Origin of the sequence: Arcicella rosea, from assembly GCF_014204325.1 — a bacterium.
Taxonomy (GTDB): Bacteria; Bacteroidota; Bacteroidia; order Cytophagales; family Spirosomataceae; genus Arcicella; species Arcicella rosea_A.
This window is the reverse complement of record NZ_JACHKT010000006.1, coordinates 1-204483: the sequence shown is the minus strand read 5'-3', so window position 1 is coordinate 204483 and position 204483 is coordinate 1. Positions and strand designations below refer to the sequence as shown.

Below are 204483 nucleotides of genomic sequence, written 5' to 3'. Positions count from 1 at the left end.
AGCTACTATGGCGAAAATTACCTTACAAATATTTGAAATGTAATAGTTTTAGCGATTTTGGGAAATCATATAACTGTATTCCTAGTGAAACGCATACCAAAGTCGGAAAGGAAACTGGCAAAACCGCTCATATTGAGAAATTAAATAACACCATTAGACAACGCTTCAGCAGTTTCGTAAGAAAAACACTATCGTTTTCTAAAAAAGAGTATATGCTCAACCTTCATTTTAAACTTTGAGCATATCATACAATCAAAATATTGTCAGTTAAAATATTACAATACCAAAACATCATTGCAGGAATTATTGCCCACTGCTTTTTCCCCAAAAAACAAGTATTAAATATGAAGTTCTAAAATCTAATTAGTTAGTGATTTTTAGATAACTCTTTAATCGAACTCAGGTTGAATAAATGCTTGTGGTATCTATAAAATTAACCCCTGCTTCGGTTACAGTTTTTATTTGTTCATCAACTGTATTTTGGTCAAGATTTCCCATGTAACCCCAAAAACCTTTTCCACCATAATTCATTGTTCCTAAACACAAAGTTGAAACCTTCAAGCCTGTATTTCCTAAAATTTTGTAATCATCATTTTTATTCAATTGTGAAGTGCAAAGGTCGGAAGCTTAAAAAGTTCAACTGTATCTAAAATGCAGTTTGGCTGACTTCTTACTTCAAAACTTTTCAAACCAATTAAATTTATCCTGAATGATTTTTGTTTTTTCTTCTTGAAGATAATTCAGAAAAGCTTTTGCCACTGGTGAGAAATTTTTCCCTTTCAACCAAATCAAATGCCAAGTCGTAATGATGGGTAATCCGTTCACGGGGATGATTTGCAAGTCTCCGTTAAGTAGCTCATTTTTTATACCAATAAGTGGCATTATTGAATAACCCAAACCAGCAATTACTGCTTGCTTTACCGCTTCGTTAGAAGTCAGTTCCATCTTTTTTCTGACTGAAACTTTATTTTCCTCTACATATTTTTCCATCGCATGTCTAGTCCCTGAACCTTTTTCTCGATAAATAAGAGGAAGCGTTTCAAAAATATCTTTCTCGTAATTTCTATGGGTAAAGGATACTTGTGTATTACCAACCAAAAATAATTTGTTTTGCATCAAAGTAATTTTTTCAACCTGTAAATTGTCGGGTAAGACAGACACTAATGAAAAATCTACTTCATTATTCTCTAAACTTTCCAATACTTTGGCTTTGTTGGTTACATCCAAAATCAATTCTATGCCTTCGTGTTGCTTCAAAAAATCAGTTAAAAAGTAAGGAATCACATATTTTCCTGTAGAAACTACCGAAAGCTTTAGCCGCCCCGTGAGCTGTCCTTTGTAAGCTAACGTTTTGAAATTTATTGCGTTTACTTCATTCAAAATTCGCTCGGCAGCAATAGCGATTTCTTTTCCAAAATCTGTGACAAATAGCTTTCTTCCAACTACTTCTGTCAATGGAATATCGAATTGTTCTTGGAAATTTCGGAGTTGAATCGACACCGCAGGTTGAGTCAGGTGTAATTCTTCAGAGGCCTTTGTAATACTCTGAGTTTGGGTTACTTTCAAGAATACTTGTAGTTGATGTAAAGTATAATTCATAAATATATTTAATGATTAGTATAACAAATATAAATAAAATATATAACCAATCCAGCATTACGATTCTTTGTGCTGGGCATCATTGTCGTATCTCAGCCATGAAAATATCTGGCAGTTGTTGAGTACTTATAAAAACCTTTATTGTTAAAGACGCTTGCCTTCAAGTGCAAATACAGAAAATCTCAGGAAAATGGAAAAGTTCGAAATTTAAACTTGTTGATGACACAGCTTGGGAATTTTATGGCAGGAAAATTACTTCTTAACATATTATGAGAATGTGCATCGTATCTCAAACAAGATATTGATAATAATGAATGCTAAACAATTCAAACAGAGGAGTGTTTGTATTTGTGAGTTAAAGAAAACACATGAAAAAAAGCGAACTTCCTCAAAAAATCTGTCTTGTCTGTAAATTACCATTCTCTTGGCGTAAAAAATGGGAAAAGCATTGGGACGATGTAAAGTATTGTAGTGAAAAATGTAGAAGGAATAAAAACATAGCACATGCAAACCATTAAACTTATTTTCCCTCATCAATTATTTCAATTGAGTCCATTGTTTGCTGTAGAAGGTACTTTCTATTTGGTTGAAGAATTCCTGTTTTTCAGGCAATATAACTTTCACAAACAAAAAATAGCTTTTCATAGAGCTACCATGAAGTATTATGAAAACTTCTTGCTTGAGAAAGGCTTTTCGGTAAATTATGTTCAAGCCACGGAAAAAGAATCTGACATACGAGTATTAATTCCTTATTTACACAGTTTAGGCGTAGCATCTGTCGTTTTGATTGACCCTGTTGATGATTGGCTACTTAAAAGAGTAAAAGCGAGTTGTCATGAATTAAATATCAAAATTAATGTGCTAGAATCGCCTATGTTTTTGAATACAGGGCAAGAATTGGAACATTTTTTTAAACCATCAAAAAAGAAATTTTTTCAAACTGAATTTTATAAACAAGAAAGAATCAGTAGGAAAATTTTGTTAGAAGAATCGGGTGAGCCAATAGGAGGGCAATGGACTTTTGACGTAGATAATCGAAAGAAATATCCGAAAGGAAAGGCTATTGTAAAGTGTGAATATCCTTTAATAGATACTTATGCCCAAGAAGCCAGAGCCTACACAAATACCTATTTTGCTGACAATATTGGTATTTTTTCAGACAGTATAAATTATCCAATTGGTTACAAAGCAAGTGAACAATGGCTACATCAATTTCTTGAAAATCGCATGGTAGATTTTGGTGACTATGAGGATGCGATAGTACATAAAGAACTATTACTGAACCATAGTTTGCTCACGCCTATGCTGAATGTTGGGATGCTCAGTCCTGCACAGGTATTAAAGCATACTTTGCATTATAGTCATGCCAATGACGTACCAATTAATTCGCTGGAAGGTTTTATTAGGCAAATTATCGGCTGGCGTGAGTTTATCAGAGGAGTATATGTATCAAAAGGAAGTGAGGAACGAACAAAGAATTATTGGGGCTTCACTAAAAAGATTCCAAAGAGTTTCTATGATGGAAACACGGGGATTTTCCCTGTTGATGAAACCATCAAAAAGGTTTTGAAAACAGGTTATTGCCATCATATTGAGCGGTTGATGGTTCTTGGTAATTTTATGTTGCTTTGTGAATTTGACCCAGACGAAGTATATCGGTGGTTCATGGAATTCTTCATAGATGCTTATGATTGGGTAATGGTACCAAATGTGTACGGAATGAGCCAGTTTGCTGATGGTGGGATGATGTCCACAAAGCCTTATATAAGTGCCAGTAATTATCTTATGAAAATGAGTGATTATCCCAAAGGTGACTGGCAGGAGACTTGGGACGCATTATTTTGGCGATTTCTAGACAAACAACGAGTTTTTTTCCTAAAAAACCCAAGACTTAGTATGCTCGTTAAAACCTTTGATAAATGGGATGAAGACAAAAAGCAATCCATTCATCACCGTGCAAATGAATTCCTTGCTAGGTTAGAAGAGAATAGATGATTAATAATTACCCAAGACATCGGGTTTATCCAAAAGGTCAATATCCAATCAGAAAACATGATTTGATATTGACCTTCTTAGTATTTATTTGAATAAGATTTGTGAAAATAAGAAAATGTCGTGTCGCCAAACTGGCCAAGAATGACCGCCAGCGTATTCGCTATATTTGTATTTAATACCCATATCATCAAATTTTTTCAACATGATTTGGCAATTGGCATGAGCTATATCTTCTTTCCCTCCCATCGAAACCCATAATTCTTTAAGATTGGTATTGATGGTCGTGGTATTGTTTTTCATAAAATCATATTGTGGGTCAGATAATTTAGGATTGTTTGCCCACCATCCCGAACTGAACGCACCCTTGCAATACCCGTTCGCACTTGGTCGAAGCCTTTGGGTGCTTCTTTTTCTATTTTCTGTGCATAAACCATTAGGTTCATGAGAAAAAATATAGAAAAACTTACTATTGTTTTTTTCATAGTCGAATCGTTAAAAGATAAATTAGAGATAAATTTACTGTGGTTGTATGATTTGATACTTTCCGCTGAGGTGCATTAAGCTGAACAAATACATCAATCCGTCATAATATGGGTCGAAATAGCCATCTTCGTAAGGTTCTAATTTGGCATTCCAAACGGCTTTTACAAAATCTACTTTGTTTTTATCTTTGTTCACAAGCGAAGCTGTGGCTGCCGTAGCAACCAAGCCAATAGAATGTCTGAGTTTTGGGACAGTTCCTGCCTGCAAAATAAAATCAGGTTTTGTGCCGTCTAAATTAAACTGGTCGTCATAAGTATCCATTCCTTTTGAGCGAAGAAAATTTTGAAATCTTTTGGCATAATCTTCTTGCCAAGCTTTGTCTTTCCCAAACCAAGTATAATCCATGGCAATATTCATGGGTACACGCCATGAATCATAACGAAAGCCTGGCGGCATCCAGCGAGTTGGGTGGGGAGTTCCACTAAATTCTGTATAGTCTGAATTGAGTCCTGTTACTGGATGGCAAGCTCTGTGTAAAAAAACTCGAGAAGTATCGGCACATTCTTTATAAAAATCTTCGTGACCATCTTTGGCATATAATGCCCATACTTCATAAAATGCTGGTAAATGATATGAAGGGTCTGTCCAGTTATAACTATTGCCTTCAGGCACAAAGGTAATTTGCTTATGTTCTGTGTTTAACAGATTATAAATATTACCTGTACCATCTTTTTTCCACATGGCATCTAATATTCTTCGTGCTTCATTGTAATAGTTGATACCAGTATTGTTTCCCCATTTATTGGCTGCAAATAGTAAACTGGTGACATAATACAATTCGCCATCAGAAGCCGAACCTTCTGAATTTTTTTTCATCGTTTCAGTATTGATACTCCATGCAAAATAACCTTCACGTGGGCCGCTTTGGTGTTGAAGATATTTTTTTGACCATCTCCAAATTTTATCAAAAACCTCTTTTTTGTTGAGTTGAACGGCAATCATCATCCCATAAGAAAGTCCTTCGGTTCGGGCATCATGATTTTTTATATCAGAAACATAAGCCATAGAATCTCCAACGGCAAAATATACCCGATTAGATCCCTCAAAAATATCATAGTATGCTTTGGCAATTTTAGCATCTATCTCGTTTTGACTATATCCTATTTCCAAAAACAGATTATGGTATTTCCCTGTAACAATGGAAGCTTGACTATTTCCTCTTTCTAAATTGCTTTTACCTTGTCCTATTACTACAAATGGCTTAAATAATACTATTGAAAATATTAATATAACTGCTATTTGTATTTTATTAGTTATTAAGTTAATTATCTGGTTTTTCATTTGTCCTTTATCAAAATGGATCATTATATAATCTCATCTTTTGCATATTTATTTAAACAATAATGGAGCTAATTCGTATAAACTTCTACGCCAAGTTTGGAACTCGTGACCAGTTTTGTCGGAAATATAAGAAACAGCATTGAAATTTGCCTCTTTTAATGCTTCAACAGCTTTTATGACGCCTTCGGGTCTTTCTCTGCTACCGCAACTCAAGAAAATAAGTTTTACTTTAGATTTATCCTTGATGTCGGTTGGTGCATAAGTACCACCACTCAAAAGTGCATAATATGAAAACACTTCTGGCTTATTCAAGGTAATGGTTTTTGTTTCCATGCCACCCATACTTAGTCCAGCCATTGCACGGTGCGTTTGTTTGGCAATGGTTCTGAAATGAGCATCAATGTATGGTATCAATTCATCTATCAAAACCGTTTGAAATGCTTCAATTTTGAAATCTCTTATTCTTCCGTATTTCACTTCGTTGGTCATGCCATAAGTATTTACGATAATGAAAGGTTTGATTTTTCCTTCGGTAATGAGGTTGTCCATGATTAAATTGGCATGACCTTGGTTCATCCAAGCAGTTTCGTCTTCGCCCCAGCCATGTTGTAAATACAAAACAGGGTATTTCTCTTTGCCCATTTCGTAGCCAGGAGGCGTATAAACAAAGGCTCTGCGTGAAGTATTGGTGCTTGGCGAAGGAAATAAAACTTGCTGTACATGACCGTGCGGTACGTTTTTGAGGGTATAAAAATCTTGGTCATGAGCAGGAATTTCAATGCCACTTTCCCAACGAATTGAGCCGTAGTAATTCATAGCTCCGGGGTCATTAAATTTTCCTCCGTCGATTTTTACATTATAATAATGAAAACCTTCGTCCATTGGGCCTTCTGTAGTGCCCATCCAGCTTCCGTCACTAGCTTTTTCTAATTTTGTGCCACCTCTACCACCAAGACCCAAACTTACACGAACACTATCAGCAGCAGGGGCTATAATTTTAAAACGGGCATATCCTTGAGAATTTACCATCGGATACTCTTGTTGCGGTTGGTTGAGCGAAGAGGGTTTAAAGTCCTCAATAATAGTCGTTTGCTGTGCCTGAGCAAAGGAAAATCCAAAGGAAATGATTGTGGTCAATAAGAGTAATAAAATTTTGATTTTCATTGTTTTTAGGTTAACGTTAAATTGAATAATTGAATAAATGAGTGATATGACTGATAATCAAATTTATATAAATAAAAACGTTGCTTAAATTGTGTCCATTACTTTAAATACTATTGATAAATATTGAGATTTATAACCAATTGTTCCGTTTCATCCAATCAAAAAGAGGTTCCATCCAACCTTTATGGCGAAAAATAAATCCATGGTCGCCTTTGGGATAAATGTGCATTTCTACCTCTACTTTATTTTTTCGTAAATTTTCAAAATATGAAATACTGTTGTCAACATCGACGAGTTTATCGTCGGCAGCGTGGGTCAAATAAGCGGGTGGCGTATTGGCTTTAATTTGTAGTTCGTTTGAAAAATTTTCTATGTCGGCAACGGTAGGGTTTTTACCGATAAGATTATCACGTGAACCACCGTGCGTCAGTCCGTCTTTCATGGTAATAACGGGATAAACCAATATCTGAAAATCAGGTCGTAAGCTTGTGTTATTAGAATTTTCGATATACGATTTTTCAAAATGCGTAGCGGCAGTACTTGCCAAATGTCCTCCTGCCGAAAAGCCCATAATGCCTATTTTGTTTTTATCAATCCCAAATTTATCGGCATTTTCACGCAACAATTTGATAGCTTGTTGAGCATCTTGCAATGAGCCTATTTTTTTATCCACCATTATTTCATCGCTGGGCAACCTGTATTTTAGCACAAATGCCGAAATCCCCTTTTCTGCCAATGCTTTGGCGGTACTCAAGCCCTCACCATTGTAAACTATTACTCCATAGCCACCCCCAGCAATCACGATAACAGAAGTACCGTTTGGCTTTTCGGGTTTTATATATTCCAACGTTGGTACGGTGACATCTTTATATAGACCTTTGTCAGCACCCGTTTCGCTGATATTTCTTGCTTTGGCATTGGGAACAGCACCTTCATACAAAGGAATAATCTGCTGTGCATTCCCTGCATAGCTACTGATAAAAAGGGCAAGTACAAAGAGCTTATTTTTCATTTTGTATAAAAATGGATTTATATTTTACTGGTTTACAATTATTTATAATAAATATCGACAACCAAAAGGATTGCCAACAGGTTTGTAAAAAAACTTAGACCAGTAGGAAATCAATGATAAATTTTATTGAATATAATCCTCTTGTCGATTTTATCTATGTTTTCTTTATAAATGTAGTTTAGGGTATAATTCTTAGTCCGAAAAGTTTCGGAATCATGTATGAAATCTTTCATTACTAAATCGATATAAATGTTATAAATCTTCAATGTATCTGTCAGGTTTTTTACGTCTTTGGCAATGGTATAGACATTCTTACTCTGATATAAATAATTTTGCGTATAAACCTTCACATACAAACTATCTCCCAATTGGCTAACATCTAAGGAATCTACATATCTTAAAGAATCTATCGGAATATTTTTGATTTGCTCAGAAATCAGATTCCACTGTTCTTTTTTAGGAAAATAGCCGATGAGTCTAAAGTCCATATCCATAAACTCATTTAAGCCAATTCGACTTATGTTTTTATAGCTGTTACTGGTGCTTTTGTAGTTCTTTACTTTGTTTGCTTGTGCTGAGGTTTTGAACATAGCGACAAATAGGCAAAACCCTAAAAGTGCTATCCTTGTTGATTTTTTCATTTTTATCGGTTTAGCTATTTCATTTATTTTAATAGATGACAGTATGGAACTGTACCATGTACCTCTATTAATATACGTACAAAATAGTATTTCCTTGTTTATTAACATTAACCATCTTCAAGAAAAATTTATGTAGCAAAGTAAGTGAATAGATAAAAAATTGAGTAGCACAAATAAGTAAATAAAAGCACCTAATGTTCAATGAACATGAAATTGTTAAATAAATATAAATAATATTACAAAAACGAGTTCAAAATATGGAAAGCATGACTAATATCTATAAAACTTTGAAGTAGTTTAGAAATGAACCTATTAAGTAAAAAGCTGCCCCAAATATAAAATTTGGAGCAGCCTCTTTTATCTATTCAATATTAATAACCTGGATTTTGTGTAAATGGTGGCCCTGCAACTGTACGGTCTATTTCAGACTGTGGAATTGGTCTTAAAAGATGGAAATCTTTCACGTAAGGAGCTGCTTCGGTATTCCAAAGCTTAATGCGTCTCACCAAAGATTTTGTACGTACTAAGTCTTGGTATCTCATCCACTCGCCAAATAATTCACGGCTTCTTTCATCCAAAATAAAGTCAACAGTTACATCTGCTTCTTTTATTAACATCGCTTCTGCGGCTGCAGCATTTTGAGCTGCCGAATTAGTTTTGCGATAAGCTGCTCTTTGACGAAGCACGTTCAACAATTCAGCTGCTTTTGCTTTATTGCCTGCTTGTAGGTAAGCTTCTGCTCCTACCAAATATACTTCAGCAAAACGTGTAATCACAACTGGACGAGTTGATGGGTCATTGAAATTACTTCCACGACTTGGATCCATGTGTTTTTTAATTGCAGGATAAACATCAGATTTCCAAAGACTTGGTGGAACTACAATACCTTTAAATGGTCTTGTTCCAACGAATTGAGGCGCACCCGGCACTTCAAAATCAGGCAACCAAACAGCAGTATCAACACCTATTTGTGTGGTGTAACCAATTCCTCTTTTGTTATTGGCTGCTGTTGCAGTATTCGTAATTGATTGATTGGCGATATACACTGTATAAAATGTATTGGCAAATCTTGAATCAATATCTCTTCTTACAAAAGCTTGGTCAAGAAAATAGTTTTTCCCAGCAGTTTCACCAGCGGTTTGTTTAACGCTATTTGGGCGAATACGTTGGTATGGACGACCATAATATGAGTCACGCACCATCAATGAAGTACCAGAATTTACCAATATGCCGCTTGCATTTACATTTGAATTAACTCCACTGTTGTTTGGATAATTCCAGTTAGTAAACCAAGGCGTAAGGTTTTGTCCACCACCAGCACTGGCACCACCACCTACAGAATAATAACCAAATTTGGCATCATTTGAGTGGTCACTAACAAACATGGTTTCTTTACCATAATCATTTGCAGGCACGAAAGCATCACCGAAATCTTGCCATAAATCCAATCCGTAAGTTGCCTTATTCGCAATAATTTCATTTGAAATTTTTGCTGCCTCTGCAAAATCCGCTTGTGAATTAGTCAACCAACCACGTGTAAGATACGCCTTTGCCAAGAAGAACATTGCAACAGGCTTAGTAGCAGCTTTACCTAAGAATGGAGCCGTTGACTTGTCTGGTAAATCAGCGGAAGCTTCTGTTAAGTCCTTAATAATCAGCTTATAAACTTCGGCTGCTGGGTCTCTTTTTGCAGCTTAAGAAGGAACAGTTATAAACTCCGTATGACTATCATCTAAATAAATATCTTTTACTGAACGCCCAACGAAGCTTCCAACACCACTGTATTTTTTTGATGTTAACTTATCAACCCGAAAAGTTTTACCAGTATTTGGGTTTAGAATGTTCAGTCCATCTTCTGTTCCTACCCATAGTTTTCCCTCTTTATCGAAAGCAATTTTATAAATACTATTATTGCTAAGTGTTTGAAAATCAGAATCAATACCTTTAAAATATTTAAAAGTCTTATTTGCTAAATCAATTTTATTGAGTCCTTCACCAGTACCAATCCAAATATTTCCAAATTTGTCTTCTACCAAAGAACGTACAATATCATTTGAAATAGTCAATGGATTTTCTTTACTATGTACAAAACGGATGAAATTTCCATTTTTAGGATTAAGTAAATGTAAACCAGCATTTGTACCAACCCAAACCCTATTTTTACTATCTTCAAATACAGATAAAATTACATTGGAGTTTAATTGATCTTTTCTCAGCGGATTGGCTTTATAAGTAACGATTTTTTCCGTTTTAGGATTAAAATAATACAAGCCAGCGTATGTTCCAACCCAAATATTTCCGAGGTGGTCAGCTTGTAAGCTTCTAATCCAGCCTAATTTACTAAAATCATAATTGATAAAATTATTTAAACTTCGATTGTATAACGACAGCGTAATGTTCGTTCCAATCCATAGATTACCCTCTTTGTCTTCTTGCATAGCCATAACGACTCCTCTGCCGATAGTAGAGGAATCTGTTTCACTATGGCGATACACTACAAAATTTTGTCCATCAAATTTATTTAAGCCATCATCGGTTCCAAACCACATAAACCCATACTTATCTTTTAAGATAGTGTTGACAGTATTGGAAGAAAGTCCACTTTTACTATTGATATTGATAAAATTATAGTTTTTTACTTGTCCAAAAGATTGTTGGAATACCAGCAGTAAAAATATAAAGAGGTTTTTATTTGTCATGGTCAATTACGTTATTCACCCAACAATAGAAACAATACCTATTTGAAAAGTAATTATTTAAAAGAGGTTACATAAAAATAATTAAACACTCAGATAAGTCTTGTTAAAATAAACGCAATATTCACGAGGTTGATGAAGAAGGGCTTTTACTTTACGTTCAATTATTTCGGGAACAAGCTAATTCCCGTTATTCTATTTTAGGGAACGGTTTAAATAATTCACATGAAAATATTGAGGTTTTAAGAAGGAGCCTTTGCAGTATTCAGTTTTTGTAAGTAGAAAATACTAGAACGAAATTGTTTAAACAGCTTCAACAATAATATAGTAATACAATGGACTTTGAGCTGTCAAAGAAGGCAATTGTCCAAAATCATTTATTTAGCTTCCGAGTACCACTTTTTCTTAAACCAGAAGGCTACTCTAACCAATAAAATTAATGCAGGAACTTCTACCAAAGGACCAATCACACCTGCAAAGGCTTGTCCACTGTTAATGCCAAATATTCCGATGGCAACTGCAATAGCCAATTCAAAATTATTTCCTGTTGCCGTGAATGAAATGGCAGTATTTTTAGCATAATCTGCTCCCATTTTTTTACCAATAACAAAACTTACCAAAAACATGATAATGAAGTAAAGTACCAAAGGAACTGCAATTGTTAGTACATCAAATGGAATTTGAACAATTAATTTTCCCTTCAAACTGAACATCAATACAATGGTAAAAAGTAAAGCAATCAAAGTAATAGGAGAAATAAAAGGAATATATTTTTGATTAAACCATTCAATCCCTTTCCATTTTATTAATACATATCGACTGATAATTCCTGCAAAAAATGGAATACCTAAATAAATCAAAACACTTTCAGCAATCTGTTCAATCGTGATGTTTACTTCCATACTTTTTACGCCAAAATATGGTGGTAAAACCGTGATAAAAAGATAAGCGTAAATGCTGTAAAATAGAATTTGAAAAACGCTATTTAAGGCTACCAATCCAGCAGCATATTCACGATTTCCTTCTGCTAATTCATTCCAAACAATAACCATGGCAATGCACCTAGCAATACCAATTAAAATTAAACCAACCATGTATTCAGGTTGATTATGAAAGAAAAGAATTGCCAATAAAAACATCAAAATTGGTCCGATTATCCAATTTAATAAAAGCGAGACACTTAATATTTTTGTATTTTTGAATACTTCACCCATGTTCTCAAAACGTACTTTTGCTAAAGGTGGATACATCATCAATATTAATCCAATCGCTAATGGAATATTAGTTGTTCCGCTAGAAAACGAATTAATAAATTGAGATGAATCTGGAACAAAATAGCCAATCCCGACACCGATAAACATGGCAAGGAAAATCCATAAAGTTAGGTATTGATCTAAAAAACTTAGCTTTTTGCGTTGGGTTGGATTGCAGTTGATAGCACTCATAAAGATTGATGAATTACTTATTTATTTAAAATGAGAAGTTAAAATGCCTTTTTGAGCATTTCTGCAAATTCATTTGGAAGCGGACTAGCTTCAATGGCTTTAACAGATAAATCAATATCATAGTGAAAGCGAATAAATTGTACTTGAAGGCTTTCTTTATATAAATTCCCGCTATTCTTGTGAATATGTAAGACTACAAAACCTCCTTGTGCATTGCCATCTTTGGGTTTCCCCACAGACCCAGTATTGATTGCGTGATAATATTTGGTCGTATTACCAACGGTTTCAGATAAAATACGATAGTAAGGTTTATGAGAATGACCAAAGCATAAAATATCAACATCAGCATCTTTAAAAACATTGATAAAATCGTTTTCATCTTTATCTTCTAAAAGATATTCCTCGTTACTTTTTGGGCTACCGTGTACCAAAAGCATTTTTAGAGAGTCTTCATTGAACTGAAAATCAATTTGGATATGAGCGGGTAGCGTAGCCAAATACTCTTTTTCACTTGCTCCAATAATACTGTAAGCATAGTTTTTACCTGTTTCGGCTAATTGCTTTTCAGTTAAATTTTTGACTTTCGCATCGTGATTCCCCGCTATCGTTGGAATATGTCGTTTCCTAATTTCATTGATTACTTCATTGGGGAAAACGTTGTAACCGACTAAATCACCTAAGCAATAAATCGCATCAGGCTTTTGTTTTTCTATCTCTTCTAAAGCTCTTTCAAACGCTGGTAAATTTGCGTGAACATCAGAAAAAAGTACAATTTTCATGTTGAAGTAAATATTAAAAACTTGCAGTATTTATAATTAATGTTAACGCTTTCTGATTTTCTAAACGATTGTCAGAAAGCGTTTTCCAGCCATTTTTATTAGCAACAACCACCGCCAGGTGTGCAAGCGTTAGGGTTTGCCACTGCTAAATCCGCCAAAGAAATCTTCTTTTTTACAGGAGGAATCCCGCATTTATCTTGTGCTAAACAATTTGTTTGCTGAGAAACCAGAATAAATTTTTGACCATTGAAAGATAAACCATACTTCCCAATAGTTTCTCCCTGATATTCAACTTCAATAGGTAAATCTTCCATTCCTAAAACCTTTTCAGATAAGGCTATAATACCTAAAAGTTTTTGTGGTGCTAAACGATGGTCAAAATCATTGGCATTCCACAACTGGAAATTTGCCACTTTTTCATTACGAACGGTTCCGCCACAATCAATAAAGTTTTTGGTGATAACCCCTACTTCGGTTACATGAAAATGTGCAGGTACTCTTTGTCCATTTTCTAATTCAAAACTTACTTCTTGAGCAGTTGCCAATATTGCTTTGATTTCTGATAGTATCATGTTTTTGTTTTGTTTTTAACAACAGTTAAATTTTTTATTTTCAAGTTTCTTCAAAATACCATTAAAGTAATTTTTCAAACCTTCAATGGCAGTTTCATTGATACAGTAACAAATGGCATTTCCTTCAATGGTACCTTTAATAATTCCAGCATTTTTAAGCTCTTTCAAATGCTGTGAAATAGTGGGCTGTGCTAAATGCAATTCGTTTACAATATCGCCACAAATACAACTATCAACAGTTAATAAATAATCAACTATCGCTATTCTTGCTGGATGTCCAAGGGCTTTAATGATACCAGCCAATTCGTTTTGCTCAGCACTGTAATGCGCTGCTTTTGTAATACCCATTTTTATATAATATTATTATATTGCAATATTACGATAAACATTTGATATAAAAATATGAGTCATCCGATTTTTTTCTTTGGAATAATGAGTTTTAGAGAATTTCAATGTATTATCGTCTAGTCCTTACTTTTCTTTCTCTGATGAAAGAAAAGTAACCAAAGCGTCGGTTGCAAAAGAAAATCAAGAATTCATAATCGAAGTGCGAACCACCTCGCTCCGCTCAAACAGTAGGAATTCGTTACTCATCAATCATAAAAAAGCGGTCGAAATTAGTTTTTCGACCGCTTTTTATAATAAAATTCGGGATGACTTATGTTGATTAGCCTGAAATTTCTCTATATTTCTAAAGCCTATGCTTGTTTACGAGCTATCGCTTTCAATGCTTTTTCTACGATTGATGCTGCATTCAAACCATACTTTTCCATTAATTGAGCAGGAGTTCCCGATTCACCGAATGAATCTTCTACACCAACATATTCTAATGGAGCAAGATGCTTTTTGATTAATACTTGTGCAATAGAATCCCCTAAACCACCAGCAATTTGGTGTTCTTCGGCAGAAACTGCACAACCAGTTTTGCGAACTGATGCTAAGACAGCTTCTTCGTCCAAAGGTTTAATCGTATGGATATTGATAATTTCTGCATCAATACCTTTTTCTGCTAAAATTTCTCCCGCTAAAATAGCTTCCCATACTAAATGTCCTGTTGCGAATATACTTACGTCTGCACCTTCGTTGACCATCCAAGCTTTACCGATGATAAATTCTTGGTCTGGAGCAGTAAAAATTGGAACAACTGGACGACCGAAACGTAAATAAACTGGACCTTCGTGTTCAGCCACAGCGATAGTAGCAGCTTTCGTTTGGTTATAGTCACAAGGGTTGATTACAGTCATACCTGGAAGCATTTTCATCATTCCTAAATCTTCTAAGATTTGGTGAGTAGCACCATCTTCACCCAACGTTAAACCAGCATGTGAACAAGCGATTTTAACATTTTTGTTTGAATAAGCTACTGACTGACGGATTTGGTCATAAACACGACCAGTACCGAAGTTAGCAAAAGTAGTAGCAAAAGGTATTTTTCCACCGATTGTCAAACCTGCAGCGATACAAATCATGTTTGCTTCAGCAATACCCGTTTGGAAAAAACGTTCAGGATTTTCTTTGATAAAAGCATCCAATTTCAATGAACCAATTAAGTCAGCACAAAGTGCTACAACATTTGGGTTGGTTTGTCCCAACACCTGCATTCCAGCACCGAAGCCAGAACGAGTATCTTTTTTTTCTGTGAAAGTATATTTTTTCATGTTGAATTTCTAAGTAAATCAAAATCAGTTGAATAGATTTTGAAGGAGTAATATTATGTAATGATTTTTACTTTGCATTGATTAATAATCTCCCAAAGTTTCAGGCAATTGAGCTAAAGCTGCGGCTAATTGCTCGTCGTTTGGAGCAACGCCATGCCATTTGTGTGAACCCATCATAAAGTCAACACCAGCACCCATTTCGGTGGTCATCAAAATCATTGTTGGCTGTCCGTTTCCAGAAAAAGCACGAGCTTCTGCTAATACTTTTACTACGTCTGCCATATCGTTACCATTCATTTTCATTACATTCCAACCGAAAGCTGCATATTTAGCTCCTAAATCTCGGTTGTTCATTACTTTGTCCGTTGGCCCGTCGATTTGCTGACCATTGTAGTCGATAACAGCGACCAAATTATCAACTTTGTGGTGTGGAGCATACATTGCCGCTTCCCAAACTTGACCTTCGTTTTGCTCGCCATCACCCATTAAAACAAATACCAAAGAATTGTCTTTGTTCAATTTTTTCGCTTGAGCTGCACCAATGGCTACTGACATTCCTTGTCCTAAAGAACCAGAAGCGATACGAATTCCTTCAAGGTGTTCATGCGTAGTTGGGTGACCTTGAAGACGAGAATTTAATTTACGGAAAGTTGCTAATTCAGCCGCTGGGAAGTATCCAGCACGAGCTAATACTGAATAGAAAACTGGAGAAATATGTCCATTTGATAAGAAGAAAAGGTCTTCGCCGATACCGTCCATATCAAAAACTTTGTTTCCAGCATCATCTGCTTTTAAAGTCATTTGGTCGAAGTAAAGACCAACCAATAAATCAGCACAGCCTAATGAACCGCCTGGGTGACCAGACTGACAAGCGTGTACTTGACGTACGATGTCACGACGTACTTGCGAAGCAACTTTTTGTAATTCAGTAATTACCATTTGTTCTTGATTAATTTTTTGTATGCTTTTGTTATTTTTATAGTTTACTAGCCTAAATTATTTGAGAGAATTACTATAACACTATAGAACACCTTGTCCAAAAAAATGAGCTAAACGTTTTGTTTTTTATCGCAATTTAATATACTTTTTTTTAGATTAAACCATAACACAATAGAACACTTGATGCAAAAATAAAATGTGTCGATAATACACATTTTCAATTTAATAAAAAAATGACTTGTAAAAGTCAAAGCGTTCAATTATTCATTGATGAAACAAAAGTAGATATTAAATATAACATGAACAATTTTTGTTTTGATAAATTAAAGAGCTTTTAAATATTTTATTTCAAAAAAGTAGTTTTCTTAGAAGATTTAGAAAACCACTTTTTTTAAAATACTTTATGCTTCACGTACAATTCCTAAAGAAATAGCTTCTGAAAGTGATATTTTATCCGTAAAATTTTCATCAATAAGTATTTCCTCTGAAATTTTTCTTAATTGCTTCCACGTTGATTCTAAGGCATTTTTAATGATAAATGAACCTTTAATTTCTATGGTTATTTCTGTCTCAGTAGCATTTTTAATGCTATTGTTTACTTTGTTTAATAAGGCTTTTCTTTCTGCTTTTTCATCAAAAAAAACAGGTTTGTGCTGATTTTTTTCTAAAATGCTATCGAGTTCTTCTACTGAAGTAATAGGTTTTTCAATATCACTTTTAGCTAATTGTTGGATGGTTTTTTTATCAACTTTTGTTTTTCCATTCAATACTTCGCCTTTCAACGCTATATTCATTTTATCTAAACCCTGAGCAAAAACGGCATCTCTTTTAATTGTTGCGGGACTTACATTAAACTCTTGGGCTAGTTTTGACGCTGTATCAATCAATACTAAATCTTCTACTCCTTTACCTGTTCTAACCCCTCCTTGTTTTGTTCTAAGTCGTTGATATTTAAGTCCTCTCAAGTATGAAATCTGTTCAGAAGTCATGTTTCTACGACCTACTTGAAAATCAATCATAAAATCTTTGACATCCTCGATGGTTGGAAACGACATCAAGTCTATCTGAAAATCTATGCCATTTCTTTTGCAAATTTCATAGCGGTGATGACCATCAAATAACACAAAAGCGGCATCATTCGGGTTTTCACTGGTTGGATTAATCACACTTTGGGTAGTATCCCAAATCAGTAATGGCGTTCTACAACCATTTGCAATGATACTTTCTTCTAATGAACTAAACTCATCGGCATTCAAAGGAGGAATAAAATCCTTTAATTCAGGTAAAATAATGAGGTTATTCTTAATATTTTCAGAGCTTATTAGCTTATTATTCTTTAAAGTATTAGCAGTACTTAACGCTAATTGTTTTTTAAAATCAATCCCTTTCATAGCTTCTATTAGTTAATCACTTGTAAATACTCAACATACTCATCACAAAAATCTTTATAGCATTTATAGGCTTCAGACGAACTGTTGATTGTTCCCAAGGTTGCCTGAAGTGCTTGTGATTTTTGAAAGTCTATCAAGTGTCTAATTTCTGTTTTAAAGACTCTACAACTGTCTTTCATACTATTTCTTACAGCTTCTTTAAAACCATCGTGAACGGTATTTTTTTTCACCATCGTGAAAACAATACCATCCAATGTTAAATCACGATTGGTATGCGTTTTTACTTCACTGATACGATTTAAAAGAGAATTTAATCCTTTCAGAGAAGAAGATTCTGGCAACATCGTAATTAACGTTGCATTGGAAGCATTCAAAGCAGAAACTGTGAGTTTACTTAAACTTGGCGGACAATCAATCAAAACATAATCGAAGGATTCTAACAATGGCTCTATCTTGTGTTTTAACCTAACGTCCCCTCCTACTTTCGATAATAAATCTACTTCCGATTCAGCCAATGAAATATCTGAAGGTGCAAGCCAAAGATTATCTAAAATTTCAACGATTGGCAAAGGCAAATTTGTAAATAAACAATCTGCTACTTGTACTTCTGGGTTTTCTACGCCTAAAATTTGAGATAAATTTCCTTGTGGGTCAAAATCAACTAATAAAACTTTAAAACCTTTGCTAACTAAAGATTCTCCCAAACACGCAGTTGTGGTAGTTTTACCAACGCCACCTTTATGATTAACTACAGAAATTACTCTTGCGTGCTGATACAAATATTCGCTGTAGCCGTATTTCTTTAAGATAGGTTCTAATTTAATAAAATCATCTTCGCTCAATTTTCGTGAACCATTTGAATTAAAGACCAAATCTAATTTTCGTTTTGGCAATCCAGCCTCATCATTAAGTCCGTTGACGTTTAGAGAAGGATTATGTCTAAAAAAATTACTTATTTTTTCTAAGGTTAAATTAGTTTTCATATTTTGTCTCACTATGGATTTATAAATTTTAATATTAATGGTTCAATATTTTAATAGTATGATAAGCCTAATTTGGTCGCTTGAGCCTTATACTTTTTCTGAATTTCTTTAAATACGTCAATGTCTTTAAATGATTCTAGCGTGGTAATAACAATGGTTTCAAAACCAGTATTTTCTCGAAAGAAAGCTAAAAAGGTTTCTTTGCTAATTTCTGTTCCTACTTTGGTTAAGTAATTATCATAATAAATTGAAGAATACAACGAACCAGCCAAAACATCTAAAACCTTTTTATAAATCGTTAAATGGCCATTTAAAATTTTATCAACCTCTCTCCTTTTCTCTTGATAAACCTCTTCTAAAAACTCTTTTTGTAATTGCTTTTGCTGTTCGAAATGAAGTTTTTCTTCGTTGTTTTTCTTCAACATTGCTTTCACTACTTTTTTTTCTTCTTCCACTTGCTGATGTCTATCCATTAACTGGCTCGAAGAAATGATTTTACTTAAATACGCTGGTATATTTTTAATCTTACTCTTGTCTTTTTTAATTTCCGTCAAAACATACTCCACTCCTAACTCCACTTGCAAAACGGGATATTTTTCTAGCCATTCGCTGATAGTTTCTTGAGAGATTGAGAAAGCATTTAATTTTTCTAATAATTTTTCCTCAATTGTCTCCAAAGCCGAAGGATTGGTGATTGTTTCTATTACTTCAAAAGGGGCATCATCTAAAATAGAAACAATGTTTCTGTCATCAATCTCTAGTTGTTGCGAGGATTTTGCAATATTCTTCTCAATCTTAAACTGCAATGAAACTACTTTTTTCCCTTCCTTTACTTCTTTGAATGTAAAAATTAAATCAGAGTTTTTGATTAGTTCCTCTTGTGCTTTGATAATTACTTTTTGTTTGAAAAGTCCATACATCTCGTATTTTTTTTCAAGATTGAACATTTTTCTCATTTCATTTACTGTGAATTGAAATTTCCCAAAGCGTTCAAATTCTTTACAAAAGCCATAAAAACGAATAGCGTAAATGCTATCCATAGAAACTAAATTTCTAACATCAATGTAAGTAAAGTTCTTTTTTAGTTGCAATAAATAATTGCTCAACATCGGTGGAAATAAAAAACTAAATGCTCCCTCCTTTTTATGGTATTCAATCTGTGAAAGAATATTGGCAACTTTCCAACTATTTTCATCTTCTAAGTAAATCTCTTTTTTCATCAGCTTTCGAGATTCCTTTTCAAGAAGATTGTATAAATAATCGCTTGTTTTCGCTTTTAGAAACTGAGACACTTCCGAAACCTTCACTTTTGTCACAGAAAAACCCTCAGCAGTTTGCTTAGTGTTCAATACTAGAAAATAAAATATTTTCATTTGAAAAGCAGTCAAATCAAATTTTGCATTAAGCAGGGGATTTCCTAAAACAATCATGTAGGAACTACTTGATATTTTTTCAAGAGCATCAATGCCCTTTTTATCAACAAGATTTTCTTTTTTGTTATCTTTTTTCATCTCTGCAATAAGATTATCAACAATTGCATTCCAACACTTTCTGAATGATTCAAATATGTATCAAATATACAAATACTTTTGAGCATTACAAGCAAGGGGGATTCAATTTTGTATCAATATATATTTTTTTGTATAATGATTATTTTATGAGTAAACACAACACTCTAAAAGTTATACGTAACACTTCAAAAGTTATTTTAACGCACTCTAAAAGTTATAATTAAGCACTTCAAAAGTTATCGATGACACTTCAAAAGTTATAACAAGCACTCTTAAAGTTATAATAACACGTATCAAATAATTGATTTTCAAACAGTTACAAAAGAGGAAATATTAGGAAATAATAAAGGAAATAATAAAGAAATATCTTCAAATGTAATTTTGTTGATTTTTATGTATTTAGAATAAGAAAAAAGACATGATTTTCATAAAAATAAAATGCCCTGTGAAAACAGAACACTTCAAAAGTAATGCTTATTATAAAGATTTTAGGTTAAAATACTTTTGTTGAAATATTTTAGTAAAATTAGAACACTCAAAAAGATATATAAAAATGTAGCTTGAATCTTAGATACTTTCATTAAAATTTTAATCATGCAAGCACACTCTAAAAGTTATATTTAACGATAAAGAGCAAAGTATCATCGTGAGCTTTTGCTCATAAAAGATTAGATTGCAACACTCTAAAAGTTATAGTTGTGTTTAATGTTAATAGCTCATGCTATCGTTTAACATTAATATAATTTTAAGCACGCCAAAAGCTATATTATGAGGTTTAATATCAAAGTATCATAATGAGCTTTTGATTATTTGAATAAAATTGATGAAAACTAATTTTTCAACACTCCAAAAGTTATATTTCAGATAGCAAAGTATCACAATGAGCTTTTGCTTTGGTGGATGATTTTAGCCGATTTGCTAACTTTTCATAAAAGACAATGACACTCCAAAAGTTATATTATAAACTATTTGTGCTAGTTAAAAGATAAATTTTTTGATTTCCAATAAAGGTAAACCAATGCAATAGTTGATGTACACAGCTAACGTCAACGCTGTTATTTTAGCAATAATTCTATTGGTTAATCCCCAAGCACTTTTAGCTCTACAAAATTGTATGTTAAATTGTCCTGCTAAAAGAGCATTTGTTGTTTCTATTGTTTTCCTAAAAGTTCCTAAAAATATTTTTTCAATAGGCGTATTTGGTGTTTGATTTGCTCTCTTTTGAATAATTAATTGATAATCATTAGGTCTGATTAATTTTTTCAAGACCTACATACCCTTTATCAAATAAGGTTAGCGTATTGTTTCGATACGATTCTAATACTTCTGAACCAAGTACTACATCATGATGAGCACTTGGAGCTAAAACGTAATGAGTCGATATGCCATGTGTAGTGACTAATAAATGTAACTTAATCCATAATAGTCTTCCTTCTTTGAAGCACAATGACCATACAAAGTATCATTATCTACTTGAAAGTCAGTGGCAAAACGTAAGTTTCGAGACGCTCTGGTGTAAACACATACAGGCATACTATCCATGATAAACCAATCTTGTAGATGTGTAGCCATATAATACAAGAGGTTACTCCGCATTAACTCAGTAATTTGTCGCTTCGGCGATTCGATGTAAATCCTTGCATTTACGATGATAACGACTCCTTTTCAAAAGTCTTGGAAATAGGTGTTTATAATTTTTCTTGACGTACCCATGCCATGCTTTTTCGGAATCAAAAACCATTTGTCCAACTAAATTTAAGCAAATGACCTCACTATCTGAAAAAAATGGGGTCGGTCCCGAACGGGTAACCAAATATTGTAAAGTTTGATAAAGCTCATCAACTAAATAGAAGGTTAACGTTAAGAAGTTTCCTAAATCTAAATCTTCTGGCGTATCTTTGAATACTAAGAATTTTGATTCTTGGTGCATGGGTTTTCTCTTTTGGTCGCAACCTCAGAGATAAACTTTTTTTCTAGATAACAAATTATTGCAACTAGCAAAAATGGTATAATTTATATAGAAAAGGTATTACTTTCGAAGAGATTATTCCCGACTCAATTAACTTTAAATAGTGTTAATTCGTTAGCATAGAAGTTCCATGAATAGCTTCTTCCTCTAATACAATCATTATAATGTTGTGGACAATTCCAGTCGTAGGCTTCAATATGGAATACCATTAGGCGTTCTGGACAAAACTTATAATCTTCTAAATCAAGCAAATGATGTAATTCTGGGTTATCTTTTAATGCTACAATTTCGGCTTTGGCATATATTTTTAATCGTTTTTTATTTGGATAATCTACTAAAAATAGTGCTATTTTATTATTAGTTGCCATATTCCCCACAGAGATTTACTGCATATTGCCTTTGAAGTCAATAAATCCCAACCTATTTTTATCCAATCCTTTAGAAAACTGTTTGGCCCACCACGTTATTGGATATACGGAAAGCCATTTTCGCCTACAGTTGCCATATAAAAGTATCTCTTTGGGCAATAAAATGTTGTTCATATTTGCTCAATCCTTCGTATATCGTTTGGCTTTCCATGCGGGAATAATTGGCCCTGCTGCCAAATTGCTCTTGTAATTTTTTGGCAGCGGAGCTGAATCCGATTTCTGCGAAATTCTTAGCCATAGTTTTAGTTATTTATGGGTGTCTGTCTTTTCATATTGTGCCAAAACTTTATCCCATAAAGTATCACCACATTCATCAGGAATAACTACTTCTTATTCATTATCAAGAAGTTGAACTTGTTTTGAATTAAAAATTATAATAATTTTTCTACAATTCTACGGGTAGCTTCAATAGTCCAGTTTTCTTTAAAAATTTTACTACTTGCCAAGGCTCCTTCAAATAATATGTACAATTCATTGGCAAGAGTTTCTTGATGAATAGCAGCTAGGATTTCGACAAACAATTCACGGATTTTATTCTTTTGACCTTGGAAGTTACTCTGGAAGAGAAACAAGAAAAGAACGGGTTTATTTACAAGCTTGGTTTCAATCCTTATTCTAATGGAAGTTACTTTGGAAGTTTACGTAACGAGAAGTAGCATCCGACATATAACCGTGTTTCAATCCTTATTCTATTGGAAGTTACTTTGGAAGCTTTTTAGAATTATATAGAAAAGTATTTTATATATGTTTCAATCCTTATTCTATTGGAAGTTACTTTGGAAGACCTTCCGAATCACGACCCCGTAAAATGGCAAGCGTGTTTCAATCCTTATTCTAATGGAAGTTACTTTGGAAGTCAAAAAGCTGGATTCACCTTTCAAAGTTTTCAAAACGTTTCAATCCTTATTCTAATGGAAGTTACTTTGGAAGGATGGTCGTTTAATTCTTTCAAGTGACAGAAGTTCTTGTTTCAATCCTTATTCTAATGGAAGTTACTTTGGAAGTTAAAGTTTCTGCTTCTGCTTCTTCTTTACGAGCCTTGTTTCAATCCTTATTCTAATGGAAGTTACTTTGGAAGTTTATACGAATTAACAAAGCTGGAAATAGAGCTTTAAGTTTCAATCCTTATTCTAATGGAAGTTACTTTGGAAGAATAGCAGAGAATCAATATTTTCTGCTATTTTTGTATGTTTCAATCCTTATTCTAATGGAAGTTACTTTGGAAGTAGTAAGTGCTGAATATAATTGTAGAGTAAAGGGTATGTTTCAATCCTTATTCTAATGGAAGTTACTTTGGAAGATTTCGGGGTGTTCCCCCTTCAAGACACCCTGCCAGTTTCAATCCTTATTCTAATGGAAGTTACTTTGGAAGATTTTAGGAATGTGTACGAATTCTTATCCCAGATATGGTTTCAATCCTTATTCTAATGGAAGTTACTTTGGAAGCGGGTAGAGGTTGGCACAAAGGACAGAAAGTTAATGGTTTCAATCCTTATTCTAATGGAAGTTACTTTGGAAGCAGAATTCATTTGGATTTCTAGGCATATCGGTAACAGTTTCAATCCTTATTCTAATGGAAGTTACTTTGGAAGGGGGTCTGAAAAATTATTTTTTCATCAATATTCCGAGTTTCAATCCTTATTCTAATGGAAGTTACTTTGGAAGGACAGCTACACCGCATATTAATACAAAATTAGTCCAGTTTCAATCCTTATTCTAATGGAAGTTACTTTGGAAGCACCGCATCAATGAGGTATTCTTCATTAATGCTGACGTTTCAATCCTTATTCTAATGGAAGTTACTTTGGAAGCCCGGTCTTTTTCTCTTTTGGGTCAATTTCAACGGGTTTCAATCCTTATTCTAATGGAAGTTACTTTGGAAGCCTCTGGATTACGGGGCGGCAAATGTGCAAGGGTTGTAGTTTCAATCCTTATTCTAATGGAAGTTACTTTGGAAGATGCAGAAATCGCCAAACTGAAAGCTAAAATTGACCTCACGTTTCAATCCTTATTCTAATGGAAGTTACTTTGGAAGATAACAAAAGGCTAAAGAAAGAAGCTGAGGCACGCTAGTTTCAATCCTTATTCTAATGGAAGTTACTTTGGAAGTTGTATAGCATTTTTAATGCTTATGGCATTGAAGTTATTGTTTCAATCCTTATTCTAATGGAAGTTACTTTGGAAGTATGAGACCCAATTTAGAAGTAGTAGGTAGTATTTATTGTTTCAATCCTTATTCTAATGGAAGTTACTTTGGAAGCAGCGAGGTTGGCACAGGCGTAATATTACTGAGCCAAGTTTCAATCCTTATTCTAATGGAAGTTACTTTGGAAGCCCACGGAACAAACTGGATGAACGAATTCAGAAAGAAGTGTTTCAATCCTTATTCTAATGGAAGTTACTTTGGAAGTATTACTAATAATGCTAATGAAGCCAATCCAAAGGCGTTTCAATCCTTATTCTAATGGAAGTTACTTTGGAAGTGAAGGCAGATTATCAAGAGGCTTTACAGTCGGTTTAGTTTCAATCCTTATTCTAATGGAAGTTACTTTGGAAGTGAAGGCAGATTATCAAGAGGCTTTACAGTCGGTTTAGTTTCAATCCTTATTCTAATGGAAGTTACTTTGGAAGTTCACATAGGTGTGAATCGTATTTGAAAAGCTGAAAGTTTCAATCCTTATTCTAATGGAAGTTACTTTGGAAGTTGTTTTGCATTGAGCCACCCTATTTCGGTGAAAAAGTTTCAATCCTTATTCTAATGGAAGTTACTTTGGAAGTGGCACAGAAATAATTCTCCAGCCTAAAATAGTACCGTTTCAATCCTTATTCTAATGGAAGTTACTTTGGAAGACCGTTTTAGTTGATTCAAGGGTTTTATGTGTAGAATAGGTTTCAATCCTTATTCTAATGGAAGTTACTTTGGAAGTTTCTAAAAAAGACAAAAAAGAGATTCTTGAACGTCTTTGTTTCAATCCTTATTCTAATGGAAGTTACTTTGGAAGACAAATCGCATTTTATGAAGCTCTCTTCCAAAAAGCGTTTCAATCCTTATTCTAATGGAAGTTACTTTGGAAGCAACACGTTGGGGTGTTGGCTGGTGGTATATTCTCAGTGTTTCAATCCTTATTCTAATGGAAGTTACTTTGGAAGATTACCCTTAGAAAAGGGCATTTTTTGCCCTTTTTCTTTGTTTCAATCCTTATTCTAATGGAAGTTACTTTGGAAGAAAGAAAAGCCAGCCACAAGGTTGGCTTTTTAATTTGTTTCAATCCTTATTCTAATGGAAGTTACTTTGGAAGTTGTATAGCATTTTTAATGCTTATGGCATTGAAGTTATTGTTTCAATCCTTATTCTAATGGAAGTTACTTTGGAAGTCCTACAAGATACCGACCAGCTCCCTGAAGGTATGAGTTTCAATCCTTATTCTAATGGAAGTTACTTTGGAAGAAAGAAAATACGGTGTCGAGACTGAATACAAAGGTTTGTTTCAATCCTTATTCTAATGGAAGTTACTTTGGAAGCTTGTTTGGTATTTACAGATACACTTTCAACTGGCTTGTTTCAATCCTTATTCTAATGGAAGTTACTTTGGAAGAACAATGGGAAAAATCAAAACTCCTTCACTTGTGAGGTTTCAATCCTTATTCTAATGGAAGTTACTTTGGAAGAAGACATAGACCCGAAGACTTACCTTGAAGAATGGAGTTTCAATCCTTATTCTAATGGAAGTTACTTTGGAAGCCTTTAACAAAATAGCCCAATTGATTGGGCTATTTTTGGTTTCAATCCTTATTCTAATGGAAGTTACTTTGGAAGCGCCAGAAAAGCCTAAAACTCCCGGATTAATGATGTCGGTTTCAATCCTTATTCTAATGGAAGTTACTTTGGAAGATGAACCCAAGGCACAAATTCCTCAAGAGCTTTCAAGTTTCAATCCTTATTCTAATGGAAGTTACTTTGGAAGTCGCAAACTGAAAGCATAATTGATTTGCGATATGATGTTTCAATCCTTATTCTAATGGAAGTTACTTTGGAAGATAAGCATTATCCCATTTCAGTACCCGTAGAAGATTTGCGTTTCAATCCTTATTCTAATGGAAGTTACTTTGGAAGAATATCAAAAAAAAGATAGGGCTTATCTTGTATTTCGTTTCAATCCTTATTCTAATGGAAGTTACTTTGGAAGAGTAAGAAAAAACTTTGAACAAAACCAAATTCTTACGTTTCAATCCTTATTCTAATGGAAGTTACTTTGGAAGTTTGTGATTTTCATTTTGTTTATGATTCAAGTTTCAGTTTCAATCCTTATTCTAATGGAAGTTACTTTGGAAGAAACTAAAAGAAAACTCGCCGCCTTTGTATTATTTAGTTTCAATCCTTATTCTAATGGAAGTTACTTTGGAAGCACGGCTTTCTATCCCAAAGAAATCCGTCCAGCTTGGTTTCAATCCTTATTCTAATGGAAGTTACTTTGGAAGCTGTCCGCATCTCTCGCCTGTCCGCCTTTGGCTTTGCGTTTCAATCCTTATTCTAATGGAAGTTACTTTGGAAGTATTGAGATTAAGAAGGTTTGGGATTTTGAAATAACGTTTCAATCCTTATTCTAATGGAAGTTACTTTGGAAGATATTCATACATTAGTTTATTTTTAAGCATATCAAAGTTTCAATCCTTATTCTAATGGAAGTTACTTTGGAAGATAGTTAATCTTGTCAGCTTTCAATTCAATAATCTGGTTTCAATCCTTATTCTAATGGAAGTTACTTTGGAAGTAAAATATTTCATCCAACCGACTTTGGTCCATTTTAGTTTCAATCCTTATTCTAATGGAAGTTACTTTGGAAGGAAGCTGATGAACTTTCAAGAAAATTGTTTGGTGAAGTTTCAATCCTTATTCTAATGGAAGTTACTTTGGAAGAAATCCTTCTTATCCCAACTTGGCAAACCATACAGAGTTTCAATCCTTATTCTAATGGAAGTTACTTTGGAAGAAAACTAAAAGAAAACTCGCCGCCTTTGTATTATTTAGTTTCAATCCTTATTCTAATGGAAGTTACTTTGGAAGAAAGCGGAAATCCTTGAAGAAGAATTAAACAGGCTTGTTTCAATCCTTATTCTAATGGAAGTTACTTTGGAAGTGTTTCATCCATGGTCTTGTTATATTCGTTTCACTTAGTTTCAATCCTTATTCTAATGGAAGTTACTTTGGAAGTATGAGTATTGATAAGCCAGCCAGTACGATAACAACGTTTCAATCCTTATTCTAATGGAAGTTACTTTGGAAGGTTGTGGTACCTCCCGCACCACAAAACAAATCAACCACGTTTCAATCCTTATTCTAATGGAAGTTACTTTGGAAGGAAATAACTAAAGGTGGTTACTTATTAGTTATTGGGTTTCAATCCTTATTCTAATGGAAGTTACTTTGGAAGTTTGTCCAAAAACGGAGACGTTCAACAGAGTCACGAGGTTTCAATCCTTATTCTAATGGAAGTTACTTTGGAAGACTGAAAAGCTTGAAAATAGGGACTCAGGAGTCTATGTTTCAATCCTTATTCTAATGGAAGTTACTTTGGAAGAATTTTAATTGAGTTCGATGCTATTTATACTTTTTCGTTTCAATCCTTATTCTAATGGAAGTTACTTTGGAAGTGAGAAATATGAAATGAAGAAAATAGTTTCTTTTCAGTTTCAATCCTTATTCTAATGGAAGTTACTTTGGAAGAACGAAGTCTTCTTAATCCCTCCGAGCTGAGAGGTGGTTTCAATCCTTATTCTAATGGAAGTTACTTTGGAAGAAGTACATCATTACGGCAATCCAAAGAAAAAGCTTAGGTTTCAATCCTTATTCTAATGGAAGTTACTTTGGAAGAGAATATACATTTTGATGATCCATCTCCCACAATCTGTTTCAATCCTTATTCTAATGGAAGTTACTTTGGAAGATTGTGCCAGCAACAATGGTAGAGCCGGTGTACGTTCGAGTTTCAATCCTTATTCTAATGGAAGTTACTTTGGAAGGATATTAGTACTTCACGAAGCTATTTGAAGTTAAAAGGTTTCAATCCTTATTCTAATGGAAGTTACTTTGGAAGAGAAACTGTTCGTTTGAACGTATATTTTTGCCACAAAGTTTCAATCCTTATTCTAATGGAAGTTACTTTGGAAGCTATATAAGGCTTTGCCTCTAATGAATAAGATGATAGTTTCAATCCTTATTCTAATGGAAGTTACTTTGGAAGACGAAAACCAACAAACTCAAAAATCTGCTTTGCAGGTTTCAATCCTTATTCTAATGGAAGTTACTTTGGAAGTTTCTTATATCTAAGCCATTAGCGGCTCTAATACCAGGTTTCAATCCTTATTCTAATGGAAGTTACTTTGGAAGAAAGCGATTACTCCAGAGGTGTGATGCTTAGGGAGCGTTTCAATCCTTATTCTAATGGAAGTTACTTTGGAAGAGAATATACATTTTGATGATCCATCTCCCACAATCTGTTTCAATCCTTATTCTAATGGAAGTTACTTTGGAAGATACTTTGGCTTATCCATTATCTTTTCAGAAAACCGTGTTTCAATCCTTATTCTAATGGAAGTTACTTTGGAAGGTAAAGGTTTACTTCCTTTTCTTCTTTTTACGGCTTGTTTCAATCCTTATTCTAATGGAAGTTACTTTGGAAGCCAAATGGCTTTCCGTTGGGTCGGTTACTTCTGGTATCAAGTTTCAATCCTTATTCTAATGGAAGTTACTTTGGAAGAGAATATACATTTTGATGATCCATCTCCCACAATCTGTTTCAATCCTTATTCTAATGGAAGTTACTTTGGAAGACAAATCGATGTTTGGGGATTTGAAAAGATGGAAAGCAGGTTTCAATCCTTATTCTAATGGAAGTTACTTTGGAAGTAGCCCCAATGAATTTTTTACGGAAAGCCTCAGGATGTTTCAATCCTTATTCTAATGGAAGTTACTTTGGAAGACTAACAAATGCTCACCATGAGGCTTGTCGATTACGTTTCAATCCTTATTCTAATGGAAGTTACTTTGGAAGAGGGAGGATGAAAACAGATGAGTTTTCTGAACTTTTGTTTCAATCCTTATTCTAATGGAAGTTACTTTGGAAGTACTTGTTGCAAATACTTATCCATTGCTCTCTTTTTGTTTCAATCCTTATTCTAATGGAAGTTACTTTGGAAGACAAGAACAGAAGAACAGGAGCGGCCAGCTCCAAAACGTTTCAATCCTTATTCTAATGGAAGTTACTTTGGAAGATAAGTACTTCATCTTCAAAAGCCCAAAACATCTTCGTTTCAATCCTTATTCTAATGGAAGTTACTTTGGAAGACAACAGCAACAATAGTGAGTATGTCTTTAAGTTTTGTTTCAATCCTTATTCTAATGGAAGTTACTTTGGAAGACCAGCCCGAAACTAACCATTTCGGGCAAAGGAATAGGTTTCAATCCTTATTCTAATGGAAGTTACTTTGGAAGTACCGCCCAAACTAATCGTTTCATATAGCTATTGTTGTTTCAATCCTTATTCTAATGGAAGTTACTTTGGAAGATGCGACAAGTAGATTAATTTCATAATGATATTGTTGTTTCAATCCTTATTCTAATGGAAGTTACTTTGGAAGAAACCAATTTGTTACCAATAGGTATTGATTCTTACAGTTTCAATCCTTATTCTAATGGAAGTTACTTTGGAAGTTGCCATTCAAGTTGCCAAATCATTTAATGAAAAGTGTTTCAATCCTTATTCTAATGGAAGTTACTTTGGAAGTGTCAAGAGTAATTGTATTTTCAACGATGTTTCCTGCGTTTCAATCCTTATTCTAATGGAAGTTACTTTGGAAGAGGTTTTGTGATAGTTATGTTGAAAACTTTAGAAATGTTTCAATCCTTATTCTAATGGAAGTTACTTTGGAAGATAAACATGCACTGATGGAAGCCAAAGTGTTTTTGTGTTTCAATCCTTATTCTAATGGAAGTTACTTTGGAAGTATGAGTATTGATAAGCCAGCCAGTACGATAACAACGTTTCAATCCTTATTCTAATGGAAGTTACTTTGGAAGTGTTTCATCCATGGTCTTGTTATATTCGTTTCACTTAGTTTCAATCCTTATTCTAATGGAAGTTACTTTGGAAGAGCTTTAGCATCAACAACCGAACAGGTAATTTTATTGAGGTTTCAATCCTTATTCTAATGGAAGTTACTTTGGAAGTCGCTGGCAACCTGATACTAAATTCAGACAGACCCAGGTTTCAATCCTTATTCTAATGGAAGTTACTTTGGAAGGATAAAATTCAACCTCAAACGTTTGGCGATTTCTACCCTGTTTCAATCCTTATTCTAATGGAAGTTACTTTGGAAGACCAGCCCGAAACTAACCATTTCGGGCAAAGGAATAGGTTTCAATCCTTATTCTAATGGAAGTTACTTTGGAAGGCTTAATATTCGCTTTCAAGGTTTTAATCTGGCTCGGTTTCAATCCTTATTCTAATGGAAGTTACTTTGGAAGCATTTTGGTATCGATAGATAGTTTGAGAGTGAAAGGTTTCAATCCTTATTCTAATGGAAGTTACTTTGGAAGGAGTTCAATTGTAGCGAATAATTATCCACATCCAGAGTTTCAATCCTTATTCTAATGGAAGTTACTTTGGAAGCTCATACTTCCTTTTTCGCTACCATGATATTTCATCAGTTTCAATCCTTATTCTAATGGAAGTTACTTTGGAAGAGTTTATGAAAATGATAGTCCGATGATGGTAAAGATGTTTCAATCCTTATTCTAATGGAAGTTACTTTGGAAGAACTATTTCTGATTCTATATCGGTAGCATATTTTTGGTTTCAATCCTTATTCTAATGGAAGTTACTTTGGAAGTTTGGTTTTGTGTTGTGGCATTCCTGAATAATTTCTTACGTTTCAATCCTTATTCTAATGGAAGTTACTTTGGAAGCAATGGTGATTTGGTTAATAGTAGAAAGTTCAATCAGTTTCAATCCTTATTCTAATGGAAGTTACTTTGGAAGCTAGCACGTTTGCATACCAAACTAGCATTCTACCATGTTTCAATCCTTATTCTAATGGAAGTTACTTTGGAAGAAATTTTATAGCTTTAATAAGAAGACTAACACCAGTGTTTCAATCCTTATTCTAATGGAAGTTACTTTGGAAGTATTTTCAAAATTGCAAGTCACAGCCGATAAGGAATGTTTCAATCCTTATTCTAATGGAAGTTACTTTGGAAGTCATACTTCCTTTTTCGCTACCATGATATTTCATCAGTTTCAATCCTTATTCTAATGGAAGTTACTTTGGAAGAGAATATACATTTTGATGATCCATCTCCCACAATCTGTTTCAATCCTTATTCTAATGGAAGTTACTTTGGAAGTCATCAAAGCAATAATCCTATACTGTTCGTTTGCATGTTTCAATCCTTATTCTAATGGAAGTTACTTTGGAAGAAACTCTGACCATGATAACGCATCATTATTTGCAATGTTTCAATCCTTATTCTAATGGAAGTTACTTTGGAAGAAAACTAAAAGAAAACTCGCCGCCTTTGTATTATTTAGTTTCAATCCTTATTCTAATGGAAGTTACTTTGGAAGTAATACAATAAGGAGGGAAATGATAAGATATTTTTCGTTTCAATCCTTATTCTAATGGAAGTTACTTTGGAAGAGATACTACACCAAAGGTGTACGCCAACCGCATGAATTGTTTCAATCCTTATTCTAATGGAAGTTACTTTGGAAGAACAAAGCACCAGTGAAAGAATTATAAAACCACGGTCGTTTCAATCCTTATTCTAATGGAAGTTACTTTGGAAGTGTCCGCATCTCTCGCCTGTCCGCCTTTGGCTTTGCGTTTCAATCCTTATTCTAATGGAAGTTACTTTGGAAGCTTTGGTTGCTGGTAAATAAAACTTCCAGTCACGGGCAGTTTCAATCCTTATTCTAATGGAAGTTACTTTGGAAGAGAATCACAACCCACAAGCGTAATACCACCCGGCATGTTTCAATCCTTATTCTAATGGAAGTTACTTTGGAAGCTCTATGATTCCGAAGCGTTTGGTTTTTATCAAAAATGGTTTCAATCCTTATTCTAATGGAAGTTACTTTGGAAGAATCATCAATTACTTGTCGGCGAACGGATATTTCGAGTTTCAATCCTTATTCTAATGGAAGTTACTTTGGAAGTCGTCTGATTGGCTAATTCCTTGTAACATAATTAATTGTATGTTATATCCTATCTGCTTTTTCTTCTCTAAACAGTAGGTCAAAGTACGTTTTTTAGTTTGTTTTTTGAGTTTTTCCGTAAACATAACTAATTGAATTTGAATAATTTAATATCTTATTTTTCCCCTTTTAAAATAAATTGCTACTCGGAAATTGATTACTTTGTGCAAATATTTCTATAAGTGCAAGTTACACATCTCATTTTAGATTTGGTAGCTTTGGGATAATAATTGTTCTCTATAATCTGATAAATTTCTCGACTTGCTTCTTTTACTAAATGTTTGTCGCTATCTTGTATTGCTACTTCCACTAATTTATTATTGCTCCGTGTATATACCAAATAGCCTTTGTTGACTTTACAATGAAAGTTCTCTTCTATTAACCAAGCATAACAGTACAATTGGGTTTTATAAGTCTCAAAAACTTTGTCGTCATAGGCCGCAAATTTATAGTCTAAGGGTGTCATCGTACCGTCTTTTAATTTGAGTACTTCGTCGATACGTCCTCTTAAAAACTCGTTGGTTAAGTACTGGTCGTTGTATCGTTCTACTGCTCCTATACGTCTGCGTAGGTATTCTTTGTTTTGTTCTAATTTCTGGTTGTGGATTTCTCTGCCTTTCTGGACTTTGAAATGTCTGTCTTCATATTGTGGAATAGCGATAACATATTCAAAATACGTAAACCTCGGACAATATAAATATTCTATGATATGTGAAGGAGTAAGAGTCATTGTGTGAGTGATGAATTATGAGTTTATCGCTTTCGGAATACTAAAAAATTGATACACATGTAGGCAATTAAATGAAAATCGAATAAGGATTCTTAAAGAAAAAGTGCCATTACTTCATCTGAAACTAATTTCTTGTCGAAGGCTTGTCCCAATAAAATGGTTTCTTGTAATTCGTTTTTTGACATCGGAAAAATATAAACAGAATCGGTTTCTTCATTTATCAAATCTTCGATTTGCAGTTGCAAGCTGTCTTTCATATTGCGGTCTATCGTACCCAAAAACACAGAAAACTGTACTCTGTATAAGCCCGATTGCTTACAGATTTTAGCAACTTTGGTACGAGCTTTATCGTTTTTTATATCATATAATACCCATGCAATCATATTTCTATCATTTTAAGTAGTGATTAGTATTCAAGTTTCTAATTATCCGATATTTAGGAAAAGCAAAAAACATCAATTGAACTGTATTCACTATTTATCGCTGAATGTTTTCTTATAAATACAGCGTTTCAGATGTATCTTTTGTTTTCTCTATCAATTGATTAGCATAAGAATGAGCCTCCTGCTGAATGATATTTGCTCTTGTTTGATTGCGGTTTTTGTAGCGAATAGCATCTTCTTCCAAGTATTCGTTCAATGCCTTAATCAATAACTCTTTACCTTCTTTATTCAGCGTAACGCCATTGGTGATTTCGTCGATATGAGCTTTGTTTACTTTTTTTGCCGTAAACAATCTAAAAACTGGTACTTCTACAAATATTCTGAAAGGCTCTATAAAATCAAAAACCATGGATTTCTGGTTATAATCGTCTCTGTGCAAATAGCCAACGTAAGGGTCTAAACCTGCTAAAATCAAGGCTTTTTCTGTTCTCGTATAAAGAACACCGTAAGCATAATTCAGAAAGGCATTAAATGAATCTTTGGCTGGTCGGCTACTTCTGCCATTAAATTGATAGGACTGTGGCAATACATAATTGATGGTTTCAAAATATAAACGCCCAGCTGTACCTTCTAATCCTCGGATAGTTTCGGCAAAATCTTGTACAGTTTTACCTTCCAATTTACCAACTGAAATAACCAGATTTTGGATTCGCTCTATTTTATCGTCCAGATACTCTGCCATTTGTGGACGATGTTTTTTTAAGTCTTTGATAAACTCTAACTGATTCGTCATTTTTTCCGAAATCCAATTTTTGGTAGCCTTTACACCTTCTTCGTTGATACTAGCTTGTAATTGTTGTTTACGGATTTTGGTAGTACTTCCCAATTTTGAATGCCAAACTCTTCCCAAAGGATAACCGTCTGAACGAGCAAAAATAATATCAATATTATTGTACAAAGCCAATCGCACCGCATCAGTACTCAAAGAAGCCGAAGTAGCCAATACAAAGGAACTAACCTTGTGGGCAGCCAAAGTTTTCTTGATAGGTTCTCCATCTTTTACAGGAATTTTCACCTCAAACATATCATCTTTGATATGTAGATATGTTCCAAAAGTATTTAGATATACTTGCATCGTTTATGATTGAATAGACAGAAATATTTAAGGTTTTCATTCATTTCAATAGGGTATTAATTTATTCTCACCCTAACAAAAAATAAAAATTTGTTAATCAACTGGACAATCTTGTAAAAGACACAGAGGAACAAAGAGAATACAAAGAGTTTCACGGAGAAACATTGTAACAAAATACTCTGCGAAACTCTGTGTGTAAAAGTTGTCCAGTAATCAGCAGAAAATACTATTTATTTTTGTAAAATATTGACTATGAATATTTTACAAAAATAATTCATAATTCAAAACTCATATCTACTACATCGCTTCCAAAGTTCCAAACCCTCTTGCCACCGATTTGCCAATCCCAATAAATGAAGGTAAAACGGCATTACTCACAAAATCTGCTTGGAAGGCAATCATTGATTTATCTTTAAACTTGGTTTCTTTTTCATAAACATTTTGCAACATTCCCAATACCTGACCATTTACCCAATAATTCATCGCTTTGAAATAGCTTAGAATATTATTTTGGAGTAAAATATTCAACTGTTTTTGCTGTTCGGAGGCAGCATTATGAATATACTTTTGATGGTTTTCTTGGTTCAAAGCCATCCAAAGTGTTTGGAAACGATAGGAGTGGAGTTCGTTCGACAAACCAATCTCAAGCGTTTTTGATTCAATATTTTTCTGATTGATTTGGTACGTTTTATCCTCAATTTGGAGGGTTTTAATTTTCAAAAAGAGGTTAATCAACAAATCAGCCCCTTCGTTTAGCCCAACCAAGGTAGGAACTCTATTAATTACTTTATACTGCACCAAAGGATAACGGTATGCCGACTCGCCCGACTCCAAATGATTATGCAACAAAGGCGAATACTCTTGAAAAATATTCCCAAAATAGCCCCGTAATTTATGAGCATCACGAGTAGCCAATTGTATTTCAGGAAAACGGATGATGGTTTGATGGATTGTTTGCATGGTAATGGGTTAGAAAAATCTTGAATGTACTTTGTCTTCGTTAGTTCTAATAAAACCTGTGGTTAAATCATAAAAGTCTTCCAACTCATCATTGGGAATAATATAAATACCTTCACAAAGTAAATAATGGTCTGATTGTTTTAACTCTTCTTTCACCTTTGGCAGATGACTTGGTACAGAAATAATATGTTGATGAAAGCCTTTCTTAAAAGGTGAAAAATCCTCTTGAGTGAGTTCCTTATGAATCATTTTGACAAACTTATCTTTATATTCTGTTGCCTTTTCATCTATTTCAATAAAAACGGATATTGGTGGATATTGCTCTTCAATCACTTGAAATGATGAAACAGCAATATCATTTTTAGGGTCTTCGGAATCATACTTCAATGTTTTCATTGCTTCATATATTTTGCGAGAATCTACAAAAGATTTATTGCCAGCAACATTTGAGAAATAAGATTCTATTACTTCTAAATAGTTGTCTTCAAGAATTTGTGGATTATTTTCTAATAAAAGTCTTGCTTGTTGCTGAGTAACCTTATCATAAATCTTTTCACAATCGCCAAAATCTATGATATACAAAGGCGAATATTGTTTAGCCAAATTATTGTTTCGATTGATTCTGCCTGCTACTTGAATGATTGAATCCATTGGACCCAAATCACGGAAACCCATATCAAAATCTAAATCCACACCAGCTTCAACGCACTGAGTAGAGACTAAAATTGGTTTTAATTTAGCTTCTAAATCCGCTTTGATAGCATCTATAATACTTTGTCGTCTGGCTGGAATAATATTAGTTGAAAGGTAATAAACGGGGTTTGTATCTTCATTGCATTCCTGAGCAATAAGCTTAAAAACATCCAATGAACGTTTTACCGTATTACAAACTATGATACATGATTTTTCCTCAGACCATTTTTCTAAAAAAATAGTATTAATAAACTGCTGTTCATCTTCTAATTTTTCATCAATTAATGATACGATTTTAGTCCTTTTAAAACACTGAAACACTTTTTCATAATCAGGCAACAGTTCTATACTTTTAGCTTCTTCGCCTTCATTATTCAATATTTCCTGATTGGCTAATTCATAAATTTTGGGTTTAGTTGCCGTCATTAGTACAATGCGTGCATTCAGAAATTTAGCCAGATAAAACAAGGTAGCACCAATAAGTGGTAATTGTCCCAAACGAATTGTTTGTACTTCGTCAAGAATAATAATTGAGCCTGCAAAATGGTTGAATTTCTTTAATAACTTGTTTCTGTTACCAATTAAGGTTTGGAGAAACTGAACAAAAGTTGTAATCACCACATCGCATTGCCATGTGTCAAGCATCATCATTTTTTGATTGTAATTACTTGATTCATCCTTAGAAGTTTGTTCTAAAGCATCTGCATATTGGTAATGAGCCAATAGATTTACTTTTTCACCCAAAACCTCACTATAAACCTTTAATGACTGCTCAATAATATTGATAAAAGGTAAAGCATAAATTATTTGAGCTTCTCTTTGTTCGGTTTCTCTAATCTTTTCTCTTAGTCGAATGGCAAAATCTAAAGCCATGAGCGTTTTGCCTAAACCTGTTGGGGCAGTAAGTGTAAAAAGTTTATGTTCTTGCCAATCGTTTCTTTCCAAAAACTGATTTACTCGCAATCGTCCATAACTACGAAGTTCGTTTTGAGAGAACAAACTAATATCTTGATTTTCAACTAATTTATCAATACTCAATGGGCGATACTTATCTACCAAGTGTTTAGCAATAGATTTTTTAGGGTATAAAGAAGTATCCGAAGCATCCAATTTATCCGCTTCTATCAAAAGAGAAAATAGGTAGTTGATTAGGAAGTAGTTTTGGATATTGGATTCTTTTTCTGTAATCTCTTTGGTTGTTCTGTAAGCAGTTTTTCCTTCGGGAGGATTTACATATTGTTCAAGCTTTTCATCTCCAATTTCACTTTTGATTATATCCCAAAATTCATTGAAGGTTACTTTCTGTTTGTTAAAATAGCCTTCGTTATTTTTAGCCTCTGTTTTTTGTAAAAATTCATTTTTTGCTAAATTGTCTAAATTAAGATGGTGATTAACAACGATATAGTACAGGAGTAAAGCGAGAGTAGAGTTTTGGTCTTTGTACTTTTGGAATATTGTATAAGCTCCAAATCGTGCATGAGCTTTTAAATTATTATCAACACGTTCGTTGGTTAACAAGTACGCTTGAAAATACTTTGAATATTTGCCTAAGTCATGGTATCGACAAACATCACTTATCAAAAGTTTTATTTGTTGAGTATTGAGTTCTGGAAAAGAAACACTTGACTCAAAAGAAGTCAAGGCGTTTTGAGAAACGCCTTGATTATGTTTCTGAATAGATTTTATGCCTTTGCGTGTACCATCAGGCAAGGTTTCACTGTGAGAATAGAACATATTAATCTAAAAATTGAATGGTTTGATTGCCTTTAAGAACATAATATTTACCCGAGAATCTTATCTTCAATGGAATTCCTGCCGTTGTGTAAAGCACTCTATTCATTTTAGATAATTCTCTGTTATAATTTGCTACAAAATCCGCTGGTAAAAGTTCTTCTTCGATAAAATTCATTAATTCACTATCTTTTTCAAAAATAATTTCATTAACCATATCAGAATTTACAGCAGAATCAACCTCAATCAAATCGTCCGAATTTGAAGTATTTTCAATGATTTGTGAATTTTCAAATACTCTTACATTCCCTAAGCTGGCGTTAAAATTTGCTGTTCCTAAAGAAATATTATAAGTAAGCTGTTGTGAAATTATAGCATCTTTTAATGTTTGAAATAATTCCTTTCCTTCATCGAAGTGACTTATGAAAATACGATATTGAACATCATTTTCTTGTAGATTTAGCCCCGTTACTACTTCAAAAGGGGTTTGAATAGGATTTCCAGCCATTCCTCTAAAGTCTGAGTCAAAAGATTTTCTGAAATCTCCTAAGCTTTTTACAGACAGAAAATTTAAACGATGAAAACTCTTTTTAATTGGCGTTTTGATAGATATACCTATTCTGATTTTATCTGATGAAAAATCTTCATAATAGCAATCTCTTGGCTTTCCTAAAATTGCTGCCAATATTCCAATAATCGTTGTTCGAGGTGGTAAACTATATGTCATCGCTGTATTATTGGCATAATACTTTCTAAAATGGGCAAACTTACCACTAATATCAAATTGAATGATTTCCATAGTTTACCCTAAATTTTATCATCTGTGAGTTGATTTTTAAAGATTACTTCTTTGATAGCTTTTCCTTCTCCCTGATTTTCAAGGATAATTGTTAAGAGTTTGCTTAAATCAACATGAACATCTTCAACTTTACGAATTATTTCATCAGGTTTAGTCGAAACTAAATTGCGTAAATCTCCAAAATGACCATTAGAGAATCCTTCATTATAAACTATTTCTACATACAATTTTGCATACTGATTCAATTTAGAACGAGTAGGCATTGCCGAAATACTTTCCCAAATCATTTGACGGAAAAGTGTTCTATCTGCAACCGTTAATCCTGTGGACTTTGCTACATATTTATTGATAGTACCATTAAACGCCAGCATTGAATAATGTACACGGTAATCTTTTCCAAATGTACTACTGTCATCATTCATCGTAGTTACAATGGTGTTTGATTCAACTAGATCTACTTTGTGTAAAGAGTAACCCCAATTTAGCTGAATTGGACCTGTATAAGCTTTGGAAAAACCACCAATAGCAAAGGCACTACCAAACATTCGGATGTCAATAAATTGTTGTTTGACCAACTGTTCTAAGATAAAACTGTTTAGTTCAAGATTCTTTTTATCTTGAAGGGCTTTAAAAATTGGGTCAGTAGCTTTTTTTTCACTGATGATTTTTACAAAGACTTCTTTGTAGGGGCTTTCTCCAAAAAAGCTATCGACTAAAGTTTCATCTGCTAATATTCTGTTGATTACAGCTTTAAGCTTAGAATCTGGACTTACTTTTGTATCTCCTTCCATATCTACAAAAATCTCATTGCCAGAAGCTTTAAGATAGTCTCGAATACTACGCTTTACTCTTGTGTCTGTGACTAAATTTGTATTGGTATCATAGTCCATTCTGGGCTTATTTTCTTGGTCTGGGTCTCCATTGGGATTGCTAAGTGTAGCATCATAGATAAAAAGGAAGTCAGAATTTTCTTGAATGATTGTATTATTTTCCATTTTTTGAGTGTATTGAATTATTTGTTTTCTGATGATTTTACGATTCCGAATGAATATCCTGATAGAATGAAGAAGATAGCCCGTTCTCTTGACATTCTTTTTTCCCAATCTTTTTCTTTAAAAAATGTTACAAAATTTACATCATCAAACTTTACCCTTTGTATTTTATTCATATGTTCAGGTTTTTTGTATTGCTCTGTTTTCTCAATTAAAGCAACACGGAGACGCATAATATCTCTTACACTCATTCCATTGAAGTTTACTTTACTAAAAACAGTTTTAACCTTATCATCCTGAATTTTAACAACATTTTTCAACATTCTACCCAAATAAAACATAGCCATTTGGTCTACATTATATCCCATTTGAGTAAAAAAAGTAGTTATTTTCTGTTGATATTCATTGGGTTTGTCTTCCGACGTTTCTGGGGTAACAATTTCGTTTTCTTCCATGTTTTGTAAAAGGTTTAATTGTTTAAGAGCTTGAATGAGTGCAAAGTATTTGAATACTGAATCTCGAACGGCGAAATCAAAGTATTGGTCATCGTATTCTTTTACGTTTTTGAATGATTTATATCTTTCGTACCTGTGGCATAAAATAAGGTCGCAGAAATGTTTAAAGAGCTTGTTGGAATCTATCTTTCTATTTTCAAATATTAACTTGAAGAGAGAAAGTACTTCATTTTTCTTTTCCTTATCTTTCCTAATTGGAATTATTGAATAAATAGATGCCAAGTTAAAACGGTGTTGTTTTCCGTAGTCTGTCATTACAGAAAGCCAATCTACTGAATCTTGTAAATCATTTTTAAAGAAATCATTGACTTCATTAAAAGACTCTATGATTTTATAAAAGTGAAATTTACTTACATCCTTTATTTCATTGATGGTTTTAAAGAAATTTCCATCAGATTCAAACGCTAAAAAAGTTATCCAAAACGGTGCATCTGTTTCGTATTCTGCTCCAGTTACCAAACTATCAAAAGAGTTACTATCAAATAATAGCTCTGATTTCTGGAAAATACCTTTGGTTATGTATTGAATATCAACTTCTTCTTTATTCAGAAATTGAGGGATAATACAGTGGTCAATACCTGCAATTCTGATTTTCTGGTTTTCTAAAAGGTATTTGGAGGCTCTACTTAATAATAATTGATTATTATTTGAAACTTGATAGTTTAAGATAAAACTGTTTTTATCGAAAAATGAAGCGTAGTTTTTCGTTTCTTTTACGAACATTTTATTTAAGCTATATCTATCAGAAAAATTGACTTCTGCAACATCAGAGTTCAATGTACCTGTTGCATAACATAGCTTTTTACTTACTTCAATTGATGTTTGTTTTTTACCTTTTTCAAGAAACTTGGCTTTCATAAATTCTTCAAATCCCTCAATTTTTGAGACAGGAGTAGCCATGTTTATACCGTCTTCAGAAGATAAAACACTTGTATAAAAGAGTATAATTCTTGAGAATGGCGATTGTAGCACTAATGAAGTAAGCAACTTTTCATCTATTAATCGCTCTACTTGTCCTTTAGCTTCTTTCTCAATTGTAAATTTTTCAATAAAAATATTACTTAAAGAGAATATTTTAGGAAGAAGTTTCCCAAGCCTCGTGTCATTAAATTGAGGAAAATCTTTTGATATAGCTTCTTGAAACTGCCCAGTTGAAGGAATATTTCCTTTTGAATCAATAGCACCAAAAAACGTTTTTCTAATTTGCTCTAACTTTCCAGATTCAACACAAGCATAAATAGCCTTATTATTTCCACCCTGAATTTTAATATTCTTAAATACTAAACAAGATTTCTCCTCATCATATTCTTTTAAAGATGGACTTAGATAAACATCACATTTATCTAAATCAAAAACCAATTCAGCGACATATAATTTGATATTTTTATCTTTTTCTTTCAGAATGTTCGGATAATCAATAATATCATCCCATTCGCCACGGTTGTGGCTGAGTTGTGAGCCTAATTTGATAAGGGTAGTAAGCATAGTATCAATAGGGTTTAATAATTTGTACAGCAATTTTGAGAAATTTATTCTGCATTTTTTAGCGTATAAATACCTGTTTTACCTACACCCTAAAAGAATTAGGGTGTAGCATTTAAGCAATAAGACTTCTATGTTGGTGAAACACAAGTCCAACAAAAATTATTTTTATCTAAATCAGGAGGGAATCCGTTACATCTATCATTACACGGCAATATAGGTTTATAAAAGAGTACATCCTGATTATCAGTAACATTGTTGGGAACAATGACTTTTTTTTCGTTATTTTGCATAAAATCTTTTGGGTTTAAGTATTTAAATAATTGTTTTAAGTATTTAATAAAATTGATTTTAACTCAAGCCCATTCGTGCGTCCGACCAAGAAGTTACGAATGGGCTTTTCTATTCAAGCCTTGTTTTAATGGAAATAGACAATACATATTTGTCCTACAATTACTCTACATTTCGATTCTTGTTGTTTTGAAAGTTAATTTGTTTCATAGTTCTTATAGTTAAATTCTATATAATTATTCTACTAAAAATATTTTAACAAATGTACGTAAATGATTATATAAAAAGCAAGTGTTTTTTATACATTTTGCAAATACATGATGAGAAACATCTTATAAATCCTTATCCTACCAAATATTGGTTTACTGTATTATTCTTTTTAAAAAGACCTGAATGGTTCGGATTATTATGTGAAAAGCACTTAAAAAAGATTGATATGATTATTTAATGGATAAGAATTCCTGATGAGACAAAAGAGAACGCTTATGAAGAATTGTTGGTGTCCATTTATCTTTCCAAAATGTTGTTCAGCTTTATTTATTAGCTCAAAATATTGAGATTTGTTGGTAGCTTGGCGGTAACCAAAGCTTAGCCTCATACAACTCATTCCTAGGGCTGATACTTCCAAACTGCTATTTCCTGATGTTGCTAACATCATTACTGATTGAAGGATTTGGGAAACATTGTTAAAATCTTAATACTATATTTTCAATAGATTTAAAAATTGAGGTCATGAAATAGCTTCTTATAAAGCTTGAAAAAATTTCGTATTACAATACAGTTTGCAGTTAAGGGCTAGCAACGCAACTGCTCCTAATGTGTGTTTGATAGTAGTATTACTCAGCCAAAGCCGTGAATATTATAATTCTTAATCGATATTATGTAACACTTTCAATGGTTAGAATCGTCACCTTTGTTATAATCTAATATTATAAATGATACCATGAAATACATCGCTTTTGTATCCTATATTTTTATGCTAATTATACTCTCTTCGTGTAGTTCAACCCGAATGATAAGTACTTGGCGAGAACCTAACAAAGAAATTAGTCTGAATAAATTAAATAAAGTCTTAGTGGTAGCCTTGTTTCAAAATGAAACTACTCGCCGAAAAGTAGAAGACCAATTGGTGGGCTATCTGAATGGAAAAGGGGTGACTTCTTATGATTACTTAGATAGAAGTATTAGCGAGACCAATGAGGAAGCTATCAGAGACAAAATCAAAAAAGATGGGTTCGATGGTGCTATAACGATGCGTCTTTTGGATGTCGATAAAGAGAAGACCTATACTCGAAGCAATATTGCTTTGTATCCTTCTTACTACAATAATTTCAGCGGATATTATTATAGAAACTGGCCTTTCTATTTTGATTCAGGTTATTACTTAACGACAAGAATATTCACGGTTGAAACAAGTGTTTTTTCTATCAAAGAAGATAAAATTATCTGGACGGGCATTACTAAAACAACCGACCCAAGTGGCGTGGTAAAAATGACAGAAGAAATTGGGCAGGCTGTATTTAATCAAATGCTAAAGGAAGGATTTGTAAGTGATAAATAATCATTTGTTGTGCATGATAAAGTATTCAAATCAGTAGCAATTATTGTGGCTCATCCTGATGACGAAATGCTTTGGGCTGGTGGAGAAATACTTGACAAACCTTTACGTTTGTCTTTGCAGGAAAAACGACGAAGAAAGAGTAACCCTTTTTTTAAGTTCTAAATTAGATTAACATAGTTTAATGAACAGTCTCTTAGAAACATGGGGTATTCAAATGGCTAATTACAAAAAGATAAATAACATTGTAGTTCCAACTAGTTTTGAGGTTTTATGGCGTCTTAAAACAGGAAATTTTAGTTACGCTAAGTTTGATATGCAAAAAATAGAATATGATAAGCCAATAATTTTTCAGCAAGTATGGTGTATGATTGACAAGCATGATATGAGAGGAAAGCTAAACGTATATTGATTAGCGATAGGGTTTTATATACATTAAAAGAGTCAGCTATAATTTTATAAAAACCAAAAATATGAGGGCATTCAATTTTAGACTTCATAAATTATATACGTATTCTCGACAAACAGATTTCAAATCTGTACATCAAGTACAAAACCCTAATATTGTAGCGTATCTACTTTACATAATTTCAGGAGTCATAACTGCGATTTGGGCAATTGAATTTTTCACTTTGCATTGCGGTCAAGGAATTCATTTACTATTAATTATTGTGGCTAATTTAATTTTACTGAGTATCACACAATGTCATCAAAAAGCTAAATCGAAGATACCTCTTAAAAAATTATTACCTTAAAAAATCACTTAAAATTTAGCACTAGCATTGGCAAAACTGTGAATGTTATAACTCTTTACAAAAATTCTGTAATACTTTATCCTCAATACTTCCTCATCTTTGTTCAGTTGCGAAAACATATTCGCAGGCTGTAAGTAAATACGATGGAAATCATAAAGCCAACACAATATTTAGGCATTTGGATGGATTATTCAGTAGCTTATTTGATGGAATATACAAGAGATTCGATGGAAACTGAAATCATGGAATCTAACATTAATCACGAGAATCGAGATGAAACTCTGAATAGAAGCGAAAGCTTGCTGTACAATAAAGAGCAACTGAAACAAAGGCGTTTTTATGATGAATTAGGAGACATTATTAAAAAATATGATGAAGTAATTCTTTTTGGTCCGACAGACGCTAAGGTTGAATTATTGAATATTTTGGAAAAAAATCACCATTTCGATAAGATTAATATTAGTATCGAAGAGGCGGATAAAATGTCTGAAAATCAGCGACATGCCTTTGTTAAATCCTTTTTTCTTAAAATATATTCAGATGAAAAAGCTTCATAAGCATACCCAAAAACCTATTTCAGAAAAGAGCGAAATAGATTTTTCATATCCTGCCAGCGAGGATATTTATCAAAATTATAAGGAGGAAGAAGATATTGATCCTGAAAATATTTCGAGTACAAAAGTACTCAATGAGACTGATGAGGAATGGAACGAAAAGAGCTTTGAAGATGATAAATCTGGTGATGATTTAGATGTGCCAGGGTCAGAATTGGATGACGAACAAGAGCGTGTTGGTAGCGAAGATGAAGAAAATAACTACTATAGCATTGGTGGGGACAATCATATCGACTTAGAGGAAGAAAGAGAATAATTGATAAAGAAATTATGAAAATAGCCGTTTTTAGTACTCAATCGTATGAACAAGCCTATCTGGATAGGCTTAATATTGACTTTAAGCATGATTTGACCTATTTTGAGGCATCCTTAAATGCCAATACTACCAATTTAGCCGAAGGCTTTGAAGGTGTATGTGTTTTTGTGAGTGATAAATTGAATGAAAAAGTAATAGAAAAATTAGCGAAGCTTGGTGTAAAATTGATTGATTTGCGAAGTGCGGGTTTTAATAATATAGATATTCAGGCTGCTAAAAAGTATAATATAAAGGTATTGCGAGTACCCGCTTATTCTCCTCAAGCCGTTGCAGAACACGCTATTGCCTTGATTTTGACCTTGAACAGGAAAACACACAAAGTTTATAATAGAGTACGTGAGGGAGATTTTTCGCTAGATAATCTGCTAGGATTTAATCTATATCAGAAAACTGTTGGGGTAATTGGAACGGGTAAAATAGGTGCTGTCTTTTGTAAAATCATGCTAGGCTTTGGTTGCAAAATTATTGCATACGACCTTGTCGAATCGGAAAACTTAAAAGCGATAGGGGTGGAATACCAATCTTTTGATGAGGTATTAAAAAATGCCGATATTATTTCGTTGCATTGTCCACTTACAGAAAAATCTCACCATCTTTTGGATGCTACGGCATTCGATAAAATGAAAGAAGGAGTAATGCTGATTAATACCAGTAGGGGAGGTTTAATTAAAACAGAAGATGTTATTATTGCCCTGAAAAGTAAGAAGTTGGGATATTTAGGAATAGATGTTTATGAACAAGAAGACGGCTTGTTTTTTAAAGACTTTTCCGAAACAATTATTCAAGACGACATCATTGAACGATTAATGGCTTTTCATAACGTCCTTATTACACCACATCAGGGTTTCTTTACGAAGGAAGCTGTAGAGCAAATCATGAAAATTACCTTAAAAAACTTCACCGATTTTGAACAAGGATTGGTACTAGAGAATGAAGTAGTTATGTCATAACCAAATTGATTGAGATACATGTAAATCAAGAATAATCTAAATAAAATTATGTCTATACAAACGATAAATCCTGCAACGAATAAAGTCATAAAATCATTTGATGAAATGACCGATTCGACTGTTGATAGTGCCGTTGGAAAAGCTACAAAAGCTTTTGACGATTGGAAACATACTAGCTATGAGGTACGAGCCAAATTACTGCATAAAGTAGCAAGCCTGATGCGGGCAAAAAAGGAGTCGCTTGCCCAAATGATTACGCTAGAAATGGGAAAACTCATTGCTCAAGCAGAGGGGGAGATTCTACTCAGTGCCGATATTTTCGATTATTATGCAACCCATGGAGCGACATTTCTTGCCGATAAAGTTCTTGCTCCCGAACACGGAACGGCACTTATCCGATACAGTCCTATTGGAGTATTGTTTGGTGTAGAGCCTTGGAACTTCCCCTTTTATCAAGTTGCCCGATTTGCTGCCCCAAATATCATGATTGGCAATACTATATTAGTGAAACATGCCTCATTAGTACCCCAGTGTGGCATTGCCATAGAAGAACTATTCCTTGAGGCAGGTTCTCCTAAAGGGCTTTATACTAATCTTTTAATATCGGGAAAACGTGCTTCGGCATTGGTTTCAGACAAAAGAATCAAAGGTGTATCGCTCACAGGTAGTGAAGCCGCAGGAGCAAGCCTAGCCTCGGAAGCAGGGAAATATCTAAAAAAATCTGTTTTAGAATTAGGAGGGAGCGATGCCTTCATTATACTTGAAGACGCTGATATTGATAAAACCGTTGATTGGGCGATTATAGGCAGAATCAATAACAATGGAGAATGTTGTATCGCTTCTAAAAGATTTATCGCTGTAGAAGCTATTGCAGATGAATTTTTGAAAAAATTTACTGATAAAATGGCACTGTTAAAAGTTGGTGATCCTATGCACAAAGATACTGACCTCGGTCCTTTAAGTAGTGAAGATGCTGCCGTGCAAATTGTTCAACAGATTGATAGGGCAGTAAAAGGAGGTGCAAAAATCATTTTAGGTGGTAAGCGAGTTGATAGTGAAGGAGCATTTGTACAACCAACAATTTTGACAAATATCCAAAGCGATAATCCTGTTTATTATGAAGAATTATTTGGACCTGTAGCTACTTTTTACCGTGTAAAAGATGAACAAGCAGCCATTGAATTAGCCAATGACTCTCCATTTGGTTTAGGAGGATCTATTTTTACACAGGATATTGCAAGGGGTGAACGATTGGCGAATCAGATTGATACTGGAATGGTATTTATCAATCACCCAACTTGGACTCAGGCTGATTTACCTTTTGGCGGAACCAAAGGCTCTGGCTATGGTCGTGAACTTTCTGAACTTGGAATAGATGAATTTGTGAACAAAAAGCTGATTCGGGTAAGTAATCTGGATGACCCTTTTTGATTGTTCCTAAAGAAAATTGCTAGTGCTTATCTTTAAATCTATTACTATGAAAACGCATGAACTGTCCTTTTGCTTCTCGGATAAAAATCAGATGGAACTAACTGATTTTGAAGAGGCTATTCATCACGCTATGCGACAATATTCACTAGAACACTTAACTGTTACAGAAGAAACTTCTCAAGAAAATATTTTGGAGGCTATCCAAAAATCTTTGGCAGTTTGTCGTTTGGCAGGCATCAATAGTGAACAACACTTCAAAAAGATATATGTGTACAATGCAGATATTAGTACTTTAAATATCGACTGGAGAATGACTAAAAAAGGACTTAATTTGATGATTATTCTAACCTCTTCAATGAATGAAAAGATGGCTCAATGGCTGTGGGAATTGGCGAATTTGTAAAATACCTCAATGATGTGCTTGCCTAAAATAGGTTGACAGATTTATACTCCTGTTCAATGTACTTAAAATTGTAATATAGTTTGATTTGGGTCTGTTTTTTTTGTTCCATCGGATGTCCAAATGTTTAATTTAGGTCTTTTATCGACCTCTAGTTCTTTGATGTATTGTTCAAACGAGTCTGGCGTTCTTTTTCCTAAAGAACTATGTGGTCGTTTATTGTTGTAAGTATCAATAGCCTTTTTGACGTTAGTTTTTAACTCCTCAAGGCTTGTACTTTCCCAATATCTTAGATATTGATTTTTAATAGTTCCATTCACTCTTTCAATATGGCTATTTTCATGTACCTCATTACACATACTTATCGCTATGTGAGCATTTTTGAGTAAAGTGACATAGTCATCACTAATGTATTGTCCACCTCTGTCAGAATGGTGGATGAGGTTTGTAAACTTCTTCTTTTTACGAGTTGAAAAAGCCATTTCAAGAGCATGACAATTGTTTTCTGCTCTCATATTATCAGCTGTGGAATAGCCTATTATTTTTCGAGAATAAACATCTATAATCATGACGATATAGTAAAATTTATCAGCGATGTTATAATATGTAATATCACTTGTCCACAACTGGTCAATATTATTGAGCTGTTTATCAACTAACAGGTTTTTGTAACGACTAAATGGACTTGAAAAAGTGGTTCTAATTTGATTTTTGTAAGTAATCAATCTAAATCCATAGCTAAGTCCGATACTAATAAAGGCATCACGACCTAATCCATTGGGTTTAAGAATGTCGTAAATCACTCTTAAACCCATGCCAGGATGTATTTCCCTTATTTGCATAATTAAACCGACAACCAAGTACTCTAATAAAGCCCAGTGCTTTTCTCTGATAAGTCGCTGATGATGAGCCTGTCTTGAAATATCACAAAGCTTGAATAAATCACTCATTGAATAATGACGAGTATGCAACCGAAAATATTCTAAAGTTTGACTTTGAAGTTTTTTTTTATATCTATGTCATATTCTTTCGATGCCAACTCTACTAGCTTTTCAAGATAGTCTAATTGCATTTGTTTTTGCCCTAAGCGACGTTCAAGTTCGGCTACTTGAGCTAACAATTCAGCAGTCTTTTGTGCTTCACTTTCTTGTTGTACAACCATGACTGTTCCTTTTTTGTGTTGTGGAGAATATTTGTAAATCCAACGATAAACCGTATAAGGAGCTACTTCCCACAATTTACTAAAAGAATGCACGGTATAAAGCCCAGCTGTTAACTCTTGAACTTTTTCTCGTTTGAACGATTCACTAAAAATCCGTCGTTGACGAATTTTTAAATTTGTACTTTTTTTAGAATCTGATTTCGATTTGCTCATAGATAAGTTGATTTTTATGTCAACCTATTTTAGGCAAGCACATGAAACAACTTATCATTTTTGACCTAGATGGAACACTTGCCGAAAGCAAATCGTCTATTGATAGCGAAACCGCCCATTTACTCAATATACTTTTGACTAATGTTAAATTGGGAATTATGTTATTCGGAAGACCTGTCTTTGTCAGAGAAAACCGCTATCATTCATGCAATCAATGAAACCAAACTTGTTATAAAAACGATTATTGCGTGCTTATTTTAAGATTTTTTCAACATTTGTTTTTCCTCTTATGAGGCGAACTAATTCACCTCATAAAAGGAAAAAACGGGTTTGAATATCACGAAATTAAATTAACAACTGATTAAGTATAACTTGATTAATCAGTTTAAATAGTAGCATTTTTATAATAGACAACATTTTGATAATCAGTGAATAACGCAACTATTTCCTGTAATGTTGTAACACTTCTTAATGTCTAACCTCCCAACTTTATACTGTGAAAACACTTTCACGCTAAAAACAAATACCATGAAAACTAACGAGGAATTACAGAAGGATGTACAAAATGCTATCAAATGGGAACCTTTATTGCACGCTGCAGAAATCGGTGTTACGGTAAAGGATGGAGTCGTTACTTTGTCGGGTAGTGTGGATAGTTACTCTAAAAAATTTGAGGCAGAAAAAGCGGCTAAGAATATCATAGGCGTAAAGGTTGTAGTAGAAAAAATAGAAGTGAAATTTAAGTCAGATACATCTAAAAAAGATGATAACGAAATTGCTGACGAAATTTTAAGTGCTTTTAAATGGAATTTGGAAGTTCCTGATAGTAAAATTAAAGTAAAAGTAGAAAAAGGCTGGGTTACCTTAGAAGGTGAAGTTCATTGGAATTATCAAAGAAATGCTGCAAAACATGCTGTTGATAAACTTATGGGCGTTACGGGTGTTTCTAACGATATTTTGATAAAATCAGAAATCCAGAATGACATTAAAAAAAGTGACATCGAAGACGCCTTAAAACGTAATTGGGCAATCGACGACGAGCATATTAACATCAATGTTGATGGTCATATAGTTACCTTAACTGGAAGTGTAGATTCTTGGTATCAAAAAGATGAAGCGGCTCGAATAGCTTGGAATGCACCAGGCGTTTGGATGGTAGATAACGAATTGGAAGTTGAATACGAATATGCTTTAATGGATTAAAAATTCTAAAGAAAAAGGAGTGGATTTTTTTTCACTCCTTTTTTTATAAAATACTATGGATAATTCTAATACTCATACTTACGAAGTGAATCTTCGGTGGAATGCTGAACGAAAAGGAATTTTAACGTCTCCTGTTTTACCTAGTCAAATTGAGGTAGCTACTCCTCCAGAATTTCCGAAAGGAATGAAAAACATTTGGACTCCCGAACACTTATTTGTGGCAGCAATCAATAGTTGTTTGATGGCTACTTTTTTGGACATTGCCGAAAACTCAAAATTTGAATTTATCAGTTTTGAAAGTAATGCCGTTGGTACGGTTGAAAAATTGGATGGGAAATTGGCAGTAACGGAAATCTTACTAAAACCAACCATTGTAGTACCGACTTTAAAACATGAAGAACAATTACGAAAAATACTTGAAAAGAGCGAAAAAGCTTGTGCCATTTCTAATTCTATCAAAACAAAAGTCATTTTAGAACCTATCATCAAAGTATAATTATGCTCTAAGCTTTATGCTAATTATTTACAAGTATTTGATAATTAAAGGTTTGTGGTTTTAATCACCAATCGCTATTTACTAATTACCGCTTAAATGATTGATTTTGAAAATTTACTAATATGACAAAGAAAAGTATCATCATTAGTGTTCTTGTTGTGGTGGTGATTTCCGCTTTAGGGTTTTACTACTATCAAAGCCAAAACAAGGCTAAAGTATATTATTGGCGAAGTGTAAGCATTGAAAGGGGCGACGTAAAGGTATTGATAACGGCTACTGGAACAATGGCTGCGGATACTTCGGTAGATGTGGGCGTACAGGTTTCGGGAACGATTGCCAGTATCAAAGCTGATTTTAATACGGTCGTAAAAAAGAATCAAATCTTAGCTGTATTGGATACTACGCTCTATTACGCTACAAAATTAGATGCTTTGGCAGCTTTACAAAGAGCACAAGTAGCCTTTGAACAAGCCCAAAGAGAGTTTAAGAGAGCATCATTTTTGTTTGAAAATAAAGTAATTGCACAAGTTGATTATGACTTGGCACTAACGACCTATCAAACCGCCAAAAGTAATGTAGTTTCTGCAAAATCTATAGTGAATAAAGCTGCAATTAATTTGCGGTATTGTACCATAAAAGCACCCATCAGTGGTTTAATTATCGCCCGTAATGTTCAGATTGGGAATATGGTAATCGCCAGTTTTACCAGTCCCGTACTTTTTACCATCGCAAATAATCTTAAAAAAATGCAAGTACAAGCCAATGTTGATGAAGCTGATATTGGTCAATTGAAAGTTGGACAAAAAGCTATTTTCACGGTTGATGCTTATCCGAATGATGTCTTTTCGGGTGAAGTTACTCAGATTAGACATTCGCCTGTGGTGGTGTCGAGCGTGGTGAATTATGTGGTGATTATTGAAGTACCCAATCCAGCCTTGAAATTAATTCCGGGACTGACGGTCAATGCCAATATTTCTATTCAAGAACAAAAAAATGTGCTTAAAGTAGCTACAAGTGCTTTTGCCTTTACGCCAACAGCCGAATATATTCAGAATGCGGTTTCTCTTTCAGAAAACACTAAAAAATTCTGGTTACAAAAAATATCAGATAATAGTGAATTGAAGAAACAAGAAATCGTTGAAACGAATGGTACAAAGGGTTTTTTGTGGGTCATAAAAGATAAAGACGTAATTCCTATACAAGTAATCAAAGGGTTGAATGATGGTGCTTTTACCCAAGTAAGTGGAAGTATGAAAGAAGGCTATTTAGTCGCCACGGGTATCAATCAATCTGCTCCAACAGAAACCAACGCTTCAAATCCGTTTATGCCTAAAATGCCAAGTACAAAAAAGACAAAATGAAAGCCTCAGAAAACTTAATTTCCGTACAAAACTTAATAAAAACCTATATCACAGGTACTACTGAGGTACATGCTTTAAATGATGTTTCGCTGACGATTGACAAAGGTGAGTTTTTGGCAATCATGGGAGCAAGTGGTTCGGGGAAATCTACTTTTATGAATATTCTTGGATGTTTAGATAATCCTACAACTGGTACTTATTTGATGGAGGGAATAGATGTATTAGGCAGAAATAGAGATGAATTGGCTGAATTGCGAAATCAAAAATTAGGTTTTGTTTTTCAGTCATTTAATATTTTGCCCAGAACTTCCGCCCTTGAAAATGTAGAGCTTCCGCTTTTGTACAATAGTAAAATCGCTGTGAAAGATTATGGCGACAGAGCCATGAATGCCCTAAAATCCGTTGGACTTGGCGACCGAGTAAATGCTATGCCAAATGAACTTTCGGGCGGACAACAACAGCGAGTAGCCATTGCACGAGCGTTGGTAAACGACCCTGTAATTATCATGGCGGATGAACCTACTGGAAATCTTGATTCCAGAACCAGTTATGAAATTATGCAAATTTTTCAAGCCTTGAACGACAAAGGAATTACCGTGGTAATGGTAACGCACGAACCCGATATTGCTCAATTTGCCAAGACAAATGTTGTTTTCAAAGACGGAAAAATTATTTTTAATGATACTGTAAAAGATAGGAAAATAGCCACGGAAGAACTGAAAAAGATAGCCTTGCTCACCGATGAAAAATCAACGACATGAGAATCCTCAATTTATTTAAAGTAGCTTTTCGTTCTTTATTAAGAAATAAATTGCGTAGTTTTTTAACGATGTTGGGCATAATCATTGGTGTCGCTTCTGTGATTGCGATGTTGGCGATTGGCGAAGGTTCTAACCAAAATATCAAAGCATCGGTTGCCAGTTTGGGTACAAATTCCATCATGGTTTATCCTGGCAATAATGCGATGGGTGGCGTAAGTCAGGGAGCAGCTTCTAATAAAACCATTCGGGTTGAAGACGTAGAAGCCATCAGAGACAACTGCGATTTAGTGAATTTTATTTCTCCTGTTGACCAAAAAAGAGCGCAAGTAATTTATGGTTCTCAAAACTGGAATACTTCCATTTTAGGTGTTACCAACGACTACCTTGCCATTCGCTCGCTTACTCTTGCCAAAGGAAGCACTTTCACAACTGCCGACGACCGTGCGGTTGCCAAAGTTTGTTTGGTAGGAGTCACCGTTGTATTGAATTTATTTGGTGACGAAAATTTTAATCCCATCGGTGAAATCATTCGTATTAACAGTATTCCTGTGAAAATCATTGGAGTATTGTCAAAAATGGGTCAGAATACTTTTGGACAAGACCAAGACGATATTATTCTTGCCCCATTTTCAACGGTTCAAAAAAGAATGATGTCGTCTTCGATGTACGTCAATAGCATTTTAGCTTCTGGAAAATCGGAAGGACAAGTAGTAGATGCCGTAGATGAAATCACGAATTTATTAAGAGATAAACACAAAATCGCTCCTTCAGACGATAACGATTTTACCGTTCGTACTCAGTCGGAAATCAGTAATATTTTTGGTACAATTTCTAAAGTAATGACCATTCTGCTGGCAAGTATCGCCAGTATTTCGCTATTGGTCGGCGGTATCGGCATAATGAATATCATGTTAGTTTCCGTCACCGAACGTACCCGAGAAATCGGTATCAGAATGGCAATCGGAGCAAAAGGAAAAGATATTTTAACCCAGTTTATGATTGAATCCATCGTCATTAGTTTTATGGGCGGACTCATTGGCATTGCACTGGGAATTTTAGTGGCAGAATTAGTGGCAACCTTTGGAGGTTGGCCCGTGGTCATTACTGTTTTTTCTGTGGTAGTATCATTTTTATTTTCTACCATTATCGGACTTTTCTTTGGCTGGTATCCTGCTCAAAAAGCCGCCTCACTTAATCCAATTGACGCTTTGAGGTACGAATAGTACAATCACAAAAAAGCCTAAGTAACGTTATAAAAAAGTGCAGGACATCTTTTATTTAACATAAGGTTTATTATAGGTCGTTTAGGATTCTATGAAAAAACGACTCAAAAAGCTAAAATAATCATTCCAACTGTTTACGATTTAGTAAATCAATGAGTTTAAAAAGCGTTTTTTGTAGTGAAACAATTTCTTCTAAACTTACAGAATCATCTTTAAAACTATCGACTATTTTATGAGGAATCTGAGCAACTGATTGCTTTAAAGCTACTCCTTTTTCAGTAAGTAATATTTTTACTACCCGTTCATCGTCGTCTGAACGTTTTCTGACTAAGAGTTGCTTTTCTTCCAGTCTTTTGAGTAGCGGAGTTACCGTATTCGACGCTAAGAGTAATTTTTGACAAACCTCGTTTACCGATAGGCTCCCATGTTGCCAAAGCACCAATAGCACCAAGTACTGTGGGTAAGTAAGTTCTACTTCTTTAAGTAACTCATTATAAATTTGCGTAGTGAGCCTCGATGCTGCATACAAAGGAAAACAAAGCTGATTTTCAAGGAAAAGTTCTGTGCCGTCGGTATTCATTTTTACAATAATTTTTCAATAAACGCCTCCATACTTTCGGGTTTAGCAATTGGCGAAAATCGCTTTACAGGTTTACCGTTTTTATCAAGAACAAATTTGGTAAAATTCCATTTAACATCACTAAAGAGGATGAAACCCAGTTTTGCCTTTAGAAACGTAAAAATTGGATGAGCGTTGGTTCCGTTTACTTCTATTTTATCAAACATCTGAAAACTTACACCATAATTCATCTGACAAAATTCGAGAATTTCTTCAGAACTTCCTTTTTCTTGATTAGCAAACTGATTGCAAGGAAATCCTAAAATTACCAATCCTCTATCTTTATACTTTTGATACAAGTACTCAAGTCCTTCAAATTGAGGCGTTAAGCCACATTTACTTGCCGTGTTGACCACAATGACAACCTTTCCCTTAAATTCACTCATCAAACGGCTCTTTCCTTTAATATCATTCGCTGATAAATCATAAAAGTTAACACTTTTCATCATTTTTCGTTCTTTGAATTGTTGAATCAAATACTTTAAAGCTCCTGTTGACCACAAAGCCCATAAAGTTAGCACTGGCTGAAAAAATAATCTTACCAGACGCTTCGTGTCTGTATCCAAGCCAAAGGCTGAAATGCCATTGATATATTGCGAGATATTTCCCGGAAAAATTAACACGTAAAAAAGTGCCAATACCAAACCAACGATAATTTTTTGTTTGGATAAAAATATCATTGATAAGCCTAATAGTATTTCAATGATGCCAGAAGACAGCACAACAAAATCCATGAATCCAGCACTTTGAGGGAGCCAACTGGGTACTTGTGCCAAAAACTCTTGGCGTTGAAATGTTAAGTGACCCGTACCAGCCAATGTCATAAAAAGACCAAGTACAATTCTAAATAAGTTTTGGATTAAAGAAGTTTTCATATTTATATTTTTTACAATTATATCGCACACGATACAAATATACATATTTTATCTTTACTAAAACATTTTAATCATCCATACTCTATTGCTGAAAATATTAAGTGCATTAAAATCTTTACGTTTTCATCAACTTCCCTTAGCTTAGATTACTTGCTATTATTCAAGACAATAAAAAAGAATCGTTCTATCTTACTGCCTCATTTTATCCTTCATGGCTGATTACAAGTATGATAATAGGAATAATACTCAGATTAGCGATAACAAGGTATATTTGAAGTAGAAGGAATTAACCTATCTGGCAATTCAGAACATGAATAAGATTTGGAATACAAAAACTAAAAATTGGAGAGAGAGTCTTGCAGAACTAATGATTACATTTGAAAATAGAATTTCACAAGTTGATTTATTGAACACTCCCAATAAATTAGGCGATTTCATTAGTTGTTAAACCTCGCCCGAAACTCCAACGGACTCATCTCAACTTTGGTCTTAAATAATTTACTAAACGACTGTGAATGTTCGAAACCTAATTGAAAAGCTATTTCACTCACAGAAAGACTGTTAGTAGCAAGCTTTTCTTTGGCTTTTTCAATGAGTTTTTCGTGGATATGTTGTTGAGTACTTTGCCCTGTAAGACTTCTTAATAAATCACTTAGATAATGTGCGGAAACATTGAGTTCTTGTGAAATGTAATGAACACTTGGAAGCCCTAAGTCGGTAATTTTATCGGTGAAATACTCATTAAGTAAGGTATCAAACTTCACGAGTAAATCGTTACTGGCATTCTTTCGAGTCAAGAACTGGCGATTGTAAAAGCGATTGGTGTAATTGAGTAATAAATCTAAGTAAGAAACCATAACATCTTGACTAAATTGGTCAATTGAATTTTGGGATTCTAATTCAATATTTTGTAAAATCATTTCAAGCATTTTTTCCTCCTTATCAGAAAGGTGTAAAGCTTCTTTTACTTCATAAGAGAAAAAACCGTACTCTTTGATGAGCCTTCCCAATGGATAAGGACGTATAAAATCGGGATGAAAAACTAACCACCAGCCAGAAACTTCATAATTATCTTGTCCTCTGGTTGATAATAATTGCCCAGGCGACATGGTCGCTAAAACACCTTCATCAAAATCGTAATAATGTTGCCCATACTTCAACTTTCCTTTCACATTTTTCTTTAAAGACACACTGTAAAAGTTTAAAATCAAATGATGAGTTGTACTACTATCTGTATTCGGCACAGTATCTAAATTGATAAGACTAACCAGAGGATGATGTGGCTTGGGTAGTCCAATAAGTTTATGTAATTCAGAAACAGAGTTGATAATTGTTGGCTTTGCACTATTTTTCATGGTAAAATCTATAATGATTAGAAGTGTCGTTACAAGATGCAACGACACTTCTTAAAGATGTCAAATTAATGATTTGTGACTTTTTGGGTAAATATCCAAGCCCAAGCAATCAACACAAACTGAAAAGGCAGTCGGATGATACTTGCCACAAAACCTTCATTTTTAGTTTGATAAAAATCAATAGACTGCGGAATATGGATGGCAAAAAAATAAACTACCAGCATAGCTATGATAAGTTTTGCTGATAATATTCTGGTTTTCAAAGGCAAAAGCAATAGCCCCAGCACGATTTCTACGATACCACTCAAATAAATCAAAAAGATATGGGCAGGCATCCATGTAGGCATCATAGCCAAATATTGCTTGGGATAAAGCAAGTGCATTGCCCCCATTGCTACATAAAACAATACCAAAAGGTACAGCGATACAACTTTAATCGTCTTCATCATCATTATTATCTTTTTTATTGAGCTTTCTCTGCTACTGGTTGCCATGCCTTCCAATCTGCCAAACGTTTAGCATAAACAGGCTCTATCACGTGCAAAGGTACTGCACCCAAAAACAATCGCAAAGGTGGATTTTCAGCATCAGCAAGTGTTAAAATTGCACTGGCTGTATTATCAGGATTTCCTTGTGGAACACCGCTAAATGCTTGATATAAAGCAGCTTTTACACCGTTATATGCCTCAATAGCTTTACTTTGTTTGGCAGATGCCGTTCCCCATTCAGTAGCATAACCAGCAGGTTCAATCAAGGTAACTTTAATGCCAAAGCCTGCAACCTCCTGAGCGAGTGAATCACAAAGACCTTCAACAGCCCATTTTGAAGCATGATAAATCCCCAATGTTGGGAAAGTTGTTACGCCACCAATACTTGATACTTGCATGATATGCCCGTTTTGTTGTGTTCTCATCATTGGCAATACTGCTTGAATCATCCATAAAGAACCAAAGACATTCGTTTCAAATTGAGCTCTTGCCTCGGTTTCAGAAATCTCTTCAATACATCCAAAATGCCCAAAACCTGCATTGCTAATCAATACGTCAATTTTCCCGAAATGTTCCTGTGCTTGTTGAACTGCCGCAAAGCAAGCCTCACGATTATCAACATCTAAAGAAATTGGCAAAACAGCATCGCCGTATTTCGTTACCAAATCAGCTAAAGAATCAATGTTTCTGGCGGTTGCTACCACTTTGTCGCCACGTTGAAGGGCGGCTTCTGCCCAAATTTTACCAAAGCCTTTTGATGTTCCTGTAATTAACCAAACTTTATTTTCCATTTTGTTTTTTAATTTTATTTGATGACACAAAGTTCTATTAAATCAAACGCCAGAAAGTAGTCAGAATGTATGATGTTGTAGCCAAAACGGAGTAAAGTACAACTATCTCATCCACATCGGACTTTGTGCTACTACGTTTTGATGAATAGGACAATATTAGGCAAGACCACTACCTTATATTCAAGAGGCAAAGGAATTGTCGGGTTCTATATACTTTTCATCCTTACTTTACTGTTACCAGCTATGCTTTTGGTAGAGAATAAACAATGGGGGAAAGCCGATAATTATCAAGCCATTTTGCTGAATTTATTCAGAATCGTTACGGCTTTTACCATTGGGCATTCGCTTACTTTATTTTTCCAAAACAGTTTATTCTGTTGGTTTGTAGTATAATAGCTCTTAGCAAAATTTCGATAATGGCTCAAGATACAACCAACACAAAAATGCTCAGTGGCGGAAAGTTTGTCTTGTTTAATACCATGAATGAGATTGAATTCTATGCGAATCATCCTGTGCTACTTCATCAAGTCCCTTTCACAAATTTTGGCTTTGCTCAATTATCTTACAACAATACAAGGGGCCTTTTTAAGAAAACTCAAGAGCCAGAAAGTACTACCCAATTAGCTTTTTCATCTTTTGGCATTCGTGATGTAAAAAGACTAAGGGTTTCTGGAGGTTTTACTTATGAAAAAGAATGGCAATTTGGAGCTAGGTTAGCACATCGATACAATATTAACGACCCAAGCCCTTATTATCTGTTTGCTCAAAAACCAGGGAATTGGGATAAAGTAAATTATATTTTATCGGGTGATATTACTACAGATCTAAAAAATAACAAAGTAATAATTGGAGCTGGAGCAGATTACATTGCTCGTCAGAATTATCGTTCCACTGATCCTAGGCCACAAATCAATGTTTTTAGTTTTAAACCAAGAGTTTTTTTGGATATAAACTAACAGATTTATCGTATTTGGGGCTTACTTATAAATATGGTTATGGAAAGAATACCGTCGGAGCTCTAGTTGTCATGCTCCAGATTTATCATGGACGGACGGCAGAGAACGGTCAGTCGGTCATAACCATTTGAAAACTAAGCGAAATGCTCCATCACTCCAAAATATCTGGTATTTTAAGAAATACTTTTGGGATGGCAGAGCCGCTAGTTTAGAAGAACAAGCAATAGGGCCACTATTAGCTGAAGGCGAAATGAATGAAAACTTGGAACAACTACCCAATGAGCTTAACAAAATAAAAGGTTATCAAGCATACTTTAAAAAGGCTTTTGGAAAAGAAAGTATTAATAAAGAACAAATTTTGAAAGCTTTGGCTATTTATCAGCAAACCATAGTAAGTAGAAAAAGTCGATTTGATGATTTTGTAAAAGGCAACAGTCAGGCACTGAACGATAAAGAAGTAATGGGTTTACATCTTTTCCGTACCAAAGCACGTTGTATAAATTGTCATAATGGCCCTTTGTTTTCTGATAATCAATTCCATAACGTAGGACTCACCTATTACGGGCGTGAATATGAGGATTTAGGCCTTTACAATGTCAGTCATAAGGCAGAAGATATTGGCAAATTTAAAACTCCAATTTTGCGGGATGTCATCAGAACCCGTCCTTGGATGCACAATGGCTTATTTGATGATATTGAAGGAGTAATTACTATGTATAATAATGGAATGCCACAACCAAAACCCAAAGACGAAAAACAGCAAAAAGACCCATTGTTCCCCAAAACATCACCAATTATTAGAAAACTAAATTTAACAAAACAAGAACAGGAAGCTTTGGTCGCATTTTTGGGAGCTATTACTTCAGCTCCTTTCAGAGTACAAGCCCCTGAACTACCTCAGTAAAAGGTTAAATTATAGGTGTTAGGAAACAATCACCGAATAGAATGAGTTGTATAAGAGCAACTTACATTATATACTGTTTTTATTTCATATTTCTTATTTTGTCTTTTTGAATTGGCGAGTAATCAGTTTTTATTTGTCCATTTACTTGTATTTTGTCAAAGTAACATTTTACGCCAGTTGCAATATTCATATCTTCTAGGTTTTGAATGTGAAAATGTAAATGCGGTTCAGAAGAGTTTCCTGAATTTCCGCAAAGTCCCAGCATCTGCCCTTGTTTAACTTTTTGTCCTTGCTTCACAACTATTGAATGTTGCTTAAAATGAGCGAAAAACAAGTATTCGTTATTAATAGTCTTTATAATTACAGTATTCCCCGGAACATAAATTGGGTTTAACGTTCCGGGAAGATTATCTTTAATACCATCAACAACCAAGACAACTTCGCCATCGCAAGGTACAATTAGCTCTTTGCCAAAAGCGTAATAATCTTCATTAGTTTTTCCCTCAGTTTTGAATGTACTTCCTCTCTTGTCAGTAATAACTATGTCAAAGGCATTTTTTTGTGCTTTATTTTCTACGTGATAATTTAGTTCTTTTGTGTCACCACCCCAAATAACTGTCCATTCTTCATTAAAGGGTAGTATAAATTTGGAGGTATTCCTTTCAAGTTTTGGAAAGTAGTCTGCTCTGAATGGCTTAACAAGCAAACCGTTGATTTTAGCATTATTGTCAATAGAAATGTTTAATCCAAATAACGCTCTGTCAAAAGTTGTCTTGTAAGAAGCATAGCTTTGTTCATATTTTATAAACTCTCGTTTTGTTATATTTCCTGCCTGTTGCTTTAATCCAGTTAAAAAATCTTTTGTTTTGTCAAACGGTAATGCAGTTTGTAGTTCTGGTGAAAAATTTGCAAAAATTGCTTCAAAGTTGTCAGAATTATAGTTTACTTCAAAAGCATCTGCAACAGTTTTATAGGTTACTTTCTCTGTTTGTCCAAATGTGAAATTTGTCAAGAGTGTCAACATAAAAATCGTTAATATTCTTCTCATAAACTTTTTGTATTTGGGATTAGCTTGTAAAATGGCTCAGTACTAGCAGAGCTTTTGTGTTCTGAAGGGGCACTTGTTGAACTAAATCTAGACGAACGGCTAGACAAGCCGTCCACCGTGCCTTCATTAATGTTTGGCTTTCAGTTACCACAAAGGCTTAGTTATTGGTGACAGTTATTTTTTCATTAAGCTACTATTCATTATTATTTCTCTAATTTTAATTTCAAATTCATAGAATAAATCTATGTTCTCATTAGATTGATTTTCTAATACAACTACGTCCACGTCTGTTTTTGGAAAGTACACTTTAAATGATACAAAACCTGAACCGCCACCTGTGTGTCCTACATATTTGATTGGAGTTTTGTCACTTATTCTTATGCCATAACCGTAACCTATTTTTTCTTTTCCAAAAGCGTTATGTTGTGCAGTAATGCTATAAGTTGTCATTCGTTTATAGGTTTCTGGTTTTAGGATTTTTCCTTTGTGTAATAATTTGTCCCAAGTATTTAAGTCAATTACATTTGAGATTATTCCAGCCGCAGAAACCATGTCATTATTTTCAATTGGCTTTTCTACTATTGCAAAATTATTGTTTGTGTTACGATAACCTTGAACTCGATTTTGTTCTTTCCCTTGCTCGAAACAAAATGTGTTTTTCATTTTCAATGCTTTAAACAAGTCATTTGCTACATCAATATATCTTCTGCCAGTAACTTTTTCTATTATCTTTCCAAGCATTATATAAGTCGTGTTGCCATATTTAAAGTCAGAACTTGGTTTGAAAATCAAGGGTTTGTCAACATCAGTTATTCCAGCAGAGAAGTTCAATAAATGATGAATTGTAACAGTGTCTGCCCAAGTTTGGGGTAAGTCGGGTAAATATTTTCTAACTGGACTTTGTAAATCAATTTTCCCTTTTTCAACTTCTTTTAAAGTCAAAACAGCTGTAATTTGTTTACTGTTTGACATAATAATAAAATTGTCTTCGGTTTTTAAAGGAGTTTTGTTTTCCAAATTTGAATATCCAAACGCTTTCTTATATTTTGTTTTACCTTTTTGAGTAATCAAAATTACTCCGTTGAAACTTCTCGGATTTGTCATTTTGATTAAACTATCTATTTTGGAAGAATAATCGTCTTTTTCTTGTCCATAACTACTATTACTTATTAGAAGGATTGCTAAAAAAATGGTTAAAAGTCTGCATTTTTGTGTCATTAAAAATGTCTTTATTTTTTGTTGTATTGTTTTAATCAAGCGGTTTGTCATAATTGACACCAACTCGTAAATATACGCATGTTTGCTGTTTTTTCCCTAAAACGAAGTAATGGAATAGCTATAAACAAAGTAATTATCCCTTAATCTTGGCTATAACCTAGCACTATTCCCGTTCTAAAACCATACCTTTTTTAATCCTGACGTATCAACCCCAAACTAGTATTAAGATTTCCTAAGACCTAAAAGAGTGATTTAGAATTAGCTTTTGCTGATTTAGAACTTGTTCAAGCAGTAGGAGGAGTCAATCAACTTAAAAACAAATTGAATCCCCTCAGAGATAAATACGATTATATCTTAATTGACTGCCCACCAGCCTTAAATATCTTTACAAACTCTGCTTTGGTTGCTTCAAACGGTTGTCTGGTTACTTTACAGCCAGAGGTTTCTGCGATGAAAGGAATTAACAATTTGTTTGAACGAATATCACAAGTACGTGAACGAATTAATCCAGAGCTTGTAGTGGAAGGGATTGTATTAACAATGGTAGATAAGCGTTTAAAAGTACACAGAGACATGATTGAGTATGTGTATAAAACGCTAAGTAACTTCAGAATATACAAAACGGAGATTAGAAATAATGTTTCGGTAAAGGAATCTCAGATTTCACAAGTCAACATCTTTGATTATGATCAAAACTCAAATGGGGCAGTAGATTATATGAATTTGGCAAAAGAATTTTGTTCAAACGCATAAAACTTCTTAGAATACTATCATGGCAAAAAAATATATGGGCAGTCTTGGAACGGCCACAATCATTAAAGATCAAAGTCTTTTAAATCATGAAGCAATCAAACAACAGATTTATATCGTTGACGAACTTCGTGACCTTATTCCACCGCTCCAAGAAGAAGAATATTCACAACTAGAAAAAAATATTTTAGCTGAAGGCTGTAGAGAAGCTTTAATGGTTTGGGAAACTACCAAAAATATTATTGATAATACTACTTCAGATAACGCAACTGTCTATGTTTTGGTAGATGGACACAACCGTTACGGAATTTGCCAAAAGCATCAAATCAATTTTAAAATCCACCTTATTTCTTTTGACTCATTAAAAGACGCAAAGGAATATATGATTGATAATCAATTAGGTAGAAGAAATTTAATTCCTGAACAGGCTTCTTATTTAAGAGGTATTCGATATAATACAGAGAAGCTCGAAAAGGGTAAATATTCTCGTGAAGAGCATAAAGGTCAAAATGTCCCTTATGCTCCAGAAGTCAAAAAAGAAGCTACTTCCCTTAAACTTGCTAAGCAATATAACGTTAGTGAAAAGACGATAAAAAGAGATGCTGAATTTGCAGAAGGTATCGACCTACTGGCTCCTAGTCTCAAAAAAGATATTTTATCAGGAAAAGTAAAAGCTAAGAAATCTTCAATTCAACAACTTGCCAAACTTGACAATGTAAATCAAAAATCTATTGCATCATTAGAAGAAGTATCTAATCTTTTAGGAGAACAAGGTCAAGTGGATTCACCAAGCAACTCAGATGATATTGATGAACTGACAATAATTAAGAAAAAGATTCAAGGAATCGTTGATAAATTATCAATAAACCCTAATCCTACTCTTTGCGATGAATTAATCAAAGCCTCGGAGGCACTTAAAAAGTTATTATAACAAATTTAGGGATGGTTTATTCTTATGTTATTCCAATACTTTTAGTTATCAATTAGTCAAAAAAATGGCTTATTATAACAAATTTAGGGTAAATATTACGCTTAGAAACACCCTTTGAAAGCTATCCTATAACAAATTTAGGGTTGGCGAGCTATTTATCTATAACAAAAATAGGGAAGAAACTAATTGATTGATTTTTATTGACAATTATACCAAATTTAGGGCTATTAAGTTTTGAGAGCTCTAAAAGATGATAAGCAAATATTATAAAATAGGATATTTCACTAAATGAATACTAAAAGTTATACAAAAAAATAAAAAAATCAGCAAGCTGCTGTTTTGAGTATTTTACTTTTTCTTTTATGTTTTTTATGTATTTTCAGGCTTTGTAACTACTTTAAAATCAATGGATTACAGCTTTTATTATAACAGATTTAGGGTTTATTATAACAAGTTTAGGGTTTTCTATAACTTTTTTAGGGAATAACTATAACAGATTTAGGGTTTTCTATAACCTTTTTAGGGTTAACTATAACAGATTTAGGTATATTTACAGGATATAATTTAATATTGCGCATGAAAAAAAAGGATAACAGCAAAGATGGATCACAATCAGTTAAATTGGTAAGAAAATCTAACAACCTTGTAGAAGGCAAATATCGATTTGATATTTGGGAAATGCGTGTTTTCACTAAAATGCTAACCCTTATCTTACCTAATGATGAAGATTTTAAAGAATATAGGATTTATTTAAAAGATGTAATAGAAGACTTTAACTTAACGACCGATAAACAAGCCTACAATTTATTGAAAGGCGGCGCAGTTAAGTTAATGAAAAAGGAAATTAAAATCGTAAGGGATACAGATGAAGGAGAAAAAGAGTTTTTGACGCATATTGCTGTGGGTTTAGATAGCTTCACCAGTAAAAGTCAGGGGAGTTATATAGATATTTCTTTTCATCCCAAAATGAAACCTTTTCTTTTGCAGTTGCAAACGCAATTCTTGATGTACGATGTTCGTAATATTTTACAGTTACAAAGCTCTTTCTCTGTACGTATTTACGAATTATTAAAGCAATATGAACGTATTGGGAAACGAACATTTACTCTTACAGAACTGAAGGATACATTGGCTGTGGCAGACAAGTATCCGTTGTATGCCAATTTCAAACAAAGGGTTATTCTAAAAGCACAAGAAGATTTAGAGAATTACACCGATATTAAATTCACTTTTGAAGAAGATAAACGAGGAAAAGCTGTCCATTCCATTGTTTTTTATATACTATCCAATAAAACAGTTGTTGATGAAAGGAAGCTTCCTGAAACAGTAGAGGAAATAGTGCCTGTTACTAATCAACAAGAACAAGAAGAGATAACATCAAAAGAAATACATAGTTTGATAGAACATTTTCAAGGGGTTAATATTAAAACGGTGAATGAGTGGTTAGAAAAATATCCACCTAAATATGTTATAGAAAGAATAGAAACTCTCAAGAAGTATCAAAAGGAGGGAAGAGTTATTAAAAATCCAATGGGTTATTTACAAAAATTGATGCTTCAAGACGTTCTTTTTATTCCTCAAAAGCAAGAAACGAAAATTCCAAAAACTGATACGAAGCAACAAGAAAACATAAAAGTAATAATTAAGAGAAAAGAGAAAGAACTAGAAAGTTTGAGAATTGATTACTATGAAAATCAAAATAGATTAGTGAAAGATTTTTTTATCAAAAACCCAGATATTCAGGAAAAAATCATAGAAGGATTAACTTTTGGAGCAGAATATAATAAGCAACTTAGTCTTGAAGCTAATTTAGCTAGGGCTTCATTTATTGCGGTATTAAACACAAAAGTAAGAGAACTGTATCCAACCATATTTAAGGAGCTTGATGAACCATTTGTGAGACAAGAGAATAGCCTCAAACAAGAACTTAGAACATTAGGGTGGATAGGGTAGAGGTTTTTTATGCTCATTATTCAACATCCTAGAAAAATGAACACTTTAATCAATTTATATCTGATTAATATGGCGTTAGAATCATATCAAACGCTTTTAAATTAAATAAAGGTAACTATTCATCAAGCTCTACCAAACTTTGGCGGTAAATTCAGAGATTATCTGCAAACCTAAAAAAAAGAATTTCAGAACCAGAAAGCTCCTCTAAGCGAAACTGGGGAATATACTGAAGTTTGTTAATGAGTACCCAGACTTAAATAATATATTGCAAGTACAGAATAAAAGATGCTTATACTAGTCAAAATAGATTGGAGATACAGGAGTTTTCTTTCATAATATCTCTATAAAATAAAAGTGAAAAGTTAAACTAAATATTAATTAAGAGTAGATAAGTATTCAGAAGTTTTTAATTAAACCTATAAGGATTTATATAATTAACTAATAATAAGAGATTTAACTTCAAATCCTTATAGGTTTATATTCTCAATTAATTTATCCTTAGTACTTAGGCATAGGTAAATGACAACATATTGCTAGCTTGAAAATATTGACAAATATTCATTAATACTAAACAAAAGTTTAATATATTTGCACAATGAATGTCATCATGTTAAAAATAATTAATGTGATAGTCATTTTTTAGGTTCATAAAAGTTTAGGTATTATGTTAAAACAATTGACAAAAAAAATCTTTCAAATATTCTTATTTATTGTTTTATCTCAAACTACTTTTTCTCAAAGTAAAATTGAACACGTTATATTGATTGGAGTAGATGGCTTGGGAGCTTACGCATTCAAGAATACTCGTGTACCCAATTTAAGGAAGTTGATGAGTAAAGGTACTTGGACTATGCAAGCACGTTCGGTTTTGCCTTCGTCGAGTGCTCCCAATTGGGCTTCAATGGTAATGGGTGTTGGCCCAGAATTGCATGGTTATACTACTTGGGGTAGCCAAAAACCAGATTTGCCAGCACGGGTATTAGATGAATACGGGATGTTTCCAAATGTGTATAGTTTATTGCGAAAAGGCAAACCATCAAGCGAAATCGGTGTAATATATGAATGGGACGGAATAGGATTTTTGTTTCCAAAACAAGCAGTTGATAAAGATCAAAATTGTGATGGAGATAGTGCTACTGCATCGGCAGCTGTAAGTTATATCAAAGAGAAAAAACCTAATTTCTTGTTTGTTCACTTTAATGAAGTTGACCACGTAGGGCATTCTATCGGTCATAATACGCCAGCATATTATCAATCGGTAGAAACAATAGATACCTATTTAGGAACAATTATCCAGAGTATCAAAGATGCTGGTATTGCCGAGAAAACGGTGATAATCTTTACTGCCGACCATGGTGGTATCAACAAAAATCATGGGTCTATTTCGATGCAGGAAATGCAAATACCATGGATTATTGCTGGTCCAGGTATCAAAACTAATCATGAAGTGACTGAAAGTGTAATGACATTCGACACTGCAGCAACCATTGCAAAACTTTTTAAATTAAAGCAACCGCAAGTATGGATTGGTAAACCCGTCGTAGATGCTTTTAAATAAAACATCCCAAAGCAGTTAATATATTAAAACAAGTTCATGTCTATCAAAATCATGATAGATTATTAAAAACTAAATCAATTCCATAATTATGAGTGCAATAAAACTAGTAGTGTTTGATATGGCTGGTACAACCGTCCAAGACCAACATGAAGTAGAAATTTGTTTTATAAAAGCAGCCTCTCAAACAGGGCTAACAGTAAGTCCTGAAAGAGTATTAGCTTTACAAGGCTATTCCAAAAGATACGTATTTGAGCTTCTTTGGTCGGAACAATTAACCGACCCTGTTGAGATACAGTGCAAAGTAGATGAATCGTATCAGACATTCTGCGAAATCCTTGAAAATCATTACCTCGAAAACCCTGTTTATCCAACAGAGGGGTGTTTAGAAATTTTTTCTATTCTTCGAGAAAAAAAAATCAATATTGCCCTAACAACAGGCTTTTATCGAAAAGTAGCCGATATAATATTGGGAAAATTAGGTTGGTTGGAAGGACTTAATGACCAATATATTACTAATGGGAATAGCTTAATTGATGCTTCTATTACCCCTGATGTAGTAAAAAATGGTCGTCCAGAACCTGATATGATTCAGTATGCGATGCAAATATTTGGCATTACTGACCCCAAACAAGTTATTAATATTGGCGATACTCCTTCTGATTTATTATCTGGTATAAAAGCAGATGTAAAGTATTCGTTTGGCGTAACCAACGGTACGCACTCAGAAGCTCAGTTGAGTCCTTATCAGAATCATGGCTTATTGCCTAATATTGCGGCTATTAAAAAATATTTGAACTAAACCTCAGAACTTATTTAACTATTTATACGTCATGACAAAATATGATTTAATTGTTGTTGGAGCGGGTAATCTCGGAACATTCCATGCTTTTCATGCTTTGAAAGCAGGCAAAAAAGTCTTGATGCTTGAAAAAGACGCAGCACCTATAGAGGCTACCGTTCGTAATTTTGGACAAGTAGTTCCTTCTGGGCAAGCCCTTGATACTTGGTTTGAATATGGCCGTACTTCTTTAGATATTTATGGACATATTCAACAACGTACAGATATTTCGGCTCGTCCAAATGGTTCGTATTACCTAGCCTCTGATGATGACGAATTACAATTGTTGGAAGAAGCTAAACAACTTTTTCAGGAAAGAGATTACCAAGCCCATTTACTAACATCAACAGTTTGTATTGAGAAAATACCATCCTTAAAAAATTCTTATTGCAAAGGCGGTTTATTTTTTCCTCAAGAATTTTCGGTAGAGCCTCGTTTAATGGTAAACCGAGTTCGTAACTTACTGATACAAGAATATGGAATGGAGTATCTCAACAACACAACTGTAATAGATTGTGCTGTAAATCAAGGGATTTGTGAGGTTGTTAGTGCTAAGGGAGAAAAGTTTTTTGCCGAAAAAGTAGCCATTTGTAACGGGCGAGATTTTAAAGCATTATATCCCGAACTGTTTGAAAATAGCGATTTAAGTATTTGTAAGCTCAATATGATGTCCACTGTTCCAATGCCAGAAGTAGAGCTTCGTGGCAATATACTTTCGGGATTAAGTATTCGTCGATACGACAGTTTCAAATCTTGTGCTTCTTATCCAACCATTAAGCTACCCGAATCTTTGGAGGAATACCAAAAATGGGGTATTCATATTCTTTTCAAACAGGCTATTGATGGGAGCATCATTATCGGTGATTCGCACGAATACGCTTCTGTACAACAAGCCGCCGATTTAGATTTTAGTATTAACATGACTATCAATGACTTGATTCTCAAAGAAGCACAACGAATGATAGATTTACCAACGTGGGAAATACAACAATACTGGGCAGGTTATTATTCCCAAACAAAAGATGGGGGAATATACGAACATGATATAGATAAAAAAATCTTCATTGCTACAGGTATTGGAGGAAAAGGCATGACGACTTCTCCAGGATTTGCACAAAAAAGAGTTAAAGAAATATTTGGGTAATTTTAAAAAACGAAGTAAATAATAGGCGAATTAATGGGTTTTACTCTTTGGTTTTTTATAAAAAGACAACACATATTCGCCTTCAATTTACATTTTCAGTTCTACGCTTATTATATCATTTTCTTCTTAATTAGTAGCTCTATCGTAATTAGCTTCCTAAAAGCTATGAGTTTACACATCACATTCTTTTTTATTCAAACGATACATTAAATTATTATTAATTTAATGTAAAAATAAACAATAGTTTAGTATTTATAAACTATTGGGTTACTATATTTGTATTATATTCAATTTTTTATTTACTAATTAGAAATGCGTTCAGGTAAAATTTTAGTATTTAATGGAGCTAATGAGAAAATGAAGCTTATCGAAAGAGAGCTTCCTCCAATAGGATCTGAGGAAATTCTGGTGAAGAATTTATATACAACTATTTGTGGGAGCGATCTTCACACCTTTTGTGGACTAAGGCATGAAAAGACACCAAGTGTACTTGGGCATGAAATTGTAGGTGAAGTCATAGAAATAGGGACGGAACATTCTAATCATGATTATATTGGTAATTTATTACAAAAAGGAGATAGAGTTACTTGGAGTATTTTTTCGTCAGATCCCCTTTCAATGGAGGCACAGAGAGGAATGCCCCAAAAATCGTCTGGATTGTTTAAGTATGGTCATGCCCAAGTTACTGATAATGATGCCTTTCATGGAGGATTAGCGGATTATTGTATCTTAAAGAGAAACACAGCTATTATAAAAGTTCCTTCAAATATACCTTTGAGCGTTGCGGCAACGATTAATTGTTCTGTAGCAACTGTTGCTGGGGCTTTGCGACTTGCTGGTGATTTAAAATCAAAGCGAGTGCTAATTACAGGATTAGGTTTGCTCGGTATTGTGTGTGTAGCCATGTGTAAGGATGCAGGAGCAGCAAAAATATTTACTGCAGATATAAATGCAGAAAGATTAAATCAATCCTTAGATTTTGGTGCTGATGAAACATACATGTTTCAACAAGGAAATCTTGAAGGAGATTCAGCATTACTTAACAAATATTCAAATAATATAGATGTTGTGTTTGATATGAGTGGGGCCGCTGAAGCTATGGAGGCTGGTCTAGTAGCACTAGGAGTAGGAGGGATAGCAATTTGGATTGGTGCCGTTTTCCATTCACGTAATTTGAAGATTAATGCAGAGCAAATCGTAAGAAAACTAATTACTATTAAGGGGTTGCATAACTATAATTATGAAGATCTTGTTTATGCTGTTGATTTTATGGAACGTAATTACTTACATTTTCCCTTTGAAAAAATAATTGGTAAAGAGTTTTCCTTAGCTCAGGGACAAAAAGCATTTGAATATGCTGTCGATCACAAACCCTTGAGAGTAGGTATTCGTTTAAACAACTAAAAGAACAAAAATATGCCCAATTTATTTCGCAAACAGCAATGGAAAATGTTGATATTAACAATGGTTTGCTATTTGTTTTTTTATACTGGTCGACACAACTTTGGTTGGGCTGCGCATGGAATGGCAGAACATTTTAAAGTTCCTTTTACAACCATTGGCTGGATTAGTTTTTCGATGTTGTTGGGTTACGCTATTGGACAGCTTGTAAGTGGTAATCTTGCAGATCGTTATAGTGCAAGAATTATGATGCCTTTGGGAGCTTATTTGTCAATCGCTGCCAATGTGGCTATTAGTTTTGCTAATTCGATAGAATGGGTTTTTGTCTTATGGGCTTTAAATGGTTTTTTTCAGTCAATGGCTTGGGCTCCAGGTGGTAAACTGATTTCAAATTGGTGGAGTAACGATGAAAAAGGCAAAGCATTTAGCTTTTATACAATGGCGGCAGGAGTTTCGTCGGTGGTTACTTATCTTATTTCTATTTTTATTTTACAAGAAGATCTTGAATGGAGAATACTTTTCCGCTTGCCAGTATTACTTTTATTTGTAACAGCTACCTTATTTTTAATTTTTGCTAGAGACAAACCTTCAGAGCTAGGGTTCCTTGATTTAGAAGATAACTTTGTAAAACATTCACAGGAAGATAAATGGCTTGACCGTTATAAAGACATTTTTAGAAATAAGGGTTTTTTAATTGTTATGCTTTCATTTGCATTTGAAAGTATGGCAAGATATGGGTTTATTTTTTGGGTGCCAGTACACTATTTAGGAAATAATTGGAAACAGAATCAGCAATCGTTATGGATGACTTTTTTGTTACCTGTCGGAATGTCTATTGGAGCATTTTCATTTGGTGTACTTTCAGACACAATATTCAGAGGAAACAGAATCGCATCTATTCGCTTTGGAATGCTGATGAGTATGCTTGTAGCATTAGTTATTTATGTGGCTCCAATAAATAACTTAATGCTACAAGGATTAATGATGTTGTTTGCTGGTTTTTTTGTCTATGGACCTCAGAGTAACTTTTGGACTTTATGCCCAGAGATGCTTGGAAGTGAACGAACAGGTACTGGAATTGGATTGATGAATATGACTGGCTATTTATTTGCTGCCCTTGGGGAGCCCATTCTTGGAAAACTGATAGATATTACCGGTAATACAGCTCATATTTTTTTACTAATAGCTTTGATGTGTTTACTTTCCTCTTTAATTATTTCTTTAAGATCACAAAAAAGTATATGATTAGCTACTTTGAGCAAAGAAATAAATTACAAAAAGCTGGCATGTAGTGTCTGAAATATTCCTCGGTAGATGAGGTAATCTACCATCGAAAAACATTGAATCTCCTTCTTTAAGTAAAAGAGATTGATCATTTATTCTATATTCTGTTTGACCTTTTATGACATAAACAAACTCATAAGCATCAGTAGTGACTTCTTCACGGTAAGAGTCGCTACTAAGCTCTAAAAGAACAAAATCTATTGTACTTGAAGGAAGATTACGCATCATAATACGCTTGTAACTAAAACCTATAGCATCTTCTTTCTCAAAAGTAGTATAGTCAGATTTGCGGTTAACTAAAATTGTTGGTTCAAGAAGACCAAGCCCTTGAAAAAACTCGCTTACTTCAATTTCGAGTGATTGAATAATACCAAACATTACAGAGAGAGAGGGAATTGTTCGCCCATTTTCTATTTGGGAAACTAAGCCTTTACTGACTCCTGATTTGTCTGCTAACTCCTGTAATGTCATTCTTTTATCAAGCCTTTGTTGTTTTATGCGGCGGCCAACCTCTAAAATAAATAATGCTTCCATAAGTACAATATTACCGATTTTTGCTCATTTATCTCAAAAAATTAAGCTAAAAATCTTTTATAAGGATGCTTCCAGTTTTATAGATACCCCTTTCTTTGCTTCAATTATATTTTTTATATATATAACATAAATTATTTTATAAAAAGTTTACATATATTAAACAAAAGTTTATTAAGTTTGTACTGATAATTTTAGCGGTGATGTTTAATTTTCATAAACTAGCTTGTTAAGTTTATTCGCCCTGCAGGTGCAAATTCTTTCATATTCAATTTATCTCTTTTTAACTTTTAAAATATCGGTCTGAGTTATGAACACTTTTACCCGGATTAATAATCTTCGCCCAACAAAATGGCGATTGATTACGTTGTCCAGCTTATTAGCTGTAACGTTTTTCCTATGCTATTGCCCGATTGTGGCTATTGGCTCTCCTTTGGGAAACAAAATGTCATCTGCTATTTTCAAAGATAAAAGCCTTCGAGGTAGAGTCTTGGATGAAAATGATAAACCATTAGCAGGTGCAAATATCAAAGTAGATGGAAGTATGGTAGGAACAGTTTCGGATGCTGGTGGATACTTTACTTTATCAGTTCCGGAAAATTCAAAGCTGATAGTATCTTACATCGGCTACCAATCACAAATTATTGAGATTGGAAGACAGTCGAATATTACAGTGAGATTGTTGTCGGAAGATAAAAATATTGATGAAGTTATCGTAGTCGGTTTCGGTGCTCAAAAGAAAATAAATCTAACGGGTTCAGTTGATGCCATCAGTTCAAGACAACTTGAAAATCGTCCCATCAATAACGTAGCCTCTGGTTTACAGGGACTTATTCCCAACTTGAACATCGCTAACCCAAGTGGTCGCCCAAGTTCAGCTCCAAGTTTTAATATCAGAGGTATTACAAGTATCAATGGTGGAGACCCACTTGTTCTGGTAGATAACGTACCATTTACGGTAGCTGAGGTTTCAAGAATTAACTTCAATGATATTGAGAGCGTTACGGTTTTGAAAGATGCCTCTTCGGCAGCTATTTATGGTGCAAGAGCTGCATTTGGTGTAGTGCTAATTACAACCAAGACCCCACAAGGCAATAAAATGAATGTTACCGTAAATTCAAATGTAGGATTTAGAACAATCGGAAAAATGCCTGAATTGGTTACTGACCCTTATCAGGTAATGATCAATAAGCATCAATCGGCAGTACCTCTTTATAACTTATATCCAGATGCTTTAAGAGTATATGCGAAAAAGCGTTCAGAAGATTTATCACTACCTTCGGTAATTATCGACCCAACTACTCCAGCCAACTGGGCTTATTATGGCAATACTAACTGGATTCAAGAAGCCTACCAACAATCAGCTCCAACTTATAACTCAAATATTGCTATTTCAAAAAGAGCAGAGAGTTTAAGCTACTACTTTTCAGCCGATTATTATCAACAAGACGGTCTTTTGAAGTATGGAAATGATGTTTACAAAAGGTATAATATCCGTGGTAAAGTAGATTTGAACGTAACAAAATGGCTATCATTTACCAATAATACTCAGCTTTCGTTTACGAATTATGATTCTCCTGTGTTTATTGATGGCAATTTCTTCTGGAATGTAAATAGAACAAACTCTTTGGATGTTCCACGAAATCCTGATGGTTCTTGGACGAGTGCAGGAGCAGGATTATTAGGGAGATTACAAGATGGAGGACGTTCAAGGTCATCAATCACTGAATTACAAAGTAGTTTTGGCGCTAAAGCAACGGTAATAAAAGGGATTTTCGACATCAAAGGAGAGGCTACTTTCAGACGTGGAGCCAGCTTAGTCCGATCGTTTGATATACCTATTCCTTACAGAACAGGCCCTAATAACCCTATTTTGAATACAGGTTCAACCACAAGCTGGGCTCAGAATACTAATGGAAATACTGATTATACAGTATTCAATATCTATGGTGATTTGCATAAATCATTCGGAAAGCATTCTATTCAAGCATTGGCTGGTTTCAACCAAGAGTATAGAAAAAGTATTACATCTAATATTAGTAGAAATAACATTATATCTACTACGTTACCTTCAATTGGTTTAAGTACAGGAACAATGAGTTCTTCAGAGTCTATAAATGATTGGGCTGTAAGAGGCTTATTCTACCGTTTGGGCTATGATTACAAGGATAAGTATTTGTTAGAATTGAATGGTCGATATGACGGAACATCTCGTTTCCCAGAAGGTAAAAGATGGGGTTTCTTCCCGTCTGTATCTGCTGGATGGGTTGTATCAGACGAAGAATTTATTCGTAGTATCAATTCAAATAACTTTATTAATTTGTTGAAACTAAGAGGTTCTTATGGAATATTGGGTAACCAAGCTTCAGTGGGTGAATATGATTATATTCCAAGTATGGCATCGTCTCAAGTTTCACAAATTTTAGGCACAACTCGCCCTCAGACTGTAAATGCTCCTGGTGCTGTTTCTGGTAATTTTTCTTGGGAAAATATTGCGACTGTCAACCTTGGTGTGGATTTAGCTTTTATGAGTAATCGTCTGCAAGTGAATTTTGATAAGTTTACTCGTTATACTAATGATATGCTTATTCCGGGAAAGACGTTGCCAGCCGTTTTTGGAACAAATGTACCTAGAGAGAATGCAGGAGACTTAAAAACGACAGGTTGGGAGTTCCGTCTTGGTTGGAGAGATCAATTCAACTTAGGGAAATCGCCGTTCCAGTATAATTTAGCGTTTAACTTAGCCGATAGCCGCAGTTATATCACACGTTTTGATAACCCAAGTAAATTATTGAATCAATATTACGAAGGACAAGAAATAGGCGAGATTTGGGGAGCTGATATTATTGGGTATTTCCAAAACCAAGAACAACTCAAAAATAGCCCTGACCAGAAAGCGATGGGAGCAGCCGAGCAATCGTACCAATTCTTTGTGGGTGATCCAATTTTTGCCGATAGAAATGGTGATGGCATTGTAAACAAGGGGCTAAGAACTGTAAATGACCCAGGCGATTTGTATAAAATTGGTAATAGTCGCCCAAGATATACTTTTGGGATGGATATGGGTGCTTCTTGGAAAGGTTTTGACCTACGTGTATTTATGCAAGGAGTAGGTAAGCGTGACTGGTATCCAGATGCTTCTAACGTGTATTTCTGGGGAGTATTTGCCCAACCTTGGACAAACGTTACGGTACAAAACTTAGATCATTGGACACCTGAAAATCCAAACGCATATTTCCCTGCCATTCGTGCTTATACAGCAGAGAACTCTGGAGAACAATTGTCATTGCCTAACAAAAAGTATATGCAAAATGCTGCTTATATGAGAGTCAAAAATATTACACTTGGTTACACGCTACCAGCTTCAATATTGAAAAAGGCTAAGATTGATAAAGTAAGGTTGTTTGTAAGCACAGAAAATATTTTCGAAATATCTTATACCAAAGTGAAATTTGACCCTGAAGCATTAGGTAGTGGTAGTGCCGGTAACGCAGTGTATCCTTTTCAGCGTACTTATGCTTTTGGATTAAATCTAAACTTCTAATTTTAGCACTTTCGATAATGAAAAATCTTAAAATTTCTTTACTCTTTTTATTGTCTTTATGCGTAGCTTGTAAAGACGATTTCCTCGACCGTAAGCCACAAACGGCTATTACAGAGGATACTTTTTTTGCAAATGTTGCCGATTTAGAAACCTATACCAATGGTTTTTATGGCTCGATTGGCCCACGTTGGGACGATATTTATTCAGATAATCTTTCAGTTCATACGGGAGGGAGTGATACTGAAAACTTAGTTCGTGGCTCACTAAACCCTGCTACGGTAGGAGGTTGGAACTCTTGGGGTACTGTACGTCGTATCAATTTTTTCCTTACTCGTGCAGGAAGGGCTTCTGGCGATCCGTCACTCATCAAACACTATATTGGCGTTGGGAGATTCTTTAGAGCAATGGTTTACTACGACATGGTAAAAAGATATGGCGATGTGCCTTGGTACTCAGCAATGCTTGCTTCAAATGATGAGGAACAGCTCTATAAGGCTAAAGACCCTCGTACTGTAGTGGTAGATTCAATCATGAACGATTTAGAATATGCTTCTGCCAATATTTTACCATCAAGAACCAACAATACCATGGTTACAAAATGGGCTGCCTTGACATTATTGGCTCGTACTTCTTTACACGAAGGTACTTATCGTTTGTATCATGATGAATTAAATTTGAAAAGTACTTCAACAAGATTCCTTACTCGTGCTGCAAGTGCAGCCCAAGAGGTGATGGAAAAAGGTGGCTTTTCATTGACTAACACAGGAAATAGTGCAGTAGATTTTAGAACCCTTTTTTCAAGTAACAACCTATCGGCTAATAAAGAGGTTATTATGCTCAGAAAGAATAGCAAAGAAGAGGGAATTACTAATAATACGCACGTTGTATTAGACTGGCAATGGGCTTTGAGCCAAGATTTAGCAAACGATTTCTTAAACAATGATGGAACAACATTTACTTCAAAAAGCAATTACGATAAATTGGGTTTTGTAGAATCTTTTGCCAATCGTGACCCTAGATTATCTGAAACTATTATGCCTCCAGGGTTTACAACTGTTCCCGGAACAAATCCTTACTTACCTAAGCCAAGTTTCGGTGGATATTTGCAAGTAAAATTCTATCCACGTGACCCAGCTTTGCGTGGTGGATTTGGACTAAATTATACAGACCTTCCTATTTTCCGTTTAGCTGAACCATTATTAGTTTATGCAGAGGCAAAAGCAGAATTAGGACAGCTAACTCAAGGAGATTTGGATAGAACAGTAAACCTTCTTCGTAAAAGAGTTGGAATGCCAGACTTGAATCTGAGCAATGCCAACGCTAATCCCGACTCATATTTGGCCAATAAATATCCTAATGTAAGTGGCAGTAACAAAGGGGTTATTTTAGAAATCAGACGTGAAAGAAGAGTTGAATTGGCTTGCGAAGGATTCCGTTTTGATGATATATATCGTTGGAAAGTAGGAAAGTTATTGGCTAAGGCTTCTAATGGAATGTATGTAAAACAATTAGGAGGAATAGATGTAACTGGTGATGGAAAAGAAGATATTGCTATTTTGGAAGCTCCAGGTAAAGAAGAACCTTTGGCAACTTTACCAGCAGATATTAAAAGTAAAATTGTAAAATATTACCTTTCTGATGGAAGTTTTTATTTGAGTAATGGTACTTATGGAAATATCGTTTTCACGAAAGACAAAAATCAACCTCGTGATTTTAACGAAAGTAAATACTACTATTTCCCGATTCCACAACAACAGATTATTTTAAACAAAAACTTAACTCAACCAGCAGGTTGGTAAAATAATGAAAAGAAGAGATTTTCTTGTTAGTAGCTCTTTGGCAGCAACAACTATTGGGGCTACTACTAAAGAGGCACAGGCAAATCAAAGTTTGCGTTCCAAAGCTAAACCAATATTGACGATTGGTCATATTACAGACGTTCATATTCGTCGTAGAGATAATGCTCCTGAGCGTTTTCAGAAATGCTTGAAGGAAGTAATGACACATAAAGTAGATTTTTTCCTCAATAGTGGTGACTCTATTTTTGCGGCAGATTATAGCGACGTTACTCGTGAAAAAATGCTCGATCAATGGAGTGCATGGGACGAAAGTATCAAAGTAATTGATAAATACGAGTTGCATAGCTGTGTTGGCAATCATGACCCTTGGTGGCATGCTCCATCCAAAGAAGATGAAATGTATGGAGTAAATTATGCTGCCAAACGCTTGGGAATGCCACATCGCTATTACAGCTTTTCAAAGAAAAACTGGCATTTCTTTATTTTAGACGGTAATAACAAAGGTGTTTCGTTAGATCCAGAGCAAATGGCATGGCTCGAAAAAGGCTTAGAAGCAGTACCTACTGGTCATTTTGCTTTACTAATGTCGCATTTTCCTATTCTTTCGGTAACAGGAGCATGGGCAGGTGGCACGCACAGCGACAATGTAATTTTGAGAAAGCTTTTCTATAAACATAAAGAAAAAGTAAAGGTCTGTTTATCAGGACACCAGCATTTACTTGACAGCAATGTTTTTAATGGCGTTCAATATTTCTGTAATGGAGCGATGAGTGGATTTTGGTGGGAAAAAGGCGATGAACATTCTGCCAAACCTTATTATTACCAAGAAACAGCCCCAGGCTATGCAATTCTGAAGCTATATGAAGATGGTACTTTAGAGAACCATTATCACGAGCATCATTATTAAAATTGGGTATTGGACTAATTTTTCCAATGCCTCAACAATTGGGCGAATTAGTGTTTATCTAATTTGCCCATTAAATCAATCGTTATGTTGAATTTATTCAATAAAAAACTTTTTCAAGTATTGTTACTATTGTTTTTGTACCAATTGAGCTTTGCTCAGAAAAAGGTAGAACACGTAATTCTGATAGGCGTTGATGGTTTGGGAGCTTATGCTTTCAAAAGTGTCAATGCACCTAATTTACGAAAACTCATGCAAGAAGGCTCTTGGACGATGCAAACCCGCTCAGTATTGCCATCGTCAAGTGCTCCCAATTGGGCTTCAATGGTCATGGGTGCAGGGCCAGAGTTACATGGCTATACCACTTGGGGAAGTAAAAAACCCGATTTACCTGCCAGATTATTAGACGAATACGGAATGTTTCCTACGGTGTATAGTTTGTTACGAAAAGCAAAACCAACTAGCGAAATTGGTGTAGTTTACGAATGGAACGGAATAGGGTATTTGTTTCCGAAACAAGCAGTAAACAAAGACCAGAATTGTGATGGTGATGTGGCTACAACCAATGCGGCAGTAAGTTACATCAAAGAAAAGAAACCCAATTTTCTGTTTATTCATTTGCACGATGTTGATAGCGTTGGACATACCGTTGGACACGCTACGCCAGAGTATTACCAGTCTGTAGAGAGAACAGATACCCATATAGGTACTATTCTGAAAAGTATTCAAGATGCGGGTATTGCTGACAAAACTGTCATAATTTTTACAGCAGATCACGGTGGAATCAATAAAGGACACGGTTCTATTTCGATGCAAGAAATGCAAATTCCTTGGATTATTGCAGGTGCTGGTATTCGTGCAAACCATGAAATTACTGAAAGTGTAATGACTTTTGATACAGCCGCAACCATTGCTATGCTTTTTAAACTAAAAACGCCACAAGTTTGGATTGGGCGACCAGTCAAAACAGCGTTTAAATAGGTTATGAGTAAGGTAATTATGTTATAAGTCTAAAATGGCTACTCTGTTTTAAGTTTGTTGAGATTCAATAAGTGCGAATCTTGCTAAAACTTAAAACAGAGTAGTCGTTTTTTAAATTTTATAGAACAACATTAGTTATAATCATTTGCCGACAGACATGAAAATGTAGATAAGGGGAATGATTTTTTATCATGTCTAATAATTTATTAGAATCATTCAAAATAAAAGGAAAGTGTTTAATCCTTTCTAAGATTAGCTTATTTTATTACTAACAATCACCATATTTTATAAGGATGATTGTCGAAACAAAACATTTATGAATCATTTAAAAGTATCCACTCCGGGTAGGATTTGCCTGTTTGGAGAACATCAGGACTATTTAGGTTTGCCAGTAATTGCGGCAGGAATTTCAAAGCGAGTAAGTATTACAGGCACACGAAGAAAGGATAACGTTGTTTATATATCAATGCCTGATATAGACAAAGAAGAGTTTTTTGAAATAAAACCTGAATTGCCATATATACTTGAGCGTGATTATTTTAGAAGTGTAATGAATGTATTACAACGCTTGGGCTATCAATTTTCGACAGGATTTGACATCGTTGTTCGTGGCGATATTCCAATTAATTCTGGAACATCAAGTTCATCAGCCTTAATGGTTACTTGGGTGAATTTTTTGATCAGAATGGCCGAAAATCCTATTACTCCAACAGCCACATTAATGGCGCAATTAGCTTATCAAGCAGAAGTATTGGAGTTTTCAGAACCAGGAGGCATGATGGATCAATATTCCACAGCATTAGGGGATATTATTTATCTTGAAAGTAAACCCAAGATTCGGATAAAAACGTATGCCCCACAATTGGGAACATTCGTATTAGGAGATTCTCAAGAACCAAAAGATACCATTAATATACTTAAACACGTAAAATATGGTATGTTAGGCATCATCAATAAAATCAAAAGTATTGAACCCAATTTTGATTTATCAAAATCGACACAATTCAGTGCTAATAAGTTTAAGGATTTACTTTCTTCAGAGGAAATGTTATTGTTGAAAGGAAATCTTTCGGATAGAGATATTTTATCAGAAGCCAAAGAAATGCTGGAGAAAAATCAAGTAAATGCCATTCGTTTTGGGGAATTATTGAACCTGCACCAAGCGAATTTACGTGATGCAAAAAAGATTTCGACACCAAAAATCAATCGAATGATTGATGCTTCTTTGAAAGCAGGAGCTTTAGGAGCTAAAATCAATGGATCAGGAGGTGGTGGCTGTATGTTTGCATACGCTCCGAACAATCCAGAAGCCGTAGCAGAAGCCATCGAAAAAGAAGGAGGAAAAGCCTATATCATCGAAATAGGAGAGGGTACACGGATTGAAAAATAGCGTGTTTTATATTGTAAGTTTCTGTTAAACAGTGTTTTAAGTTTGTAAATTATTATCCAATTATGAAAAAGAGAATATTAATACTGGCAGGTGGCGTGGCTTCTCGCATGAAAAAAGTTGCTGAAAATGTTGAAGTAGCACAAGAATTAATAGAGCAAGCTGATACTTTAACCAAAGGAATGATAGGACTAGGAAAAGCTGGAAAATCATTGATTGATTATCAGCTTTTTAATGCTCATTTAGCAGGATTTGAGGAGATTTTATTACTGCTACATCCGAATGATGATTTTACCCAAGCATATTATGAAACCCAAATGCTTAATAATGATACTTGGGGATTGAAGATTTCTTTTGCAAGACAATATATAGACTCTGACAGAGAAAAACCAGCAGGAACAGCCGATGCGGTATATCAAGCATTAAGCCAACATTCAGACTGGCAAAAAGGACAAATATTGATATTGAATAGTGATAATTTGTATTCTCAAAAAGCAATGGAAGCACTCTGGAGTTGTCCTGCCAATAACGCTCTCATTAGCTATAATAGAGATTTCCTTGAATTTCCTCCTGAAAGAATTAAAGCATTTGCAGTTATCCGAACAAGTGAAGGAAACTATTTAGAGTCAATTATCGAGAAACCGAGCGAAGGAATCATTGAACATCTTTTAAAAGAGACAGGAAGAGTAGGAGTGAGTATGAACGCATTTATGGTAAACACAGAACAGTTATTACCATTCCTGAAAGTAACACCATTTCATCCAGTACGTAATGAAAAAGAGTTGCCGACTTCTATCAGTATGATGGTTTTTCAAGATACTAAAGCGGTTAAATGTATTCCATTAGATGAAAATGTACCAGATTTAACCAGTAAACATGATTTAGCTACTGTTCAGGAATATTTAAGAAAAAATTATCAATTTTAATGACACTTATAAAATCTATATCAGGAATTAGAGGAACAATTGGAGGAAAAGTAGGAGAGGGGCTTACTCCTAATGATATTGTTCAATTTGTAGCTTCTTTTGGTTTTTGGTTGAAGCAAAAAAATAATCAAAGTCGCAAAATTATAATTGGTCGAGATGCTCGTGTTTCTGGAGAAATTATTAGCCAAATAGTAAGCGGAACGCTTCGGTCGATGGGTTTAGATGTGGTAGATGTTGGACTTTCGACGACACCAACCGTTGAAATGGCTGTAGTGGCAGAAAATGCAATTGGTGGAATTATCCTTACGGCTAGTCATAATCCAATGGAATGGAATGCACTAAAGCTATTGAACGAAAAGGGGGAATTTATTTCATCAAAAGCAATTAGTGAAGTATTATCAATAGCCGATTCAAATGCTTTTGAATATACAGAAATTAATAGTTTGGGTTCTTATGTGAGCAATAATAATGCTTTAAACGAGCATATTGATGCTATTCTTTCTTTGCCCTTAGTTGACGTTGAAGCGATTCGCAGTCAAAACTTTAAAGTGCTGGTAGATGCTGTGAATTCATCAGGAGGAATTGCAGTAAGTCTTTTATTAGCACAACTTGGCGTAGAAAGTATTGAACTAATAAATGGTGAACCAACAGGAATTTTTGCACATAACCCTGAACCACTCACTGAAAACTTAGGAGAGTTACAAGCAAAAATGCAGGCAGGAGGTTTTGATATTGGAATCGCTGTTGACCCTGATGTTGATAGACTGGTGTTGATGTGCGAAAATGGAGAACCTTTTAACGAAGAATATACTCTTGTTGCCGTAGCTGATTATGTATTAAGTAAAGAAAAAGGTAATACGGTTTCAAATTTGTCATCTACCAAAGCACTTAAAGATATTACTGAAAAGTACGGAGCAACCTATACGTCATCTGCAGTAGGCGAAGTAAATGTTGTAGAACAAATGAAAGCAACAAATGCCATTATCGGTGGAGAAGGTAATGGAGGAATCATTTACCCAGCTTTACATTATGGACGTGATGCTTTGGTGGGAATAGCCTTGCTGCTAAGTCATTTATCAACAAGTAATATTACTTTGTCGGCTTTAAAGAAAAGCTATCCTGTTTATGAAATGTTTAAGCACAAAATAAACTTATCAGAAGAAATCAGTTTAGAAACTATTTTAGAAAGGATTAAAGATAAGTATCAGGATTTTACTTTAATTACGATTGATGGAATTAAAATAGAAATGCCAGAAGCTTGGGTGCATTTAAGGAAATCGAACACAGAAGCCATCATTCGTATTTATGCTGAAGCTCGAACGTATGAAGAAGCCAAAAGAATAGCACTTGAAGTGTGTGATTTATTGGCATAAATAAAAATTATGAAAATATTAGTAACAGGAGGAGCTGGATTTATAGGCTCTCATACCATTATAGAATTAGCAAATGCTGGTTTTGAATCAATTATTATTGATAATTTTAGTAATTCTGACATTTCGGTAATCAAAGGATTAGAACAAATCTTAGGATTCCCAGTGAAATATTATCAAGAAGACTGTAACAATTCAGAGATACTTGAACAGATAATTATTAATGAAAAAATTGAAGGTGTGATACACTTTGCCGCTTTTAAGGCTGTCGGGGAATCAGTAGAAAAACCTTTAGACTATTATAGAAATAATGTTACTTCAACGCTTACTTTATTAGATGTAATGCTCAAGACAGGCGTAACAAATTTTGTTTTTTCGTCTTCATGTACTGTTTATGGTCAGCCAGAAACTATTCCAGTAACAGAACTTACACCACGCCAACAAGCGACGTCTCCTTATGGTAATACAAAAGTAATCTGTGAAGATATTATTAGAGATACAGTTGCTTCAAAAGTAGCTTTGAAAGCCATTGCATTACGTTATTTTAATCCTGTTGGTGCTCATCCTTCTGGTCTTATTGGTGAATTGCCACGTGGAGTACCGAGTAATCTAGTACCATTTGTTACACAAACTGCTGTTGGTATTCGTAAAAAGTTGACTATTTATGGTAATGATTACGATACGCCAGATGGGACTTGTATCAGAGATTTTATTCATGTTGTAGATTTAGCCAAAGCCCACGTAGCAGCGTTAACATTCTTGAAAGAACAGGATAGTACTTCATCTTACGATGTATATAATATTGGTACTGGTAAAGGAAATACTGTTTTAGAACTTATTAATTTGTTCGAAAAGGTGAGTGGGCAACAGCTAAATTATGTAATCGGGGAAAGACGTGCTGGTGATATTGAAAAGATTTTTGGGAATGTAGATAAAGCATCAACAATCTTAAAATGGAAAAGCCAAAAAACGCTAGAAGAAAGTATAATCGATGCGTGGAGATGGCAGTTAAAATTATGTAGCGATGATATCGTTTAATAAAATTTAGTTTGCTGGAGAAGATTCTTATTTACTCGAATTTTTCCAAAATTTTTAAGTAGAAAAGCTGTAAGTAAGGAGTGATTGTGCTGAGTATATCTTAGTCTCTTACTCCTTATTTTTTGTCTATTAGTAAGACCTCTTCGGACAGAAATCTATCAATGCTACTGACTATGGTGTACTTGGCAGTGGCTATGCTGTATTTTTCAAATAGTACTGAGAATGATACTTTGTCAAAAGTAAAATCTATTGCCTTTTGAATAGTTAAAATAATCACTCGAAATCATCTAAACCCTATAGTACATCATTGATTATTTATTTTTATTTTGTACGTTTGTGCGAACATATAAAATATGAACTTTCAGATAGACCATAATAGTAGATTACCCTTGCATGTACAGGTAGAGGATTTGATTAGAAATTTACTGACGCTACCCGAATATGCCAATGGTGCATTGTTGCCCAAAGAAGTAGAATTGGCCAATCAGTTGGGTGTATCCCGTAGTACCATCAGACAAGCTGCTAATAAGTTGGAGCATGAAGGTTTGTTAAAACGTAAAAAAGGTGTTGGTACTACAGCGGCACCACAAAAAGTACTGGAAACGTCGCTCGACCACTGGTATAGCTTTACCCAAGAAATGAAAGAGCGGGGAATTATAGTAAACAATCTGTTTGTCAAAGCTGAATTTGTGCCTGCCAATCCTAAAATTGCCCTATTTTTTAATATTAATGAAGGTCGTGAAGTACTTAAATTATCAAAATTGAAAGGAACAGATAATGACCCTATTGTCTATTTTGAAAGCTACTTTCACCCACGCATTGGCTTAACTAAAGAAGAAGATTTTGAAATACCTTTATACAGTATGCTCGAAGCTAAGTATGGTGTAAAAGTGGTTCGCTCAAGTGAAAACATCAAAGCGATTTTGGCTTCTGAAATAGCCCCAATGTTACAGATTTCAAAAAATGAGCCTGTTTTATACCGTGAAAGATACGTTTATGATCCAGGAAACCGCCCTATTGAGTTCAACGTGGGCTATTATCGCTCAGATAAATTCACGTATTCAATTGATATTAAAAAGTCCTCTTAATTTTTTTATATTTTAATATGTACGAACATTTGAACAAACAATATATTTTGTCAGCAGATATTGGAGGCTCGCATATTTCGGCAGCATTGATTGATGCTTCGTCAAGAGTTTTGCTTGATAACAGTTTGCAAAGGGTTTCAATACAGCAAAATGCTGATGCTGAGACAATTATAACTACTTGGACAAATACACTCAAAAGAACAATAGCTGATATTCCCAAAGAAAACCTGATAGGAATAACGCTGGCAATACCGGGCCCATTTGATTACGAAACGGGTGTTTGTTGGATGCAGGGCGTAAATAAATATGAAGCCTTGTACGGACTTAATATTGCGAACATCCTTCGTGAACAATTAGCCTTGTCACCTAATTGTCCTATTCTTTTTGAAAATGACGCTACTTGTTTTGGTATTGGCGAAAGTCTATCAACTGAAATGAAAGTTTATGAAAAAGTTTTGGCTATAACTTTAGGAACTGGTCTGGGAAGCACTTTTATCGAAAACCAAGCCGTAGTAAAGTATGGCGAAAATATCCCTCAAAATGGCTATTTGTATAATGTGCCTTTTGCCGATGGCATTGCAGAAGATTACCTGTCAGCTCAATGGTTAATAAAGCGTTATACTCAACTTACTGGGAATGAATTGTCGGCGGTTTTGCCCATCGCAGTGCTTGCCCTAAACGAAGATATTGCCGCCAAACAGGTTTTTGAAGAATATGGCGAAAACCTAAAAGAAGCCCTGATGCCTTGGATAGTCAAGTTTGGGGCAAAATGTGTAGTCGTCGGCGGTAATATCTGTAAATCTGCTTCGCTCTTTATTACTCCGTTGCAACAAGTATTAGCAACACATAAAATACCTCTTAAAATATCTGAATTCATGGAATTATCAGCAATTATGGGTGCGACCTCTTTGGTGGACTCTCCGCCAAAACCTTGGAGAAAAAGTTCGCAAGCCCTTTTACCTCAAACGATGGGGCAACTCCAAATACCCGAAGATACCTACAATATGTATCCATTTCATACGCTGGGCGATGGTAAAATTTTTCAAGGATACCAAACGCTTGCTCAATGGATGATGACCCAAGAAAGTATCTGTATAGATGGCTACGTTGGTAATGACTGGCTTTATATTCAGCAGATTTTAACTTCTTATTTTCAAGAAGCAGGGATTCATGTTGAGTGGATTAAAATGGCTGATTTCATGAAAAATGAGGAAGTCATCACACAAATAGTAAATCCATTTGTGGGCGAAAAAGACGCAGTTTGGGGCAAAAAAACAAACTTGTCTATGTCTGACTTTTTTGAGGTGGAACGATACAAATCTCAGGTTTTTGAAGAAAAGGATGTAGATTTAACCATTGTAATTGGTACAGGCTCTGCGCTGTTTGGCAAAGGTAAAATAGTATATTTCGACCTTCCTAAAAATGAAATACAGTATCGAATGCGAGCGGGACATATTACCAATTTGGGTAATACAAAACCCGAAAACGCTGTGCAGATGTACAAACGCTTTTATTTTGTAGATTGGGTAGTTTGTAATTCACACAGACAATCTATCGTAGAAAGAATTGAAATTGTGGCAGATGGACAGTGGCGATTTGATACCAATTGGATGTTTTTTCAAGAATTACAAAAGGGTTTGAAACAACTAACTCAACAACCCATTAGAGTACGACCTTGGTTTGAAGCTGGTGCTTGGGGCGGTCAGTGGATGAAAGACAATTTTGAACAAATCTATACACAGGAAGTCAATTACGCATGGTCTTTTGAATTGATTGTACCCGAAAATGGTCTTGTATTTGAAAGCGACCAAAAGCTATTGGAAGTATCATTTGATTGGCTTATGGAACAGCAACCTGAAGGTATTTTAGGAAAAGATGCGGCTCGCTTTGGAACAGAATTCCCAATCCGTTTTGATTTTCTGGATACCTTCCAAGGAGGAAATTTATCTATCCAATGTCACCCATCTCTGGCATATATCCAAGAACACTTTGGTGAAACGATAACGCAAGATGAAACCTATTATATTTTGGATGCTCAACCCAATGCAACAGTATTTTTAGGATTTCAAGAAGATATTCAAGCAAATGAATTTAAAGATGTCCTTGAAAATAGCGTCAAAAATAATATTCCTGTAGATATTGAAAAGTATGTAAGGGCTTTTGAAGCTAAAAAACATGATTTGTTTTTGATACCTAATGGAACAGTTCATAGTGCTGGTGCTAACAATATGGTGCTGGAAATCAGTGCGACACCCTACATTTTTACTTTCAAAATGTACGATTGGTTACGTCTTGATTTAGCGGGTCAGCCTCGCCCTATCAATATTGAGCATGCTTTTAATAACTTAGATTTTTCCAGAAAAGGCGAGCGTGTTGAACAAGAATTAATTGCTAAAGAAACCATTCTTTCTCAATTTGACGATGGACAAATCGTGCGTTTATCTACACACGAACAACATTTTTATGCCATCAATAGGTTAGAATTTATCAGTCAAATTAGTCTTCCAACCAATCAACAATGTCATATTATGATGTTGGTAGAAGGCGAAGCAATTCTGTTAGAAACCGATACAGGATATTCGGCGAAATATCATTATGCCGAAACCATTGTTGTTCCTGCTGGTGTAAAGCATTTTAAAATTATCAATTTGGGAAGTACCGAAGTAAAAGTAATTCAGGCTTTTATCAAATAATAACTTCAAAAATCCTCAAAAACTATGGAAATCTCTTCGACTCATCATCATCGTTACTATGTTTTTTTGATATGCTTTATTGCAGCCATTGGTGGTTTTTTATTTGGTTTCGACACGGCGGTTATTTCAGGAGCACTTCCTTTTGTCGTCAAACGCTTTGATTTCGATGCGATTATGGAAGGCTGGTTTGTAAGTTCAGCTATTTTTGGCTGTATCATTGGTGTGATTATTTCGGGAAAATTAAGCGATAAAATTGGGCGTAAAAAGGTAATGGTCATCTCGGCAGGACTATTTTTTCTTTCTGCTGTTGGGTCTATGTTTGCCATGAATATTTCCGAACTCATTAGCTTTCGTTTGGTTGGTGGCATCGGTATTGGCGTAGCCTCTATGATTTGTCCTTTGTATATTTCTGAAACAGCTCCCGCTCGCTTTCGAGGAACAATGGTGGCATTATACCAACTGGCAATTACCATAGGTATCTTAGCGGCATATTTTTCTAATGCTTATTTACTGAAAATTGCCCAAACGAGCCATTTTGCAGGTTGGCTACAATTTGTATTTGTGGACGATTGTTGGCGAGCGATGATTGGCATTGGTTTATTGCCAAGTTTATTATTTTGGGCAGGTTTGGTATTTGTACCTGAGTCACCACGCTGGTTGATTCAAAAAAACAAAATAGAATCGGCAAGACATATTTTACAAAAAATAGATTCTGACAATGCCCAAAAGGAAGTAAATCAAATACAACAATCGGTCACAAAGCACGAAGGTGTTTTAAAGGAACTCTTTTCGCCAAGCTATCAACGACCCTTATTAATTGGTTTGGTATTACCATTTTTGAGTCAAGTTTCGGGCATCAACGCCGTGATATACTATGGACCTTCTATTCTTGACAAAGCGGGTTTTACCCTTGGCGACGCATTCGGCGGACAAGTAAGTATTGGTATCGTCAACGTACTTTTTACTTTCGTTGCCATATTCAAGGTTGATAAATGGGGCAGAAAGCCCTTGCTGATTTGGGGTGTTTTGTTGGCATTTTTAGCCTTATTGTTCATCGGCATTCTATTTTCTTTGGATTATACACAAGGCTATTGGATTTTGGGAGCTATTCTGGTCTTTATTGGCAGTTTTGCTTTTTCGTTTGGTCCTGTGTGTTTTATCATTATCAGCGAAATTTTCCCCAATAACATTCGTGCAGAGGCGGTTTCATTAGCCACATTATCCTTATGGATTGGAAATTTTTTTGTGGGACAGCTCACGCCAATAATGTTAAAAAGTGAAACATTAGGACCATCAGTTACTTTTTGGATTTTTGCAGGAATGTGTTTGCCAGCCTTATGGCTCAGTATCAAGCGTATTCCAGAAACCAAAGGCAAGACTTTAGAAGAAATAGAAAAATACTGGCAAACGACTAAATTTTAGTAATAATCATGAAAAAAATAGGCATTTTACTACTAGGTCTTTTATATTTTAATTCGTCATTGGCACAAACTTCTCCTATCGACGAAGTAGAACCTCGTATTGGTACGGCACATTGTCGCTGGTTTCACTTTGCACCCGGGGCTTTACCTTTTGGAATGGCCAAACCAGGCCCTTCAACCAATGGGCATTTGGGTAACAAAGACGGCTGGGAAGCTACAGGCTACGATTATCGTGATAATTCTATCGAAGGATTTCCCAATTTTCATGAGTTTCAGTTAGGTGGCATTGTTTTTATGCCCACTACAGGCAAACTGATTACTACGCCTGCCACAGCTTCAAATGGTTTAGCAGGTTATCGGTCAACTTTTGAGCGTAGCACCGAAATCGCAAAACCGGGCTATTATAGTGTTTTATTAAAAGATTACAAGGTAAAAGCTGAGGTAACCGCTACCAAGCGAGTTGCTTATCATCGTTATACATTTCCTGCGACTGATGCCGCCAATATTTTATTTGATATAGGCAACAGACAAGGCGAAAGTGGGCGTGTGAAAGAAGCCAAAGTGTATATGACAGAGGATGGGCGTATTGAAGGATACGTAGTTACTTTGCCCGAATATATCCAAAAATATCAACGTGGTGCCGATGCCAGAATGTACTTTTCGGCAGTATTGAACAAAAAGCCTACAACTGTCGGGGTATTTAGAGGAAATGAGATTTTTCCGAATAAAACTTCAATGGAAGGGATTGGTTCTGGATTATACTTGCGGTTTTCGACCAATGACCAAGAAGCTATCACGATTAAAGCTGGTTTATCCTATACTTCAATCGAAAATGCTCGCTTGAATCTCCGTGAAGAAGCCCAAAACCTTGACTTTGACCAAGCTCATCAGCAAGCTACCTTAGTTTGGAATGACTATTTAGGTAGAATTAACATTGAAGGAGGTTTGGCAAAAGACCGACAAAAATTCTATACAGGTCTTTATCATGCTCTTTTGGGAAGGGGTTTAGCGAGCGATTTCAATGGAGCTTATCCTAAAAATGATGGTAGTATCGGACAAATTGCCTTGGATGCTCAAGGTAAGCCCCAACATCAGCATTATAATACCGATGCCATTTGGGGAGCTTTCTGGAACTTGACTCAATTGTGGGCATTAGCGTACCCTGAATATTATTCCGATTATATCAAAAGTCAACTTTTGGTTTATTCAGATGCAGGTTGGCTTGGCGATGGTATTGCTTCCAGTAAATACGTATCAGGAGTAGGTACAAATTTCGTTGGGCTAATCATTGCAGGAGCTTATATGTATGGTATCCGAGACTTTGACATAGAAAAAGGATATGCCGCAAGCCTCAAAAATGAGCTGGCGTATCAAAATAGACCTTTGGGGGCAGGGAAAGACGATGTAGAACGATTTGTAAAATATGGCTATGTTGACCATATCGACGTAGATTCGCTCAATCGTGAACCTAGTTTTTCGGGTTCTCATACGCTTGAGTATTCTTTTAGTGCCTATGCCGTGGCACAATGGGCAAAGGCATTGGGTAAAAAGCAAGATTACCAACAGCTCATTGGTTTGTCGAAAGGATGGGAAAAGATATTTGACCCAAAAACTAAATTGGTACGTCCTAAGCTGAAGAATGGAAAGTTTATTGATAATTTCAATCCCAGTCAGCCTTGGCGTGGGTTTCAGGAAGGAAACGCTTGGCAATATACTTTTTATGTGCCTCATCAACCATATGCTTTAGTGTCTAAAATAGGGAAAAACTTATTTGCCAGTAGATTAGATAGTATTTTTAGTATTTCTCAAAAATCAATTTTCGGGGGTGGACAAACCATTGATGCCTTTGCAGGTTTGCAAGGACTTTATAATCATGGTAATCAGCCTTGTTTGCATATTCCTTGGTTATTTAATTATACTCATAAACCTGAACTTACTCAAAAATGGGTACGAGCCATTTGTAACGAGTTTTATGGTAACGAGGGAATTCATGGCTACGGATATGGTCAAGACGAAGACCAAGGACAGTTGGGTGCGTGGTATGTATTGGGGGCAATGGGCCTATTTGATGTACAAGGTGGTGCGTCCGAAAAACCTACAATGCAGCTTTCTACGCCACTTTTTGACAAAATCACGATTCGACTCAACCAACAGTATTATCAAGGCAAAACCTTCAGTATTGTAACAAAAAACAATCAACCTGATAAAATTTATATCAAACAGGTAAAGTATAATGGTAAACTTTTAAAACATCCTTCTTTACTATTCGAAGAAATTACCAAAGGTGGGGTGCTTGAATATTCTGTTTTTTAACTCATCCAATTTTCAAATTTTATAATTTATTATATGAAAAAGCTCTTTTTTATAGTACTCTTACAGCTTTGTATGCTGTCTGTTATTGCTCAACAAAGTAAAGTATCTTCTACCTTACTAACTCAAATCAAGCAGAATGAATATTTTCCAGAAGTAAAAGCCAAGGCTTTGGCCGTTATGAAAACAGGATTTAATGCTGGCGACGGTTATCGTGAGGTTTGGATTCGAGATTACAATACTTTTATCGAACTCGCAGCAGTGGTTTATGATAAAGAAGTATTGAAAGAAAACCTTTTAGTTTTCTTTAGAATGCAAGGCGACGATGGTAATATTATCGACGGTTTTACGCCTGCCGAAAAAATTGCCAAAGGCGAAACAGATTTTTCGTATTCAAAATTAGAGCCTCGCTATGCAGGTCATAAAAATTCTGTTGAAACCGACCAAGAAACCTCGCTGGTACAAGCCGTTTATAAGTACATTCAATTAACAGGCGATAAGTCTATTTTACAAGAAAAAATTGGCAACAAAACCGTTTTACAGCGATTGGAATGGTCGATGGACTTCCTTTTGAAAAAAAGATTTAATAAAAAATACGGTCTAATTATCGGAGCAACTACCGCCGATTGGGGTGATGTACAGCCCGAAGCTGGATGGGGTGTAGATTTGGACAACAATACACATTATGCCATTGATATTTATGACAACGCCATGTTTGTAATCGCACTTAACAACATCATTAAGTTGAATCCTACCAAGGCTGCTCAGTGGAAAAAAATAAAAGACAGTATTGCTCAAAATTGCAGAAAGCACCTTTGGGATAGTAAAACACAAAAATTCATTCCGCATATTTATTTGAATGGCTCGCCCTTCCCTGCTGATTTTAACGAAAATAACATTTACTATTTCGGAGGAACAACCATTGCAATAGAAGCAGGTTTATTAAGTAAGGTCGAAATCAAAACATCATTGAATGAAATGATTAGTCGAGTAAAACAGGCTGGAGCTCCTTCTATTGGACTTACATTGTATCCACCATATCCTGCGGGGTTTTTCATCAACAAAATTATGAATCCTGAATATAGTTATCAAAATGGCGGCGATTGGACATGGTTTGGTGGACGAATGATTCAGCAGTTAATCAAATATGGTTTTGTCCAAGAAGCTTATGAACAAGTACAACCCATGTTGAAACGAGTAATTGATAACAAAGGATTTTATGAATGGTATTCGGTTGATAATAAACCTCGTGGTTCGGGTACGTTCCGAGGTGAAGCAGGTGTATTGTATGTAGCTATCGAACAGTTTGAGAAGATAAAATAAGTTATAGCAATATCCATAAAATTAGGCAAATCCCAAAAGATAAGTAATTATAAACTTGTTCAATTTGGATTTGCCTTCTTTTGGGTTATTTGATTTCTACTGTCTCATCGTTTTTATTCTATCACCAACCAAGTATAGCCCTCGGCTGGGATTTTCACTTTTACTTGTATGCTATAATCACGATTGAGCGTATAGGTTTTGGCAACACCTTCTTTTTCTCGAACACGAGCTTGCTTGCTTAGTCCTGTGTAATATAAAGGTAAAGTAATGGTTCTTTCGATAGTTTCGGTAGTGGGGTTATAGAGCATAGCCAAGCCCTTTTGAGCTAAATTTGGCGCTACGTGTATAAGTCCATCCCAATCTCGTCCATCAGCACGACGCAACTGGATCATATCGGCATTCAAAACATCCCGATATTTTTTGTACCAATTAATACTTTTTTGAACTACCGCTTTTGTAATATCAGTATCATACAATTGCGGCCCACGATAGCAAGCTTGAACACCTGCACCATAATAAATCATCATTAATTGCTCATAATCAGGCAAATGCTGGCTAAGTGGTTCTAGAATTGCATCAGCTCCACCACCTTGATATTGGGTAAGTGGTACAAAGCCCCAGCTCATCGAAGCCGTTTTTTCTTGTGTTCCATCATGGATATTCTGACGATTTAGGATTCTTTGCTGTGAACGACTCAACGAGAAATTTACTTCACGATAACCCAATGCAATTTTGTGTGTGCCATCCAAAAAGTACCAATCAGGAGCATTGATATAAACACCACGTTCGTTGAGCCAATGATACAATTCCTTTTGGATATTCATTTGTTTCCATTGCGAATCTGCCAAACCTTCATGCCCAGGATGTGTTGTAGAAGCACAAACATCGCCAGGATATGGCCCATCATTTTCCCAAATATTAAAATGAGTTTCTTCAAAAAAACGCTTGATTTTGTCTCGATATGCCAAACCCCATTTACTCCCAAAACAAGGTGCATTTCCGAAAAAAGCGTGTCCCGTTTTGCCCGTTACTGAGTCAACTACGTCGTTTTCATCATCAATTCTTCTGCTACTAAATAACGAGTATCCTCCTATTTGTATGCCCTTGCTATGAGCCTTTTCTGCAATTTTTTTCCATCTGTTCAAGTTTTCTTCGCTCATATCTTCCATGTTGAGGTGACTACCAAAACTCAAAATCAAAGCTTCATAACCCGTTGCGGCACATTGGTCAATACATTTTAATACTTGTTCGTCATTTTTACTGACCAAGTGCATAAATATAGGATTCTGGGTAGTCCAAGGAGCAATTGTTCGATACATTTTCCGAATCATTAAACCCCTTCTTTGCCTGTCATAAGAATCCATCAGGAGTTCATGCGTGCGTACAGATTTCAAAGAACTACCTTGCATTATTTTGATATTGGCGACTTTTTCGGGGTATATTTCTACCAGACAAGGCGTATCGTAATTATAATTTACCTGAGAAGTATAAGTGCTATCTGCCAACCAATGAGTGGTTTGGTCGCTAATATCATAACGCATGGCATTATTGAAGGCGTAGTTTGTTTCCAAATAAATACCATGTTGTACTTTCATTTCTGACACCTTTCCCACAACAGCACTTTCTTCTTCCACAAGCCCTAATATTTCATTTACGAAACCATCTACGGTAATTATTGATGCACTATTATTGATTACTTCTATCCATTTTATTAGCAACGGAATACCGTCGTAGAGTTCATAATTCACTTGGATTTTGATACCCGTCAAATTTTTATCTTGAGCAATAAAATTCAAAATAAGTCGCTTGCCTGTTGGTTTCTGGCGGTTGGCTGTCCAAGTCGAAGCCTTCCAATTGATAAAAGGTTCGATAGGCTTTATTTCGGCGGATTGATAGACGAAGTCGGTACTTCCTTTTTTGAAGTTTTTAAGCCATTCGGGTTTAAGATACGCATTTTCGGTTTGTCCATTCAATCCGCCAATATGATAGCTTTTGTGGTTTATTTTAACCCTACCTTCTGGCTTGACAGAACGAATAAGTTGTTGCTGACTAGAATGATTGAAATAGTCGTAACAGCCTATATTTTCACCAATAAAAAAACTCCTTCTTAAAAGACCATTGTCTAAAACTACCTGACTGTCAGTTATTTTAATAGAAGATTTTTCTAAAATTGGGTTGACCAACCAATCTTTTTGTGGACTAATATTTTGGGAAATACCCCAATGGCTTAGCGCAATAGCAATGACTAAATGGACGACTATACGAACCTTTTTCATATTTTGAAAATTGAGATTTATGCTATAATTTCTGATACAAGACTACTGTATAACTAGCCTTTTTTATTATAGTAATTATAGCATTTTTAATACTCATCTCAATATTTTCAATAACTTTTTTGCAATCAATCGATACCCTTCATCTGATGGATGTTGGCCGTCGTAGGTCATTGCCATCGCTTCAACAGGAGGTCATTTAAATAAGTAATGGAGTCTTCTATAGCAACCCATTGCTTTTTTTCTGTAGTAAAAGCAAAAAGCATTACTACAGTCAACATCAACAATGTGACTCTTGAATTCATGGTTTATTTTTCGGAAAATTAGCAGTAGTTTAATCAGCTACTGATTTTAACATAAAATATGGTTTAATAAGATTAAGTAGATGTCATGAACATAATCTATTATTTAGTTACTTAAAGAAAGGATTATCTTCTTTTCAGGGATATTTTTCTATCAGATATTTGAGCCGTAATTGGGTAGTCAAATTTAGTAGTCACACCTAATTCGGATGGTGATGGACCTACAAACTCACTTTTTTTTCCATATATTTTTAAGGCATTAACTGATGAAATTTCTACAAAAGCCCAAATAGGTTCTTTGTATGGTACAGTATATTTTATCATCGGGTGGCTTTTGTCCACTTCTGAACCATAGCGTGAATATTTGTATTGATCACCTAGCCATTGATATGACATACTATTTATTTGTATATAATGGATGTCATTAATATTATTATAATAGTCTAAGTGATGATGTCCAGAAAATACAGCTTGTACTTTCTGAAATCCCGCTTTAGTATTAGCTCTTTCTAGTACTATTCGGCATTGAGTACCGTTATGAATTCCTCCGTTATCATTATCGAGTCCTTGATGACAAAAGAGTATAGTTGGTAAATTGGTATTATCTAAATCGTTTTCTAACCATTTTAGCTGTTTTTCACTAATGTATCTGGCATAGCCAGCAGGACGATTAGAAGAATAATCCTTTTCATTACCATCTAAAACAACAAAATGGAATCCTTTACAATCGTAAGAATAATAGCGTGCTTTCGCATTCCAGTATTTTACTACTTGATCTTGGGTAAATCCACCATCTGTATCATGATTACCTAATACGTGATATTTATCGCCTTGGTAATTGTTCCAGATTGCCATAAAATCTTGATTATAATCGTAAGGACGACAGAAATCACCCAATTGAATGATAAAATCAAGATTTTTACCTGAAGCTTCGTCGATAAAAGCTTTCAGCCGAGCATCGGCATCATGCATTATATCTTTGTGGACATCGGTACAAATTCCAAATTTTATAAATTTCTTTTTCAGCGAAGCTGAATCTCTTGCCAAGAGTTGATTGGGGGCGGCAATAGAAGCGCTTCCTAAACTTAGTATTTTGATAAAACTTCTTCTACTCTCCATTGTCTAAAAACTAAACATTACTTCTAAAACAAGTGACATATATTTTACTCCATTCTTTTGATTACAAGGTATTAATTACAAAGTAATGGTTTTGCGATATAATCTTATTAATAGATTGAATACGACTCCCTAATTTAGGGAGTCATTATTCAATACAATTCAACCATTTCATTTGATTTTACCCAAATACATCTAATTTTTCACCAAACCCATTACTATGAGTAAATCTGAATAGATTATGAAGCAAATATAAATAATAGTTTATTAATAATAAACTATTATTTAGTATTAATAAACAATAGTGTCAAATTTTACTAATTGTCGAACTAAATTGATAGTATGACATCGGCAAAAAGTATCAGTGAGCTTATTCAATGCTAGTTTTTGTAACAAACAATATCATGTTCTATCTTAGCGTTTAGCGAATGAATATTCTTGTACCTACATGTTGCTCTGATTATTTATAGTCTCAAATGAGAGACTGTAATTTTTAGTGCATAGGCTAAATCAGAAGGTTTGGTCTGTGGTAATGTTATTTGTAATCCATCCTTAGTTTGTTTCCATGTTATTTTTTTATCATAACCTAGTAACTTTATATCACTGATAGCAACATTCTCATTCACGAGGGTTTTAATCGTTATATTAGGGTCTTGAGGCCATATCAAGCCGATAACAAAAAGATTTTTTCTATCTTTAGTTCTTGTGAACCTAAAATCTTTTTCAGTGTATTGAAATTTGTTGATATTAAAAAGTTCATTCTTTATATCATCTTTGATATTGGTAGAAGGGCCTTCACCATAAGTAAACCAAGGTCTAGTAGCAAAAATGGCTTCTCCATTAATTTTCATCCATTTTCCGAGTTGTTCAAGAATCGTTATTGCTTCAGGTTCTATAGAACCATCAGGTAGTTGTGTAACATTCAGTAGTAAATTACCATTTTTACTCACAATATCTGAGAGTAATCTCACGATACGCCCTGCTGAATAATACATTTGCCCATTTTCTTTATTTTTAAAATTAGCATCATAAAACCAATTACTAAGAGAAGTATCTGTTTGCCAAGGATCTTTTTTAATTTCAGGTAATATGCTTTGTTCTTCGTCATGCACTCCAGCTCCTTCAATATATTCTCCCCAATCAGCCCCAACATTCTTAAAGGTATAAACCGCTTCAAGCTTACCTTTATGCCATTGAATATTTTGATTATAGAAATCAGATAGTAGTAATCGCCCTGTATTTCCCATCGGAATTGCGCCATCTGAATACAAAAAGTCAGGTTGATAGTTGATAATTGCATCTTCCATTCTATCAAACCATTTTTTTTGCCACCAAGTTGGTGGTTTTACAGGATAGCGATCACCATTATCATCGAGCTTGGGAGGAAAATATAGGTCTGCATATTTAGGATCATTTCCATCATAGGGTACTCCAGCATAGTTCCCTTCTTTATCACTACCATGACTTAACCCCATCCAGTTATAAGCTCTTGCAAAGTGCTCACTAATTCCGAAGCGTAAACCTCTTTTCCTAGCTGCTGTAGCCCATTCCCCAACAATATCTCTTTTTGGCCCCATAGTATAGGCATTCCAAGGATTATGCTTTGAATTCCACAAATCAAAACCATCATGATGAGCACCCATACTTACAAAATACTTTGCCCCAACTTTTACATAAAGATCCATCAGTTTATCTGGATTCCATTTTTCAGCTTTCCATAAGGCGATGATATCCTTATAACCAAATTTTGAGGGGTGACCATAGGTTTTAAGATGGTAATTATAAACTTTTGAACCTTCAATATACATTCTTCGAGCGTACCAATCACCAAACATTGGAACACTCTGTGGCCCCCAATGTGACCAAATACCAAACTTTGCATCTTGAAACCACTCTGGGCATTTGTATTGTTTCAAAGAATTTGAATCAGGCTTAAACATACCATTGATTATCTGAGGTTTCAACTCTTGTGCAACGGCTATGAAAGGAAATGAAGCAATGATAACTTGCAAGATTCCTACTATTATTCTTTTTCTAAAAATCATTTTTATGAATAAAGTTATTTGTCTTTGGATTTGTTAACTAACACTTTCGTATAGAAACAATCATACTTGCATAAGAAGCTGTTTATATATTTTATAAGATTAAAAAAGAATATAGTTGTAGATAGTAAAGCCAATTTTTAAGGATAGCAATAGACTTAATTTTATCAGAAATAAGCCTATTGCTTTTGTGAAAATTGTAGTAATACACTTTAAGGTTTATTTGTTATGATAAACCATCAGTTCGGAAATACTTAACCCTGGCTGATATGAATTAATCTTTAATCTAACCTTAGTGGTAGAAACTGTACGGAAATTAATAACTCGAACACGGCTTGTTTCATTTTGACTTTTTAAATCTTGCCAGTTCTTACCAGTCCAATATTGAAGCTTATATGTTTGTAGTTTAGAAACAAATGGCTTGCCATTATTGTAAGCATACTCAGCAATACCAATTGAATTAATTAATGTAGGTTTACTAAAAATAATATCTAAGTGTGGTTCTTTTATAAAACTAGAAGGAACCCAAGTGGTTGAAAAATCATCATCGACAGCTCTATCCGAAATTTCCATATCTTCAGACCAACTCGAATTAGTTCTTTGATGTTTGGCTAGATTAGAAGCAACAATAGGAACCTGATAAAAAGGTAATTTTTCGGCAGGTCCAGTATGTTTCCATAATTGCCCGATTTTTTTTAATTCGACGATTGCATTATCATCAATCAAACCATCAGTATTAGGAGCAACATTGAGAATAAAATTACAATGTGCTTTATTAAGTGGAATTAAATTTTCTTCGACAATAAATTTTGCACTTTTCACTACCTCAGATGGCGAAGTCTTCTTCCAAAACCAATTAATATTTATTGGAAGCCCAGCTTCTGCAGGAATTAAATTCGTTTCTCTAGAAATTATTTGTCCTGCGTTTTGCTCATAAAGTTTTATATCTGAATAAAATAGAAATTCAGCAGGGTACTTTGCAGCGTTGTGGTCCATCACCAAACAATTAGGCTGTAATGATTTAATATGACTATAAATTTCTTGAAAAGAAATCGTTTCATAACTTATTCTTGACCAAGGAGCATCCCATCCATCAATTATCAAACCACTAATTTCACCATAATTTGTAAGTAGTTCAGTAAGCTGATTTTTGATAAATTGTTGTTGATTCTTGTTGAACCAACCCGGTCTGATATTGTGGTGGGTATCAAGTATTGAATAATATAAAAATACTTTTAAACCTTTTTTACGGAATGCATTTACATACTCTTTAACAACGTCTCTATTAAAATCACTACTACTCACACTATAGGGAGTTGTCTTGGTTGGCCAAATACAAAAGCCGCTATGATGTTTTGTTGTTAGGCATCCATAAGTCATTCCAGCAGACTTAGCTGCATCTGCCCATTGCTCACAATTAAGTTTCTTGGGATTGAACACTTTTGGAGAAAGATTTGGATCAGGCCAATCGTGTCCTCCGTAAGTTGGTATGTTGAAATGAATAAACATACCAAAGCGTAAATCCAAGAAAGATTGTTGTAATACTGATAAAGGTTTTGCTGCTGTCTGAGCTTTAGTAGTATAATTAAAATGTAGCAGATTGATAGCAAGGAGCAATAGACCTGTGAAAACATTTTTTTTACAAAAAAGTACTTTATTCGTCATCTTATTTTACCAATTATTGTTTTGAAAAATTAAAATTTATTAAGTGTTAAAAAATAATACAATTTCTAGTGATTTTCTCTGTCCAAATACGCTTATGTCTAATCGCATGTTTTGAGGAAATCACATAACTATCCATACCCTAAAAAGACTAAGGGCTATAAATCATTTGGTGAATGATTCTTTCAAAAAGTTATTAAGTAGTCAAGTAGTTTGGTTTATGTCAAGGTCAGTTTTTGCCAAATATTCTGTAGGCATACATCCATGATACTGTTTGAAAGCCGTTGAGAAATAAGATGGTGAATTAAATCCAGACATATATGCAATTTGAGCAATTGTATATTGTTTTTCTTCTAGTAATTCAATGGCTTTTTTGAAGCGAATCCTTTTAATAAAATCAGTAACAGACTCGCCAGTAATAGCTCTAACTTTTAGATAAAGGTTAGAACGACTCATCCCAATTTCACGACTAAGCTTTTCTACTGAAAAGTCAGACTCTGAAAGATTTTCTTCAATAATTCTCATGGCCTGTTTCAAGAATTTTTCATCTAAAATATTAAAGGCAACATTTTCAGGAATAATATCCTTGGAAGCGGAGTAATATTCTTTTAATCGTTTTCGAGAATGCAAGATATTTTGAACCTTTATAGACAGCAACTTAATGGAGAAAGGTTTAGTAATATAGTCGTCTGCACCGACTTCAATACCTTTGATTTGTTGTTCTGTCTCGGCTCTGGCAGTTAATAGAATTATTGGAATATGCGAGGTCTGAATATTCTTCTTAATCTTTATACATAAGTTAATTCCATCTAATTCAGCCATCATAATATCGCTTATGATTAAATCAATTTGTTTTTCATTCAGCTCAGTTAATGCTTGATTACCATTACTTGCAGTTATTACATGATAAAATTGCTGGAAATATCTAGCAAGGTAATTGAGAATCTCGGAGTTATCATCTACAATGAGTATTGTTTCTTTTTGTGGTAATTGAACATTTTCTCCCCAATTCTCATCCAATAACAAACCTGATTTTGGTATCCAAGTATCTTCAAAAGAGGCATCAATAATTCCATTTGATCGAAGCATATCATTTTGATAAACCGTGCTATCAAGTGGGAATTCAAATGAAAATGTACTACCAAGCCCACAGACACTATCAACGGTAATTCTACCGTGATGTAACTCTGTCAGATATTTAGTAAAAGCAAGACCAATCCCTGAACCTAAGTTTGTTTCCTTAGCATCTATCTGGTAAAATCGCTCAAAGATTTTTTCAAGATATTCTTGCTGAATACCAATTCCATTATCATAGACTTTAATGACAACATTTTTTGAAGATACGATCAATTCTATTTTAATTTTACCATTAAAATCCGTGTATTTGAAGGCATTAGATAATAGATTAAACAAGATTTTGCCAATTACATCTTTATCAAAAAAAGTAATGATACTCATCTCTGATGAGATGAAATCATAGCTAATATCTTTGCGTTCAGCAATAGGTTTGAAAGAATTATAAATCTCTTTTACGAAAGTTACCAAATCTGATTTTTCTACACACAATTTTAAGGTACCCGCCTCTGCCTTTCGAAATTCAAATAATTGATTGACTAAATGATACAGTTTTCGGGTATTGGATAGCATCAATCTATATTGATTTTTCAGATAATTATCATTCACTGGCTTACTCATTATCTCTTCTAAAGGAGCCAGGATTAATGTTAAGGGAGTTCGTAATTCATGAGATATGTTAGTGAAAAAATCTGTTTTTACCTGATTGATATAATTGATTTTATCTCTTTCGATACGCTCCTGTTTCAGTTGTTCTAGCGTGATAATTCGCTCAGATATATTTCGGTAAACAACATATCCAAAGCTTAAAATGAGTAAAAATAAACTACATAAAAATAGAGAACTGGCATACCAAGCGGGTAATATTTCAATATTTATTGTTCTGAGTGTACTCATTTCACCACTTGGTCCAATTGCTTTTACTTCAAAAACATATTCACCTGTACCTAAATTACTATAAGTTACTTTGGGGGAATTAGTGAAATACCATTTAGTATCAAAGCCTTTTAATCTAAACGTATATTTTGTGCGACTTGCCGAGATATAATTAAAAGTATTGAATATTATCGAAAACTGTTTTTGATCGTGTTTCAAAATTAAGTTTGTTGAACGATCAATATGCGCACTAAGAATATCATTTTCATCATTTGGAATTACTATTTTATCAAATAATTCCAAACCAGTAAAACTTAATTTAAGCTTCAAAGGGCTTTGTGAGATAGTTTTTGGGTAAAAGTAAGACAAGCCATTGATGCCCCCAAAAAGCATCATGCCGTCTTTAGCTTTACAAAAGGCATAGATGTTAAATTGCTTGCTTTGAAGACCATCGTTGGTATCAAACCACTTGGTTTCTTTGGTTTCTGGATTAAAACACCCCAAACCGTTATTAGACGAAAACCATAAGTTCCCCACTTCATCCGTTAATAATCCATAGATAGTTCCTTGTGGAAATTCAGGCCTTTCTTTGAACGAAATAAAAGTTTGATGTGCTTCATCAAACAAATTAAGCCCGTATCGTGTAGCAATCCAAATTCTCTTTTTCGGGTCTTCGGTAATACAATTAACGACCTCGTTACTAAGCATAGAGCCTTGGAATACATTAAACAAATCACTTTCAGGATAAAATTGATTTACACCGTTGGTTGTACCTATCCAAATACGGTTCTTTGAATCTTCCATTAAAAAAGAGATTTCGTCAGAACTAAGGCGTTTACCCGCAGCATCAAGTAAAATATGTTTAAAAGTATTATTTTTTGAGTCAAAAAAATCAAACCCTGTTCGTGTACCAACCCAGATACGAGATTTATGATCTTTTAGTAAAGCATAAACCATATCACCAGCAATGCTTCGGTCATTTTTCGGGTCTTTTTTAAGGACTGTAAACTTACCTGATTTTACATCCAAAATATTCAATCCAGAATTATGCGTTCCTAACAGTAATCTATCCTTTTCATCAAAAACGAGACTTTTAATATTGTTCGAACTCAAGCTATTTTTATTAGCTTCGTTATGAGTATAATAGCTTATGCTATTGGTTTTTGGGTTCCAGTGGTTTAGGCCTTTGTCGTTTGTTCCAATCCAAAAGCTTCCGCCTTTATCTTGCTTTATTGTATTTACTACTTGGTCATTCAACGACACCTTACCCATATTTTGGTTGAGGTTATTAAACTTTAAATCACTTGAATGATAATAATTTACCCCTCCATAATATGTTCCAAGCCACATACCGCCTTGTCTGTCCTTGAAAATGGAACGAATAGAGTTTTGGCTGATTGTATAGGGTGAATTTAGCTGATGGTAATAATTTTGAAATTGTTTAGAGTCTTTATGCAAAACAGATAATCCTTTGAAAGTGCCAATCCAGATATTTCCAGTAGCATCTTTACTGATACCTCTAACATCGTTATTGGCAAGGCTTTGAGCATTACCTACCTCGTGAAGGTAATTATTTACAGTTTTTGTTCTCAAATTATAATTAAATAACCCATTACCTTCTGTCGCAATCCATAATGTGCTATTATCTATCATAATATCATTTACAGATGATGGCGAAACCTCTGAATCGAATTTAACTTTATATAAGCGATTTGTATTCGGCGTTTTGGTATATAGCCCCACGTTTGTAGCAATATAAAGTCTGTCATTGTAGAATTTAAGACAATTAATACTTTTGATACCATATTTGATACTATCAAAAAAAAACTGTTTTATAGTGCCTTTGGTAGCATCAATTACAAAAATTTCGCCTGAATTGGTACCAATCCAGATACTCTTATCCTTTCCTTCAGTAATGGCTGAAACAAACCATTCACCAACAAATTTGCGGACAGGTTTGTAATTGATAAACTGATTTGTCAAATGATTGTACTTACTTACTCCTCTGTCCCCACCAATCCATACATGACCATCACTATCAAGAAACGTACTCTTTAAGTAATTAGATTGTAAGCTATTTGCATCACCATTAATAGGATGATAAACAGTAAAAGCATAGCCATCATAACGATTAAGACCATCTTGAGTAGCCATCCAAATAAACCCCAAGGTATCTTGTGTAATTGAGTAAACAGTGCTCTGCGATAACCCATTGTCAATCGAAATACTTCTAAAGTTATATGGATAAATTTGACCCCAGAGGTTGAACTCTGCTACAAAAAGCATTACAAAAAATATGTAGGCTTTAAAGTTTATCATGGAAACAACTAGTTTATGCAATCTATAAAAAATCAATCAAGCACAATTCTATGGTTATGCTTAATGAAAGGCAATTTAGGGTATCAAAGGGTTATTATTAGTTTAAATATTGATTTATTTATTTCAATATTGATGAATATTATTGAAACTGTTTAAACTTTCCGCTTGTGCATGTAAATGCTTGTATTTTTATAAAATTGTAATTTTGAATTTATTAAGCTAAGTATATTAATACAATAAAAAATCGTAATACCCATTTCTATAAGACTTTACTACGGTCATAAGAGAAAGTTTAAACAGTTTCATTTTCTTAATCAATTATTACCAAGATTTTCATAGGTCTTTTTGTTATCAATATTTTTTGGAATGTTTGGCAAATCATCATGATATTCAAGAAATAGATTTTTATATTTTTTATAGAACTTTTTCACGAGAGCGACATCGTTTCCGGCAGTAATCGGAGAACGCTGTTTATTATAAGTAATAATGTAACTTTCTTCAAAATCCCCCAATTTATTATAGAAGTCATTTGCTCTAAAAGCTTCTTTGCCATATTGTTGAGGTAATTTTTGCTCTGAATATATAACCCCAGTATCTAAAGAATTTTGTAACATATCATAAAACATTTTCCAACGAACTTTATAAAAACCATCAATCAAACCACTCCATTCACGCCAGGCATAATCAAAAATTGTTGGGACTTTTCCTTCATACCCCCAAATAGTAAGTAACGAAGTGGCGTCTTTTTCAAACAAATCTTTTTCTTCAGGTGTGTTACCCCAACTTCTTGCATCATGAAGCCATTTATCAAAATTATACACTGAAGTACAACGGAGCATGCGGTCGGTATCTTCTAATAAGGCGATAAAGCGTTGAGAATGTAATTTAAATGCCTTTTTATCATTGCTCCTATATGCTTGAATAGCTTTTTTATGGATAGTTTGTCCTAAATTAGTCATTATCTGCCTTTGGATATCTATCAAATCAAAGCGATAAGGGCTAGATTTTTTTAGTTTATCAACGTCCTCTAAAAGGAGTTTTTGAGCGTCATAAAGTAGTGCTTCAGAATAAGGAATTTTGAAGCCTGCATTGGGGCCTGATTTTTTGACATCTAAGGCAGGGCGAGCAGCTATAATTGAGCTGTATTCAAGTTGATTTGTACCAATATTATATGGTCCTTTTAATAATAGTTCCCAAGCATTTTGAGCATTGACAGATGTTGAACCATACCTCCTTGTAGCATAATTTTTTAACCATTCATGTACATTGATTGACCCAGAACGATAATTCATCTCAAAAGCAAGGTCAAAAAATACAGTATTATGGTTAATCCCCTCCATAAAAAAACCTGTTCCACAGAGGTTTGGAGCTTTAGCATAAAGTAATTCGTACTGATTTTTAGCCATTAAATTTAAATCTCCGTGTAGATTAATTCTTCCACCAAAGTTGTGAAGTGTTCCATAGATAAAAGGGTATCCCCAAAAATTCTCCGTTTTGCTGTTTTTACCTCCTAAATCTAAAATTAATAAGTCATTTTTAGGTACAGCCATGACAATTTCTTTGCGTAAACTCCAAGACTGCATTACCCAAATTGCATTATTATTAACAGACTTGTATAAATTATAAATGGTAACACCAACTGCATTTAGGTATTCTGGGGTATTGATTGGAGGGGCACTTTCATGGAATGGATCAGCGGCATAATAATTATTTTTGCCAAATAGTTTTTCTTCTTCTTTCAAAAACTCTTTGCCAAATCGTTCAAATAGCTCGTCGGTTGGGTCAATTTGTGCTGCTCCCTTGTTAAACCCACCCCAACCAGATTGAAAGGCAATTTTTGATTGTGGGAATTTTTCTTTCATTTCACGAGGTACGTAGCCTGAAAATCCTTGCATAATTGGAGTCATTCCCAACTCACGTTCACGTTGAAGTATTTTTTGACCTAGTTTCAAGTGACTGTCAATCCATGATTTAGGCAAAGGACCACCATAGCTTTGAATATTTTGCATCCATTGCCAAGCTAAGTGAGCTGGACCAGCCAAGAATTTGCGAGCTTCAGTATCAGTAAAATTGAATTTTAAAAGGGTATTATACCAAACCGCCTCTAAGCCTGTCACAGCTAGGGGCATATTAATACCATTCATAGCCATATAATCAATTTCTTGTTGCCAACGCTCCCAATCCCACCATGGAGCAGAGTAACTTAATGTACAATAGTTCATGTACACACGGTGTTTACCATTGATAACTCCCTTTATTGAGTTAATTGGAAGGGGAAGTTTTGACGGTAAATTTATTTGCTTACCCGTCCATGAAATATGGACATTACAAGTGTATTTTAAATAGTAATTTAAAGCGGTTGCAATTGCTACACCTGTATTACCTCGTAACAGAACTTTGTTGTCTTTTACATTAATTTCATAGGTATCCTGCAATGTATTATTGGGAATTTCCTCTATTATAAATTGACTACTATAACCTGGGATTACCCGTTCAATGAGTTCATAACTGAACTTTACAGGGTTTGAATACCCAGTTCCAACAGATAGCAGAGTAGCGAAAAAGGTAATGTATTTGATATAAGGAGTTATTTTCATAAAGATTATTTTTATTGATTGTGATAGTTGAAAAAGAGAGTATATTAGTAAAAGACTTAAATAAGCCTTTTACTAAAAATTTCTTGAGCTATTCCTTACAAACTAATAACTCTGCAATACCAAATTGAGGTTCGCAAGATTGTATTTGAATTCTAACTTTACTAGCTTTTAATAGAGGAAAATGATGAAAACGGATACGATTAAAATCCTCCTTAATGTTGATATTTCCCCATTTTTCACCATCCCAATATTGCAGCTTGTATGCTTTAAGTTTAGTTTTAGCTTCAAATGGTTTGCCATAATCAGACTCAACGATACCAATTGTGTTAAAAGACTTTGGCTTGTCAAAAATGACCTCTAAGTAGGATTTTTTTTCATATATTGAAGGAATCCAACATGTTTTAAAATCATCATCTGTAGCCATATCAGAAATAGCTATATCTTCTGCCCAACTTGAGTTAGTCCTCTGTTTTTTGGCAAAATTAGTGGTAGTGAAAGGCTTTTGTACTACAATCGAATTAGATGGTAATTTACTATGATCCCAAATTTTGCCAATTTTATTTAATTCTACTATTACATTATTGTCAAGTAGCCCATCTCGATTTGGGGTTACACTTAAAAGGAAATTACAATGTACTTGATTAAGTGGAATTAAATTATCGTTGACTAAGAATTCTGCCTTTTTTACAATTTCGTTTGGACTACTTTTTTTCCAAAACCAATTAAGATTGATAGGAATGCCTGCTTGTGCGGGTAGATTATTGTGTTTTCGAGAAATTAATTGACCTGCATTCTGCTCGTATTGTTTTATGTCAGAATAGAATAGGTAATCAGAAGGGTATTTTGCAGCATTATGATCAATAACTAAGCAATTGGGTTGTAAAGACTTTACTAGTTTATATATTTCACTGAAAGAAATTTCATCGTAACTTATCCGAGACCATGGCGAATCCCATCCGTCTATGAGTAAGGTATTAATCTCTCCATATTTTGTTAAAAGCTCAGTTAGTTGCTTTTTAATAAATTTATTTTTATGCTGATTTACCCATCCTGGTCTTATGTTGTGGTGGATGTCAAGAATCGAATAATATAATGAAACCTTAAGACCCTTTTTCCTGAATGCTTCTGCAAATTCTTTTACAATGTCTCTTTTAAAGGGGCTATTCATGATATTATAATCAGTGGTTTTAGTATCCCAAATACAAAAACCACTGTGATGTTTCGTTGTAAGACATCCATAAGTCATTCCTGCTGAAGCAGCAGCGTCTGCCCATTGCTTACAGTTTAGACTCTTTGGATTTATAAGTTTTGGTGATATATTGGGATTAGCCCAGTCATGGTCAGAAAAGTTAGAACTGCCAAAGCAAATAAGCATTCCAAAACGAAGATTCAAAAATTCTTTTTGTAGCTCTGGAAGAGTTTTTTTTAGCCCACTATTTATAATGGGACTATAGTTTAAAGCCTTCAGACAAGGTATGATAATTACTAATATGATGGCGATTACTAAAAGTCTTTTTTTCACTGTAAAGTTTTATTTTTGCGTTTTGATACAATATTTTTAAGGTTCATCATAAAAAATAGCTAACAGACCTCTTCAAAAAGCTTGGAAGCTAATGAAACATTTTGAATTTACTTTTGGGATGTACTTTTTAAGCGATTTTAACCATAATTCAGCATGTTTTTCGAGTCCAAGTACAGAGAAATGAATACCATCATGCCTATAATATGACTTGTCTAATTTGTCTGTATTCGCTCCAAGAAATATATCTTTATGGATTTTGGTAAGTGCTAATTGTGCTTCCTGTATAGTTGGGTCAATTCCTAATTTCTTTTTAGTTAACGAGTTTTCACTAGGATGATAACTTGCTATTGCAATAAAGATGGGTGCATTCTGGTTATTATTTCTAAAGGTTTCACGAACACTTTCAAATCTTTGGATATAGAGTTCTTTGCTTGTATTCCTTAAATTATCTGATTCTCCCTGATGCCATAGGATATAGTCAACTATTATACCCTGTGTATTTAAAGCCTTGATTGTTTGTAAAACAAGTTCATTATGCTTGCCACCTTTCGCCCATTGAGCAACCTCTGTTGAACCGATACCGATGGGTACAATTAATATTTTTTTTGCAAAATTTTCTTGAATCAATTTATCGGCGAGTCTAGTCCAGACAGATCCTCTATTGTTATCAGCACCAAGCAATGGGTCTTTTGCCTTAAACATTTTCCCTTTATACCAGTTGTACACATCTTGTTTGCATGTGTACATACCTTGACCATAATTGGCTGAATTTGATTGTCCAAAAGTAAAGATTACAGTAAAATCTTCGTTGTTAAATTGTTTAATATCAAGCGTATCGCCTGCTGAAAGTTTATTAAATGAATAAACATTAGGACTACTAATAAATCCTAAAGCAAAAACGATAAAAAACAGAATTACTATTTTTGATATATCTACTTTTTTCATAAAAGATTTTGATAAAATAAAGTACATTTTGCTAGAATAGCCTTAACAAAGCCCATTCATTTTTATCATAGGCTTTGAGAGGATACTTTATTATATTCTTTCAAAGCCTATGTTCTATTGTGCTTATTACTTTAAAAACCCAGCATTAATCCAATTGATACTCACGTCTTTTACAGCTGTTCCTGTAGGCCTTGAAACCAGTTTTATTTGTTTGTATCGGCTTGTTAGTGCTATATCAAAGTTCCATTTTTGCCCAGCTTTGAGAGCAGGACTTCTTGATAATTCCACAGGAGGTTCACCCATCTCTAACACATCACCAATAACTACAAAAGAACAACTATAATTTTTATTTAATGGGATACTACTATCAACTGTTACCGTTGAAACGAACTTTTTTGAATTATCAGGAATATTATACTTTACATCAAGTGCAGGGACTACACTGATACCATTTAAGTTTGACTTTCCATCCAAAGAGATTGGAGCGGCATAAGTAGTTTGATTAACCTTAACTGCACCTGCAATAGGTTTTAAGTCTGAACAAAGGATATTTGGAAGGGGGGGAGTCGCAGGCGTTGGATAATTTAAAGGCATATCCACCTTTACCGTAGAAGTTTTACTCCAATTTCCATTCCAATCTTGAGCCTCAACACTGTAAGTATATGTTTTTCCTAGCTCAACTTGTCTGTCAATAAACTTTTCAGCAGATAATTCTCCTAGTAGCTCCCCATTCTTAGTGATTCTGTACTGGAATTCAGTAGCATGATTCCATTTAAGTGCTACTTGATCAAGGTCTAAATTAGCTTTTAGTTCAATCTCTCTAGCTTCTTTCATATTAAGGTTTCCTTTTTTAAAGTTAATAGTCCATTTAACTTTTTGAGAAGTCGGAGATAGTAAAGTCACTCTTATTACGCCACCTTCTTGAAGAACAGATGTTTTAAGAGATGGGGCATCAGTTGATACTTTATCTACCACTAAACCACTATTATTTTTTGAAACAGGAACCACTACCCTTAGTTCATATACGTCATTAGCTAATACCTCACTAATCCCGCTTAGTGTATTTTTTGAGCTGTTCCATTTCTCGTCGGTCATATCAATAATACCTTGAGTTAAATGTCTTGAAGTACTTATAACTTGGGGGTAATCCCGTTCAGGTTTAATCGCAATAATTCGGCAAGCACCAGGAGTTAACAAACCAGATATTTGACCATCGAAAGGTGGGATAAATCTATTTTCCCAAAAATCAAAACCAACATACTTTTTAGCCTTAGGTAAATTTACTCGACTTAAAGAGCAAGTAACATCTGAATAATTATCTTTATTAAAATTGAACAAGCCAATAACATCTTTTCGACTAGCACTAATGGAGTCAGACAAATGCCAAACTTTAGGTGGATCATTCTCTAGATAATCAACAGGTCTAACTGTTTTTAAATTATGTGAAGGCATTGTTTTTCTTAATAAATCAAGGCGGTCAGCAGGTAGTTCAGCATATTGTTCACTACTACCGTGTAATGATCCTGTGATAGATATCCACGATAGAGAAGTACGTGCTATCTCAATCGGAAGGCTAATACGTGGGTATCCTGGATCTGGATCATTATACCAAACTCGTTTATTCAGGAAATATAAGCGAGATGAAAATTGAGGGCCAATTACAACACCTCGCAGAGTAGCAGCATTGTCTGGTCCAACTCTCATCGCATCGACTCTACCCATAGACGGGCCAAAAACTCTCATGTTCTGAGTTTGAGTACAGCCTAATAGGAAAACATCTTTTCCAGCAGCCTCTCTAATCGTCTCTAAACCTTTAGCAAAAGCTTCGATGGGTGTGATGTTTGGATTATATCGAATCTGCATACCTAAGTCATCATCTTTATATTCAGTATTTACATACTGGAGTCTTGTACCTGTTCCAGTCCATAAACCATCCATCTTAAAATACTTATAACCCCATTCTTTTGATAAACGATTTGCTATAAACCCAACATAATCTAGTGCCTTAGGATTTGTTAAATCTAAACAAGTTCCTCCCCAACTAGCATCAAAAGGTGTTTGACCTTTTGCGAAAGTTGGTTTATTCTCAATTTCTATCTTAGGAAAGTGATTATCATTTGATTTACCTTCTTTTAGAAACAAATCCATTTTATCTTTCCAATATTCATCATACCATGAACCTGCAAAAGGGATATACCAAATTCCTGCGGTCATTCCTTTTGAGTTGATATAGTCAGCTGTTTTCTTCATACCCGAAGGATAAGCACCTGTTGGGTTTGCTTTAGAAAAATCCCGATGAGGGCCATTGTTGCGAATACCAGATTGCCAATAGTCATCAATTTGCATCACATCCAGACTATACGGTTTTAAATGTTGTGAAGCAAAATCCGTATTCGCAGCTATTTTCTTTTCATCAGATGCTCCACCATGATACCAAGTACAATAAATAGTAGGTTGAGGTAATAGTTTGATTTTCATGTTTTTGGCAATTGCATCTGCATACGTTTCTAATCCAGTTCTAATATCAGTATCATATCCAACAACTAAGATTTCAGAATCTACAGATTGTCCTGAAGAAATTCTCAAATCACCATAGTCGATACTTGCCTTTAACTGCAACTGATCTTTCAATTTGTTAGAGAATACAATACCACTTCCACGATTAGCGGTTAACCAAGCAAAAACGACACCTTCATTATTTTTTTGATTACCAACAGCCAAATACATATAGCTTCCAATATTGGTAGTTGCTGGTTTTAATCCAGCAGAGCTTATTGTTTTATAATCTGAAAGATTACCAGGTAAAGATAGTTTCCCCTCTAACAAAGCTACTTTATCAATTTTCATCTCTTGAGAAGATTGATTTCTGATAGTCTTCTGAATTAATACAAATGGTAATGTATTAAAAACAGATACCTTAATACTATTATCAAACCGATCCCAAATCGTCAATTCTGTTCCTTTACCCCATGGCTGTTGATTGATTTGATTTACCTGTGTTTTTGCTTCCTCATCAAGATTTAGAACAATATCATCCATAAATAACTTGTTAGATGGCTTGTTAAAAAAGGAGAGCTTTTTATGCTGATAAACAACGCTAATTTTTGAGTTTGAAATGTTAATGGGGTTAGCAAATAATATCGTAGGAAATAGTAATAGTATGGCAATAATATGCTTCATAACTTTTTTTATTAATTTAAGTGAATGAAAATATTCAAACTTCTGGCAATATAAGATGCTAAGTATTCGGAAGTTTTTTAGTTAAACCTATAAGAATTTGTATCATTAACTACTAATAAGAGCTTTAAAATCAAATCCTTACAGGTTTATATTCTCAATTAATTTAACCTTAATACTTATAAACTAATTTTAAAAGTAACAGCACTTTTAGAAGGCCAAGCCTCAAGAGGTTCTATCACTAAACCATCTGATTCTTGTTTCCACTTTAAAGGTTTCTTGCTACCCAATAAAGTAACAGAACGAATCTTTTCACCTGCTAAGGTTTGTATTTTTATACTTGAGACAGGTAAACCAAGACAAATAGCATATAAAATATCTTTTTTAGTAGTAAAACGAATATCTTTTTCAGTATAATCTTTTGCTCTACGAATCCCTTTAAATGGAGCTAATGAAGGTCCTTCTCCAAATACTTTCCATGGACGTGTTCCATAAATTGCTTCACTATTTATAGACATCCATGCCCCCATGTCTTTCAGTAATTGCTCTGCCCAATCATCAATCGTACCATCTGATTTTTGAGGAACATTCAATAATAAATTTCCATTTTTCGATACAATATCAGCCAACATCACGATAACGTCGCTAGCGTTTTTTTGTTTCCATGGTTCTTTCGTCCAAAACCATTGTGCGAGCGTTTCACAAGTTTGCCATGGTAAAGGATTAATTCCTTTCAGTGAACCCTGCTCTACATCTTGTACACCAGCACCCTCAATATAATTTCCAAGGTTGTTTTTTAAATCTTTATAATTATATACGGCATCTAATTTACCTTTATGCCACTTCATATTTTTGTTGTAATAGTCAGCCATAAAATCAAGACCAACCTTTTCAAACGGAATACCACCATCAGTATAAACCAAATCAGGCTTATAATTATCTATTAAATCTTGTACTCGATTAAACCATTCTTTTTTCCACCAAGCTGGTGGATTTATCGGATAAGCAGTACTCTGGTCTTCATGCTTCTCAAAGTATAAGCCTTTATATTTTGGATCATTTCCATCATAAGGGATGCCTGCCTTTGGCCCTGTTTTATCACTGTTATGACTAGCATTCATCCAGTTATATGCACGAACCATGTGTTCACTTACACCAAAGCGTAAGCCTCTTTTTAGAGCTGCTTTTTGCCATAAACCAACAATATCTTTTTTAGGACCATAATTGACAGCATTCCACTCATGATACTTAGAGTTCCATAGGTCAAAGTTATCGTGGTGACTTCCCATAGAGACAAAGTATTTAGCCCCGGCTTTCTTAAATAAATCCATTAATTGATCAGGATTAAATTTCTCTGCCTTCCACATCGCAATAATATCCTTGTAGCCAACTTCAGAAGGATGTCCATAGTTTTTTAAATGATATTCATATTCTCTTGTTCCAGGGATATACATCTGACGAGCATACCAATTTCCAACGTATCCTGGCACTGAAACTGCTCCCCAATGCGACCATATCCCAAATTTTGCATCTCGAAACCATTCTGGACACTGATACTGCTTTAAGGATTCTTCTGTTGAAATAAATTTACCTTTAGCAACATTTAAGTCTAAATCCTGAGCATGAGACACTCCACTTATTAGCGAAGTAGTTACCAAGACTAGTGCTTTTAGAATATCGCTTTTAATACTTTTGTGAAAGTTGAAATGATTTGACATTTTGTGTTGTATTGTAATAATGAATTTATTGTTATGAATAGAATGTATTTGATGTGGGTACTGTAAACATCAAATACATTCTAATGGAGTCCTACTTCTTTATAAACTTTAGTCGTGATACATTTACACCACTCACAATATTTACAAAATATATTCCTGATTTTAATTCGCTTACATCTAAACTAAATTGTTTGATATCTCCGCTAATAAATTTATTCAAGATTATCCTACCATCAATAGCATATATCGATACATCAATATCTTTAAGTATTCGTTTTAGGTCAACTGTAATATTATCTGTTGCTGGATTTGGAAAAATGATGTCGCTTTTAACTTGGTCGCTATTAATTGAGATAGTCTTAGAATCCAAGATTTTACCATCTTTTGAAATCGCATTTAGTCGATAAAAGGTTTCAGATTCAATATTTTCGTCTATTATACTATAAACAGCGTTTACAGAGCCTTGGGTAGCATATATTTTTGCTTTTGGTGAGAAAGCATTCAAATCATTACTTTTTTCGATGACAAAGCTTTCAATTGCATGCCCATCAATTGTTTCCCAATTTAAGAATACAGTACCTTGTTTATTTTCTCCGCTAAAATCAAGCACTTTTGCTAATGAGTTTTGTGATTGACCAGTTGTTAAATTTATCTTATAAGCTTTACCATCCACTACTGTAAGTGCCAATTTAGTAGTATTACCAACCTGAGTTAAGGTAACGCCTGGATTATTGCCATCAAGTTGAAATAAACCATTCAGTGTAATCTCATAGCCAAATGAGCCACTTTCTTCATGATCTATGTTTACGACTGCATCTGAGTCTTTTCCACTTTGCCTGTGCATATCAGGGTCACTTATTACTAATTTACATTTACCATCTGATTGTTTTTTTAACATTACTAAGGAAGGGATGTTGACTTTATTGATTAGAGTATCATTCAAATTGGCTGTTGAATTAAAAATAGCATAACCAACTGTTTGGTCTCCAACGTGTTTAACAATATGAGCAATACTATCTTGTCTGAGAATTGAAATTGGACAAGAACTCGGATTACTGTAAACCGTTTCCTGACTAAGATTTCCTTGCAATAACATGAAATAAGCGTAACTGCTGTCTTTAGGAGCAAATCCATGGTTGATAACGGCAGCATACATTGTATCTCTTTTGATAATATCGACCTTCCCCCTTTTAACAATATAACGAATACCTAAATTATCTCTGATGATTGGTTGATTGATGTTATTTTGAGAAACTGTCACATCGGTGCCATTAACCTTGAAGCTTTCACCAGTCTTCACTACTTGCTGTAATAATGTTGTCTCTGTACGATCAGTTTGGGATTTATTCTTTATTCCGCTTCCTAAACAAACAACAGTATTTCCGAATGCGAAATATGATTTTGTGGCATAAAATGTAGTATCAAACATTTTATCGTGTAGCTTCATAGAAATCACTGATGTAGTATCATTTAGAGATACTCCCCCTAAAAATGATTGATCTGAAAAGTTTCTATCAGTGCCTGAAACAGACGCTAATGGTGCAAGAGGTAAATATTTGTAAGTTGTGCCAGGAAATCGGCTCCAATCCCAAACTCCAATAGTAGTGCTGTAATTATTATTTCTTCTTTTTGTAATTAAATCAGTGTAATCAAATTGTCCATACCCTATATAGCGGTTATAAAGTCCCTCACCTATTGTAGTCCCTGCTTCATAATCCCAAACATATTTACTAAATCCTTTCACTGAAAAATGAAATGTAGGTGAACGGTGTACTAATGTACCTGCATAAGGAAAATATGTGGCTTCTTGTGGGTTTAATTCCTCAGGAATTGTAGTAGCTGCTGCTTTTAAACATACTTCAATTTCTCCCAAAGTATTCAGATTCCCTACACTATTTCCAGTTGACACGAATTTCTTAACAGGGTTCACTGTTGGTTTCCATAGTCTTTTGAATGCCCCTATAAGTGCCGTGTCAGGTTGATTTTTTGACAGACCCAGCATTGCAAAAGCTGGGAGTAGCTTTTGTACTACTTCTGTTTGTAACGGAAATCTTCCAGTTAAAGATTTTGGGACGTCATAGTAGGATGATAGAGATCTATAAGCCAGCAAGGCTTGCTTTAAATTATTATATGTTGTTTGAGAAAGTTCAAAAGGTGTACCTCTTAAAAGATAATAATACCACACCGAAGCATATAGCATATCATTATAATAGGCAGAAAAATAGGCACCGCCATGATGATATCCTGTATAATCTGGTTTTAATGTCTCTCCGAATCCATGCTGAAGCGATAAAGCCATGTTCAAATAGTTGACAACTGGCTTAAGTGCTGCAACTTGCTTAACAGAATCAGCTTGCAATAGTGCGAAAAACATTTTAGGATATCCTAGATTTCTGATAAAATCTGCATTGTCTCCTATTTTCATACCAGGCTTATTTACATACCCATAAAAACTTTGCCAATTAATGGTATTCAATTCTCTTGCTAAACGTACAGGATCTAATTCTTTCCTCATTATAAACATACTATGAAAATAATTGTAACTTCTAAGCATTTCATCGGCAAATACACCAAGGGCACTACCATCTGCCCATCCTTGATCGTGTAAATAATCTATTTGATTTAGCCACTGTGTTTTACGCAATGGATTATTATTTAAGCGATAGTCCATGGCTAATGGATACATTGAACCTGTGGTCACCTTATTGAAGTACTTTATAGGCGTACCGTTTGTTGGATTAGCATTAGAAATTGCAAATAAACCTGAGCCTGTAACTGTGCTGTCGCTCCCTATGCTTAGATTTAAGTCATCAGGATTAGCATTATATGCCCAAGTAATATGACTTGTAATTGCATTTTTTCTACTAATAAAATTCGATGAAGTAGCATACTGTCCAGTACCTAAGTACCAATCTTCTAAGCGTTGAATGATTGTCTTTATACCTTGTACTTCAGCGCTCGTTGGTGTTGAAGTTGTTGGGATATTTCCATAAGCTCTTACACCCATATAGTCATGAACAGTCGGAGCTTGGACAACGGAATATTGTGCATCGGAATTTCGTTTCCAAGATACACTGAGAGGGAATTCCAATCGATCAAAATAAAACTGACCACTACCTGTGGCTGGTGCCTGAATCACCATTTTGGTGAGGGTAGTCTTATCATGCCCCATATCAGGTACAAAACGAGCCATTAAGCACCGCCATCCTTTAAAATTCAAATTAAAGTCAATATGGCATTTTACTTGATTTGAGCTATTTAAAAAATTTAAAACCAACTTTCCTGTAGTGCTTGGTGTAGTATTATATATCCATAAATGTATTCCTTGTTCACCTCTGAAATGAGAAGAAACCGTCGATAATCCAGCAGGATTATCGACAGTTAGCGAACTACCAGCAGTCCATGCCCACTTCAACGATTTTGTTCCTAATTTATATTTCAAAGTGGATGATGATAAAGTACCTCCTGTAGTTGTCCAATTACTTGGAATGGTTCCATCTTCGAATGAAAAAATTTGTGCACATAACAAATTACTAATACAACACAAGGTTGCAATGAAAATCCATTTTATTTTTTTCATGATAAATAGTTATTGAAAGTTAAAAAAGATAAATATTCTTTTATTAAATGATAGCAACTTGTTTTTTTAAGAATGGTGTGTTAGCAATAGAAAAAATATAATTCTTATTTTTTAGGACATTCATTTTTCTAACAAAAAGTTAACATTAAATAAATTCTTAATCTGCTAGCCTTAAAATAATATAAGTTAAAGAGCCCATTACATTTATAATTAGTGGTTAGGAATTCATAAATGTAAATGGCTCTTTGTAATCTTTCACTTAATCTGGACCACTTCACAAAATGCGTTTCATGGATTTACTTATCAATAGTTATATCCTGGGTTCTGGATTAGTTTTTTGTTTTCTCTTAATTCTCGCAATGGAATGGGATAAAGTTCATGTTGATTTTGTGTAAAGAATTGGGGTGCGGAGAAATTATACTTTCCGAGTAATTTTGGGTTTTTTGTCTGAAAATCAATAACTTCCTTTAATTTATCTCCAAGAATATTCCATCTAATCAGGTCTAAACGCCTAATCCCTCCCTCAAACATCAACTCTCTTGCTCTTTCATCTTGAATATAGCTTAAAAATTGTTGTTTGTTCAACCCTACAGGCATATCAACTGTCACATTTGGCGCTATTATCGGCTTTCCGTATCCTCTTCGACGTACCTGATTAACTAGTTCATTAGCTTCGGCTGTTGAACCGCCATTAATTTCATTTAGTGCTTCTGCCCTCATTAATAATACATCTGAGTATCTTAACACTACGAAATTAATATTAGTCATGGTTAAGTTCTTAAATTGGTCGTCCGTCTGGTAAATTCTACTCCATTTTCCAGCAGTCCAGTCATAGGATTTATCGGCGGGAATTGGAACTCTCACACCCGAAGAATTTAAGGAGTAAGTAGCAATTGAAATATCTCTTCGCAAGTCTTCCGTTTCAAATTTGCTGTATGCAAAGCCATGAGTTCGAGTCCAAGGTGCTACTCTAGCGTATACACCAGCAACAGTAGTAAGCCCATTGCTTGTGCCAACAAATCCATTCGTTAATACACCTTGAATAGCTACTAGATCTATTTCAAAAAGATTTTCTTTAGGGTCTAAAAGGTATTTGCATTGATTAATAAAGATTTGTTCATAATTAGGGTTAAGTCTATTTTTTCCTGATTTTATTAATTCATCAGTCCATTTTAACACTTCATTATAATATTCTTTATAATTATCTGGTCTTCTTCGAATACCATCCTGATCAAGAGAGTACCCACCTCTAAATAATTGTACTCGAGCTAACATACCCATTGCTGCGTTTTTAGTTGCTCTTTCACTAACAGTAACTTGGTCGTTCCAAGGCAAATCAGGAATAGATTCTTCCAAATCTTTGACAATTTGAGCATATACATCAGCTTTGGGTGTGCGGGGCATTTGAAAATCATCTCCTAAAACACTAGAGCCAAGTTTTAGGGGAACATCACCAAAATAGCGTACTAAGTTAAAATAATATATAGCCCTTAGAAATTTAACTTCTGCTTCAAGCTTGGCTTTTGTAGCAATATCGTTAGGATTTGCAGTTGGAACTTTATCAATATTTGCTAACACATCATTTGCAGTATTGATACCTGTATAGCATACCCGCCAAAAACTCTCTATTTCTGAGAAATTTGCATCAATTGTATAATGAGCAATCCCTCGAGCACCTGTACTTGCACCAGCACCTAGGAAATGAGAAAGATCTGTACCATTATCAAAAGCTGTAAACAAAACCTCTCCATGACTAGCTCTAGTTTGTAGAGAAGCGTATACATTCAATACTGCTAAATCTAGTCTTTTCACATTTGTATAAAAACCTTCAGTTGAATATTGTCCGTATGGATTTTCTGATAAATCGCAGGAATCCATTGTTATCAGTAAAAGTGAAATGAATAGTAATCTCTTTGGGAAGAAATTTTTCACTAATTTATTTTGGTACAAAAAAATTGTTTTCATTATCGTGATTTTTACAGCTAATTAGAAAGTTAATGATAAACCAACAACACCTGAACGTACTCTTGGATGAGCCCCCCAATCAAGACCAGGTGTAATCGCACTTGCATTAATTGATACTTCAGGATCTAAGCCTTTGTAACCTGTTATCGTGGCAATATTGCTAACGGAAATATATATACGTAAATTGCTTGCCTTAATTTTCTTAATCCATTTCGTGGGGAAAGTATAACCAATTGAAATATTATTGATTCTCAAAAATGAACCATCCTCAACAAAATTAGAGTAAGTTCTTCCTACTACCATCCCATTGATAGTAGGCTTTGTAGCATTCTTGTTCAAATCAGAAAGTAAAGCCCAATCTTTAATAAAACTCCCATTTTCATCATAATATCTGTAACGACTCTCAAAACCATCTTTAAGCACGTTCATATTACTGAACCATAGATTTTCGAGATTATACCTTACTCCATTAAATATATTATTTCCATAAGAAAAGTTTAAGAAAACAGACATGTCAAGTCCTTTATAACGAAAAGTATTTGAGAACCCTCCATAAAACAAAGGTTGTGCATTACCAATAACAACTCTATCAGTGCTAGTAATAAATTTATCATCCGAATTATCCATATTTTTAAGTTTAATCAGACCGGGAGTGGGGGATACACCTTTCTCGACAGCAACATCTGATTTTAGCGTCCATTTTTTAGTAGTTTCACTATAGTCAAAATCATCGGTCGTGTAAATACCATCGGTAAGGTAACCATACATCTGTCCTAATGGCTGTCCAACTTTTACAATATAGCCAACGTTGCTGTTTGTAGCTTCGAAAGAATCAGCACCATCCGCCAAAGAGACAACCATATTTTTATTGAAAGTCATATTCAGAGAGGAATGCCATGAAAATTTAGTATTTCTAACAATATCCGCATTAATATCAAATTCTACACCTCTGTTGCGTGTTGAGCCAATATTTTTCATTACTGATGTATATCCAGATGAATAAGGAATATTTGCATTAAGAAGTAAATTACTAGTATTGGTTTCATATAAATCGACAGTTGCAGTTAATTTGTCGTTAAAAAAGCCTAGATCAAAGCCCAGATTGGCAGTTGTGTTTTTCTCCCAAGCTAAATTTGGATTACCAAGTTTTGCAGTACCATAAGTAGATACAGCTCCGTTATTAACGCTTACAGGCTGTCTGCTATATAAGTTAAGGGATAGAAAATCAGCGATATTACTATTTCCAGAGATTCCGTAACTAAAACGAACCTTTAAGTTTGAGAATAGATTTAAATTTTTAATAAAAGATTCATCAATAGCTCTCCAAGCCACAGCACCTGAAGGAAAATACCCCCATTTGTTATTAACTCCAAATTTAGTTGTACCATCTCCTCTCAAAGTTGCTGTAAGCAAGTACTTTCCATTATATTGATAATTAAGTCGTGAGAAAAAGGAATAAGCTCTGTTCTGGCTTCTTGTTGTATTTGGAGCAAGCGGTACAACTCCCATAGCCATATCATCCACACCAAAATTAATATCAGGGAATTTAGATGAACTTAAACTCAAAGAATTATATTCATTAATGAGTGCTTCTTGCCCAATTAATACTAAAACATCATGTTTTTTATCAAAGATTTTAGAATAAGATAATGTATTATTATAGACAAGATTATTAGAATATGAATGAGCAATAGAACCATTTGGCCCTCCAACACTTGTAGCAGCAGAATGTCCTGTTGCATAAAAAATATCATTTTCGGCATCTCTGTAAGTATAATTTATAGCACCTCGATAAATAATATTTTTAGAAAGTTTATAGTCAACATTTAATCCACCTGTTAAAATTATATTTTTTCGGATATTCGTTTCTCTAGAAAAATTTGCAATCGGATTGGTAAAAAGGCTAATATTACTAGGGTCTACAACTCTAGCAATTGAATCTTCGGGGGCATTAATAAACTGATCTAAAGGTACAGTTATTCCAGCGGTTGGCTTAAAGCGTAACATTGCCACCATACGACTCCCCAAGTCAGTCAAGGATGGTCCTTGAACACTTTGATTACTATAACTGCTATTTAGTTTTACGTTAAGGTTTTTACTCATATTGGTATTCAGGGATAATCGTAGGGTATTTCTACCAAGACCACTGTTTATTTGAACACCCTCTTCGTCATTTCTGGTGTAAGAGATATTATATTTTGTAACTTTGTCACCACCGACAATATTGATACGGTGCATTTGCGTAAGTGGTGTAATTCCAAATGTTTGTTTCTGCCAATCTACACCCGAGCCTGGAGGATAGTTTTTGTCAATATCAGCGTAGGCTCCATACCTAGCAATAACTAATGATGCGTCATTACCTCGAAGTCTTTCAAATTCTAAACGAACAAAATCAGCAGCATCTAATACTTTTAGATTATTACTTACTTTGTTAAGGCCATAGTAATTTTCGTAAGTTATGCTTGGTTTTTGTACCCTAGTACTCTTGGTCGTTACAATAATTACACCATTCGCACCACGAGAGCCATAAATAGCAGTAGTAGAAGCATCTTTGAGTACCTCAATAGATTCTACATCACTTGGAGCTATACCCAATAGACCAGATTGCGAGGGAATTCCATCAATTATAATCAAAGGAGAATTATTTTGCGTAATTGAAGTTCCACCACGAATATTGATATTAACAGTAGCATCAAGTTCTCCTGAAGCCTGTGTAACCTGCATACCACTAACTCTACCTGCTAACATTTGTGAAAGATTTGTTGCAGGAACGTCTTTTAATTGTGATGCCGAAATAGATCCAACAGGGCCAGTCAAATCTCTTTTTTTGGTTGTTGCATATCCAAGTACTACGACTTCGTCCATATCAACAGCTGAACTGTGCATAACCAAGTCTATTTTTTGTTTACTATTCACATCAATAGTCTGTGATTCCATTCCAATATGGGAAAACTTCAATTTTGATTTTTCATCACATCGAATGGTATAATTACCTTCAGTATTTGTAATTGCCCCTACGGATGTACCAACAACTAATATTGCAACGCCAATAATTGGTTCTCCTTTCTCATCTGTCACATTGCCTTTTACCAAAAATTTACCTTGGCAAAAACAATTAAAATGAATCATGAACAGCATGATAATCTGTATTAATAATAAATTTTTTTTCATTAGCGTATTTTTCATTAGGGTTAAATAAATAAAATGACTCTAAATTTGATTTTAAAATATTCGATTATAATTCATTTGGCTGACATTGAGTTTCAGTTTACATATATAGATAGGCGTTATGTTTGTAAGAATGATTTCTTACTATTATTCTAAAGCTTTAGCTTTGATACTTGTGGTTATGTTATTTAATAAACTATTAAATTTTTACGCTGTATAGATTTAATTATCAGTGATTTAGGAAAAGGGAGAGTATTTTTTATTTGTGGATAGCCTCGTTGTTAGATTTTTTTAAAGATAGTTAGTCTTGTTAAATTTGCTTTATATATCGTTGTAAACCTTCTAAGTAATAGTAATCTGCATAATTTAAAGGAACGTCAACTTCGGATGTATGGGGAAAAGATCCGACAGAATGTTTTAGAATATATCCATTGTTTTCTCCTTTCTGTGCTAAGTATGAGTCGCTTGATAGTGTTTTTAGTATATCTTCTGCATACTTGAAATACTTTTTTTCATTTCCTCCAATTCGGTACAATTCCAATAAAGCACTAGCTGTGATAGCCGCTGCAGAGGCATCTCTTGGCTCGTTTGGAATCTTTGGTGCATTATAATCCCAGTAAGGGATTTTATCAGAAGGGATAGAAGGGTTATTCATAATGTATGACGCTATTTGTTGAGCTCGTTTTAGATATTTAGGGTTCTTTGTTTCTCTGTAGCAAACGGTATAACCATATAGTGCCCATGCCTGTCCTCGTGCCCATGAGGAAGAATCAGCATAACCTTGAAATGTGCCTTTACTCTCAACTTTACCTGAATTTGGCTCATAACTTACTACATGATAGGTGCTCATATTTTCCCTAAAATGATTATTGAGCGTTTTATTAGCATGACTTATTGCTATATTTTTATAAATAGGATTGTTTGTTTTTTTACTCGCCCAAAACAATAGTTCCAAATTCATCATATTATCAATAATTACGGGATATTTCCATGCTCCGAAATCCCAAGATCTAATTAAACCAACTTTGGGATTATATCTAGAAATCAATGATTTAGAAGAATTAATTAAGATAGCATTATCTCCATTTTTCGGTGCTAATCTAATGGCATTGCCAAAACTACAATACATCATAAATCCAATGTCATGATTACCAGTATAGTATTGAATTTTTTGTAAGCCGTTGGTAAAATATCGAGCTTCTTTCAAAAAATGTTTATCACCAGTTAATTCATAACCATACCAAATTGAGCCCGGGAAAAATCCAGAAGTCCAATCAAAACTATTTACGTAAGTAACCGCACCATTTTTAACAGATCTAGGATAAGCAACTGTATCATAAGTTAATTTTGTATTTTTGCAAAGTAATTTTAATTGAAATGAGGCCGTTTCAATTCCTTTTTTCAACCAAGTGAAATCTTTTTTAATAGGAGTCTTGTGAGACATTGAAAAACCTGAATTATTTAATATAGCAACAAAGAGCAAGCTTAATATAAGTTTTTTTTTCATGCTGATAAAAAGAAAATAATGATAAATATTTATTTTAGTATTTTGTCTTGATTAAGATTTATCAAAATTCTTCACATCTACTTTAAAAACCTTTCTTTATTGTTGAATATCCTTTTGAATTTGTTGAAATTGATATATTTTAAGGCTAAATATTAATATTTAATGATTGCTTCTGCTCTTTTTATCTGCCTTACTACTTTCAACGAAAAGCAAATCATCATCTGACTTCATAAACTTATAACTTAATTTTAGTTTTTGAGCTCCCTTAATTACAAGTTATTATCAATCCATTCAACCTCAAACATTTTTAAGTACTAGCTATCAACCATTTTAATTCATAAGATTATAAATCTTATCAAGATTCTTTCAGGTAGCCTCTAAATTTTGGACATTACGCTGCATTCAAGACAAAACCTAAAGGTTATAGCACAAATTTGAAAGAGGAAAAACCAACAAACTGATACATTTGTAGTCCACTGAATAAGTCTATGGTATATTAATAAAAGTGCCAAGTCCCTTCTTATTAAAATGTTAGTCAGGTTGCGTTCGATAATTATTTAATATAAACTTGTTAATAAACACAATGTACGTCAAAATAATCTTCTTGCTGTTGCTAACAGTAATTATGTCGAAGGGGCAATCTGCTGATAATCTGAGCGACATTTACCCTCAAAATAATAAACCACTCTACAAAGAGTCCATCCTCACTTGGAAGTCAACTAAAATAGGGAGTTACCATATCTATATTTCTGAAAATCTGGAAGAATTGACTCATGCAAACATAAAATCTCCCTCTTATAGAGGAGTAGTAAAAAAGCCTTTTTATAATACCGCTGCTTTAAATCTAAAAAAAGGGGTAAAGTATTATTGGAGAATTGATACAGAAATTAATAGTCAAATAATGCTTGGTAACGTGAACTCATTCATTAATCCAATAAGTTCATCAAACTACCATACAGTAAGGAATGGATTAAGGAACTCCTTTTTACAATTTAATACCCTGAAATTTGGAAGAGTGGCCTTTTTGGGCGGTTCTATAACTTATAATGGCGGTTGGAGAGACTCGGTAATGAAATATTTAACAAAACGCTTTCCTAAAACCACCTTTGAATTTATCAACGCTGGAGTCCCTTCTATGGGTTCTACTCCAGCTGCATTCAGACTAGAAAAAGATGTTTTATCAAAAGGTAAAATAGATTTACTTATTGAGGAAGCGGCCGTCAATGATGGTACAAATGGGAATAACTTTTCGAAGGTAGAACAAATTCGTGCGATGGAAGGCATTGTTCGACATACAAAAAAAACTAATCCATTAGTGGACATTGTTTTTCTATATTTTGTGGATCCTGGGAAAATAGATTCCTACAAAAAAAATGTTATTCCTGATGTAATTCTTAATCACGATTTTGTAGCAAATACCTATCAGATACCTTCTATAAACTTAGCTAAAGAGGTTACTGATAGGATAAATATTGGAGAGTTTGACTGGAAAAATGATTTTATAAATTTACATCCTTCACCCTTTGGACAAGGAGTATATGCTAGATCAATTATAGATTTTTTAGAAACAACTTGGGGAGAAGGCAAGCTTATGAATGCAAAAACCATGTCTCCACTCTTACCTGCAAAAATAGATTCATTATGCTATGAATCAGGCTATTTGGTTGATATTGATCATGCAGAGCTTAGTGAAGGTTGGAGTATAAATCCAGCATGGAAACCTAAGGATGACAAAGGTACTAGAGAAGACTATGTAAATGTTCCTATGCTGATTACGGAAACACCAGAAGAAATATTAACCTTTAAGTTTACAGGACGAGCCGTTGGAATTTCTACTGCTAGTGGTTCTGATGCAGGAATCATTTTATCTTCTGTAGATAATGGGCCATGGAAGCCAACAGATTTATTTACGAATTGGAGTAAAAGTACTCACTTGCCTTGGTACTTTACCTTATACCCAGACCTTGCCAAGGGTAACCACGTTTTGAAACTAAAAATGTCATCTAATAAAAATAGTAAGAGTGATGGAAATGTGGCAAGAATCCGCTATTTCTATGTTTCAGGAAGTAAGGACTCTGAGTAAATCCAAGTAAGCCATAACCGAAATTTATCATTTCAAAACATATATCAAATATGAAAAAATTACATAAAACAACTGTGAAAATGCCTTTATTGCTATTTCTTATAACAATATTATCGCTTTATAATTATGATATTAAAGCACAGTTTGATAATACTAAAATCGGTTCATTAATTGATTTGAATAGAAAAGGGTTAGAGCAAGCTAAGGCAGCATTTGATAAAGGAAACACCCAAGAAGCAACCCAAAAAATTCTTGAGTATTACCAAAATCGCACTGGAATTATTGATCCCTCTATCAACCTTAATAATATACAGGCAAGTGCTGAAGATTTTAAAAAAGCCGATGAAGCACTTGAACATAAACTATATGCACACAAGGGTTTTCAACCAAGTTTTTTCTATGGGAAAGATATAGACTGGACTTATTGGCCTGTTAAAGATCATGAGCTCCGTTTTCAATTACACCGACATAGTTGGTTTAGTTCAATGGGGAGAGTATTTAGGAAAACTGGCGATGAAAAGTATGCAAAGGAATGGGTATTTCAATATTTAGATTGGATAAAAAAAAACCCATTGATTGAGGGAAAAAAAACAATCAATGGCATGTCTGTTTCTGATAAAGATTTAGAGAATGAAAGCTTTGCTTGGCGACCTTTAGAAGCCTGTGGAAGAATACCTGTAGCGGGTCAATGCTTAGAATACTTTAAAAAATCGCAGTATTTCACACCAGACTTTTTAATGACTTTTCTATCAAACGTTGATAGACATGCTGAGTATATAACTCGACATTATAGCGAGAGGGGGAATCATTTACTTTTTGAAGCTCAGTATGTACTATATGCAGGAATTGTGTTTCCTGAACTTAAAAACTCAGCCAAGTGGAGAGCGTCTGGAATTGATATATTAACCAGGGAACTCCAAAAACAAGTTTATCAAGACGGCTTTCAGTGGGAACTAGACTTAGGTTATCATTTAGGGGCAATCCATACATTTTTTCAATCACTTGAGCTGGCTACCATTAATGGTTATAAGGATGCTTTTCCAAAATTGTATTTAGACAAAATTGAAAAAATGATTATTGCTACAATAAATTCTACTTTCCCAGATAATACTTCTCCTCACTTCAGTGATGCGAGAGCTCATGTAAGTACAAAGCAATTTCAAAACTGGGAAAAATATTTTCCTGAAAATGAACAAATTGCTTATATGGCTTCAGATGGGAAGAGAGGAAAATTACCTCCATATTTATCAAGAGGTTTTAAAGATGCTGGTTTTTTTACATTTAGAAATGGCTGGAGTAAAGATGCAACCGTAATGGTATTGAAAGCAGGTCCTCCTGCGGCATGGCATAACCAGCCTGATAACGGAACTTTTGATTTGTATATCAAAGGCCGTAATTTCTTTCCAGATGGTGGTTCATTCGTTTATGGTGGTGACGAAGAAACCATGAAAGAACGTAACTGGTTTCGTCAAACAATGGTTCATAAAACCCTAACGCTCAATAATAAAAATATTGAAAACACAAATTCTAAATGTTTATTTTGGAAAACAGACAATAATTTAGATGTTTTGGTTACCGAAAATCAATCATATGCTGACTTGAAACATCGTCGTTCTGTCTTCTTTGTTGATAAGCAGTACTTTGTAATTATTGATGAAACGATAGGAAACGCTACAGGTAAAGTAGGAATCCATTATCAGTATCCTTCAGAGACAAGTCTTGATTTAAACTCAAAAAATACAATTAATACACAATACCAAGACAACAATAATGTCTGTTTGAAAGTATTTGGTCAGAGTAATATGAAAATGGTTGAGGAAGAAGGATGGATTTCTAAATCATATCGAGTGAAAGAAAAACGTCCAGCATTTGGTTTTGAAATACAGAAAAATACTCCAACTTCAACACGTTTTATCACTGTGATTGCTCCCTTTGAGAAAATACCGCCAAAAATCGAAGCAAATTTTATTAATAAAAAGATAGGGGAAAAGGCTGTTGGAGCTGTTGTGAAAATTCAAAATAAAACATTTAACCTTTCAGCAGAATGGTAGAAATGACTATGGAGTAATTTTTTGTAGTTTTCTACAATCACAGAATTTTTAATAGTAGATTCCAAAATTTATAAACAGTTGTGATTTTTATAAATTTGGGAATCTACTATTAAAAAATAGTTTCTCAACTTATCTACTTCTTTTTATAAGCCTATTATTTCAAATCCCTCCTTATCAGATTCACTAAGGCTATTCAAAGTCTTCATATATAACTTGCTTACTATTAACCATTAACGTATATTTAAAGGGTTATTTATTGTAAGGTTTCATTTTAAAAAAATTGCATTTGAAATTTAACTTTTAGAAAGGATTGAGTACGAAAGTATCCACAACATCTTTATACACTGTAGTTGATAACATGTCAGAGTTGTTTCTTTGATTAATTAAAAAATAAATTACTTTTGTTTTATCAATCAATCTTCTTTAATGATATGGCATTGGATATTAGTGACGAAACCTTGTGGAAAAGTTTAAGGGAGGGTAATGAATGGGCTTTTTCTAGTTTATTTGAGCGATACTTTTGTTCAATGGTAAATTATGGAAGTTCATTGATGTCTCATTCCAATCAAGTACAAGATTGTGTACAAGATGTTTTTGTAGATATTTGGTTATACAGACAATCTCTTCAAGATAAAGTAGTGGTAAAAGCATATCTTCTTTCAAGTGTACGCAAGAGAATTGCTAGACTATATGAAAGGGAGCATATTTTTCGTCAAACAGCTTCTGTTGATGGACTTGATTTTTTACTCGAATTTTCAATTGAAGAACAACTCATCCATGATGAGATAACGGCTTCCAAGGTAAATCATCTAAATAAATTGCTTAATATGCTTCCAGCTAGACAGAAGGAAGCGTTATACCTTCGATACCACCAAGGGCTTACGGTTGAACAAATTGCTGAAGCCCTAGATATTAATTATCAATCTGCTAATAATCTTATCTATAGAGGATTACAACATCTTAGAACTGCTTGGTCTGGTGACTTAGCCCTTTTATTTCTAGTCCTTTCAAGGTTTATTTAATTTTTTTAGAAAAAAAATACAAAAGGATGAGTATCTACAAAAAAAGCTGTCCTCTCTAGTTTTGAAACCATTTCCATAGGACAATGCGAAAAACTTATCAATCAATAGACGACTTCCTGAGTGATAGCTCATTTAAAGAATGGGTTCTCGAAGGTAAACACCATGACAAATGGTATGAATGGACGTTATCTAAAGACGAATCTACAGAGCTTATGCAATCAGCTCGTTTATATTTATTGGCGATGCAGATTCGTGAAAAAGAAGTACAGAAAGAGGATATTCAAGAAGCTTTAGGACATACTTGGGAAAAAATTCACAAACAAGACCGCACTAATCAACAAGGGTATTTGGTTAGGGTTTTAAAATTATCAACCGTCAAAAAAATGGCAGCTATTTTATTGGTGGGTATGTGCTTGTTCTGGGTATATCAACAACAAACTACATTACAGTCAAAATATTTGGGTTATGATGAGTTAGTTAGCCAACAAAACGGTGGGCTAATTGAACAAGCCAATAATACTAATAAACCTCAATTAATTACTCTCTCTGATGGTAGCTCAATATTATTACAACCTAATAGTAAACTGAGCTATCCCAATTTTTTTACTGGAAAAGAAAGAAAAGTATATCTTTTGGGAGAAGCATTTTTCGAAATTAGTAAAAATCCGGAAAAGCCCTTTTGGGTATTTGCTAACGAAGTGGTTACAAAAGTTATCGGAACAAGTTTTAGAATAAAAGCGTATAAAGATAATGAAAATGTAGATGTTGTTGTTCGGACTGGAAAAGTAAGTATTAGTTCGAATACAAAGATTCAACCTGCCAATCAATCTGTTTTATTACTTCCAAACCAATCTGTTCGTTTTCAACGAAAAGATTTAGCATTTGACCCTATAGTCGCTATTAATACGAATAAGCCTGAAGATATTAACGACCTTACAACAATAGAAAAACTAAATTTTGAATTCATTGATGTCCCTGTTAGCCAAATATTTGAAAGACTAAAACAAGCATATTTAGTTGAAATTGATTACCCACAAGAAAAGTTGAAAGACTGCTATCTTACAACATCTCTGAGTGATCAGCCACTTCCAGAAAAACTTAAGATTATTTGTGAGAGTTTGGGAGGAAACACTAAATATGAAATGAATGGTAACCAAATAACCATTTATTCAAATGGTTGTAATTAAACACTACTCAGACTATATGAAGAAAAAACAATCAAAAAAGCGTTAAAAATGCTGCTACATTTTTAACGCCAGTAATTTCCCATTTTTTTAAAAAAGATATAACCCTCTGCTAAAGGTTATCGGGGATTATTTTGCTTAAACCAACGAGAATCAGTATTAAACAAAAACAAATCAAAAGTATGAAAAAAACTTTTAACTGCAAGCGGTTGCTTTACCAAATCGTGAAAATGTCCTTTTTGCAATCTTTTATAGTAGTTGCTTTTTCATCCGTGACGATGGCAACGACCGTCAATGGTCAAGAAATGCTAGCTAAGCATGTAAGTATCAACATGAAAGAGGCTACCTTAGAAAAAGTTTTAACGAAGCTTGAGAAATCAGCAGATGTCAAGTTTTCCTTTAATTCAAGGATGATAAAACTTGATAAACAAGTGAGTATAACTGCTAATAATGAACTACTATCAGAGGTGCTTTCAAAAGTACTTAAGCCTTTGAATATTAAATTTTTAGTAGTAAGTAATAAAATTATTCTTCGAAATGAAGAACCCGTCCGCAATACTCCCAGTGAAACCTCAGAAGAGGACGTCAGCGAACACACAGAAGCTATTGTCGAGCAAAGCATCTCTGGAACAGTAAGAGATGATAATGGCTCAGTTTTGCCTGGAGTTACCATTTTAATAAAAGGAACCAAAAGGGGTACAACAACAGATGCTAATGGTAAATTCAAAATTAGTATTGAAAATGAGAACGATATTTTAGTTGTTTCATCGGTTGGGTATATTAGCAAAGAGGTTTCAATTACTGGAAAAACGGAAATAAACATCAGTCTTACGATTGATAATAAGTCACTTGAAGAAGTGGTAGTAGTAGGATATGGTACCACCAAGAAAAAAGACTTAACAGGTGCGGTTGCAACCATCAATGCAGATACCTTTAAAGATCGTAAAGAGACTCAAGTTTCACAAGCATTACAAGGTGCAATGTCAGGAGTTTTAGTAAGTAGAAATGGAGCAAATGGTGCAATGGGTGACGCCTCCATTCGTATCAGAGGGATTACAACTATAGGTAATTCAAATCCATTGGTAATTGTTGATGGCGTGCCTGTATCTGATGTAAACCAAGTAAATCCAAACGATATTGATAACCTTTCGGTGTTAAAGGATGCCGCTTCTGCCTCAATTTATGGTTCACGTGCAGCCGCTGGAGTTATATTGATAACAACTAAAAGAGCAAAGACTGACCAAGCCTCGTTACAATATAGTTATGAGCGAGGTTTTGATAAACCTACACAATTGCCAGAATATATGGGAGCTTCCCGATATATGGAATTGGTAAATGAACTTCGCTGGAATGATGCAGGGAACAATGCAAACAAATTTCCAACTTTTAGTCAGGATTTACTGACTGATTACAATCAAAAACATATAACTGATCCAGATAAATATCCAGATACAAATTGGATGAATCTCACGCTCAATAAAATGGCTTCTAGAGAGGCTCATAGTATAAGTGTGATAGGAGGCTCTAAGTTTGTAAAATCAAATGCCTCTGTACGTTACGAAAAAATAGGAGGTTTTTATGAGAACAAAAACTATAACCGTGTCTTTGTGCGGTCAAATAATGATTTTACGATAAATAAACTTATTGGAGGGACAATAGATTTTAATTTCAAACGGACGAACACCCTTGACCCAACTGCCAGCGATCCGTTGGGTCGTATCAGAATTGCCGTTCCAATTTATCCAGCAATATGGGCTGACGGTCGTCTAGCAGATGGTAAAGCTGGCGAAAATATTTATGGAAAGATTAAATCTGGAGGAACTAACAATATCAATTATAATCAAATTGGTGGACGGATTGCTTTAGATGTAAAACCATTAGAAGGTTTGAAGTTTTCCGCCATTCTTGCTCCAATTTTTGATTTTAATATTCAGAAAAGGTTCGATAAAAAAGTTGATATATATTCTGCTACAGATCCTAATCAATATTTGACTTCTTTGATAGGAGGTAGCCTTACAACTCGTTTAGATGAAAACCGAACCAATAATTTTAGTTTAACCACTCAAGTTTTGGGTAATTATATCAAATCGGTTCGCAATCACGAGATTACAGCTTTACTAGGGTATGAAAACTATTATTTCAAAAGCGATATGGTCGGTGCTTCTCGAGATCAGTATTTGTTCGATACTTATCCTTATCTCAATCAAGGGCCAGCAGCTTTCAGAGATAATTTTGGTACTGCTTACGAAACGGCCTATCGTTCGTATTTCGGTAGAGTAACATATAATTTCAAAGATAAATATTTACTTCAAGTGAATGTTCGTCGAGATGGGTCATCAAGATTTAATGCCGATTATCGTTGGGGAACTTTTCCTTCTGTTTCGGCAGGGTGGATTGTGAGTGAAGAAGAGTTTTTTAAGAAACAACAGCTCTTTTCATTTTTAAAATTGAGAGCTTCTTGGGGAACTTTGGGTAACGAACGTATCGGAAATTATCCTTCTGTGGGAATAATGAGCTTTAGTAACGCTCTTTTTTATCAGAATAATGTTGCTACTTCTCAGCAAACAGCGGCTCAGTTACAATATGCAATTAAAGATATTTCTTGGGAAAAAACTTCTTCGATTGATGTTGGCTTAGATGCTTATTTCCTGAAAAATCGTTTACGATTAACAGCTGATGCTTATCAGAAGGAAACGAAGGATATGCTTTTAGCACTCCAAATACCGATTTTTGTTGGTTTTGAGAACCCTAATCAAAATACTGGAATCATGACTACTAAAGGGATTGATTTAGATTTAAGTTGGACAGATAAAATTGGTAAGTTGAGATATTCTGCTTCGCTTAATCTTTCACAATTCAAATCTGAAATGGGAAATTTGGGCGGAACAGAATTTATTGGTGATAAAATCAAGAAACAAGGTAGTCAGTTTGATGAATGGTACGGTTACGTATCACAAGGTATTTATCAAACACAAGAAGATGTAAACAATTCTCCAAAGCTAAGTAGTAATGTGAAAGTTGGGGATTTGAAATATACCGACATCAGTGGACCAAATGGAGTACCAGATGGAAAAATATCTCCAGAATATGACCGAGTACTTCTAGGAAATTCACAACCGCAATGGATGTATGGGGGAAATTTCAGATTGGATTATAATGGTTTTGATTTAGGAATTACTTTTCAAGGTATTGGTTATCAGAATACTTCAAACCTATCATATACCGATTACAATGCTGAAAACTTTGGCGTTTTTCCTGTATATCTTGATGGAAAAACGTTTAGTATGAATAATACTGCCGAGCAGAATTCGTCCGCAAAATTCCCAAGATTTACCGAAACAAATAAGCCACTCAATAGAGTAATGTCAGATTTTTGGTTGTTCAATGGGGGATATTTCCGTTTGAAAAATGTAACATTAGGCTATACACTTCCGCAAAAAATCACAAAACGAATTATGTCTAACAATATCCGCTTCTATGTAAATGCCAGCGATATTTTTAGCATAAATAATTATCCAAAAGGCTGGGATCCAGAGGGTATCGGTATTGTTTCGACGTTTATTGGCGGATTTTCAATAGGTTTTTAATAATTAATTTGACAGACAATGAAAACAAAAATATTTGGTGTAGTGATGAGCATACTATTATTTGCTTCCTGCCAAAACACACTTGATTTATATCCTCTAGCTGAGCCTTCTGCCGAAAAATGGTATTCTAACGAAACTGAAATCCAATTAGCTCTCAATGATCTTTACAGAATAGATTGGTGGCAATGGGACGAAGATGGAGTAAATGTAAATTACTTGTCGGATGACGGCTTTTATCGTCAAGCACTTTCTCCTGTAAAATCAGGAACAGTAACAAGCCAATGGTCATTTTCAACAGATTATTGGCGAAACGGCTACAAATCCATAGCTCGTGCCAATAGAGCAATTGCTGCGTTGAATAGTGCCACAACAAAAGCTAAAGTTAGCCAAGCTAAATTGGATATATATTTGGCAGAAGCCCGATTTCATAGAGCTGCTCAATTTGCCAAATTAGTTAATAAATTTGGGGATGTGGTATATAGTGATGAGGTAATCAGTATTGAAGATGCTTACACCAAAGGGCGTACTGATAAAAAAACTGTCATCTCAAAAATCTATGAAGATTTTGATTTCGCAACCAAAAACTTGCCTACGTCATATCCGATTTCGGCAGTAAAAAGAGTAACGAAAGGTGTTGCTTTAGCACTGAAAGCTCGTTTTGCTTTATACGAAAAAGATTATAGAGTAGCCGCTGAAGCTGCAAAAGCATGTATGGATTTGAATCAATATTCGTTGCATCCTGACTTCGCCAATTTGTTTTTACAAAGCACTAAAAATTCAAAGGAAATTGTGTTTTCGATACCCCGTTCACTTGAATTAAAAATTACGCTTGGACCAACTTCTGATAAAATTACGAGAAATTCCGGAGGGTTTGCTGCGACCAATCCAACATGGGATTTATTCTGTTCATACTTGTGTACCGATGGTAAAACAATTGATAAATCGTCATTATATGACCCTCGTAATCCATTCAAAAATCGTGACCCACGTTGTACAGCTACCATTGTTGAATTTGGACAACCGCATTTAGGCTTTATTTATGATCCAAATCCTTATACTTTGCAGGTAACCCGTATCAGTACTAATACCAAAGTGACTAATAACGACAACCGTGTTAATGCTCAATTTGCGTCTTTTAATGGGCTAGTTTGGAAAAAAGGTATTGATGATTCGTGGTTGACAAATGGTCGTTTGATAGAACCAGAGCAAGTAGTTATACGATATGCCGACATTTTGTTGATGTATGCTGAGGCTAAAATTGAACTAAACGAAATTGATAATACCGTTTTGGATGCGATGAATGCTGTGAGGGCAAGAGCTTACAAAGCCATACCGACAGAAACAAGTACATATCCAGCCATTACAGAGAAAAATCAAATCTCTTTGCGTAAAATCCTACGGATAGAACGCAGAATGGAATTTGCAATGGAAGGGCTTCGCTACATGGACATTATTCGTTGGAAAATCGCAGAAAAAGTACTGAATCAACCAATTTACGGCTTACTTGATCCAGTTGATCTAAAAGCTAAAGTAGTTGATAAAAACCTTTGGTTTTTTGCGGGTACACCGACCATTGATGAAAATGGGATTCCAGATTTTACTGAAATGTCAAAAACGGGACTTATCAAAAACTTAGTACCAACTTCTTGGAACAATCGTCAATATCTATGGCCAATCCCAACAGCAGAAATCCAGATAAATTCCAACATGAAACAAAATGAAGGATATTAAATAAGCTTTATTTATTGTGTCTATCAGTTGTACTTCTTTAATAGGAAATACTTTATTTAAAAAATGAAATCAAATGAATAAATTACTAATAATTCCAATACTCCTTTTTAGTCTAGTTATTAAAGCACAAGTTAAGTCTTCATATCGTCAATTCAGTGGGATTTACCCCCATTTAGCGTATTATAATAATGAAGGAGAATGTGGGACAGGAGCAGTTGTACCATGGGCAAACCGCTTATGGGTAATCAGTTATGGTCCACACTTACCTTTTGGCTCTAGTGATAAGCTGTACGAAATTAGCCCAAATTTGGATAAAAAAATATTTGATGGAAGTATTGGTGGTACCCCCGCAAATCGCATGATTCACAAAGAAAGTAATCAACTTTTTATTGGCCCTTATGCTATTGCTAGTAATGGGTTGGTTAGAACGATCCCTTATTCACAAATGCAAGGTCGTCATACAGGTAATGCTAGGCATTTAACTAATCCTGCCAATAAAATTTACTATGCGACAATGGAAGAAGGTTTTTATGAAGTAGATGTAAAAACATTAGAATCTACCATGCTTTATAAAGATGGTAACGATAAGCATAGGGATGATACAAAACCTAATCAAAATGGATTATTACTACCAGGTGCACATGGCAAAGGAGTATATTCAGGGCAAGGAGTAATGGTGTATTCTGACAATGGCGAACCTGGTGAAAAAGCCTTGAAACAGTTTGATATTGAGTCGGGTAGTTTATCAGAATGGGATGGTAAAAGATGGAAAGTTATTCGTCGCAATCAGTTTACTGAGATAACAGGTCCTGGTGGTATCTATGGTAATTCAAATCCTGAGACAGATCCTATTTGGGCAACAGGTTGGGATCATAAATCGGTGCTTTTAGGAGTGAGAGATAATAATAAATGGACGTTTTTTAGATTGCCCAAAGCTAGTCACTCTTACGATGGAGCTCATGGTTGGAATACCGAGTGGCCACGTATCAGAGATATTGGTACAGCTGGGAAACCAGATTATTTAATGACGATGCACGGAATGTTTTGGCAGTTCCCGAATACATTTACTTCGAACAATACAGCAGGAATTCGCCCACGTTCAGCATATTTGAAAGTAATTGGAGATTATACACGTTGGCAAAATGGCTTAGTTTTTGGTTGTGACGATTCAGCACAAAAAGAATTTTTGAACAAAAGGAAAACGAAAGGTAAAATCGAAGGTCCTGGGCAATCAAATTCAAATTTATGGTTTACATCAAGCAATACACCTGATCAATTAGGCCCGAATACGGCCCAAGGTGCTATTTGGCTTTCTGAGAAAATTGAGGCAAATGTAAGTTCCGACCCCTTTTTATTTTCAGGCTGGGGAAAAAGAATAGCATGGATTCATAATGCAGGAAATGAGGATGTTAACTTTACTTTTGAGGTTGATATTAATGGAAAAGGTTCGTGGAAAGTCCTTCGTTCTGTATTAGTGAAAGCAGGAAATGCTACTTCTATTTCTTTCCTTCCGACTGAAAAGGGTGAGTGGATAAAGGTAAAATCTAATAAAAACACAACCGCAACGATTAATTTTAATTATACGGATGACACTCGTTTTGTCGCTAGCACTGATAAAATATTTAACGGACTAGCATCTATCAATAGTCAAGATATTTCGGGAGGCTTGTTATATGCTTTAGGTGAAAACCGTCGTAAATTAGGCATTTTAGCAGGTGATTTTTCAAAAGATAAGTTTATAGAAACAGGATACTATGAGTTAGATAGTGCTATGAATCTTGTCAGAAAAAATGATAGTGACATGTCTAATTTTATAAGAACTAAATTTGCCATTCCAAAGGATGTTGTAACTGTTGAGGATGCGTCAATTTTGGTAATTGATGATAACGGAAGGAGATGGAGATTCCCAAAAGGAAACGAAAAATTTACGGATAAAATATCGGGGGCTTCCTTACGTATTTGCCGAGAAGTTGCAACCGAACGAGACTTGATGAATTTACATGGTACATTTTATGAACTTCCAGCCGAAAATGCAGATGGGTTTGCCAAAATTAGGCCTGTGGCTTCGCATTCTTTATCTGTACATGATTATGCATCTTATCGTGGTTTATTGGTAATGACAGGCTTGGACAAACAAACTCCAGCAGGCGAACATGTTATTGTATCAAATGATGGTAAAGCGAAGGTTTGGGCTGGTACAATTGATGATCTTTGGAAATTAGGTAAACCAATTGGACAAGGTGGCCCGTGGAAAAATACTTCAGTTATAGCAAATATCCCATCAGATCCATATTTGATTGGTTTTTATGACAAAAAGAGCTTAAAAATTTCTCATAAATCTAACCAAGCTGTTACATTCAAGATTGAAGTTGAGCCAATTGGTCATGGCCCTTGGATGACTTATAAAGAAGTTACAGTGAAACCCAACGAAACATTTGAGCATACTTTTGCCAACGATTTTCAAGCAAGATGGATTCGTTTTTCTACCAATACTAATTGCCAAGCCACAACTTGGCTGTCATATCAATAATCTGAAAGAAGTATATTTTTCATATCTTATCATTTGAATGAATAAAGCTAGAGAATATCGTTTCGATAGTTGATTAGTTTAGATAATTCAAAAAATACTTGCCCCATTACTCTGACGTAATGGGGCAAGTATTTTGATAATAACAGTAAAAGATATTTAAAATTATTGAAAGAAAGATTAGATTTTTCAATCTTAATCAAAAAACCAACATGACTTTTTCAAAGGAAAAAAACAACCTACAATATCTTTTTAGTATCCCAGTAATAGTAGCAGCTTTAGGCTACTTTGTAGATATTTACGACTTATTATTGTTTGGAATTGTAAGAATACCAAGCTTAAAAGATTTAGGACTAAGTGAAGTAGAAGTATCAACAGTTGGAGCAAGTATTCTCAATTGGCAAATGATGGGTTTATTAATAGGCGGTATTCTCTGGGGAGTTTTGGGAGACAAAAAAGGTCGTCTTTCCGTACTTTTTGGCTCAATACTCACCTATTCTTTAGCAAATATTATATGTGGTTTTGTACAAAATCCTGATTTGTATAAAATCGTTCGTTTCGTTGCTGGTATTGGCTTAGCTGGTGAGTTAGGAGCAGGAATAACACTTGTATCTGAAAGTTTACCAAAACATTTACGTGCGATAGGCACTTCTTTAGTAGCAGGAATCGGTTTACTAGGAGCTGTTTTTGCCTATTTTACAGTAGAAGTTTTCGCTTGGCGAACGGCTTATTTTATAGGTGGGGGTATGGGTATTTCCTTATTATTGCTTAGAATAGGGGTTTTTGAGTCTGGAGCTTTTACTGCTATTAAAGAACAAAAGAATATTCAAAAAGGTAATTTCTTCTCATTCTTTACTAACAAAAATCGCCTGATTCGTTACCTTAAATGTATTGCCATAGGTTTACCCACTTGGTTTGTGATTGGTATTCTTACCACGTTTAGCAATGAGTTCGGAAAAGCATTAAATATTACAGAACCTATTAAACCAGGCTTAGCTATTATGTGGTGTTATATCGGCTTATCATTTGGTGACATATTGAGTGGTTTTTTAAGCCATGGTCTTCGCTCACGTAAAAAAGCTGTTGCTATCATGATGCTATTTACATTGTTATTTGCCTATTATTATTTATTCTATGGCATTAATAATAGTTCACATTTGTACGGGGCTTGTCTTTTGATGGGCATTGGCATAGGATATTGGGCAATGTTTGTAACCATTGGTGCAGAACAGTTTGGTACAAATTTAAGAGCTACTGCTGCTACTACCATTCCAAATATGGTACGTGGAACTGTGGTAGGAATGACAGCTTTGTTCGGATTATTAAAACCTAGTTGGGGAGTGATTTACGCAGGAACATCTGTGGGCTTAATTTGCTTTACGCTCGGTTTTTGCGCTATTCTTACTATCGAAGAAACTCACAATAGAGATTTAGATTTTTTGGAGATATAACTTTAGGCTTTTAGGGTATCATAATATAAAATCACAAATCTTTTTTTTAGAAAATGAATTTAGAAAGGTACCCATTGATGTTCAGGGACTTAATTGGTTACATGTCAAGTTATTTTTTGATGATATAAGTAATGGGACAAAAATAATCATCAATAATTCATTGTAAATTTTATACTTTGTACCAAATTGTCTGAAAATATTTTTAATGGCTGTTGCCATAACTCTGTGATACTTTGTAATTGTGTTATTTTTTCCTCTTTTAGCTCATCTGAAGGTTTTTTAGGGCAGATTTTACGGTAACGTTTCCAACGTTTTTTTCTTAATCGACGGTTTAATGTTTTTTACACATTGTAATGGAAAAATCTTCTTCTAAGGCAACTAAAATATGATTTAACTGACGGGATTCTTGTTCTAAAATATTCTCTATTCTATTTAAAATAGGGGTGTTGGTGGTGCTACTTTTGGTTTTCGTCCACGACTAGGTACTAATTTAAGCCCTTCTATACCCGATGAAGACCAGTTTTGTAACTATTGACCAGTCAAGTGAACTAACATTACAAAACATTATTTATACCTTTACTGCGTAATTTAATCATCAAAACTAATGTATAAAAACCTTTTGGCATACATCAACCAATATGCTAATTTACCCCTTACAAGCAAAGAAGAAGCCTTAATTGAAGCGACTTTTCAACCCAAAAAGCTCAGAAAGAAACAATACTTTTTGCAAGAAGGGGATGTGTGTAAAAACGTTGGTTTTATTGTAAAAGGGGCTATGCGACAATACAGTATTGATGATAAAGGCGTAGAGCATATCGTTCATTTATACATTGAAAATTATTGGGCAGGCGACCGTGAAAGTTCTATTATGCTTACGCCGTCCAACTATAATATTGATGCTTGGGAAGATACCGAAATGCTTATTATTACAAGAGCCGAAATGCTGGATTTGATGGAAAAAATACCTGCGTTGGTAAAAATGATAAGATTAATGGACGAAAGAAATGCCATTGCTAACCAACGAAGATTAAGCTCTACTATCAGTAATACAGCTGAAAAACGTTATGAAGAATTTGCAGATAATCACCCCCAGTTTATCCAACGATTTCCGCAACACATCATTGCTTCTTTTTTGGGGATTACCAAAGAAACTTTAAGCAGAATCAGAAAACAAGCGATGAAGTAGCTTTCCATTTTAAATCTTGGGTTTACAGAACCGTTGACATTTATCAACGGTTTTTTTTATCATATCTCATCGTTTCAGGGCTTGCCTATGATGCAATTTTGTATCGTTAAATCAATAAAGAAAAAACATTAAGTTTTAATAAAATGGAAAATACAACAAACACAACAGCTACTCAACTTCTTCGTAATAGTTTAGATACATTTCTTGCCAAGGATATGAAAGGGTGGTCGGAGCTTTGTGCAGAGGATGTAGTTGCAGAATTTCCTTTTGCCCCTGAAGGTACACCTGCAAGGTTTGAAGGTCGTGAAGCACTGTATGAATACCTACGCAACTACCCAAGTTTTATAGATGTAAAATCTATTCCTACCTTAAAAATCTATGCTACTGATGATGCTAACGTTGCCATTGCAGAATGGAGTGCATCTGGGGTAGTAATTAGCAATGGTAATCCTTACGAAATGAGCTATGCCACTTTTGTAACTTTCCGTGATGGACTTATTGTAAACTACCGTGAATATTGGAATCCACAAGCATTTATGAAAGCAATGAGCGGTGGAAGTTTTGCTGAATAATAGCGATGTATCTCATCCTAATTCATCATGACAGTATCAACAAAAAGAGTAGCACTAATAATAGCCACAGATTGGGCACAAAAAATACTCAAATTTGTATTTTAAGAATGAGATGATTGTAAGCCATCAAAAAAACAATTTTTGATTACTACTTCCAAAACTTGATTTTATACAGACCCATAAATTTTTATATTGTCTCTAAAATCCACTCAGGACATGAGTGGATTTTTTTATTCCTGTTGAAGCGTTTTTATCGGTATAATTGTCAGTTTTATCGTGATAAATCATGATAATTTTACGACGTACTTTTGAAATATATATTTTAAACAAATAATTATAAGCCATGGAATTAACGAACGACCCTAAAAATTCAAATTCTCCTGAAGAGAAAAAGTCCTCTGCAACTGAAGAAAAAGAGAATGCAAGCTCTTTAAATAAAACGTCGGTGAAGTCTATTGTAGTAGATGATGTAGAACTGAATGAAGAACAGTTGGATATTATATCAGGGGGAGGAGAAGGGGTGCTTATTAAGACAGGAGTATGAGATTTTGAATTGAAATGATGTTAAATTAAACGCATATATTCTATGAATGTATGCGTTTTTAGATATTTGAGTAACCGAAATTTATAAATAAATGAAAAACTACTGTGCGTATTTTTTATTCCTAATAATTCTATTCATTGTAATAGGGGAGAAAGGGTATGGACAACCTATGGAAATCAATAAAGCCTCAAAATCTAAAGTAAAAGCGGATAGTCTTTATGCTCTTGGTTCAAAATATGATGAAATAGGAAACTCGAAAAAGGCTTTAACCTATTATGAGAATAGTTTGAAAATTTATCAGAGTATTAACGAGTATCAAAAAATAGGAGACTGTTTCAATAGCATCGGGACTATATATTATTTTAAGGGTGATTATTTTAAAACTTTATTTTTTTTTAAAGAAAGTTTAGGATGGCAAATAAAAGCAAAAAATAAAAAAGGGATAGCTGACATTCTTAACAATATTGGAGTTATATACTACAGTCTTGGAAATTATCTCAAAGCAGTAGAATATTATAGACAGGCAATTGTTATTCAAGAAGAAATAGGAAATAGAAAAAATGTAGCTACCATTACCGAAAATATTGGAGCTATTTATTCTAAAGTAAAAGACTATCCGAATGCTATGCGGTATATCAATAAAGCCTATGCTATCTTCAAAAGCATTAATGATAGAAAAGGCATTGCTAAAATGCTCATAGAAATAGGATATATTTCTATGGAAAAAGGGAATTTTGATAAAGCCTTCGAGGATTTTAATCAATCATTAAAAATTGCAGTTGAAGAAAAAGATAAACAGTTAGAATTAGAAGTACTCTCAAATTTAGGAGAGTTGTTTTACAAACAATCAGATTTTCAAAAGGCTCAATATTATTTCAATCTTTGTTTCCAATATGCCAAAGAAATTGATAATGTGCGATATAAAAGTGTGTCTCAGATTGCCATTGGTAATATATTCCGTCAATTAAAAAAGGACAATGAAGCAATTGAAAAATGTAGCACAGGATTAAAATTAGCTGAAAAATTGGGAGCAATTTCTGTAAAAAAAGATGCCTGTGAATGCTTGTATAAATCGTATAAATATTTAAATAATAGTAAGTTAGCTCTTCAATACTATGAAAAATCAAATGCCTTTAAAGATAGTTTAAAGGCTGAAGAAGCTTCTAATAGGATGATGAATATGGAATTCCAAAAACAACAATTGATGGATAGTATTGTGTATGTGAAGAAGCGAAATATCATCGAACAAAAACATAAGGAAGAGATACAAAAAAAAGAAAAACAAAGAAATATTATTATTGCTTCGCTATGTTTTATGCTTGTTGTGGCTATTGGTTTATGGAGTAGCTTAAATTTTGTAAGAAAGTCAAAAAAGGCCTTAAGTATCGAAAAAAATCGTTCAGAAGCATTGCTACTGAATATACTTCCAGCAGAAATAGCTGAAGAATTAAAGCAAAAAGGGAGCGTAAATGCCCGAGACTTTAGTTTGGTTTCAATCCTTTTTACAGATTTCAAATCCTTTACACAAACGGCAGAAAAAATGACTCCTCATCTTTTGGTCGAAGAAATAAATGTATGCTTTAAAGCATTTGATTTGATTTCAGAAAAGTACAACATTGAAAAAATAAAAACTATCGGAGATGCCTATATGGCAGCAGGAGGCATTCCGCATCCTGATGAAAATTCACTAAAAAACATTGTGTTAGCTGGTTTAGAAATGCAAGCCTTTGTCATTCAAAGAGCCATTGAAAACCAGCAGTATCAGAAGCCTTTCTTCGAAATGCGTCTGGGCATCCACGCAGGGCCAATTGTAGCAGGAATTGTAGGCGTTAAGAAATTTCAATATGATGTTTGGGGTGATACTGTAAATACTGCCAGCAGAATAGAAAGCAACGGAATGGTAGGAAAAGTAAATATCAGCGAGTCGTTATACCACTTAATTAAGGATGAAGAGTGTTTTACCTTTGAATATAGAGGAAATATAATAGCGAAAGGCAAGGGAGAAATTGCCATGTATTTTGTAGAAAGAAACGACTATACATTTGAGGATGTTAACAGTGCCTTAATTACTGAAAATAATACATTTTAACACTAAAAATCTTTGACAGTCTTAGTAAAGATTGTCAAATAATATTTGAAAAATACTTACTGGAATACGCTAAAAATACCGCTTCATTTTGAGTAAATTTTAGCTTCATATAAATCTAATTTATATTTTATTTGACAGATACCTCCATCATCGGAGGTATCTGTTTTTGTTTATTATTCATTGTCTTTTTTGTCGGAATATTTGGCAATTTCATCAAGAAAATCTACGCTACTTTTACTGTATAGAAAAGACAAAATAGAAGTCATTAACATAAAAATACAAAAGTACTAGAATGGCCTTATTTTGTATATACACCTAATAATCAATTGGTTACTTTGTTGACTATATTTTTATAATTAATAAATTAAGATTTTAAAACAAAAATTGAATTGGCTGTTTTGTAGGTTTTTTTGGCAAACTTATCAGTAAATACTCTTCTAATTTTACATCATACAAATAAGCGATATGGAACAGAAAAAGCAAGAAATCATACAAGCTGTTATTTCAAAATCTTGGGAAGATTTAAATTTTAGAAAAGAATTATTAGCCGATCCTGTATCAGCAATTGAGAAACTAACAGGTGTAAAAGTTGTAATACCAGAAGGAAAAACATTGGTAATTTCAGATCAAACAGACAAGTCTAAAATCTACCTTAATATACCATCCGAACCAGAAATGGAGAATATGGAACTTAGCGAAGAACAGCTTGAATCAATTGCAGGAGGTGGGGAACCAATTTGGGATAGTTTGATTAAAAATTTATTCTCAGACATCACTGAACACATTAAAATTCAATAAATCATGGAATTCACACAAGAGCAAAAACTGTACGCAGAAATTGTACAGAAAGCATGGGAAAGTCCTGAATTCAAAAAAAATATGTTAAACCTTAAATACTAAAAAAATGGAACCAGCGAAAGAACAAAAATCGAACGAAGAAATCGTACAAGCAGTGGATGTAGAGTTAAATGAAGAACAATTAGAGATTGTAGCAGGTGGTGCGGGAGATCCACTCAAAAGAATTAAAGATTTTATTGGGGATATAATAGATGTTATTAATCCCAAATGAATGAATATTAAAACTTCCAAAAGGGCAAAACCGAACAAAGAAATCTTACAGTCAGTAAATGTAGATTTAAAAGAGAAACAATTGTAATTAGTTGCTGGAGGTATTGTTGATGATGGTTCAGGCGGTGGTTGTACAGACCCTCTTATTAAGTTTAGAAAACTTCCAGATATAATCTTACTGCCAACACCTAGTGATTATGAAAGTCTATAATCTAATTATGCTAATATTTTAAACTTAACTAATAAAATAATGAAATCAACAGAAAAACAAACATCAAATCCAGAAATTGTTCCAGTAATAGATGAAGAATTAAACGAAGAACAATTGGAAATACTAGCTGGTGGAATTGTAGATAAAGGAGATGGTACGGGATGTACTGGGGGTACCATTTATAATCCTATTAAAGATTTACTTGACCCTCTTACTACTCAATAGTATTACATAAATAACAATAGAATCTTTATAAAATCAATTATTAACATTTAAAACAAAAAGAAGATGAACTTAGTAGAATTACAAAAGAAAGCAGAGGGTAACTTACAAAAAATTTATGCCAAAGCATGGGAAAACGAGTCGTTTAAGCAAAGTCTAATTGAAGATCCAGTTGCCACACTTACTAGGATTACAAAGGGAGAATTTAAACTTGAAGGAGTAAAAATTCAGGTAAATGACCAAACTGACACTTCTACTTTGTATCTTAACATTCCTGCTAATCCACAGGATTTAGTTATGGACTTCGACATGGAATTGACTGAAGAAGATCTGGAACTTATTGCAGGTGGTGGCAAGGTTCATGTAAAAGGAAGTTATTTGTGGGGAGCCATAGACATTGATATTCTGGTTGAGTGGTAGTATTTACTAACAAAAATATATGGTGTATAAGGCAAGATTATTCTGCCTTATATGCCTTTTTTATAATCATAAATCATTTATGTTTCTGGAATGATTTGATTTTTGAGAATGCAATGCTATTAGAATAGCACTGTGTTTTAGTCAAGAACCAAGTTCGGAAATTTAACTTTATTAACTAAATAGTTGGAGTAAAGAAATGAGTATGAGTTGCCTCACTATTAAACTAATTATACTAAGATGACTATCTTGAATATACCATATTTTACTGGAGGTTTGTCGCACATGCTTCCATTACTTGCCCTTAATCATAGATATAACAAAAGTTTGAACAGTTATTTCTTGGTTCATAGTAGTCTACAAGGCTTTTTGAAAGGGAAAGGTGTAAATTGTGTACCTATAGATTATTTTGGAAATGAAACTGAGTATCTTGACAATAGTAAGCAAGCCATAGAGTATGTTGTAAAAAAAGAAAAAGAGGCATATGAAAAAATTAAACCCACTTTAATAATAGAGGACTGTTCGCTTACCTCCCCTCTCATAGCTGAAAAGAACAATGTGCCTAGAATTTCTATTCAGCGGACAGGATTCTTTAGATCAATTGATAAATGTTATAGAAATCCTGACCATCTTCATTCTCTGCAAAAGGGGGACTCTGTACAACATTCATTAGCCGATTCTACAAAGACTGTTTCAAAATTATTACTAAATAGTGAGCTTAATCAAAACAATTTTAGTAGTTATCGGAGTGCCAAGGCGAAAATCATACCTGGCATACCCTCCATCGAGTGCCTTCCTGACGACATAGAAAACAGACAATCATATTTCTATTCTGGGCCTTTAATTGTTAAGAATCAACCTTCAAGAAACCTATTGATTAGATTGGGGATATTTTTTGAATTAAATAAAAATAAACCTGTAGTTTTGGTTACAACAGGTACTATTGATAAAACTCCTGTTGAAAAATATATCGAATACTTTGCAAAACGTAATTATGCCGTAATAACTACTAATAATTGTGAAATAAGCGAAGAATATAAACAAAATGTTTTTTATAATGAACTACTCCCTTTGGATTACATCTGTAAAATATCAGATTTAGTTATACATCAGTGTGGTTCAGGAATGTACCATTATCCAATAATGACAAAAAAAGCATTTCTTACAATTGGAACTCAGTGTTACGACCGTGAAGACATTGCACAAAGGTTGCAGAAACTTGGTGTGTCTGGTCATATACCTCACCCAGATGACAATCCTGATTATTGGAACATTTTTATTAAACTAATGAACAAGTTTGAAACACACACATTAACAGATTATGGCATGATGAATAGACTAAAAAATGAAATAGATAAAACAATGGCAAATTTTCGAATGGAGGAAGTTATAAAATATGCACTAGCATAACACAACCTTTATTGTTCTTGATGAAATCTAAATAATAGAATGTAAGTTACTTATAATCAAAAAGTTACTGTTTTCATAAAGTCTTCCATAATAGCTATAAAAGTTGCGGTGTTACACGCTCCATTAATGTATATCCTTGAAAAGTTTTTTTTCAGGAATCCTGCCATGGAGAGACTTTCGCCTCGAATGGCAGGTAGAACGTAGGGAGATTCCTTAGATTGCCAAGCATAAACACTATTAGGATTAAGCCCTGACAAGAGTAATTATAATAGAATATTGCATAGTTTGACAGAATTAATAGCCGAATTATTCTCTACTTTAGGTCTAATCTTTAAAAACCTTAACCTTGAAAGTATTTATCTTATTGATTTTTTTCTAAGACCTGTTTGTAAAAATATACGTATTGGGTGTACCAAATTGATTAAAGGACAAGGGTTTAGAGAATATAATGCCTCTAAAAGAGAATTCTTCTACGGTTTTAAGCGGTTCGACGTTTCGGTTCATGTAATCACTGCTGGCAAAGGTATTCCTGTGGTTCGCTGATGCGGTTGAGTTCATGGTTACTGCTGGTAGTATCCATGATAATACAGTATTTCAGGTGATGGATATAAACCATTCCTCAAGAATGGGGACTTACATGGTGATGCCGCTTATTTGAACCAACAACATCAAGAATTACTTTTAGAATTTAATAAAATGAAACTTCAAACCGCCACTAAGAAAAACTCTATGGTGAAAAATACTTGGGTAGAAGAACTTGAAAATCGCAATTATCGAAAAAATTTGCAGATATTACAGCTAAGTCCCCAAAGAAAATTCATGCAGTAACTGCAAAGAGCTTTCTATTGAAAATACTCTGTTTTATCATTATGTATATCATGGTTAAGCAGTTTTCAGTTTAACACAACTTACATTAATATATTTAATTTATTGTTGTTTAGAGATCAAACTGACGAATCCGAAATTTATACTAATATCCTTCTGAACAAAAATTGTATAAAGTAGAACTAAATGAAGAACAGCTTGAAGCTGTTGGCAGTATAAAGGATAGTTCATATTAATTTTTATGAAATTTTTAACCTAACATTTAAAGACTGTTTTTAATTTAAACTAAAAAAAGATGAATTTATTAGAATTACAAAAGAACGCAGAGAGTAACTTACGAAAAATTTATGCCAAAACATGGGAAGATGAGTCGTTCAAGCAAAGTTTAATTCATGATCCAGTTGCCACGCTTAATAGAGTTACAATAGGAGAATTCAGCTTTGAAGGAGTAAAAATCCAAGTAAATGATCAAACAGATACTTCTACCTTGTATCTCAACATTCCTCCAAATCCACAGGATTTAGATATGGACTTCGATATGGAATTGACTGAAGAAGATCTGGGACTTATTGCAGGTGGTGTTCATGTTAAAATAAAAGGGAAATTTAGCGTGGGGCAAACTGATTTTGATATTGATATTGATTTTGAATGGTAGTAATTTTACCAATACAAAAGATATAGCAGATAAAGTATTAGGACTGTATCAATAAATTAAAGAAAATTCGACTTACAATGAAAATAATACTGAAAATTTTGATGTATGTATTTCTATCCGTTATTTCAGCTGTAATTATTTGGATATTACTTCCGAACCCTGAATCAGATTTTGATGACACTCCAAGAAAATCGACCGAATATTGGGAATTAAGCACTGGATCAAAAATTGCGTACACACAACTGAAATCAGATGCTGATTCAATCAAATCAACAATTATTTACCTTCATGGCGGTCCAGGCGGTTATATAGACAATTCAGTTATTGAAACATTTAGGGAAATATCGAAACAAGGCTATAATGTTTATTTATATGACCAGATAGGATGTGGTCTATCTGAAAGACTTAAAAATCCCGTTGAATACACTATTGAGCGTCATTCTCAAGATTTAAAAGAAATATTAGAAAAAATAAATGCACCTAATATAACATTGGTTGGACAATCTTGGGGAGGTTTCTTAGCATCATATTTTGTCGCTAAGAACCCGAGTTTAGTAACAAAATTAGTTTTAACATCTCCTGGTCAAATCTGCCCTATTGATTCTTCAAAGTATGATACGTTTGATTCTTCAGATTACATTTATAAACTAACAAGTATTGATGATAGAATTGATAAAATAAATGCAAAAATAAATGATTTTAGTTTTAGAGAAATTACTTGGGTAGCGTTAGCAAATCTTACTAAAAATACTATATTCATAACTGACAATAAAGTTGATGGTATTCTACATAAGGTTTCTAAAATATTCGTAAAAGGTATGGTTTGTGACTCAACCAAAGTTTCAATCCCGACTGGAAGACCAGGTATGTATTGCTCAATGTTCACAAAAAAATCCTGTGAAAATATTTCTGAAAGTATAAGAGACAAAATGAAAAAGTACGACAAACCTGTTCTCATACTAAAATCAGAATGTGATTATTTAGATTGGGAATTTGCTCACGAGTACAAAGAACTTTATCCAAACTCTGAATTAAAAGTAATTAAAAACTCTGGTCATTCCATATACACCGAAAACCTACAAGATTATGTGTTTGAAATAGTAAACTTTATACAGTTAGACATTGAATAAAAACGGCTCACTTTTTCTCTTCTGGACTGTTATACCATTTTACGGTTATTGATTTTGAAAACACTTGGGGCATTACCCAAATTTCGAGGAAATTTGCTTTACTACTGGACATACAGTCAGTCCCTTTGATGTGTCTCCTTGAAGAAATTAATTAAAAATCCTTTGAGTTTCATAAAAATTACATGCTATTGATTTGAAAATGGACAAGCCTTGTCGGAAATATGACACCGATAATTTTTTTGATTTGTCTTTATACTTTTTCATATATTCGACTTTATTTTTAAGACCCAGATAAATACTTAAAACATATGCCATAACCATAATGGCAAACATCATTAATAGTTACTCTTCTACTTTTAGCAGCATTGGTAGCCAGTTTTTATAATTTAGAGTGAACGTACCCCTGAGATTGTGAAATGGGAATTTTATAACAAGTCTTGCTCATACGAATAATAAAATCAATGGTTCTACCTACCAAGAATATTGTGTTAGTTATTCAAAAGGCATGGCTAAGAAAAATATAAATCATAGAATAGACTTACTTTTAAACAGCATAAAAATGAACAATTGGGCATTATTTTACGCTTAAACGTATAAATATCTTATATTTACGCAAGGTTTTAACTTCCTTAAACCAAATAAAATTATATATGATCACAAAGTGTCTGAACTGTAATAGTGATGTACAAAATAATTTTTGTTCAGTTTGCGGACAAAAGGCATCAACACATCGTTATTCCTTACAACATTTCTTTGTCCATGATTTAGTTCATGGGGTATTTCACTTTGACAAAGGCTTCTTTTATACTCTCAAAGAACTCTTTATCAGACCAGGACATAGCATAAGAGAATATATTGAAGGCAAAAGAATAAATCACTTTAATTATTTTTCCTTCGCTCTGATAATTCTTGTTTTAAGCCATTATTTAAAAGGGTTTTCATCAATAGAGACTAATGAATTATATAACAATGTAGATAGAATTTCTGGCTATCAAAAAGTAGCTAAAGATTATTATAAAATATTGGCATTTACTGGTATTCCTCTTTTGTCGTTAGCAAGCTACTTTATTTTTAAAAGAAGTAAGCAAAACTACACCGAACATTTAATTATGAATGTTTACAGAATGAGTGTAGGGTCAATAATTTTAACTATTTTCTATATTATTACAATATTTTATAATAATATGGAGGTGTTAGATATTTTGTTTGATACAATTGGCTTTATAGATATTGCATATTCCGCATGGTTTTTTTATCAATATTTTTCCGTTTTTAGTTACAAGAAGCGGGGACTCATTATTAGGAGTATCGTTACCTCGATTGTGGTAGTTTTAATTAACAATGGCTTAATGCGCTACATAGTAAATGAGATAGGAAAGCAATTTTTTAAATAAGTGCTATATTGAAGCTATTTTTTGTTTCACTTCTTTTTCTGCTTCATAAAGCCACTCAAAAAATCAATGACTTTCAGCCGATAAGATTCTCCCACTAATACACTTTTGTTATTTTCAAGGAGAAGTTCATTTCCTTCTAAACCCGAAATCTTTTCGACTGCAACAAGATATGATTTTTGAACCCTCATAAATTTCTCAGAAGGTACCAATTCTTCAAAATCTCGAATGGTTAAATAGGTAACAACTTTTTCGTTGATGGTATGAATTGTTATATAATTGCCTGCTCCTTCTACGTAAACAATATCGTTGTATAAAATTCTCTTTAGTTTATTTTTAGATTCAAGTTTTACAAAAATATAATCTCCTTTAGCATCCGAATTTTCCTTTGTCGTAGCATTAAAAATTTTTTGAACCACTTTTAAAAACCTTTCAAAACGAATTGGTTTTGAAAGAAAATCAAAAATCTCATTTTCATAGCCATCCGCAGCATAGCCACGATTAGCACTTGTAATGACGACCTTACTCTTGTTTGTAATACCAGAGAGTAACTCTAAACCCGTAATTTTAGGCATTTCAACATCCAAAAAAATTATATCATAATCCCCTTCATTTATTAGTTTTAGTCCAACAATTGGGTCGTTGGTAGTATTTCCTAATTTTAGAAAACTAACACTACTAATATAGTCGGTAAGTAGCTCTATGGCGTGGTTTTCATCATCAATGATTAAGCAATTCAGCATTTTATGTTGGCATTAGAGGTGAAAGATCAAGCGTTAAATGGATTGGATGGCGGGTTAGTATTTTATATTTTACTTAAAATTAGTATTTTATGTTCTTATTTTAATGGAGAAAGTGAAATTTTTAATATTAAACATCAATTTAAAGCACTAAACTATTTAATTGTTGATTTATCAATAATTAAATCTAATATATAATCCCTCTGATTGAGTAACAACTAATAAGTTTTTTTGTTTAATACCTCAAATCAAGAGAGAAGTGAACAACATACTCGTCACCTTCGACCGTATTTGACAAATAGAACTTACCTGGATACTTTATCGCTAACCTTTTCTGGGTGTTGGCAATCCCGATTTTATTTGATTTTTTGTAGGGAGAAATTTGTTGAATTACATTTTTGCAGTAAAAAGTCAATTTATCGTCATCAATTTCTATTTTGATTGTTATGGGTCTTTCTGCATTATTTCTATCGCCATATTTAAAAGCATTTTCAATAAATGTTAAGAGTATCAATGGAAGTATTTGGTCTGCTGAATCAGGGCTACCAGTTATTTGAAAGTCTATGATAAAATCATAGCCATATCTATATTTTTCCAACTCAATAAATCTTCCAACATTTCTGAGTTCCTCTTCCAAAGGCACTTCATCGTCTGATTTAGAAGCTCCAGTTGAATACGACATTATTTCAGAAAGTAGCATAATAATTTCTGCGGCATCAGGTGATTGTTTATAAACTTTGGTATAAACAGAACTGAGCACATTATAAACAAAGTGTGGGCTAATTTGCTGTCTGAGAAAATCTAATTCAAGTTTGTTCAAGAGTAATTTATATTCAAAAAGCTCGATTGCCATTCTTTTATTTTCTCTTTCTTTTTCTATTCCATCAACTGCATACCAGTACCCAAAACTCAATAGAAAATATTGCGTTGCAAACCAAGAAGAGTCAGCAAAAAACTGTTTGGATAAAGAGCTATACGAAATATACTCTTTGCCTAAGTAGGGGAAGAAATGAAAATCCAATAAGTATCGTAAGAAAATATAAATACCCGTTAATAAAATCATTCCCAGAAGTTGTCCTAAGTATCTTTTTTTAGCCCAAAAGTTGGGAATAATCAGATAAATGTTAGCGTAGAAGAGTACTGTAGCCACCAATAGCATTCCAATAAAAATACCTAATAAATTGAAATGCCCATCAGTGCTTAAATAAAAATTAAAATTGGTTAAGGTAAAATATATCCCCCAAACCAATAAATGATAAAGATGTTCCTTTTGAAGAGGTATAAATTTGAAATAACTGATACTTATATTCGACAATTTTGGCATTTCACATAATATTTTAATGGGTTCGCATAAATATTTTCTCGCTAAACATTCTATTAAATAATTTTGAATCAATAACTCAATTAAACCAATAACAAAATGAAAAATTCGACCAAATTGATTTTAAAAAAAGGTACTATTACTCAATTTAACAGTGAAGTTAATATAGGTAATTTACAACAAAAATCTTTGACCAACATTAGTACTGTTCGCACGTGGGGCATTTAATACTAAATTGGTATTTCAAAGCTTGAGTAAACGCTTATTTTAAGGGATTTAACAAGAAACCAGATTATTCTATTCATCGAAACTACACATTTTATAAAATCTCTCCCAAAAAGGGTTTTCACATAATATTTTAGGGGTTTCACATAATAAATTTTCTGAGCCTCAACACGATTGCTACTTTTATTAAAGACAAACGAGGAGAAAGATTTTATTCAACGTTGAATTGCTGGTACCTTTTATCCAAATATGAAAATATGTATTAATCTCTGAATTGTACTTATTTATGAATACCAAGACGATTAATCATACTATCGAATATCTGGACTATTGCCATAATATTGTCGATAAGCTATCAAAAGGAGAATCCTTGCTGATTAATTTGAATATGAATGGTTTTTGTCAGACGTTACATCAACTTATTCAATTATATTATTCAAGTGACTTATCTCAAAGAGAAGAAATTCGACAGATACTCAAAAGAAGTGTAGCAATTATTTGGACTTATTTAATGCCATTAAATGCGTCAGAAGAAGATAGCTCTATTCTCCCTGTAGCGTTTGAAGGAGATTACATTACCACCAATAATATAATTTCTTTGTATGAAGGTGAGTTACAACTCGCAATGTTATTAGTAAAAATTGCGATTTTATTAGAAGATGAATGCTTACTTAAAAAAGCTAATCTTATAGCATCTTTTTCAAAAATTAAAGAAGATAGATTTAAAGAAAATGATTTGACCTTTGATTTGAAAAGTGGAACAATTGGTATTGCATTACTTTATCAAACCATTTATTTTTTGACAAACGAAAAGCTGTATTTAGAACGAGCCAATTATTGGTTTGAAAAATCTGAAAAATTGAAACAGCTTTTTTTAAAAGAAAAAAATACAAGTATCGAACAAATAGACCAAGAAACAATCTTAGCTTTTGAAGCTTTTAGCAATCCACAAGATTCTTTTTGGCGAAGATTTTATTTCCTTGAGTTTGACACATTTTTAAAAAGTGATACTAAATCAAAAAACGTATATTAACTATCGTTATAACAATACTCTTGAACTCATTAACCATTTTTTTTCAAATACCTCTAAACGCTATTTACAAATAATATGATGGACACAAGAAAAAACATAGCTATCGATTGGGCTTCTCCTGATGTTTTGGAACAAATTGTTCAGAATATTAAAAATCCATTAGAAAACATTATTAGTGCGAGTCAAAATAGTTCGATGGAGCATAAAAATGTAGTGGATGAAATCATCTTTTCGAGTAGCAAAGAAATTAGTGACATCGTGGAAGAAATTATGCGAAAAGCTAAATCTAAATCACTCAATATTACTTTTCAAGATCGTCCAGAAATTTTTGAGATTTATGAGGAAAATCAAAATGTTCGAGCAATGTGTACCGATGAGATAAAACCTCAAAAAATAACACAAATGGATCAGGAATGGCTAATGAACTTTGAAAAAGAGATTTATGGCTGTATCGCCAAAGATTACCTCAGTCTTTACGATTTAGCTTTTAGAATGGCTGTTAGTGAAAGACAGTTGCATAGAAAAATTGCGAATTTAGTCTGTTTAACGCCTAACAAATATATAAGAATACTACGATTACACAAAGCAAAGCAGATGATTGATAATTATATCCAAAGTTCTATTTCACAAATTGCTTATTCCGTTGGATATAATGATGTTCACTATTTTTCAACGCTGTTTATGTGTCAATATAATGTTTCACCTAAAGACCTTATTAAAACGCTGCGTTGAAAGCATTAAATTGTCCATCCTATACCGACTGAAATCTATACCATTATCTTATCAAAAGCTTTCAATGGCAGTAATGACATACATTTTGGCTTAATTGACAAATATTAACAGCATAAATTAGTGTATTACTTTAAAACAAGATAATTATGAAAAGAGTCCTTTTTTTCTTAGGTCAACTAAATGACAGAGACGTTGAGTGGATGATTACCAACGGAAGTAAATTAACACTGGAAACAGGCGATAGACTCATCAATAAAGGAGAATCTGTTGATAGTTTGTACATAGTTTTATCTGGTCAGTTGGCAGTATGTACCAACAATAATGAAACAGTTGCAAAGCTAGAAGCTGGTGAAATAGTAGGAGAGATGTCATTCCTAGAATCCAGACCACCTTCCGTTTCAGTTATCGTTACTCAGCCTACTGTTGTGTATCAAATTTCTCGTGAAATGATAACTGCTAGATTTTCAACAAATATGGAATTTAGAGCAAATTTCTACTATGCTTTGGCTTTGTTTTTATCAAATAGATTGAGAAAAACCACAGATCAGTTAGGATATGGAAATCCAGAAGAAGAAGATTTAATAGATATTAATGTATTGGATGGTGTGGCACAAGCTGGAGCTAGATTTGGGCAAATACTGCATAGATTTTCTGAAGTATAAAGTAAATATTTAACACATAATGTAATGAGGTTTTGTAAATGTATTTACATATTGTTATTTGTTGTCTATATCAACAACTTATACGGTCAGTCAAAAATCAAATGTGATTTAATTGGAATCTCATCTAAGGCATTTGATAAAAATCCTTTATTAAAAAGAAGTATTTATACGATTCAAGATGCTGGAGCTGATTTTCAGATTCAAAAAAGTGTATTTGATGTTAATTCATATTCAGGATTATTGGTTAGAAATAGTAGATACAATCTTTTTGATGCAGATACCAGAAATCAGTTTGTTGATAAGGTTTTAAAAACAAATACTTCTGAATTCTCAGCGGGTGTTCGTAAAAAGCTTCGTTCAGGGCAAACAACAGATATAAGTTTGAATTATGGTTTCAATAATAGTAATCTCCCCTTCAATAGTTTTAATCAAAATGTAGGAGCTTATTGGGGAAATCATACAAGTACTATTAATTTTTCTTTAACACAACCATTATTAAGAGGAAGAGGACGTGAGGTTACTACTGTTTCTGAAAGAGTATCTCTACTTTATATTGAGAATTCAAAAAAGAATAATGAATTTACAAACTCTTATGAAATCTTACAGATAGGCTTTGCTTACTGGAATTATTTTACTGCATTCAAAAATGTAGAAATTTATAAACAGAATGAAAGTAGGGTTAGAAATGTTTTAGAAATCACGAATGAGTTAATAAAAGCCGACAAAAAACCAGCGGGAGATATAGTACAGGTAAATGCAGATTTAGCTAATCAGGAAAAACTAACGATTTTGGCTGAACAGAACTTATATACAGCAAGGCTTAATTTAGGGGGAGCAATCGGACTTAGTAATGAAGAAAGTATGTTGTTGGATATTCCTGAAAATGAGTTTCCAACAATTTCTCAGTCAGAATATAGAAATGATTTAGATAAAAACACTTTCCTTAAACTTGCAAAAGAAAAAAGGGCAGACCTAAAAGCACTCAAGAAAGTATATGAAGCATTAGAAATGCAAGCTAAATTGGCAGCCAATAATACAACTCCACAATTAGACTTAACGGCATTAGCTTCTTACGGAAGTGCAAGTATGGGTAATGGTATTAACGAAACCTTCTCTTCACTCACAAGCAATCAAGGTAGAAATATGAGCGTTGGAGCTAAATTGAGCTTTACATTTCCTGTAAATAATAATTTAGCCAAAGGTAATCTTGCTAAGATTAACATTGCCTTAAATGACCAAAAAGTGGTTAATGATAATCTTCAAAGAAATGTAGAGTTAAACATTAGCAATGCTTTTAATAATCTGAACAACAGTGTACTTATCCTTGAAAAGGCGAAAGAAGCATTGGATAATTACCAAGTAGCTTTCAAAAATGAACAAGAAAAATTCCAAACAGGATTGACTACTCTTTTAAATTTGATATTATTCCAAGAACGCTTAACGTCATCACAATTAGAATATTTACAGGCTTACCAACAATTTGCTAATGCAATCATCAACCTTAGACATGAAACTGGAACGCTAATTTCTCAAGATATTCAAGGTTTTACGATAGACCAAAAATCATTTTATAGTATTCCTCAAACCGATAACTAATAAAAATATAAAACTATGGCAGCAGGATTTTTCAGAAAGTCAGCATTGGAAAAACTTTCGACACCAGAGAAATTAGACCAACTCATAAAAGTGACTGGGCCAAAAGCTTGGATTGCTCTTTTTACGGTTTTCTTGGCATTAGGTACAGGTATAGGCTGGGCTGTTGTGGGCAGAGTAAAAACAAAACTCAATGCCGTTGGAGTAGTTTTAGGTGGAGAGGTTCATGAGGTTGTTGCAACTTCGCAAGGTCAACTTGTAAAATTGAGCGTTGCTATAGGTACGAATGTAAAAGAAGGCGATATTATCGCTGAAATACAACAACCTGAACTTATTCAACAAATAGAATCTGCAAAAGCTGTATTGGCGGACAGGAAATTGGAGATGGGAAAATTAATGTCTTACGGTAGTCAAGGAACACAATTGGAGGGCGAAATAATTAATCAAAATAGAATAAGTATTCAAGGTGAAATCGAATCAGAAAAAAAGAAACTATCATTTCTGAGTAATCAATTGGAAGCTGAAAATAATTTACTTGAAAAAGGATTAATCGTAAAATCGCAAGTTGCTAATACAAAACAACAAATTGATGCTTCTAAGAACACTATCGAAAGATTAAAATCTCAAATGGCAGAAACCTCAAGCAGAAAACTCAATCTAGGATTTGATTTACAACAAAAAATTACTTTGCAAAATCAACGAATTGCCGAAGCCGAAAGGAATCTTCAGTTTATATCTGAAAGATATGATATTCAGTCGAATATAAGAAGTGCTTATGATGGTGAAGTAGTCGAGGTGCTAACAGATGCTGGAGTTATGGTAGCTGCTGGTACGCCTTTGTTTAAAGTCAAAAATTTACATGAAAAAAAGATAACTAAGTTGAAAGGTGTACTTTATATTCCTTCGCAAGATGGCAAAAAAATTAAAAAAGGCATGGAGGCTTTTGTAGTTCCATCTACCGTACAACCACAAGAATACGGTTTTATCAAAGCCAAAGTTACTTACATTTCTGACTTCCCCATTACACAACAAGGTATGATGACTTCTGTCAAGAATGACCAATTAGCGAAAGGTTTATTAGCTTCTGGGCCTCTTTTTGAAGTTCACGTAGAATTTGAAAAAGATACTGCATCATTCAGTGGATTCAAATGGACTTCAGCTAAAGGTCCTGACATTTTGATAAAAGAAGGTACTTCTTGCACGGGTAAAATTACCATAAAACAGGAAGCACCTGCTACAATTGTTGTACCAGCATTTAAGAAATTTTTTGACCTGTACTAATGAACAAATTTTAAAAAATGGATACTACCAAGTTTGTTATCGAAAAACAGGCAAGACCCGTTAAGGTTCCTACAGTATTGCAGATGGAAAGTGTAGAATGTGGTGCTGCCGCACTGAGCATTATATTAGGATATTTCGGGAAGTTCGTTCCTTTGGAAAAACTGAGAATCGCTTGTGGAGTTTCAAGAGATGGTTTGAAGGCTACCAATATTATCAAAGCAGCCAGAGAATTTGGCTTGGAAGCTAAAGGCTATGCGAAATCAGTTGAAAAGCTGATGCAAATCCAGACACCTGCGATTATTTTTTGGAATTTTAATCACTTTTTAGTGTTAGAAGGCTTTACCAAAAATAAAGTATTTCTAAGTGATCCTGCCCAAGGAAGATACCAAGTAAGTCATCAAGAGTTTGATGAAGCTTATACTGGAGTTGTACTTACCTTTAATCCAAGTGCAACATTTGAAAAAGGAAATGAAAAAAGAGGACTTCTTGCATCCTTGGGTTCAAGAATTGCAAATTCAAAATTAAGTATCGGCTATATTATTTTAGTGAGCCTTTTCTTAGTTATTCCTGGTTTAGTTATTCCTTCATTCATTCAAATATTTATTGATAAATACTTGATAAATGGCTACTCAGGCTTTGTAATGCCATTGTTACTGATTATGGGAGTAACCTTAATAATTAATGCTGTGCTAGTTTATCTACAACAATATTATTTGCTCAAACTAGAAACAAAACTAGCTTTAACTACCTCCAGTAAGTTCCTGTGGCATGTTTTTCACTTACCAATAGCTTTTTTTACGCAACGTTATAGCGGTGAAATTGGGAATAGAGTATCACTCAACGACAAAGTAGCTAAACTACTAAGTGGAGACCTTGCCAATGCTGCTTTGAATATCATTGTTGTTGTATTTTATGCTATCCTGATGTTTTCGTATGATCTTCCCTTAACCCTTATTGGAATATTAATGGCAGCACTTAATGTCGGTGTTATTAAATATGTATCAAGAGCGAGGAAAGATGGAAATCGTCGTTTGAGCAATGAAATGGGCAAACTATTAGGCATAACAACATCTGGCATCAGTATGATTGAGACCTTGAAAGCGTCGGGGAGAGAAAATGATTTCTTTACTAATTGGATTGGATATTTAGCAAAAGTAACCAATGGACAACAAGAATTAGGATGGTTATCAGTTAGGTTCAATGCGATTCCTCCTTTACTTACCTCATTGACAACTACTTTGATTTTAGGCATAGGTGCTTTAAGAATCATGGATGGACAAATGACCCTTGGAGCCTTGGTAGCTTTTACTTATTTGATGGGGAATTTTATCTCGCCTGTTAATCAATTAATTTCTGTAGGTACATTATTAAATGAAACAGAAAGTGATATGGGTCGTATAGACGATGTGATAAATTATGAAGTGGATGAGCAATTTAGAGGCGATAATCAGCAAACAAAAAACTCGAATACTGCCATCAATCAAAAGTTGATTGGGTATTTCGAGATGAAGGATGTAACCTTTGGATATAATACCACGATGCCAGCTTTGGTTGAAGGTTTTAATTTAAAATTGAAACCCGGCAGTAGGGTTGCATTGGTTGGAGGTTCTGGAAGTGGCAAGTCAACAGTGGCTAAAATAGCTTCGGGATTATATAAACCGTGGAAAGGCGAAATTTTGTTCGATGGCAAACCCAAAGACGATTTTCCCCGACATATCATTACAGATTCTTTGGCAGTAATTGACCAAGAAGTACTCATTTTTAATGGAACGATTAAAGAAAATATTGCCTTCTGGGATACTACCATTTCGGATAAAAATATTATTCAATCTGCTCGTGATGCCGCCATTCATGATACTATAGCCGTCAGAAAAGATGCTTATGATAGTATGGTGATGGAAGGAGGCTCTAACTTTAGCGGTGGTCAACGCCAACGTTTAGAAATAGCAAGGGCATTAGCTACCAATCCGTCTATTTTGATTATGGACGAAGCAACAAGTGCCTTAGACCCAACTGCCGAAAAATTAGTGATGGATAATATCAAAAGAAGAGGATGCACCTGTTTGATTGTTGCTCATAGACTCAGCACTATTATGGATTGTGATGAAATAATCGTAATGCAATACGGTAAAATCGTAGAGCGAGGAACTCATCAAGAACTGATGCAGCAAAACGGTGTTTACGCTCAGTTGATTGAATCAAAATAAAGTATAATTATCTACTTAGGTAGTGATTAGTAAAAAGTGATTGGCGATTAGCACTTCATACGCCTAATAGTCAACTACTTACATAAATACAAAACGTCGCTTAAATTGTATTCATTACTTAAATCTAGAACCAATAAAATTTACTCTCATGTCTGTAAACGAAAAAATATATATCGGAGTTGAAAATCCCTTTATTCTGAACGATACGGATAGATTTTGGCTAGTACTTTCGGGTGAAGTAAATGTTTTTTACACTAAAATTGGTGAAAATGGAGAGTATTTAATCGCTTTAAAACACTTGTACTCCGCACAGAAAGGAGAAATATTATTTAGTTTATTGGCTCTTGAGCATACTCATGCTGACAATACAAGACTTATCATTTCATCAAATAAAGCTACTCTATTAGCCATTGACAAAAATAATCTAATGGATGTTGATCCCTTCTTTTTAAAGAACATGATTAATAAATGGATTGCTAAAACATCCACCGTTTTAAATACTAATAATACTCCAAGAATTTACACAGCACTTGATGATTTTAAAATAACTACTTTAGAAAAAAATACGGTTGCTTTCCCTTCAAGTGGTATCAATTGGATTCACCTGCTAAAGGGTGAAATTGACGTTTTTTCTGAAAGTACTCCTATCAGTTCAGTGCAATATCCTGATTTTCTTGCACCTGTTTCTAATAAATTATGGATAAAGACTCTTACCAATGCTACAGAAGTGAAAGTGTTAAGTACTAGAGAGGTACTCATTGAAGACGAAATCTATTTTCTACTTTCATTGACCAAACTAGAAGGGTATTTCTATACTCAACTTAATAAAATTATTGAAAACCAAAGAACAGAAGAAAGCAATCGTTTCCATGATAAACTTATTAATGAAGCACAAGGACTAAAAACTACTTTAGAAAAAATAAAATCTATCGTTGTAGGTAATGATGAAAAGTCTCCATCTGCTGTTTATCAAAGTTCAAATAAACAGAGTGTTCTTTTTGCAACCTGTCAATTAATTGGCAATCAAATTGGGTTTGATTTGGAAGAGCCAAAGTATATAGAATCCTACCAAAATAGTATTACCAATCAATTATATGCCATTGCAAAGAGCTCAAAAATAAGAATTCGTAAAGTTATTCTGCGAGGAACTTGGTGGAAAGAAGAAAACGGACATTTATTGGCTTTTACCAAAAAAGACAAAACTCCAGTAGCATTACTACAAAAAACTTCTACAAGTTATGTAATGAAAAATTTGTCAAGTGGCGAAGAGTTAATCATTGATAATGAAGTTGCAGATACTTTAGAGCCGATTGGCAACATGTTCTTTGCTGGATTTGATGGTAAAATGACTTCAATCAAAAAAGTGGTTACTTTTGCCATCAAGGGAGTAGAGAAAGACTCTAAAATATTGATACTTGCAGCATTCGTAGGGACTTTAATTGGTTTATTGATACCAATGCTATCTGGATTGATGTATGATGATGTTATTCCAACTGCTGATAAATCTCTTCACACGGAAGTTTTTGTCATCATGATGATGATAGGATTCGTATCCGCAGGTTTACAGCTTGCTCAAGGAGTCCTACAATTAAGGGTTGAATCAAAGTCAAGTATTAATTTGCAAGCAGGAGTAATGGATCACATGTTAAGACTACCAGTGACTTTTTATAAAAAATTCTCTGCCGGCGACCTTACCAATAGAGTATTAAGTATTAATGCTATCCGTCAAATTGTATCGAGTACTTTAATGACAGCGGTATTGAGTGGAGCTTTCTCTTTTGTCAATTTGATATTACTTTTTTATTACGATGCCAAGTTAGCTTGGGTTGGTGTACTCTTAGGAGCAATTGCAGCCGCTTTTATCGTTTGCATTGGATTACTAAAATTAAAATATGATCGACAAGTATCTAAGTATCAAGGCGAAATACAAGGATTTTTATTTGAATTTCTATCAGGAATTACTAAAATACGAATAACAGGAGGAGAAAGTAGGGTTTTTACACTTTGGGCAGATAAGTTTTCAAACTTAAAGAAACTTGGATTTAACTCAGGAATGTATCAAAATTTTGTAGAAACATTCAATGCGTCTTACCCACTTCTAACCAGTATCTTCTTTTTCTCATTCTTATATTATACCATATTAAACTCGGCTGAAGCCGTAAATATGCTTTCAGTAGGAGCTTTTTTGGCTTTTATTAGTGCTTTTAACAAATTTTTGGGTGATAGTTTGAGACTAAGTATGGCTCTCATCACTTCTCTGAATGTAATTACATTGTACGAAAGAGTTAAACCTATTTTGGAAGAAGAAACAGAATCTGCAGAACAAAGTATAGACCCTGGTGAATTAGCTGGAGAAATAGAAATGAATTCCATTTCTTTCAGATATAAAGAAGACCTTCCACTGGTATTGAATGACGTTACTTTTAAAGTTAAACCAGGTGAAATGGTTGCCTTCGTAGGAGCCTCAGGTTCTGGTAAATCTACCATTATGAGATTACTTTTAGGCTTTGAACAAGCCGAAGCAGGTTCTATTTATTATGATACAGATTCTTTTGAATCAATGAATAAAGAATTAGTACGAAGACAAATCGGCGTTGTTTTACAAAATGGTGCATTAATGTCAGGAAGTATTTATCAAAATATTGTGGGAAATTCCGAATTGACATTAGATGATGCTTGGGAAGCTGCTCGTATGGCAGGAATGGAGGATGATATTAAGCAAATGCCAATGGAAATGCACACTGTTGTTAGTGAAGGAGCAGGCACATTTTCGGGTGGACAAAGACAACGATTGATGATTGCAAGGGCAATTGTACATAAGCCAAGGTTACTGTTTATGGATGAAGCAACTAGTGCATTAGACAATAGAACACAAAATATTGTTTCTCAAAGTTTAGATAAACTTCAAGCAACCCGAATCATAATAGCTCATAGACTAAGTACCATCAAGAATGCTGACCGTATTTATGTGATGGATAAAGGAACTATCGTTGAAGCTGGTACGTATGATGAATTAATGGAAAATGATGCTCTTTTTGCACAACTTGCCAAACGCCAAATTGCTTAATCAATGGAAACTACTCTATCAAGTTTGGCATTAAAAGAAGAAAGTGACGGTTTATCTAAAGAACTGGAACTGTATTTTCAGAATAAGTTTTCTTCTCAAAAAGCACAACCTAACTCCTTATTGATTGACGAGCCATATATTAGTTCATGGGAAAGTTATGCGACAGATGCTATTGGTGGAAATGCCTTTTCCATTTTGAAAATGTGTTATCCTCAATTAAATTTTCCTATAGAAGAAGGAATAAACAAAACTGAGGATTACATTAATACAGTATTGAAAGGGAAAAATACTACAGTCAAAAGGGAGAATACACTAAATCTTATTGACCCAGAGGGAATTGAAATTAATATTTTCGAAAGTGTAGCGGGTAAAGTTCCAGTGATAAAAGTTCCTAACAATCAGGATTTTAAACAAATCATTCAAAGCCTTTTATACAAGAACAACCCAATATCTGTTCCTGATTCAATGGGAGCAGTCCTAATTAATGGAATTAATAATTGGCATAGATTACATTCTTTGAAACAAGATTGGTTAGCCAATAATCCTTTAGAAAACTGGAATGAGGAATTTGCAAAAAATGTCTTACCCAATTCAGAGTTATTTAAAGATAGAATAATCATTTTAAGTACAAAATCTTACAGTAATGTTTCTGCAAATAGTTTAGCAATATCTGAATCTCAATGGAAGTTGTATTCCTATTCAATCAGACTTGAACACGAGTGTACACATCTATTAACGTTAAAAAAATATGGGTGTGCGTCTAATAACCTTCACGACGAACTAATTGCAGATTATGTAGGAATTACTAAGACTATTGGTTACTATAATATGGATTGGATGTTGGCATTCATGGGATTAGAAAATTATCCAATTTATAGAAAAGGAGCAAGGCTCGAAAACTATCTGGGTAGTTCAGACCTATCTTTTGAAAACTTTGAAAAACTTACCAGAATCATTAAAAATGCTATAGCAAATATTGCAGGTTTCGATGAAGAATTAGGAAAGATAGATTCAGCAAGTGACCAAATAGCTAGAATTGATGCCTTGTGTAAAGTTAGCGTTTTAGAAATAGCCTCAGAAAACGGAAAATATTTACTACTTAGCAAGTACAAAGAAGCAAGAATGTATTGCTATGACTAGATTGCTTCACATATTGAAATAGATGGGATTATTGCTATTGAAAGAGATACCGAATTTGATAATATAATTCCCCTCCAAAAAAAATCTTTATGTAACAAATATCACCGAGCATTTTGAATAAGAAGGATAATTTTAAAAAAGAAATATCATCAAATGGCTTTACTGGCATAAAATTTTATAAAGAGTAGCATAACAACACTTTCATATTACTCGGAACTTTCTTTTTTCAATCAAATAAAATACGTAATTAGTAATTAAAAAGTATCATAAAGTGCTGTTTCCTGCACTTTATGATACTTTTTTTGTTATAATATATATATTTAAACAAAAAAGTGCTGTATATTGCACCACGCAAATTAAAAGAAATGGACTTATCACAGGAACTAAAACAACGAAGAGAAGAATTAGGTGTTACGCAAGAATACTTAGCAGAGTTGGCAGGTGTCGGGCTTAGAACAATTAAAGCTTTTGAAAGCGGGAAAGCCAATCCAAGACTTGAAACCCTGACCAAACTTTCAGAAGTTTTGGGAATGGAATTAGTTTGGTCTATTAAGAAAATTAATCCTTGAAATATCTAACAATGAGACAATTAGCAGTGTACAGAAATGGTATTTTAGCAGGAATACTCACTGAAGAAAATCGGGAAAAATACTTATTCCAGTATGATGATAACTATTTATTATCTATTGAAAATCAATCAATTAGTTTAACATTACCAAAATCAACACAAGTATATACTTCCGAAATTTTATTCCCTTTTTTCTATAATATGCTCAGTGAAGGCGTAAACAAGAAATTGCAAAGTATGACTTTGAAAATTGACGAGAACGACCATTTCGGATTGCTGTCAAAAACTTCTCAATATGATACTATTGGTGCCATAACGCTTAAACCTTTGAATTAATATGAAAGACATTAAGTTTTGCCCTGGCACTTTAGCAGAAGGATTCAACACATATAGCCCAGTTTGTTTGAGAAAAGTATTTAAGAACAAAAAAGTTAGTCATATTTTACCCTATCAAGTACCGCAATTGAATGAAGAAACAGAAGATTTATTTATAGAAAATAGAAAACGGATTTCCATTTCTGGCGTTCAGGAAAAACTAAGTTTGTTATTAGATAAAAACCAATTGAGGCTTACCAAAGAAGGCGAACAAGGCGAGTATATCCTAAAACCAATTCCTAGAGATTTAAAAAAAGTAGATCAAGTTCCTGCCAATGAACATCTCACGATGCAAATTGCTGCCCAAGTTTATGGTATTAAAACAGCAGAAAATGCTTTGGTATTTTTTAAGGATGGTACTCCCTCCTATATCACCAAACGTTTTGACATCAGACCCGACGGTTTGAAATGGGGTGAAGAAGACTTTGCCAGTTTGGCAGGTAAAACGAAAGATAACTTCGGAATCAACTATAAATATGAATTCAGTTACGAGGAACTGGCCGAATTGATAAAAAAATATATTCCAACTTGGCGCATAGAAATGGACAAGTACTTTTCTTTGGTTGTATTCAATTACCTTTTTAGTAATGGAGACGCTCATTTAAAGAATTTTTCTGTACTTGAAACTCCAAAAGGAGATTACATTTTGAGTCCTGCTTACGATTTAATAAATACTCGTTTACATGTTGACGATACAGATTTTGCTTTAGACAAGGGTTTATTCAAAGATGGTTTTGAATCTGAACATTTCAAAAATTCAGGACATGTTCATCAAGATGATTTTATAGAATTTGGCGAAAGAATTGGCATTGCAACACATAGAGTAGTAAAACTTTTGCACCCATTTTTACAACGACAAACACAAGTAGAAACCTTAACGAATCGCTCTTTTCTTTCAGATACCAGTAAAAAAACATATTTACTATTGTATAATACAAAGCGCAATTACTTGCTTTAAAACAGAATTAGAGATGATTTTAAGCTGACAATTTTGTAAAAACTAAAAGTAGCTAATTACGCTTTTTTAACAAATTCTGATTTGAGTGCCATTGCACAGAAACCATCAATGTTCTTTACAAAAATCGACTATTTAAGGATTTCTACTATTTCTCTCATGAATTTGTCATATATTCATTATTATTAAGGATATTTGGGGTTTAAAAAGTGTTTTGTGTTTTGTCATATAATTATAGTTATGTTAAGTAAAGCCTTTTCAGACTTTAAAGTAATGCTAGAATAGTATCACTTTAAAGTCCATCATCAATATACCACTAATTACCATAAGCACACATCCTCACTTAATACTATTCACCTGTTCAAACAATTCTGTTATAATATGTTGTTTAGAATCGGGAGTTACTTCACGAAAATACTGAATCAAATCCAGCGTAGTAGAATAGCGATTTGGCTTTTTAGGATTATTAAAAGAATGCCAATCCTTCAGAAAATGCTGTAAAGCGATGTTTACATTTTTTTCTCCAATTTGTTTCTGTAATTCATACATAACGATTGCTCCTTTATTGTAGTAAATATGTTCTTCATTTTCAACCAAAGTCAGTGGCAATTCCTTCTTGCTAGACTTTAAATTATCTTCTGTGTATTCATCCAATTGGAACTTCAAAAATTGCCGAACTTTACTATCAGGGTATTTTTCTTTAAGCACCATGATGGCTGAATACTGTGCCATTGTTTCCAAAATCATATTTTGTCCCTGTACGTTTGCAGCTTCTAGTTGTAAACCCCACCACTGGTGAGCCACTTCATGGGCAGTAACATAAAATGCCATATCCACATCTTTTTTATCATCAATTTCCATCACAAAACCGATAGCTTCCGAAAAAGGAATAATGCTTGGCAGAGATTGAGCAAATGTTCGATACCTTGGAAACTCCACAATACGAAGTTGTTTATATTGATAAGGACTAAAATGTTTGCTGTAATAATCCAAGGACATTTTCATAGATTCCATCATACGCTTCAGGTTGTACTCATGTCCTTTTTGGTAATAAATCTCTAAATTAACCCGCTCCTTTGAAATGTTACCTGACGGAATAGCAGTGTCTCTCATTACTTCATACCGTCCTGACACAATGGGATAAAAATGGATAATCCGCTGATTGGTTTTGTAATGAAAATAATTGCGGTCATCTACGTTCCATTTTTCCACTAAATCGCCAGAAGTGAGGGCTGTTTGTGGTGCTTCGGTACTGATTAGAATATCTAAGTTGATGCCATCCGAATCACTCCCACTGCGTGCATTTACCAATTCTCTTACATCATCACGTTTGGCTTTTGGGTGTCTTGGAGCCAGCCCAAAATCTTTTCTTTCGTCCTCATCCTGCATTTCATATTTTTTCTGATAACCAAAACTCGGTAACACGGCATTGTCAAAAAAAGTACCGTTATACACTACATCAATATCAGCATTGTCAGTTTCAAAACCCCTTGGTTGTAAGGTCTGTTTAAAACTCATTTTCATTGTATCCCCTGGCTCTAATGCTTGACCCAATTGGTAAATGGTATAATGATATTTTTCATAATTGTTGTTTGCTGTAGCAGAACGGTCAAAGGTTACATCTGTTAATGCTACATTTGATGCCATTAGTTTTTGTACATGAATTTCCCGAATGGGTAATGGTGAAGTATTAATAAGCACATAAGAACCTGTAATTTTATATGCTCTTTGTGATGGGAACAGCTCAACTTTTAGATTAACATCTGTAATTTTAGGCTGTGGAATATATTCAAACTGTTTCAACGTCTTTTCGTAATCAGCTCTAAAATTATTTTGTTCACCCTTAGTCCAGAATTCATTTAACACATTGGTATTGTAAAAAATATAACTTCCAATACTGATAAAAAGCGTCAAGCAAACTAAACTGAAAATCCTCAACGATTTTTCTTTTTGCTTTAGTCCCCTCGTCCATCGTTTACTCAAGCCTGTTTCAGTTCCCTTTACCATCAAAACACTGGCGAAAATTAAGAGTAGTAAACCAAACAATACCCAATAGAATTTTACCCAGAGATAAGCGTTCAGAAAGTGTCCATAACCATTCATATCCGAGTAGGAGGCCAATGCCTGTCCACCAAAGTTAAGTAAGGCATGTTCCAAACCAAATACGCCAATAGCTACGTTGATGATAGCGAACGAGATGGTTGCGAGCATCCCCATAAACTTGTTGCCAGTAAGTGCCTGAAAAAACATGGCTGCAAAGGTATAAAGAGCCAGAAATGGAAATAGTTCTACAAAAAAACCAAAGAAATAGACATCCAACTCGTAGCGATAGTAGCCGTTCAATGTTTGAAACAGCACACCTGCAACAATGAGCGAAAGCATGACAATGACATAGATGAGTAATAATCCTAAAAATCTACTGCTCACAATAACAAAACTAGAGATTGGTGTGGCATCATGAATGAGGTTAAGCTTTACATCCCTTTCCTTCCACATGATTTCACCAGCATAAAAGACTAAAATAATCATGAAAAAGTAAATGGACATCTCTCGCAATTCTTCAATAATTAAATAGGTAGTTGGATAACTATCTACTCCATACGATGTGCCTAAACTCACAGAATTGACAAGAATAATAATGAAGCAACACAGAATAATTGCCCAAAAGGAAATGAGTTTGAGAATAGACAAACTATGAAACCAAGCATTGAGCAACAGCTGAACGAACTGAGCCTTAATATGAAAAACAGGTGTAACCGTGGTTAGGCTCTTAATGAAAGTAACTGGTAAGGTTTTTACTTTTTGTTTTTTATTGAAAGTCTTTTCATTGATGAGCATCAATTGAAACTTGATATAGCCAATCGCTAATGCCAGAATACCCAAGCCTACCCAGAAAAGTTTGTTAAGTAGCATAATACCCGACATAGGAATCAGCAGAGAATTTCTATCCATTACCGTCCAGCCTTTAGTTGCTTTTGTTAATGTAGTAAGCGAAAAGGGATCCAGTAAGGCTTGAAATGTTTCATTAGTAATGCCTTTAGTAATCATAAACAATACAAAAATGACTACACCTTGAGTATATACGACCATTAAATTTTTGCTGAGTGCCCCAGTGGTAAAAAATACAGCAGCACCAAAAAACAAAGTAGGTAAAACCACCCAAAGAAAGGGCTGTAGATAATTGATAAATTGAAAAGACAAAAATTCGTTTGGATTATTCCATGGCAAGAATTCTCCCACTATCATTCCCCCAAGCACAGCACTGAAAATAAAGAGTAACACCACAAAAGAGCCTAAAAAACGTCCTAAAAGGTAATTCCTTTTGGAAATGGGATTAACATAAATAAGTGAAGTAACGTCGTACTGAAAATCACGTAGTACAGGAACGCCCATAATCATCGATGCAATAATCATCGACAATCCAGTTATCGCTCCCATGGTTTTAGCAATCACCATTGGCGAATTCTTCTTCACTAACCCTAAATCTATGCCCTGAAAAACAAACTCCACGCCCACTGCGGAGAATAAAAATAGCAGCAGAAAAAAGAAATAGGTTTCAGGTCGCTTTAAACGGTATTTAATTTCAAATATAAAAAATTCGTATAGCATGGTGCGTTAAGATTAGCTGTTGAAAATTTGAGACATATAAACATCTTCGAGGTTGGCTTCAATAAGTTTGAAGGTTGAGCCTGGGTGTATGTCACTGATTACATGAACAATTTGATTTCCTAAATACAGACGTTCACTGATGACCTGATATTCCTTTTTGTATTGTTCCAATTCGTTTTTGTGTATCGTCTTTTCATACACCCGTCCTTGAAGGTTTTTGATGATTTCGGCGGGATTCCCCTGAATAACCACCTTCCCTTTGTTAATGATGGCCATCCTAGGACATAATTCTTTCACATCATCAACGATATGCGTTGAGAGAATTACGATGGTATGCTCTCCCACTTCACTTAATAAATTATAGAATCGGTTGCGTTCTACTGGGTCTAAACCTGCTGTTGGCTCATCAACTATCAGTAACTTAGGGTTGTTCAACAATGCCTGAGCAATGCCAAAGCGTTGCTTCATTCCTCCAGAAAACTCCCCCAATTTTTGCTTTCGAACCTCATACAGGTTTACTTTGTCGAGAAGGGCGTGTATCATTTCTTTACGCTCTTTTCGGTTTATAATCCCTTTTAAGACCGCTAGATGATTCAATAACATTTCGGCAGATAGTGCTGGATATACACCAAATTGTTGAGGTAGGTAACCCAGTACTTTTTTCAATTCATTCTTGTTTTCTAAAATATTGAGATTTCCCAATTGAATACTTCCAGCATCGGCTTCCTGTAAGGTCGCTATTGTACGCATGAGCGTTGATTTCCCTGCTCCATTTGGTCCAAGCAGTCCAAACATCCCCACGGGTATTTGTAATGATACGTTTTGGAGTGCTTTAACTCCATTGTTGTATGTTTTAGAAAGGTCAGTAATTATTAGATTATCCATGATTAATTTAATTTTGACCCAATATTAAACTGAATAGAATGGCTATAAAAAGAACTGGGACAGGCGTACTTCAGATAGGTATGAATTGCTGGTGCTGCGTGGCAAAAGCACTTGATAACCGTAAACAGTACGTTCATCACGCCAACTGATAAATCTGTAACAACCAATCGACTGGGCTTGAAATTTTGTGTAGTTTTGTGGAATGACTTTACGGCAAAAACTATTCGATAAGCAATTTCTTAAAAGGCTGGTGCCTTACTTTTTCATCGTGACCACCATGTTACTGGTGGTTTTTAATGATTTTTTTGGAAAAGAAGAAGACTATCACATCTTCATTCTACTATTTTTCATTTCGATGATGGTTTGGATGATACGATGGTTAATTATTCAGATTAAATTCATACTCCGACTCAAAAAAGATAAAACACAAGCTGAGTTAATGCACTTGAAAAGTCAGGTTAATCCGCACTTTTTTTTCAATACTTTGAATAATTTGTATGGATTGGTAGAAAAAGACACCGCTAAAGCTCAGGAGTTAATTCTCAAATTATCTGATATGATGCGGTATAGTATTTATGAAGGACAAAATGATTGGGTTACTTTAGCGGATGAAATTACCTATCTTGAAAACTACATGGATTTGCATAAAATGCGATACCACAAGGAAATTACCGTTCGCTTTGATGTAGATGTAGAAGATAGCCATGTTAAAATTATGCCATTACTCTTGATTATTATGGTTGAAAATGCTTTTAAGCATGGTGTAGAAAAACTCAGAAAAGATGCGTTTGTTTATATTCGCTTGAAGGCTACATCGCAAAATATTGATTTTGAAATTGAAAATAATTTTGATACTGAGGAACAAGTTGGGAATCAAGGCATTGGTCTGAATAATTTGAAAAAACGACTTGAATTAGTTTATTTGAACAAACATGAATTAGAAATATCTTCTAAGCGTGCAGATATTTATACAATTAGATTAAGACTTACTTTATGAGTATTAAATATATTATTGTGGATGACGAATCGGTGGCACATGACATCATCAAAAAGTATTGCTCGCTATTGCCCAATATGCAATTGATGCAGCACTGCTACGATGCCATTGAAGCCATTGAATACCTCAGTCATAACGAGGTAGATTTGATTTTTCTGGACTTGAATATGCCTAAACTGAAGGGCTTCGAATTTCTAAAAACGTTGTCTCATTCACCAAAAGTAATTGTTACTACAGCTTATAAAGAACACGCCTTAGAAGGTTACGAATTAAACATTGTTGATTATTTACTTAAACCTTTTTCATTCGAACGCTTTTTGAAAGCGGTTAATAAGGTGCGTACAGACACTCAAAAAGTACCATCTAACACGCAAAGTACAGTGAGCGATGAAAAGCAAGGAAGGTTTTTCCTACGTTCAGAGAATAAATACATTCAAATTGTAATGGATGATATTTTATTTATTGAGTCTTCGGGCAACTATATTAAAATTGTACTAAAAGAAGAAATCATTACTACCCGTGGAAAATTAGCTTCCATGATGGAACTCATGCCTATTGACAGTTTTCTTCAAGTACATCGATCGTTTATGGTAGCACAGAAGCACATCAAACGCATAGAGGGAAATCAGATATTTCTTGATAACTACACGGTGCCTATTGGAAAACTATTTAAGGTACAGTTAGAGCGACTTTTAAAATAAGAGAAACAACATTTCCAATGTACTTTATTACTTGTTTTTGGGTGAAATTTTATGAAAATTATTAAGCGTTACCAATGAACGATACAAAATGACTTTCCCTAGATTAACTGCGATTTTGACTTAATTACAGACAATATGACTATTGATTACTAACTAATTAACTGAAAAATTCTCGATTAGTAAACGAATAATCTATGGAGATATTAAAGCATTGGAACAAGCCGTTGTTCCAATACTAACAGTATATTTTTGGATATTTTCAATATACACCTAATTATCATTTATGTCGTTGCTAGAAGTTTTATGAGATGATTTTACAGGGAAAATATCTATAAAGTAGCCTATTTGAAGAAAATCACGACCTGTCTCATCATCAATCTTGTAGTCAAATTGATGCAAATAGCCGATTTGTATTATTGATGCTTTTGTTGGTTTATAATTGATAGAAAATAACATTCTATTTCTTTCAAAATAAGGTTCATGATCGGTAAAAAAGATTTCATTGCTTAAATTAATTTGTAGAGGACTGTATTCATCCCTTTGCTTGCCTAGAGGATATGATAATCCGAGCCTATATCTAAATCTATTCCGATAACCATTGCTTGTAAATCTTAATTCTGTCCTATATCGCTGCTCAATTTTAAGTTTATTAATAGACTGATAAAGTATAACTTGAGGCCAAATCCTAAGCTCATCATTATTTTTAGGTAAGATAAAATCTCCTCCTTCTTTATAGGTTTGATAACTACCTGTTCCAAAGGTTAATGCAAGGTTTTTAGAGAACTTATAATTAACCCCTCCTTTATACTCATAGTAATGAAAATTAGTAAAAAATTTTAATGAACGAATTTGTCCTTCGCCCCAAACACTCCATTTTTCATTGAGATTGTATTTTACATTCAATATGCTCCAAGTACCCAAATCGGGTGTTTGAGCAATAGAATTATTGATTATCAAACAATGAATAAGCAATACAAAATATAATTTCTTCATTTGTTATCTTTTAATTATAATCGCTTTACTATCAGTCTTCCGTTAGATAGTAAAGCAATTATAATCAGCAAATTTTTATCTGTGTTATTGTTAAATAATGAGTGAAAAGATACAATAGCTCATTCTCAATCTTTTCACTTTGCCCTATCAGGTTGTTGCCTGTGGGAGTTTACTAATTTCAGCAAGATACGATGAAGTATGCTTTTTTCAGCTATATCTAAAGCTGTCGTAAATTCTAATGAAACCCCCTCCATTTGAACTAAGGCTTTAATGAGGATATTATTGCCTATATCTGTTAGCGTGATTTGTTTACTTCGTTTGTCTAATTGGTTGGGCTCCTCAGAAATAAGTTTTTTCGCAATAAGTCTTTTTATGATTTCAAGCCCTGTTGACTTCTCATAAACCATCAAGTCAATTAACTCAGACTTAGTACAACTTTTTAACCCTCCCAGCGTCGCTAAAAATGAATACTCTTCAAAACTAAGATTGGTAGAGTATTCTAATAATTGTTTGGAATACATCTTGACATAACGATGTAATAAACCATTAAGCATTTCAATACTATTTTCAGCATCTGTTTTATCGTTTATCTTGTCCAAAATAATGCTATTTCTATTATTTTCAATGGTAAGCCAAATTAGGAAGGAATCTAAATTTTTACTCGTGTCTTCGCTAGCATAATACTTTTCAACTTGTGTTATCAATAACTTTAAAAGTTCAAATTTTCCCATTTTACTGTAGTATTAAAAATAATGCTAGATAATTACTGAAGAGTAATCCGTTCATTAATGTGATTAAAATTAGAAATACTCAACAATTGCCAGATAAATGGGCATTCCGAAAGTAATATTAACTGGGAAGGTTACCGCCAAAGCCATCGGTAAAAATAAACCGGGATTGGCTTTGGGTACTGCTATTTTCATGGCAGCAGGTACGGCAATGTAAGAAGCACTTGCCGCCAATATCGCAAAAATGAATCTATTGCCTACTTCGTGGGTAATCAAACCACTGGCAATAGCTACCCAACAACCATTGAAAATGGGAATTATTATGGCAAAAAGAATGGGAAACCAGCCCGATTGATAAAAATTACTGATTTTTTTACCGCTGATAATCCCCATATCTAAAAGGAAAATCGCTAAAAATCCTTTGAAAATATCGGTTGTAAAAGGTTTGATTCCTTGTGCTTGTTGTTCACTTGCCAACAAACCGATGATTAAACTCCCGATAATTAACAGTACGCTACCGTTGGTTAATGAGTGTTTTACTACTGTTTTCAAACCTTGTGGCGTATCGCTTTTACTGCCAAAAATCCTAATTAACACTACGCCAACAATGATGGCTGGTGCTTCCATCATCGACATTACGGCTACCATATAGCCATTCATCGTATGATTTTGCATTTCTAAAAAAGAAACCGCCGTTACAAAAGTTACGGCACTTACCGAACCGTAGGCGGCACAAATTGCTCCTGCGTTTTCGATACTTAGTCTCTTTTTCAAGATAAAGAAACTGTAAAGTGGAATAAAACAAGCCAAGAAAACCCCAAAAAGTAAAGCCCAAATAATCTCAAGGTTAAATGGGCTATGTGCCAACTCTTGCCCACCCTTGAAACCAATCGAAAACAAGAGATAGAGCGAAATGAATTTAGAAGAATTTGGCGGAATTTCTAAATCACTCTTGAGTTGTACGGCAATGATACCCAATACAAAAAACAAAAGTGCTGGATTGGTTAAATTTTCAATGAGTAATTGTAAGTTCATATTGTAAGGATTTAAGGATTATGATGATAAAATTTATTTGAATCGTGCTCTTTCTAATCGGTCGTTGATACTTCGCCCAATGCCGATATCGGGTAGTTTTTCAATAATGATTGCATCCAATTTTTGTTTATCTAATCGGTGCATTGCGGCATACAGATTTGCTCCTGCTTCTTGTAAATCGCCCTTTTCTGAAAGTACTTCATGAGTATATTTTCCCAGATTTTCTAATTGCTCTTTGAATAAAATCAGTCCTACTTTTTTTCTCGAAAATGAGTTTATCATGCTCTTTACATCGTCGGTAACAAAAGTAGGCGTGTTCGGGGCGTAGTGTTTCAAAAGCATCCCGGGAGCGTCGGGTTGGTCTTTGGCACTGGTTTTAATCGCAATTTTTCCAATTACCGCTTCAATTTCTTCTATCGAAATCGCTCCATGTCTAAACAAAACTGCCTGATTGTCGATAAATCCGATAATAGTTGATTCTAATCCATTTTCAGATGCACCACCGTCTAACACTGCGGGAATTTTTTCACTGAAATACTCGGCTACATGTTCGGCTGTTGTTGGGCTAATCGAACCAAATGGATTAGCACTTGGTGCGGCAAGTGGATAATCCAATAATGCCAAAAGCGACTGAGCTGTCGGATGTTTGGGAATCCTAACGGCAACAGTTTCTTTGCCTGCGGTGATAATATTGGGGATACTCGGATGCTTCTTTAATAACAAAGTAAGTGGTCCGGGCCAAAAATGATTACTCAACTTAATGGCTTGTTCTGGTATTTCTACGGCTACTTTGTCAAGGTACTCTACCGATTTTATGTGTACAATCAAAGGATTATAGAAAGGTCTTTTTTTTACTTCAAAAATCTTTTTAATCGCTTGCTCACTATAAATATTCCCTGCCAAACCGTAAACCGTTTCGGTTGGCATACCTATTACTTCGTTATTATTTAAAAAAAAGGCTGCTCTGTTTATATCTTTTGTTACTTCAATCATAATTTATGGATTACAAAAATCACAATACATTGGGTCTTCTGTTAGTTTATTTTCTCGGTATAATTGCTCGCTGCTGTGCGAGCATTTTTGACAACTTAATATCACCGTTTTGATAGAACTTGTAGGTAAGCCACAAATACGACAAGGAAGCCCCGAATGAAAACCAGTAATCCCAAAACCGGGTGTACTACAAATCGGACAAAGACTTTTGGCTTTTTCTGCCAGTTTTTGCGTCGTCTTTTCAATCATTTTCATTCTTGTCGGATTATACATTGCCCTCATATCTGTTTCGACATAAACAAATCCATACTTTTTATGAATGCTATGAAAAACTTTTTTTAAGGTTTGCCAATCTATAATTCCTTTGGTCATTTCGGTAAAATTGTCTTTGGAAGGTCGAAGAATAAGACCATGACTGGGGAACTGTACTTTTTGAGCAAAGTCAATAAGTGTTTGTTCAGAAGAAAACGTTTCGGCATCAAAATTTGTTTCAGTAAAAAGTTTATTTACAACTATTTCTATTTCGTTTTGGTAATCTTTCAATAACAACATTTCCTCATTTGCTTTCATAAAAAACAATTGTGGATGTGAACCAAAAGAGCCTTCACTTGCCAAAACCAAATCAAACTTATCCTTTCCTCTTGCCAATTCGCATTTCATTCTTGCCGTTTCTAAAGGACTTTTCGTCCTTTCTACTTCGCCTGCAAATGTTCCCAATTCGTCTGTATCTATATTCTCCGACACAACACATTTTACTCCCAACGCTTCCTCTAAAATGGGTGCTATTACTTGTTCTTTTCGATGTTTCGTTGCAATCAGTAATGTTCGCCCTTCAAACATTTTATTGTCCTTGACCTAAAGAGTATGCTGATTTGCCATCAAATTCATACAAGTTTTCAGTCTTGATGGTATCAATTGATAATTCATGGGCATCATACAACAATTGAATTATATCCTGTTTTTGAATATGGTGACTCATCGTTGGTTTAAATCGACAACGCCAGTGATCTGTACAGAATGTTTCTTTAAATCCATCGGGCCAAACCTTAATACCACGGTTGGTAATCATCGAAAGTTTTACATCTCCATTATTTAATAATTGTACTTTTTCTGCTAACTCATTAGGGTCTGTACCCGCCCAATGTACAAATATATCTACCCCAACCAGTGCTTTTTTGGCAGGAGCTTTACGCTGATACTTCGGTAAATTTAAGGCTGTTCCCTTTGAATAATTAACAGGTTTAAAGGTTTCAGGCTGTTTGCCCAAATTAGCAATTACTGCCTCTGCAAATTCTTTTGTCCCTACTTTCTCAGTACTGATTCCTTCTTTAAAAATATCGTAAGTATGAATCCCCTCTTCGATGGTTCTTAGCCAAGCATTTTGTACTTTTTCTGCTACGGCTGTTTCGCCGATGTGATTCAACATCATAATTGCTCCTTGTAACAATCCTGAAGGATTCGCAAGGTTTTGTCCTGCTCTTCTTGGGGCAGAACCATGAATGGCTTCAAACATGGCACATTCTTCGCCAATGTTGGCAGAACCCGCTAAACCAACCGAACCTGCAATTTGTGCGGCTACGTCTGAAAGTACATCGCCGTATAAATTCGGCATTACGATTACATCAAAAGCTTCTGGTGTGTCAGCCATTTTTGCCGCTCCAATGTCGATAATCCAATGTTCATTTTCAATTGTTGGATACTCTTTGGCTATTTCATCGAATACTTGGTGAAACAAACCATCTGTTTGTTTCATGATATTATCTTTGGTAAAACAAGTCACTTTTTTGCGTCCGTATTGTTTGGCGTATTCAAAAGCATAACGCACGATTTTCTCACATCCCGGACGGCTAATTAATTTCAAACATTGTACTACTTCGTCTGTCTGCTGATGTTCAATTCCTGCGTATAAATCTTCTTCGTTTTCTCTGATAATCACAATATCCATTTCTGGGTGCTTCGTTTTTACGAAAGGATGTAAACTTGCACAAGGGCGAACATTTGAATAAAGTCCTAAAAATTTACGAGTCGTTACATTCAAACTTTTATAACCGCCACCTTGCGGAGTAGTAATGGGAGCTTTCAAGAATACTTTGTTTCTTCGTACTACATCCCAAGATTCCTTAGCGATACCAGCCGTATTTCCTGCCAAATACACTTTTTCGCCTACTTCAATTTCCTCGACTTCAATAGCCGCTCCTGCTGCTAAGATGATTGCCAAAGTGGCATCCATAATTTCTGGTCCAATGCCATCGCCTTTTGCTACGGTGATTCGTGTCATGTTGATTTGCTTTTATTTTTTTGACTTTGCAAAATTCTTAAAAGCCGTTCATATATTTTTATTTATATTTGTAATGATAACCATTAAAAATATTTATGAATCATACTTTGCATCAGTTACAATATTCTTAGAAGTAACCCAAACACAGAGTATTAAAAGGCTTCGGAAGAGTTGCTTTAACGCAACCTAGGTATTGATTAAACTCCGATATTTTTAAGAGCAATTCGATGTCCCTCTCTCATTAAGTATCTTTAATAAAGCTATTTATCACAGTTTTGAGGAATAAAATTACTATTGTTGCCGAGCGAATTTTGAATGAAGTAAATGCTTCTAATTTCAAAAAATTGACTTAGCATTGGAAGTTTTGGAAATAGTGAAGTAGATTTTTTCATTAATGACTGTCTTGCCAAACAAGACTAAATATTTCTTTCAACAACTGAAAAAAATAAATGACTATTCTTTAAAACTAATTCGGAGTAGTTGTAGATATTTCTAAATGCTTAAATCAAGGTATAATCTCCTCTCCTACTGATTTGAGTTATGTGTATTTACAATTATGTATAGCCCAACATGCTGCAATAATGAAGGCGAACAATAAAAAGTAAGTTTGACTTATAATCGTTAAGATTTTTGGATGACAACTAGAAATAAACACAAAACACTCACCTTTATGCAATGCCTTATCAAATAGCCATTACTTTCTTTTAATCCCTCCTTTCATTTCCCTAAATCGTTTCTAAAAAATTAAATCGTCCATTTGGTAAAGCTGCTTTATGATTTATTTTCCCTCCAAGACAAACTCCTTACGCTTAGTGGATATTCACATTTACATCCGTTTTAATATGTGTAACGCATTTAACGGTTAGTGTTATCAAGGAAATCCATCGAATACTCAATCGTTAATAAATTAAGTTTAATGTACTTTTATATATATATCATTTCTCTTTAAAGAAAAGGGATGATTATACTTTAAAAGTATAATAGAATGAAAAAATAAATATAAGTGATGAAAAAACAGGTATTTATACGCTAAAATCTGTGATGATAAATTTTTACTTTTGTTAAAGAAGTTAATCAATATCTGTTTGCCTCTGATTTAATATTTAATTAAAATATAGTTTTACTTAAAATAAATATTTTCGTCAAGATAATAAGGGCTGACAACCCAGCATGAAAAATTTGTAATGTAGTAGAAGAAGCCTGAACCTTCTCAAAAAACGGGGCGTATTCTGAAAAGCCATAAGAGTAGGAAATATCATAAAACAATCACAATATGGAACTTAAAATTCATCCCTCAATTGGAGTTGCTCGATTGGGAAATAGTACAACTGAAATTTGTTTGTCGCCAGATAGCATCGGAGGACTACCTTATGATGCAGATAACTCCGGAAATTTGATTGGGCCAATAACCAATTTTAAAGATGCCAAAGGGCTCATTAAAAGACAAGGGCAACCATTTAAAATATTTCAAGACGATGGACAAGAAATTACCCTTGACACACCCAATGTCACTTCGATAGAGTGGACTGTTCATTTAGCCAACAAAAAAGCGGCTTGGTATCAATATAGTGAACTACAGGGCAATTTGTTGTATGGAAATGAAAATAGCTATGAGAATCAAAATATCCCTTTCCGCAACCCAGATATAACGGGTTCAGAAAGACAAACGCTAATCATTGATCCAGGGCCAAGAACGATTTCAGGAAAACTTAGCTCTATTGGATTTGACAGAGAAAACGCCCCAGCTAATTATCCTGTTCAATATCCCAATGCAGAGGTAAAGTATGGTGTGGCAGTAACCACTCTCGGAAATTTATTAACAGATAATAGTGGAAGATTGGTAGTTTTAGGAGGATACGGAAATGCTGGAGGAGATTTACCCCTAACTTCATATGGTGGCTCTAGTACTTGGCACGATGATATTTCGGATGGCCCTGTTTATTGTACAGTCACATTTAATGATGGAACGCCTTCTGTTACGCTTTCAGCATGGGTTATTGTAGGCTCACCTGATTTTGCTCCAGAGATTGTAAATATCTCTAATTTAAGCGATACGATGTTTGATGTTGGGGTAAGATGTTTTAATCTAGTACCCGAAATGTGTATCGATGGGCAATACAATCCAAATTACATTGCAAATTTTCAAAGAGACATTCTTCCAATAATAAATCGAATTAGCAGATACCAATGGGTTGCTAATGTTCAGTCAATGATGGCTTTTGCGAGCTATCAATTTGATTATTCAGACCCTTCAGAGGCCAATAAAGCAAACAGGCTGAATTACGCCTATTATTTTAGGCAAAATGACGGTCAGCCTCCAGTTCCTCCAACTTTGCCACAAGAACAATTATTTCAAACAAATGGAGATAATTTGTTTCCTATGATGCCATTAAATTCAGGTAGTAATTCGGTAAGTAATACCAATATCATGAAATTTTTGGCACTAGACCAAACACAACTTTTTCTATTAGAGCAGTGGGCGAATGGGTATTTTGTAAGTAACCCATCCTATCAACCATTCCCTGTCAATCAATTAGATGCAGCAAGCGTAGGAAACTGTGTTGGTTTACCGATGTGTCCAGGCATTGAAGTTACTTGGAGTATGCAAAATCCTGTTGTTTACGCTTCTCCTTATACGATTTTACAATATCAAGATGAAAATTGGTATTTAGCCAATGGATTAACACCTTCGAGAGACGAATGTGAAGGTGGTGGATGTGAACCTGGAGATTTAACAAAAAGAATGGCATGTCCTTGGCAAGCTGACTTTTTCCAATGCACAGTTCAGTATATTAACTTTACCGATCCATCTGTCAATAAAATTAAGCTCCCAGATGGTTCTAGTACTCCACTACCTCCTACTTATTATTCGTACTGGTGGCCGCCACAAAGTCCTTGGGATGTTTTGGTGGGCGAGTTGACGGAAGAAGGTCAATTAGCTGGAGGTGGAATTCCCGCTGGTCAACAAATGAACTATGCCCGTGGCATCAATAGTTTTACGCAAATGGTTCAATATTGGTATTCATTAGGTTTTATTCGTGATAAAAATTCGTATAATAGCGGTTTCCCTTTCATGCTTGAAACAGAAAGAAACAATGAAATATTCACATCGAGGGAAGTACCAGTAAGTACGATAAGTGGTAACCCAGAAGATGCTGAAACAACCATCCCTGTTTTCTTTATTGAATCAAGTACTTCCACAGTAAAACGAAAAAGTAATAAAGCAAGAGTATTGATGGAACACTTTGAAGAAGTTGGTTTCAAAGCTATTGATATTCATAGCGAAGGACTTGGTTTCCCACGTTCTGGAACTCGAAATAGACGTTAACATGCCAAATACAGTTGAAACAGATGTACTTATAGTTGGTGGGGGACCTGCGGGTTCTTCCACCGCTTTAAGTTTGCTTAAATACTCTAACTTAAAGGTAATGATTATTGAGCAAAACGACTTAAATTCCATCCGAGTCGGAGAACAAGTTAATGCAAGCTTATTTGATTTACTTGATTACATAGGCATTAATAAAAGTGATTTTGAAGAGAATAGTCTTTTACCCGGATACAGTAGTCTAGCTGCTTGGGGAAGCTCACATATTTCGTCAAGGCATTCCATTTTTAGCACCCAAGTAGATAGCTTTCAACTAGATAGAGAGCATTTTGATTTAATGCTTTTGAAACAAGCTTCTGAAAAAGGGGCAATTGTTTTCCCAAGAACAAAATGTATCGATTTCAAGCAGACTGATACTGCTTGGACTATCGAATTAAGGCATGAAACCAGAGGGGATTTCACCATTAAATCCACCTATCTGATTGATGCTAGTGGAAGACAAAGTCATGTGTGCCGAAAATTAGGAATTCCAATCGAAAAATATGATGATTTGGTGGCTATTGGTACTTTTTTGCACTTCAAGGATACTAAAAGAGCTATTAAACAAGAAATTTTACTAGAAACAGTGGAAGATGGTTGGTGGTATTTTGCAGGATTGCCTAATCAAGAAATGGTGGTTTCACTTTTTACAGATTCAGCAATAGTAAAAGAAAAGCAATTACAAAAAACAGAAAACTGGAGTGAATTACTTTCCAATACAGTACACATCAAAAAAATGCTTGCAAATACTTCTTCTAACGCCAAACCTTGGGTCAGAAATGCGTTCTCTCACATCTCAAATGTAGGAGCTAAAAGTAATTTTTTGGCCGTAGGTGATGCTGTAGCTTCTTTTGATCCAATATCATCAATGGGCATTGGCTTTGCTATTAGCTCAGCTTGTCATGCAGCAAAAGCTATCATAGACAAGGCCAATGATTCAAATACATTTTTAAATTATCAAGAAAATATTAATGCTATTTTCAAGCATTATCTTGAAACAAAAACACTTTTTTACGATAGAGAAAACCGATGGAATGACTCTTCGTTTTGGAAAAAAAGAAATTAATCTTCTTCGATAAAAGCTATGTTAGATTTTGGAGCAACTACCATACTATACCATTGGCAACAATTACGATTTAATGATTCTCGTCTCTTATTTTTCAATACCACCACCTAAGCTTCGATACAAATCAGTGATGGCATTAACCTTTTCTTTTTTGATTTCTATGGCTTCCAACTCATTTTGTAAAGAATTATTCTGTGTAGTAATTACTTCTAAATATGTAGCCATTCCACTTTTATAAAGCATAAATACATCATTCGTAGCTTTTGAGAGTGAAGCTTTTTTTTGTTTAACTAAGTCCATTCTTTCGTCGGCATACTTAACTTTGGCAAGGGCATCTGATACTTCACCTACTGCTGTTAATAGCGATTGTTTAAAAGTACTTACTGCTTTTTCTTGCTCTATGACGGCAATATCATAAGCTGTTTTAAGCGATTTTTTCATGAAAATTGGCTGAGTTAAATTAACGCCTATGTTTTTCACAATAGAACCCGGCAGATTAAACCAAGTATTAAGTTTAAAAGAATTCACCCCAACAGATGGCGTAAGACTGATACTTGGATACATCGCTATATTGGCAATATTTCTGTTTGCATTGGCTGATACCACGGCGTATTCTGCTGCTTTTACGTCTGGTCGCCGACTCAAAAGCATGGCTGGAACGCCCAAAGGAAATATGGAAGAAGGCATGACATTATCTATAATGCCAACTCTTGCAATGCTGCTGGGATATTCTCCACACAAAATATTAAGTGCATTTTCTTGTATTACAATATTTTGTAAAGCTAATGGCACTAACAATTCTGCTGTTTTTTTCTGTGCCTCTGTCTGTTCAACTGCCAAGGAATTTACTTGTCCAGATTTATATTGAAGCCGAATCATCGCCAGCGTGCTATCTCCCAAAACAATGTTACGTTTTGCTATTTTCAATTGTTCGTCGAGTGCAATTAAGTGATAATAGGCTTGAGCAACCTGAACGATGAGCCTAGTTTTTAAGGCAGAAAGGTTTTCTTTTTGGGCAAAATAGTTGGCAAGTGAAGCCTCTCTATGCCTTTTGGCTTTTCCCCAAATGTCAGCTTCCCAAGAAAATCTTAGGTTGGCAGCATAATCATCCATGTAACTTGTTCCCAAAAATTGTTCAGTCAATGAACCGTTAAGAGAACTTTTAGAAAGCCAATTTCTATTTGCACCAACGTTCAAATCTACAGATGGATAAAGCCCCAATTTTGACTGTTTGTACATCAAATCCAACTGTTGCATATTCATCACTGCCACAGCAATTTCATTATTTTTCTGAAGTGCTTTTTCAATGAGATTGACCAATATTGTATCTTTAAAAAATGTTCTCCAAGGCAATTGAACAGTATCTGCTGTTACTTTGATGGTTTCTCTATAATGTTCAGGAATGTTTAAGTTTGTACGACTGTATTTCTTCTCAATCATGCAAGAAGAAAGTAGTAATGACATAATAACGCTTAGGAATATATGTATTTTTGAGAATTTCATTTCAGGTCATTTTAAGATTAAAACACTTGCTTTTTCCCTGATACTTTTTCTTGTAAGTATTGGAATAATATAAACAATAAAGGAATAACAATTACGCCCAAAACCACACCACTTAGCATACCCATTGCGGCACTGGTACTGATAGAATGATTTCCCGTTGCGGTGCCTCCTTTTGAAAACATCAGAGGAAGCATTCCTACAATAAATGCGAGTGATGTCATCACGATTGGTCTTAATCTGGCTTTTGAAGCATCTAATGCTGCATCCAAAATAGATAATCCTGCACGCCTACGTTGAACAGCAAATTCTACTATCAAAATGGCATTTTTGGCTAATAGACCAATCAGCATAATAATCCCAATCTGTACATAAATGTTGTTGTCTAATCCAATACTTTTGATACCGATATAGGCTCCCAGAATCCCCGTTGGAATAGATAATAAAACCGCAAGAGGCAATAAATAACTTTCGTACTGAGCTGATAATAGTAAATACACGAAGAGTAAACAAAGCCCCAAAATGGCTATCGTCTGATTCCCTGCCGATTTCTCTTCTAAGCTCAGACCTGTCCATTCGTAGCTGTAATCTGTTGGCATTTTATCCAAAACAGCTTCCAAACGTTCCATCAAAGCTCCGTTACTTATTCCAGGCATAGCATTGATATTAATTGTCAATGCATTATAAAGATTATAGCGACTTACCGATTCAGGGCCATATACTTTATGCAAGGAGATAATTGATTTTACAGGAATCATTACTCCTTTATCGTTTCGTACAAAAATTTCATCAAAAGCTTGTTCGTCCATTCTAAATACACCATCTGCTTTGATATTTACCCGATAAAATTTCCCAAATCTTGAAAAATTTAAAGATTGGTCACCTGAGAAATAGCTTTGAACCGTACCTAAAATACCATTAATATTAAGCCCCATTTGTTTGGCTTTGTCTTCATCTACTTCCAGCTCTAATTGTGGATAATCCGCACGGAACATAGTATAGGCTAATTGCACGCCAGAAACCTTCATTAAGTCGGCAATTACTTTATCAGCCTGAGCTTTCAATGCTACAGAACTACGACCTTGACGATCTTGTAATACAATTTCAGCGCCGTTGGTAACGCCATATCCATCTACTGGAGGCATTCTCATCGTGAGGATTCCTCCCTCCTTTACGACAGATAGTTTAGCATCAACAACCTGCATCAATTCGTCGATGTCTTGAATTTTTCCTCGCTGTGTTCTGGGCTTAAATTTAACAAAACCTACTGCATAAGCAGGGCTTGTACTATTGGTCATCAGGTTAAAGCCAGTAATGGTGGTATTATCTTCAATGGCTTCTATTTCAGACAAAAGCTTGTTGATTTTATCGGCTACTTTGGTTGTAGGAGTCAAAGCCGTACCCGGAGGCATACTGAGTACGTAAGTGAACATACTATCATCTTCCATAGGCACAAAGCTTTTGGGGGTACTCATAATGGACCAAGTAGCCACTCCCATTATTGACACCACAAAGCCAACAGCCAACCATTTATGTATTGCCAAGAAACGAATACTCTTTACATAGCGGTTAGTAAGATTATCAAAACCCGCATTGAAACCAGCAAAAAAGCGTTTACTAAAACCTATCTTAGTATTACTTTCACTATGCGTATTTTTCAAGAGTAAAGCACATAAAGCAGGTGTTAATGTCAGGGCATTTACGGCTGAAATGATGATGGCAATAGCCAGTGTATAAGCAAATTGCTTATAAAAAATTCCTGCTGAACCCGTCATAAAGCCAATCGGAATAAATACCGCAGACATCACAAGCGTGATAGAAATTACAGCCCCTGTGATTTCCCCCATTGCTGAATGTGTCGCTTCTTTCCCACTTAAATGAGTTCCTTCCATTTTACTATGAACCGCTTCTACCACTACAATGGCATCATCTACCACGATTCCAATGGCTAAAACTAAGGCAAAAAGTGTCAATACATTAATCGTAAAACCCAGTACGAGCAAAAAGAAAAATGTTCCAATAATGGCTACAGGTACAGCAATTGCAGGAATAATCGTAGAACGAAAATCTTGCAAAAACAGAAATACAACCAAGAATACAAGAACAAAGGCTTCAAACAAAGTTGATTTTACCTGACTGGTTGCTTCGTCCAATTTTTCCTTGGTACTCATTAATTTCGAGTATTTTACACCTGAGGGGAATGATTTGGAGAGTCGTTCAATCTCTTTATCTATTCCTATTTCGATTTCGTTAGCGTTTGAACCTGTTGTTTGTAAAATAGCAATAGTAGCAGTATTCCTTCCGTTTGAAGTACTATTGCCACTGTAAGAAATTGCTCCAAATTCAACTCGTGCTACATCTTTCAAACGAATAATATTATTCCCAGCATTCTTAACAACAATATTATCATAGTCTTCAGGTAGATTCTTTTTCCCCTTATAACGAATTACATACTCTAAAGCAGCGTTAGATTCTTCACCCAATTTTCCAGGTGCAGCTTCTAAACTTTGTTCGGCAATGGCATTACTGATGTCTGTAGGAACTAAATTATAATTAGCCATTTGGCGAGGGTTGAGCCAAATACGCATGGAATAATCCTTTGTTCCAAAAACCATGGCTTGCCCTACGCCCGAAACTCTTTTGATTTGCGGAATAAGGTTAATATTGGCATAATTCTGTAAAAACTTTTCATCGTATTTTTTATTATCTTCTGTAAACAAGTTGAATATCATAATCATGCTATTCTGTTGTTTGGAAGTAGTGAGCCCCATTCTAATTACTTCTTGTGGCAAAATCGGTGTAGCTTGTTGCACACGATTTTGTACATTTACTGCTGCTTGGTCGGCATTTACGCCTTGTTTGAAGATGATTGAAATTGAAAATGTTCCATCATTACTAGCTGTAGATTTGATGTACTGCATATTTTCTACTCCATTGATTTGCTCTTCAAGTGGCGTAACAACCGAACGAATTACGGTTTCGCTATTACCCCCTGGATATGAACCAGACACCATGACGGTTGGCGGTGAAATATCTGGAAATCGTGTTACGGAAAGTCTATCAAGTCCGATAATCCCTAACACCACAATCACGATAGAAATTACCGTTGCCAAAACGGGTCTATCTATTATTCTTTTTAACATGTTTTTTCAATTTTGAAATGCACCTATTTTCCCAATGAATTTTTTGTGATTTTAGGAATAACTGTCATTCCTTCATTCAATACATCAATGCTTGTTGTGGCAATTTTCTCACCTTCACTAATGCCAGATTTTACGATATAATTACTGCCAGATTTACCTTCTATTTCAAAAGGCTTCATGGCTACTTTGTTGCTATCAGCCAAGGAGAAAACAAAGTATTTGTCTTGAATATCTTTGACACTTGCCATTGGTACTAATAGTACAGTATGATAAGCTTTTTGTAAAATCACACCAGCAGAACCTCCCGAACGTAGTAATTTGTCAGGATTAGGAAAAATGGCTTTCAAGGCAATGCTTCCGGTAGTGCGGTCGATATTCCCACTAGCAAATTCTAATTTACCTTTGTGTGCATATTCGCTACCGTCAGCCATCACCAATGAAACTGTATTTATGTTTTTTGGTAACCCTTTCTCTTTCATAAAAGCGATATAATCTGCTTCTGTGAGCGAGAAATAAACAAAAATCTGATTAATGTCTGAAAGGGTTGTAAGAGGAACAAGGTCTGTGGGGGTTACCAAATTACCGATTCTGTTAGGAATTCTACCAATGTAACCACTAATCGGAGCTATTATTAAGCTAAATGCTGCATTGATTTTAGAAGAACTTAACATGGCTTTTGCTTGGATTACTTGTGCTGAAGCAGCTTCGTAATTGGCTTCAGCCGTTTGTAATTGGATTTCAGAAACTACTTTTCCTTCTACCAAAGGGCGAATCTTTTCAATTTCCAATTTGGCATTGGACTGTGCTGCCAAGGCAGCTTTGAGTGTTGCCGAACTATTATTCACCTGCTCGTTGAACACCTCTGCTTTAATTTTGAAAAGTGGTTGCCCTTTTTGTACATAATCGCCCTCCTTGATGAATATCTTCTCTAAATAGCCTGATACTTGTGCTTTCAAATCAACATTGACAGCCCCTTCAATGGCTCCGGGATATTTTTTGGCAACATCAGCATTTGCAATGCTTATTTGAAGGAAATCAACAGTTAGCGGTAGTTGCTCAGGCTGTTCTTGAGTTTGTTCTTTACAAGAAAATATCATTAAAGAACTGAGAAGAAATATCATTCCTTTAAAAGTATTCCTTGTTTTAGACGTGAGTTTTAACATTGAGTATAAGGATTAATTTATACTACAAAGGAAGTTTCACTGGCTCATTAATTATGGAGAAAATCACTGAACCGTATATTTTTACTCCTGAATTGAAGATTTACCTTCCCGAATTTTGAAGGGGAAAGAATTTGAAAAGAGTAATTTAAAAAATGTTAAATTGGATAATCGGTACTTAATAATCCATCCACGATTTGAATAATCCAGCTTTATCACGACTAATGATTACTTCTATGTCTGCGTTTTTTTCAATGTCAATTTTCAATTTCCCATTGAAATAATTGTGTACTTGCTGAATGGCATCAATATGAATAATAATTTGACGATTTGCCCTGAAAAAGGTTTTTGGATTGAGCTGTAATTCAAGTTCTTCCAACGTCAGAGGAATGGTTTCTTCTGAGCCACTGAAAAGTTTGGCTCTGGTGATTTTTAGTTTAGAATAAAAAAAGGCAATATCACTTACCTGAACCGTTTTATAACCATCTTTATAAGGAAGTAAAAATCTACTTCTAAAGTCTTTTGGCTTTAAAAAATCTAATAATCCTTCCAACGATTTTTGGTGAGAATCGACAGATAATGCTTCTAATTTTGTAAATGCCGTCAGTAATTCTTCTTGTTCAACGGGTTTCAACAAATAATCAATACTATTGTATTTGAATGCTTTTACGGCATATTCGTCATAAGCCGTTGTAAAAATGATTGGACAATTGATGTTTACTTGCTCAAAAATTTCAAAACTCAATCCGTCCGACAATCTTACGTCCATCATCACCACATCTGGTTTTTCATGTGTATTGAACCAAATCACACTGTCGGAAATACTATCTAATACCTCAAGGACAGTAGCTTTGGGTCTGATTACTTTAATCAACCGTTCCAATCTATCCGCATTTGGTTTTTCGTCTTCTACTATCAGTATTTTTTCTATCATTGTTTTATTAACGGAATTTTTACTTTAAAGGTAGTTTCGTCCTGTATAATTTCGGGCTGTTTTTGCCAAAGCAAATCATATCTTCTAATGATATTTTGAATACCAATTCCTGATGATTCAAGCTGATTTTCGATGGGAAGTAATATGTTTTCAACCATTAATACTTGTTCATCAATATTGTAAATACTAATTTTCAAAGGGTTTTTCTTATTGGTTTTGTTGTGTTTCAAGGCATTTTCAACCAATAATTGTAAAGTCAGTGGTGGTAAATACAGTTGTTTGCTGGCTTTGTCAATATTGACTTCAAATGTTACGCCATCGCCTATTCGATTCTTAATCAGGAACATATAAGAATTCAGAAACTTCAACTCTTCTTCTAACATAATTATATCTTTCTTCGAATTGACCAACATGTAGCGATATATTTTTGATAAATTCTCGGCATATTCATAGCCCAATTGTTGATTGACCAATATCAGTTCAGAAAGCACACTTAGGTTATTGAATACAAAATGAGGATCTATCTGAAGTTTCAAAGATTGTAGTTCTGCTTCAACAGCGAGTTGGTCGAGTGCGGCGGCTTTCATAGCAGCATTTTTCCAGTTGACAATCAAGTAATTACAAGTATTAATGCCAATAATCATAAAAGCAATAATGACACTGACTACAATCCACTGAAAAAAGCTAGTTATTTTATCATTCGAATGAAAATCTAAACAGGTTTCTCCATCATACATGAGTCGGTAGCATTGATCAAGAATGGCAAGTATCAGAAAAACGACAATTAAGTTTAGGGAAGTCTCAATCAATAACCGCTTTCGTGGCGTTTCTGTCCATGAATACGAATCGTTGAGTTTATTACTAATATAAATACTTGATTCTGAAATCAATAGACAAAAAATAAACGAAAGTGCCAAGTCTGCTAAAATCGTTAAGGAAGAACGACTAAAGTAAAAATCCCAGTAGGAAGAATAAGGGTCAATGACGTAAGAAACGAGATTTAACAAGATGAAAGCGAATACTACAATGATTATACGTTTTCCCTTATTGCTTAAAAATGTATCTTTTTTACTTCTCATTTCTTAAAGGGCTATAATTATAAGCTAAATACTAATGATGCTTTTTTTCTTGAAAGATAAGCATTTATATCTTTTGAGGATTTAAAGTTTCCAAAATTGAACTATTCTATATTTACTTCAATTTTTTTCTTACTTAATCTTCCAAATTTACTTCTGAAAGCCCTAATACGATTGCTAAACCGTTGACTATATTTTGCTTGTTTCTGTGATACTAATTTTGAGATAAAAACTTAACCCTCATCAAAAAGGTTTTTAATCAGTCAATAACTGACCGTCCATCTGGCATTTGTAATTAGATTTAATATTGGGAAATATCTTTTTTAGATATATTTCTTAAAATGTATTTGACTCAAATCGCTCGCAACGACGAACAGTCCTGAGTCAGCATTTAGAAATAACCCTTCCAAATTAATACTCCCTTCATTTATGATGTATAGAGTTCGATGAATAATGATTCTATTTCATATAATTCGAAGTCTCTGATCCGCAATGACTACCTACTTGAACGACACTTATAGTCAATGTAATCACCTGATTATCAGTCAAAAAAAATAGTTATTTGTTATAAAATACGTTCTCCATTGATATGTAACAGCTTCTCCTCTATTATTCTTAGGTGTATGAAAGCCATCTAAAGCAAGACTTGATAAATCTATATGATAACGATTTTCTTTGAGGAAATTTCATGAAAATATTTCCCCAACAATCTGCTTTTCTCCATTAGAAAGCAGCAGCTTAGACTAGTTCAGACAAAGGTTCTATAGGCTAAAAACCACGGCTTCCAACTAATAAATTTGGAATAATCCACTTATCTATTGGATTTTGAAGCAGCATTCTAATCAAGTGTTATTTTATCATCTACACTGCATGGGCACTCCCGCACACAATTTTCACTTATTGGAGAATGTTGTTCATTCGTTTAAACAGCTTCTAAATAAGAAGATGCGGGCCAAATGAAGACAAATATTGATTATTAAAATGCTTTGTCTGAAAAACCAAGACTTGAAAATTATAAATTATGTGATAAATTTACGAACTGTCGAATTATTTTCTTCAGCAGAGAGTTGAATTTACATATATGAAACCAAAAGAAAATAGTGTACCAGTCTATAAATTAACAGATTTAATGATAGACGATCCACAGCCTGAACTTTATGATATAAAATCAGATGATTTTAACATAAAAGTGAATACTCCTTTGGTTGAGCTCGAAATCTTTAAGAAATATTTTCGTACAGATTGTTTTATCATATTTCTTGTTTTAGAAGGAGAACTAAGGATTGATATTAATTTAGAAGAGTACAGTGCTAAGAAAAACAGTATTATTATTGTCTCTCCTAACGATTTAAAACGTTCTGTCTCTACCAAAGATGCTCTTGTATCAAGTATAGCTTTTAATGCTAACTTTATGACTAAAGCGACCGATACAATTAAAAATATATCTGAAGTTTTTAGTTATTTGACCTATCAAAGCTTACCTCTTTGGACGCTAGAGCCTAAAGATGCTAATATCCTAAAAAAGCTGTTGGAGCAAATCTCATATCGTACTGTTGATATAAAAGAACATCCTTTTGGGAAAGAACTACTTTATACTCATTTTAATATTCTTCTATACGAATTAGGCGGTTTTGCTAAAAAGTACTCAATATTTAAAAGTACTAATTTGTCCAGAAAAGAAACTTTGGTGATGAACTTTGTAGCTCTTTTACAACAAAAAGTTAAATTTCAACGAAATGTTCGGGCTTATGCTTCTGAACTAAATATTACACCTAAATACCTTACTGAAACTGTTAAAGAAATTGCTGGAAAAAGTGCAGGTGAGATTATTGACGACTTTGTTATTCAAGAAGCAAAAATAATCTTGAGTGATTCAAATTTAAGCATTTCCGAAGTTGCCGAAGAACTTCATTTTAGTGACCAATCTTTCTTTGGAAAGTTCTTTAAAAGACATACTGGGATTTCTCCAAAAGAATATCGCAAATTAGATTAATGCGTTACGATGTTCTTTTTTGTAAAATAATCTCGACTTCTTATCATTTCAAAAAATAGAAAAACGACTTTCTGACCAATCTTAGCGAATTCACGACCTTTTTAAATGCTATTGGGTGTGCCAACTTTGTACCATCAAATTATAGTATCATTTAAACATGAATATCCTTATGATAAAGTCAAATCTCGTAAAGGCTTTCCCTTTATTAGTGACCACCCTAATGCTTTCAGCCTGTGGAAATAAGCCAACAGAAACGCAAGATAAACCTAAACCTGTTAAGGTAACGACTCAGCAAGTTGAAGAAATTAATAGCCGCCAAAAACTTAGCTATTCTGCTACTATCGAGCCAGATATTATTACCAAAATAGGTTTTGCAGTACCTGGTGTAATCAACAATGTTACGGTAAAAGAAGGTCAGTTTGTAAGACAAGGTCAGTTATTAGCAAGCATTGATGCTACCGAATACGACAATGCCTTAATTATTGCCAATGCAGGTCTGGAACAAGCCGAAGACATGTATCAGCGACTCAATGAACTTTATCAAAAAGGAAGTCTTCCAGCAAAAGATTACATCGATATTAAAACAAAGCTGGCTCAGGCTAAAGCCAGTAAAAGTATTAATAGTAAACATATTGCTGATAGTAAATTGTATGCTCCTATGTCGGGTATTATTACAGAGAAGTTGATTGAACGTGGAAGTATGGCGGCTCCTGGTGTTCCAGCATTTACTATTATTAAAACAGATAAAGTTTATGCTAAAATCACTGTTCCAGAAAATGAGATAGGAAGTTTTAAAGTAGGCATGCAATCAAATGTATTTATTCCGACCTTAAGTGATTCAGTAAAAGGAACTATATCAATTATTAATCCACAAGCAGATGCCGTCTCAAAAACCTATTCAGCAAAAATCCTTTTGAATAATATCGGGCAAAAATTACTACCTGGCATGATTGCAAATGTAGAAATTAATCCAAATAAGTATGTTCCTGTAATTACGATTCCAGCTACGGCAGTACTTAGAGATGCAGATGACATTACTTATGTATTTGTTGTCAATGCAGAGAAAAAGGCTGTTCGTAAACGTATAACCATCAGTAGTCTTATTGGAAATAAAGAAGCAGTAGTAAAAGACGGACTAACTAAAGGTGATTTAATTATTGTGGAAGGTCAGACTCAACTTAGAGATGGCTCATTAGTAAGTTTTTAACATGACACATCAATGTCAGTTTTTAGCAACATAAAAAAATGGAAAAACGAAAGGTAAATTTTATTGAGGCTGCAATGAGATACAGGGAAGTAACAATCGTTATCACTTGCTTGTTATTTATATTCGGCTATTATTCTCTTCGGAATATGCCCCGTGCCGAAGACCCTAAAATTGATACGCCAGTAGCAATGGTCTATGCTTTTTATCCTGGTGCCGATGAGGTACAAATGGAAAAACAAGTAACTTCCAAAATAGAACAATATTTATTCTCTTTTGAAGAAGTAAACAAACAAAAAACAAAATCGCAAACAAGAGATGGACAGGTCTTTATCACCGTTGAGCTCCATGCAAGTGTAAAAGATAGAAAGAAATTTTGGGCTACTTTACAGCATGGGTTTAATACCGTTGTTCGTGGTAATATTCCATCGGGTGTTATTGGGCCAATCACCAATAGTAACTTTGGTGATGTAACGGCTCAAATTATAGCGGTATCTTCTTCGACAAGGAGTTATGCAGAACTAGAGAAGTATCTTGATAAGATGGAAGATGTACTAAAAACGATTCCTGAAGTATCAAAAATTAATCGCTCTGGCGGGCAGAAACAACAAATCTATGTTACTGTAGATGACCAAAAAATGTTACAATATGGCTTTGACTTAGGAACGATAGTCAAGACCTTACAAATGCAAAACATTACTGGTTATTCTGGAGAAATGACTATCAGTAAAAATACTATTCCTGTATTTACGAACAGTCAATACAAAACAGAAGCTGATATCGCCAATCAAGTAATCTATACAACGCCTAATGGAGTGGTGGTAAGACTAAAAGATGTTGCGTATATAGAAAGACGTTATGAAGAGGAATCTTCATACATTCGCATTGGAAATGATAAAGTGATGCTGATTTCAACAGAGATGCAGCCCGGCAATAATATTGTAGCTTTTGGAGAAAAGGTTGACGAGCAACTAAAAGAACTTCAAAGTAGCTTTCCTGATGATATTAAAATTAAAACGATAGTTAATCAACCTGAAGTTGTTGCAGAAAGTATCAATCATTTTATGATTGAGTTCGGAATGGCTATTGCGTCTGTTATCATCGTAGTAATGTTGTTGTTGCCTTTCAGTATGGCAGCAGTTTCTTCTATTGCAGCACCGATTGCCATTCTTATTACTTTTGGCTTGATGAATATGATTGGTGTAGAACTACATCAGGTTTCACTGGCAGCACTTATTATTGTGCTTGGAATGGTAGTGGATAATGCCATTGTGGTGGTGGATAATTATATTGAAAAACTAGATGAGGGTATTACGCCGTGGACTGGTGCTTGGCAGGCAGCAACTCAACTTACTTTGCCTATATTTACCGCCACTTTAGCTATTATTTTTGCTTTTGCACCATTAGCATTTTTTATGAATGGTATAACCAAAGACTTTATGGCATCTTTACCTATTACAGTTGCCATTGCATTGATTACCTCTATGTTAGTTGCCTTGTTTTTAACACCTTATACATGTTATGTGTTTATTAAAAAAGGGTTAAAACACAAAGTATCTGGCCGACCACCGAGAAAATCATTATTAGATTATTTACAAAATGTATTTAATATAGCTGTTGAATTTTGTTTCCGCTGGCCAAAAACAACGATGGTTTCCGCAATAGTCGCTGTATTATTGGCATTCTTCATTGCCAGTAAAGTAGATCAAGAGTTTTTCCCAACAAGCGAACGCAATCAATTCAATATCGAAGTTTGGATGCCTGATGGAACAGCTCTTGCTGAAACGGATAAAACCGTGAAAGAAGTTGAAACTATTTTGAAAAAAGATAAAAGAGTTGTGAGTGTTGCAAGTTTTGTAGGTACTAGTTCTCCTCGTTTTCAGACTACTTATGCACCAGAAATTCCACGCAGAAATTTTGCTCAATTATTTATCACCACCGTTGATAACAAGGCTACTGATGATATTGTACATGAGTATCGTCCTAAACTTGAATACTTAGTAAAGGACGCTTATATTAGATTCAGACAATTGAGTTTCCAAGAAGGCTCTCCGATAGCGGTAAAAGTTATTGGCAATAATATCAACGACCAGAAACGTGTGGCTTTACAGATAGAAGATATTTTACGCCAAGCTAAAGGGACAAACTGGGTACGCACCGACTACGAAAATGATTACTTAGGTATTAGTCTAAATGTAAAAGAAGATATTGCTGCTCGTTTGGGAGTGCCCAATCAAGTAATCACTCAAACGCTGGGAGCTGGACTAAAAGGTTTTGCCGTTTCTCAGTTATGGGAAGGAGATAAACCCATTGATATTTTTCTTCGATTAGATGCAAATAGCAGAAAGGATGTAAACCAATTGGGAAATTTGCATTTAAGTACAATGTATGGAACAAAAGTGCCTTTGAATGAAGTAGCAGAACTTAAACCTTCTTGGCATACGGGGGTTATTGCTCACCGAAATGGCATTAGAACACTCTCTGTTTTATCTGAAGCTCAAAATGGGATTAGAGCTTCCAATATTCTAAAGGAAATTCAACCTAAAATTGAAAAGCTAAATTTGCCTGAAGGGATCAGTATTGAATATGGAGGTGATTATGAATCAAATGCTGAAAATTCACCCGGAATGCTCAACGCTTTAGGAGTAAGCTTAATCTTGATTTTTATTACTTTGCTAATCCAATTTAAGAGTTTAGCTAAAACCTTAATTATTTTATCAACTTTCCCATTAAGCTTACTTGGTGCTTTTCTTGGTCTATATCTCACCAATAATCCAATAGGAATGACTGCCTTTATGGGCGTAATCAGTCTCATTGGTATTGTAGTACGTAATGGAATTATCCTCGTTGATTATGCCGATGAATTGGTTTTAGAACATCATTATACCATTAAAGCAGCCGCCTTAGCCTCTGCAAAACGTAGAATGCGTCCTATTTTTCTTACTTCAGCAGCAGCGGCAGTAGGTGTTGTCCCAATGATTGTTGGCAAATCTCCACTATGGGCTCCACTTGGAAGTGTATTAGCTTTTGGTCTAATTATTTCTATGGTACTTACCTTGTTTGTTGTTCCTGTGCTTTATTACAAATTTGTAAAACCAGTACCTGAACCTGCCGATGAATATGATGCAAACGTAGAAATTCAATACAAGCCTGAACATCTCTAAGATTTTAAATGAGTACAATAAAATGAGCTGAGGGGGATAAGTGAGAAGAAGGTTATTTTTTGAGATGGAATCCCCCAAATGTTCTTAAACGAAAGTGAGTTCGATAAAAACTAAAAATAAGAAGATGAATTTTATCAAGTATTGGAAAGTATTAACAGTCACAATAATTGCGGGGATGAGTTTACCTTGTGACGGACAAAACGTCACACTAACGCTTCAAGAATGCCGACAACTGGCAGTGACGCAAAACAAAAAAATAAAGGCGGTACAATCTCAAATTGCAGCAGCCAAAATTGCTAATGAGACCGCTGGACTCAATAATCGCCCATCTTTTGATGCTTCAATCATGGGGCTTCATGTCGGAAAACCTCTTGACCAATTACTTCCATCTGCCCAATTAAATGGTTCTGTTTCAGCAACACAACCTATCTATACTGGCGGAAAAATAAAATTGGGTCAAGCTGCTACTTCAAAAGCTATTGAAATAACAGAAGAGCAAAAAACAATGACCGAAGTAGATGTGCTATTTGAAGCAGAAAATGCCTACTGGCAGATTGTTCAAGTAAAGGATAAAATAGTGCTTGCCAATAAGTACAAAGAAATGTTACAGCAACTTCATGCTGAACTCGAAAATGCAGTAAATGCTGGACTTACTTATAAGAATGATTTATTAAGAGTAGAGGTAAATATGAATGAAGCTGATTTGAACATAGCAAAAGCTAATGATGGTTTGGTATTGGCAAAACTCAATTTAGCACAAATCATTGGACAATCTAATCATACAGATTTCGATATTAAGGATTCAGTTGATGGAAATTTCAGTGCAATGGCAACACAGTCTTTCGATGGAATTGCAGACAATCGACCTGAAATCAATTTACTAAAAAAAGCCATTGAGATTGAGCAAATTCAGACCAAGCTGATTAAAGCAGACCTTAAACCACAAATAGGTTTTTCATTATCTGGGTTTAGCAGTGTAGGTAAAAAAATTAATTTTAGTAATGGGGAAAATTCAATGACGTCTTATTACGGCTTGTTAAATGTTTCTATTCCTATTTTTGATTGGGGAAAAAATGCTAAGAAAGTAAAGGAACAAACATTGCACATACAAGCAAAACAATGGGAATTAGAGGGAACAAAAGAGTTAATTAACCTTCAAGCTCAAAGTGCGTGGTTGCAAATTAACCAATCAGTAAAAAAGATTAACCTAACAGGACATTCAATGAAACAAGCTGAAGAAAACCTCAGATTGGCCAATGACCGCTATAAAGCTGGCACAATTACAGGAAAGGATGTCCTAGAAGCTCAGGTGATTTGGCAACAGGCTTATAGCAGTAATATAGACGCTAAAGTGGAGTATAAAGTTAATATAGCCAATTATAAAAAAGCTGTTGGAGAATTAAGATAAAATGAAGAGTAAACAAATCCATATTATTGAAAAGGCAATGTCTCTGTTTGCTAAACAGGGTATTAAAGCCGTAACAATGGATGAAATCTCAATTAAATGTGAATTATCAAAAAAAACTATTTACGAATACTTTATCAATAAGTCTGCTTTGGTAGAAAATGTTGTTAAGCACTTATTAAGTGAAACGGAGCGATACATTAGAGTTTGTCCAAGTATTTCACCAAATGCAATTTCAGAAATAAGGTATTATTTCCAATATTTAGAAGTCAACGTATTGGCTATTTCTCCGATGTTCTATCATGATTTAATGCAATATAATTCTGCATATCAATTGTTGTTACAGTTCACCGATGAAAAAATATATGCTTTTTTAATGCAAAATATCATTAGAGGACAAACAGAAAATATTTATCGAAGTAATACAGAATTGATAATCAAAGTACATATATGGTTTATAAAAAAAATGATGAGTGATGTGTCCTTCCAAGTGGAAGTTGATAGAATCAATTTTTTTTCTTGTTCTAATGATGCTTTCTTACGATCATTACTCAACAATAATGGGCAAAAAATGGCTCTGAAAAAAGATGTTTTCTAGCTAAAACCGATAATAAACTATACCTAAAATACCTTTCTATTTTCAGATAGCGAAATGTGGTTTAATACAAATCACTCGCCAATTTAAGCGTTAAGTTGATAACCATAACATTTGTTAAAAAGCATAAACAGCATGGAAACATCAATGTCAAATACAAGAATTTTTTTTCTGGTACAGCAATATCACGAAATGATGAGTGATAATATGCAATATATTCAGGAAGGCATCATATTATTAAAGCAGCACTTTGTTCAAGGAATAAAGACAGAAGAACTTGAGGAAATAGAAGTTGAGCTTTCATACCTACACGAGCAATATACCCAAAATATTTATACTTGTTTTCAAATAAAACAGGCATACTTAACTGACAATAAAATAATCATAAATCAGCTCAATCAAATTTTTAGCATGATAGAATGTAGTATTTTTAGGGCTGAATGCGATTTTAGACGACTAATAAAACGAATCTCTGAATGATTTTTCTTGTAGAAATGATTGTTGATTTTCTTATTAAGTTTCAAAATATAACGTTATTATGCCACCAATAATTTAGGAAATAACGTTACATAAATTACCTTTGATTATCAATTGAATGAGCTTTAAAATCACTAAATATAGCGGAAAGCCATGCAATTGTATTGGTAATATCGTCCAAACAAATTTTTTAATATTATTTCTAAAAATTTAATTTTAAAATATCGTATGAAAGTTACAAAAGACATGTTACATCCAGATCTTCAAAAGTATTATACTCCCTTTACTTTAGCGGCTCCTTTAATTAGTACTGAAATAGGTATTAAAATCAATAATTTCTTATTTCAGTTTTTGGAAAGTAAAAAAATTAAAGGTTTCAAAAATGAGGTTGTTGAGGTGCCAAGCAAAAGTTCTGAAACATTAATCCGAACACGAATATTCAGTCCAGAAAATCAAGCTGAAAATCTGCCGTGTGTCTTATTTAATCATGGTGGTGGCTATCTCATGGGAAATCCTGAACAGTTTCTATCCATTATTGAAAAATTGCTTCAAGCAAGACCATGTGTGCTAATTGCACCTGACTATCGCCTATCTTTAGAAGCACCCTATCCTGCATCTTTCAATGACTGCTACGATACCTTGCTTTGGGCAAAAGAGAATGCTGAAAAACTTCAGATAAATCCAAATCTATTCATCATCGCAGGACATAGTGCTGGAGGGGGACTTACTGCTGCAATAACGAATAAAGTTCGAGACACTCAGGATGTAAAAATTGCTTTTCAAATGCCAATCTATCCAATGCTTGACGATCGTCAAGATACGGACTCTTCCAGAGATATGGATGTCCCAGTTTGGAATACCAAGAGTAATAATTTTGCATGGAAAACTTATTTGAGAGAGATCTATGAAAAAAAGATGGACGTGCCAGTTTATGCTGCTCCAGGAAGAAATACGGATTTCACTGGGTTTCCTCCAACAATTACTTTTATAGGAGAATATGAACCCTTTCGAGATGAGACATTGTCTTATATAGAGAATCTTCGTTCAGCAGGAATTCCCGTAAAATTCAAATTTTATGAAAAAGTATTCCATGGATTTGATATGGTTGCTCCCACCTCATCAGTTGGCATGGACGCTATTCAGTTCACAATCGACTCTTTTTGTGAATTTTATGATAAATACTGTAAATAACAGAAACGTTCATGCACATACGTAGTCACTCGTTTCTAACGAGTGACTACTATTACAAGACTTCCAGCCGATTTTAATCCTGACGTATCAATTCAAAACTAGTTTTAGGAAATACTAAGACCAAAAAACAAGGAAGATTCACAAGCCCGAAAGGTCTTATTGATTATATTAAAATGTTTCAAGGCAAAATGAATATGTATCCCTTATGTTTTGGAAGAACGTGATTCTTTTTAACACTTTGGGTCGAAGGAAATAACCTTACTACAACAGCTTCTCAATGTATTGATTATTATCCAATTACAAACATATATTTATTTTCAAATATAAAGAAAGCCACTTTACGGTTTACAATTGATTAAAAAAAAGCCAAGTCATTAAATCATTTTAAGACAACGATTATACCAACACAAAATAATGAAGCTATTTTAGAAGTTGACGAGATATTTCATTTTG

At 34.2% G+C, this 204483-nt stretch carries 155 protein-coding genes, 5 pseudogenes and 1 CRISPR repeat array; of the genes and pseudogenes, 86 read left to right on the top strand and 74 right to left on the bottom strand.

From position 1 onward, the window contains the following. Window positions 1-206: pseudogene (locus HNP25_RS21685) on the top strand (IS1 family transposase); the annotation flags it as partial. A 193-nt stretch (window positions 207-399) separates the two neighbouring features. Here the strand turns inward: HNP25_RS21685 and HNP25_RS21810 are convergent. Next, the gene (locus tag HNP25_RS21810) at window positions 400-603 is read right to left on the bottom strand and encodes an aldo/keto reductase (protein WP_229202803.1); all 204 of its coding nucleotides are present in this window, start codon (window positions 601-603) and stop codon (window positions 400-402) included. A 72-nt stretch (window positions 604-675) separates the two neighbouring features. Continuing rightward, window positions 676-1599: a LysR family transcriptional regulator gene (locus tag HNP25_RS06315; RefSeq protein ID WP_184132020.1), complete on the bottom strand. Its 924-nt coding sequence runs from the start codon at window positions 1597-1599 to the stop codon at window positions 676-678. A 368-nt stretch (window positions 1600-1967) separates the two neighbouring features. Here HNP25_RS06315 and HNP25_RS06310 point away from each other — a divergent pair, with 368 nt between their 5' ends. Both HNP25_RS06310 and HNP25_RS06305 read left to right on the top strand, forming a co-directional pair. Then, window positions 1968-2117 (top strand): DUF2256 domain-containing protein, encoded by a 150-nt coding sequence (locus HNP25_RS06310; protein WP_184131999.1) that lies wholly within the window; start codon window positions 1968-1970, stop codon window positions 2115-2117. Beyond that, entirely contained in the window at window positions 2104-3594 is a 1491-nt protein-coding gene (locus HNP25_RS06305; protein WP_184131996.1) for a cryptochrome/photolyase family protein, read from the top strand. Before HNP25_RS06310 ends, HNP25_RS06305 begins: the two co-directional genes overlap by 14 nt. Before the next feature lie 84 nt (window positions 3595-3678). Here the strand turns inward: HNP25_RS06305 and HNP25_RS06300 are convergent. The 32 genes and pseudogenes from HNP25_RS06300 to HNP25_RS06140 form a co-directional block, all read right to left on the bottom strand. Next, window positions 3679-3957: pseudogene (locus HNP25_RS06300) on the bottom strand (esterase); the annotation flags it as partial. Further along, complete coding sequence (locus HNP25_RS06295) at window positions 3891-4037, bottom strand: hypothetical protein (RefSeq protein WP_184131993.1); 147 nt, start codon at window positions 4035-4037, stop codon at window positions 3891-3893. The pseudogene HNP25_RS06300 and the gene HNP25_RS06295, both read right to left, overlap by 67 nt. A 73-nt stretch (window positions 4038-4110) precedes the next feature. After that, on the bottom strand, window positions 4111-5418 hold the full coding sequence (locus HNP25_RS06290) for a family 8 glycosyl hydrolase (protein WP_184131990.1): 1308 nt from the start codon (window positions 5416-5418) through the stop codon (window positions 4111-4113). Between the two features lie 48 nt (window positions 5419-5466). Next, the gene (locus HNP25_RS06285) at window positions 5467-6582 is read right to left on the bottom strand and encodes an alpha/beta hydrolase-fold protein (protein WP_184131987.1); all 1116 of its coding nucleotides are present in this window, start codon (window positions 6580-6582) and stop codon (window positions 5467-5469) included. 130 nt (window positions 6583-6712) lie between these two features. Then, on the bottom strand, window positions 6713-7594 hold the full coding sequence (locus tag HNP25_RS06280) for an alpha/beta hydrolase (RefSeq protein WP_184131985.1): 882 nt from the start codon (window positions 7592-7594) through the stop codon (window positions 6713-6715). 110 nt (window positions 7595-7704) lie between these two features. Beyond that, complete coding sequence (locus HNP25_RS06275) at window positions 7705-8082, bottom strand: hypothetical protein (RefSeq protein WP_221432421.1); 378 nt, start codon at window positions 8080-8082, stop codon at window positions 7705-7707. A gap of 524 nt (window positions 8083-8606) precedes the next feature. Further along, complete coding sequence (locus HNP25_RS06270; protein WP_229202802.1) at window positions 8607-9800, bottom strand: RagB/SusD family nutrient uptake outer membrane protein; 1194 nt, start codon at window positions 9798-9800, stop codon at window positions 8607-8609. 129 nt (window positions 9801-9929) lie between these two features. After that, window positions 9930-10934 carry a ligand-binding sensor domain-containing protein gene (locus tag HNP25_RS21805; RefSeq protein WP_229202801.1) on the bottom strand — a complete coding sequence of 335 codons (1005 nt, stop codon included), beginning with the start codon at window positions 10932-10934 and terminating at the stop codon, window positions 9930-9932. Between the two features lie 374 nt (window positions 10935-11308). Further along, window positions 11309-12376 carry an ACR3 family arsenite efflux transporter gene (gene arsB, locus HNP25_RS06250; RefSeq protein WP_184131979.1) on the bottom strand — a complete coding sequence of 356 codons (1068 nt, stop codon included), beginning with the start codon at window positions 12374-12376 and terminating at the stop codon, window positions 11309-11311. Between the two features lie 38 nt (window positions 12377-12414). Continuing rightward, complete coding sequence (locus HNP25_RS06245) at window positions 12415-13155, bottom strand: metallophosphoesterase family protein (protein WP_184131976.1); 741 nt, start codon at window positions 13153-13155, stop codon at window positions 12415-12417. Between the two features lie 98 nt (window positions 13156-13253). Further along, on the bottom strand, window positions 13254-13727 hold the full coding sequence (locus HNP25_RS06240) for a DUF6428 family protein (protein ID WP_184131973.1): 474 nt from the start codon (window positions 13725-13727) through the stop codon (window positions 13254-13256). A gap of 15 nt (window positions 13728-13742) precedes the next feature. Beyond that, complete coding sequence (locus HNP25_RS06235; RefSeq protein ID WP_184131971.1) at window positions 13743-14075, bottom strand: ArsR/SmtB family transcription factor; 333 nt, start codon at window positions 14073-14075, stop codon at window positions 13743-13745. A gap of 350 nt (window positions 14076-14425) precedes the next feature. Beyond that, on the bottom strand, window positions 14426-15385 hold the full coding sequence (locus HNP25_RS06230; protein WP_184131968.1) for a transketolase family protein: 960 nt from the start codon (window positions 15383-15385) through the stop codon (window positions 14426-14428). 81 nt (window positions 15386-15466) lie between these two features. Further along, window positions 15467-16324 (bottom strand): transketolase, encoded by an 858-nt coding sequence (locus HNP25_RS06225; protein ID WP_184131966.1) that lies wholly within the window; start codon window positions 16322-16324, stop codon window positions 15467-15469. Window positions 16325-16725: 401 nt separating this feature from the next. Beyond that, a complete protein-coding gene (locus tag HNP25_RS06220; protein ID WP_184131963.1) occupies window positions 16726-17715 on the bottom strand; it encodes a ParB N-terminal domain-containing protein in 990 nt (329 codons plus the stop codon). 8 nt (window positions 17716-17723) lie between these two features. After that, window positions 17724-18698, bottom strand: a complete 975-nt coding sequence (locus HNP25_RS06215) for a ParA family protein (RefSeq protein WP_184131960.1) — start codon at window positions 18696-18698, stop codon at window positions 17724-17726. Window positions 18699-18748: 50 nt separating this feature from the next. Beyond that, window positions 18749-20209, bottom strand: a complete 1461-nt coding sequence (locus HNP25_RS06210; RefSeq protein ID WP_184131957.1) for a replication initiation protein — start codon at window positions 20207-20209, stop codon at window positions 18749-18751. A gap of 978 nt (window positions 20210-21187) precedes the next feature. After that, window positions 21188-21475, bottom strand: a complete 288-nt coding sequence (locus HNP25_RS06205; RefSeq protein ID WP_184131954.1) for a hypothetical protein — start codon at window positions 21473-21475, stop codon at window positions 21188-21190. Continuing rightward, complete coding sequence (locus tag HNP25_RS22045; protein ID WP_184131949.1) at window positions 21453-21656, bottom strand: transposase; 204 nt, start codon at window positions 21654-21656, stop codon at window positions 21453-21455. Before HNP25_RS22045 ends, HNP25_RS06205 begins: the two co-directional genes overlap by 23 nt. Further along, entirely contained in the window at window positions 21608-21781 is a 174-nt protein-coding gene (locus HNP25_RS06195; RefSeq protein WP_184131936.1) for a hypothetical protein, read from the bottom strand. The genes HNP25_RS22045 and HNP25_RS06195 overlap by 49 nt, the downstream gene beginning before the upstream one ends. Window positions 21782-21809: 28 nt before the next feature. After that, window positions 21810-22139, bottom strand: a complete 330-nt coding sequence (locus HNP25_RS06190) for a hypothetical protein (RefSeq protein WP_184131934.1) — start codon at window positions 22137-22139, stop codon at window positions 21810-21812. Between the two features lie 125 nt (window positions 22140-22264). Next, complete coding sequence (locus HNP25_RS06185; RefSeq protein ID WP_184131932.1) at window positions 22265-22546, bottom strand: hypothetical protein; 282 nt, start codon at window positions 22544-22546, stop codon at window positions 22265-22267. Between the two features lie 124 nt (window positions 22547-22670). After that, entirely contained in the window at window positions 22671-22844 is a 174-nt protein-coding gene (locus HNP25_RS06180) for a hypothetical protein (protein WP_184131930.1), read from the bottom strand. Between the two features lie 133 nt (window positions 22845-22977). Next, window positions 22978-23178, bottom strand: a complete 201-nt coding sequence (locus HNP25_RS22040) for a hypothetical protein (protein ID WP_409012499.1) — start codon at window positions 23176-23178, stop codon at window positions 22978-22980. A 28-nt stretch (window positions 23179-23206) separates the two neighbouring features. Next, window positions 23207-32820: direct repeats of the CRISPR family, unit length 37 nt; unit sequence GTTTCAATCCTTATTCTAATGGAAGTTACTTTGGAAG. A gap of 196 nt (window positions 32821-33016) precedes the next feature. Next, window positions 33017-33589 carry a CRISPR-associated protein Cas4 gene (cas4, locus tag HNP25_RS06175; RefSeq protein WP_184131928.1) on the bottom strand — a complete coding sequence of 191 codons (573 nt, stop codon included), beginning with the start codon at window positions 33587-33589 and terminating at the stop codon, window positions 33017-33019. 92 nt (window positions 33590-33681) lie between these two features. Beyond that, on the bottom strand, window positions 33682-33972 hold the full coding sequence (gene cas2, locus HNP25_RS06170; protein ID WP_184131925.1) for a CRISPR-associated endonuclease Cas2: 291 nt from the start codon (window positions 33970-33972) through the stop codon (window positions 33682-33684). A gap of 112 nt (window positions 33973-34084) precedes the next feature. Further along, window positions 34085-35107, bottom strand: coding sequence for a CRISPR-associated endonuclease Cas1 (gene cas1, locus HNP25_RS06165; protein ID WP_184131909.1), 1023 nt, complete (start codon window positions 35105-35107; stop codon window positions 34085-34087). Between the two features lie 297 nt (window positions 35108-35404). Then, on the bottom strand, window positions 35405-36067 hold the full coding sequence (locus tag HNP25_RS06160; protein ID WP_184131906.1) for a CRISPR-associated endonuclease Cas6: 663 nt from the start codon (window positions 36065-36067) through the stop codon (window positions 35405-35407). Between the two features lie 9 nt (window positions 36068-36076). Continuing rightward, window positions 36077-38494, bottom strand: a complete 2418-nt coding sequence (gene cas3, locus HNP25_RS06155; protein WP_184131903.1) for a CRISPR-associated helicase Cas3' — start codon at window positions 38492-38494, stop codon at window positions 36077-36079. Between the two features lies 1 nt (window position 38495). Beyond that, window positions 38496-39290 carry a CRISPR-associated protein Cas5 gene (gene cas5 / locus HNP25_RS06150; RefSeq protein WP_184131900.1) on the bottom strand — a complete coding sequence of 265 codons (795 nt, stop codon included), beginning with the start codon at window positions 39288-39290 and terminating at the stop codon, window positions 38496-38498. Window positions 39291-39298: 8 nt separating this feature from the next. Next, a complete protein-coding gene (locus HNP25_RS06145) occupies window positions 39299-40285 on the bottom strand; it encodes a CRISPR-associated protein (protein ID WP_184131897.1) in 987 nt (328 codons plus the stop codon). A gap of 17 nt (window positions 40286-40302) precedes the next feature. Continuing rightward, window positions 40303-42282, bottom strand: a complete 1980-nt coding sequence (locus HNP25_RS06140) for a TM1802 family CRISPR-associated protein (RefSeq protein WP_184131894.1) — start codon at window positions 42280-42282, stop codon at window positions 40303-40305. A 1300-nt stretch (window positions 42283-43582) separates the two neighbouring features. Between HNP25_RS06140 and HNP25_RS06135 the strand changes: the two genes are divergently transcribed. From HNP25_RS06135 to HNP25_RS06100, 8 genes are all read left to right on the top strand, one after another. Continuing rightward, window positions 43583-44131, top strand: a complete 549-nt coding sequence (locus HNP25_RS06135; protein ID WP_221432420.1) for a hypothetical protein — start codon at window positions 43583-43585, stop codon at window positions 44129-44131. A 9-nt stretch (window positions 44132-44140) separates the two neighbouring features. After that, window positions 44141-44293, top strand: a complete 153-nt coding sequence (locus HNP25_RS06130; protein WP_184131888.1) for a hypothetical protein — start codon at window positions 44141-44143, stop codon at window positions 44291-44293. Window positions 44294-44312: 19 nt separating this feature from the next. After that, window positions 44313-44540, top strand: a complete 228-nt coding sequence (locus tag HNP25_RS06125; protein WP_184131885.1) for a DUF6920 family protein — start codon at window positions 44313-44315, stop codon at window positions 44538-44540. Window positions 44541-45026: 486 nt separating this feature from the next. Next, window positions 45027-45440, top strand: coding sequence for a hypothetical protein (locus HNP25_RS06120; protein WP_221432419.1), 414 nt, complete (start codon window positions 45027-45029; stop codon window positions 45438-45440). Then, window positions 45424-45753 carry a hypothetical protein gene (locus HNP25_RS06115; RefSeq protein ID WP_184131882.1) on the top strand — a complete coding sequence of 110 codons (330 nt, stop codon included), beginning with the start codon at window positions 45424-45426 and terminating at the stop codon, window positions 45751-45753. The genes HNP25_RS06120 and HNP25_RS06115 overlap by 17 nt, the downstream gene beginning before the upstream one ends. A gap of 14 nt (window positions 45754-45767) precedes the next feature. Then, window positions 45768-46763 carry a 2-hydroxyacid dehydrogenase gene (locus HNP25_RS06110; protein ID WP_184131878.1) on the top strand — a complete coding sequence of 332 codons (996 nt, stop codon included), beginning with the start codon at window positions 45768-45770 and terminating at the stop codon, window positions 46761-46763. Window positions 46764-46811: 48 nt separating this feature from the next. Beyond that, window positions 46812-48194: an NAD-dependent succinate-semialdehyde dehydrogenase gene (locus tag HNP25_RS06105; protein WP_184131875.1), complete on the top strand. Its 1383-nt coding sequence runs from the start codon at window positions 46812-46814 to the stop codon at window positions 48192-48194. A gap of 91 nt (window positions 48195-48285) precedes the next feature. Continuing rightward, entirely contained in the window at window positions 48286-48597 is a 312-nt protein-coding gene (locus HNP25_RS06100) for a hypothetical protein (protein WP_184131872.1), read from the top strand. A gap of 62 nt (window positions 48598-48659) precedes the next feature. Here the strand turns inward: HNP25_RS06100 and HNP25_RS06095 are convergent, their stop codons facing one another. Together HNP25_RS06095 and HNP25_RS06090 are read right to left on the bottom strand one after the other, a co-directional pair. Further along, a complete protein-coding gene (locus HNP25_RS06095; RefSeq protein WP_184131869.1) occupies window positions 48660-49544 on the bottom strand; it encodes an IS3 family transposase in 885 nt (294 codons plus the stop codon). A gap of 32 nt (window positions 49545-49576) precedes the next feature. After that, window positions 49577-49969 carry a transposase gene (locus tag HNP25_RS06090; protein WP_184131866.1) on the bottom strand — a complete coding sequence of 131 codons (393 nt, stop codon included), beginning with the start codon at window positions 49967-49969 and terminating at the stop codon, window positions 49577-49579. Between the two features lie 41 nt (window positions 49970-50010). Between HNP25_RS06090 and HNP25_RS06085 the strand changes: the two genes are divergently transcribed. From HNP25_RS06085 to HNP25_RS06060, 6 genes are all read left to right on the top strand, one after another. Beyond that, window positions 50011-50187, top strand: coding sequence for an HAD family hydrolase (locus HNP25_RS06085; RefSeq protein ID WP_184131863.1), 177 nt, complete (start codon window positions 50011-50013; stop codon window positions 50185-50187). A gap of 310 nt (window positions 50188-50497) precedes the next feature. After that, entirely contained in the window at window positions 50498-51172 is a 675-nt protein-coding gene (locus tag HNP25_RS06080) for a BON domain-containing protein (protein WP_184131860.1), read from the top strand. Between the two features lie 55 nt (window positions 51173-51227). Beyond that, window positions 51228-51668 (top strand): OsmC family protein, encoded by a 441-nt coding sequence (locus HNP25_RS06075; RefSeq protein WP_184131856.1) that lies wholly within the window; start codon window positions 51228-51230, stop codon window positions 51666-51668. A gap of 122 nt (window positions 51669-51790) precedes the next feature. Next, complete coding sequence (locus HNP25_RS06070; protein ID WP_184131853.1) at window positions 51791-53029, top strand: efflux RND transporter periplasmic adaptor subunit; 1239 nt, start codon at window positions 51791-51793, stop codon at window positions 53027-53029. Next, window positions 53026-53790, top strand: a complete 765-nt coding sequence (locus HNP25_RS06065; protein ID WP_184131850.1) for an ABC transporter ATP-binding protein — start codon at window positions 53026-53028, stop codon at window positions 53788-53790. The genes HNP25_RS06070 and HNP25_RS06065 overlap by 4 nt, the downstream gene beginning before the upstream one ends. After that, entirely contained in the window at window positions 53787-55013 is a 1227-nt protein-coding gene (locus tag HNP25_RS06060) for an ABC transporter permease (RefSeq protein WP_184131848.1), read from the top strand. Before HNP25_RS06065 ends, HNP25_RS06060 begins: the two co-directional genes overlap by 4 nt. Before the next feature lie 121 nt (window positions 55014-55134). On the opposite strand, the gene HNP25_RS06055 is transcribed toward HNP25_RS06060, so the two are convergent. The 5 genes from HNP25_RS06055 to HNP25_RS06030 all read right to left on the bottom strand — a co-directional run bounded on the left by HNP25_RS06055 (window position 55135) and on the right by HNP25_RS06030 (window position 59141). Continuing rightward, on the bottom strand, window positions 55135-55593 hold the full coding sequence (locus HNP25_RS06055) for a MarR family winged helix-turn-helix transcriptional regulator (protein ID WP_184131846.1): 459 nt from the start codon (window positions 55591-55593) through the stop codon (window positions 55135-55137). 2 nt (window positions 55594-55595) lie between these two features. Further along, the gene (locus HNP25_RS21975; protein ID WP_310587160.1) at window positions 55596-56507 is read right to left on the bottom strand and encodes a hypothetical protein; all 912 of its coding nucleotides are present in this window, start codon (window positions 56505-56507) and stop codon (window positions 55596-55598) included. A 437-nt stretch (window positions 56508-56944) separates the two neighbouring features. Then, window positions 56945-57862: a helix-turn-helix domain-containing protein gene (locus tag HNP25_RS06040; RefSeq protein ID WP_184131844.1), complete on the bottom strand. Its 918-nt coding sequence runs from the start codon at window positions 57860-57862 to the stop codon at window positions 56945-56947. A 65-nt stretch (window positions 57863-57927) separates the two neighbouring features. After that, window positions 57928-58311, bottom strand: a complete 384-nt coding sequence (locus tag HNP25_RS06035) for a DoxX family protein (protein ID WP_221432418.1) — start codon at window positions 58309-58311, stop codon at window positions 57928-57930. 14 nt (window positions 58312-58325) lie between these two features. Continuing rightward, window positions 58326-59141: an SDR family oxidoreductase gene (locus HNP25_RS06030; protein WP_184131842.1), complete on the bottom strand. Its 816-nt coding sequence runs from the start codon at window positions 59139-59141 to the stop codon at window positions 58326-58328. Between the two features lie 141 nt (window positions 59142-59282). Between HNP25_RS06030 and HNP25_RS06025 the strand changes: the two genes are divergently transcribed. Genes HNP25_RS06025 through HNP25_RS06015 form a run of 3 tightly spaced genes read left to right on the top strand, consistent with a single transcriptional unit; the run spans window position 59283 to window position 61001 of the window. Beyond that, window positions 59283-59534, top strand: a complete 252-nt coding sequence (locus HNP25_RS06025; protein ID WP_184131840.1) for a HupE/UreJ family protein — start codon at window positions 59283-59285, stop codon at window positions 59532-59534. 23 nt (window positions 59535-59557) lie between these two features. Further along, on the top strand, window positions 59558-60097 hold the full coding sequence (locus HNP25_RS06020; RefSeq protein ID WP_184131838.1) for a DUF6850 family outer membrane beta-barrel protein: 540 nt from the start codon (window positions 59558-59560) through the stop codon (window positions 60095-60097). A 31-nt stretch (window positions 60098-60128) separates the two neighbouring features. After that, entirely contained in the window at window positions 60129-61001 is an 873-nt protein-coding gene (locus tag HNP25_RS06015; RefSeq protein ID WP_184132037.1) for a cytochrome-c peroxidase, read from the top strand. Window positions 61002-61080: 79 nt separating this feature from the next. On the opposite strand, the gene HNP25_RS06010 is transcribed toward HNP25_RS06015, so the two are convergent. Next, a complete protein-coding gene (locus HNP25_RS06010) occupies window positions 61081-62049 on the bottom strand; it encodes a DUF3887 domain-containing protein (RefSeq protein ID WP_184131835.1) in 969 nt (322 codons plus the stop codon). Between the two features lie 174 nt (window positions 62050-62223). Further along, complete coding sequence (locus HNP25_RS06005; protein WP_221432417.1) at window positions 62224-63120, bottom strand: serine hydrolase domain-containing protein; 897 nt, start codon at window positions 63118-63120, stop codon at window positions 62224-62226. 405 nt (window positions 63121-63525) lie between these two features. Here HNP25_RS06005 and HNP25_RS06000 point away from each other — a divergent pair. From HNP25_RS06000 to HNP25_RS05965, 8 genes and pseudogenes are all read left to right on the top strand, one after another. Next, window positions 63526-64020: pseudogene (locus HNP25_RS06000) on the top strand (ParA family protein); the annotation flags it as partial. A 19-nt stretch (window positions 64021-64039) separates the two neighbouring features. After that, window positions 64040-64948: a ParB N-terminal domain-containing protein gene (locus HNP25_RS05995; RefSeq protein ID WP_184131829.1), complete on the top strand. Its 909-nt coding sequence runs from the start codon at window positions 64040-64042 to the stop codon at window positions 64946-64948. A 576-nt stretch (window positions 64949-65524) separates the two neighbouring features. After that, the gene (locus HNP25_RS05990; protein WP_184131826.1) at window positions 65525-66901 is read left to right on the top strand and encodes a replication initiation protein; all 1377 of its coding nucleotides are present in this window, start codon (window positions 65525-65527) and stop codon (window positions 66899-66901) included. A 664-nt stretch (window positions 66902-67565) separates the two neighbouring features. Further along, window positions 67566-68459 carry an alkaline phosphatase family protein gene (locus tag HNP25_RS05985; protein WP_184131823.1) on the top strand — a complete coding sequence of 298 codons (894 nt, stop codon included), beginning with the start codon at window positions 67566-67568 and terminating at the stop codon, window positions 68457-68459. Window positions 68460-68547: 88 nt separating this feature from the next. Beyond that, window positions 68548-69258 carry an HAD family hydrolase gene (locus tag HNP25_RS05980; protein WP_184131820.1) on the top strand — a complete coding sequence of 237 codons (711 nt, stop codon included), beginning with the start codon at window positions 68548-68550 and terminating at the stop codon, window positions 69256-69258. Window positions 69259-69289: 31 nt separating this feature from the next. Continuing rightward, complete coding sequence (locus HNP25_RS05975; protein WP_184131817.1) at window positions 69290-70441, top strand: TIGR03364 family FAD-dependent oxidoreductase; 1152 nt, start codon at window positions 69290-69292, stop codon at window positions 70439-70441. A gap of 312 nt (window positions 70442-70753) precedes the next feature. Further along, window positions 70754-71845: a zinc-binding dehydrogenase gene (locus tag HNP25_RS05970; protein WP_184131814.1), complete on the top strand. Its 1092-nt coding sequence runs from the start codon at window positions 70754-70756 to the stop codon at window positions 71843-71845. A gap of 12 nt (window positions 71846-71857) precedes the next feature. Continuing rightward, window positions 71858-73087, top strand: coding sequence for an MFS transporter (locus tag HNP25_RS05965; RefSeq protein WP_184131811.1), 1230 nt, complete (start codon window positions 71858-71860; stop codon window positions 73085-73087). Here the strand turns inward: HNP25_RS05965 and HNP25_RS05960 are convergent, their stop codons facing one another. Beyond that, on the bottom strand, window positions 73088-73660 hold the full coding sequence (locus tag HNP25_RS05960) for a helix-turn-helix domain-containing protein (RefSeq protein WP_184131809.1): 573 nt from the start codon (window positions 73658-73660) through the stop codon (window positions 73088-73090). It abuts the gene before it with no gap. A gap of 307 nt (window positions 73661-73967) precedes the next feature. Here HNP25_RS05960 and HNP25_RS05955 point away from each other — a divergent pair, with 307 nt between their 5' ends. From HNP25_RS05955 to HNP25_RS05895, 13 genes are all read left to right on the top strand, one after another. After that, the gene (locus HNP25_RS05955; RefSeq protein WP_221432416.1) at window positions 73968-77201 is read left to right on the top strand and encodes a SusC/RagA family TonB-linked outer membrane protein; all 3234 of its coding nucleotides are present in this window, start codon (window positions 73968-73970) and stop codon (window positions 77199-77201) included. A 17-nt stretch (window positions 77202-77218) separates the two neighbouring features. Beyond that, window positions 77219-79000, top strand: a complete 1782-nt coding sequence (locus tag HNP25_RS05950) for a RagB/SusD family nutrient uptake outer membrane protein (RefSeq protein ID WP_184131806.1) — start codon at window positions 77219-77221, stop codon at window positions 78998-79000. Window positions 79001-79004: 4 nt separating this feature from the next. Then, window positions 79005-79907 carry a metallophosphoesterase family protein gene (locus tag HNP25_RS05945; protein WP_184131803.1) on the top strand — a complete coding sequence of 301 codons (903 nt, stop codon included), beginning with the start codon at window positions 79005-79007 and terminating at the stop codon, window positions 79905-79907. An 84-nt stretch (window positions 79908-79991) separates the two neighbouring features. After that, window positions 79992-80885: an alkaline phosphatase family protein gene (locus HNP25_RS05940; protein WP_184131800.1), complete on the top strand. Its 894-nt coding sequence runs from the start codon at window positions 79992-79994 to the stop codon at window positions 80883-80885. Between the two features lie 316 nt (window positions 80886-81201). Further along, window positions 81202-82275, top strand: a complete 1074-nt coding sequence (locus tag HNP25_RS05935; protein WP_184131797.1) for a GHMP family kinase ATP-binding protein — start codon at window positions 81202-81204, stop codon at window positions 82273-82275. Between the two features lie 62 nt (window positions 82276-82337). Then, window positions 82338-83198 carry a sugar phosphate nucleotidyltransferase gene (locus HNP25_RS05930; protein WP_184131794.1) on the top strand — a complete coding sequence of 287 codons (861 nt, stop codon included), beginning with the start codon at window positions 82338-82340 and terminating at the stop codon, window positions 83196-83198. Continuing rightward, window positions 83198-84571 carry a phosphoglucosamine mutase gene (gene glmM / locus HNP25_RS05925; RefSeq protein ID WP_184131791.1) on the top strand — a complete coding sequence of 458 codons (1374 nt, stop codon included), beginning with the start codon at window positions 83198-83200 and terminating at the stop codon, window positions 84569-84571. The genes HNP25_RS05930 and glmM overlap by 1 nt, the downstream gene beginning before the upstream one ends. Before the next feature lie 9 nt (window positions 84572-84580). Continuing rightward, on the top strand, window positions 84581-85606 hold the full coding sequence (galE, locus tag HNP25_RS05920; protein ID WP_184131788.1) for a UDP-glucose 4-epimerase GalE: 1026 nt from the start codon (window positions 84581-84583) through the stop codon (window positions 85604-85606). A gap of 353 nt (window positions 85607-85959) precedes the next feature. Continuing rightward, the gene (locus tag HNP25_RS05915) at window positions 85960-86694 is read left to right on the top strand and encodes a GntR family transcriptional regulator (RefSeq protein WP_184131785.1); all 735 of its coding nucleotides are present in this window, start codon (window positions 85960-85962) and stop codon (window positions 86692-86694) included. 17 nt (window positions 86695-86711) lie between these two features. After that, window positions 86712-89387, top strand: a complete 2676-nt coding sequence (locus HNP25_RS05910; RefSeq protein WP_184131782.1) for an ROK family protein — start codon at window positions 86712-86714, stop codon at window positions 89385-89387. A gap of 24 nt (window positions 89388-89411) precedes the next feature. Continuing rightward, window positions 89412-90809, top strand: a complete 1398-nt coding sequence (locus HNP25_RS05905; protein ID WP_184131779.1) for a sugar porter family MFS transporter — start codon at window positions 89412-89414, stop codon at window positions 90807-90809. A gap of 8 nt (window positions 90810-90817) precedes the next feature. Then, on the top strand, window positions 90818-93121 hold the full coding sequence (locus tag HNP25_RS05900; protein ID WP_184131776.1) for a GH92 family glycosyl hydrolase: 2304 nt from the start codon (window positions 90818-90820) through the stop codon (window positions 93119-93121). Window positions 93122-93154: 33 nt separating this feature from the next. Next, window positions 93155-94441, top strand: coding sequence for a GH36-type glycosyl hydrolase domain-containing protein (locus HNP25_RS05895; RefSeq protein WP_184131773.1), 1287 nt, complete (start codon window positions 93155-93157; stop codon window positions 94439-94441). Window positions 94442-94554: 113 nt separating this feature from the next. On the opposite strand, the gene HNP25_RS05890 is transcribed toward HNP25_RS05895, so the two are convergent. The 15 genes from HNP25_RS05890 to HNP25_RS05825 all read right to left on the bottom strand — a co-directional run bounded on the left by HNP25_RS05890 (window position 94555) and on the right by HNP25_RS05825 (window position 126284). Continuing rightward, window positions 94555-96717 (bottom strand): alpha-galactosidase, encoded by a 2163-nt coding sequence (locus tag HNP25_RS05890; protein WP_221432415.1) that lies wholly within the window; start codon window positions 96715-96717, stop codon window positions 94555-94557. Between the two features lie 167 nt (window positions 96718-96884). Beyond that, window positions 96885-97019, bottom strand: a complete 135-nt coding sequence (locus HNP25_RS21920) for a hypothetical protein (RefSeq protein ID WP_262887493.1) — start codon at window positions 97017-97019, stop codon at window positions 96885-96887. A gap of 123 nt (window positions 97020-97142) precedes the next feature. Further along, entirely contained in the window at window positions 97143-98135 is a 993-nt protein-coding gene (locus HNP25_RS05885) for a metallophosphoesterase family protein (RefSeq protein ID WP_184131771.1), read from the bottom strand. A gap of 461 nt (window positions 98136-98596) precedes the next feature. Next, window positions 98597-100177 carry an alpha-L-fucosidase gene (locus HNP25_RS05880; RefSeq protein WP_184131768.1) on the bottom strand — a complete coding sequence of 527 codons (1581 nt, stop codon included), beginning with the start codon at window positions 100175-100177 and terminating at the stop codon, window positions 98597-98599. 216 nt (window positions 100178-100393) lie between these two features. Further along, a complete protein-coding gene (locus HNP25_RS05875; protein ID WP_184131765.1) occupies window positions 100394-101839 on the bottom strand; it encodes an alpha-L-fucosidase in 1446 nt (481 codons plus the stop codon). A gap of 201 nt (window positions 101840-102040) precedes the next feature. Then, on the bottom strand, window positions 102041-106105 hold the full coding sequence (locus tag HNP25_RS05870; protein WP_221432414.1) for a hybrid sensor histidine kinase/response regulator transcription factor: 4065 nt from the start codon (window positions 106103-106105) through the stop codon (window positions 102041-102043). A gap of 314 nt (window positions 106106-106419) precedes the next feature. Beyond that, complete coding sequence (locus HNP25_RS05865) at window positions 106420-108702, bottom strand: alpha-N-acetylglucosaminidase (RefSeq protein WP_184131762.1); 2283 nt, start codon at window positions 108700-108702, stop codon at window positions 106420-106422. Between the two features lie 88 nt (window positions 108703-108790). Continuing rightward, complete coding sequence (locus tag HNP25_RS05860; RefSeq protein ID WP_221432413.1) at window positions 108791-110224, bottom strand: alpha-L-fucosidase; 1434 nt, start codon at window positions 110222-110224, stop codon at window positions 108791-108793. Between the two features lie 72 nt (window positions 110225-110296). Then, window positions 110297-111169: a sialate O-acetylesterase gene (locus HNP25_RS05855; RefSeq protein WP_184131759.1), complete on the bottom strand. Its 873-nt coding sequence runs from the start codon at window positions 111167-111169 to the stop codon at window positions 110297-110299. 126 nt (window positions 111170-111295) lie between these two features. Beyond that, on the bottom strand, window positions 111296-114349 hold the full coding sequence (locus HNP25_RS05850; protein ID WP_184131756.1) for an NPCBM/NEW2 domain-containing protein: 3054 nt from the start codon (window positions 114347-114349) through the stop codon (window positions 111296-111298). 176 nt (window positions 114350-114525) lie between these two features. Continuing rightward, window positions 114526-116064: an alpha-L-fucosidase gene (locus tag HNP25_RS05845; RefSeq protein WP_184131753.1), complete on the bottom strand. Its 1539-nt coding sequence runs from the start codon at window positions 116062-116064 to the stop codon at window positions 114526-114528. A 91-nt stretch (window positions 116065-116155) separates the two neighbouring features. Next, window positions 116156-119644, bottom strand: a complete 3489-nt coding sequence (locus HNP25_RS05840; RefSeq protein WP_184131750.1) for a chondroitinase family polysaccharide lyase — start codon at window positions 119642-119644, stop codon at window positions 116156-116158. Between the two features lie 303 nt (window positions 119645-119947). Then, a complete protein-coding gene (locus tag HNP25_RS05835) occupies window positions 119948-121609 on the bottom strand; it encodes a RagB/SusD family nutrient uptake outer membrane protein (protein ID WP_184131747.1) in 1662 nt (553 codons plus the stop codon). Between the two features lie 21 nt (window positions 121610-121630). Continuing rightward, window positions 121631-124795, bottom strand: coding sequence for a SusC/RagA family TonB-linked outer membrane protein (locus tag HNP25_RS05830; protein ID WP_184131743.1), 3165 nt, complete (start codon window positions 124793-124795; stop codon window positions 121631-121633). Window positions 124796-125087: 292 nt separating this feature from the next. Continuing rightward, the gene (locus HNP25_RS05825; protein WP_184131741.1) at window positions 125088-126284 is read right to left on the bottom strand and encodes a glycoside hydrolase family 88 protein; all 1197 of its coding nucleotides are present in this window, start codon (window positions 126282-126284) and stop codon (window positions 125088-125090) included. 583 nt (window positions 126285-126867) lie between these two features. Between HNP25_RS05825 and HNP25_RS05820 the strand changes: the two genes are divergently transcribed. The 21 genes and pseudogenes from HNP25_RS05820 to HNP25_RS05720 all read left to right on the top strand — a co-directional run bounded on the left by HNP25_RS05820 (window position 126868) and on the right by HNP25_RS05720 (window position 153643). Further along, window positions 126868-128367 carry an SGNH/GDSL hydrolase family protein gene (locus HNP25_RS05820; RefSeq protein WP_184131738.1) on the top strand — a complete coding sequence of 500 codons (1500 nt, stop codon included), beginning with the start codon at window positions 126868-126870 and terminating at the stop codon, window positions 128365-128367. A gap of 50 nt (window positions 128368-128417) precedes the next feature. Next, window positions 128418-130418 (top strand): heparin-sulfate lyase HepC, encoded by a 2001-nt coding sequence (gene hepC / locus HNP25_RS05815; RefSeq protein WP_184131736.1) that lies wholly within the window; start codon window positions 128418-128420, stop codon window positions 130416-130418. A 431-nt stretch (window positions 130419-130849) separates the two neighbouring features. Then, entirely contained in the window at window positions 130850-131440 is a 591-nt protein-coding gene (locus HNP25_RS05810) for an RNA polymerase sigma factor (protein ID WP_184131733.1), read from the top strand. Window positions 131441-131523: 83 nt separating this feature from the next. Continuing rightward, on the top strand, window positions 131524-132627 hold the full coding sequence (locus HNP25_RS05805; protein ID WP_184131730.1) for a FecR family protein: 1104 nt from the start codon (window positions 131524-131526) through the stop codon (window positions 132625-132627). A 179-nt stretch (window positions 132628-132806) separates the two neighbouring features. Then, on the top strand, window positions 132807-136211 hold the full coding sequence (locus HNP25_RS05800) for a SusC/RagA family TonB-linked outer membrane protein (protein WP_184131725.1): 3405 nt from the start codon (window positions 132807-132809) through the stop codon (window positions 136209-136211). An 18-nt stretch (window positions 136212-136229) separates the two neighbouring features. Continuing rightward, on the top strand, window positions 136230-137942 hold the full coding sequence (locus HNP25_RS05795) for a RagB/SusD family nutrient uptake outer membrane protein (RefSeq protein WP_184131722.1): 1713 nt from the start codon (window positions 136230-136232) through the stop codon (window positions 137940-137942). 73 nt (window positions 137943-138015) lie between these two features. After that, window positions 138016-140472: a hypothetical protein gene (locus tag HNP25_RS05790; protein WP_184131719.1), complete on the top strand. Its 2457-nt coding sequence runs from the start codon at window positions 138016-138018 to the stop codon at window positions 140470-140472. A 209-nt stretch (window positions 140473-140681) separates the two neighbouring features. After that, window positions 140682-141920, top strand: coding sequence for an MFS transporter (locus HNP25_RS05785; RefSeq protein WP_184131717.1), 1239 nt, complete (start codon window positions 140682-140684; stop codon window positions 141918-141920). A 604-nt stretch (window positions 141921-142524) separates the two neighbouring features. Next, the gene (locus HNP25_RS05780; protein ID WP_184131714.1) at window positions 142525-143106 is read left to right on the top strand and encodes a Crp/Fnr family transcriptional regulator; all 582 of its coding nucleotides are present in this window, start codon (window positions 142525-142527) and stop codon (window positions 143104-143106) included. A gap of 143 nt (window positions 143107-143249) precedes the next feature. Continuing rightward, window positions 143250-143678 (top strand): nuclear transport factor 2 family protein, encoded by a 429-nt coding sequence (locus HNP25_RS05775; protein ID WP_184131711.1) that lies wholly within the window; start codon window positions 143250-143252, stop codon window positions 143676-143678. Window positions 143679-144021: 343 nt separating this feature from the next. Then, window positions 144022-144222 carry a hypothetical protein gene (locus HNP25_RS05770; RefSeq protein ID WP_184131707.1) on the top strand — a complete coding sequence of 67 codons (201 nt, stop codon included), beginning with the start codon at window positions 144022-144024 and terminating at the stop codon, window positions 144220-144222. 169 nt (window positions 144223-144391) lie between these two features. Continuing rightward, window positions 144392-146311: an adenylate/guanylate cyclase domain-containing protein gene (locus HNP25_RS05765; protein ID WP_184131704.1), complete on the top strand. Its 1920-nt coding sequence runs from the start codon at window positions 144392-144394 to the stop codon at window positions 146309-146311. Window positions 146312-146776: 465 nt separating this feature from the next. Further along, window positions 146777-147109 carry an NHLP leader peptide family RiPP precursor gene (locus tag HNP25_RS05760; RefSeq protein WP_184131700.1) on the top strand — a complete coding sequence of 111 codons (333 nt, stop codon included), beginning with the start codon at window positions 146777-146779 and terminating at the stop codon, window positions 147107-147109. Window positions 147110-147215: 106 nt separating this feature from the next. Then, window positions 147216-147380, top strand: coding sequence for a hypothetical protein (locus HNP25_RS05755; RefSeq protein WP_184131697.1), 165 nt, complete (start codon window positions 147216-147218; stop codon window positions 147378-147380). 249 nt (window positions 147381-147629) lie between these two features. After that, a complete protein-coding gene (locus tag HNP25_RS05750; RefSeq protein ID WP_184131694.1) occupies window positions 147630-147815 on the top strand; it encodes a hypothetical protein in 186 nt (61 codons plus the stop codon). 63 nt (window positions 147816-147878) lie between these two features. After that, a complete protein-coding gene (locus HNP25_RS05745) occupies window positions 147879-148232 on the top strand; it encodes an NHLP leader peptide family RiPP precursor (RefSeq protein ID WP_184131691.1) in 354 nt (117 codons plus the stop codon). Between the two features lie 237 nt (window positions 148233-148469). Then, window positions 148470-149639, top strand: coding sequence for a glycosyltransferase family protein (locus tag HNP25_RS05740; RefSeq protein WP_184131686.1), 1170 nt, complete (start codon window positions 148470-148472; stop codon window positions 149637-149639). Window positions 149640-149888: 249 nt separating this feature from the next. Further along, window positions 149889-150541 (top strand): annotated as a pseudogene (locus HNP25_RS22120) (transposase); the annotation flags it as partial. 218 nt (window positions 150542-150759) lie between these two features. Then, the gene (locus HNP25_RS05730; protein WP_184131680.1) at window positions 150760-151119 is read left to right on the top strand and encodes a hypothetical protein; all 360 of its coding nucleotides are present in this window, start codon (window positions 150760-150762) and stop codon (window positions 151117-151119) included. A gap of 77 nt (window positions 151120-151196) precedes the next feature. Then, window positions 151197-152249: an alpha/beta hydrolase gene (locus HNP25_RS05725; RefSeq protein ID WP_184131677.1), complete on the top strand. Its 1053-nt coding sequence runs from the start codon at window positions 151197-151199 to the stop codon at window positions 152247-152249. Between the two features lie 650 nt (window positions 152250-152899). Beyond that, on the top strand, window positions 152900-153643 hold the full coding sequence (locus tag HNP25_RS05720) for a DUF3667 domain-containing protein (protein ID WP_184131674.1): 744 nt from the start codon (window positions 152900-152902) through the stop codon (window positions 153641-153643). Window positions 153644-153669: 26 nt separating this feature from the next. On the opposite strand, the gene HNP25_RS05715 is transcribed toward HNP25_RS05720, so the two are convergent. Next, window positions 153670-154383: a LytR/AlgR family response regulator transcription factor gene (locus tag HNP25_RS05715; RefSeq protein WP_184131671.1), complete on the bottom strand. Its 714-nt coding sequence runs from the start codon at window positions 154381-154383 to the stop codon at window positions 153670-153672. Window positions 154384-154386: 3 nt separating this feature from the next. Between HNP25_RS05715 and HNP25_RS05710 the strand changes: the two genes are divergently transcribed. Continuing rightward, window positions 154387-154578: a hypothetical protein gene (locus tag HNP25_RS05710; protein WP_184131668.1), complete on the top strand. Its 192-nt coding sequence runs from the start codon at window positions 154387-154389 to the stop codon at window positions 154576-154578. Between the two features lie 37 nt (window positions 154579-154615). On the opposite strand, the gene HNP25_RS05705 is transcribed toward HNP25_RS05710, so the two are convergent. Then, complete coding sequence (locus HNP25_RS05705) at window positions 154616-155704, bottom strand: sensor histidine kinase (protein WP_184131665.1); 1089 nt, start codon at window positions 155702-155704, stop codon at window positions 154616-154618. 508 nt (window positions 155705-156212) lie between these two features. Between HNP25_RS05705 and HNP25_RS05700 the strand changes: the two genes are divergently transcribed. The 11 genes from HNP25_RS05700 (at window position 156213) to HNP25_RS05650 (ending at window position 169542) form a co-directional block, all read left to right on the top strand. Further along, the gene (locus HNP25_RS05700) at window positions 156213-156959 is read left to right on the top strand and encodes a hypothetical protein (protein WP_184131661.1); all 747 of its coding nucleotides are present in this window, start codon (window positions 156213-156215) and stop codon (window positions 156957-156959) included. Window positions 156960-157034: 75 nt separating this feature from the next. Continuing rightward, complete coding sequence (locus tag HNP25_RS05695) at window positions 157035-157691, top strand: helix-turn-helix domain-containing protein (protein WP_184131658.1); 657 nt, start codon at window positions 157035-157037, stop codon at window positions 157689-157691. Window positions 157692-157837: 146 nt separating this feature from the next. Further along, window positions 157838-158353, top strand: a complete 516-nt coding sequence (locus HNP25_RS05690; protein WP_184131655.1) for a cyclic nucleotide-binding domain-containing protein — start codon at window positions 157838-157840, stop codon at window positions 158351-158353. A gap of 51 nt (window positions 158354-158404) precedes the next feature. Beyond that, window positions 158405-159949, top strand: coding sequence for a TolC family protein (locus tag HNP25_RS05685; protein WP_184131652.1), 1545 nt, complete (start codon window positions 158405-158407; stop codon window positions 159947-159949). A 15-nt stretch (window positions 159950-159964) separates the two neighbouring features. Continuing rightward, the gene (locus HNP25_RS05680) at window positions 159965-161227 is read left to right on the top strand and encodes an NHLP bacteriocin system secretion protein (RefSeq protein WP_184131649.1); all 1263 of its coding nucleotides are present in this window, start codon (window positions 159965-159967) and stop codon (window positions 161225-161227) included. A 17-nt stretch (window positions 161228-161244) separates the two neighbouring features. Beyond that, window positions 161245-163434, top strand: a complete 2190-nt coding sequence (locus tag HNP25_RS05675) for an NHLP family bacteriocin export ABC transporter peptidase/permease/ATPase subunit (protein WP_184131646.1) — start codon at window positions 161245-161247, stop codon at window positions 163432-163434. Window positions 163435-163582: 148 nt separating this feature from the next. Beyond that, on the top strand, window positions 163583-166501 hold the full coding sequence (locus HNP25_RS05670; RefSeq protein ID WP_184131643.1) for an NHLP bacteriocin export ABC transporter permease/ATPase subunit: 2919 nt from the start codon (window positions 163583-163585) through the stop codon (window positions 166499-166501). Window positions 166502-166504: 3 nt separating this feature from the next. Then, window positions 166505-167641, top strand: a complete 1137-nt coding sequence (locus HNP25_RS05665; RefSeq protein ID WP_184131640.1) for a DUF7005 family protein — start codon at window positions 166505-166507, stop codon at window positions 167639-167641. Between the two features lie 365 nt (window positions 167642-168006). After that, window positions 168007-168210 (top strand): helix-turn-helix domain-containing protein, encoded by a 204-nt coding sequence (locus HNP25_RS05660; protein ID WP_184131637.1) that lies wholly within the window; start codon window positions 168007-168009, stop codon window positions 168208-168210. Window positions 168211-168221: 11 nt separating this feature from the next. Next, on the top strand, window positions 168222-168545 hold the full coding sequence (locus HNP25_RS05655) for a HipA N-terminal domain-containing protein (RefSeq protein ID WP_184131634.1): 324 nt from the start codon (window positions 168222-168224) through the stop codon (window positions 168543-168545). A gap of 1 nt (window position 168546) precedes the next feature. Further along, on the top strand, window positions 168547-169542 hold the full coding sequence (locus tag HNP25_RS05650) for a type II toxin-antitoxin system HipA family toxin (protein WP_184131631.1): 996 nt from the start codon (window positions 168547-168549) through the stop codon (window positions 169540-169542). Window positions 169543-169878: 336 nt separating this feature from the next. On the opposite strand, the gene HNP25_RS05645 is transcribed toward HNP25_RS05650, so the two are convergent. Together HNP25_RS05645 and HNP25_RS05640 are read right to left on the bottom strand one after the other, a co-directional pair. Beyond that, window positions 169879-173148 (bottom strand): ABC transporter permease/M1 family aminopeptidase, encoded by a 3270-nt coding sequence (locus HNP25_RS05645; RefSeq protein ID WP_184131628.1) that lies wholly within the window; start codon window positions 173146-173148, stop codon window positions 169879-169881. Window positions 173149-173160: 12 nt separating this feature from the next. After that, window positions 173161-174033, bottom strand: a complete 873-nt coding sequence (locus HNP25_RS05640; protein ID WP_184131625.1) for an ABC transporter ATP-binding protein — start codon at window positions 174031-174033, stop codon at window positions 173161-173163. Between the two features lie 277 nt (window positions 174034-174310). On the opposite strand from HNP25_RS05640, the gene HNP25_RS05635 reads away from it, so the two are divergent. The 3 genes and pseudogenes from HNP25_RS05635 to HNP25_RS21970 all read left to right on the top strand — a co-directional run. Then, window positions 174311-175030: a sensor histidine kinase gene (locus HNP25_RS05635; protein ID WP_221432412.1), complete on the top strand. Its 720-nt coding sequence runs from the start codon at window positions 174311-174313 to the stop codon at window positions 175028-175030. Then, the gene (locus HNP25_RS05630) at window positions 175027-175731 is read left to right on the top strand and encodes a LytR/AlgR family response regulator transcription factor (protein ID WP_184131620.1); all 705 of its coding nucleotides are present in this window, start codon (window positions 175027-175029) and stop codon (window positions 175729-175731) included. The genes HNP25_RS05635 and HNP25_RS05630 overlap by 4 nt, the downstream gene beginning before the upstream one ends. A 169-nt stretch (window positions 175732-175900) precedes the next feature. Beyond that, window positions 175901-176005 (top strand): annotated as a pseudogene (locus HNP25_RS21970) (hypothetical protein); the annotation flags it as partial. On the opposite strand, the gene HNP25_RS05620 reads toward HNP25_RS21970, so the two are convergent. The 6 genes from HNP25_RS05620 to HNP25_RS05595 all read right to left on the bottom strand — a co-directional run bounded on the left by HNP25_RS05620 (window position 176002) and on the right by HNP25_RS05595 (window position 181758). Then, window positions 176002-176724 (bottom strand): DUF2490 domain-containing protein, encoded by a 723-nt coding sequence (locus HNP25_RS05620; protein ID WP_184131618.1) that lies wholly within the window; start codon window positions 176722-176724, stop codon window positions 176002-176004. The pseudogene HNP25_RS21970 and the gene HNP25_RS05620 sit on opposite strands and share 4 nt — an antisense overlap. 134 nt (window positions 176725-176858) lie before the next feature. Continuing rightward, on the bottom strand, window positions 176859-177455 hold the full coding sequence (locus HNP25_RS05615) for a MarR family winged helix-turn-helix transcriptional regulator (protein WP_184131615.1): 597 nt from the start codon (window positions 177453-177455) through the stop codon (window positions 176859-176861). Between the two features lie 69 nt (window positions 177456-177524). Then, a complete protein-coding gene (locus HNP25_RS05610; RefSeq protein ID WP_184131611.1) occupies window positions 177525-178487 on the bottom strand; it encodes a sodium-dependent bicarbonate transport family permease in 963 nt (320 codons plus the stop codon). 33 nt (window positions 178488-178520) lie between these two features. Further along, window positions 178521-179480 carry an L-threonylcarbamoyladenylate synthase gene (locus HNP25_RS05605; RefSeq protein ID WP_184131608.1) on the bottom strand — a complete coding sequence of 320 codons (960 nt, stop codon included), beginning with the start codon at window positions 179478-179480 and terminating at the stop codon, window positions 178521-178523. Window positions 179481-179483: 3 nt separating this feature from the next. Further along, window positions 179484-180320 carry a DUF6671 family protein gene (locus HNP25_RS05600; protein WP_184131605.1) on the bottom strand — a complete coding sequence of 279 codons (837 nt, stop codon included), beginning with the start codon at window positions 180318-180320 and terminating at the stop codon, window positions 179484-179486. A gap of 1 nt (window position 180321) precedes the next feature. Beyond that, window positions 180322-181758, bottom strand: coding sequence for an NADP-dependent isocitrate dehydrogenase (locus HNP25_RS05595; RefSeq protein ID WP_184131602.1), 1437 nt, complete (start codon window positions 181756-181758; stop codon window positions 180322-180324). Between the two features lie 1273 nt (window positions 181759-183031). Between HNP25_RS05595 and lodA the strand changes: the two genes are divergently transcribed. Together lodA and lodB are read left to right on the top strand one after the other, a co-directional pair. After that, the gene (gene lodA / locus HNP25_RS05590) at window positions 183032-185086 is read left to right on the top strand and encodes a CTQ-dependent lysine 6-oxidase LodA (protein WP_184131599.1); all 2055 of its coding nucleotides are present in this window, start codon (window positions 183032-183034) and stop codon (window positions 185084-185086) included. 1 nt (window position 185087) lies between these two features. Next, on the top strand, window positions 185088-186188 hold the full coding sequence (gene lodB / locus HNP25_RS05585; protein ID WP_184131596.1) for a lysine-epsilon-oxidase maturase LodB: 1101 nt from the start codon (window positions 185088-185090) through the stop codon (window positions 186186-186188). Between the two features lie 87 nt (window positions 186189-186275). Here the strand turns inward: lodB and HNP25_RS05580 are convergent, their stop codons facing one another. The 5 genes from HNP25_RS05580 to HNP25_RS05560 all read right to left on the bottom strand — a co-directional run bounded on the left by HNP25_RS05580 (window position 186276) and on the right by HNP25_RS05560 (window position 193932). Further along, the gene (locus HNP25_RS05580; RefSeq protein ID WP_229202800.1) at window positions 186276-187652 is read right to left on the bottom strand and encodes an efflux transporter outer membrane subunit; all 1377 of its coding nucleotides are present in this window, start codon (window positions 187650-187652) and stop codon (window positions 186276-186278) included. 56 nt (window positions 187653-187708) lie between these two features. Further along, the gene (locus tag HNP25_RS05575; RefSeq protein WP_184131590.1) at window positions 187709-190831 is read right to left on the bottom strand and encodes an efflux RND transporter permease subunit; all 3123 of its coding nucleotides are present in this window, start codon (window positions 190829-190831) and stop codon (window positions 187709-187711) included. 23 nt (window positions 190832-190854) lie between these two features. Continuing rightward, complete coding sequence (locus HNP25_RS05570) at window positions 190855-191952, bottom strand: efflux RND transporter periplasmic adaptor subunit (protein WP_229202799.1); 1098 nt, start codon at window positions 191950-191952, stop codon at window positions 190855-190857. A gap of 217 nt (window positions 191953-192169) precedes the next feature. Beyond that, a complete protein-coding gene (locus HNP25_RS05565; RefSeq protein ID WP_184131584.1) occupies window positions 192170-192925 on the bottom strand; it encodes a LytR/AlgR family response regulator transcription factor in 756 nt (251 codons plus the stop codon). After that, on the bottom strand, window positions 192922-193932 hold the full coding sequence (locus tag HNP25_RS05560) for a sensor histidine kinase (RefSeq protein ID WP_221432411.1): 1011 nt from the start codon (window positions 193930-193932) through the stop codon (window positions 192922-192924). Before HNP25_RS05560 ends, HNP25_RS05565 begins: the two co-directional genes overlap by 4 nt. Before the next feature lie 1150 nt (window positions 193933-195082). On the opposite strand from HNP25_RS05560, the gene HNP25_RS05555 reads away from it, so the two are divergent. The 7 genes from HNP25_RS05555 to HNP25_RS05525 all read left to right on the top strand — a co-directional run bounded on the left by HNP25_RS05555 (window position 195083) and on the right by HNP25_RS05525 (window position 204030). Further along, a complete protein-coding gene (locus HNP25_RS05555; protein WP_184131578.1) occupies window positions 195083-195994 on the top strand; it encodes an AraC family transcriptional regulator in 912 nt (303 codons plus the stop codon). Window positions 195995-196163: 169 nt separating this feature from the next. Then, on the top strand, window positions 196164-197201 hold the full coding sequence (locus tag HNP25_RS05550; RefSeq protein ID WP_184131575.1) for an efflux RND transporter periplasmic adaptor subunit: 1038 nt from the start codon (window positions 196164-196166) through the stop codon (window positions 197199-197201). A 38-nt stretch (window positions 197202-197239) separates the two neighbouring features. Continuing rightward, window positions 197240-200362: an efflux RND transporter permease subunit gene (locus HNP25_RS05545; RefSeq protein WP_184131573.1), complete on the top strand. Its 3123-nt coding sequence runs from the start codon at window positions 197240-197242 to the stop codon at window positions 200360-200362. Window positions 200363-200486: 124 nt separating this feature from the next. Next, a complete protein-coding gene (locus HNP25_RS05540) occupies window positions 200487-201770 on the top strand; it encodes a TolC family protein (RefSeq protein ID WP_184131570.1) in 1284 nt (427 codons plus the stop codon). 1 nt (window position 201771) lies between these two features. Continuing rightward, window positions 201772-202365: a TetR/AcrR family transcriptional regulator gene (locus HNP25_RS05535; RefSeq protein ID WP_184131567.1), complete on the top strand. Its 594-nt coding sequence runs from the start codon at window positions 201772-201774 to the stop codon at window positions 202363-202365. 132 nt (window positions 202366-202497) lie between these two features. Further along, on the top strand, window positions 202498-202842 hold the full coding sequence (locus HNP25_RS05530) for a hypothetical protein (RefSeq protein WP_184131564.1): 345 nt from the start codon (window positions 202498-202500) through the stop codon (window positions 202840-202842). A 225-nt stretch (window positions 202843-203067) separates the two neighbouring features. Beyond that, window positions 203068-204030, top strand: a complete 963-nt coding sequence (locus tag HNP25_RS05525; protein ID WP_221432410.1) for an alpha/beta hydrolase — start codon at window positions 203068-203070, stop codon at window positions 204028-204030. The last annotated feature ends 453 nt before the right edge of the window (window positions 204031-204483 follow it).

Excerpts from the sequence above, each read along its gene's own strand:
- HNP25_RS06315 (WP_184132020.1), bottom strand. The coding sequence starts at position 1,599 with ATGAATTATACTTTACATCAACTACAAGTATTCTTGAAAGTAACCCAA.
- HNP25_RS06310 (WP_184131999.1), top strand. The coding sequence starts at position 1,968 with ATGAAAAAAAGCGAACTTCCTCAAAAAATCTGTCTTGTCTGTAAATTA.
- HNP25_RS06305 (WP_184131996.1), top strand. The coding sequence starts at position 2,104 with ATGCAAACCATTAAACTTATTTTCCCTCATCAATTATTTCAATTGAGT.
- HNP25_RS06295 (WP_184131993.1), bottom strand. The coding sequence starts at position 4,037 with ATGAACCTAATGGTTTATGCACAGAAAATAGAAAAAGAAGCACCCAAA.
- HNP25_RS06290 (WP_184131990.1), bottom strand. The coding sequence starts at position 5,418 with ATGAAAAACCAGATAATTAACTTAATAACTAATAAAATACAAATAGCA.
- HNP25_RS06285 (WP_184131987.1), bottom strand. The coding sequence starts at position 6,582 with ATGAAAATCAAAATTTTATTACTCTTATTGACCACAATCATTTCCTTT.
- HNP25_RS06280 (WP_184131985.1), bottom strand. The coding sequence starts at position 7,594 with ATGAAAAATAAGCTCTTTGTACTTGCCCTTTTTATCAGTAGCTATGCA.
- HNP25_RS06275 (WP_221432421.1), bottom strand. The coding sequence starts at position 8,082 with ATGGACTTTAGACTCATCGGCTATTTTCCTAAAAAAGAACAGTGGAAT.
- HNP25_RS06270 (WP_229202802.1), bottom strand. The coding sequence starts at position 9,800 with ATGTTCTTCTTGGCAAAGGCGTATCTTACACGTGGTTGGTTGACTAAT.
- HNP25_RS21805 (WP_229202801.1), bottom strand. The coding sequence starts at position 10,934 with ATGACAAATAAAAACCTCTTTATATTTTTACTGCTGGTATTCCAACAA.
- arsB (WP_184131979.1), bottom strand. The coding sequence starts at position 12,376 with ATGAGTGCTATCAACTGCAATCCAACCCAACGCAAAAAGCTAAGTTTT.
- HNP25_RS06245 (WP_184131976.1), bottom strand. The coding sequence starts at position 13,155 with ATGAAAATTGTACTTTTTTCTGATGTTCACGCAAATTTACCAGCGTTT.
- HNP25_RS06240 (WP_184131973.1), bottom strand. The coding sequence starts at position 13,727 with ATGATACTATCAGAAATCAAAGCAATATTGGCAACTGCTCAAGAAGTA.
- HNP25_RS06235 (WP_184131971.1), bottom strand. The coding sequence starts at position 14,075 with ATGGGTATTACAAAAGCAGCGCATTACAGTGCTGAGCAAAACGAATTG.
- HNP25_RS06230 (WP_184131968.1), bottom strand. The coding sequence starts at position 15,385 with ATGAAAAAATATACTTTCACAGAAAAAAAAGATACTCGTTCTGGCTTC.
- HNP25_RS06225 (WP_184131966.1), bottom strand. The coding sequence starts at position 16,324 with ATGGTAATTACTGAATTACAAAAAGTTGCTTCGCAAGTACGTCGTGAC.
- HNP25_RS06220 (WP_184131963.1), bottom strand. The coding sequence starts at position 17,715 with ATGAAAGGGATTGATTTTAAAAAACAATTAGCGTTAAGTACTGCTAAT.
- HNP25_RS06215 (WP_184131960.1), bottom strand. The coding sequence starts at position 18,698 with ATGAAAACTAATTTAACCTTAGAAAAAATAAGTAATTTTTTTAGACAT.
- HNP25_RS06210 (WP_184131957.1), bottom strand. The coding sequence starts at position 20,209 with ATGAAAAAAGATAACAAAAAAGAAAATCTTGTTGATAAAAAGGGCATT.
- HNP25_RS06195 (WP_184131936.1), bottom strand. The coding sequence starts at position 21,781 with ATGGCTACACATCTACAAGATTGGTTTATCATGGATAGTATGCCTGTA.
- HNP25_RS06190 (WP_184131934.1), bottom strand. The coding sequence starts at position 22,139 with ATGCACCAAGAATCAAAATTCTTAGTATTCAAAGATACGCCAGAAGAT.
- HNP25_RS06185 (WP_184131932.1), bottom strand. The coding sequence starts at position 22,546 with ATGGCAACTAATAATAAAATAGCACTATTTTTAGTAGATTATCCAAAT.
- HNP25_RS06180 (WP_184131930.1), bottom strand. The coding sequence starts at position 22,844 with ATGGCTAAGAATTTCGCAGAAATCGGATTCAGCTCCGCTGCCAAAAAA.
- cas4 (WP_184131928.1), bottom strand. The coding sequence starts at position 33,589 with ATGACTCTTACTCCTTCACATATCATAGAATATTTATATTGTCCGAGG.
- cas2 (WP_184131925.1), bottom strand. The coding sequence starts at position 33,972 with ATGATTGCATGGGTATTATATGATATAAAAAACGATAAAGCTCGTACC.
- cas1 (WP_184131909.1), bottom strand. The coding sequence starts at position 35,107 with ATGCAAGTATATCTAAATACTTTTGGAACATATCTACATATCAAAGAT.
- HNP25_RS06160 (WP_184131906.1), bottom strand. The coding sequence starts at position 36,067 with ATGCAAACAATCCATCAAACCATCATCCGTTTTCCTGAAATACAATTG.
- cas3 (WP_184131903.1), bottom strand. The coding sequence starts at position 38,494 with ATGTTCTATTCTCACAGTGAAACCTTGCCTGATGGTACACGCAAAGGC.
- cas5 (WP_184131900.1), bottom strand. The coding sequence starts at position 39,290 with ATGGAAATCATTCAATTTGATATTAGTGGTAAGTTTGCCCATTTTAGA.
- HNP25_RS06145 (WP_184131897.1), bottom strand. The coding sequence starts at position 40,285 with ATGGAAAATAATACAATCATTCAAGAAAATTCTGACTTCCTTTTTATC.
- HNP25_RS06140 (WP_184131894.1), bottom strand. The coding sequence starts at position 42,282 with ATGCTTACTACCCTTATCAAATTAGGCTCACAACTCAGCCACAACCGT.
- HNP25_RS06135 (WP_221432420.1), top strand. The coding sequence starts at position 43,583 with ATGATAAGTACTTGGCGAGAACCTAACAAAGAAATTAGTCTGAATAAA.
- HNP25_RS06125 (WP_184131885.1), top strand. The coding sequence starts at position 44,313 with ATGAACAGTCTCTTAGAAACATGGGGTATTCAAATGGCTAATTACAAA.
- HNP25_RS06120 (WP_221432419.1), top strand. The coding sequence starts at position 45,027 with ATGGAAATCATAAAGCCAACACAATATTTAGGCATTTGGATGGATTAT.
- HNP25_RS06115 (WP_184131882.1), top strand. The coding sequence starts at position 45,424 with ATGAAAAAGCTTCATAAGCATACCCAAAAACCTATTTCAGAAAAGAGC.
- HNP25_RS06110 (WP_184131878.1), top strand. The coding sequence starts at position 45,768 with ATGAAAATAGCCGTTTTTAGTACTCAATCGTATGAACAAGCCTATCTG.
- HNP25_RS06105 (WP_184131875.1), top strand. The coding sequence starts at position 46,812 with ATGTCTATACAAACGATAAATCCTGCAACGAATAAAGTCATAAAATCA.
- HNP25_RS06100 (WP_184131872.1), top strand. The coding sequence starts at position 48,286 with ATGGAACTAACTGATTTTGAAGAGGCTATTCATCACGCTATGCGACAA.
- HNP25_RS06095 (WP_184131869.1), bottom strand. The coding sequence starts at position 49,544 with ATGAGTGATTTATTCAAGCTTTGTGATATTTCAAGACAGGCTCATCAT.
- HNP25_RS06090 (WP_184131866.1), bottom strand. The coding sequence starts at position 49,969 with ATGAGCAAATCGAAATCAGATTCTAAAAAAAGTACAAATTTAAAAATT.
- HNP25_RS06085 (WP_184131863.1), top strand. The coding sequence starts at position 50,011 with ATGAAACAACTTATCATTTTTGACCTAGATGGAACACTTGCCGAAAGC.
- HNP25_RS06080 (WP_184131860.1), top strand. The coding sequence starts at position 50,498 with ATGAAAACTAACGAGGAATTACAGAAGGATGTACAAAATGCTATCAAA.
- HNP25_RS06075 (WP_184131856.1), top strand. The coding sequence starts at position 51,228 with ATGGATAATTCTAATACTCATACTTACGAAGTGAATCTTCGGTGGAAT.
- HNP25_RS06070 (WP_184131853.1), top strand. The coding sequence starts at position 51,791 with ATGACAAAGAAAAGTATCATCATTAGTGTTCTTGTTGTGGTGGTGATT.
- HNP25_RS06065 (WP_184131850.1), top strand. The coding sequence starts at position 53,026 with ATGAAAGCCTCAGAAAACTTAATTTCCGTACAAAACTTAATAAAAACC.
- HNP25_RS06060 (WP_184131848.1), top strand. The coding sequence starts at position 53,787 with ATGAGAATCCTCAATTTATTTAAAGTAGCTTTTCGTTCTTTATTAAGA.
- HNP25_RS06055 (WP_184131846.1), bottom strand. The coding sequence starts at position 55,593 with ATGAATACCGACGGCACAGAACTTTTCCTTGAAAATCAGCTTTGTTTT.
- HNP25_RS21975 (WP_310587160.1), bottom strand. The coding sequence starts at position 56,507 with ATGAAAACTTCTTTAATCCAAAACTTATTTAGAATTGTACTTGGTCTT.
- HNP25_RS06040 (WP_184131844.1), bottom strand. The coding sequence starts at position 57,862 with ATGAAAAATAGTGCAAAGCCAACAATTATCAACTCTGTTTCTGAATTA.
- HNP25_RS06035 (WP_221432418.1), bottom strand. The coding sequence starts at position 58,311 with ATGATGAAGACGATTAAAGTTGTATCGCTGTACCTTTTGGTATTGTTT.
- HNP25_RS06030 (WP_184131842.1), bottom strand. The coding sequence starts at position 59,141 with ATGGAAAATAAAGTTTGGTTAATTACAGGAACATCAAAAGGCTTTGGT.
- HNP25_RS06025 (WP_184131840.1), top strand. The coding sequence starts at position 59,283 with ATGAATAGGACAATATTAGGCAAGACCACTACCTTATATTCAAGAGGC.
- HNP25_RS06020 (WP_184131838.1), top strand. The coding sequence starts at position 59,558 with ATGGCTCAAGATACAACCAACACAAAAATGCTCAGTGGCGGAAAGTTT.
- HNP25_RS06010 (WP_184131835.1), bottom strand. The coding sequence starts at position 62,049 with ATGAGAAGAATATTAACGATTTTTATGTTGACACTCTTGACAAATTTC.
- HNP25_RS05995 (WP_184131829.1), top strand. The coding sequence starts at position 64,040 with ATGGCAAAAAAATATATGGGCAGTCTTGGAACGGCCACAATCATTAAA.
- HNP25_RS05990 (WP_184131826.1), top strand. The coding sequence starts at position 65,525 with ATGAAAAAAAAGGATAACAGCAAAGATGGATCACAATCAGTTAAATTG.
- HNP25_RS05985 (WP_184131823.1), top strand. The coding sequence starts at position 67,566 with ATGTTAAAACAATTGACAAAAAAAATCTTTCAAATATTCTTATTTATT.
- HNP25_RS05980 (WP_184131820.1), top strand. The coding sequence starts at position 68,548 with ATGAGTGCAATAAAACTAGTAGTGTTTGATATGGCTGGTACAACCGTC.
- HNP25_RS05975 (WP_184131817.1), top strand. The coding sequence starts at position 69,290 with ATGACAAAATATGATTTAATTGTTGTTGGAGCGGGTAATCTCGGAACA.
- HNP25_RS05970 (WP_184131814.1), top strand. The coding sequence starts at position 70,754 with ATGCGTTCAGGTAAAATTTTAGTATTTAATGGAGCTAATGAGAAAATG.
- HNP25_RS05965 (WP_184131811.1), top strand. The coding sequence starts at position 71,858 with ATGCCCAATTTATTTCGCAAACAGCAATGGAAAATGTTGATATTAACA.
- HNP25_RS05960 (WP_184131809.1), bottom strand. The coding sequence starts at position 73,660 with ATGGAAGCATTATTTATTTTAGAGGTTGGCCGCCGCATAAAACAACAA.
- HNP25_RS05955 (WP_221432416.1), top strand. The coding sequence starts at position 73,968 with ATGAACACTTTTACCCGGATTAATAATCTTCGCCCAACAAAATGGCGA.
- HNP25_RS05950 (WP_184131806.1), top strand. The coding sequence starts at position 77,219 with ATGAAAAATCTTAAAATTTCTTTACTCTTTTTATTGTCTTTATGCGTA.
- HNP25_RS05945 (WP_184131803.1), top strand. The coding sequence starts at position 79,005 with ATGAAAAGAAGAGATTTTCTTGTTAGTAGCTCTTTGGCAGCAACAACT.
- HNP25_RS05940 (WP_184131800.1), top strand. The coding sequence starts at position 79,992 with ATGTTGAATTTATTCAATAAAAAACTTTTTCAAGTATTGTTACTATTG.
- HNP25_RS05935 (WP_184131797.1), top strand. The coding sequence starts at position 81,202 with ATGAATCATTTAAAAGTATCCACTCCGGGTAGGATTTGCCTGTTTGGA.
- HNP25_RS05930 (WP_184131794.1), top strand. The coding sequence starts at position 82,338 with ATGAAAAAGAGAATATTAATACTGGCAGGTGGCGTGGCTTCTCGCATG.
- glmM (WP_184131791.1), top strand. The coding sequence starts at position 83,198 with ATGACACTTATAAAATCTATATCAGGAATTAGAGGAACAATTGGAGGA.
- galE (WP_184131788.1), top strand. The coding sequence starts at position 84,581 with ATGAAAATATTAGTAACAGGAGGAGCTGGATTTATAGGCTCTCATACC.
- HNP25_RS05915 (WP_184131785.1), top strand. The coding sequence starts at position 85,960 with ATGAACTTTCAGATAGACCATAATAGTAGATTACCCTTGCATGTACAG.
- HNP25_RS05910 (WP_184131782.1), top strand. The coding sequence starts at position 86,712 with ATGTACGAACATTTGAACAAACAATATATTTTGTCAGCAGATATTGGA.
- HNP25_RS05905 (WP_184131779.1), top strand. The coding sequence starts at position 89,412 with ATGGAAATCTCTTCGACTCATCATCATCGTTACTATGTTTTTTTGATA.
- HNP25_RS05900 (WP_184131776.1), top strand. The coding sequence starts at position 90,818 with ATGAAAAAAATAGGCATTTTACTACTAGGTCTTTTATATTTTAATTCG.
- HNP25_RS05895 (WP_184131773.1), top strand. The coding sequence starts at position 93,155 with ATGAAAAAGCTCTTTTTTATAGTACTCTTACAGCTTTGTATGCTGTCT.
- HNP25_RS05890 (WP_221432415.1), bottom strand. The coding sequence starts at position 96,717 with ATGAAAAAGGTTCGTATAGTCGTCCATTTAGTCATTGCTATTGCGCTA.
- HNP25_RS21920 (WP_262887493.1), bottom strand. The coding sequence starts at position 97,019 with ATGAATTCAAGAGTCACATTGTTGATGTTGACTGTAGTAATGCTTTTT.
- HNP25_RS05885 (WP_184131771.1), bottom strand. The coding sequence starts at position 98,135 with ATGGAGAGTAGAAGAAGTTTTATCAAAATACTAAGTTTAGGAAGCGCT.
- HNP25_RS05880 (WP_184131768.1), bottom strand. The coding sequence starts at position 100,177 with ATGATTTTTAGAAAAAGAATAATAGTAGGAATCTTGCAAGTTATCATT.
- HNP25_RS05875 (WP_184131765.1), bottom strand. The coding sequence starts at position 101,839 with ATGACGAATAAAGTACTTTTTTGTAAAAAAAATGTTTTCACAGGTCTA.
- HNP25_RS05870 (WP_221432414.1), bottom strand. The coding sequence starts at position 106,105 with ATGATAAACTTTAAAGCCTACATATTTTTTGTAATGCTTTTTGTAGCA.
- HNP25_RS05865 (WP_184131762.1), bottom strand. The coding sequence starts at position 108,702 with ATGAAAATAACTCCTTATATCAAATACATTACCTTTTTCGCTACTCTG.
- HNP25_RS05855 (WP_184131759.1), bottom strand. The coding sequence starts at position 111,169 with ATGAAAAAAGTAGATATATCAAAAATAGTAATTCTGTTTTTTATCGTT.
- HNP25_RS05850 (WP_184131756.1), bottom strand. The coding sequence starts at position 114,349 with ATGAAGCATATTATTGCCATACTATTACTATTTCCTACGATATTATTT.
- HNP25_RS05845 (WP_184131753.1), bottom strand. The coding sequence starts at position 116,064 with ATGTCAAATCATTTCAACTTTCACAAAAGTATTAAAAGCGATATTCTA.
- HNP25_RS05840 (WP_184131750.1), bottom strand. The coding sequence starts at position 119,644 with ATGAAAAAAATAAAATGGATTTTCATTGCAACCTTGTGTTGTATTAGT.
- HNP25_RS05835 (WP_184131747.1), bottom strand. The coding sequence starts at position 121,609 with ATGAAAACAATTTTTTTGTACCAAAATAAATTAGTGAAAAATTTCTTC.
- HNP25_RS05830 (WP_184131743.1), bottom strand. The coding sequence starts at position 124,795 with ATGAAAAATACGCTAATGAAAAAAAATTTATTATTAATACAGATTATC.
- HNP25_RS05825 (WP_184131741.1), bottom strand. The coding sequence starts at position 126,284 with ATGAAAAAAAAACTTATATTAAGCTTGCTCTTTGTTGCTATATTAAAT.
- HNP25_RS05820 (WP_184131738.1), top strand. The coding sequence starts at position 126,868 with ATGTACGTCAAAATAATCTTCTTGCTGTTGCTAACAGTAATTATGTCG.
- hepC (WP_184131736.1), top strand. The coding sequence starts at position 128,418 with ATGAAAAAATTACATAAAACAACTGTGAAAATGCCTTTATTGCTATTT.
- HNP25_RS05810 (WP_184131733.1), top strand. The coding sequence starts at position 130,850 with ATGGCATTGGATATTAGTGACGAAACCTTGTGGAAAAGTTTAAGGGAG.
- HNP25_RS05805 (WP_184131730.1), top strand. The coding sequence starts at position 131,524 with ATGCGAAAAACTTATCAATCAATAGACGACTTCCTGAGTGATAGCTCA.
- HNP25_RS05800 (WP_184131725.1), top strand. The coding sequence starts at position 132,807 with ATGAAAAAAACTTTTAACTGCAAGCGGTTGCTTTACCAAATCGTGAAA.
- HNP25_RS05795 (WP_184131722.1), top strand. The coding sequence starts at position 136,230 with ATGAAAACAAAAATATTTGGTGTAGTGATGAGCATACTATTATTTGCT.
- HNP25_RS05790 (WP_184131719.1), top strand. The coding sequence starts at position 138,016 with ATGAATAAATTACTAATAATTCCAATACTCCTTTTTAGTCTAGTTATT.
- HNP25_RS05785 (WP_184131717.1), top strand. The coding sequence starts at position 140,682 with ATGACTTTTTCAAAGGAAAAAAACAACCTACAATATCTTTTTAGTATC.
- HNP25_RS05780 (WP_184131714.1), top strand. The coding sequence starts at position 142,525 with ATGTATAAAAACCTTTTGGCATACATCAACCAATATGCTAATTTACCC.
- HNP25_RS05775 (WP_184131711.1), top strand. The coding sequence starts at position 143,250 with ATGGAAAATACAACAAACACAACAGCTACTCAACTTCTTCGTAATAGT.
- HNP25_RS05770 (WP_184131707.1), top strand. The coding sequence starts at position 144,022 with ATGGAATTAACGAACGACCCTAAAAATTCAAATTCTCCTGAAGAGAAA.
- HNP25_RS05765 (WP_184131704.1), top strand. The coding sequence starts at position 144,392 with ATGGAAATCAATAAAGCCTCAAAATCTAAAGTAAAAGCGGATAGTCTT.
- HNP25_RS05760 (WP_184131700.1), top strand. The coding sequence starts at position 146,777 with ATGGAACAGAAAAAGCAAGAAATCATACAAGCTGTTATTTCAAAATCT.
- HNP25_RS05755 (WP_184131697.1), top strand. The coding sequence starts at position 147,216 with ATGGAACCAGCGAAAGAACAAAAATCGAACGAAGAAATCGTACAAGCA.
- HNP25_RS05750 (WP_184131694.1), top strand. The coding sequence starts at position 147,630 with ATGAAATCAACAGAAAAACAAACATCAAATCCAGAAATTGTTCCAGTA.
- HNP25_RS05745 (WP_184131691.1), top strand. The coding sequence starts at position 147,879 with ATGAACTTAGTAGAATTACAAAAGAAAGCAGAGGGTAACTTACAAAAA.
- HNP25_RS05740 (WP_184131686.1), top strand. The coding sequence starts at position 148,470 with ATGACTATCTTGAATATACCATATTTTACTGGAGGTTTGTCGCACATG.
- HNP25_RS05730 (WP_184131680.1), top strand. The coding sequence starts at position 150,760 with ATGAATTTATTAGAATTACAAAAGAACGCAGAGAGTAACTTACGAAAA.
- HNP25_RS05725 (WP_184131677.1), top strand. The coding sequence starts at position 151,197 with ATGAAAATAATACTGAAAATTTTGATGTATGTATTTCTATCCGTTATT.
- HNP25_RS05720 (WP_184131674.1), top strand. The coding sequence starts at position 152,900 with ATGATCACAAAGTGTCTGAACTGTAATAGTGATGTACAAAATAATTTT.
- HNP25_RS05715 (WP_184131671.1), bottom strand. The coding sequence starts at position 154,383 with ATGCTGAATTGCTTAATCATTGATGATGAAAACCACGCCATAGAGCTA.
- HNP25_RS05710 (WP_184131668.1), top strand. The coding sequence starts at position 154,387 with ATGTTGGCATTAGAGGTGAAAGATCAAGCGTTAAATGGATTGGATGGC.
- HNP25_RS05705 (WP_184131665.1), bottom strand. The coding sequence starts at position 155,704 with ATGCCAAAATTGTCGAATATAAGTATCAGTTATTTCAAATTTATACCT.
- HNP25_RS05700 (WP_184131661.1), top strand. The coding sequence starts at position 156,213 with ATGAATACCAAGACGATTAATCATACTATCGAATATCTGGACTATTGC.
- HNP25_RS05695 (WP_184131658.1), top strand. The coding sequence starts at position 157,035 with ATGATGGACACAAGAAAAAACATAGCTATCGATTGGGCTTCTCCTGAT.
- HNP25_RS05690 (WP_184131655.1), top strand. The coding sequence starts at position 157,838 with ATGAAAAGAGTCCTTTTTTTCTTAGGTCAACTAAATGACAGAGACGTT.
- HNP25_RS05680 (WP_184131649.1), top strand. The coding sequence starts at position 159,965 with ATGGCAGCAGGATTTTTCAGAAAGTCAGCATTGGAAAAACTTTCGACA.
- HNP25_RS05675 (WP_184131646.1), top strand. The coding sequence starts at position 161,245 with ATGGATACTACCAAGTTTGTTATCGAAAAACAGGCAAGACCCGTTAAG.
- HNP25_RS05670 (WP_184131643.1), top strand. The coding sequence starts at position 163,583 with ATGTCTGTAAACGAAAAAATATATATCGGAGTTGAAAATCCCTTTATT.
- HNP25_RS05665 (WP_184131640.1), top strand. The coding sequence starts at position 166,505 with ATGGAAACTACTCTATCAAGTTTGGCATTAAAAGAAGAAAGTGACGGT.
- HNP25_RS05660 (WP_184131637.1), top strand. The coding sequence starts at position 168,007 with ATGGACTTATCACAGGAACTAAAACAACGAAGAGAAGAATTAGGTGTT.
- HNP25_RS05655 (WP_184131634.1), top strand. The coding sequence starts at position 168,222 with ATGAGACAATTAGCAGTGTACAGAAATGGTATTTTAGCAGGAATACTC.
- HNP25_RS05650 (WP_184131631.1), top strand. The coding sequence starts at position 168,547 with ATGAAAGACATTAAGTTTTGCCCTGGCACTTTAGCAGAAGGATTCAAC.
- HNP25_RS05645 (WP_184131628.1), bottom strand. The coding sequence starts at position 173,148 with ATGCTATACGAATTTTTTATATTTGAAATTAAATACCGTTTAAAGCGA.
- HNP25_RS05640 (WP_184131625.1), bottom strand. The coding sequence starts at position 174,033 with ATGGATAATCTAATAATTACTGACCTTTCTAAAACATACAACAATGGA.
- HNP25_RS05635 (WP_221432412.1), top strand. The coding sequence starts at position 174,311 with ATGTTACTGGTGGTTTTTAATGATTTTTTTGGAAAAGAAGAAGACTAT.
- HNP25_RS05630 (WP_184131620.1), top strand. The coding sequence starts at position 175,027 with ATGAGTATTAAATATATTATTGTGGATGACGAATCGGTGGCACATGAC.
- HNP25_RS05620 (WP_184131618.1), bottom strand. The coding sequence starts at position 176,724 with ATGAAGAAATTATATTTTGTATTGCTTATTCATTGTTTGATAATCAAT.
- HNP25_RS05615 (WP_184131615.1), bottom strand. The coding sequence starts at position 177,455 with ATGGGAAAATTTGAACTTTTAAAGTTATTGATAACACAAGTTGAAAAG.
- HNP25_RS05610 (WP_184131611.1), bottom strand. The coding sequence starts at position 178,487 with ATGAACTTACAATTACTCATTGAAAATTTAACCAATCCAGCACTTTTG.
- HNP25_RS05605 (WP_184131608.1), bottom strand. The coding sequence starts at position 179,480 with ATGATTGAAGTAACAAAAGATATAAACAGAGCAGCCTTTTTTTTAAAT.
- HNP25_RS05600 (WP_184131605.1), bottom strand. The coding sequence starts at position 180,320 with ATGTTTGAAGGGCGAACATTACTGATTGCAACGAAACATCGAAAAGAA.
- HNP25_RS05595 (WP_184131602.1), bottom strand. The coding sequence starts at position 181,758 with ATGACACGAATCACCGTAGCAAAAGGCGATGGCATTGGACCAGAAATT.
- lodA (WP_184131599.1), top strand. The coding sequence starts at position 183,032 with ATGGAACTTAAAATTCATCCCTCAATTGGAGTTGCTCGATTGGGAAAT.
- lodB (WP_184131596.1), top strand. The coding sequence starts at position 185,088 with ATGCCAAATACAGTTGAAACAGATGTACTTATAGTTGGTGGGGGACCT.
- HNP25_RS05580 (WP_229202800.1), bottom strand. The coding sequence starts at position 187,652 with ATGTCATTACTACTTTCTTCTTGCATGATTGAGAAGAAATACAGTCGT.
- HNP25_RS05575 (WP_184131590.1), bottom strand. The coding sequence starts at position 190,831 with ATGTTAAAAAGAATAATAGATAGACCCGTTTTGGCAACGGTAATTTCT.
- HNP25_RS05570 (WP_229202799.1), bottom strand. The coding sequence starts at position 191,952 with ATGATATTTCTTCTCAGTTCTTTAATGATATTTTCTTGTAAAGAACAA.
- HNP25_RS05565 (WP_184131584.1), bottom strand. The coding sequence starts at position 192,925 with ATGATAGAAAAAATACTGATAGTAGAAGACGAAAAACCAAATGCGGAT.
- HNP25_RS05555 (WP_184131578.1), top strand. The coding sequence starts at position 195,083 with ATGAAACCAAAAGAAAATAGTGTACCAGTCTATAAATTAACAGATTTA.
- HNP25_RS05550 (WP_184131575.1), top strand. The coding sequence starts at position 196,164 with ATGATAAAGTCAAATCTCGTAAAGGCTTTCCCTTTATTAGTGACCACC.
- HNP25_RS05545 (WP_184131573.1), top strand. The coding sequence starts at position 197,240 with ATGGAAAAACGAAAGGTAAATTTTATTGAGGCTGCAATGAGATACAGG.
- HNP25_RS05540 (WP_184131570.1), top strand. The coding sequence starts at position 200,487 with ATGAATTTTATCAAGTATTGGAAAGTATTAACAGTCACAATAATTGCG.
- HNP25_RS05535 (WP_184131567.1), top strand. The coding sequence starts at position 201,772 with ATGAAGAGTAAACAAATCCATATTATTGAAAAGGCAATGTCTCTGTTT.
- HNP25_RS05530 (WP_184131564.1), top strand. The coding sequence starts at position 202,498 with ATGGAAACATCAATGTCAAATACAAGAATTTTTTTTCTGGTACAGCAA.
- HNP25_RS05525 (WP_221432410.1), top strand. The coding sequence starts at position 203,068 with ATGAAAGTTACAAAAGACATGTTACATCCAGATCTTCAAAAGTATTAT.